Source organism: Akkermansia sp. NBRC 115031, from assembly GCF_030268505.1.
In the GTDB taxonomy this organism is placed as follows: Bacteria; Verrucomicrobiota; Verrucomicrobiia; order Verrucomicrobiales; family Akkermansiaceae; genus Akkermansia; species Akkermansia massiliensis.
This window is the reverse complement of the sequence record NZ_BSQU01000001.1, coordinates 461,371-668,151: the sequence shown is the minus strand read 5'-3', so window position 1 is coordinate 668,151 and position 206,781 is coordinate 461,371. Positions and strand designations below refer to the sequence as shown.

At 58.1% G+C, this 206,781-nt stretch carries 174 protein-coding genes, 3 tRNA genes, 1 other RNA gene and 1 riboswitch; of the genes, 101 read left to right on the top strand and 77 right to left on the bottom strand.

Going from position 1 to position 206,781, the window contains the following annotated elements; all coding sequences use genetic code 11:
• The 3 genes from QSJ36_RS02720 to QSJ36_RS02710 form a co-directional block, all read left to right on the top strand.
• Positions 1 to 275: tetratricopeptide repeat protein (locus tag QSJ36_RS02720; protein WP_285466656.1), on the top strand; the 275-nt coding region annotated here is incomplete at its 5' end.
• A gap of 291 nt (positions 276 to 566) precedes the next feature.
• Positions 567 to 1,793 carry a hypothetical protein gene (locus tag QSJ36_RS02715; RefSeq protein ID WP_285466655.1) on the top strand — a complete coding sequence of 409 codons (1,227 nt, stop codon included), beginning with the start codon at positions 567 to 569 and terminating at the stop codon, positions 1,791 to 1,793.
• Positions 1,794 to 1,827: 34 nt separating this feature from the next.
• A complete protein-coding gene (locus QSJ36_RS02710) occupies positions 1,828 to 2,139 on the top strand; it encodes a helix-turn-helix domain-containing protein (RefSeq protein WP_285466653.1) in 312 nt (103 codons plus the stop codon).
• 349 nt (positions 2,140 to 2,488) lie between these two features.
• On the opposite strand, the gene QSJ36_RS02705 is transcribed toward QSJ36_RS02710, so the two are convergent.
• Positions 2,489 to 2,563 (bottom strand) — tRNA-Val (locus QSJ36_RS02705).
• 216 nt (positions 2,564 to 2,779) lie between these two features.
• Between QSJ36_RS02705 and alr the strand changes: the two genes are divergently transcribed.
• Positions 2,780 to 3,883: an alanine racemase gene (alr, locus tag QSJ36_RS02700; protein WP_102726347.1), complete on the top strand. Its 1,104-nt coding sequence runs from the start codon at positions 2,780 to 2,782 to the stop codon at positions 3,881 to 3,883.
• 408 nt (positions 3,884 to 4,291) lie between these two features.
• Here the strand turns inward: alr and QSJ36_RS02695 are convergent, their stop codons facing one another.
• The 6 genes from QSJ36_RS02695 to QSJ36_RS02670 all read right to left on the bottom strand — a co-directional run bounded on the left by QSJ36_RS02695 (position 4,292) and on the right by QSJ36_RS02670 (position 12,491).
• Positions 4,292 to 5,299, bottom strand: coding sequence for an oligopeptide/dipeptide ABC transporter ATP-binding protein (locus QSJ36_RS02695; RefSeq protein WP_102722012.1), 1,008 nt, complete (start codon positions 5,297 to 5,299; stop codon positions 4,292 to 4,294).
• A 21-nt stretch (positions 5,300 to 5,320) separates the two neighbouring features.
• A complete protein-coding gene (locus QSJ36_RS02690; protein ID WP_022398364.1) occupies positions 5,321 to 6,298 on the bottom strand; it encodes an ABC transporter ATP-binding protein in 978 nt (325 codons plus the stop codon).
• Between the two features lie 3 nt (positions 6,299 to 6,301).
• Positions 6,302 to 8,551, bottom strand: coding sequence for an extracellular solute-binding protein (locus tag QSJ36_RS02685; protein WP_285466648.1), 2,250 nt, complete (start codon positions 8,549 to 8,551; stop codon positions 6,302 to 6,304).
• A 25-nt stretch (positions 8,552 to 8,576) separates the two neighbouring features.
• Positions 8,577 to 10,184: an ABC transporter permease subunit gene (locus QSJ36_RS02680; RefSeq protein WP_102726346.1), complete on the bottom strand. Its 1,608-nt coding sequence runs from the start codon at positions 10,182 to 10,184 to the stop codon at positions 8,577 to 8,579.
• Positions 10,185 to 10,189: 5 nt separating this feature from the next.
• Positions 10,190 to 11,578, bottom strand: coding sequence for an ABC transporter permease (locus QSJ36_RS02675; RefSeq protein ID WP_022398361.1), 1,389 nt, complete (start codon positions 11,576 to 11,578; stop codon positions 10,190 to 10,192).
• 175 nt (positions 11,579 to 11,753) lie between these two features.
• Complete coding sequence (locus QSJ36_RS02670) at positions 11,754 to 12,491, bottom strand: metallophosphoesterase family protein (RefSeq protein WP_102722090.1); 738 nt, start codon at positions 12,489 to 12,491, stop codon at positions 11,754 to 11,756.
• Positions 12,492 to 12,669: 178 nt separating this feature from the next.
• Between QSJ36_RS02670 and dcm the strand changes: the two genes are divergently transcribed.
• From dcm to QSJ36_RS02655, 3 genes are read left to right on the top strand one after another with little or no spacing between them, the layout of a single operon-like run.
• Positions 12,670 to 13,620 carry a DNA (cytosine-5-)-methyltransferase gene (dcm, locus tag QSJ36_RS02665; RefSeq protein WP_285466641.1) on the top strand — a complete coding sequence of 317 codons (951 nt, stop codon included), beginning with the start codon at positions 12,670 to 12,672 and terminating at the stop codon, positions 13,618 to 13,620.
• Between the two features lie 9 nt (positions 13,621 to 13,629).
• On the top strand, positions 13,630 to 14,361 hold the full coding sequence (locus QSJ36_RS02660; RefSeq protein WP_285466639.1) for a hypothetical protein: 732 nt from the start codon (positions 13,630 to 13,632) through the stop codon (positions 14,359 to 14,361).
• A 19-nt stretch (positions 14,362 to 14,380) separates the two neighbouring features.
• Positions 14,381 to 14,788, top strand: a complete 408-nt coding sequence (locus QSJ36_RS02655; protein WP_285466637.1) for a very short patch repair endonuclease — start codon at positions 14,381 to 14,383, stop codon at positions 14,786 to 14,788.
• Between the two features lie 6 nt (positions 14,789 to 14,794).
• Here the strand turns inward: QSJ36_RS02655 and QSJ36_RS02650 are convergent, their stop codons facing one another.
• The 6 genes from QSJ36_RS02650 to QSJ36_RS02625 all read right to left on the bottom strand — a co-directional run bounded on the left by QSJ36_RS02650 (position 14,795) and on the right by QSJ36_RS02625 (position 21,186).
• Positions 14,795 to 15,676 (bottom strand): hypothetical protein, encoded by an 882-nt coding sequence (locus QSJ36_RS02650; RefSeq protein WP_285466635.1) that lies wholly within the window; start codon positions 15,674 to 15,676, stop codon positions 14,795 to 14,797.
• Between the two features lie 19 nt (positions 15,677 to 15,695).
• Positions 15,696 to 16,613, bottom strand: a complete 918-nt coding sequence (locus QSJ36_RS02645) for a 2-dehydropantoate 2-reductase (RefSeq protein WP_285466632.1) — start codon at positions 16,611 to 16,613, stop codon at positions 15,696 to 15,698.
• Positions 16,614 to 16,651: 38 nt separating this feature from the next.
• Positions 16,652 to 18,274: a formate--tetrahydrofolate ligase gene (locus QSJ36_RS02640; RefSeq protein ID WP_102722091.1), complete on the bottom strand. Its 1,623-nt coding sequence runs from the start codon at positions 18,272 to 18,274 to the stop codon at positions 16,652 to 16,654.
• Positions 18,275 to 18,582: 308 nt separating this feature from the next.
• Positions 18,583 to 19,161, bottom strand: a complete 579-nt coding sequence (locus QSJ36_RS02635) for a DUF1287 domain-containing protein (protein ID WP_102722019.1) — start codon at positions 19,159 to 19,161, stop codon at positions 18,583 to 18,585.
• Between the two features lie 30 nt (positions 19,162 to 19,191).
• Entirely contained in the window at positions 19,192 to 20,448 is a 1,257-nt protein-coding gene (gene purD / locus QSJ36_RS02630; protein WP_022398354.1) for a phosphoribosylamine--glycine ligase, read from the bottom strand.
• A gap of 237 nt (positions 20,449 to 20,685) precedes the next feature.
• Complete coding sequence (locus QSJ36_RS02625; RefSeq protein WP_102722020.1) at positions 20,686 to 21,186, bottom strand: single-stranded DNA-binding protein; 501 nt, start codon at positions 21,184 to 21,186, stop codon at positions 20,686 to 20,688.
• 191 nt (positions 21,187 to 21,377) lie between these two features.
• Here QSJ36_RS02625 and QSJ36_RS02620 point away from each other — a divergent pair, with 191 nt between their 5' ends.
• Genes QSJ36_RS02620 through def form a run of 4 tightly spaced genes read left to right on the top strand, consistent with a single transcriptional unit; the run spans position 21,378 to position 24,284 of the window.
• Positions 21,378 to 22,595 carry a hypothetical protein gene (locus QSJ36_RS02620; protein WP_285466625.1) on the top strand — a complete coding sequence of 406 codons (1,218 nt, stop codon included), beginning with the start codon at positions 21,378 to 21,380 and terminating at the stop codon, positions 22,593 to 22,595.
• A 43-nt stretch (positions 22,596 to 22,638) separates the two neighbouring features.
• On the top strand, positions 22,639 to 23,265 hold the full coding sequence (locus QSJ36_RS02615; protein WP_285466623.1) for a MotA/TolQ/ExbB proton channel family protein: 627 nt from the start codon (positions 22,639 to 22,641) through the stop codon (positions 23,263 to 23,265).
• 7 nt (positions 23,266 to 23,272) lie between these two features.
• The gene (locus QSJ36_RS02610; RefSeq protein ID WP_285466622.1) at positions 23,273 to 23,701 is read left to right on the top strand and encodes a biopolymer transporter ExbD; all 429 of its coding nucleotides are present in this window, start codon (positions 23,273 to 23,275) and stop codon (positions 23,699 to 23,701) included.
• A gap of 34 nt (positions 23,702 to 23,735) precedes the next feature.
• On the top strand, positions 23,736 to 24,284 hold the full coding sequence (gene def, locus QSJ36_RS02605) for a peptide deformylase (protein WP_102722023.1): 549 nt from the start codon (positions 23,736 to 23,738) through the stop codon (positions 24,282 to 24,284).
• A gap of 463 nt (positions 24,285 to 24,747) precedes the next feature.
• On the opposite strand, the gene QSJ36_RS02600 is transcribed toward def, so the two are convergent.
• The 4 genes from QSJ36_RS02600 to QSJ36_RS02585 all read right to left on the bottom strand — a co-directional run bounded on the left by QSJ36_RS02600 (position 24,748) and on the right by QSJ36_RS02585 (position 28,694).
• Positions 24,748 to 25,413 carry an SdpI family protein gene (locus QSJ36_RS02600; protein ID WP_285466619.1) on the bottom strand — a complete coding sequence of 222 codons (666 nt, stop codon included), beginning with the start codon at positions 25,411 to 25,413 and terminating at the stop codon, positions 24,748 to 24,750.
• A 92-nt stretch (positions 25,414 to 25,505) separates the two neighbouring features.
• Positions 25,506 to 25,835: an autorepressor SdpR family transcription factor gene (locus QSJ36_RS02595; RefSeq protein WP_102722025.1), complete on the bottom strand. Its 330-nt coding sequence runs from the start codon at positions 25,833 to 25,835 to the stop codon at positions 25,506 to 25,508.
• Positions 25,836 to 26,165: 330 nt separating this feature from the next.
• Positions 26,166 to 27,347 carry a glycoside hydrolase family 57 protein gene (locus QSJ36_RS02590; RefSeq protein WP_022398346.1) on the bottom strand — a complete coding sequence of 394 codons (1,182 nt, stop codon included), beginning with the start codon at positions 27,345 to 27,347 and terminating at the stop codon, positions 26,166 to 26,168.
• A 48-nt stretch (positions 27,348 to 27,395) separates the two neighbouring features.
• Entirely contained in the window at positions 27,396 to 28,694 is a 1,299-nt protein-coding gene (locus QSJ36_RS02585; protein WP_022398345.1) for a glycosyltransferase, read from the bottom strand.
• Between the two features lie 325 nt (positions 28,695 to 29,019).
• Between QSJ36_RS02585 and QSJ36_RS02580 the strand changes: the two genes are divergently transcribed.
• Entirely contained in the window at positions 29,020 to 31,314 is a 2,295-nt protein-coding gene (locus tag QSJ36_RS02580) for a TIM-barrel domain-containing protein (protein ID WP_285466614.1), read from the top strand.
• Positions 31,315 to 31,326: 12 nt separating this feature from the next.
• Here the strand turns inward: QSJ36_RS02580 and QSJ36_RS02575 are convergent, their stop codons facing one another.
• Positions 31,327 to 32,340, bottom strand: a complete 1,014-nt coding sequence (locus tag QSJ36_RS02575) for a chorismate-binding protein (RefSeq protein WP_285466612.1) — start codon at positions 32,338 to 32,340, stop codon at positions 31,327 to 31,329.
• A 298-nt stretch (positions 32,341 to 32,638) separates the two neighbouring features.
• On the opposite strand from QSJ36_RS02575, the gene nrfD reads away from it, so the two are divergent.
• The 7 genes from nrfD (at position 32,639) to QSJ36_RS02540 (ending at position 39,276) form a co-directional block, all read left to right on the top strand.
• A complete protein-coding gene (gene nrfD / locus QSJ36_RS02570) occupies positions 32,639 to 33,979 on the top strand; it encodes an NrfD/PsrC family molybdoenzyme membrane anchor subunit (RefSeq protein ID WP_285466611.1) in 1,341 nt (446 codons plus the stop codon).
• Complete coding sequence (locus QSJ36_RS02565) at positions 33,976 to 34,536, top strand: quinol:electron acceptor oxidoreductase subunit ActD (RefSeq protein WP_102730955.1); 561 nt, start codon at positions 33,976 to 33,978, stop codon at positions 34,534 to 34,536. The genes nrfD and QSJ36_RS02565 overlap by 4 nt, the downstream gene beginning before the upstream one ends.
• An 8-nt stretch (positions 34,537 to 34,544) precedes the next feature.
• A complete protein-coding gene (locus tag QSJ36_RS02560; RefSeq protein WP_285466608.1) occupies positions 34,545 to 35,210 on the top strand; it encodes a cytochrome c in 666 nt (221 codons plus the stop codon).
• The gene (locus QSJ36_RS02555) at positions 35,207 to 36,436 is read left to right on the top strand and encodes a hypothetical protein (protein WP_285466607.1); all 1,230 of its coding nucleotides are present in this window, start codon (positions 35,207 to 35,209) and stop codon (positions 36,434 to 36,436) included. The genes QSJ36_RS02560 and QSJ36_RS02555 overlap by 4 nt, the downstream gene beginning before the upstream one ends.
• Complete coding sequence (locus QSJ36_RS02550) at positions 36,433 to 38,751, top strand: cytochrome c (RefSeq protein WP_285466606.1); 2,319 nt, start codon at positions 36,433 to 36,435, stop codon at positions 38,749 to 38,751. Before QSJ36_RS02555 ends, QSJ36_RS02550 begins: the two co-directional genes overlap by 4 nt.
• Before the next feature lie 147 nt (positions 38,752 to 38,898).
• On the top strand, positions 38,899 to 39,081 hold the full coding sequence (locus QSJ36_RS02545) for a hypothetical protein (RefSeq protein WP_285466602.1): 183 nt from the start codon (positions 38,899 to 38,901) through the stop codon (positions 39,079 to 39,081).
• A 42-nt stretch (positions 39,082 to 39,123) separates the two neighbouring features.
• Complete coding sequence (locus QSJ36_RS02540; RefSeq protein WP_022398336.1) at positions 39,124 to 39,276, top strand: hypothetical protein; 153 nt, start codon at positions 39,124 to 39,126, stop codon at positions 39,274 to 39,276.
• A 105-nt stretch (positions 39,277 to 39,381) separates the two neighbouring features.
• Here the strand turns inward: QSJ36_RS02540 and QSJ36_RS02535 are convergent, their stop codons facing one another.
• The 4 genes from QSJ36_RS02535 to QSJ36_RS02520 all read right to left on the bottom strand — a co-directional run bounded on the left by QSJ36_RS02535 (position 39,382) and on the right by QSJ36_RS02520 (position 42,312).
• Positions 39,382 to 39,813 (bottom strand): VOC family protein, encoded by a 432-nt coding sequence (locus tag QSJ36_RS02535; protein WP_102722034.1) that lies wholly within the window; start codon positions 39,811 to 39,813, stop codon positions 39,382 to 39,384.
• Between the two features lie 132 nt (positions 39,814 to 39,945).
• A complete protein-coding gene (icd, locus tag QSJ36_RS02530) occupies positions 39,946 to 41,193 on the bottom strand; it encodes an NADP-dependent isocitrate dehydrogenase (RefSeq protein ID WP_285466600.1) in 1,248 nt (415 codons plus the stop codon).
• A gap of 112 nt (positions 41,194 to 41,305) precedes the next feature.
• Positions 41,306 to 42,001, bottom strand: coding sequence for a DUF4230 domain-containing protein (locus QSJ36_RS02525; RefSeq protein ID WP_102722036.1), 696 nt, complete (start codon positions 41,999 to 42,001; stop codon positions 41,306 to 41,308).
• 23 nt (positions 42,002 to 42,024) lie between these two features.
• A complete protein-coding gene (locus tag QSJ36_RS02520) occupies positions 42,025 to 42,312 on the bottom strand; it encodes a YkvA family protein (RefSeq protein WP_022398332.1) in 288 nt (95 codons plus the stop codon).
• Between the two features lie 67 nt (positions 42,313 to 42,379).
• On the opposite strand from QSJ36_RS02520, the gene QSJ36_RS02515 reads away from it, so the two are divergent.
• The 4 genes from QSJ36_RS02515 (at position 42,380) to tmk (ending at position 46,332) form a co-directional block, all read left to right on the top strand.
• Positions 42,380 to 43,627: a hypothetical protein gene (locus tag QSJ36_RS02515; protein ID WP_285466596.1), complete on the top strand. Its 1,248-nt coding sequence runs from the start codon at positions 42,380 to 42,382 to the stop codon at positions 43,625 to 43,627.
• 65 nt (positions 43,628 to 43,692) lie between these two features.
• On the top strand, positions 43,693 to 44,133 hold the full coding sequence (locus QSJ36_RS02510; RefSeq protein ID WP_215443351.1) for a GNAT family N-acetyltransferase: 441 nt from the start codon (positions 43,693 to 43,695) through the stop codon (positions 44,131 to 44,133).
• Positions 44,134 to 44,344: 211 nt separating this feature from the next.
• Positions 44,345 to 45,715, top strand: a complete 1,371-nt coding sequence (locus QSJ36_RS02505) for an MBL fold metallo-hydrolase (protein ID WP_285466594.1) — start codon at positions 44,345 to 44,347, stop codon at positions 45,713 to 45,715.
• Positions 45,712 to 46,332 carry a dTMP kinase gene (gene tmk, locus QSJ36_RS02500; protein ID WP_285466593.1) on the top strand — a complete coding sequence of 207 codons (621 nt, stop codon included), beginning with the start codon at positions 45,712 to 45,714 and terminating at the stop codon, positions 46,330 to 46,332. The genes QSJ36_RS02505 and tmk overlap by 4 nt, the downstream gene beginning before the upstream one ends.
• A 42-nt stretch (positions 46,333 to 46,374) precedes the next feature.
• On the opposite strand, the gene queC is transcribed toward tmk, so the two are convergent.
• The 3 genes from queC to QSJ36_RS02485 are packed head-to-tail and all read right to left on the bottom strand — an operon-like array spanning position 46,375 to position 49,970.
• Positions 46,375 to 47,067 carry a 7-cyano-7-deazaguanine synthase QueC gene (queC, locus tag QSJ36_RS02495; protein ID WP_102722039.1) on the bottom strand — a complete coding sequence of 231 codons (693 nt, stop codon included), beginning with the start codon at positions 47,065 to 47,067 and terminating at the stop codon, positions 46,375 to 46,377.
• Positions 47,068 to 47,075: 8 nt separating this feature from the next.
• Positions 47,076 to 47,483, bottom strand: coding sequence for a preQ(1) synthase (gene queF / locus QSJ36_RS02490; protein ID WP_022398325.1), 408 nt, complete (start codon positions 47,481 to 47,483; stop codon positions 47,076 to 47,078).
• A 30-nt stretch (positions 47,484 to 47,513) separates the two neighbouring features.
• Positions 47,514 to 49,970, bottom strand: coding sequence for a mechanosensitive ion channel family protein (locus tag QSJ36_RS02485; RefSeq protein ID WP_285466589.1), 2,457 nt, complete (start codon positions 49,968 to 49,970; stop codon positions 47,514 to 47,516).
• Between the two features lie 211 nt (positions 49,971 to 50,181).
• Here QSJ36_RS02485 and QSJ36_RS02480 point away from each other — a divergent pair, with 211 nt between their 5' ends.
• Entirely contained in the window at positions 50,182 to 51,504 is a 1,323-nt protein-coding gene (locus tag QSJ36_RS02480) for an amidohydrolase family protein (protein WP_285466588.1), read from the top strand.
• 66 nt (positions 51,505 to 51,570) lie between these two features.
• On the opposite strand, the gene gltX is transcribed toward QSJ36_RS02480, so the two are convergent.
• Positions 51,571 to 52,872, bottom strand: a complete 1,302-nt coding sequence (gene gltX, locus QSJ36_RS02475) for a glutamate--tRNA ligase (protein WP_102730457.1) — start codon at positions 52,870 to 52,872, stop codon at positions 51,571 to 51,573.
• Between the two features lie 163 nt (positions 52,873 to 53,035).
• Between gltX and tatC the strand changes: the two genes are divergently transcribed.
• The 7 genes from tatC to QSJ36_RS02440 all read left to right on the top strand — a co-directional run bounded on the left by tatC (position 53,036) and on the right by QSJ36_RS02440 (position 62,677).
• Positions 53,036 to 54,184, top strand: coding sequence for a twin-arginine translocase subunit TatC (gene tatC / locus QSJ36_RS02470; RefSeq protein WP_285466585.1), 1,149 nt, complete (start codon positions 53,036 to 53,038; stop codon positions 54,182 to 54,184).
• Positions 54,185 to 54,208: 24 nt separating this feature from the next.
• The gene (locus QSJ36_RS02465) at positions 54,209 to 55,045 is read left to right on the top strand and encodes an undecaprenyl-diphosphate phosphatase (RefSeq protein WP_022398320.1); all 837 of its coding nucleotides are present in this window, start codon (positions 54,209 to 54,211) and stop codon (positions 55,043 to 55,045) included.
• Positions 55,046 to 55,192: 147 nt separating this feature from the next.
• Complete coding sequence (locus QSJ36_RS02460; protein ID WP_285466583.1) at positions 55,193 to 57,478, top strand: VWA domain-containing protein; 2,286 nt, start codon at positions 55,193 to 55,195, stop codon at positions 57,476 to 57,478.
• A gap of 24 nt (positions 57,479 to 57,502) precedes the next feature.
• Positions 57,503 to 59,434 (top strand): vWA domain-containing protein, encoded by a 1,932-nt coding sequence (locus QSJ36_RS02455; RefSeq protein ID WP_146018194.1) that lies wholly within the window; start codon positions 57,503 to 57,505, stop codon positions 59,432 to 59,434.
• 104 nt (positions 59,435 to 59,538) lie between these two features.
• Positions 59,539 to 60,228 (top strand): response regulator transcription factor, encoded by a 690-nt coding sequence (locus QSJ36_RS02450; RefSeq protein ID WP_022398317.1) that lies wholly within the window; start codon positions 59,539 to 59,541, stop codon positions 60,226 to 60,228.
• Positions 60,225 to 62,294: a HAMP domain-containing sensor histidine kinase gene (locus tag QSJ36_RS02445; protein WP_285466581.1), complete on the top strand. Its 2,070-nt coding sequence runs from the start codon at positions 60,225 to 60,227 to the stop codon at positions 62,292 to 62,294. Before QSJ36_RS02450 ends, QSJ36_RS02445 begins: the two co-directional genes overlap by 4 nt.
• Before the next feature lie 107 nt (positions 62,295 to 62,401).
• Entirely contained in the window at positions 62,402 to 62,677 is a 276-nt protein-coding gene (locus tag QSJ36_RS02440) for a zinc ribbon domain-containing protein (RefSeq protein WP_102722048.1), read from the top strand.
• A 283-nt stretch (positions 62,678 to 62,960) separates the two neighbouring features.
• Here QSJ36_RS02440 and QSJ36_RS02435 read toward each other — a convergent pair whose 3' ends face one another.
• Positions 62,961 to 63,866 carry a hypothetical protein gene (locus QSJ36_RS02435; protein WP_285466579.1) on the bottom strand — a complete coding sequence of 302 codons (906 nt, stop codon included), beginning with the start codon at positions 63,864 to 63,866 and terminating at the stop codon, positions 62,961 to 62,963.
• A gap of 127 nt (positions 63,867 to 63,993) precedes the next feature.
• On the opposite strand from QSJ36_RS02435, the gene QSJ36_RS02430 reads away from it, so the two are divergent.
• On the top strand, positions 63,994 to 64,830 hold the full coding sequence (locus QSJ36_RS02430) for a hypothetical protein (RefSeq protein ID WP_146017785.1): 837 nt from the start codon (positions 63,994 to 63,996) through the stop codon (positions 64,828 to 64,830).
• Between the two features lie 6 nt (positions 64,831 to 64,836).
• Positions 64,837 to 65,175, top strand: a complete 339-nt coding sequence (locus QSJ36_RS02425) for a YkgJ family cysteine cluster protein (protein ID WP_102722050.1) — start codon at positions 64,837 to 64,839, stop codon at positions 65,173 to 65,175.
• Between the two features lie 27 nt (positions 65,176 to 65,202).
• Here the strand turns inward: QSJ36_RS02425 and aroA are convergent, their stop codons facing one another.
• Complete coding sequence (gene aroA, locus QSJ36_RS02420; RefSeq protein WP_285466575.1) at positions 65,203 to 66,510, bottom strand: 3-phosphoshikimate 1-carboxyvinyltransferase; 1,308 nt, start codon at positions 66,508 to 66,510, stop codon at positions 65,203 to 65,205.
• A gap of 332 nt (positions 66,511 to 66,842) precedes the next feature.
• Here aroA and QSJ36_RS02415 point away from each other — a divergent pair, with 332 nt between their 5' ends.
• The 7 genes from QSJ36_RS02415 to QSJ36_RS02385 all read left to right on the top strand — a co-directional run bounded on the left by QSJ36_RS02415 (position 66,843) and on the right by QSJ36_RS02385 (position 73,840).
• Positions 66,843 to 67,295 carry a hypothetical protein gene (locus QSJ36_RS02415; RefSeq protein ID WP_102722052.1) on the top strand — a complete coding sequence of 151 codons (453 nt, stop codon included), beginning with the start codon at positions 66,843 to 66,845 and terminating at the stop codon, positions 67,293 to 67,295.
• Between the two features lie 91 nt (positions 67,296 to 67,386).
• An RNA gene (rnpB, locus tag QSJ36_RS02410) (RNase P RNA component class A) lies at positions 67,387 to 67,805 on the top strand.
• 139 nt (positions 67,806 to 67,944) lie between these two features.
• A complete protein-coding gene (gene murA / locus QSJ36_RS02405; RefSeq protein WP_102722053.1) occupies positions 67,945 to 69,222 on the top strand; it encodes a UDP-N-acetylglucosamine 1-carboxyvinyltransferase in 1,278 nt (425 codons plus the stop codon).
• Between the two features lie 82 nt (positions 69,223 to 69,304).
• Entirely contained in the window at positions 69,305 to 69,574 is a 270-nt protein-coding gene (locus QSJ36_RS02400) for an HU family DNA-binding protein (RefSeq protein ID WP_022398307.1), read from the top strand.
• A gap of 131 nt (positions 69,575 to 69,705) precedes the next feature.
• A complete protein-coding gene (aroC, locus tag QSJ36_RS02395) occupies positions 69,706 to 70,791 on the top strand; it encodes a chorismate synthase (protein WP_102722054.1) in 1,086 nt (361 codons plus the stop codon).
• A 22-nt stretch (positions 70,792 to 70,813) separates the two neighbouring features.
• On the top strand, positions 70,814 to 71,710 hold the full coding sequence (locus QSJ36_RS02390) for a hypothetical protein (protein ID WP_102722055.1): 897 nt from the start codon (positions 70,814 to 70,816) through the stop codon (positions 71,708 to 71,710).
• A 102-nt stretch (positions 71,711 to 71,812) separates the two neighbouring features.
• Entirely contained in the window at positions 71,813 to 73,840 is a 2,028-nt protein-coding gene (locus QSJ36_RS02385; protein WP_102722056.1) for a tetratricopeptide repeat protein, read from the top strand.
• 293 nt (positions 73,841 to 74,133) lie between these two features.
• Here the strand turns inward: QSJ36_RS02385 and QSJ36_RS02380 are convergent, their stop codons facing one another.
• The 3 genes from QSJ36_RS02380 to QSJ36_RS02370 form a co-directional block, all read right to left on the bottom strand.
• The gene (locus QSJ36_RS02380) at positions 74,134 to 74,568 is read right to left on the bottom strand and encodes a flavodoxin domain-containing protein (RefSeq protein ID WP_102722057.1); all 435 of its coding nucleotides are present in this window, start codon (positions 74,566 to 74,568) and stop codon (positions 74,134 to 74,136) included.
• Positions 74,569 to 74,814: 246 nt separating this feature from the next.
• Positions 74,815 to 75,369: a hypothetical protein gene (locus tag QSJ36_RS02375; protein ID WP_146018196.1), complete on the bottom strand. Its 555-nt coding sequence runs from the start codon at positions 75,367 to 75,369 to the stop codon at positions 74,815 to 74,817.
• 32 nt (positions 75,370 to 75,401) lie between these two features.
• The gene (locus QSJ36_RS02370) at positions 75,402 to 76,196 is read right to left on the bottom strand and encodes a metallophosphoesterase (protein WP_180971023.1); all 795 of its coding nucleotides are present in this window, start codon (positions 76,194 to 76,196) and stop codon (positions 75,402 to 75,404) included.
• A gap of 215 nt (positions 76,197 to 76,411) precedes the next feature.
• Between QSJ36_RS02370 and QSJ36_RS02365 the strand changes: the two genes are divergently transcribed.
• Positions 76,412 to 77,104 (top strand): hypothetical protein, encoded by a 693-nt coding sequence (locus QSJ36_RS02365; protein ID WP_022398299.1) that lies wholly within the window; start codon positions 76,412 to 76,414, stop codon positions 77,102 to 77,104.
• A 45-nt stretch (positions 77,105 to 77,149) separates the two neighbouring features.
• On the top strand, positions 77,150 to 78,157 hold the full coding sequence (locus QSJ36_RS02360) for a GGGtGRT protein (RefSeq protein ID WP_022398298.1): 1,008 nt from the start codon (positions 77,150 to 77,152) through the stop codon (positions 78,155 to 78,157).
• Between the two features lie 125 nt (positions 78,158 to 78,282).
• Here the strand turns inward: QSJ36_RS02360 and QSJ36_RS02355 are convergent, their stop codons facing one another.
• On the bottom strand, positions 78,283 to 78,873 hold the full coding sequence (locus QSJ36_RS02355; protein ID WP_285466570.1) for a hypothetical protein: 591 nt from the start codon (positions 78,871 to 78,873) through the stop codon (positions 78,283 to 78,285).
• 721 nt (positions 78,874 to 79,594) lie between these two features.
• On the opposite strand from QSJ36_RS02355, the gene QSJ36_RS02350 reads away from it, so the two are divergent.
• From QSJ36_RS02350 to QSJ36_RS02335, 4 genes are all read left to right on the top strand, one after another.
• Complete coding sequence (locus QSJ36_RS02350) at positions 79,595 to 80,689, top strand: DNA adenine methylase (RefSeq protein WP_345783923.1); 1,095 nt, start codon at positions 79,595 to 79,597, stop codon at positions 80,687 to 80,689.
• A gap of 20 nt (positions 80,690 to 80,709) precedes the next feature.
• Positions 80,710 to 81,597: a tyrosine recombinase gene (locus tag QSJ36_RS02345; protein ID WP_022398294.1), complete on the top strand. Its 888-nt coding sequence runs from the start codon at positions 80,710 to 80,712 to the stop codon at positions 81,595 to 81,597.
• An 840-nt stretch (positions 81,598 to 82,437) separates the two neighbouring features.
• Positions 82,438 to 83,733, top strand: a complete 1,296-nt coding sequence (locus QSJ36_RS02340) for a hypothetical protein (RefSeq protein WP_102722065.1) — start codon at positions 82,438 to 82,440, stop codon at positions 83,731 to 83,733.
• A gap of 101 nt (positions 83,734 to 83,834) precedes the next feature.
• Positions 83,835 to 84,995: an iron-containing alcohol dehydrogenase gene (locus QSJ36_RS02335; RefSeq protein WP_102722066.1), complete on the top strand. Its 1,161-nt coding sequence runs from the start codon at positions 83,835 to 83,837 to the stop codon at positions 84,993 to 84,995.
• Here the strand turns inward: QSJ36_RS02335 and QSJ36_RS02330 are convergent.
• Together QSJ36_RS02330 and crcB are read right to left on the bottom strand one after the other, a co-directional pair.
• On the bottom strand, positions 84,992 to 85,342 hold the full coding sequence (locus QSJ36_RS02330; RefSeq protein WP_285466567.1) for a DUF190 domain-containing protein: 351 nt from the start codon (positions 85,340 to 85,342) through the stop codon (positions 84,992 to 84,994). The two genes, QSJ36_RS02335 and QSJ36_RS02330, sit on opposite strands and share 4 nt — an antisense overlap.
• A gap of 9 nt (positions 85,343 to 85,351) precedes the next feature.
• A complete protein-coding gene (gene crcB / locus QSJ36_RS02325) occupies positions 85,352 to 85,720 on the bottom strand; it encodes a fluoride efflux transporter CrcB (RefSeq protein ID WP_102722093.1) in 369 nt (122 codons plus the stop codon).
• Positions 85,721 to 85,889: 169 nt separating this feature from the next.
• Positions 85,890 to 85,969: riboswitch (Fluoride riboswitch) on the bottom strand.
• Between the two features lie 84 nt (positions 85,970 to 86,053).
• Between crcB and QSJ36_RS02320 the strand changes: the two genes are divergently transcribed.
• Positions 86,054 to 86,998 (top strand): PfkB family carbohydrate kinase, encoded by a 945-nt coding sequence (locus QSJ36_RS02320; RefSeq protein WP_022398289.1) that lies wholly within the window; start codon positions 86,054 to 86,056, stop codon positions 86,996 to 86,998.
• Between the two features lie 270 nt (positions 86,999 to 87,268).
• On the opposite strand, the gene QSJ36_RS02315 is transcribed toward QSJ36_RS02320, so the two are convergent.
• Positions 87,269 to 88,585, bottom strand: coding sequence for a bifunctional UDP-3-O-[3-hydroxymyristoyl] N-acetylglucosamine deacetylase/3-hydroxyacyl-ACP dehydratase (locus QSJ36_RS02315; protein ID WP_022398288.1), 1,317 nt, complete (start codon positions 88,583 to 88,585; stop codon positions 87,269 to 87,271).
• A gap of 156 nt (positions 88,586 to 88,741) precedes the next feature.
• On the opposite strand from QSJ36_RS02315, the gene QSJ36_RS02310 reads away from it, so the two are divergent.
• On the top strand, positions 88,742 to 89,644 hold the full coding sequence (locus tag QSJ36_RS02310; protein WP_285466564.1) for a sugar phosphate nucleotidyltransferase: 903 nt from the start codon (positions 88,742 to 88,744) through the stop codon (positions 89,642 to 89,644).
• Positions 89,645 to 89,655: 11 nt separating this feature from the next.
• The gene (locus QSJ36_RS02305; protein ID WP_285466563.1) at positions 89,656 to 90,399 is read left to right on the top strand and encodes a phosphodiester glycosidase family protein; all 744 of its coding nucleotides are present in this window, start codon (positions 89,656 to 89,658) and stop codon (positions 90,397 to 90,399) included.
• Here QSJ36_RS02305 and lnt read toward each other — a convergent pair.
• On the bottom strand, positions 90,372 to 92,255 hold the full coding sequence (gene lnt, locus QSJ36_RS02300) for an apolipoprotein N-acyltransferase (protein WP_285466561.1): 1,884 nt from the start codon (positions 92,253 to 92,255) through the stop codon (positions 90,372 to 90,374). The two genes, QSJ36_RS02305 and lnt, sit on opposite strands and share 28 nt — an antisense overlap.
• A 136-nt stretch (positions 92,256 to 92,391) precedes the next feature.
• Here lnt and QSJ36_RS02295 point away from each other — a divergent pair, with 136 nt between their 5' ends.
• The 6 genes from QSJ36_RS02295 (at position 92,392) to QSJ36_RS02270 (ending at position 98,366) form a co-directional block, all read left to right on the top strand.
• Positions 92,392 to 92,625: a ferredoxin gene (locus tag QSJ36_RS02295; protein WP_022398284.1), complete on the top strand. Its 234-nt coding sequence runs from the start codon at positions 92,392 to 92,394 to the stop codon at positions 92,623 to 92,625.
• A gap of 73 nt (positions 92,626 to 92,698) precedes the next feature.
• The gene (locus QSJ36_RS02290; protein WP_102722070.1) at positions 92,699 to 93,142 is read left to right on the top strand and encodes a DciA family protein; all 444 of its coding nucleotides are present in this window, start codon (positions 92,699 to 92,701) and stop codon (positions 93,140 to 93,142) included.
• A 124-nt stretch (positions 93,143 to 93,266) separates the two neighbouring features.
• Positions 93,267 to 93,572 (top strand): hypothetical protein, encoded by a 306-nt coding sequence (locus QSJ36_RS02285; protein WP_215451149.1) that lies wholly within the window; start codon positions 93,267 to 93,269, stop codon positions 93,570 to 93,572.
• A gap of 22 nt (positions 93,573 to 93,594) precedes the next feature.
• On the top strand, positions 93,595 to 94,245 hold the full coding sequence (locus QSJ36_RS02280; RefSeq protein WP_102722071.1) for a PEP-CTERM sorting domain-containing protein: 651 nt from the start codon (positions 93,595 to 93,597) through the stop codon (positions 94,243 to 94,245).
• 91 nt (positions 94,246 to 94,336) lie between these two features.
• Complete coding sequence (locus QSJ36_RS02275) at positions 94,337 to 96,307, top strand: family 20 glycosylhydrolase (RefSeq protein WP_285466560.1); 1,971 nt, start codon at positions 94,337 to 94,339, stop codon at positions 96,305 to 96,307.
• Positions 96,308 to 96,317: 10 nt separating this feature from the next.
• The gene (locus QSJ36_RS02270; RefSeq protein ID WP_285466559.1) at positions 96,318 to 98,366 is read left to right on the top strand and encodes a sulfatase-like hydrolase/transferase; all 2,049 of its coding nucleotides are present in this window, start codon (positions 96,318 to 96,320) and stop codon (positions 98,364 to 98,366) included.
• A gap of 35 nt (positions 98,367 to 98,401) precedes the next feature.
• Here the strand turns inward: QSJ36_RS02270 and QSJ36_RS02265 are convergent, their stop codons facing one another.
• The 6 genes from QSJ36_RS02265 to QSJ36_RS02240 form a co-directional block, all read right to left on the bottom strand.
• Positions 98,402 to 99,358, bottom strand: coding sequence for an acyltransferase family protein (locus tag QSJ36_RS02265; protein ID WP_180971025.1), 957 nt, complete (start codon positions 99,356 to 99,358; stop codon positions 98,402 to 98,404).
• A gap of 165 nt (positions 99,359 to 99,523) precedes the next feature.
• Positions 99,524 to 99,967 (bottom strand): GNAT family N-acetyltransferase, encoded by a 444-nt coding sequence (locus QSJ36_RS02260; RefSeq protein ID WP_285466558.1) that lies wholly within the window; start codon positions 99,965 to 99,967, stop codon positions 99,524 to 99,526.
• Positions 99,968 to 100,050: 83 nt separating this feature from the next.
• Positions 100,051 to 100,650, bottom strand: coding sequence for a GNAT family N-acetyltransferase (locus QSJ36_RS02255; RefSeq protein WP_022398276.1), 600 nt, complete (start codon positions 100,648 to 100,650; stop codon positions 100,051 to 100,053).
• A gap of 164 nt (positions 100,651 to 100,814) precedes the next feature.
• Entirely contained in the window at positions 100,815 to 101,135 is a 321-nt protein-coding gene (locus QSJ36_RS02250) for a hypothetical protein (protein ID WP_285466557.1), read from the bottom strand.
• Positions 101,136 to 101,504: 369 nt separating this feature from the next.
• Positions 101,505 to 101,936, bottom strand: a complete 432-nt coding sequence (locus QSJ36_RS02245; RefSeq protein ID WP_022398274.1) for a hypothetical protein — start codon at positions 101,934 to 101,936, stop codon at positions 101,505 to 101,507.
• Positions 101,937 to 102,053: 117 nt separating this feature from the next.
• Positions 102,054 to 102,575, bottom strand: a complete 522-nt coding sequence (locus QSJ36_RS02240; RefSeq protein ID WP_146018197.1) for a phosphoribosyltransferase family protein — start codon at positions 102,573 to 102,575, stop codon at positions 102,054 to 102,056.
• A gap of 120 nt (positions 102,576 to 102,695) precedes the next feature.
• Here QSJ36_RS02240 and QSJ36_RS02235 point away from each other — a divergent pair, with 120 nt between their 5' ends.
• Positions 102,696 to 103,238 carry a hypothetical protein gene (locus QSJ36_RS02235; protein ID WP_285466553.1) on the top strand — a complete coding sequence of 181 codons (543 nt, stop codon included), beginning with the start codon at positions 102,696 to 102,698 and terminating at the stop codon, positions 103,236 to 103,238.
• On the opposite strand, the gene QSJ36_RS02230 is transcribed toward QSJ36_RS02235, so the two are convergent.
• Positions 103,195 to 103,782 carry a hypothetical protein gene (locus tag QSJ36_RS02230; RefSeq protein WP_102722077.1) on the bottom strand — a complete coding sequence of 196 codons (588 nt, stop codon included), beginning with the start codon at positions 103,780 to 103,782 and terminating at the stop codon, positions 103,195 to 103,197. The genes QSJ36_RS02235 and QSJ36_RS02230 overlap by 44 nt on opposite strands.
• A 245-nt stretch (positions 103,783 to 104,027) precedes the next feature.
• Here QSJ36_RS02230 and polA point away from each other — a divergent pair, with 245 nt between their 5' ends.
• The gene (polA, locus tag QSJ36_RS02225; protein WP_285466549.1) at positions 104,028 to 106,862 is read left to right on the top strand and encodes a DNA polymerase I; all 2,835 of its coding nucleotides are present in this window, start codon (positions 104,028 to 104,030) and stop codon (positions 106,860 to 106,862) included.
• 94 nt (positions 106,863 to 106,956) lie between these two features.
• Positions 106,957 to 108,999 carry an alpha-galactosidase gene (locus tag QSJ36_RS02220; RefSeq protein WP_285466547.1) on the top strand — a complete coding sequence of 681 codons (2,043 nt, stop codon included), beginning with the start codon at positions 106,957 to 106,959 and terminating at the stop codon, positions 108,997 to 108,999.
• A 151-nt stretch (positions 109,000 to 109,150) separates the two neighbouring features.
• On the opposite strand, the gene QSJ36_RS02215 is transcribed toward QSJ36_RS02220, so the two are convergent.
• From QSJ36_RS02215 to pepT, 4 genes are all read right to left on the bottom strand, one after another.
• Complete coding sequence (locus QSJ36_RS02215) at positions 109,151 to 110,260, bottom strand: HlyD family efflux transporter periplasmic adaptor subunit (RefSeq protein ID WP_285466546.1); 1,110 nt, start codon at positions 110,258 to 110,260, stop codon at positions 109,151 to 109,153.
• Positions 110,261 to 110,287: 27 nt separating this feature from the next.
• Positions 110,288 to 110,743 carry a YbjN domain-containing protein gene (locus QSJ36_RS02210; protein ID WP_022398267.1) on the bottom strand — a complete coding sequence of 152 codons (456 nt, stop codon included), beginning with the start codon at positions 110,741 to 110,743 and terminating at the stop codon, positions 110,288 to 110,290.
• A 222-nt stretch (positions 110,744 to 110,965) separates the two neighbouring features.
• Positions 110,966 to 112,390, bottom strand: coding sequence for an adenylosuccinate lyase (gene purB, locus QSJ36_RS02205; RefSeq protein WP_102722081.1), 1,425 nt, complete (start codon positions 112,388 to 112,390; stop codon positions 110,966 to 110,968).
• Between the two features lie 345 nt (positions 112,391 to 112,735).
• Entirely contained in the window at positions 112,736 to 113,989 is a 1,254-nt protein-coding gene (gene pepT / locus QSJ36_RS02200; RefSeq protein WP_285466543.1) for a peptidase T, read from the bottom strand.
• 116 nt (positions 113,990 to 114,105) lie between these two features.
• Here pepT and QSJ36_RS02195 point away from each other — a divergent pair, with 116 nt between their 5' ends.
• The 9 genes from QSJ36_RS02195 to QSJ36_RS02155 all read left to right on the top strand — a co-directional run bounded on the left by QSJ36_RS02195 (position 114,106) and on the right by QSJ36_RS02155 (position 129,825).
• Positions 114,106 to 116,862, top strand: coding sequence for a tetratricopeptide repeat protein (locus tag QSJ36_RS02195; RefSeq protein WP_285466541.1), 2,757 nt, complete (start codon positions 114,106 to 114,108; stop codon positions 116,860 to 116,862).
• Positions 116,863 to 116,898: 36 nt separating this feature from the next.
• The gene (locus tag QSJ36_RS02190; RefSeq protein ID WP_102730452.1) at positions 116,899 to 117,732 is read left to right on the top strand and encodes an NAD(P)-dependent oxidoreductase; all 834 of its coding nucleotides are present in this window, start codon (positions 116,899 to 116,901) and stop codon (positions 117,730 to 117,732) included.
• A 10-nt stretch (positions 117,733 to 117,742) separates the two neighbouring features.
• On the top strand, positions 117,743 to 119,299 hold the full coding sequence (locus QSJ36_RS02185) for a hypothetical protein (protein WP_285466538.1): 1,557 nt from the start codon (positions 117,743 to 117,745) through the stop codon (positions 119,297 to 119,299).
• A 517-nt stretch (positions 119,300 to 119,816) separates the two neighbouring features.
• Positions 119,817 to 120,479, top strand: a complete 663-nt coding sequence (locus tag QSJ36_RS02180) for a PEP-CTERM sorting domain-containing protein (RefSeq protein ID WP_180975235.1) — start codon at positions 119,817 to 119,819, stop codon at positions 120,477 to 120,479.
• A gap of 84 nt (positions 120,480 to 120,563) precedes the next feature.
• Positions 120,564 to 123,941 (top strand): autotransporter-associated beta strand repeat-containing protein, encoded by a 3,378-nt coding sequence (locus tag QSJ36_RS02175; RefSeq protein ID WP_285466536.1) that lies wholly within the window; start codon positions 120,564 to 120,566, stop codon positions 123,939 to 123,941.
• Positions 123,942 to 123,964: 23 nt separating this feature from the next.
• Positions 123,965 to 125,407, top strand: a complete 1,443-nt coding sequence (locus QSJ36_RS02170) for a glycosyl hydrolase family 18 protein (RefSeq protein WP_102722277.1) — start codon at positions 123,965 to 123,967, stop codon at positions 125,405 to 125,407.
• A gap of 154 nt (positions 125,408 to 125,561) precedes the next feature.
• The gene (locus QSJ36_RS02165) at positions 125,562 to 126,479 is read left to right on the top strand and encodes a dihydrodipicolinate synthase family protein (RefSeq protein ID WP_022398258.1); all 918 of its coding nucleotides are present in this window, start codon (positions 125,562 to 125,564) and stop codon (positions 126,477 to 126,479) included.
• Between the two features lie 15 nt (positions 126,480 to 126,494).
• Positions 126,495 to 127,676: an AGE family epimerase/isomerase gene (locus QSJ36_RS02160; protein ID WP_022398257.1), complete on the top strand. Its 1,182-nt coding sequence runs from the start codon at positions 126,495 to 126,497 to the stop codon at positions 127,674 to 127,676.
• A gap of 337 nt (positions 127,677 to 128,013) precedes the next feature.
• Positions 128,014 to 129,825, top strand: a complete 1,812-nt coding sequence (locus QSJ36_RS02155) for a DUF262 domain-containing protein (RefSeq protein WP_022398256.1) — start codon at positions 128,014 to 128,016, stop codon at positions 129,823 to 129,825.
• Between the two features lie 36 nt (positions 129,826 to 129,861).
• Here the strand turns inward: QSJ36_RS02155 and QSJ36_RS02150 are convergent, their stop codons facing one another.
• Together QSJ36_RS02150 and QSJ36_RS02145 are read right to left on the bottom strand one after the other, a co-directional pair.
• Positions 129,862 to 130,476, bottom strand: coding sequence for an aminotransferase class IV (locus QSJ36_RS02150; RefSeq protein WP_285466534.1), 615 nt, complete (start codon positions 130,474 to 130,476; stop codon positions 129,862 to 129,864).
• Positions 130,457 to 131,473, bottom strand: coding sequence for an aminodeoxychorismate synthase component I (locus QSJ36_RS02145; protein WP_285466533.1), 1,017 nt, complete (start codon positions 131,471 to 131,473; stop codon positions 130,457 to 130,459). The genes QSJ36_RS02150 and QSJ36_RS02145 overlap by 20 nt, the downstream gene beginning before the upstream one ends.
• Positions 131,474 to 131,503: 30 nt before the next feature.
• Here QSJ36_RS02145 and QSJ36_RS02140 point away from each other — a divergent pair, with 30 nt between their 5' ends.
• Together QSJ36_RS02140 and QSJ36_RS02135 are read left to right on the top strand one after the other, a co-directional pair.
• A complete protein-coding gene (locus tag QSJ36_RS02140; RefSeq protein ID WP_285466532.1) occupies positions 131,504 to 132,154 on the top strand; it encodes an aminodeoxychorismate/anthranilate synthase component II in 651 nt (216 codons plus the stop codon).
• Between the two features lie 84 nt (positions 132,155 to 132,238).
• The gene (locus QSJ36_RS02135; protein ID WP_022398252.1) at positions 132,239 to 133,375 is read left to right on the top strand and encodes an NADH:flavin oxidoreductase; all 1,137 of its coding nucleotides are present in this window, start codon (positions 132,239 to 132,241) and stop codon (positions 133,373 to 133,375) included.
• Between the two features lie 47 nt (positions 133,376 to 133,422).
• On the opposite strand, the gene QSJ36_RS02130 is transcribed toward QSJ36_RS02135, so the two are convergent.
• The 4 genes from QSJ36_RS02130 to QSJ36_RS02115 form a co-directional block, all read right to left on the bottom strand.
• A complete protein-coding gene (locus QSJ36_RS02130) occupies positions 133,423 to 134,115 on the bottom strand; it encodes a TIGR02206 family membrane protein (RefSeq protein ID WP_215832819.1) in 693 nt (230 codons plus the stop codon).
• A 10-nt stretch (positions 134,116 to 134,125) separates the two neighbouring features.
• Positions 134,126 to 134,617, bottom strand: a complete 492-nt coding sequence (locus QSJ36_RS02125) for a pyridoxamine 5'-phosphate oxidase family protein (protein ID WP_285466527.1) — start codon at positions 134,615 to 134,617, stop codon at positions 134,126 to 134,128.
• Complete coding sequence (locus QSJ36_RS02120) at positions 134,614 to 135,330, bottom strand: glutamine amidotransferase (protein ID WP_285466526.1); 717 nt, start codon at positions 135,328 to 135,330, stop codon at positions 134,614 to 134,616. Before QSJ36_RS02120 ends, QSJ36_RS02125 begins: the two co-directional genes overlap by 4 nt.
• Before the next feature lie 96 nt (positions 135,331 to 135,426).
• Positions 135,427 to 135,930 carry an aminoacyl-tRNA deacylase gene (locus QSJ36_RS02115; RefSeq protein WP_102728833.1) on the bottom strand — a complete coding sequence of 168 codons (504 nt, stop codon included), beginning with the start codon at positions 135,928 to 135,930 and terminating at the stop codon, positions 135,427 to 135,429.
• Between the two features lie 244 nt (positions 135,931 to 136,174).
• On the opposite strand from QSJ36_RS02115, the gene QSJ36_RS02110 reads away from it, so the two are divergent.
• The 4 genes from QSJ36_RS02110 to QSJ36_RS02095 all read left to right on the top strand — a co-directional run bounded on the left by QSJ36_RS02110 (position 136,175) and on the right by QSJ36_RS02095 (position 140,458).
• Positions 136,175 to 137,596: a cytidylate kinase family protein gene (locus QSJ36_RS02110; protein WP_022398247.1), complete on the top strand. Its 1,422-nt coding sequence runs from the start codon at positions 136,175 to 136,177 to the stop codon at positions 137,594 to 137,596.
• 450 nt (positions 137,597 to 138,046) lie between these two features.
• Positions 138,047 to 138,739 carry a GDSL-type esterase/lipase family protein gene (locus QSJ36_RS02105; protein WP_102728834.1) on the top strand — a complete coding sequence of 231 codons (693 nt, stop codon included), beginning with the start codon at positions 138,047 to 138,049 and terminating at the stop codon, positions 138,737 to 138,739.
• 355 nt (positions 138,740 to 139,094) lie between these two features.
• Positions 139,095 to 139,532, top strand: coding sequence for a pyrimidine dimer DNA glycosylase/endonuclease V (locus QSJ36_RS02100; RefSeq protein ID WP_022398245.1), 438 nt, complete (start codon positions 139,095 to 139,097; stop codon positions 139,530 to 139,532).
• Positions 139,533 to 139,951: 419 nt separating this feature from the next.
• On the top strand, positions 139,952 to 140,458 hold the full coding sequence (locus tag QSJ36_RS02095; RefSeq protein ID WP_022398244.1) for a hypothetical protein: 507 nt from the start codon (positions 139,952 to 139,954) through the stop codon (positions 140,456 to 140,458).
• A 223-nt stretch (positions 140,459 to 140,681) separates the two neighbouring features.
• Here the strand turns inward: QSJ36_RS02095 and QSJ36_RS02090 are convergent.
• Positions 140,682 to 140,757: transfer RNA gene (locus QSJ36_RS02090), tRNA-Ala, on the bottom strand.
• A gap of 219 nt (positions 140,758 to 140,976) precedes the next feature.
• Here QSJ36_RS02090 and QSJ36_RS02085 point away from each other — a divergent pair.
• The 8 genes from QSJ36_RS02085 to QSJ36_RS02050 all read left to right on the top strand — a co-directional run bounded on the left by QSJ36_RS02085 (position 140,977) and on the right by QSJ36_RS02050 (position 151,952).
• Positions 140,977 to 141,252, top strand: coding sequence for a hypothetical protein (locus QSJ36_RS02085; RefSeq protein ID WP_215837059.1), 276 nt, complete (start codon positions 140,977 to 140,979; stop codon positions 141,250 to 141,252).
• Between the two features lie 72 nt (positions 141,253 to 141,324).
• On the top strand, positions 141,325 to 141,939 hold the full coding sequence (locus tag QSJ36_RS02080) for a PA14 domain-containing protein (protein WP_250714784.1): 615 nt from the start codon (positions 141,325 to 141,327) through the stop codon (positions 141,937 to 141,939).
• 1,537 nt (positions 141,940 to 143,476) lie between these two features.
• Entirely contained in the window at positions 143,477 to 147,238 is a 3,762-nt protein-coding gene (gene metH / locus QSJ36_RS02075; RefSeq protein WP_285466523.1) for a methionine synthase, read from the top strand.
• 31 nt (positions 147,239 to 147,269) lie between these two features.
• Positions 147,270 to 148,046, top strand: a complete 777-nt coding sequence (locus tag QSJ36_RS02070; protein ID WP_022398239.1) for a threonine/serine exporter family protein — start codon at positions 147,270 to 147,272, stop codon at positions 148,044 to 148,046.
• A complete protein-coding gene (locus tag QSJ36_RS02065) occupies positions 148,043 to 148,546 on the top strand; it encodes a threonine/serine exporter family protein (RefSeq protein ID WP_022398238.1) in 504 nt (167 codons plus the stop codon). Before QSJ36_RS02070 ends, QSJ36_RS02065 begins: the two co-directional genes overlap by 4 nt.
• A gap of 95 nt (positions 148,547 to 148,641) precedes the next feature.
• A tRNA-Gln gene (locus QSJ36_RS02060) sits at positions 148,642 to 148,716 on the top strand.
• A gap of 668 nt (positions 148,717 to 149,384) precedes the next feature.
• A complete protein-coding gene (locus tag QSJ36_RS02055) occupies positions 149,385 to 150,713 on the top strand; it encodes a homoserine dehydrogenase (protein WP_022398237.1) in 1,329 nt (442 codons plus the stop codon).
• A 21-nt stretch (positions 150,714 to 150,734) separates the two neighbouring features.
• Positions 150,735 to 151,952: an aspartate kinase gene (locus QSJ36_RS02050; protein ID WP_022398236.1), complete on the top strand. Its 1,218-nt coding sequence runs from the start codon at positions 150,735 to 150,737 to the stop codon at positions 151,950 to 151,952.
• 203 nt (positions 151,953 to 152,155) lie between these two features.
• Here the strand turns inward: QSJ36_RS02050 and QSJ36_RS02045 are convergent, their stop codons facing one another.
• From QSJ36_RS02045 to QSJ36_RS02035, 3 genes are all read right to left on the bottom strand, one after another.
• Positions 152,156 to 152,755 carry a hypothetical protein gene (locus QSJ36_RS02045; protein ID WP_285466519.1) on the bottom strand — a complete coding sequence of 200 codons (600 nt, stop codon included), beginning with the start codon at positions 152,753 to 152,755 and terminating at the stop codon, positions 152,156 to 152,158.
• Between the two features lie 91 nt (positions 152,756 to 152,846).
• Complete coding sequence (locus QSJ36_RS02040; RefSeq protein ID WP_285466517.1) at positions 152,847 to 153,725, bottom strand: T6SS effector amidase Tae4 family protein; 879 nt, start codon at positions 153,723 to 153,725, stop codon at positions 152,847 to 152,849.
• 455 nt (positions 153,726 to 154,180) lie between these two features.
• A complete protein-coding gene (locus QSJ36_RS02035; protein WP_022398232.1) occupies positions 154,181 to 154,690 on the bottom strand; it encodes a thioredoxin domain-containing protein in 510 nt (169 codons plus the stop codon).
• A gap of 103 nt (positions 154,691 to 154,793) precedes the next feature.
• Between QSJ36_RS02035 and QSJ36_RS02030 the strand changes: the two genes are divergently transcribed.
• Positions 154,794 to 155,513 carry a TIGR02206 family membrane protein gene (locus QSJ36_RS02030; protein WP_022398231.1) on the top strand — a complete coding sequence of 240 codons (720 nt, stop codon included), beginning with the start codon at positions 154,794 to 154,796 and terminating at the stop codon, positions 155,511 to 155,513.
• A 103-nt stretch (positions 155,514 to 155,616) separates the two neighbouring features.
• Here QSJ36_RS02030 and QSJ36_RS02025 read toward each other — a convergent pair whose 3' ends face one another.
• Both QSJ36_RS02025 and QSJ36_RS02020 read right to left on the bottom strand, forming a co-directional pair.
• Positions 155,617 to 156,990, bottom strand: a complete 1,374-nt coding sequence (locus QSJ36_RS02025; RefSeq protein WP_146019579.1) for a hypothetical protein — start codon at positions 156,988 to 156,990, stop codon at positions 155,617 to 155,619.
• 86 nt (positions 156,991 to 157,076) lie between these two features.
• A complete protein-coding gene (locus QSJ36_RS02020; protein WP_146017777.1) occupies positions 157,077 to 157,304 on the bottom strand; it encodes a hypothetical protein in 228 nt (75 codons plus the stop codon).
• Positions 157,305 to 157,720: 416 nt separating this feature from the next.
• Here QSJ36_RS02020 and QSJ36_RS02015 point away from each other — a divergent pair, with 416 nt between their 5' ends.
• From QSJ36_RS02015 to QSJ36_RS01990, 6 genes are all read left to right on the top strand, one after another.
• Positions 157,721 to 161,266: an adenosylcobalamin-dependent ribonucleoside-diphosphate reductase gene (locus QSJ36_RS02015; protein ID WP_285466510.1), complete on the top strand. Its 3,546-nt coding sequence runs from the start codon at positions 157,721 to 157,723 to the stop codon at positions 161,264 to 161,266.
• 103 nt (positions 161,267 to 161,369) lie between these two features.
• Complete coding sequence (locus tag QSJ36_RS02010) at positions 161,370 to 162,077, top strand: DUF5131 family protein (RefSeq protein WP_102722295.1); 708 nt, start codon at positions 161,370 to 161,372, stop codon at positions 162,075 to 162,077.
• A gap of 164 nt (positions 162,078 to 162,241) precedes the next feature.
• Complete coding sequence (locus QSJ36_RS02005; protein WP_102728820.1) at positions 162,242 to 163,174, top strand: shikimate dehydrogenase; 933 nt, start codon at positions 162,242 to 162,244, stop codon at positions 163,172 to 163,174.
• A complete protein-coding gene (locus tag QSJ36_RS02000; RefSeq protein WP_102722297.1) occupies positions 163,167 to 164,192 on the top strand; it encodes an A/G-specific adenine glycosylase in 1,026 nt (341 codons plus the stop codon). Before QSJ36_RS02005 ends, QSJ36_RS02000 begins: the two co-directional genes overlap by 8 nt.
• Positions 164,189 to 164,767: a leucyl/phenylalanyl-tRNA--protein transferase gene (gene aat, locus QSJ36_RS01995; RefSeq protein ID WP_022398223.1), complete on the top strand. Its 579-nt coding sequence runs from the start codon at positions 164,189 to 164,191 to the stop codon at positions 164,765 to 164,767. Before QSJ36_RS02000 ends, aat begins: the two co-directional genes overlap by 4 nt.
• A gap of 65 nt (positions 164,768 to 164,832) precedes the next feature.
• Positions 164,833 to 165,405: a four helix bundle suffix domain-containing protein gene (locus tag QSJ36_RS01990; protein WP_212656392.1), complete on the top strand. Its 573-nt coding sequence runs from the start codon at positions 164,833 to 164,835 to the stop codon at positions 165,403 to 165,405.
• A gap of 129 nt (positions 165,406 to 165,534) precedes the next feature.
• Here QSJ36_RS01990 and ppdK read toward each other — a convergent pair whose 3' ends face one another.
• From ppdK to QSJ36_RS01955, 7 genes are all read right to left on the bottom strand, one after another.
• On the bottom strand, positions 165,535 to 168,279 hold the full coding sequence (ppdK, locus tag QSJ36_RS01985; protein WP_102722298.1) for a pyruvate, phosphate dikinase: 2,745 nt from the start codon (positions 168,277 to 168,279) through the stop codon (positions 165,535 to 165,537).
• Positions 168,280 to 168,493: 214 nt separating this feature from the next.
• A complete protein-coding gene (locus QSJ36_RS01980) occupies positions 168,494 to 168,955 on the bottom strand; it encodes a hypothetical protein (RefSeq protein WP_250714772.1) in 462 nt (153 codons plus the stop codon).
• 189 nt (positions 168,956 to 169,144) lie between these two features.
• On the bottom strand, positions 169,145 to 170,683 hold the full coding sequence (locus QSJ36_RS01975) for a glucose-6-phosphate isomerase (protein WP_102722300.1): 1,539 nt from the start codon (positions 170,681 to 170,683) through the stop codon (positions 169,145 to 169,147).
• A gap of 24 nt (positions 170,684 to 170,707) precedes the next feature.
• The gene (locus QSJ36_RS01970) at positions 170,708 to 171,796 is read right to left on the bottom strand and encodes a tetratricopeptide repeat protein (RefSeq protein WP_102722301.1); all 1,089 of its coding nucleotides are present in this window, start codon (positions 171,794 to 171,796) and stop codon (positions 170,708 to 170,710) included.
• Positions 171,797 to 171,891: 95 nt separating this feature from the next.
• A complete protein-coding gene (locus QSJ36_RS01965) occupies positions 171,892 to 172,785 on the bottom strand; it encodes a class I SAM-dependent methyltransferase (RefSeq protein WP_285466500.1) in 894 nt (297 codons plus the stop codon).
• A gap of 326 nt (positions 172,786 to 173,111) precedes the next feature.
• Positions 173,112 to 175,256: a methylmalonyl-CoA mutase gene (gene scpA, locus QSJ36_RS01960; protein ID WP_102722303.1), complete on the bottom strand. Its 2,145-nt coding sequence runs from the start codon at positions 175,254 to 175,256 to the stop codon at positions 173,112 to 173,114.
• 23 nt (positions 175,257 to 175,279) lie between these two features.
• Positions 175,280 to 177,334 (bottom strand): methylmalonyl-CoA mutase family protein, encoded by a 2,055-nt coding sequence (locus tag QSJ36_RS01955; protein ID WP_285466498.1) that lies wholly within the window; start codon positions 177,332 to 177,334, stop codon positions 175,280 to 175,282.
• A 204-nt stretch (positions 177,335 to 177,538) separates the two neighbouring features.
• Between QSJ36_RS01955 and QSJ36_RS01950 the strand changes: the two genes are divergently transcribed.
• The 5 genes from QSJ36_RS01950 to QSJ36_RS01930 are packed head-to-tail and all read left to right on the top strand — an operon-like array spanning position 177,539 to position 184,755.
• Positions 177,539 to 180,157 (top strand): hypothetical protein, encoded by a 2,619-nt coding sequence (locus QSJ36_RS01950; protein WP_285466496.1) that lies wholly within the window; start codon positions 177,539 to 177,541, stop codon positions 180,155 to 180,157.
• Positions 180,154 to 180,825 (top strand): hypothetical protein, encoded by a 672-nt coding sequence (locus tag QSJ36_RS01945; RefSeq protein ID WP_285466494.1) that lies wholly within the window; start codon positions 180,154 to 180,156, stop codon positions 180,823 to 180,825. Before QSJ36_RS01950 ends, QSJ36_RS01945 begins: the two co-directional genes overlap by 4 nt.
• Before the next feature lie 58 nt (positions 180,826 to 180,883).
• Positions 180,884 to 181,885 (top strand): prenyltransferase/squalene oxidase repeat-containing protein, encoded by a 1,002-nt coding sequence (locus tag QSJ36_RS01940; RefSeq protein WP_102726403.1) that lies wholly within the window; start codon positions 180,884 to 180,886, stop codon positions 181,883 to 181,885.
• A complete protein-coding gene (locus QSJ36_RS01935) occupies positions 181,875 to 183,317 on the top strand; it encodes a hypothetical protein (protein WP_102722306.1) in 1,443 nt (480 codons plus the stop codon). Before QSJ36_RS01940 ends, QSJ36_RS01935 begins: the two co-directional genes overlap by 11 nt.
• Positions 183,318 to 183,327: 10 nt before the next feature.
• Complete coding sequence (locus QSJ36_RS01930; protein ID WP_285466485.1) at positions 183,328 to 184,755, top strand: hypothetical protein; 1,428 nt, start codon at positions 183,328 to 183,330, stop codon at positions 184,753 to 184,755.
• A gap of 59 nt (positions 184,756 to 184,814) precedes the next feature.
• Here QSJ36_RS01930 and proC read toward each other — a convergent pair whose 3' ends face one another.
• The 3 genes from proC to QSJ36_RS01915 form a co-directional block, all read right to left on the bottom strand.
• Positions 184,815 to 185,621, bottom strand: coding sequence for a pyrroline-5-carboxylate reductase (proC, locus tag QSJ36_RS01925; protein WP_022396069.1), 807 nt, complete (start codon positions 185,619 to 185,621; stop codon positions 184,815 to 184,817).
• Between the two features lie 157 nt (positions 185,622 to 185,778).
• Positions 185,779 to 186,360 (bottom strand): DNA-3-methyladenine glycosylase I, encoded by a 582-nt coding sequence (locus QSJ36_RS01920; protein ID WP_345783922.1) that lies wholly within the window; start codon positions 186,358 to 186,360, stop codon positions 185,779 to 185,781.
• Positions 186,361 to 186,371: 11 nt separating this feature from the next.
• Positions 186,372 to 187,247, bottom strand: a complete 876-nt coding sequence (locus QSJ36_RS01915) for a hypothetical protein (RefSeq protein WP_146017775.1) — start codon at positions 187,245 to 187,247, stop codon at positions 186,372 to 186,374.
• 150 nt (positions 187,248 to 187,397) lie between these two features.
• Here QSJ36_RS01915 and QSJ36_RS01910 point away from each other — a divergent pair, with 150 nt between their 5' ends.
• From QSJ36_RS01910 to QSJ36_RS01895, 4 genes are all read left to right on the top strand, one after another.
• Positions 187,398 to 188,345, top strand: coding sequence for a hypothetical protein (locus QSJ36_RS01910; protein ID WP_022396066.1), 948 nt, complete (start codon positions 187,398 to 187,400; stop codon positions 188,343 to 188,345).
• Between the two features lie 79 nt (positions 188,346 to 188,424).
• Positions 188,425 to 189,474, top strand: a complete 1,050-nt coding sequence (locus tag QSJ36_RS01905; RefSeq protein ID WP_102726253.1) for a serine/threonine-protein kinase — start codon at positions 188,425 to 188,427, stop codon at positions 189,472 to 189,474.
• Between the two features lie 16 nt (positions 189,475 to 189,490).
• Entirely contained in the window at positions 189,491 to 190,096 is a 606-nt protein-coding gene (locus QSJ36_RS01900) for a uracil-DNA glycosylase family protein (RefSeq protein WP_285466480.1), read from the top strand.
• Positions 190,097 to 190,110: 14 nt separating this feature from the next.
• On the top strand, positions 190,111 to 190,581 hold the full coding sequence (locus tag QSJ36_RS01895; protein WP_253231726.1) for a hypothetical protein: 471 nt from the start codon (positions 190,111 to 190,113) through the stop codon (positions 190,579 to 190,581).
• Between the two features lie 17 nt (positions 190,582 to 190,598).
• Here QSJ36_RS01895 and QSJ36_RS01890 read toward each other — a convergent pair whose 3' ends face one another.
• Complete coding sequence (locus QSJ36_RS01890; RefSeq protein WP_285466478.1) at positions 190,599 to 192,062, bottom strand: tryptophanase; 1,464 nt, start codon at positions 192,060 to 192,062, stop codon at positions 190,599 to 190,601.
• Positions 192,063 to 192,214: 152 nt separating this feature from the next.
• Between QSJ36_RS01890 and QSJ36_RS01885 the strand changes: the two genes are divergently transcribed.
• Entirely contained in the window at positions 192,215 to 192,808 is a 594-nt protein-coding gene (locus QSJ36_RS01885) for a hypothetical protein (protein ID WP_285466476.1), read from the top strand.
• On the opposite strand, the gene QSJ36_RS01880 is transcribed toward QSJ36_RS01885, so the two are convergent.
• The 5 genes from QSJ36_RS01880 to QSJ36_RS01860 all read right to left on the bottom strand — a co-directional run bounded on the left by QSJ36_RS01880 (position 192,798) and on the right by QSJ36_RS01860 (position 199,544).
• Positions 192,798 to 193,820 (bottom strand): DUF4105 domain-containing protein, encoded by a 1,023-nt coding sequence (locus QSJ36_RS01880; RefSeq protein WP_285466474.1) that lies wholly within the window; start codon positions 193,818 to 193,820, stop codon positions 192,798 to 192,800. The two genes, QSJ36_RS01885 and QSJ36_RS01880, sit on opposite strands and share 11 nt — an antisense overlap.
• A 61-nt stretch (positions 193,821 to 193,881) precedes the next feature.
• Positions 193,882 to 196,401, bottom strand: coding sequence for a phenylalanine--tRNA ligase subunit beta (pheT, locus tag QSJ36_RS01875; protein ID WP_285466473.1), 2,520 nt, complete (start codon positions 196,399 to 196,401; stop codon positions 193,882 to 193,884).
• A gap of 18 nt (positions 196,402 to 196,419) precedes the next feature.
• On the bottom strand, positions 196,420 to 197,445 hold the full coding sequence (locus tag QSJ36_RS01870) for a phenylalanine--tRNA ligase subunit alpha (RefSeq protein WP_022396059.1): 1,026 nt from the start codon (positions 197,443 to 197,445) through the stop codon (positions 196,420 to 196,422).
• Positions 197,446 to 197,667: 222 nt separating this feature from the next.
• Positions 197,668 to 198,174, bottom strand: coding sequence for a hypothetical protein (locus tag QSJ36_RS01865; RefSeq protein ID WP_146016934.1), 507 nt, complete (start codon positions 198,172 to 198,174; stop codon positions 197,668 to 197,670).
• A gap of 212 nt (positions 198,175 to 198,386) precedes the next feature.
• Entirely contained in the window at positions 198,387 to 199,544 is a 1,158-nt protein-coding gene (locus QSJ36_RS01860) for an MFS transporter (protein WP_022396058.1), read from the bottom strand.
• A gap of 497 nt (positions 199,545 to 200,041) precedes the next feature.
• Between QSJ36_RS01860 and QSJ36_RS01855 the strand changes: the two genes are divergently transcribed.
• On the top strand, positions 200,042 to 200,662 hold the full coding sequence (locus QSJ36_RS01855; protein ID WP_022396057.1) for a DUF417 family protein: 621 nt from the start codon (positions 200,042 to 200,044) through the stop codon (positions 200,660 to 200,662).
• 245 nt (positions 200,663 to 200,907) lie between these two features.
• Here the strand turns inward: QSJ36_RS01855 and QSJ36_RS01850 are convergent, their stop codons facing one another.
• Positions 200,908 to 201,510, bottom strand: coding sequence for a transglutaminase family protein (locus tag QSJ36_RS01850; protein ID WP_102730673.1), 603 nt, complete (start codon positions 201,508 to 201,510; stop codon positions 200,908 to 200,910).
• Positions 201,511 to 201,916: 406 nt separating this feature from the next.
• Positions 201,917 to 203,788, bottom strand: a complete 1,872-nt coding sequence (locus QSJ36_RS01845) for a M60 family metallopeptidase (RefSeq protein ID WP_285466467.1) — start codon at positions 203,786 to 203,788, stop codon at positions 201,917 to 201,919.
• Positions 203,789 to 203,962: 174 nt separating this feature from the next.
• Here QSJ36_RS01845 and htpG point away from each other — a divergent pair, with 174 nt between their 5' ends.
• On the top strand, positions 203,963 to 205,804 hold the full coding sequence (gene htpG / locus QSJ36_RS01840) for a molecular chaperone HtpG (protein WP_285466466.1): 1,842 nt from the start codon (positions 203,963 to 203,965) through the stop codon (positions 205,802 to 205,804).
• Positions 205,805 to 205,879: 75 nt separating this feature from the next.
• Entirely contained in the window at positions 205,880 to 206,722 is an 843-nt protein-coding gene (locus QSJ36_RS01835) for a potassium channel family protein (protein ID WP_102726244.1), read from the top strand.
• Positions 206,723 to 206,781 lie beyond the last annotated feature (59 nt).

The following is a 206,781-nucleotide window of genomic DNA, read 5'->3' as shown; positions in this document are numbered from 1 at the left end:
CCAGGGCCGCAACCCTGGGAGATCCGGAAGCTCAATTTGAAATAGCGAATACTTTTCAAAGTATCGGCGATCGTAAATCCGCCGTGACCTGGCTCATGAAAGCAGCCGAGCAAGGATTTACCAGAGCACAAGTTAATCTTGGCTACTGTTATGAAACGGGTGATGGAGTTGCCAAGGACCTTGATAAGTCGGCCGAGTGGTACAATAAAGCTGCCAATTTGGGAAACGGGGAAGCAAAATATTTATTGGATAAACTTAAGGAACGACAACGTTAGAAACTATCGTCTAAAAGAAATTTTAGGTGATAATCAGGACATTTTCATGGCTTGAGGAAATTGTATGACACAAATCCATCCTTATGCCCCCTTCCTCAAAATTTCTTTTAGATTAAAGACCGCCAGCATTACCATTTTTTGAAAGTGCCGGGTGAATCCCGGTTTTTAAGATTTCGGTTATTTTTCTCTACAGTAAGGACGATGAAAATTCGCTGGAAATAGCTCATGAGGAATGCTCTGTCGAGGATATTCCTATTTGCCCTTACCGCAGAGAATCATTAGCATAGAGTCATGAAAGAAGTTATTTCCAGATTTCCGAATGCCAAAGAGTTAATTGATGTTTTGGGTAGTGGGAAAAAATTTATGTATGGGATGGTCACTATCCAACTTGTGGAGAAGTATAAAAACGTGATGGCTGAACCTCGGAGCATTGTGGAAGATTCCTGTGCCATTTGCGATGTTGTGATTATCGCCGGTCCCGATACGTCGCGTTGTGAACGGTATGCAGTTGCCTGGGGTGATATTGAGACGGAAGAAAAACTGGCGAATGTGTTTCATAATATCCAGACCAGATCTTATCGATTGGGCGAAGAATCATGCGAAAGATTTAAATACTACAAGGAGCTTTTTTCTTTGCCGCTTCTTCTTATTTGTCCTTACGTCAATTCAAAGTTTGCCGCTCGGCTTGCAGCCCAAAAGGTCAGTGTTGTAGATTGCTGTGGAAATGGATCTATCATTCACGACGGTCTTTTTATCTCCCACACAGGAGAGTTTTCCGCAGACTACAAAGACAGAAGGAGCAACAATCCGTATGTGGGGATTTCTTCCTTGGTGGCCAGAAGTTTCATCGACAATCCCTTATGGAAGTCGCAAAAAACGCTCACCAAGTATATCCGATTCTGCGGGCATGATATTTCCCCGTCTCAGGTGTCCAAGACTATTAGCCGACTTTGCGGTGATTTGATGTTGGCAAATGAGAAACGAAACGTCTTTGCGTTGAACCGTAAAAGCTTGTTAAACAAGCTTCGGGACAATTTTATCCCGCCTAAAGTGGAGAAATACTATCCATTCAGGATTACCCCCGAATTTTCCATGGCTGCAGTCAGCAGTCATCTGAACAAGTTGGAGAATATTCAATGGTATGTGCATCCCAAATGTGCATTAAGAAGCATGGTCGGTCAAGGTGGCGAGCCGGTAACCGTCATTCGTATCAATCGGGAGATTATAGGCCTTCCCGGTCTGTCTCCATGTCTGCCTGGAGAAGATGCCGATGTTGTTGTTGAAGTAGTCTTCGATGATCCTTTGGCCTACTACAATGTCGAACGCTCCCCGAACATTAGAATTCCTTCCATGCTGGCGGCCTACTTGGAATATCGTCCTACAACAACGCTGGAACGGAATGTTTTGGAACTGGCCGAACAAAGGATTTTGAAGCAGGCAGCTCAAAGTTACATGGATTTTTTGAAAGAGGATGAGAGGCAATTTCTGAGAGCTGCATTGGCATCTTCAGAGGGCTAAAATCTTCTCTGAAGTCCCAATCTCCAAATCGAATATGAAAATCATAGAAGGCACTTTTGTCTCTGCCGAGGACATCATTGAAGAACTAAGGGGCATTCGGGAATGCCTGGATGTTCTTCTTACCCGACAGTCTACTGAATCCGGTTCAGTCGTCTGGGCAAGTCAGGCTACTCTTGCCAAGCGTTACGATACCAGTAAATCGACCATTTGCAGGTTACTGGCAGAAGCCGTGAGTTCAGGTCATGTCAGGATGATTCGCCCGCATGGCGGCGTCCAGAAGTATCATGTCGCCGAATTTGACGCTTTCATGGCGTTTATTTCGATTCCTTCACGTAAAAACGTTTAAAAGGGAATCAAGGGAATGAATATTTGAGAGGGATTCCGGGAGTAGAGTCAGCAAGGGGATTGTCCCGGCGAGTCCCTCTTGGAATTCCTTTGTTTATGATTTATAATCAATGATAGCCGGATCGCCACTTCTGCCCCTGAGGTGATTGGATGTAGGACATCTTGTACAAGGGGGATCAGTCAACGGATTTGATCATGAAGTTGAAACTCCAGACGGCTTGCAGAATTACCTTGAACAGCTTCAAACAGGTGTGAATCAGAAAAAACAAGGTGCTAGTATGGGTGCTAGTTGAGCAGTTTTGGGAAAGAAAAACGCCTCGGAATGCTTGATTCCGAGGCGTTTATGAAGATGGTACGCAGTACTGGGTTCGAACCAGTGACCCCATGCGTGTGAAGCATGTGCTCTACCACTGAGCTAACCGCGCATTTGCAGTGCGGGTGGAAATATATCGTTCATGCAGGGGATTGGCAAGGAGTTTTTTGAAGGCAGGTGAAAAAGAGGGAATACTTTCCTTCCGTCAAGATTCCCGGATTCATTCCTCCTGACTGATGTGCGGCTTTGCCCGGATTCCGTTCCGGAAAGTGGGAAGGTGGCTCAATTCCGGCTTGTACAGCATCAACCGTCTTCCTACACTCCGGGCATGAGTTGCACAAGCCCTCCCAGAGCATGGGCCCAGGTTGATACCAATGCGTTGAGGCACAATTTGAACGTCGTCCGCCGCGTGATGCCGGACCACGGCCTGATGGCCATTGTGAAGGCGGAGGCCTACGGGCACGGACTGGAAGGGGTAGTGAAGGCTCTGGATGGTGAAGACTGCGCTTTTTTCGGCGTCGCCACGGTGGCGGAGGCTGGCCGGGTGAGGGATGCAGGGGTGAAGACATGCCCGTTCATTCTCGGTCCCTGTTTTGCCGGAGAACGGGAGGAGATTGTGCAGAACGGCTGGCGCGCCGCCCTTTCCAGCATGGAGGAGGCGGAACATTTCAATTCCCTGGGCGCCCTTTACAACAAGCCCGTCCATGTCCATCTGGGCGTGGATACCGGGATGGGCCGCAGCGGCTTTCTTCCCAGTGAACTGCACGGCCTGACGGAGAAGCTCAAGCAGTTCAGCCATCTGGATATGGAGGGCGTGTTTTCCCACCTGTCCGCGGCTTCCGACGATATTTCCTTCACGCACGGGCAGATCAGCGGCTTTGCTGAGGCCGTGAACGAACTCTCCCAGGGGCACCAGTACAAGTTCCGGCACCTGTGCAGCAGCGCGGCCGTGTTTAATTACAAGGTTCCCTGCGCCAACATGGTGAGGCTGGGCAGAATCCTGTACGGGTATTCTCCGATGCCTTCCCCATACAACAAGGAGCTGCGGCCCACGATGACCCTGTACAGCCGCATTACCCTGATACGCACGCTGCCGGGCAACCATGGCGTTTCCTACAACCACTGCTATATGACGAAGGGGAGCACGAAGGTGGCTACCATCGGCATCGGCTATGCGGACGGCTACCTCCAGTATCTTTCCAACCAGGGAGCGCGCGTGTATATCAACGGCCAGTACTGCCCGGTTCTGGGCCGTGTGACGATGGACCAGATTATGGTGGACGTCACCTACATGGACCAGGTGGAGACCGGGGACCTGGTGGAGATCATGGGCCCTAATGTAAGCTGGGAGGAGCTGACGCGCCGCGCCAGTACCATTCCCAGCAACGTGCTGACCAGCATCAGCGCCCGCGTGCCGCGGATTTACGTGTAAGGGGCCGCGGGCTGTTTCGCGCTCGTTTGTTTTTTTGACGGGATGGCAGGCACCGAAGCCGCAAAGCTGCGGTGAACCGGTGTTTCCGCTATCGCCTTTAAAGGCGGTGACTCTTCCGGGAGTGAGGGAGTTGTTCCCCTCATGGGTGTTTTTCCTAAGCGGAACAGAGGCTTTTGTTGGGGTATGCTGTCCGCAGGCTGGAGAAAATTTCCTTGGCTGCGCTCTGGATGGATTTTTAGTTATGAAGGGCGGGGAGGCCGTCATCCCCAGGCTGCCGGAACCGTAAATTCATGGTTAATCAGCATTTCCGCTATACCTCTTGGCAGCCGGAATTTTCTTGAAATGGGAGGTTTTACTTCTGGGAGCGCCTTTTCCAATAGGTAACGGATGCGACGTTTTTCCGCGCTTTTACCGCTGGCGCACCTTGTTCCAGTCCTCCGGCTCCAGGGAGCAGGGGTCCGGGGCTACCCAGTGGCCCGGTTCTATTTCCACGGGGGTGAGATCCGCACCCACCGTTTCCGGATAGGAGGGGTGCTGGATGCGGTGGCCGAAGGCGGAGCCGAGCGGCGGATTGATAGGGGAGGGAACGTCCCCCGGCAGGGGCTGGTGCTTGTTGGCCCTGGCGGGATCCGGTTCCGGAATGGCGTCCAGCAGCGCCTTGGTATAGGCGTGTTTGGGGGATTGGTAGATGGTTTCCGCATCTGACATTTCCACGATTTTCCCCAGGTACATGACCGCCACGCGGTCGGAGATGTGCTTGACCACCGCCAGGTCATGGGCGATGAAGAGGTAGGAGAGCTTGCGTTCTTCCTGGAGTTCCAGCAGCAGGTTGAGCACCTGGGACTGGACGGATACGTCCAGCGCGGAGACGGGTTCATCCAGAATGATGAGGCTGGGGTTCAGCGTCAGGGCGCGTGCGATGCCGATGCGCTGGCGCTGGCCCCCGGAGAATTCAAAGGGGAAGCGGTCGATGGCGCTGTCCGGCATGCCTACGCGGTCCAGCAGGCCGCGCACCCATTCCCGGCGCGCGGCGGGTGTGCCCATGCGGTGGATGACGAAGGGTTCCGCTACAATCTGGCCGATGGATTGGCGCTGGTTGAGGGATTCCGCCGGGTCCTGGAAGACCATTTGAATATGGGGGCGCAGGGGCCGCATTTTGCGCTGGGAGAGCCTGGCGATGTTTTTGCCGTTGAACTGGATGGAGCCTCCGGTGGGTTTCAGCAGGCGGACGATGCTTTTCCCGATGGTGGATTTTCCGCAGCCGGATTCCCCCACCAGTCCCAGCGTTTCACCGGGGTAGATGCTAAAGGAGACGTCGTCCACCGCCTTGACCCATCCCGCCTGCCGCAGGAAGATTCCTGAGCGGACGGGAAAGTACATTTTCAGGTTGTTGACTTGCAAGAGTGGTTCCGGCATGGCGAGAGAAGGGGAAAAAGGTTAAAGGTTGGCGCAGCGGGGGCAGGCTTCCACGAAGTGGTCCGGGGATATTTCCACGAGAGGCGGCCGTTCCGTGAGTTCTTCCACGGGCACTCCCTGGCGCTGGCAGAAGCGGCAGCCGGGCACAAAGTCCGCAATGGAGGCCACCTGTCCGGGAATGGTGGGCAGCTTGGTCTTGCGCACGGAGCTCAACTGCGGGATGGAGGCCAGCAGTCCCTTGGTGTAGGCGTGGCGGGGATTGGCAAAGAGTTCCCGGACGGGAGCTTTTTCCACCACGCGGCCGGCATACATGACCACCACGGAGTCACAGCTCTGCGCGATGACGCCCAAGTCATGCGTGATGAGGATGGAGGAGGAGCCCATTTCCGCCTGGAGGTCCTTGAGGAGGGACAGAATCTGCGCCTGCACGGTGACATCCAGGGCCGTGGTGGGTTCATCCGCGATGATGAGTTCCGGATGGCAGGCCAGAGCAATGGCGATGACGACGCGCTGGCGCATGCCGCCGGAGAGCTGGTGGGGGAATTCGTCCACGCGCTGTTCCGGCGCGGGAATGCGGACGCGCTGCAGGAGCTGGATGGCGGCATCACGGGCTTCCCTGGCGTTCATTCCCCGGTGGAGCATCAGGGATTCCCCTATCTGCCTGCCGATACTGTGCACGGGGTTGAGCGCCGTCATCGGTTCCTGGAAGATGACGCCGATGTGGCGGCCGCGGATGCCGTGCATGTCCGTCTCCTTCGCCTGGACCAAGTCACGGCCCTTGAACAGGATTTGCCCGTCCAGGATTTTCCCCATGGGCTGGGGAAGCAGGCGGACGATGGACATGGCCGTGACGCTTTTGCCGCAGCCGGATTCCCCCACAATGCCTACGCAGGTTCCCTTGGGAACGGTGAAGCTGACGCCGTCCACCGCTTTCAGCAGGCCGGATTCCGTCTCGAATCCGGTGACCAGGTTCTTGATTTCCAACAGGGGTTCGCTCATTTGTTATTTCTCCGTGGCAGAGGGTTCCAGCGGGCCGCCGTTTTCCGGGATGACGGGAACGGACGGCAGCTTGCCGCCGCCTTCCTTGTTGTCCAGGCTGTCGATGGAGTCCATATAGCGGTACTGGTCGTATACGGTGTCCACTTCCTCGAAGGTTTTTCCTTTCCGCTTGGCTTCCATGGTTTCCTTTTTGACGTCGTTGTCCACCCAGTACAGGTAGCTTTCCATCGGGTCAAACACGACCGGATGGCAGAATTGCGTGGTGGCGCTGTTCGGCCATTTGACCCAGCGCCAGTAGCCCAGCCTGACGAATTCCGTGGTCCAGCAGGGGACCCACAGGGCCTCGTCATGAATTTTCTGCTGCACCTTCCACGTGGCCTTTTGAAGCTCGTCTTCCGTAGCGGCGTTCGTTTCGTCGTCCAGCAGCTTGTCCATCTCCTTGTCCGCATAGGCGCAGATGTTGTTGGTGTAGGTGATGAGGCTGCCGCGTTCGTCATAGGCGTAGCGGGAGTGGAAGCCCTGCTCGTTCATCGGGTGGGGCGGGGTGAAGCCCCAGGCCATGAAGGAGGCCTGGACGCGCTTTTCCATGATCTTGCGGAAGGCCACGGTGGAGTCCAGCGGGTCCAGCTGGATTTCCAGGCCGCACTTGCGGGCGTCTTCCTTCAGCTTGCCCAGCGTGGAGGCCAGGGAGGGGGAGGAATTGGGGAAGGTGATGGCGGCGGTTAGCCGGGTGCCGTCCGGCTTGCGGAGGATTCCGTCCGGGCACGGGATGGTGTATCCGGCCTTGGCGAAGCAGGCGCGGGCCTGTTCCGGAGAGTAGGGGCGCGCCTTGATGTAGGGGTTGGTGAATTTGCCGAAGCCGGAGTTGTAGGAGTTGAGCCGCTGGTAGTCTCCGCGGAAGGTGATGTCAATGATGTTCTGGATGTTCAGCGCATGCTGGAAGCCCAGGCGCACATTGAGGTCGTTGAAGGGGGCCTTGGAAGTGTTCAGGAAGAGGCCGTACGGAGGCCGGGGGTAAATGGTGAAAAACGTGCTGCGGTTGATATAGCCGTTGTGGACTTCCGGGATTTCCATGCGCTCATGCCACAGCTCCGGCTTCGTGATGTTCAGCACGTCCAGCTCCCCGATGCGGAAGAGTTCAATGGCCTTGGACGGTTCCGCGATGAAGTTGTACACGATCTGGTCCACGTTATACATGTACTTCGTGAATTTCTTGTCCCTGGCCCACCAGTCCGGCACGCGCTGGAGCGTTACCTGGCGGCCGCGGATGATGCCGTCCGGCTTCACCACGTAGGCGCCCGTGGTGGGCGGTACGCGCCACTGGTAGCGTTCCACGTAGCTGGGGCCGAATTCGCAGTAGAAGTGCGGCGGGGAAGGGATGAACAGCGTGCAGTAGAACGGGAGCAGCGGCTTGGCGAAGGGGAGGGTGATGGAGAAGCGGTTGTCGTCGTAGATGGTGATGTTGGACGCGTTCTGGTAGAAGAAGTTGTTGTAGAAGACGTCCCGGCTGTATTCCGAGGTGCGGATGTACATGTTCACCAGCAGGTCGATGGCCTTTACCTTAGCTCCGTCCGAGTAGCGGGCGTCCGGGTCCAGTTCAAAGTAAACAGTACGCCTGTCTGCGGATTCCGCCCATTTGTGGGCGATGCCGGGGATGATTTTTCCGGTGACCGGATGAATGGAGACGAGGCCGATGATGATTTCATCATACAGCGGGCCGCGGAAGCCGCTGTTGCTGTTCGGGCCGTTGGGCCGGAACGTGTCCGGGTAGGACCCCGGAGCCCATTGGCGCAGCACGCCGCCTTTTTTGGCGTTCGGGTCGCCTATTTCCGGATTGTCCAGCCCGTCTTCCCATTTCAGGTCCTGGGGGATGTCCGCCGGAGTCTTGAATTTGATGTAGTCCCCTTCCGTCTGCCTGCGGTGGATGACGGACAGGGCCGCTTCATCAGCAATGAGCTTGCTTTGCAGCTTTTCCCTGATTTTGGGGTCTTCCTCCTTGAAGAATTTGTCCCGGAGTTCCCGTATTTCCTTCTGCTTGGCGGCTTCTTCCCGCGCTAGCCGGTCATTAATCTGCTTGTTCCACCGTTCCGGGAAGGAGTCAAATCCCGGAGGGAGCGTGCCGAAAGGCACGTTCGGCTGCCAGCCCACCCCCTGGGATTGGGAGGAATCCTTGCAACCGGAACCAACTGCCAGCAGAAGGGACAGCGTCACGGAGGAAAGGATGGTGCGGAGGATGGTGGACAGCTTGAGCATGGGTATGGCGGAAACAGGAGTCTTTTTATTTATAGGTGGTGAATTTCTTGGGGTCGAAGGCTTCCCGGATGGCCTCCCCGATGAAGGTGACGAGCAGGAGGGTAATCACCAGGGCGGAGAAGGCGGAGGTGACCACCCAGCTGGCGGAGAGGTCCGCCAGGCCGTCATTGAGCAGGCGCCCCCAGCTGGCGTACGTGTCCGGAAGGCCGAAGCCCAGGTAATCCAGGGAGGCCAGGGCCAGGATGAGGGCGGAGACGCTGAACGGAACCAGCGTGACCAGGATGGCGACGAGGTTGGGGAGGATGTGGACGAAGAGGATGCGGCTGGTGGAAGCCCCCAGCACGCGGGCCGCCGCCACGTAGTCGCGCGCCTTTTCCTTCATGGTGGAGGTTCTGAGCTGGTAGGTCATGGCCATCCACCCGAACATGATGAGCAGGCTGATGATCAGGAACATGCCTTTCATGTGAAGCGGCACCATGTCTGAGATGATCATGATGATGAACAGGAAGGGAACCTGGGAGAAGATTTCAATGAGGCGCTGCATGCCGAGGTCGAACATGCCGCCGAAGTAGCCCATCATCATCCCGAAGGTGATGCCGATGAAGTACACGATGGGAAGGTAGAAGATGGCGGCCTTCATGTTCACCTGGAGCCCTCCGTACAGGTACGCCAGGATGTCCGCGCCCTGGGTGTTAGTGCCCAGCAGGTGGCCTCCCTTGAGGGGTGGGGCCGGGTGGTAGAAGATGCGGCTGATTTTGTTCTCGTCCGTCTGTTTCAGGAAGTCCTCCTTGGTGCCGGGGCCGCTGTAGTGTTCCGCTACGATCTGGTTGTTTTCATACGTGGCGCTGTACACTTCCGTCCGGTCTTCCAGCCAGCCGGTGGCGCGGTCCACCTTTTTCCCCTTGCGGAATTTGTAGCTGATGTGGGGAAGGGCTTCTTCATCCTTGTGCAGCCGGGAGGCCAGGCCGGAATACGGCTTGCCGCTGGACTCGCAGACCAGGCCGTCTTCATTCACCGTCAGGGCTTCAGAACCGGGATTGGTGGAATCCCCTGTGGGGTCGTACGGCACCAGGGGCATGATGACGAGGGAGGGTTTTCCCGGCTGCCCTGCCTGTTTTTTCAGTTCGCGGTAGTTGGCTTCCGCATCCGCAAAGTCCCCGGTCTGGCCGAAGGTGGAGCCTTTGTAAACCTTGCGCATGATGGCGGGGAAGTACCAGGAGCCGTCCTGCACGACGAGCAGCGCCCGTTTGCCCACCAGGCACTGGTCCATGCAGGCCAGCAGCGTCAGTACGAGCAGGATGATGAGGGAGACATAGCCGCGGGAGATGCTTTTAAAGCGCTGGATGCGGCGCTTCGTAATCGGCGTGGGATGGAAGCGGCGCGGCCCTTTCAGCATGATCCAGAAGCCGACCCCGGCCATGACCAGCACGCAGGCCCAGCCGAACCACAGGAATTTTCCCTGCGGCGTCAGGATGCCGCCGTTGTTCTGGTCCGTGCAGACGATGTTGAGCATGCTCATTTCACGCGAGACGGTGAAGGGCCAGCTCAACGTGGGCAGGAGCAGGCCGCACAACTCTCCCACGGCAGTGAGGACCGCCAGAATGACCAGAAGGTATGCCAGTTTTCTAACCATGTGTGTTATTCAAATTTAATGCGCGGATCCACGGCGGCTACGATGATGTCTGAAAGCAGGTTGCCCAGCACCATCAGGAAGGAGGTAAGCAGCAGCGTGCCCATGATCAGGGCGTAGTCCTTGTCCATCAGGGCCTGGTAGCTCAGCATCCCGAAGCCCTGGATATCGAAGACCTTTTCCACCAGCATGGAGCCGGCCACAATAAGGCTGATGAGGCTGCCCAGCGTGGAGGCAATCGGGATGAAGGAGTTGCGGAAGGCGTGCTTGATAACGGCCCCCTTGAAGCTCACGCCCTTGGCCATGGCCGTTCTGATATAGTCCGCGGAAAGGTTGTCCATCAGGTTGTTTTTCATCATCATGGTGGTGATGGCGAAGGAGCTGACTACATAACAGATCAGGGGAAGCACCGTATGGTGCAGCAGGTCTCCGGCCTGTTGCCAGAAGCCCATGTCCGCAAAGTCCGGAGACGTAAGCCCGCAGAGCGGGAACCATTCCAGACGCGCGCCCAGATACACCACCAGCACGGCGCCCAGCGCAAAGCCGGGCACGGAGTACCCCAGGAAAATCAGAACAGAGGAGATGTTGTCCACCAGGCTCTTGTGGCGGATGGCCTTTATTACTCCCAGGGGAATGCAGACGGAATAGGTAATAATGGCGCTCAGGATGCCGAAGTACAGGGAGACGGGAATGCGCTCCTTAATCATGTCCCACACTGGTTCATTGTATTTGAAGGAGTTGCCCATGGTGCCCTGGAGCAGCCCGTCAAAGCTGGTCTTATACATCACGGCGCGCCAGGCATAGCCGCGCGCCTTGTCCCTGACGGCTTCCGTATTGTCCGTCTGCCTCATGCGGCGCGCCCAGCGTTCCGCGCGGTCCATGGGGGATTCTATGTCCACGGTCCAGCCTTCCGAGGCGGCTTTCCGGGACGGAGTGCCGGAAAAGAAGGCGTCCTTCACGCTGTCGGAATCCTTGTCCTGGCGCACTACGACGACCTGTTCTCCCGTTTCATTCAGGTTGATCCGGGTGTGCGTATCGGAAATGCCGGAATATTCATCTTCCTTGTCCGCCGCTTCCACGCCGCCGATCTCCCCGAATTCCTCACGGGAAATGAAAATCTTTTTTGGGAGCACTCCCAGCCATTGCAGATAAGCGGTGATGATGGGCTCCTGAAGGCTGTACTGTTCCTCCAGGCGCTCCATATCCGCTTCGCTCAGGTTATTGTCGCCGCGCTGGGACCCCGCCTTCTGGCCGGACAGGGCGCTCATGCTTTGCTGCTGCATCATCTGCTCAATGGGACCTCCCGGAACAAAGCGGGTTATGCAAAAGACGAGGAACGTGACCCCCAGCAGCGTCAGGGGCATGAGAAGGAGTCGTCTGATGATATAGGTCTTCATTCGTCGCGCAGAACTCTACTGGTTTGTGGCAGGCGAGGCAAGTAGCAATGCAAATTTGTGAGCCTTTGCTAACATGCGGTTTCCCCATTTTTTCTTAATGCGGAATGGAAACAATTAAAGATTCCGCAGGATTTCAATGGAGCATCCCGTATTACCGTCAACGGTTCGCAAAACATTAAATGCCTTCTCCCAGGCGGCGCGCCAGCATCTCCGGGAGTCCGGCGGCCAGAATGCGCCTTTGCGCTTCCTCCACGTCGTATTCCACGCGGCGCTGGTAATAAACCATGCTGTCCACATCAAGCACGCCGTAGGCGGCGCGGGGGTCTCCGTCCCTGGGCTGGCCGACGGAACCCACGTTAATAAGGTACTTGTTGGTTTTGAGAAGCTGGATGTCCCCGGATTCATATTCCTGGATGCTCCCTTCATGGCGGATGAAGGTGCGGGGGACGTGCGTATGACCGTTGAAGCACAGGAACTGATTGTCGCGCAACATGTTGATGCTGTGCGTGGCCGTGTCCACATTCGTGACGTAGGACCAGGAATTGGGCTTGTCCTGGGTGGCGTGCACCAGAACGATTTCATTGGGCAGGATACGCTGGAAGGGGGCGCGGCGAAGCCACTTCTTCTGTTCTTCGGAAAGCTGCTGGCGCGTCCACATCAGGGCTTTGTACGCCACGGGGTTCATGCCTGCCGGATTGTCTTCCCCAATGGCTTCCTCATCATGGTTGCCGCGCACGGTGGGAATCTGGCGTCCGCGGACGAACTCAAGGCATTCGGCCGGATTGGCGTTGTAGCCCACAATATCACCCAGGCAGTAAACGGCGTCGCATTGAAGCTGTTCTATATCCTTCATCACCGCTTCCAGAGCGGGCAGATTGGCATGGATGTCACTGATCAGGGCTATTCTACTCATGGTGTTGTGGAGAAAAAGCATAGCACCTTTCCGGGGCGTTGCCAAGTCGTGATTAATAGATTCAATGGATTAAAGTTCAGAATCTGGGTCTATAGGCTTGCTGAGAATGAAAAAATATGGTAAAGAGTGATAGCGTAATAGGTAGATTACATAGGATCAGGCAAAAATGTAAAGAATAATGGGAAAGTTGACGTTTATTGATCTTTTCGCAGGCATTGGAGGAATTAGGTTACCTTTTGATGAACTTGGATACATGAATGTTTTTTCTTCTGAATTTAATGAAGCCGCATGTGATACATATGAGGCTAATTTTGGGCATCGGCCGAGTGGAGATATAACTAAAATCAAATCAAAGGACATACCTTCTCATGATTTATTACTGGCAGGTTTTCCTTGTCAGGCATTTTCAATTATGGGCTTAAAAAAGGGATTTGAAGATACCCGAGGAACTTTGTTTTTTGAAGTGGAACGTATTCTTCAATACCATAAACCCAAAGTAATTTTGTTAGAAAATGTAAAACAACTTGTAACTCATGACAAAGGAAGAACTTTTGATGTGATTATTAATAGGCTTACTAGTCTTGGTTATCATTTAAAATGGAAGGTACTTAACGCACTTGATTTTGGATTACCGCAGAAAAGAGAACGTATTATCATAGTAGGATTTTTAGATGAATTAACATCTTATTATTTTAATTTTGATTTTAATAGAGTTCCATATAATTTGAATTCTGTTCTGGAGCCTGATGAAAAGGTGGATCCTTCTTTGTTCGCTTCTGAAATGATTCAAAAAAAGAGAAAAGAGAAAGTAAAAGGGAAAATAATTTTTTATCCTTCTATTTGGCATGAAAATAAGGCAGGAAATGTCTCTATTTTAGATTATGCGTGCGCTTTGAGGACAGGCGCTTCTTACAATTATCTTTTGGTAAATGGATATAGACGTCCTTCCTCTAGAGAGCTGTTCCGATTGCAAGGGTTTCCAGACAGCTTCAAAATAGTTGTCTCGCATCAAGAGGTTAGAAGGCAAACTGGCAATAGCGTGCCTGTGCCTCTTATTCGGGCTGTGGCCCATAGAATTCATGAGGCTCTTCTATCTTCGGAAAGGGCGCGTTCTACTGAATTAAGCTAAACATCAATTATGGAAATTCCTAGGTTAAGAGATTCCGGACGTCGAAAAAGTAGAGAACCATTTAGGTTAAATGAAATACCTGATGACGTCGTCATAAATATAGGTTCTCATTTAGTCTATTTAATATATACAGGACGGAAAGATATTTCTGGTGACGATTGGGGAGACACTTTAGCATTGGCTATTGGAGGAGAACATCTCGCAAGCCCCCTTGGAATAGCTGATGTTGAATTAGGAAAGCTGGCATGGTCTGCTAAAACAGTTAAATGTAAAAATCCTTTTGAAGCATCATCCGTGCGTCTTATTTCAGGACGTTGTTCTCCTGATTATTCCTATGGAATAGTTAATCCCCATGAAGATGTGCAAAAAACAGGTACTGCGGTATTGAACATTTGGAATGAGCGCGTTAATATTGCTCAAGACAATTATGCCTCCGTTCGCACTTCGGTTTTAATTCGAAGTTATGATTTGTGCTCATATATACTTTTCGAGGAAGAAAATCATCGATACTGCACTACAGATTACGAATGGAAAGTTAATAATAATGGTAATTTAGTTGGATATTTAGTGAATACAGGAAGACAAATGTTTACTTGGCAACCTCACGGTTCGCAGTTTACAATTCATACGCAAATACCTGGGTCGGCTCGACGTTTTAAAATTAAGAAGCCTTTTGCTCTTAATGAAAAAGAAGTTTTGAGGATGCTTAAGTTTGATCCTTCATGGATTTCTTTTTGTTGAATTACCCTTCTTTATTTTTATGGATAAAGTAAGTCCAGAGATTCGTAGCCATACCATGGCTGCAGTAAAAAGCTATAATACAAAACCGGAGGTGGCAGTGAGAAAATTACTACATTCTCTTGGCTATCGTTTTCGTTTACAACGAAAAGATTTGCCTGGACGACCAGATATTGTGCTTCCAAAATATAAAATTGCTATTTTCGTCAACGGTTGTTTTTGGCACAGACATGAAGGATGTAAAAGAGCTACAATGCCTACTTCTCATTTGGAATACTGGGAACCGAAGTTTGCGCGTAATATTATGCGGGATAAGGAAAATTACCGTAAACTTGAAGCATTAGGATGGAGTGTTCGTATTATCTGGGAATGTGAAATCAACTCTATTCTTAAAAATCGTCTAGTTCCAGGTTTGCCTCAACTAAAATAATGTTACTTACTCTTTAGTATTTCTTCTTTTTTCTAATGTCTCTAAAGATTCTCTCAGGCCGTCCACGGGGTATTTCAGGGAATTGGCCAGGTGGCTGCTCATCAGGTCGCGGGCAATCTCGTCCGTCGGGAACAATTCCCGGAAGGGGACGCGGTCTTTTTCAGGCACTTTCAGCCTGTTTTCCAGGACGAAAATATTGCTCACCAGGCTGGGCGTCCGGTTCCTGGGATCCTTGAACAATTCCCTGCCCAGCTCCAGCGCCTCGCGGGATTTGGAGGGAACGCGGACAAGCGCATAAAACTCCTTGCGCGCCGTCAGGGGCGGCGCTCCCAGTTCCCGGGCCTTGCGGTAGGCTTCCGCAGCCTTTTCAAAATCCGGCTGGCGGTAGGTATCGCTGTACATGTTGCCCAGCAGGGATTGCAGATACCAGCTGTCCGGGTTGGCGCTGATGCCTTTTTCCAGGAAGCTGCGGCCCTTCTGGATGTACTTCCGGAAGCCTTCCCTTCGTTCCATGGGAGAAAGCCGCTTATTGTCCAGATAGCTGGAGGAGGCGTTATTGCCCAAATGCCACGAACCGTTGTCCCAGTAAAAGTCGGAATGGGGGGCAAGAGAGGTGATTTGGTTGTAGCGGCGTTCCAGATTGGCCCAGTCGGAAATCAGGAAGCAGTCGAAGGCCTCCATGCTCAGCACGGCCGCTACCAGGGAGCGCAGCCCCCCCAGGGAAACCATGGCGAGCTGCTGTTCCAGATAATCGGAGGAGGAGAGCTCCACCGGGTCATCCAGCAGCCCCGCCGCCTTCTCCTGCTCCAGAATACGGTTCTGCAAAGGCAGGCGGATCATGCCGAAGCCCAGCAGGGCAATGATGAAAATGACGATGGTTTTCAGCATGATTCGTAAATGGCGCGGGTTAATCCATATTCAGGCGCTTGCGGATGTCCTTATCCAGAAGTTCCCATTCCGGCACGGATGTTCCGGCCTGCCGGGCCTTGGAGAGAGGGTCTCCCCAGATGGCCGTGTATTCGACAGGGCGTCCTTCGTTGTAGTCCACGGCGCTGGACGGAATGAAGGAGCTCATGCTTTCCGTGCGGGAAAGGTGGAATTCCACCAGATCGTCAGGCAGGGTGTAGCCGCGGGCCTTCGCCGCCCGGACCACTTCCTCCATGATGCGGCGCGCCCGGGCGACGTTTTCCGGGTTTTGATAGAGTTCCGCAATGCTGATGCCCCCCAGCGCCAGGCACAGCCCGTTGAACGGGATGTTCCAGACGAGCTTGTACCACTGGATTTGCTCCGCGGCGTCAAAGGCGCGCGTCTTGATGCCGGCGTTGGCAAACAATTCGGAGAGTTCCCGGGCCTTTTCAGAGCCTTCCGGGGAGGGAACGAAGGGGGCAAACTGGATGTTGCCGCCTTCCAGATGGTTGACGTGGCCCGGTTCCGCGCGCATGGCGCAGATGAAGCAGAGGCCCACATAGATGCGGTCAGCCGGGATGATGCGGGCGATTTCCTCCGCATTTCCCATGCCATTCTGGAGCGTGACTACAACCGTATCCGGTCCCATCAACGGAGGGAGGGCCTTGGAAAAACCGGCATTTGCCGTGCTTTTCCAAGCGACTATGACGAGGTCCACCGGGCCGACTTCCGCCGCGTCCCGGTACACCTTGAGCCGGGGCAGGGAGATGTCTCCATGCAGGCTTTTCACTTGCAGGCCGTGTTCTTTCAGGTAGCCGTATTCCGAACGTACGATGAAGGAGACGTCCTGGCCGGATTCCTGAAGTCTGGCTCCGTAGTAGCAGCCGAGGGCTCCGGCTCCCAGAATGGCGATTTTCATGGTGTGCGGTGAAGGTGTGTATCTTGTATTGAGATTGCCTAGAGGCCCTGAACGTTGCCCTTGTTGTCCAGATAGATGTGCATGGCGTTCGGTGAGACGGGCAGGGCCGGCATACGCATGATTTCACCGCAGAGGGCCACCAGGAAGCCGGCTCCGTTGGCAATTTCAAAGTCACGCACAGTGACGGTGAAACCGGTGGGGCGGCCACGGAGACGACCGTTGTCGGAAAGGGAGTTCTGGGTTTTTGCCATGCAGATGGGCAGGTCCGTGAGGCGGCTGGCTTCAAACTGGGCCAGCTTCTTTCTGGCCGCGGGCGTCAGTTCCACTCCATCCGCTCCGTAAATACTGCGGGCGATGATGTTGAGCTTTTCTTCCACCGGAAGGGCGGATTCATAGAGGGGCTTGAAAGGAGCGGAGGGCTTGTCCGCAGCTTGCACCACCATTTGGGCCAGGTTTTTGCCGCCTTCCCCTCCCTGGGAGAAGATGTCCGCAATGGCGCAGGGAATGCCGCGTTCCGCACAGTGCGCCACGATGGCGTCCAGTTCCTCCTGGGAGTCGTCAAAGAATTTGTTGACGGCTACCACCACGGGGCGCTTGTAGTGGGCGGCGGCGTCCAGATGGGCGTCCAGGTTGGCAAGACCTTTTTTCAGTGCGGCCACGTCCGTGTTTTTCAGGTCCGCCAGGGCGGTGCCTCCGTGCATTTTCAGGGCGCGCGCCGTGGCTACGATGACGATGGCGGCAGGGTCCAGTCCGGATTGGCGGCACTTGATGTCCAGGAATTTTTCTGCGCCCAGGTCAAACGCGAATCCGGCTTCCGTGACGGCATAGTCCCCAAAGTGGAGGGCCATTTTGGTGGCCAGCACGGAGTTGCAGCCGTGGGCGATGTTGGCGAACGGGCCGCCGTGCAGGAAGCAGGGCACCCCTTCCACGGTCTGGACCAGGTTGGGCATCAGGGCGTCTTTCAGAAGGGCCATGACGGAGCCGGTGATGCCGAGTTCCCTGGCGAATACGGGCTTGTCGTCCGTCGTGAAACCGATCACGATGCGGTTGATGCGGTCTTCCATGTCCTTGTAGGAGGTAGCGAGGCAAAGGCACGCCATGATTTCCGAAGCCGGAGTGATGTCGAAACCCGTTTCACGCGGGAAGCCCTGCTTGTTGAGTCCCACGATGATGGAGCGCAGGGAGCGGTCATTCATGTCCATGACGCGCTTCCACGTGACTTTGCGTTCGTCAATGTTCAGCGTGTGGAAGAACATGGCGTTGTCAATGATGGCGCTGATCAGGTTGTGGGCGGACGTGATGGCATGGAAGTCTCCCGTGAAGTGCATGTTGATTTCATCAGGCGGCGTCAGGGAGCTTTTACCGCCGCCGGTGGCACCGCCCTTGCGGCCGAATACCGGGCCCATGGAGGGCTGCCGAAGCGCCAGGCAGGCTTTTTTACCGATGGCCTGCAACCCCTGCGCCAGACCGATGGAGACGGTGGTTTTCCCTTCTCCGGAAGGGGTGGGCGTGATGGCGGAAACCAGAATGAGTTTGCCGGGTGCGGCCGGCTTGTCCAGTACGTCCAGGGAAATCTTGGCCTTGTTGCGGCCGAAGGGGATCACGTCGTTTTCATCGACGCCCAGCTTGTTGACACAATCGGAGAATGCAGGTGTGACCATGAATGCATGATGACGGAAGCCCCCTCTTTTTGCAAGAAGGTTCATGGGCATTCATGTGGCGGAAACGGGGATGTTTTCAACCATCATGGGAGTAGGCCCAAGGAAATCCTGGGTTCAAGGAGGGTACGGGCAGAGGGTGCGCGGGAGAGGGAAAATTGGGCGGTGCGGGCACCGTTGTTTTTCAAACCGTGGGAGCGTGTCCTTCCACTATGTTTTCTAATGAAAGCGTTCCGGGAATGAGGGCCTCTGGACCTTATAAAAATTTCCCTGAAACCAGGGTATTTCAGGAAAGAAGCCGATTTGAAGGGTTACCGCTTCAGCACAGGGCGGTAATGGCCCGTGATGGTATGGGAGAAGAGGAAGTCTTCCTCCTGCGCACCGCAGCCGACGTTGTGAATAATCAGCGGCGTTCCTTCCTTCGTCTTCCGGTCGGAAACGATGCCGATGTGGGGAACACTGTCGGACAGGTTCCACGTAACCAGGTCGCCGGGCTTGTAGTCCGCCGCGGTTTCCGTAATGGGAACGGACCATCCTTTCCGGGCAAAGAAGGCGCGGAGATTGGGAACCCTGCGGTGGTCAATGCTGCGGTCCGTGGTTTTCAGGCCCCATAGTTTCGGATATTTGGAGAAGTGGGCCTTCATGTCTTCATGCACGGCTTTCTGGAGGTCCAGTCCGAAAGCCCTCATGGCTCGGATGACCACGTCCGTACATACTCCCGTTTCCTTGGGGACATCCCCGTTGGGGTAGGGGATGGTTTGATAGCCTCCGTTGTAGGAGACCGTTACTCCTATCTGTTCGCGCGCCTTGGCGGCCAGTGCGGCGTTGTCCGCCATCAGGCACGCGGAACAGGAAAGGAAGAGGAAGGTGAGAAGGACGGCGGGTTTCATGGGGTAGTTGGGCTGGGAAAAGGGTAAAAATCAGACGAAGCTGGCAAAGCCGATGTCCGGACGGCGCTGCATGCCGTCAAATTTGACCTTTTTGGTTTCGTTGTGGGCACGCTGGCGCGCTTCGGAAAGGGATTCCCCCTGCGCCACGACGGCCAGCACGCGGCCGCCGTTGGTTTCATAACAGTTTTTGTCCGCATTCCATTTGGTGCCGGCGTGGTAAACGGAGGCATTCGCAACGTCGTCCAGCCCCTGGATGGCGTCGCCGGAGCGGGAGGTTTCCGGATATCCCTTGGAGGCCAGCACGCAGCAGACGCTCCAGCCGTTTTGGAAGGAGATTTCTTCCGGAGTGAATTCTCCCTTGGCCCCGTGCAGGCAGAAGGAGGCCAGATCCCCGGAGAGCAGGGGCATGACGGCCTGGCATTCCGGATCCCCGAAGCGGCAGTTGTATTCAATCACCTTGGGGCCGTTCGGGGTCAGCATCAGGCCGAAGTACAGGAAGCCGCGGTAGGGCAGTCCGTCCTTTTTCAGCCCGGCTACCGTCGGGGCCACGATTTCCTTTTCAATGCGTTCCAGCATGTCCGGCTCCACAAGCTGGCGGGAGGCCACCGCGCCCATGCCGCCCGTGTTGGGGCCCGCGTCGCCTTCCTTGAGGCGTTTGTAGTCCCGCGCCGGGCACAGGATGAGGTAGTGGTCGTCCACCAGGGCTCCGAAGATGGAGACTTCCGGCCCGGTCAGGAATTCTTCCACCAGCAGGCGCCCTTCACCGAAGCGCCTGTCCGTAAATACTTCTTTCAGGAAAGCGTCCGCTTCTTCCTTGCTCATGCAGACGGCCACGCCCTTGCCGGCGGCCAGGCCGTCAAATTTGAGCACGGTGGGGTAAACGCCGCCGATGAATTGCCGGGCTTCCTCCAGGGTGGCGGCCACACGGGCCTGCCCGGTGGGGATGTGGTGGCGGAGCAGGAATTCCTTGGCAAATTCCTTGCTGGCTTCCAGCTGGGCGCTTTCCTTCACCGGCCCCCAGCAGGGAATGCCCACGCGGGCACAGGCGTTCGCCAGGCCTTCATCCTTCACCAGATAGCTTTCCTCCCCGGCTACGCAGAGGTCCACTTTATTGGAAACCATCCAGTCGATCAGCGTAGGCAGATCCCTGGCGGGAATGGGGGCTGCCAGACGGTTGATGGCGTCACTCCCCGGGAAACAGTACATTTCCGGTGCGGAGGGAGATTCCTTGAGCGCCTTGACCAGTGCGTGTTCACGCCCACCTTTTCCAATAACGGCTATTTTCATACGCGGCAAGTATGCCGGGACGGACTGATTTTGCCAAGCTGAAATGAACGGGGAAGGCACTCCCGGCATACGGTTTTTTCCGTGCTGCTCCAAGGGGCTTTCATGATTCAGGGGACGGCTGTGGAACGTCTGCGTGCCCCTGGGCGGTGTTTTGCTTCCGCGGGAATCCCGGCCATGAAAAAGACCGCCTGACACGGAGGAAAGGCGGCCTGTGAAAAGAAGTTGTTTGTCCTGGCTTTAGAACGGGATTTCGTCATCCATGTCTCCAAAGTCGCTGGACGGCTGGTTGGAGGGAGGCATGGGGGGCGGATTGTAGTTCTGGGCCGGACGGGACTGCCCGTAGTTGTTGGAGCGGGGAGCTCCCTGGGGCTGCTGGCGCGGAGCGCCGCCCATGTCGCCTTCACCGCCGCGGGGGAAAAGCTGGATGTTTTCACCGATCACGCGCAGCTTGGTGCGCTTCTGTCCGGAGGCCTTGTCTTCCCAGGAGTCCAGTTGCAGGCGTCCTTCCACAAAGACTCCGCGGCCCTTGCTGAGGTAGTTGCCGGCTACTTCCGCCTGGCGGTTCCAGAGGGTGACGTCCACAAAGGTGGTTTCCTCCTGGCGTTCGCTGTTGTCGCCCGCATAGTAGCGGTTGATGGCGAGGCGGATGTCCGTGACGGCGGTGCCTTTGGGGGTGTAGCGCAGCTCGGGATCGGCGGTCAGGTTGCCCATTAAGAAGACTTTGTTGAGATTGGCCATATGGGGTGGGTGTTAACGAGGTGTGTGATAACGTATAAGAAAGGTGCCTTGCCGTTTGGGAGGCGTGTGGCTGGTCGCTAGCAACTATGGCCCTGCACGTGATTTTGTGCAATACTAAATTGCGGAATCGTTCTTCATCATGTCTCCTTTCTACATTGCATTCGTCATGGAACCGTGAAAACTTCACCTCCATGAGTTTCAAGCAACGGCGGCGAAACGGACTGTTCCGGGTTTCCTGGAGCATGTGCCTTTTGCTGTCCGTGCTGGCGCACCTGTTCCTGCTGGCGGGAAGCTACCTGGTTCCGGAGGAATGGCTGGCTTCCCCGCGCCCGGCGGAAGCGGCGCGGCGGCAGGTGGTGGTGAGCGCGCGCATGGTGAAGAAGGTGGAGCCTCACCCGGAGGGCCGGAGGCAGGCGCCGAAGGAGCATCTGCCTACCATCGTGAAGACTAATGAGGAGCAGGAAAGCGCCACCAGGCCGGAGGCCCCCAAATTCCAGAGCAACAGGAACACGCGTGCGGAAGGCGGCCGAAAGGACCCGGACAGCAGCAGGGACATGCCTGCCCAGGACGGCGTGGAGCGCGAGAATGGGGAGATTGTCCTTTTTGACCAGAATAGGCAGGATGGCGACCTGAGCCATGAACGGGACGGCAACAAGAATGCCGCTCCCGGAGCGGCCGCCAACGTTCCCTACCAGCCCCTGGAGCTGTCCATGCCTCCCGCGGGCCATCCGGATTCCGTAGATCATTCTCCCAACAGGGAGGGCGTTCCGGGCAAGGCAAGCGAGGAAGGACTGGCCCGGCAGAACCGCCGCCCCGCGCAGGAAAGGGCCATGCAGCTTCCGCATGCGGTGACATTGCCCCGGCCCGGTGAACCGGAGAAGCCGGACGCCCTCCAGGAACTGGCCAAGAGCATTGCGAAGGGGGCGGACAATCCTCCCCTCAATCTTCCCAACCTGAATCTGCCTCCCAATACGAGGCCGGCGCAGAAGCAGCCTTTATACGACCCCATGTTTAACGCGGAGAGCCAGCCCGGCTTCAAGACGCATGAGCAGAAAACCAAGCAGACGGGCAAATTCAGCTTTGGCCGCCGCCCGACACTGGATGTGGAAGCCACCCCCATGGGGACGTACCAGGCGATCGTTTACCGGGCCATCGGGGAGCAGTGGTACCGGCAGTGTGACTTGAACCGCGACCTGATCGTCACCGGAACCGTGCGCATCCGCATCCTGATTAACAAGAACGGCAAGGTTTCTTCCATGAGGCAGACTTCCCGCGTGGGAGCCAGCGAGGTCCAGAAGTCCTTCACCTTCCTCGCCATTAAACTTGCCCGGCTGCCCGCGATGCCGCCGGAGGTGAGGAACGCGCTCGTCGGGGATTCGCTGGAAATGTACTTCGACTTCAATTTTTAACAACCTACCATCCTACAACAACATCATTCACTGATACTTCACCATGAACTTTATCAAGGACTGCATCACATTCTTCCAGGCAGGCGGCGTTTTCATGTATCCGCTGGCGGCCTGTTCCGTTCTTCTCATTGCGGCCATCATTTACCGCATGTTCAATATGAAGAGGAGCACCATCTGTCCCGCCAGGCTGACCCGGGCCGTGGAGCAGTACACCCGCGGGGCCTTGGAGCGCAGCGAACTGGAGAGGATGGCCGCGGATTCGGGTTCCGTGGAGGGGCGCCTGGTGCTGGACGCCCTGAATTCTCCTCTGGAGGATGAAGCCGCCCTGAAGGAGATGATCCAGGTGAAAGCCCGCGAGGAGTTCGTGACGCTCCAGGCGGGGCTTCCCCTGCTGGACATGATTGTGATGATCGCCCCCATGTTCGGTATTCTGGGGACTGCCAGCGGCCTGGTGCAGATTTTCAGCGTTTTCGGGATGGATGAGAGCCACGGCATGATCGCGCAGGGGATTGCCCAGGCGCTGAACACCACGATTGCCGGGCTGGCCATCGCCACTCCCGCCGTAATCGCCCACGTTTATTATTCCCGCAAGCTGGAGCGCATTTCCGCTTCCATGGAAGTCCTGCTGACGGAGCTGATTTCCTTCCGCTGCCATCATTCCCAACACTGAACAGGCCATGCAGTTTTACCGCAAGAAAGCAAGAACCATGGGGGTTCCCATCGTCCCCATGATTGACATATTGACCATTCTGCTCATCTTTTTCATCGTTCACACCCAGTGGAAAAAGCCGCAGTCCCTGCTGAAAATAGACGTGCCGGGCGCGGAGTTCATGGAAGGGACTCCTTCCACGGAGCAACGGGCCGTCCTGGCCGTGACGGGGAAATCCTCCATTTCCCTGAACGGGAACCTGGTGGAGATGAATGAGCTGGCCGCCGCCCTGGAGTCCCTGAAAAGGGAGAAACCGGACGTCAAATTGCAGCTTGACGTAGATAAAAAGGCGGAGTTTGGCGTCATTGTCGGCATTTGGGACGCGCTGACGTCTGTGGGTATTGACGCGGGGGATGTTCCTGCCAGAATAGAAATCAACAAATCCGGCGCACAGTAAGCGCCTTAACACATATATACTCCCCTCCCTCCCGATGTTATTGGAAATCGCACAGTATGGAAATCCGGTATTGAAGGAAAAATGCCGCCCCGTAGAACATTTTGACGACGGCTTGAAAGCCCTGGCGGAAAACATGCTGGAAACCATGTACGCCGCAGAAGGCATCGGCCTGGCGGCTCCGCAGGTGAGCATTCCCATTCAACTGGTGGTGATTGATATTCCGGAGGAGGAAGAGTCCGTCACCTGGCTGAAGGTGAACGGGGAGGACAAGGAGCTTTCAGACATCATGCCCCTGATGTTTGCCAATCCCGTCCTGGAGCCTTACGGGCCCATGCATCCCTTCCATGAAGGCTGCTTGAGCGTGCTCAAGATACGCGCTTCCGTCGTGAGGCCGGATTTTGTCAAAGCTACGGTGCTCCTGATAGATGGAAGAGAAGTGACGATTGACTGCAACGGATTGCTGGCGCGATGCTTGCAGCATGAATGCGACCATTTGAACGGCATCCTGTTTGTGGAGCGCGTTTCTTCCGCCCAGAAGATCACCCTGCGCAATAAATTGAAGCGCCTGGCTACCGGGTATTGACGGTTTCCCGGATCGGGTTCGGGCCGCCTGTTTGGCGAAAAGTCCCGGCGGCAGGGGAAATCACTCTTGAGCTGCCGCGATAAAGCGCGGGGTTAGCCGGTCTGTTGCATCGTGAGGCATAATGGGCTGTGAAATTTCTGGACTGGGTTTCTTTCTGCACGTGCCTGAATCCCTCTCCATGAACTTTATTTTACTCCGCATCTGCTCAAGGAGTCCATTGGGGCGCGCAGAAAATCTTGATCCCTTTTTCTTCAAATAGAGTGATGATTCCTCGTGGTCCCGCTGTTTGGTTTTCTGCGGTGCAGAGAAGGGAGGAGTGTCTTCCTCCTTCCAGCTTCCCGATCATGCCAGGTCTTTCGTTTGGCCGTTGAGGTACATGGGCAGAGATGGGGGCGCAGAGGATTGCGAACCAGTTGTCCATCCTTTCTTGGCTCTTTCTTCTACTAATGATTAGGGCCGGTCATCAACAAACGTCGCTGTCAGACGAAGATGAAAGTTCAGTCCTGTTCCTGTGGGGCTTCCAAAGAAGTATGGCCAATGCCTGGAGCAGAAGGGAGACCATGTTAAAAATGAAGATTGCAGGAAAGGAGCCGGGAAGGAGAAGCGTCACAAGGATGTTGAACAGGCTTCCGCAGAATAGAAACCTGCCGCCCAGTCGCTGAACACTTACCCATGCTTCATTACTACTGAAGGCGTAAGGGGTGCGTATTCCGAACCATTTGTTGGGAGTTATCTTAGGGCAAACGTTGGCCAGGAGCAGAAGAAATGTGTTCAGGCTTATGAAGATGACTTTGGCTGTGTCTTCCAGGCTGACCGTATTTGCCAGGCTTGTCTTTTGAATGGTCAGGCAAAGATAGGAAAACAGGACGACCAGGAAGAATTCCGCGTACGTGGCCATCTTCGCGCCAATCCGCCTGTTGTTTTCATTCCTGCTGAAGTGAATGGGCAAAAGGATGATCAGACGGAGAATCTTCCCGATGAGGAAGCCGAGGATTCCCAGGCCAATGAATCCCAGAAGAGCGTCCATGCCGTTCTTGTCCTCAAAACGGGTGGGCATGCCGTATTCATTGAAATGTACGGCGACGCGGGCGGGCAGCCGTGACGATACGGCTGCATAGTAAGTCAGCACAGGAAACAGGGCTATGACAAGTTCGTTGAAAATTGGCCCGATCCACCAGGATGGGGAAGATTGAGCAGAGAGCGGGGTTGGCTGCATGGCGTTTAATGATTGGGCTGGGTTCCGATGATTTTGTTCCATTTTCCGGGGGATGTTTCGCGGGCCGCCTTGAAATTGCCTATCCAGACCAGTATTTCTTGAAGAACGCTCAGGTTGATATCGTAAAAGATGAATTTGCCTTCCCTGTGGTCGCGGACGAGATCGGCTTCTTTTAAAACAGACAGGTGGCGGGAGATAGCGGCTCCGGTAATACTGAAATGTTCCGCGATTTCTCCGGCCGGCATGGCGCCGTTTTTAAGTATTTCCAGAATTTCACGGCGTGTGGGGTCAGCCAGGGCTCTGAGCGTAGATTGCAGGGAAGAGGGATTATTCATTTTATATTTAACTTTAATGTTAAATATTTCTAATATGGATTCCCGGCGAGGTCAACAAAAATGAAGAGAAGGACCGAACGGGACACTTGTTTATCACGTTCCTGCGTGTCGTGATAGCCGCTCTGATGGGATCATTCCTGAAACCGGACCGCCGTCCGCTATCCGGATATGGATTCCAAGGATTTAGTCTAAAGCTTTCCCGCACCGCAAGCCTTTGCAGCAAACTGAATCATTTGTGCGGATGGAGAACGTACGGTGGGGAGGAGCGTTCGCTGACGCTTCCAGTTTCAGGTCGAATGCTGCAAATGCTCGCTGCGTTCCAGGGGAGCTTCAGGAGGCTGCCGCAGGGACCGGAGCGTTCTGTGATTCCCTTTTGACGCGGATTTGCAGGTCCGCCAGGGCGTTCATGTAGTAGATGTACGCGTCAAAGGCAGAGGCATACGGGGTGAAGGAGTTTTCCTTCTGCATGTAATGGAAGTGGTCCGCGCTCTGGAGCTTGCGCCAGACGTGGGTGAGGTCCTTGTCATTGGCGGCCTTGACCGGTTTTTCCAGGCGGTAGATTTTGCGGATGGCTTCGTCCTGCATGACGTTGCCGTTCCAATGGGACATGGTTCCGAAGGTGGAGCAGGTCATTTCCTGGGTGCATTCGCAGACGGAGACGGGCTTGATTTCACGCACCACTTCAGACGGGGTCATGAACCGGTTGCCGGCATCCACGCAGGCAAGGATCATGGTGCGCCAGAATTCAAAGACGCCCGTAGCGTCAGACTGGCGTTCGCCAAGCGTCTCATAGTCCATGGACAGGGTGGTGACGCTGCCCTGCTGGTGCGTCAGCCAGTCCGCGAAGGTGGTGGGGGAAAGCGGGTATTCCGGCCATTCCGGATCGGTTCTCATGATCGCTAGGTCATTGGAAAGTTCCCGGTTGCGGAAGATGGTGGTGGTGTTATAGACCCACGGGGCCAGGAATACTTCATTGCTGGTGAATCCCTTGAGCATCGCCGGATTGCCGTCCGCCATGATGCCCTTGAAGCCGAGCGTTTCCGCCTGCGCCGCAATGGCGTTGGAGTACAGCATGCCGGTGTTCATCAGCACGTCTGATTCCTGGCGGAAGAGTTTTTTAAGGAGTTCCCGGTGCTCTTCAATCTGCTCCGCAAATTCCTGCGGTGAGTAGACGGAGGCGAGGGAGTTGTAGTACGGCATCACCAGAAAGTCCACGCAGCCGGTTTCAGCCAGCTCCTTGAAGGCGGCAATCAGGTCCGGCCTGTGGTACAGGGCCTGTTCCAGAATGACGCCGCTGAGGGCCAGCCCGAAGCGGAATTTGCCCCCTGTGAGTTCGATGAGCTGCTTCATCAGCCGGGTGGCCGGGAAGTAGCAGCGTTCCGCCACCGTGCTGAGCACGCGGGCATTCAGATCGTCATCTTCATAGAAGGCGTGTTCTCCAATTTTGAAGAAGTCGTAATGAATCAGCCGGTTGGGCTGGTGTGCCACGAAAGTGAGGGAAATGTTGCTCATGTACGGGGAAAGGGCTGGGAGTTATCGTGTGGGGTGAAAAGGCGGTTCTTAGCGGTTCAGCACATGTTCGTAAACCCGGATGACCTTGTCTGCGGCGGCGTCCCAGGTGGAGGCCTTGATGTCCTCCGTGCTTTGTTCCACCACTTTCCGGTACAGTTCCTCATCCGTGCAGAGATGGACGATGTGTTCCGCCATCTTGTTGACATCCCAGAAGTCCGCTTTCAGGGCTCCCTTCATGACTTCCGCCACGCCGGACTGCTTGGAGATTACGGCGGGGATGTTGAATTGGGCGGCTTCCAGAGCCGACAGGCCGAAGGGCTCCGATACGGAGGGCATGCAGTAGATGTCCGTGATGGAGAGGAGGTCATTCACCTTGTCTTTGTTCAGGAAGCCGGTGAAGTGGAATTTGTCGCCCACGCCCTTGAAGGCTCCGGATTCAATCAACTGGCGGAGTTTTTCCCCGGTACCGGCCATGACGAAGCGCACGTCGTCCGTCTGCTCCAGAACCTTGGCGGCAATTTGCAGGAAGAAGCCCGGACCTTTCTGGGCCGTCAGGCGTCCCAGGAAGAGCACGAGCTTTTCCGGAAATTTTTTCTTTCCCTTGAAAACCTTGACGGGGTCCGCCCCGTTGTGGATGGGGAAGATTTTATGGGGGTCTATGGCGTAGTGCCCGCTGGCGATGGTGCCCGTGTATTTGCTGACCGGAATGACGGCGTCCGCCTGTTCCATGCCGAATTTTTCAATATCGTAAATCCATCCGCGGGCGTCCGCTCCGGCGCGGTCAAACTGGGAGGCGTGCAGGTGCACCACCAGGGGCTTGCCCGTGGCTTTTTTCACCTCCACGCCGGCTAGGTAAGTCATCCAGTCATGGGCGTGGATGATGTCGAAGTCCTGCTGCATGGCGACTTTTACCGCGATTTTGGAGAACTGGATGACTTTCAGGGCCAGGTCCCCGGCATAGAGGTCCTCCTTGTTTTTGAATAGCTGGAGGTCCGCTTCATGCGTCTTGGAGAAGGTGATGCGGCCTTCCTTGGTGAACTGCACCACGCCGGATTCCCCCTCCACGGTGGTGTAGGGGTCCAGTTCAATGGGGGCGTGCTCCACCAGGGCGAAGCTGTCATAGGAATACTTCCGGTCCACTTGCTCCACTTCCCGATAGGAGACGTTGTTGAGACCAGTGAGCTGGAACCCGTCAAAAAGAACGGAAGGATCGGCCTTGGGGACGATCACTCTTAAATCCACTTTTTTTGCCAGCGCCTTGGAAAGGCCCAGGCAGGCAATGCCCAGCCCCCCGTTAACCAGAGGTGGGAATTCCCATCCTAATGTAAGAACTCGGATTGTGCTCATTGGTTGATGTGGGTTGTCGGTGTCGGGAAGGAAGCGGCCTCATGCCGTGTTGTGCACCAACGCAATAAAACCAGATTTTTCATGTTCGGTCTAGAGTAATATGAGTAATTTTGTCCTAATAATGAAAAGAAAAATGGTGGTTTAGTTCAATCTTGCGTTCGTCATGAAATTAATTTAATCTGAATCGAACGCTTTTGATTCTCTCTTCTGTTTGGCTTCAATGTGCACCTCTCCCAACATCCCTGAAAGACGAAAAACGCCCCCTCTCCGGGGGCGTCTCGTCAAATGGGAATACACCAATGCGGTTTCTAAAATAACTCTCAGCGTGTGCCTTGCGGACGATGGAATTGTCCGCGTGACGTATTTCACCGGACCAGTGCCGGAAGATGAGCCCAGCTATGCCGTCAGCCCCGGGTATTCCGCCCCCGGCGCGGAGGTCCGGGAGTATGACGAAGCCGGAGTGCATGTCATTGAAACGTCCCTGCTGCGGATTCGCATCCGTACGGAGGAGCAAAAGGTGGATTTTTACGATATTGTCACGGACGAACCCCTGCTGGCGGATGAAGGCGGCTTTGGCCGGGAGTCCAAGGACTGGACGGGGGACGCCCGCGTGTGGATACGGAAAAGGCTTCAGGACACGGAGCATTTTTTCGGGCTGGGGGACAAGCCCTGCGCCCTGAACCTGAGGGGCAAGTATTTCTCCATGTGGGGGGCGGACCATTATGATTTTCACGAGGAATCGGATCCTCTCTACAAGAGCGTTCCGTTTTTCCTCAGCCTGCGGGAAGGGAAGGCGTACGGCCTGCTGTTTGACAATACGTGCCGCTCGTACTTCGACTTCGGCGCCTCGGATGAAAAGGTGCTGGCTTTCGGGTCGTTCGGCGGCCTGATGAATTATTACTTCATTTACGACCGCAGCCCTCTGGACATCGTAGCCGCCTACACGCGCCTTACCGGCACGCCCGAACTGCCGCCGCTGTGGGCGCTGGGCTACCACCAGTCCAAATGGAGCTATTATCCGGACAAGGCCGTGTATAACCTGGTGGAGCGGTTCCGGGACCTGGGCATCCCGTGCGACGCCGTCCATCTGGACCACCATTACATGGAGCAGAAGGAGGGGTTTACGTGGGACAGGCACAATTTCCCCGATGCGGCGGGGATGGTCCGCTCTCTGGAGGAGGACGGCGTGAAGACGGTCCTGATCGTGAATCCCGGCGTGAAGATCAACCCCGCCAATCCTGTTTGGGCGGAGGGTTTGGAACGGAATTATTTCTGCCGGCGGTCGGAGGACAATCTTTTATCGGAGGAAGTCTGGCCGGGACTCTGCAATTTTCCGGATTTCACGGCCCCGGCCGTCCGCAGCTGGTGGGCGGACCTGTTCAGGCATGATCTGGAAGAGGTGGGCGTGCGCGGCCTCTGGAACGACATGAACGAGCCTGTCGTCTTTCCGGACCGCACGTTCCCGATGGATACGCGGCATGAGTACGACGGCATGCCCTGTTCCCATGAAAAGGCCCATAACATTTACGGGCAGTGCATGGCGGAAGCCTCCTGGCTGGGCATGAAGCGCCACGCTCCGGACAGGCGCCCCTTCCTGCTGTCCCGGTCCGGTTTTGCCGGATTGCAGCGCTTTGCCGCCACCTGGACGGGGGACAACCGGTCCAGCTGGGAGCATTTGAAGCTGGCCAATTTCCAGTGCCAGCGGCTTGCCGCCTCGGGCATCTCCTTCGCGGGGGCGGATGCAGGGGGCTTCATGGGGCATCCCACGCCGGAGCTGTTTTGCCGCTGGATGCAGATGGCCGCGTTCCACGGGCTTTTCCGCAATCATTCCTCCGGGGAATTCGGAGGCCAGGAGCCCTGGGTGTTCGGACAGGAGGCCACCGCATACGTGAAAGCCGCCATTGAGGGCCGCTACCGCCTGCTTCCCTACATTTACACGCAGTTCCGCCGTTACGCGGAGACGGGGATGCCCGTGCTGCGCTCCCTGGCCCTTCAATGCTTCAGGAACAGGGACACCTACTGGCGGGGGGCGGAATATTTCTTCGGCGACCATCTGTACGTCATTCCCATCCATGAGCCGCAGGAAGGCGGCCGCTTCCTCTACATCCCGGAAGGCGTCTGGTATTCCTACCACGCGGACAGCCTGATGGAGGATACCGGAAAGGACGTCTGGGTGAAATGCCCGCTTTCCTTCCTGCCCGTGTACGTGCGCGGCGGGGCGGTCATTCCCCATTGGCCGGTGCAGCAGCACGCAGGCGAACTGCCGCGGCCCCCGCTGACGCTGGACGTCTGGTGGGCGCCGGATGAGGAAGTGGCCTCCCACCTGTATGAGGATGCGGGGGACGGCTATGCGTACCGGAACGGGGAATGCGCCGTTCATGAGTTCCTTTACCGCGGCACCGGTTCCCATTCCCTGGAACTGGCGTGGAAGTGCGAAGGGGACCCCTGCGCGTTCCATGAGTCCGCGGAGGTTGTTCTGCACGGCCTGCCTGCCGGGATTGCCCTCAGCGCGCGCATGGACGGCGTTCCCTGCCGCGGCGTGGCGAGGGATGGCCGGGTATGGAGAATCCCGGTAGAGGGCAAGTTTGAGACGCTTTCCGCCTGCTGGACGGAGGAATAACAGGCGGGAATGTCAGGGAAGCAGGAAACTGCGCCTGACCGTATCCCGCTTTAATTTCAGCTCCCGCCATTCATGCGTCAGGGTGGAGGAGGCCACCACCCCGCCTCCCGTGCAGAGCGCGAGCCGCCGCCCCTGCCAGTACATGGACCGGATGCCCACCAGGCAGAAGAAGTCTCCGTCTTCCAGAAATCCGAACGGAGCGCCGAAATGGGACGGACAGCGGAGTCGCGAACGCCAGTCGTCCAACTGGGCGAGCGTCTTCTCCGTCCGGGGCTGGGATCCCAGGGCCGGAGTGGGGTGGAGCAGCCGTATCCAGTGGTCCGGCGGCAGCAGTTCGTCCGCTTCCAGGGTGAGGTAGGTGGCAAAGTGGATCAGGGTATTCAGGTTCAGCACGCTGCGGGCCGTTCTGGTGACGCTGCCGTAGGGAGACAGGCGGGAAAGGATGCTGCCGGCCACGATTTCATGCTCGCGGATTTCCTTGTCGTCATTGATGAAGACGCCCTCGTCTTCCGGCCGCGCCGTTCCGGCCAGGGCCATGGTCGTCAGGCGTCGTCCCTGCTGGTGGAACAGGGTTTCCGGGGTGGCTCCGCAGAAGCCTTCCTGCTCCGTCCACCAGGCATAGGGGTAATGAAGCGGGGAACCGTTGACGGCCCGCAGGATGAGTTCACGGGGAACGTGGGGAGGCTGCATTTCTCCGAACTGGGGCGTTGCCGGAACGCTTTTCACCAGATGTCCGGAGGCGATTTGTTCAATCATTTCCGCGAATACCTGGGCATACGCGTCCGGGGACGGTTCCGTCCACAGGATTTCCGGAGCGGGCGGCGTGGGGCTTTCCGGTTCCGGAATGGGATGCAGGGCGGACGGTATTTTCCACGGCTGCGGGTCATCCAGGCGGAACGTGTTGACATAGAAGGCGGGGCCGGAATCCGGGGGGGCGGCCGATTCCCGGAAGGGCCCGGTCCCGAGAAGAAGGCCGCGGGAAGGGTGTCTGATCAGGGCTCCGGAAGTCAGCGTGTTTATGTCCATGCGGGGGCCATGTTAAAATGCTGTGGCAGGGAATTCCAGCTATTTGAATGTTTGTGGAGCTTCTCCCGGGAGCGAAGGCCTCCGGCCTTCGTGCGTGAAACCTCTTCCGCAGCATAGCGCAGGGGATTTTTCCTTTTTCCATTTCCTGTCCGGAGTTTGTAAGGGGCCGGAGCCCCTTACTCCCGGGAATATGTCCCCGGAAAAACAGAACCTCGCGTCATGTCACGTGCCTTCCCCTTTTGAATTGACGGGAAAAAGCACTCAAGTAAGCTCTAACGAGCTTCCGCCCAATATGCAGATGATGACCAGACCAGCGCCAGCCCTTTCTTCCTCCGCCGTTCCGGTGAAGACCATGCTGGCGGAGGTGCGGAAGCCGCTCGGCCCCGTATGGTGGAGCGTGTTTCTCGCCAGCGTGCTGCTGGCGGCGTGGGGCGTGGGGTGGAGTTCCTGGCGCATTGCCGCGGAGGGTGTGGGAGTGCTGGGGCTGAACAATAACGTGGTGTGGGGGCTGGACATCGTGCATTTTGTCTTCTGGATAGGCCTGGGACATGCGGGCACCCTGATTTCGGCCGTCCTGCTGCTGACCCGTCAGTCATGGAGAAGTCCGATTGCCCGCGGGGCGGAACAGATGACCCTGTGCGCGGTGGTCTGCGCCGCCGTCTTTCCCGTGGTGCACGTGGGGCGTCTCTGGATGGCGTGGATGGCCTCCCCCCTGCCGGAGGTGAGCGGCATCTGGCCGGACATGGCCTCCCCCCTGATGTGGGACGTCATGGCCGTCAGCACGTATTTCCTGCTTTCCCTGTTGTACTGGTACATCGGGCTGGTGCCGGATTTCGCGCTGCTGCGGGATTGCTGCGCGGGGCATTTGAGGCGGCGGTACGGATGGCTGGCTCTGGGCTGGCAGGGGACGGGGCGCCAGTGGCGCGCCTATGAAAAGGCCAGCCTGCTTTTTGCGGCCATCCTGACTCCCCTGGTGGTATCCGTCCATTCCGTGGTGAGCTTTGACTTTTCCGTGACGCAGGTGCCGGGGTGGCACCAGAGCATTTTTCCGCCCTATTTCGTGGGGGGCGCCATTTTGAGCGGCATGGCGATGGTCCAGTTGATTCTTCTGGGGGTGCGCCGCCTGATGTCCGGCAGCGGCGTCCGGCAGGCCATTACGCCGGCCATTCTGGATTTGAGCTCCCGCTTCGTGCTGGCCCTGGCCCTGGTGATGGGGGCCATGTATCTGTGGGAGCACCTGGCCGTGGTGCTGAATGGAGGCTCTCCGGCGTTGTTCCCGGGCAGGAATCCCGTGAATGCCGTGTTCCTGGGCGCCATGGTCGCCGGGAACGTGCTGCTGCCCCAGTTGTTCTGGTTCCGCTCTCTGCGCACCAACCGGTGGGTGATTGCGGTCGTGGCCTTGGGCGTGCTTGCCGGCATGTGGATGGAACGCTTCTGGATCGTCGTGAATTCCCTGAAAGCCTCCCTGCTGGCCGCCAATATCGGGGATTATTCCCCCAGCCTGACGGACCTGGCCATGATGGCCGGGAGCGTGGGGCTGTTCACGGCGCTGTACATGGCGCTGGTGCGCGTGACTCCGTTTTTTTCCTTGTGCGACGTGCGGGAACAGCAATCCCTGAACAAGGAGGGCGGGGCATGAAGAAGCGCGTCACTTCCGGCTGGGTGCTTTCCTTTTCTTCGGAAGAAGCGCTCCTTCAGGCCGTCCGGACGCTGGTGAAGGAGGAGGGCGTCTTCTGGGAGGTCTGTGCGCCTTATCCCTGCGCCGCCGTCCGGCTTGCCAACCGCCATGCCGGGAGGGCCGTAGGCGCAGGCGTGCGGCTGTGGGCCGCGGCTGGCGGAGTGTGCGGATTCCTGGCCGTGGCCCTGTGGCTTTACTGGACGCAGTTCTGCGCGGACCCTCTCATCACCCAGGGCAGGGTGCAGGGCTGGGACAACTGGCCCGCGTACGTTCCCCCCCTGTTTGAAGGGACCTTGCTCGGGGCCGGACTTCTGACTGCCGCCGGGTTCCTGAAAGGGGCCGTTCTCCCCCGGTGGAACGACTGGGCGTTCGAGTGTGATTTCTTCAGGACGGATGAACACGGGGACGGTTATTTCATTCTGCTGGAAGGCGGCCGTGAAGATCGTGCCGCCGCTCTTGCTGCGGCACTGCATCCGGACGCGAGCGAATACATCCATGAGGAAGGGGGCCGTTCATGAGAGGCGGCATGACGGCGATAGCCGCCCTGGTTCTGCTGGGGGCGCTCTGGTTCCTGGTGAGGGATGACGGGGGCAGGAATGCCGCGCCCCATTTGTTTGACAATATGAACGAGCATCCGCTGGCGGACGCCCAGCAGGTGCGGGAGCCCTTCACTCCCGCAGGCCGGAAGGTCCGCCTGACGCCGCCCCATGCCGTCGCGCAATCCCTGGGAACGGGGGAGGCAGTCCGTGAACGGGGGAATGACCGGGATTCCTTTGCCGCGGAGGGCTCCTACTTTTCCTCCGGCCGCATGCAGGGGGGGGAGGAGGATATCATGCCCCTGGAATTGGGCGGGGTTTCCCGCAGCCGTGACGTGCTGGCGGAGGGGCGCACGCTGTATCTGGCGCATTGCGCCGTCTGCCATGGTGCGGATGGAAACGGACGCGGCAGCATGGCCGCTTATGACACCTACCCCCAGATAGGCTCCTTCCGGGATGAAAAGTATGCGGCCTATTCTCCCGGAAAAATGTTCAGGAGCATTCGGCTGGGGCAGGGGAACATGCCCGCTTTCGGAAACATTCTCACGGCCCGGGAAATCTGGTGCCTGGTGGCGTTCGTCCGCCGGCTTCAGGCGCTCCCGGTGCCCCCGCAGGAAGAGCGACCCGTTACTAGACAAGGGGAACACCGTCCATGAACAGCAATATATCATCAACCGGAAGGGAACGCCGGGACAGGCCGGGATTCGGCTGGGCCGGACGTTCCGCCGCCCTTGCCCTGTGGATCATTTCCGTGCTGCTGTGGTGCGTGCTGATGCGCCAGTCTTTTAACGCCATGCCGTGGGATGAGATGACGGTGGCCGGAACCCGGCTGCATGAATGGAGAAAACCGTTTGCCGCCGCCGGAATGGCGGTGGGCGTCATCGGTACGGGCGTTTGCCTGGGGTGCCTGTTCTGGCTCTGCCTGTCTTCCCTGACGGGAGCCGGGTGGGGCATTACGCTGAGGCGGGTGCTGGCGGCGGCCTGCTGGGGCTTTTTACCCGGCGTTCTGGTGCTGGCGGGAACGGTCGGCTGCCTGACTACCGTCATCTTTCCGGAGGCGGCCCGCTACTGGGGCGTGGCGGATATTTCCTCTCCCGCCGTCCAGGCCTTCGGCGTGCTGGACCTGGCTGATCCCGCGTGGTGGAATCCGGCGTGGCTGTATGTGCGCATGGGAATCATCGTAGTGCTGGCCTGGAGCATGGCCCAGGTATGGGAGACGCTGGCGGCGGAAAAAAACGTCTGGCAGCCTTCCTTCCGCCGGGGGGGCGCCGCTTTCTGCATGATCGTGACGGTGATGATGCTGGACGTGCTGGGGATTGACATGCTGGCAGGGACGGGAAGGGCCGTTCTTTCCATGTTCCCCGTGTACATGGCTGCGTATGCCCTGCTGGCGTCTCTGGCATTAGCGGTGCTGGCCGCGGCGTGCCTGAGGAAGCTGGACGGAGGGAAGGGATTGCCGTGGCCGCGCCTAGGCGGCATGCTGACGGCCATGGTGCTGGTGAAAGCATACATCACGTACTCCCAGTACATGATTACATGGTATGCCTCCCTTCCGGCTGAAATGTCTTTTTATGACGCCGCCTTCTCCTGGTCCGGGCTCCTGTCCGCGGCTCTGGCGCTCCAGCTTCTGGTGCCTTTCCTCGTTTTGCTCTTTCCCGCGTTGAGACGCCGCCCGTCTGCGCTGGGCGCGGTCTGCGTTTGCATCCTGCTTGGCTCCCTGCTGGAAGCGTGCTGGATGTTCTGCCCCGGCCTTGGGCTGGAACCGGCTGCGTGGGGCACGTGGCTCCCCCTCGTCCTGCTCCTGGTGTCGATGGGCCTGGTCTGCTGTTTTTCCTTCCTGGGGGCCTTGAGCGTCCGCAGGGTATTTCCCGAATCACGATGAATGTTCCCGCCGCCGTTTCTTCCCTGTTCCGCCGCCGTCCGGACGAGTGGCTGCCCCTGTTCTGGCTGGCGGCGGCCTGCGTGCTGGCGCTGGTGTGGTCCCTGGTCCATGCCTCCGGACTGGTGGCGGGTGTTCCGCTGCCGTGGCCGGCTGGGCGCCTCATGTTCTCCTTTTACGGTGCGCTGGTGTACGGCTGGGCCCTCCCCGTCCTGTTTTCTTTCATGGCGGAGAACGGATGCAGGCGGCTGAAACCCGCGGAATGGCTCTGGCACCTCTGCGTTGTGCTGGGGATGGCCACGATTATGGCGGGAGACGGAAGCGGCCTGCTCCTGATGCCCTTTGACTGGTGGGTTTGCCCGGTGTTTGCCATCCTTGCCGCCGGCAAGGCGTGCGCTGCGTGGTTCCGGCCGTTCCCGTGGCCCGTGCGGCTGCTGTTCAGTTCCTCCGCGGGATGCACGGCGGCGGCCCTTCTGGCGCTGGGTTATACGCAGGCTTTGTCCATGAACGGCCTGCTGGACGCCTCCTCCCTGGAAGGCAGCCTGTCCTGCGGGCTGATGTTTGCCGCGCTGGGAGCGGCGGCGTTCCGCTTGAACATGGCCAAAGGCCGCGGTTTTGGAATACTGGCCGTCTGGATGGCCGCCGTGCTGGCGGCGGCTCCGGTGGTAGGCGGCCTGGGGGGGCTCCGGGGTTTTCCCGTGCCCTGGGCGCTGGCGGAGGCCGGGGCCGTCTGGTCGTGGTGCGCCGCGGTTCCCGCCGTGCTGATGGCGGTGTATCTTTGGATGAAATCCGGTCCGGAGACCGGGACGTGGCTGAAAGCCGCGGTTTCCCTGCTTGCCTTGCTGGCAGTGTGGGACGTGTTTGCCGGGGCGTGGCCGGAGCTGATGCAGTTTTCCCTGTCCGCGTGGCATGAGGTGGAATTGTGGATCCTGCTGGGAGCCGGAGCGCTGATGATGGCCGGAAGGAAGGGGCCCGTGCGGTTTCCTGCGGCATGGTGGCTGTTGGGCGCCGGCGTTTGCGGCGTGCTTCTGGCTTATGCCGTAGGCGTGGTTGCCGCGGTGGACGTTCAGGCTTTTCCGGAAGCCCGGCGCGCGGAACTGATGAGCGGCTGGGTGGGCATGGCGGCCTGCGTCCATGCCGTTGCCATGGCTCTGTGCCTGGCGGGAAGCCTTTGCCTGTGGCGTCCGGCGGATGCCGGGAACCCGGAAATGGAAACTCCGGTTCCGCAGCGTCTTTTCTTCATTGCCGCCGTTGCGGCTGTTCTGTTGTTGGCTACGGCGGCGGCTGTCCTGCTGCATGCTCCCGCGCCGGACTCACTGGAGGTCAGGCGGCCCGTCCAGGATGCGGCAGGAGCCAGGATTTATGCCGCTGAGGGGTGCGCCCTGTGCCACACCCAGATCATCCGGCGTTCCATGTCCGGGAAGGACTGGCAGACGGCAATCGACCGCGGCACGGACCCGGATTTCCCTTACCGGGTCAGCGAGCCGGAAGACATGGATGCCGAATTCAACGGGGAGGGCGCTCCGCAGGCGGGCGTGGCGGCGGTAGGGCCGGATTTGAGCAATGCGGCGGAATACGCCGCAGGCAGGCTGGAATATGAAGACGCGGTATCCGGCGGCACGCGCCGCGCCGCGCAGGTAAGGGAATGGCTGGCCCTTCATCTTTACAACCCGCGGGAACCGCAGTTTAAAAAGCCCTGGACCGTGTGCCCCTCCATGCCCGGCATGTTTGAAGAACGCCCGGTGGAGGGGAATGCCCCTTCCCTGGATGCCCTGCCTGTCCGGATGGAGCAGGGCCGGGAACTGGTGCCTTCCGGGCGCGGGGAACGGCTGTTGAACTATCTTGCTTCCCTCAGGAGAGTGGAACCCTCCCGGAAACGCGACCGGATTCATTCTTTTCCTGGCCTGTCCCACATTCATCCGGACTATGCCGCCCATCCTCCCACGGTGGACATGGAACGCCTGAAAAGAGCCCGTGCGGCCGCCGTCATGGAAAAAGGCAGGGGCGTGTACCTTTCCAAATGCGCCATTTGCCACGGCAACGACGGCATGGGGGACAAGGTGACCTATCCGCCCCTGGCCGGGTCCGAATGGCTGAAGGAAAAGCCTGATGCGGAAATCGTCAAAATCATCCTCCAGGGGCTGACCGGGCCGATCACGGTGAACGGGAAGGAATGGAATTCCACCATGCTGCCGCCCGGCGTGACGAATTCCCGTGACCTGGCGAACCTGCTCACGTTCCTTCGCCGCCAGTTCGGCGGAGTGGAAAAGGCGGCCTACACGCCGGAACAGATGGACGCCATCCGCCGGGAGCTGTAACGGCACATGTCATTACGGTTGCCGGCCGCTCTCCGCGCGGCATGTTTTTTCTGCACGGTTTCAAGCAATGCAGGAGGGCGGTTGCGGAAAAATTCCACGCTTTACGCTTCTTGAATACGCGGCGGAAACAGAGGCAAATGCCATTCCATGAATTTGGAAAATACGTCCGCCATTGTTTCGGACAAAAACGTTGTTATCGGGACAAATGCCAGCGCCGACAATGGCACTGACAATGTCGTGATAGGTTATCAATCTTCCACCAGGGATGACTGGGGCACCATTGCGGGCTCCATGTCCGTCGGAGCCGCCCTGGGGATCATATCAAGGTAGGGAACTCCTGTGTTTCCGTAGGCTCCTGGTCCAATACGGCCCATGGACATGGTTTCCGTCCTAGTGGAAGAACTTGCCGGAGGCTCCGCGGAACCTTCCCCCGCCGCTTTGCCTTCCCGGAAATCCCGGGAAGCGGCACCTGAACGGACCGTTCCGCCGGAACCCTGCGAACTGACGGAAAAGGGGTGCGTCTGAATGAAAAGAGTTTCCGTGACGGACTGACGCCGTTTCCCAGGAAACATGACGGGGCTGCCGCACCATATCCAAGTGCGGCAGCCCTTTTATTTAAATAGTTCCGGCTTACAGGACGAGCATGTCCCGGTCGTCAAATTCATCGTTCGGTCCCCAGGCAACTTCCCAGTAATAGCCGTCCGGGTCCGCAAAATAGCCATGGAAGCCGCCCCAGAAAACATCCTGGGGTTCCTTGACGATCCTGGCTCCCGCGTTCCGCGCCAGTTCAATGACTTCAACTACCTCCTCCTTCGTTTTTGCATTATAGGCAAGCGTAATTCCTCCGAACCCGGCGCCGATGGGCGGAGGATTCTCTCCGTTGATGTCCTTTGCCAGCAAATCCAGCGGATACAGCTCCAGTTTGGTGCCGGGAGTGCTGAAAAAGACGACGTCCGGATGGTCGCCCGTCTCATCCGTTTTAAAACCGAGTCCGTCACGGTAAAATTGCAGGGCCTTCTTCATGTCCCTGACTCCAAGGCAGACGATGTTCATTCTGTTCATGTTCTTCTTCATGGGATGGTATTTGAAATGTTTGATGGAGATGGCCCGGATATCGGTTCCTCTGCAAAAAAAGGGCTGCCCTCCGCACCGTGTACCGGGAAGGCAGCCGGATGAAAGTGGCCGGGGAAAAGGTCAGCTCAGGGCTTCCACCAGCTTGTCGCCGTAGGCGGAGCAGGAAAGCTCCGTGGAACCGGGAATCATTTCCGCGAGGTCGAACGTGACCGTTTTTGCGGAAATCACTTGGTCAATGGCCTGAATCAGCAGGTCTGCCGCTTCCGTCCAGCCCATGTAGCGCAGCATCATTTCCGCGGACAGGATGACGGAGCTGGGGTTGGCCTTGTCCAGTCCGGCCAGTTTGGGCCCGGTGCCGTGCGTGGCTTCAAAAATGGAATGGCCCGTCAGGTAATTGATGTTGCCGCCGGGCGCGATGCCGATGCCGCCTACCTGCGCCGCCAGGGCGTCGGAAATATAGTCCCCGTTCAGGTTCAGCGTGGCAACCACGTCGAAATTCTCCGGATGAAGCAGGATTTCCTGAAGGAAGGCGTCCGCAATGCAATCCTTGATCACGATTCCGTTGGGAAGCTTCAGCCAGGGGCCGTCTCCGATGGGCTGGGCACCGTATTCCCGGCTCGCGACGTCGTACCCCCAGTCGCGGAAGCCGCCTTCCGTGAACTTCATGATATTGCCCTTGTGAACCAGCGTGACGCTCTTGCGGCCGTTCTCCACGGCGTAATCAATGGCGGCGCGCACCAGGCGCTCCGTGCCTTCACGGGAAACGGGCTTGATGCCGAAGCCGGAACTCTCCGGGAAACGCACCTTCTTCATGCGGTCCGGGAAAATGCGGCTCATGGTGTCGAAAAACAGTTTGGCGTCCTCGGATCCCTCCTTGAATTCGATGCCGGCGTAAATGTCTTCCGTATTCTCGCGGAAAACGACCATGTCCACCTTTTCCGGAGCCTTGACGGGAGTTTCAATGCCGTTGAAATAGCGCACGGGACGCAGGCAGACGAACAGGTCCAGATCCTGACGCAGCGTAACGTTCAGGCTGCGGATGCCGCCGCCCACGGGGGTGGTGAGGGGGCCCTTGATGCCGACCAGGTAGGTCCGGAAGGCTTCCACCGTCTCATTCGGGAGCCAGGTACCCAGGTTGTCAAAGGACTTCTGCCCGGCAAAAACTTCATACCAGGCAATGGAACGCTTGCCCTGGTAAGCTTTCTTCACGGCCGCGTCAATCACCCGGGAAGCCGCCGCCCAAATTTCAGGCCCGGTTCCGTCACCGATGATGAAGGGAATGATGGGCCTGTCCGGAACGCAAAGCCTGCCGTTCTGCATGGTGACGGCTGCGCCGTCCGTGGGAGGGGTGAATGTTAAATTGGCCATGACGTGCGTTCCTTTATAGGAGCCAGCCTGTTTTGGCAAGATAAAAGAACGGAATGGGGAAGTGCGCATCATGGAGCTCTTGATGGCCGCCGGGCCTCTTGTACAGGCAGTATCAGAACCAGCGGTCCTTTCCGGGCGGTTCTTCCGGCTGTCCGGCTTCTTCCCGGAGGCGGCGCAGGAAATTTTCTTCCGCCTGGCGTATCAAGCCGCTCTCCATGATGTGCTTCCGGGCGCTTTCGTTCAACTGGTTGACGGCAATGGCGGCGTCTTCGGAAGTCAGCCTGTTCCAGATGCCGGCGTCATCCCTCACGATTCTGAGGGAGCCCTCCACCATCTCGCAGGAAACCAGCTTTCCGTGAAGCCCCTCCGCGGTAATGGGGCCTTTGTTCCCTGCGGGAATGATAACCCGGAGCGGCTCGGGTCCCTCCAGGTCAATGCCTCCGTGGGCGCGGTAGGCCGCTTTCAGGATCAGCGTCTTTTTACTCCACCACCACGTGGTGGAATACCGGTATTCATACTCGAACGTCCGTTCCACGGTCACCAGGTTGGCTACCTTCTCGTCCTTCTGCACGATCAGGGCCACGCCGCCGTGGTCGGAGGAAAACCCCTTGTTGATCAGGGTGAGGCCTACCTCCCTGCCTGCTTCAATCAACTTTTCCGCCACCTCCATCGGTTTTTCCACCGGGGCGGTGATGCAGGACCGCACGCCCCAGAACAGCATGGCCAGGGCCCCGATCAGGACGGCGCCTTTAACCAGAACGACGACAGCAGGGGAATGCAGGAAGGAGGATGGTGGGGTATCACTCATGAAACGTTGTACGGGACGGGAACTCAGGGTTCCGGGTCTTCATGGGAACCGTCCTTCTTGAGGGGAGGCATGAACAGGGCCAGGAATGTGAAGGCGATGACGGTCAGGTCGTCTATCTGGCCTACTCCGGGAATGAAATCCGGAATCAGGTCAATGGGGGAAAAGGCATAAAGAGCCGTCAGCACCAGGAGAACAAGCTTGCGTTTGGTGAAAAGGCGCGGTTCTCCTTCCCGGCTGCGGAAATAATTGATGGCCCTGGTCAGGAATTGCTGCCTGGACCCGTTGGGTGGAATGGGAAGCTTGTTTTTCATGGGGCTGCAAGGGTGAAGTTGCGGGAAATGGAAAAGGAACGCTCCGTTACGGGGAGAAAAGGCATGAATGCAGGCAGGAGAAGATGATACCGCCTATGATAACGAGCGCCACAATCATGGCCTCCCGGCTATTTGTCTGGGAAGCAACATAGAGCAGGGACCGCCTGTAATCGTCTTTGATGGGTGGCTTTTCTTTCATCAGGGAGCTTTTCTGAAATTATCTCATGCGCTTCCGGCTGCGTCCAGAGCAATTCCCGGATGCCGCTGGGAGTATGTGTCCTGCCGTTTAAAAGAGAGTGGAACGTTTACGGCAAATACGTTATATGGGAGAACCTTCTTTCCAGAATATCCCTTCATGACATTCAAACCGGCAGAGGGGAAAGAGAATCAGGCACCAAATAGATGCCGGAAGGAAGAAACGGTATGGCGTTCCGACAAGAGAACGCGGCAGGGAAAGGAAAGGGCTCCATGGGGAATTGCTTCCGTTTCTCCGAATCTTGTTGCACTCCCTTTTGCGATGTGCTGGAATCGTCTGATGAACAAGTGGTTTTTGTTTTCTCTGTGCATGTTGTTCGGTGCAGTGCTTTCGCCTTTGCTGGCAGGTGAAGCCAAGAGTTCTCCCCCTGATAGCGGCAGGGAGCAGGTTGATTCTTCCGTCTGGATCAATGGTGAATCACCCCATTTGGCTCCCGTTTATTTTACAGGAGTCATGCACAAGCGGAGCAGGTGGGAAATCGATATTATTTCCCTCAACAGTCATGAATTGCCGGAACCGATGACCGTGGCTTTGGAAAAGAAGCCTGCGGGGTTCACGTCTTCTGCAGGAGGCACGCCCTGCTGCGGGATTATTCCCCTCCTGATCCCCTCCGGAGCGGAAGAAGAACCCCGGCGGTGGCGTGATGCGGGAGCTTCTCCCTCTCTGGTGAAGGAAAACACCCCCCAGGCTCTTTCCCTTTTGCAGGAATCAGTTTTACAAAGCTACCAGCATCAAATTATTAAATCCATAAAAATGACCATCGGCATCCTTGAACGGATGACGGATGAAAAACAGGCGCTGGCGTTGGAAAAGAGCTGGGCTTATGAAATTATAGATTATACTTTCTGGATATTGCTGGAGGGAAGCGTTCCCTTCGATGCAAGAATGGCTTATGTCCAACGTAATCCGGACGTCCTGAAGCAATCGCAGAAGGAGTCGGACGCCTATTGTGAAAGGGTTCGCATTCTCCGGAGCAAGCCGTGGAGCGGCAAATTGCGCCTGTTGCAGGATAAAAATGAGAATCTTCCGGCGGGGGTTCCCAGTTGCCTTAATCCTTAATTATTTTGTTCATGAACCATGGAAACATTGAATTCAGGAAAGTAAGCGGCTTTAAGCGGGGAACATTGTTTGAATTACTGTCGGACGCCTATTCCTTTGACGAGAGGTGGGAGGATTGCTGCGCTTCCGACTGGAAGGAGTTTGATCATTTTTTCTTTGATAACCCGCAGATTGCGGACCAATACGGTTTTATAACTGTCTTGAATGGCAAAGCCGTCGGGCTGGCGTCGTGGGATCCGAGGAAGATGCCCGAATACGTGGAGATAGGTCACAACTGCATTATCTCCTCCCGCAAGGGCCATGGGTATGGCAGGATGCAGCTCCGGGAGGCGCTTCAAAGAATCGTGAAAAGGGGAGCGAAAAGAATCATCGTCACCACGAATGCCCGCTCGGTTCCCGCCCGGCGAATGTATGAAGGCGCAGGTTTTAAGATTTGCGGGAAAAGGAGGAATGAAAGCCGTACCGGGTTTTTCGGGGATTACATTGATTATGAAATGATGCTGTAAGGGAAAGAGCGCAGCATGAAAGGAGAGGGGAAATTTTTCCTTGCCGTTTCCCAAGCCCGTGCGGCGGCGTCAGGAAGCTGAGCGCAGGGTTCATGGAGAGTGGAAGAGGCTGCCTTTCCCTCTTGCCTGCGGTCATTTTCTCCCGGCCTGGGCGAACATGAAGGCGGCATTGACACGGCGGGGGGCAGGGGGTACTCTCCTGCGGCATATAATGATCAGTTTTACGAATATCAGCGGGGCCGAGGAGATTGGGGCCAATTGCTATTTGCTTGAAATGAACGGCACCCGGATCGTGCTTGACAGCGGGATGCACCCCAAGAGGGAAGGGATGGCGGCCATGCCGGATTTTGATTCCATGGAGCCCAATTCCGTGGAAGCCGTTTTTTTAAGCCATTCCCACCTGGACCACCTGGGAACGCTGCCCGTGCTTCAGGAGAAGCAGCCCGCGGCGGAGGTATTCATGACGCCCGCCGCAGCCGCCCTGTCTGAAGTGATGCTGCACAATTCCGTGAATGTGATGAGCGCCAAGAGGCTGGACCTGGGCATTGTGGAGTATCCCTTTTTCACCCATAACGACCTGGACAGGCTGAGCGACGCCTGGCATGCCAAGTCCTGCAACGAGGTGTTCCGCGTGGGCTTCCGCCAGAACGTGCTGGCCACGTTTTACGATGCCGGCCACATTCTGGGGTCCGCGGGCGTGATGCTGGAAGGAGAGAGCGGCCATACGGTGTTTTATACGGGGGACGTGCAGTTTGAGGACCAGAGCATGATTCCCGGAGCGGATTTCCCGGAATCCGGCGTGGATACGCTGATTATGGAGTGCACGCGCGGCGGCTTCCAGCGCAGCGCCCATTATTCCCGCCCGGAGGAGATGGTGCGGTTCGGGAAGGCGATTGCGGAGACGCTGGAACGCGGCGGCGCCGTGCTGATTCCGGTATTCGCCATCGGCAAGAGCCAGGAGATGCTGTTCAATATCCACCGTTTCAAGCAGCAGGGGGTGATCCCCGCCAATACGCCCGTGTACTTTGGCGGGTTGAGCGCGAAGGTTTCCCTGCTTTATGACCGTTTTGCCGGACTGACCCGCAGGCACGACCATGAGTTCAAGCTGAAGGAGGAAATAAAGACCGTGCCCCTGCCGCGCAAGGGAAAAGCCCCGCTGGTGTGTTCCCCCGGGAATATTTACGTGGTTTCCAGCGGCATGATGACGGAGAATACGCTCTCCAACGTGATGGCGGAGCAGGTTCTTCCGCATGAGAAAAACGCCATTCTTTTTGTAGGGTATGCGGATCCGGATTCCCCCGCGGGCCGGCTGCGGGCCGCGCAGGAGGGGGATATGGTGAAGATGCGGCCCAACGGGCAGCCCGTGCGCCGCAACTGTACGGTGGATTGTTTTGACTTTTCCGGGCACGCTACCCGTGACGCCCTTGTCAATTATGCCGTGAAGCTGAATCCCAGGCAGGTGGTTCTGGTGCACGGTGATCCGGATGCCGTGGAGTGGATGCACGATACGCTGTCCGCCAGAATGCCGGGTTCCACCATCATCGCTCCCGTTCCGGGCCAGCGTTATACGTTTGAGTCATGAGTTTTACCGGAGAGAGAAAAGGCCGCCTGATCGTCTTTGAAGGCATAGACGGCACGGGCAAGTCCACCCACATCGGCCAGTTGCGGAAGTATCTGGAGGGGAAGGGACTGGAAGTGGTGCAGAGCTTTGAGCCCACGCGCGGGCAGTGGGGCCGGATGTTGCGGGATTCCGCCGTGACGGGGCGCCTTTCCGTAGAGGATGAGGTAGAGTTATTCCTGAAAGACAGGCGGGAGCATGTGGAGACGCTGATCGCCCCTGCGCTGGCGCGCGGCGCGTGGGTGTTGCTGGACCGCTATTACCTTTCCATGATGGCTTACCAGGGTGCGCGTGGGGTGGATACTTCCGTCATCCGCGCCGCCAATGAAGAATTTGCCCCGGTGCCGGACGCCGTGGTCTGGCTGGATATTCCCGTTTCCGTGGCTCTGGAACGCATCGGGGGCCGCGGAGAACGCGATGCCTTTGAGACGGAAGCGGGCCTGACGGCCTGCCGCAACGTGTTCGCCTCCATCCATGAACCCTGGATGCTCCGCGTGGACGCGGACGCCGGGAAGGAAGAAGTGGCGGCAAGAGTGCGGAAGGCCCTTTCCGGGCATTTTCCCGAAGTGATTAGTGAATAGGCGTATTCCACTGGCCGGTGGCCGGGAGTTTTCCCTTAATATTTAATCCCCGGTATTTGGTCGCTGCGCCGCAGGCGCATAAACCGTCGGGTCCGGGATTCCGGCTTCCCTGAAGGCTTCCCGGCGCTCCACGCAGGTGGAGCAGGCGCCGCAGTGGACGGGACCGCCCTTGTAGCAGGAGTAGGTGCGGGAGAAGTCCACGCCCAGTTCATGGCCCATGGCGGCGATGCCGCCCTTGGACGTGCGGATGAAGGGACGCAGGATGCCCAGCCCGGCATAGGTTCCCAGGCGGACGGCCTCCGTCATGGCGGCCATGAATTCCTCCCGGCAGTCCGGGTAAATGCTGTGGTCCCCGGAATGGGCGGCAATGACAAGCTGCTGCGCTCCGCAGCTTTCCGCCACCCCGGCCGCGATGGACAGGAAGATGCCGTTGCGGAAGGGGACGACGGTCTGCTTCATCAGCTCCTCGTCATAGGAGCCGTCCGGGATGTCGTCCGCGCCGGAGAGGAGGGCGGATTTCAAATGGGCGGAGATGGGGGAGATGTCAATCACGCGGTGCTCTATGCCCAGGCTGGCGGCCTGCCAGGCGGCGCATTCCAGCTCCCGTTCCGCGTGGTTGGAGGCGTAGTCAAAGCTGAGGGCCACCCGCACGCGGTGGTTCCGGTGCGCCCAGTGCAGGGCTACGCTGGAGTCCAGCCCCCCGCTGAGCAGTACGGCGGTTTCCGTCTTATCCATGGCGCGCGTCAGAGGGGGCGGTTTTCCGGGTTGTGCTCCGCCATGGCGGTCAGCTGGATGCCGCCGCGGGGGGAGAAACGGCCTTCTACTTTCAGCCACCGCGGGGAGATGGCGGCTGCCAGGTCATCCGTGATGCGGTTGACGATCTGTTCGTTGAAGGCCGGGTAGTTGCGGTAGGAGGCCAGGTAGTATTTGAGGGATTTGGTTTCCACGCACTTTTCATCCGGAACGTAGGTGATCGTCAGATGGCAGGAGTCCGGCTGCCCGGTGACGGGGCAGAGGGAGGAGAATTCATGGGTGTCCAGCGTGATGGTGTAGGGACGCGTGCCGCGGTTGGGGAAGGATTCCAGCTTGGCGTCGTCAGGACTGGTGAAGAAGGAGCTTTGTGAGCCGAGTAGAGTCAGAGGTTCGGACATGGATGGTTGATGTTGTGTTGTAGTGGAAATTCAGTTTTCCTGCGCGGCGGCGTCTTTTTCCTGAACGGGTTCCCTGCCGGGGAATTCTTTCACGTACAGGTCCTGCTGGGGGAAGGGGATGGAGATGCCGTGCTCGTTGAACGCATTATAGATGTGTTCCCGCACGGAGGAAAGGCTGGAGGCCTTCGTCATGACGGGAACCCAGACCCATACGCCCAGATTGACGGAGCTGTCCCCGAAGCTGTCCAGCACCACGCTGGTTTTTTTCACCTTGGAAAGGAAGGGCAGGGAGGACAGCGTTTCCAGAACGATTTGGCGCGCCCGCTCCACGTCCGTTCCGTAGGAGATGCCCACTTCCACCTTGGAGCATTCGAACTTGTGGTTGCGGGTCATGTTGCGGAAGTTCTTGTTGAAGAGCTGGGAGTTCTGGAAGGCGATGATGGAGCCGTCCAGCGTTTCAATCATGGTGGAGCGGTAGCCCAGGGAGGAGACGCGGCCCCGGTAGCCGTCGCATTCGATCATGTCCCCCTGCCGCAGGCGCCCCAGCATCAGGGACAGGCCGCTGATGATGTTTTCAATGGTGTCTTTCAGGGCGAAGCCGATGCCCATGCTCAAGCCGCCCATGACCATCAGCAGCCCGTTGTAGTTGGCGTTCATGATGATGAGGGCTGTGAAGACGAAGAGCCCCCACAGGAACAGGGAGGAAAGCGTCACGAAGGTGGGGATGATGCCCACTTCATAGTCTTCCCCATAGACTTCATGCAGGGTGTTTTTACCGATGAAGATCAGGTAGTTGAGCACAATGGCAATCAGGATGACCGTGATGACGTGGCTCCAGCTGAAGGTGAGCAGGTCCTTGATTTCCGTGGTGGCGAAGATTTTGTTGATGATGAGGTCCCCCATGTCGAAGGTGGCGGCGGGCCAGATGATGCTGAACAGGATGAGGAAGATGGTCAGGCAGGGGAGCATCAGCTTGGAGACGAAGGGGCGGAACCACAGGATCGCCTGCTTGTTCCGTTCTTTCCGGCGGTTTTCATAGTGGTGGAGCAGGTTCCACAGCCCCACCAGGAGCAGGATGCTGGTCATCAGCATGATCCACGTCATCAGCACCAGGAAGGCCATGAAGCTGAACCCGGCCCAGCACAGGCCGCTGCCCAGGATGGTGAGCACCAGGGAGACGGTGGCGAAGAAGCGGTCCAGACGGGGAAGCTTGTGCCGCTGCCGCACCCAGGTCAGCAGGGAGAAGAGGGAAACCAGCGTGAACAGGACGGGCATGGAAATGTCCACGATGATGTTGGGAGCCATGAACATGCGCAGCAGCATGAAGAAGCCGCCCAGGAGCAGGTAGGGCATGTAGATGCGGATGCCGGAGTTAATGGTGCCGTAGGGGAGGCGCGTCACCAGGGAGAACAGGATGGCGCTGACCAGCAGGAGGAATTCCGCGCCCAGGGAGGCCGCGCTTTTCAGCAGGTAGTCCGGCGTGCGCATGGAGGCGATGACGAGGACGAGCGCCACGATGAGGATGGTGGTGACGTTGGTGAAGGCGTGGCGCTTGTTGTAGTGGCCCGTCTTTTCCAGCGTTTTCTTGAAGCCCAGGAAGACGATGAGGCGGGAAAGGCAGTAGGAGCACAGGACGATGCCCAGCAGGATGAGCCCGTAGTGCTTGAGCGTTTCCGGGGCCGACGGGAGCTGGAGCTTGCTGTCTGCGGACGTTTCCCAGGCCCCCATGCAAATTTCATACGTCTTGAGCGGCTTGAGGAAGATGTACCGGGCCGCGTTGGACGGCGTGTAGAATACCCGGTTGAAGAGGGAGGTGAACAGCTTGCCGCTTTCATTGTTCAGGGCGTCTATCTTGCCGCCCAGGCTGTTGAAGAGCTCCTTGAGGTAGCTGATCTGCTCCTTTTCCTTGAGCAGGGATTCTTCCAGGGTGCGGCAGGTGTACAGGGCCTCGTCCCTCTGCACCAGGGAGGGTTCCGACAGGTTGTCCGTGTTGACTTCCTCCAGGGATTCCGCCAGTTTTTTGATGCGCCCTATTTCCTTGTCCAGCCGTTCCTCCTGTCCCTGGAAGTCCGGCCTTTGGGCGTAATACGTCTTGACCAGGCTGGTGGCGGCCTTGCAGTAAAAGGCCAGCGTGAAGATTTTCTGATCGTCCAGGGCGTAAAGCACGGCGGACATTTCATACACCCTGGTGTCAAAGTAATTGTAGGTGGCGTCCGCTTCCTTCACCAGCGCCTCCCGGATGGCCATCCTTTTTTCCTCATTCTTTTTCAGGATGGTGATTTCATGGCACAGGGCCATGATGACGGTGTCCATTTCCGAGTGGTTAGGCTCCGCCTGGGGCTGCTCGGGGGCTGGTTCCTGCACCTGTTCCGGAACGGCGGCAGGCGCGCCCTCCTGCTGTGCCGCAGCATGGCCCGCGGCCAGCACACCTGCCAGGAGGAAGGCGGCGCAGCAGCGGAAAAACGTCCGGTAATCAGGGATGCTCATGAACGGTTCCAGTTCTAGGGGCTGGGGGCATCACGGTCAAGGTTATATTCCCCCGCTGCCTGAGACGGCTTTGCAGTGGGAAGGCGCGCGCTTTCCGGCGCATCATCCGGCCACTTTTTTCAGAAACCGGCATTCCCTGCCCGGCGGGTGGCCCTTATTGATTTCATGATTGATTTTTTAACGGAATATTGGTTAATATGTGAATAATTCCATGAATTGTATGAAGGAGCCGGAAATTTTAACCATAGACGCCCACTGCCATTTGTTCAACCACGAGGTCCTTTCCTGGAGGCTCCTGGTGGATTTCATCCTTTCCCGCATGCGTCCCCGTGGACCGCGGAAGCGTCTGGAAACGGCGGGAGGCATCAGCGAGTTGAAGAGGATCATCCGTTTTTTCAAGACGGGCTTGATGGATACGGAGAATATTTACGGCAAGCTGCTGGCAGAGGGCGGCTGCAATACCGTCGTGCCGCTGATGTTTGACCTGGATTACTGCATGAAGGGCGCCGGTGGGGCTGACGGGCTCCGGCGGCGGAAGGCCTGCAAGAGGAATGTAAAAAGGGAGGCGCGGAAGGAATGGGCCGTTCTCCGGAAGGAGCTTGATGAGCTGGCGGAACAGACCGGGAGGGGGGACAGGAGGGAAATCGGGGAGATGAAGCAGGCGCTCCGCCGCCTGTCCAGGCGGACGGAACGGCTTCCCCTGGGGAAACGGGATACCTTCCGGACGCAGGAAGAAGAACTGCTCAAACTGGCGGCGGCGTATCCCGGCCGCGTGCTTCCGTTTTACGTGGTGGACCCCCGCCGCCCCGGCAACTGGCTGCATGGTCCGGACGGGACGATAGACGTTTCCCCCATGACGGACAGGCTGGTTCCGGAATTGGGAGGGAAGGGCGGTTTTTACGGCTTCAAGCTGTATTGCCCCAATGGCTATTCCCCTACGGACCCGGCGCTGATGGCCCTGTACGAGTATTGCGAGCGGCACGGGGCGCCGTTGACGGCCCATTGCTCCGGCGGCGGCTTTGCCAGTTTTTCCCCTTCCATCACCGTGCACGGCCACGTTTACCGGAATGGAGAGGTTGTTCCGCATGACGGCGTTCTGGAGTTCAGGCACTACCGCCTGACGGACAAGCTCCGGGTGAAGGAGAAGGCGGAACTCCTGAACCATCCCCGGCTGTGGGAAAAGGTGATGGAAGCTTTTCCGCGCCTCCGGCTGAACCTGGCCCACTTCGGCTGCCAGGACGAAGGCATGGAATGGACGGAGCTGATTTACGGCATGATGGAGAAGTTTCCCGGACTTCATACGGATTTGTCCTGCATCACGGAGACGGCGAAGCTCAGGGAGATGCGGGAGTACTTTATCAAGGCCCCGGAACAGGTGCGCCGCAAATTCCTGTTCGGGAGCGATTTTTATCTGAACCTTCTTTTTCTGGACGGGATGAAGGAGTACATGGAGAACTTCCGGAATACGTTTACGGAGCAGGAAAGGCAGGAGCTGATGACGGCCAATCCCTCCGCATTTCTGGGATTGTCCTGACGGAAACGGGAAACGCTCCGGATATTCTCCGGAGCGTTTGAAAGGAAGACTGTGTTCCTGCGGGAATCAGTTCAGGGAGAAGGAACGGATCCTTTTCACGGATTCCTCCCGGCCCAGCAGGGAGAAGACGGAGGAGAGGTCCGGGCCGCCGCTCAGTCCGGTGAGGGCCACGCGGGCGGGGAACATGACGGCTCCCATTTTCACGCCGTTTTCCTTGGCAAAGGCCTTCAGCACGCCGATGAGTTCATGGCCGTCCCATTCCGGCTCCCGCTCCAGCCTGTCCGCCAGTTTGGAAAGCAGTTCCAGGGCTTCCGGCTGGACCTTGGCAACGGCTTCCGGGTCCATGCCCAGGTCAAAGAAGAAACGGATTTTATCCGGCACCTCCGCCAGCGTCTGCACCTTCGTCTGCACGGTGGCGATGGCGGCGTCCAGAATCGGGGAGTCCGGCAGTCCGGCATTCAGGCAGAAGGGGCGCGCCCTGGCCGTGAATTCCTCCGGAGCCAACGCAATGATATGCTGCTGGTTGACCCAGCGGCACTTGGTGATGTCAAATTTGGCGGCGGAATGGTTGACGGCTTCCAGGGAGAAGCGTTCAATGAGCTCCTGCGGGGAGAAGATTTCCGTGTCGTCCTTGGGGGACCAGCCCAGCAGGGCCAGGAAGTTCATCACGCCTTCCGGCAGGAAGCCTTCTTCCGGATACGCGCCCAGGGCCGCGCCTACGTCGCGCTTGGACATCTTGGAGCCGTCCTGGTTCAGGATCAGCGGCATGTGGGCGAAGACCGGGGGAGTGACGCCGAAGGCCTCAAACAGCTGGATGTGCTTGGGCGTGTTCATGATGTGGTCTTCCCCGCGGATGACGTGGGTCATCTTCATTTCAATGTCGTCCACCACGTTGACGAAGTGGAAGATGTAGGAGCCGTCCGCCCGGCGGATGGCCATGTCCGGCGTGTTGGAAGCGTCCCGGTAGTCAATGGTGATGTCTCCGCAGATCAGGTCATGGAAGGTGACGGGCTTGGAGCGGTCAAAGCGGAAGCGCCATGCGCCGTCGTCCTCGTACACGCGTCCGGCATCCTGGAGCTTCTTGAAATAGGCGTCGTAAATATCGTTGCGCTGGCTCTGGAAGTAGGGGCCGCAGCCGCCGCCCTTCATGGGGCCTTCATCCCAGTCCAGGCCCAGCCATTCCATGCCGGTGAAGATTGCGCGGGTGGCTTCCTCCGTGTTGCGGGCGTTGTCCGTATCCTCAATGCGGAGAATGAAGGTGCCCCCCATCTTGCGGGCGAACAGCCAGTTGAACAGGGCGGTGCGGGCGCCGCCGATGTGGAGGTAACCCGTGGGGGAAGGTGCGAATCTTGTTCTGACGTGACTCATGATGGGTAAGAGAGTAAGGGCCAGCCTGCCCGCGTCAAGCAGATACAGGGGGTGCATGCCAAAAAACGGGGCTGCGGCGGCGGGGAGGGGCAACGGGCTTTTTTTAGCGCGTTGTCGGCCTTGCGGCTTGCCTGGAAGGGGCTTTTAGGCTTCATTTAACGCCGTGTTCTTTTTAAAGCACATATTCCGTCTGCGGGAGAAGTGGCAGATTCAGAGGGATGATGAGGAAAAGCCCTTTCTGGAGCATCTGGATGACCTGCGGACCATGCTGCTGAGGATGGCGCTGTGCCTGACCGTCAGCACGATTCTGTGCGCCGGGTTTGCGTCCAATCTGATGGACATCCTGAGGCGTCCCGTCAACCAGGTGTGGGACATGTTTGAGGAATCCCACCTGCCCGCGGGAATAGGCCTGGAGGCATGGGGGAAGGCCAAGGAAATGGCTACGGCCATGACGAGCCTGGACGACTCCCAGAAGAAATTGCTTCTGAGGCAGGTTTCCCCGTCCCAGGGGGATTTGGCGGAGGCCGCCCTGGTGCTCCGCGGCGCGCAGCCCCTGCCGGAGGACAGGAAGAAGATTTTTATCAGGGACGGCAGCCCCACCTCCTCCGTGCGGGAGCTGGCGGAGGCCCTGGATGCCAAGGAAGCCATTCTGACGGACGGCACCGGGCGGGGCGCCCTTAAGATGATGAGCGCGTTCCAGCCGGGGGAGGCGTTCATGCTGACCATCAAGCTTTCCCTGTATGCCGGGGTGGTGATCTCCTTCCCGCTGCTGCTGTACTTCCTGCTGCAATTCATTATTCCCGGACTGCTGGAGCATGAACGCAGGCTGCTGTACAAGTGCATGGCGATCGGCTTCGGGCTGTTCCTGGCGGGCACGCTGTTCTGCTACTTCATCGTGCTTCCCAGGGTGCTGACGTTCTTTTACACGTATTCCCTGGAATTCGGAATTTCCAATGAATGGCGCATCGGCTACTACCTGTCCTTCGCCACGCAGATGATCCTGATGTTCGGCCTGGCGTTTGAACTGCCCGTGGTGGTGATGCCTTTCGTCAAGCTGGGCGTGCTCACCTACGACATGATGAAGGCCACGCGCCGCTACGCCATTGTGGCGATCGCCATCCTGGCTGCGGTCATCACCCCCACGCCGGACGTGGCCACTATGATGCTGATGGCCGTTCCCATGTATGCGCTGTATGAAATATGCATCATCCTGGCCTGGATGCATGAGCGCAAGGATGCCGCACGCGCCCGGGAGGAAGTCGCTCGGTTTGAAGAAGACTTTGACAACAACAATTCTCCCTACAACCAGTAAATACATCCAACCCGCGCCATTATCATGAATCTCCTGGAAATCATCATCCTGGGCATTGTGGAAGGCCTGACCGAGTACCTGCCGGTCAGCTCCACGGGGCACCTGCTCCTGACGGAATCCCTGCTGAACATGTCCCAGAGCAAGGAAGCTCTGGACGCCCTGGCCGTCTGCATCCAGGGCGGGGCCATCCTGGCGGTGCTGAGCCTGTATTTTCCGCGGGTGAAGGCCATGGCGCAGGGCGTGCGCGGCAATAATCCCGCCGGGCTGAAACTGCTGGTCAACCTCATTCTGGCCTTCCTCCCCGCCGCCGTGGTGGGCCTGTGCTGCGCCTCCCTGATCAAGGAATACCTGTTCAACACCTACACGGTGGCTTATTCCTGGATTGTGGGCGGCGGCGTGATTCTGGCGTACTGCGCCTGGCGCGCCAGGGAAGGACGTTCCAATGAAGGGAACTCCGGAGCCTCCATTGAGAGCCTGACCCCGGCCAGGGCGCTGACGGTGGGCGCTCTCCAGTGTGTCGCCATGATTCCCGGCACCAGCCGGAGCCTGATGACCATGCTGGGCGGCATGTTCGTGGGGCTGAGCGTGGAGGCGGCCGTGGAATTCAGCTTCCTGCTGGGGCTGATTACTCTGGGCGCGGCCACCGTCCATGATGCGTACAAGGACGGGGCGCTGATGCTGGAATCCTTCGGGTGGGAAGCCCTGGCCGTGGGAACGGTGGTGAGCTGGCTGTCCGCATGGCTGGCTGTGAAGTGGATGGTTTCCTACCTGCAAAAGCACAGTTTTGCCGTATTCGGCTGGTACCGCATCGCCATAGGCATCGTGACCCTGGTGCTCCTGTCCATGGGGCTGATGCATTAAAAAACGTTCTCCGGCAGTTGAATGCCGGAGGCCGCCTCCCCTCCGGGCAGGCGGCCTTTTTTATTATTTTCCGCGGCAGGGAAAGGTTCTTTGAAAATGTAACCTGATTGTAACACACAGGATTGATTTTTCAGGCATCATGGGGACATGAACATCACGTGGTGCCTGATAGCCGTATGGGCGGGAATAGCCGGACTGGCGCATTCCCAGGAAATCCGCGACGAGCTGGGTGCCCGGAATATCATTCTGCCGCAGAGGCGCGTGATTCTTCCGGCGGACCGGACGGTCCGGCAGCCGGTCACGATGGAAAAGGTGAATGCCCGCATCCTGGTGAACGGACGCTCCGCCGTGACCACCCTGGAGCTGGATGTGCGGAATAACGGTTCTTCCCCCGCGGAGGCTGAGCTGCTGCTGCCCGTTCCGGAGGGCGTGGTGGTGAAAGGTTTTTATTATGGGGACGGAAAAGCGGAGTGGAAGGCCTCCCTGATGCCAGCGGACGAGGCGCGGCGCCTGTATGACCGCATTGTGGCGCGCAGAAAGGATCCGGCCCTGCTGGAATTTGCGGGGTTCGGGGCCATCCGGTCCAGCGTGTTTCCGGTTCCGCCCAGGTCTTCCGTAAAGCTGGGGATTGTTTACGAACAACTGCTGACCCCTGTGGAGGGGCGTCTGGATTACGTGCTCCCCAGAACGGAAGCTCTTTCCGGGGATGCTCCGTGGACGGTGAGGGTGGAGCTCGCTTCCGGAAAGGACGGTCCGGGCAACCTCTTCACTCCCTCCCATCAGATGGAGCGCCATCAGCTGGAGAATGGAACCGTGGTTCTGACCCTGGCGGAGGAAAGGATGAACCCGGGCCCTTTCCGCCTGTCATGGCTGGAGGCGCGCGGGAAGAAAGGGGAAGCTTCTTCCGGGCCGGAAGCCAGCGTTTACGCCTCTCCTGACGCCTCCGGCGGGAAAAACGGCTATTTTCTGGCGATGGTGGGCAAGGATGTCCGCCCCGGTGAACACTCCATTCTCCGGGAAGTCACTCTGGTGCTGGACAGGTCCGGGAGCATGCGCGGGAACAAGCTCGCCAGCGTGAAGGAGGCGGCCAAGCAGATTGTTTCCGGCCTGAATCCCGGAGAACGGTTTAACATCATTACCTATAATGAAGGCGTCAATTTATTTGAAGCGGCCCCGGTGGAAAAAAATGGAGCATCGGAAAAAGCGGCCCATGCATGGCTGGATGCCGTCGTGGCGCGTGGGGGCACCAACATGCACGAGGCGCTGGCCGCCGCCTTGAGCCAGCCTTCCCACGAGGGGATGCTCCCCGTGGTGCTTTTCCTGACGGACGGCCTTCCCACGATCGGCCGCACTTCGGAAAAATCCATTGCGGCTCTGGCGGGGGAAGGAAACAGGGCGGAAAGGCGCATTTTCACCATCGGGGTGGGGGAGGACGTCAACGCCCCCCTGCTGAGGCGCATGGCGGAGATTTCCGGGGGGCTACCGTGCTACATCCTTTCCGGGGAGAATCTGGAGGTCAAGCTCTCGCAGGTATTCCGGCAGTTATACGGCCCCGTCTTCCGGAAGGTGCGCTATACCGTCTGCTCCCCGGACGGCAGGGAACAGCCGGGAAGGGTGCAGGATGCCATACCCTCCGGGGTTCTTCCGGACATTTATTCCGGCAATCCCGCCGTTCTGGCCGGGAGGTACATAGGTACGGAACCTTTCCTGATTAAGGGTACCTGCCTGGACCGGGATAACAGGGAGCAGGCTTTTGCCATTACCGTGGATCCGCAGCGCATCGCCAGCATGAAGGATGATTTTGTAGCCCGGCTGTGGGCCGCGCGCAAGATAGGCAGTCTGGAAACCGCTCTGATGGATATGGGCGGCAGCTCCTCCGGCACGGAAGCGCTGAGGTCCAATTCCAAAACGGCGGAATTGGTGGAGGAAATCATGCGGCTTTCACGGGACTTCGGGATCATGAGCTCGGCAGCCTCCTTTTTTGCCGATGACGGCAGTTCCGGCCCATGGCGGCGGGATCATGCCTCCATGGGGAGTAGGGGGAATCTGGAGGGGAAGGTGATGGAGGAATTGCGCGAAGGGCTGGGCGCCATTGCCCTGCAGGAAAATGCCGTAGCCAAGAAGCGGGAACTGACCCTCAACAAGTACAACATCCAGATGGACCGGGAGGGCCGTGCCGTGGCCTTTGACAATACGGCCCAGATTGCCCAGAACGGATATTTCAACAGGAACGGAGTCTGGATGGAAAGCACGGTTCTTGCCATGCCGGACGCGGGCCGCGCCGTGAAGACGGTCCAGGTGGGCACGCCGGAATATGCCGACGTGGCGAACAGGCTCATCCAGTCCAACCGCCAGGGGCTGTTGGCTCTGGATGGCTCCGTCATGATTCTCCTGGATGGAGAAACCGTACTGATGCAAAACAGTTTTCCATAAACAAACAACTAGTAATCAACAATCATGAACCGTATCATCGCATGTACTGCATTAGGGTTGCTGGGCGCAGGATCATTCTGCGCCCAGGCCGAACCCACTCCCGTTCCAACGGACAGCAAGCCTGTTCCGGAAGGAAAGGCCAGATACTCCGTCACCCCGGGACCGGAGGGGGAAAAACAGGACGCTAAAACCGGAACCGTCCTGGTTACGGTGAAAAGCGTGGACGCGGAAAAATCCGCATCAGCCGTGACCACCACCGGAAACGGGGTTGTCCTGACGAAGGCCGTGAACGCCGGTCCGGAGAAAGCCATGGGAGCGCGGAATGCCGCCTATTCCGTCACTACGGTGAAAGGAACCGCTCCGGGGGAAATGGAAATCCGTGTGACGCCGCGTGCGGAGGGAGCTTCTTCCGGAATTTCAGCCGTTCCGCCGCAGGAAGGGGTGTTCATCACCAGGAAGGCGGCAAGCCTTCCCGGCGGTTCCGGGAAGGAAGGTATTTTCCGTATCAAGCCAAGCGCGGTTGAACCGGTCAGGGAAGCGGCCTATTCCATCAAAACGGAAGGGAGCGGCTCCGAAAAGCTGACCATAAGCGTGGCTCCCGGTCTGGAAAAAACTTCTTCCGGAGGGGCGGCCGTTCCTGCAAAAGGGGATGTGGTCGTTACCCGGGCTGTCGTGACGGGGAATGCCAAAGGGGTGAAAGACGCCGCCTATTCCGTCACTGTTGCGGACGGAACGGCTCCCGGAGAGGCGGAGATCAGCGTAACGCCGGAGCAGGAGGAGGCTTCCTCCGGAACTCCTGCGGCTCCCTTCCAGGGTGCCGCAGAAAAAGATGACCGCGCCGTCGTTCAGATTGCCCTGTTGCTGGATACCTCCAGCAGCATGAACGGCCTCATCGACCAGGCGCGCACTTATTTGTGGAAGATTGTCAATGACATGACGCTGGCGCGCCAGAACGGCAAATTGCCCGATATCCAGCTTGCCCTGTATGAGTATGGAAACGACGGGCTGTCCTCCAGGGACGCCTGGATACGCCAGGTGCTTCCGTTCACGGATGACCTGGACAAGGTCTCCGAGGAATTGTTCAAGCTGAAAACCTACGGCGGCACGGAATGCTGCGGAGCCGTCATTGACCGGGCCGTGAAGGAGTTAAAATGGAATACGGATGATCCCCATGCGCTGAAGCTGGTCTTCATCGCCGGCAATGAACCCTTCAACCAGGGCAGCGTGCCGTATGCGGAAGCGATTGCGCGCGGGCTGGAGAGGGACATTACCGTCAATACCATTCATTGCGGCAATGCCGGAGACTCGGATACGCGCCTGTGGAAGGACGGAGCTAAAAAGGGGGACGGCAGCTTTCTCAACATTGACCACAATGCGGCTCCCCCGGACCCGGAAACGCCCTTTGACGGAGAACTTGCCAAGTTGAGTTCCTCTCTGAATGCGACTTACCTGGCTTACGGTTCACCGGAAGTTCAGGCTGAAAGGCTGAGCAAGCAGGAACGCCAGGATACGCTGGCGCTGAAACTGTCGCCTGCGGCTGCCGTAGGGCGGGCCAGCGCCAAGGCGAACAAGGCGGCGTACTCCAATACTTCATGGGACCTGGTGGATTTTTATGACCGGAACGGAGTCCAGGCGCTGGGAGATTTGGGGACTGCCGGACAGCTCCCCAAGGAACTGGAAGGTAAAACCGCGGAGGAAGTGGAAGCCATCGTGAAAAAGAAGGCGGAGGAGCGCGGAGCCCTGCAGAAGAAGGTAAAGGAGCTGGACGCCCAGCGCAATGAATGGCTGGCCAAATGGAAGCAGCAGAGCGCTTCCAGGGACGCCAAACCGAACACCCTGGAGGACGCCATTATCCAGGCTGTCCGGCAGCAGGCCTCCAAAAAGCAGTTTTCCTTTGTTGAAGAGAACGAAACGGAAGGAAAAGATTCCCCTATGAATGATAGAGTGAAGAAATGAGTGCTCCTGCGGGGCTGTCCGGGAGTGCCGGCGGCCCCGCAGAATTTTTCTTCTGAAAAAACCTGTTTTACCGCAACGTTCCTATTTGATAGATTATTCCGCGCATGCACCGCTACCGCATTCTGGTCGTAGAAGACGATCATGCCATTAGAAACGGCCTGGCGGACGCCCTGGCGGTGTCCGGCTATGACGTTTTGTCCGCCAGGGACGGTTATGAGGCCATGGAGATGATTCATGCAGAGGAGTATGACCTGGCCCTGCTGGATGTAGTCCTGCCCGGAGCGAACGGTTTTGAACTGCTGAAACGCATCAGGGAAGACCGCTCCACCGTTCCGGTGCTGATGCTCACCGCCAAGGGCGCGGAGGCGGACAAGGTGAAGGGGCTGAAGCTGGGGGCGGACGATTATGTGGTGAAGCCCTTCAGCCTGCTGGAAGTGCTGGCCAGGATAGAGGCCGTGCTGAGGCGGTCCCCGGAAAGGCCTAGCGCCGTCAACCGCGTCATGCTGCCGGAGGGGCATCTGGATTTTGCCGCCCGCGCCCTGGTTCTGGGGGAGGAGCGGGTGGTGCTGACCACCAAGGAATTTGACCTGGCGCGCCATCTGGCGGCCAATGCCGGAAGAATCATCACCCGTGAGGAAATCCTGGCGAGGGTCTGGAAGATGGACCCCCGGCTGGTGGAAACGCGGAGCATTGACACCACGATCGCCCGCCTGCGGGAAAAAATGGGGAAAAGGAACTCCGCCGTCATCCGCACCCTGAGAGGGCGGGGATATGTTTGGGAGGACGGAGCATGAGCAGCCGTTTTTCCTTCCATTTGCTGTTGTGGTCCTGCCTGCTGATTCTGCTGGGGGTGATGGGATGGCTCAGCCATTCCATGCTGGATGCGGAGAAGCGCAGGCTGGCGGAAACGCACCAGATCCGCCTGGTGGAGCAGAGCCGCCTGGCCCTGTGGCGCATGGATTCCCTGCTGGCCTCCATGATCGCAGGGGAGAACAACCGTTCTCCCGGAGAATATTTCCAGGGGGACGCGCTGGCGGAAGTCCGCAAGGAGGAAGGTGCGATGCCGGATTTGTCCGGCTTTGCCAAGCTGTATTTCCAGATAGACCCGCGGGGAAACGTTTCCTCTCCCCAGAAGGACAGGGAACGGCTGGAATATGTCCTGCAACTGGGAAGATCCGGCTGGGGCAGCCGTGTGGTGGATGCCATGAAGAATTTGCCGAGGCCTGCCTCCATCTCCGCAGGGAATGCCGTGCAGCCGGAGACCGCCCCCCCTGCGGAAGAAGCGGTACAGGTGACTTCCGTCGCCATCATGGATGGAAGGGAGCAGCAGAAGAACGGCTTGCAGCAGGAGCTGGCAGTGGAAAGCAGGAAGGCTTTCCAGCAGGGAATGGAAGACTACAACATGCGTAAAAACCTTTCCAACAGCCAGCAGGAGTACAATGTCAGCGTCAAGGTGAAAAAGAAAGCCATGGAGCCTCCCCGGCGGGCAAAGAAGGAGATTGCGGATTCGGGACGGCTGGTCGTTTCAGGGGAGGTGAATGGCATGGAAAGTCCGGAAGGGGAGGGGGATTGCCTGGATGTGGCTGGTTCCTTGAAAAAGACCGGGAAAAAATTGGAAAGCGGGCCCGGCGATATTGCGGCTCTCTTGGATATGGGAGCCGCGGCATTGACTCTGGACGGGAAGATGGTCCAGTTTGAGGTTCATGAACAAAAGGCGAATCCGGTTCCGGTAAAGGAAAGCCTGGCGGAAATGTCCGTCACCCGCCGTGACGGGTTCGCCAAAACTCCGGAAAGTTACAGGGAGTTCTCCATTTCCTCCCTCCAGCCCAGATGGCAGCAGGGGAAGGAATGTTTCCTGACGCGCCGCATCTCGGACCACGGCCAGGTATGGGTGCAGGGAATCTGGCTGGACTGGGGCAAGTTATCCGCCTACCTGCTAGAGTCCGTAGCCGATATTTTGCCGGAGGCTACTCTGTCTCCCGCCGACGGGCGGGAGGAAAGCTATCTGACCCTGGCCGGAATTCCCGCCATGCTGAATCCGGGCAATCTTCCCTCCATGCCCGCCAATTCCCTGCGGACGGTCTGGAATTCCATGGCGATGGCGTGGTTTTGCGGGCTTCTGGCCCTGTGCGGGGTCATTGGCTTCATGATCGGCCTCATCCGCCTGAGCGAACGCCGCGCCGTATTCGTTTCCGCCGTGACGCATGAACTAAGGACGCCTCTGACTACGTTCAACATGTACACGGAAATGCTTTCTTCCGGACTGGTTCCCAAGGGCAGGGAAATGGCCTATGTGGATATCCTGAAAAATGAGGCGGGCAGGCTGACGCACCTGGTGGACAACGTATTGAGCTACGCGCGGGTGGAGAAAAATTCGGTCTCCCTCCAGCCGGAAAAAATTCCGGTGACGGACCTCGCCTCCGCCGTCATTGCCCGCATCTCCCCCCGGCTGGCCGCCGCGGGCATGGACTCCCAGCTTTACGTGGCTCCGGAGCTGCAAGCGGAGGCCGTGACTGCGGACATGACCGCCGTGGAGCAGATCGTGTACAATCTGGCGGACAACGCCGCCAAATACGCATGTTTTGACGGCAGCGTCCTGAAGGTGGAACTGGCACGGGAAAAGCGTTTTCTGGTCATCCGTGTGGAGGATGAAGGGAAAGGCATTTCCGATTCCCTGAAAGGGAAGCTGTTCCGTCCCTTTTCCAGATCTGCGGAGGAGGCTGCCGGAAAACAGCCGGGCGTGGGGCTGGGGCTGGCTTTATCCCGGGAACTGGCGAGAAGCATGGGCGGAGACTTGTGCCTGGAAGAAAGTTCCCACGGATGCCGCTTTGCCCTCAGGATTCCCCTTTCCAGGGCATGAGGGCACATGAGGGCCTGTTCCGGAAAAACAAAATTCTTTAAATCAGCCGTCATTCGGGTTTTAATCCTTTCCTCACCCTCTTTATTTTTCAAGAACCATTTCCTTTTATGAATACTCCATTCTGCCAAAGCTGCGGCATGCCTCTGGGAAGCAGGGAAGACTGCGGCACCAACCATGACGGAACCTCCAGTGAGGAATATTGCCGTTATTGCTTTCAGGACGGCGCATTTACGTCAGAATGCACCATGGAGCAGATGATTGAACATTGCGCCCGATTTGTGGAGGAATTCAACAAGGAGAATGGTTCCTCCTATACGAAAGAGGAAGCCATTGCCCAAATGACCCTGTTTTTTCCCACGCTGAAACGCTGGAAAAAACAATAGCACGTCTTTTCGTTCCATCCCTTATTCACAGGGAAGGGCCTGTCCTTTCCTCCCTTGTTCGCTGGCCGCCTTCTCCCTGCGGTACAGGATGTCCTGGAATGTTTAAAACCCCAGGAAGGCGGACGCATATTGTTTAAAGTACCCTTTTTCCTTGTCCGCTTTCGGCTCCCCTGCTGGCCGGAGGCCCGGTTCATAACATGATCCGGGGCTTGTCTTCCTCCGGTTTGCCAGCCTTGCTCAAAACAGCCCCATGGGGAGAACCTTTCAGGGTTTCAGGGGTGGATTATCTCCTCTGCGGTCCATGGGAGCCTCCGGGGCCTGAAGGCCGTGGTGAGGGAGACGGACGGGAGGGCGCAGCCGCAGGAGGCGAAGACGGCCTGCTGGGCGCGCTGGCGGACGGCGGCGGGGAAGAAGGCCTGGAAACGGATGGAGGGCTGCTGGGACGGTTCATGCCCGAATGACCCGGACGGGAGGCGGATGGCCTGGAGGAGGGCGTGGATGGACGGCTGGGACGCCCGAAGTCCGGCCTGGAGGGCCGGTTCCCCTCCGGACGGCTGATGCCCGGACGATGCGTGCTCCCGGAATTGCCGGAGCCGGGGCGGTGGGGATTGTTGACGGACGGGCGGGAGGGCTGTCCCGGCTTTCCGAAGTCCGGCCTGCCGTGGCTGCCGCCGGGCTGGCCTATTCCCGGCCGGTTATGGCTGTCGCCCGGATTACTTACGGGCGGACGGTGGGAATTGCCGGGTTTTCCGAAGTCCGGGCGGTGGTTGGGCCTGCCGGGCTGCGGAACCGGCCTGTTGTTGCCCGGGCGGTGGTCCGGACGGAAATGATCCGGCCTGTACTGGGGCTTCATCGGCGGACGCGCCATGGGGCGGCAGTAATGGGGCCGGATGTAGTGCCCGCGGTAATAGGGGGCCGGTCCCCACGTGGGGATGTAGTAATTCGGGCGGATCAGGCTGATGGAATAAATGGGGCTGCCGAACGTGTCATAGGCATAGATGGGCCTGCCTCCGTAATATCCGTAAATGGGATAGCCGGAGTTGTCATACATGTAGGACATGCCGGAGCCGCCGCTGCTGTAGGAGCCTGATACGCTGAAACTGTCATAATAAGGATCATAGCAACTGGACAGGGCGCATCCGAGGGCGGCTGCCAGCAGCGAGTTTTTTAAAATAACGTATGCTTTCATGATGTTGAAACGGGGTGGGTTGTTTTTTCCCTTTGCTTGAAAAGCGGCGGGATAAAAGTACATTTGTTTAAAATTATTTTGCTTGGAAACGGGCTTCCTATTGTCTTAGACTGCAAAAACGTTCTACGTGATGGGAATTCTCTTTCAAGATAAAAAAATCGGCCTGGCCCTGTTGTGTGATAATGCCCCGTATACGCTGGCCATGACGCTGGCGTCCTATGAGAGGTCCGGGCTGCTGAATTATTTTGACGAGGCCTGCGTCGTTTTTCCGGAAAGCGCTGGCAAAGTATGTGAAACGGCGCTTTCTTACGGACTTTCCGCGGAGTCTTCTCCGGCGGAGGGCGGCTTCATAGGGGCGCTCCATACGGCGGTCAACGCGCTGGATACGGATTACGTGCTGCTGGCTGAGGATGACTGCATGATCTGGGAGCACCTGCGCGGGGAAACTCTGGAAAACCAGTTGAAACGAGCGGTGGAGCTGCTGATTTCCGGCCAGGCGGACATGGTGCGCCTGCGTCATGCCTGGCGCGGCTGCACGCGCTACAAGGCCGCCTATACGTATTCCTACTTTTATCCCGTGGAGCAGCTGGCCACCATGTGGGTGCATGCGGAAGGCCTGTCGGAAGCACCGGACTGGATCAAGAGCATCCGGCGCTTCTTCCATCCTTTCCGCTCCAAGCGTTCCATCGGCCGATGCGTTTATGTGGAACAAAATCCCCATCTGCGCTTTCCCGAATACATTACCAAGATTGATGAAGGCTACATCATTGACAGTGAGGTTTTCCAATGGACCAACCAGCCCACCCTCATCGCCCGCTCCAGAATCAGGCAGATTCTGACCGGGCTGGCGCAGGCTCCCGGCACCATCGGAAAACTGCCGCAGGACTTTGAAACCGCCGTCAACAACCCGCGGTGGAGGGACGCCCACATGAACATAGGCGTCATCAGGGGAATTTTCACTTAAAGGCGCATGGCGGAAAGAGGAAAGGCGGTGCGGTATGAATGCACCAGGTGCGGCGCATGCTGCCGCTGGGCCGGAGACGTGTGCATTGAGGAGGATGAAGTCCGGGAAATCTCCCGTTTCCTCCACATGGACGAACAGGCCTTCATTGACGAATGCTGCCGCCTGAGGGCCAACCGGCGCGGATTGTCAATCCGGGATGCGGAGGACGGCGCCTGCATGATGCTGGCGGAAGGCGGCTGCCGGATCAATCCCGTCAAACCGCGCCAGTGCCGGGACTTCCCCAACAAATGGAACTTCCCCGGCTGGCGGGACTTGTGCCGTGCCAGGGAAGTGGAAAAGGAATAAAAGCCTCCGGCGCTTTTTCAGGATTGTTTACAGGAACTGCGCCAGATCCCGTTCAAAGCCGGGATAGGAGGTATTGATGCATTCCGCATCCGCCAGCACGGTATCTCCCTGTGCGCTGAATCCGGCCACCAGGAAGCTCATGGCGATGCGGTGGTCTCCGTAGCTGGGCAATTCCGCGCCTTTCAGGGGAGCGCCTCCGTGAACGACCATGCCGTCGTCAAATTCCTCCACGTCCACCCCCATGAGCCGGAGATTGGCCGCCGTGGTGGCGATGCGGTCCGTTTCCTTGACGCGCAGTTCGCGGGCGTTGCGGACGATGAAGTCTCCCTGGCCCAGGGCTCCGGCCACGGCCAGGATGGGGATTTCATCAATCAGGTTGGGGATTTCTTCCGGAAGCAGGCTGGTGCCGTGCAGGGAATCCGAACCGTACACGGTAATATCCCCGTACGGTTCGCCCGCATCCTCCGGAGAAGTGGTCACAATGTCCATCCGCACCCCCATCCGTTTCAGTGCGCTGATGACGGCGTTCCGCGTGTTGTTCAGGCCCACCTGGCGCAGCGTCAGGCGGGAGCCGGGACGGCTGGCGGCGGCCACCATCCAGAAGGCGGCGGAAGAGATGTCTGCGGGAACCGTCAGGTCATGGGCGGCGGGGAGCGCCGGACCCTGGGTACTGACGGTGAGGCCGTCTACCGTGCAGGGCACGCTGAAATGGCGGAACAGGCGCTCCGTGTGGTCGCGGGTGACGGCGGGCTGATGCACGGTGGTGGCCCCGTCGGCAAACATGGCGGCCAGCAGGATGGCGCTCTTCACCTGGGCGCTCGCCATGGGAAGCGTGTAGGAAATGGGGCGCACCCGGCCGCCGTGGATAAACAGCGGAGCGCAGCCCGGCTTGGCGCCGCGGGCTTCAATCCGCGCGCCCATCTGTTCCAGAGGCTGCACGATGCGGCCCATGGGGCGGGAACTCAGGGAGGCGTCCCCGAACATTTCCGAATCAAAGGGGCAGGCAGCCAGCATGCCGGCCAGCAGCCTCATGCCCGTGCCGGAATTGCCGCAGTCGATGGTCCGTTCCGGAGCCGCGGGCTTCATGGCGACGCCCGTTATGCGGAAGCGGACGGGGCCATATCCCTCCCGTTCTTCCAGCACTTCCACCTTGGCCCCCAACTGCTCCATGGCGCGCAGGGTATTCAGGCAGTCTTCACTGCACAGGAAATTATCCACTTCCGTCACTCCCTTCGCCAAGCCGCCCAGGATGGCGGCGCGGTGGGAAATGCTTTTGTCTCCGGGTACGGTCAGTACCCCTTGCAGGGAAGAAATGGAATGGGAGCGAAGGTTCATGGACGTCCGGAAGAACTACCCTGTATTGGCCGCTGAATCAAGCCAATTACGAGACGGGCGGGAGGGGAGAGGATAGCGCCGGGACTCCGGGAAGGCGCTGGGCGGCGGTCCAGAATGGGGTTGATTTTCCGGAACGGTGACGTATATTAAGGCGCGTTATCGGCTGCATCCGCCTGAAAGGAAGGAGAGAGCTTTTCAGGATCAATGGATCAAGCTGGTTTTCATAGGTAGTAAGTTGGAGCGGCCACGGGAGTGATCCTGTGGCCGCTTTACTTTGTTTCAAAGGATTATTCGATATTGACATTCAATGCAGTATGGAATAAAAAAGGTTGATGAGTTTTATTGTCCGGACTGTCTTTCTCTGTACCGCGCTGAACGTCGTGGCCGCCTGTTCCCAGCGCCAATCCGTGCAGCCCGTTGCGGAAGCGGCCGTACATGTCAGCATCGGTGCCCTTGTGTACGACGTCACGTTGAAAGATGACGGAGTGGAGGTGGAGAGAAGGCCGTTCGCCTTATATGCGAATGCGCTGGGGAAGCAGTACCCTGTTAAAAAGGTATTTCTGAAAGGCGACGCCTACAAGGTGGAATCCCTGGCCAAAATCCTCTTAAAGGAAGGATGGACTAAAGTCGCCTCTCTTCAGCCGGAAGAGGCGGCCGTTTTTCTGCATGCCCCAGGAGAAAAGAAATTTCATCCGGTACCTGCCGCAAGCGGCAATACCGCCGTCTGCAAGGCACTTAACAAAGCGTGCTATGAGGCGTGCCTGAAGGAGCCCGGGATCTCCTAAGCCCGGATGAGAACAGGCAAGGGAACAAAAATGCCCTCCGTCCTGCTTTGGGCTTTACCGCGCGCCGCTGAAAGCGTATGTAGTCCGTGCCGATCAGGTTCGGGTGGTCGCTGTTCCGGTCTTCGGACCGGGGTAGAGGAAAGTCCGGACATCACAAGGCAGCGTGTCCCGTGAAAGCGGGAGACGGGAACCTCCCAAGGGTTCCCGGACGGAAAGTGCCACAGAAAACAAACCGCCCGGACGGGGTTCATCCCCGTTCAGGCAAGGGTGAAAAGGGGAGGTAAGAGCTCACCGCTCCGAGGGCGACCAAGGAGGCATGGTAAACCCCGCGCGATGCAAGACAAACAGGGGAAGGGTTGCCTGCCCGCCGGATCCCCGGGTATTAGTCGCACCCGTTCCGTAAGACGAACGGGCGCGCGGAATGCTTCACCGCAGTCCGCGTGAGAAAAATGGCCACACAGCCGGCCCTGCGCCGGCGGACAAAATCTGGCTTACAGAACCTGATCGGCATCTGTCTTTTTTGCCCTGTGGCTTTCCGCCGCCTTTTCCGGGAAGGGAAACCTCCGGGAAATTGTCCGGTTCCGGGGGCTCTTTGGGGTTGCATGGACGTCTCAAATGTGTAGAATCCGTCACCTAATTGCCACCCACTATGGAGAAGCTTGTTGTACACGGAGGTTTTACGCTGAGGGGAGCCGTCAATATCAGCGGGTCCAAAAATGCGTCCCTGCCCATTCTGGCCGCATCCCTGCTGACGGATGAGCCTGTGGTGGTGCGCCGTGTGCCGGATGTCTCCGATACCAATTTCATGGTTCAGATCATGGGCCAGCTGGGCGCCTCCGTGGAGAGGTCCAGCGGCAACGTGCGCGTGGAGGCCAGGAACCTGCATTCCGAAGCCGCTTATGAACAGGTGCGCAAGATGCGCGCCTCCATCTGCCTGATGGGCCCCCTGATGGCCCGCATGCAGCGGTGCGTGATTCCGCTGCCGGGCGGCTGCGTCATCGGTGACCGTCCCGTGGACCTGCACATCCGGGCCATTCAGGCTCTGGGCGCCCAGGTGCAGATTGAACGCGGCAACCTGGTTATCGAAGCGCCCCGGGGGTTGAAGGGAGCCACCATAGATTTGAGGGGCGATCACGGCCCCACCGTTCTGGGAACGGACAACCTGATGATGGCCGCCGTGCTGGCGGAAGGAACCACCGTCATTGAATCCGCCGCCTCCGAGCCGGAAGTGGTGGACCTGGCGAACTTCCTGATCAAGATGGGCGCCCATATCCAGGGCGCCGGAACGCGCCGGATCGTCATTGAAGGGGTTGAAAAACTCCGCGGCTGCAACCATACCGTCATTCCGGACCGCATTGAGGCCGGCACCTTCATGGTGGCCGCGGCCATGATGGGGGACGGCGTAACCCTGCGGCGCGTCTGTGAGGAGCACATGACCGTGGTGACGGACCTGCTCCGGAAATGCGGCCACCATGTGGAATTCAACGAACGGGGGGACACGGTCACCATCATTGCCGGGAATACGCCCAAATGCGGGGAAATCAAGACGGCCCCCTATCCCGGCTATCCCACGGATATGCAGGCCCAGATGACGGCCCTCTTTGCCACCACGCCGGGCATCTCCGTGGTGAAGGATACCATTTTTCCGCAGCGCTTCATGCACTGCTCCGAGCTCAAGCGCATGGGCGCGGATATCAAGGTGGACAACGGCACCGCCGTCATCTCCGGCGTGGAAAGCCTGAGCGGCGCGCCCGTCATGGCGTCTGATCTGCGCGCATCCGCCGCGCTGGTGCTGGCCGCCCTGAAGGCGGAAGGCACCACGGAAATCCACCGCCTGTACCACATTGACCGGGGCTATGAAATGATTGACGAAAAGCTCCTGGCGATCGGAGCCGCGGTGGAAAGACAGCCGGATGACGACAATTAACGCCGTTTTTGGGTCCTGATTTGCCGGTGTACCGCATTTTTTCTTTACTGTCAGGGCTCCATATGCTATTCACCGAAGTCCTATGAACAAGGCTCAACTGATCGAATTGATTCAAAACAAGCTGGGTGCCGATACGACCAAGAAGCACGCTGAAGAAGCTCTGGCCGCTGTGCTGGAATCCATCAAGGAAGGCGTGCAGGAATCCGGCAAGGTGCAGATCATCGGCTTTGGTACGTTTGCTACCAAGACCCGTGAAGCCCGTACCGGCCGCAACCCGAAGACCGGCAAGGCGATCAACATTCCCGCCTCCAAGACGGTTGCTTTCAAGGCCTCTTCCGCCCTGAAGGACTAAGACGGCAGCTGCTTCCCAAAAGAGCACTTTTCTTTCAGCACCCCGTCCTCTGCGGACTGGGGTGTTTTTTTATGTCCCGCTGCGGAAGTCCACGGCTTGACCGGATGGACGCCGCCGTCTAGAATGCCGCCATGTCCAGCAGTTTTGGTCAGGTGTTCAGAATCTCCACCTGGGGTGAATCCCATGGAGCCGGGGTAGGCGTGGTGATTGACGGCTGTCCGTCCCTCGTCCCGGTGACGGAAGAAGCCATTCAGCGGGAGCTGGACCGGCGCAGGCCGGGGCAGAGCGACATCGTGACGCCCCGCAAGGAGGAAGACCGCGCGGAAATACTCTCCGGCGTGCTGGACGGCAAAACCCTGGGAACGCCCATCGCCGTCAGCGTGCGGAACAAGGACCACCGTTCCTCCGCCTATGATGAAATGGCCCATACGTACCGCCCCTCCCATGCAGACTACACGTACGACGCCAAATATGGCATCCGCGCCTGGGCGGGCGGGGGCAGGGCCTCCGCGCGGGAAACCATCGGCCGCGTGGCCGCCGGGGCCGTGGCCAGGGCCGTGCTGAAGCAGGCCTTTCCCGGCATGGAGATCATAGCCTGGGTGGACCAGGTGCATCATGTGAAAGCCTCCGTGGACTGGGAGGCCGTCACGGCCTCCGTCATTGAAAGCAACATCGTCCGCACGGCGGATCCCTCCGCGGCGGAAGCCATGATCGCCGCCATCAAGGAGGCGCGGGACGCCGGCAACTCCCTGGGCGGCGTGGTCAAATGCGTGGTGCGCGGCTGCCCTCCCGGACTGGGGGACCCTGTTTTTGACAAGCTGGACGCCACGCTTGCCCACGCCATGATGAGCATTCCCGCCACCAAGGCCTTTGCCGTGGGCTCCGGCTTTGAAGCGGCGGACATGACCGGACTGGAACACAACGACCCTTTTTACATGCGGGACGGCCATGTGCACACCGTCACCAACCACTCCGGCGGCATCCAGGGCGGCATCTCCAACGGAGAAGACATCCTGATGCGCATCGGCTTCAAGCCCACCGCCACCCTGATGATTGACCAGCAGACGGTCAACCAGGCAGGGGAGGACGCCCGGCTCAAGGGCAGGGGACGGCATGACGCCTGCGTGCTGCCGCGCGCCGTGCCCATTGTGGAAGCCATGGCCTGGCTCTGCCTGTGCGACCACTATCTGCGCCAGCGCTGCCAGCGGGCGTTGTAACGCGGCTTCTTTCCCGTCATTCATGGACTCCTCCCTCACATTCTACCTGGTTCTGGGCGCGCTGCTGGTCGGCTTCATCGTGCTCGGCATGCTGAAGGGGATGATCAAGATGCTCCTGTTCGGCGCGGCGGTGCTCTCCGCCGTGGCGGCTTACTTCTGGCTGTCCAAATACGGCTTTACCTACCTCTCCTTCATCACCAGCGACCCGCGGGAATGGATGGTCACCGTGCTGTCCGTCGGGGGGGCGGCGGCGGTCTTCTTCATCTTCATGCACGGCCTCTTCTGGTTCAGTGACGTCTTCTCCTGGGGGAGGCGCATGGGCTTCGGCGGGGCCAAGGGCATCGTCACCACCATCCTGATGGCGGCGGTTGTCTGCTGGGTGGGCGTCATGTGCATCTTCTACTACGGCTCCATGGCGGAAATGACCCGCGCCCGCGAACTGGCCCTGTACCACATGGATCCCAGCCGCACCATCTCCCTGCCCGCCATTTACTCCGTCAAGAAGTCCATCACGGACAATCCCCACCTGAACTGGCTGGTGAAAATCTCCCCGGAACACGACCCGGAACGCCTCTCCCTGGCAAAAATGATTGCCTACCTGGTGACGCTCAGCCCTGAGCTCTCCGACCAGCGCCGCACCCAGCTGGATTGCTACATGCCCCGCTCCCGCATCACCAGCCGCGTGCTGAGCCTGAAAAGCCTGAGCGAAGACCCCGCCATCCGCCTGCTGGTGGAGAAGGGGGACATGCAGGGCCTTTATAACGACGTCAAGCTCACCCGCTTCCTGGAAGACCAGGACGTGCGCACCGTGCTGTCCCAGCTGGATGTGGACCGCGTCCTTGGCTTTGTCACGGAAATCCGCCAGACGGCCCCCTCCGGGAATGAATACATTCCCGAAGCCACGCCGATTGAGGAATAAAGCGGGGATTCTTTTCTTCCCTGAATTGTTTTCATTCCTATTATCCTCTTTCCAAAGGTTTTCCCGCTGGGTAGTATTGGATATATTCAAGATTGATTTGGCATGGACAAAGAAAAATTGAAGGGGGAATTGGAAAAATGGGAACGAGAGATCGCTCTTGATCCTGAAAATTTCACGGCTTATGTGAAGAAAGGGAATGTCCTGGATGACCTGGGACGCAGCGAGGAAGCGCTGGACAGCTACAACAGGGCTCTGGAAATCAACCCTGCTTACGATAAAGCCTATTGCAACAGGGGCATTGTATTGAAAAAATTAGAAAGGAAGGAGGAAGCTTTATCCAGTTACGATAAAGCGTTGGAAATCAACCCAGGAAATGATGCAACCCATTACAACAGAGGACATATTCTGGACGATCTCGGGAGGAAGGAGGAGGCGTTGCAGAGCTATGACAAAGCGCTGGAAATTAATCCTGGGGACCATGCGGCCTACTACAATAAAGGAAATATCCTGAACGATCTCGGCCGGAAGAAGGAAGCGTTGGACAGCTATAACAAGGCTCTGGAAATCAGACCTGATTATGATAAGGCTTATTGCAACAGGGGCATTATCCTGAAAAGTTTAGGACAAAAGGAAGAGGCCCTTGCCAGCTACAACAAGGCGCTGGAGATCAATCCCGGTTACGATGCGGCCCATTATAACAAGGGAAATGTCCTGGATGACCTGGGAAGAAAGGAGGAAGCTCTGGCCAGCTATAGTAAGGCATTGGAAATCAATCCTGGTTATGGGGCGGCCTGTTACAACATGGGAAATGTCATGGATGACCTGGGACGGAAGGAGGAAGCTCTGGCCTGTTATAACAAGGCGCTGGAAATCAACCCTCATCATGATGCAGCCCTGAACAATAAAGGGCTTTTATTATCCAATCTCGGCAAAAAGGAAGAGGCATTGGCTTGTTATATTCAAGCCATTCAAATCAATGCCGGTAATGAAATAGCCAAACGAAACCGGAGGTCGTTAGTGGGAAGCAAGGAATTCTGGGATGGCCTGTCAGAAAATAGTCAGGTGGATTTATGGAGTGGAGACGAAGATTTCAATGTCCTGGCAAGCAGGGAAAAACTGGGTGGATGCTCCGGCAAAGATTTATCCTGTATTCACCGTCTGTGGGTGGAACAATATAGGCTTCTTTATTTGCTTAGCGCTGACCTTGAGCAGGTAGGGCATTACACTTCCTCTATGGTTTTTGAAACCTTGCTCCAAAAGCAGACGGAAACGGACGGTCACGCAAATCCCCTGTCGTTATGCAGCCTGGCTGCGGCTAATGATCCTACGGAAGGCACCGTTTTTCAGGCATTTCTGAAACAGGATTGTCTGCCTTCCCAGAGAATTCAGAGCCATCTTGCCGTATTGCAGGCTTCCTTTTCTTCTGCCATTGATTCCTTGAACCAGTTCCGCCTTTACGGAAAAAACAAGGGAGAGGAAGGAACCGGGCTGTGCTTGGTATTTAACCGATCCTTTTTTGCCAAGCCGGGAGAAACGTCCATGATTGCCGTCCAGAAAGAAGAGGACGACTCCTCCTCCGGAAAAGAGACTGACATGCGCCGCAAGCTCCCTCTTTACTGGGTATTGTATTATGATTGCTCTTCCGGTCGGGTGCATTATACCCCTGCATGTTCTGAATACTCGTTAAACAGGGATTTTAATGTTTGCGAAGACGCATTGAAAGAGTCTGAAAGAAAGAAATTGCAGGAGATAGGCAAATCATTGAAGAATATTCGGATGCTTTTTGAGTGTATCAGCGAAAAGGCTCAAAAAGCTGCCCTGGAGATGCTCATTTACCTGAGGCATCTGGTGAAGGATGCCGCCTTCAAGGATGAAAAGGAATTGAGGATTCTTTCTTTGCATCCTTATAATGACCAGAGTTCCCCTCTCAAGGTACTGGAGGGAAAAAACTGCCTGTCGGTCGGCTATTTACCGGTTATTCATGAGGGGGAGGAATATCTGGAGAAGGTGATTGCCGGGCCCAAATTGAAGGATTTTGCCAACCTGGTGGATGTGGCCAAATTCAGGCTTCATCGGTTGGGCGGAAAGAAGAAAGTGGAGTTTTGCCAGTCGCGGGCGCCTTTGAGTTGATTCGGAAGGGGAGGGATAGGAATTTGTAACTTTTTATCTGAGGCGGTAAGATAATGAGGAAAGAAGGGTATTTTAATTTTGAAAGCCTTCGCCTTGCTTCGGAGGGAGCAAGTTGATAAGGGGGCCGGAGTCCCTTATTCCCAGGAGCGGCAAATGGTTTTACTGGGGACCTGTTTTTCAGGAAAAAAGAGCGCCTCTCCCAGCCCTGATGCCGGAAGAAGCGTTTTTTAAAGGAGTGTCCGATTTGAAGATGAGGCGTTTTACACACCTTAAAAATAAAAAAGGAAGAAACGTCAGGAAAGTTTTTCCGCGAGGGCATCTACCCATTCCGGGAAGGTGTCGTCATAATCCCCACCGGACAGGGCTACCGGCAGCAGCCTTTGCGCCTTCAAACGTTCCAGGAAGGCATCGAAGTCCTTGCCTGCCTGGCAGAAGTTTTCATAAAATTCATCCCCAAGGGCGAAGACGGCATAGTTGACTGTGGAAAGGTCTTCCGAGGAGTCCTTCAATGCCTGGTACAGCGCCTCTGCATTGGAGGGAGGTTCTCCGTCTCCCCACGTGCTGGTGACGACCAGCAGCGTTCCCGCATTTTTCAACTGTTCCACCGTCATATCCTCCATATCAACCACTGTTGCCTGATGGCCGAGCTTTGTCAGTTTTTCCCGGGCCTCCCGGGCCAGGCTTTCTGAATTTCCTGTTTCCGTTCCGTAGATAATGGTGATTTCCATGTGTGCTGGTTGTTGTTACGACACCAGAAGTTAGATCAAACTAACTAATCAGGCAAGCCAAAACAGGATGCGTCTGGTCAAATTTTCCCTCCTTCTGCGGGCTTTCCGGACGTCAGTTTTTTCAGTCCGTTCATGTTCCATGGATTAAATCCTTCCAGAGAAAGGAAAGTAATCATGAGAAAAGATCTGAAGCCGGAGACGAGCAAGCCGCAGGGCAGCAAACGGAGCGGCATGCTTGCAGGGAAATTATTCTACCCCGGATTCCTCCCGGCGGATCGTCAATGTGTGCGGGTGCTGGGGAAGGGTAAAGCACCAGCCGAAGAGGCGCACAAAGCGGTAGTAAAGCCCCTTGCGGCTGGCGTGCTGGCTGGTCATGAGGTCATAGAAGGCCAGGTCAATCTGGTTTCTGGCGATGGGCGCGCCATTCATTTTAGCGTGCAGCATGGCGTCGTGAAACAGGGAAGGGAGCAGCATGTCCGGCGGGGTGGTTCCCCAGGTGACGCCGTCCCAGCCGTAGCCGGGAGAGATGGTGAATGTACCGCCCTCCGCTTTCAGGCGGATGGTGGGGTCATACACGCTGACGGCGGTCCAGTGGCCGAAGTCCGCCTTTTTCCTACCGCTGGTCCAGCTGATGGCGTTTTTAGTGATGTAGAAGGGTTTGTCTTCGTAGAGGGTTCCTTCATACCATCCGGCCACGGCTTCCGGAGCCTTGACGGGGACGGAGCACGATTCCAGCGCCACGGCCATGCACGCCACTGTTAATAACAGGTAAATATCATGTGAATAAAAAGGAGAGGGCATAGGAGGGCAGGGAGTGTTGCGAACGATTGTTTTTATTGGATTTCCAGCACGATGATTTCCGGAGGGCAGCAGAAGCGGAGAGGAAGAACGCTGCATCCCAGCCCGCGGGTGATGAGGAAGGGAGTGCCGTTCAACTGGGACCAGGGATAGGAGAATTTGGCCTTCTCCCGGGAGATGTTCGCCAGAGGCTTGCCGCCGGGCAGGCAGATCTGTCCGCCGTGGGTATGGGCGCTGATGACGGCGTCCGCCGTGCCGGGAGCCAGCAGGGGAAAGATGTCCGGCACGTGGGAGAGCAGGATGTGGGGGATGTCCGGGGAGAAGCGCAGCGGCAGTTCCTCCGGCCTGATTCTCAGGTGGTAGTCGTCCCGAACGGAGGAAAGCTGGAGATCCCTGCCGCCGGGGAGGTGCAGCAGCAGGGAGTCGTTCCACATGGGCAGGATGCCCAGCTCTGAAAACATGTTACGCCACAGGTCCCAGCCGTAGTACTGGTCATGGTTGCCCTGCACGGCGAAGACGCCCAGGGGGGCCTTCAGCATCTTGAAGTATTCCCGGGCCGTTTCCGGACTCATGCTGCTCTCCCGGGTGTGGCCGTTGGCGTAGTCCCCCAGCAGAAAGATCATGTCCGGCTGAGCCTCCATGATTTTTTCCATGTACCGGCGCGCCTGGTCGCCGCCGTTCGGGCGCAGGTGGAAGTCTCCGGCAATCACGATCCGGAGCGGGGAGCCTCCTTTTTCCTTCCATTGCGGCACTTCCAGCGCGGTTGTGACGGTTTCCACGCGCCTGGGTTCCACCTGCCACGCCCACATGAATAAGGAAAAGCCGATCATCAGTATTGAGACAGAGATGATTGCAAGTTTGTTGAGAAGGGGATGACGCGGGCGTGACTTCATGCGGGGCGGGCTCCGGACTGATGATGAAGCATTTCGCCCGGTTTTCAATCATTCGTGTTTGCCAATCGGGATTTTGCTGGTATGATCCGTCCCGCTCAAGGTGGGGCTGTCCGATGACTGCAGGCCCATCTTCATATTAACATCCTAATACCATGCAGTTTACACACGAAATCGAACAAATGTGTTGCGTCAAGAAAGGCTGCAACCATGGTCCGGCCCCCATCCCGCAGGAAGGCAACTGGACGCAATCCAAGGAGATCACGGATATTTCCGGCCTGACCCACGGCGTGGGCTGGTGCGCTCCCCAGCAGGGCACCTGCAAGCTGACGCTGAACGTCAAGAACGGCATCGTTGAAGAAGCCCTTGTGGAAACCAGCGGTTGCTCCGGCATGACCCACTCCGCCGCCATGGCCGCGGAAATCCTGCCCGGCAAGACCGTGCTGGAAGCGATGAACACGGACCTCGTGTGCGACGCCATCAACACCGCCATGCGCGAACTGTTCCTGCAGATCGTTTACGGCCGCACCCAGAGCGCTTTCTCCGAAGGCGGCCTGCCCATCGGCGCCGGTCTTGAAGACCTCGGCAAGGGCCTCCGCTCCCAGATCGGCACCCTGTACGGCACCCGCGCCAAGGGCCCCCGCTATCTGGAAATGGCCGAAGGCTACATCACCAAGCTGGCTCTGGACGAAGACGGCGAAATCATCGGTTATGAGTTTGTGCGCATGGGCCCGATGATGGAAATGATCAAGAAGGGCGTGGACGCCAACGAAGCCGTCGCCAAGTGCACGGGCAACTACGGTCGTTTCGACGAGGCCGCCAAGTACATCGATCCTCGTCACGAATGAGATTGAATTAAAAAGAGTATATCAACTTCAAGCACTATTACCATCATGCCTCTTTTCGAATCTTACGACCGCCGCATCAAGCAGATCAATGAAGCCCTGGCCAAATACGGCATCGGCTCCATTGAAGAAGCGGAACAACTCTGCCTTTCCAAGGGCATCAACGTTCGCGAAATCGTGAACGGCATCCAGCCCATCGCGTTTGAAAACGCCGGCTGGGCCTACGTGGTGGGCGCCGCCATCGCCATCAAGAAGGGCTGCACGAAGGCTGCGGACGCCGCCGAAGCCATTGGTGAAGGCCTCCAGTCCTTCTGCATTCCCGGTTCCGTTGCGGACGACCGCAAGGTGGGCCTGGGCCACGGCAACCTGGCCGCCATGCTCCTGCGCGATGAAACGGAATGCTTCTGCTTCCTGGCCGGCCATGAATCCTTTGCCGCTGCTGAAGGCGCCATCGGCATTGCCAAATCCGCCAACCGCGTCCGTAAGCAGGACCTGCGCGTCTGCCTGAACGGCCTCGGCAAGGATGCCGCGTACATCATCTCCCGCATCAACGGCTTCACGTACGTGCAGACCAAGTTCGACTATGCCACGGGCAAGCTGAACATCGTCCAGGAGAAGGCTTTCTCCAAGGGCCCGAAGGCCGCCGTGCGCGTGTACGGCTGCGACGACGTGCGCGAAGGCGTGGCCGTCATGTGGAATGAAGGCGTGGACGTCTCCATCACCGGGAACTCCACCAACCCCACCCGCTTCCAGCATCCGGTGGCCGGCACCTACAAGAAGGAATGCAACGAGAAGGGCAAGAAGTACTTCTCCGTGGCTTCCGGCGGCGGTACGGGCCGCACCCTGCACCCGGACAACATGGCTGCCGGTCCCGCCTCCTACGGCATGACCGATACCATGGGCCGCATGCACTCGGACGCCCAGTTCGCCGGCTCCTCCTCCGTGCCCGCCCACGTGGAAATGATGGGCCTTATCGGCATGGGCAACAACCCGATGGTCGGCGCTTCCGTAGCGGTGGCCGTGGCTGTTGAAGAAGCCGCCCGGCAGAACGCCTGAGAACGCTGTTAAAATTCACAGAGCCGCTTTCCCGATGAATGGGGAAGCGGCTCTTTTTTATGGTTGAAAGGAAAAGGCGAAAAGCAAAACCGAAACTGTTCCGGAAGCTTCCCTTTTTATTCATATCAGCTCCCGATGCGGAACCTTCCGTCCCGGTCCGTGCGGGGAGGCAGGCCGCGAGAAGGCGCGGATCTTCTGGAAACAACCGTCGGTCTGGCCGCGGCTGGCGTGACAACGCGGATTTCCGGGCGGCCGGAAGCTGCGGGAGCGGCAGATTTCCCGGGTTCTGCACCGTGAACGGGGGCGGGAGCAGGAACGGCACCGACAATCAGTTTTTGCTGTTCATGGGCCTTGTAGGCGCGTTGCAGGGTAAAGTCCCTACGTTCTCCGGGTTTCAGGGAATAATCCGCCTTCTTGCTCTCCCCAGCCTTTTGGGCCAGAGGCTCCACACGCTGCTGCAACTGCGCGGCGGCGTCCAGCTTCCCGGCCACCCATTCCGGATTCCATTCCGGCGTGGAAGCTTTCAGGGACTGAAGTAGCTCCGCGGCTTTTTTGCCGCTTTCCAGGGCTGCCTTGTAATCGCCTTCCTTCTCCAGGCGCGCGGCGCGCGTCAGGGAAAGGTTGGCTTCGTAAAATGTGTCTCCGGGACCGCCCAGGGCCGTTGTTGCCGCCAGGAGCATGCAGAGCAGGGAGCAGGGTAGAAGATGCCTTTTCATGATTGTTGGCACTATAACATGCACGGCTGTTTTGGAAAGGCCTTTCTTCCGGCATGTCCGCATGGAGCAGGGGAGGGACGCTACGTAGAGGTTCCGGAAAGGAAGCGGGCGGCCTTCTTCTTTTTTTACGAAGGAAGTCTATCAAATTTGCGGCTAGGCATTTGAAAAACCTCCTGCGAGGTACGATCAGGCTTCCTGATCCAATCGTATCCATGGCATCAAAGTGTTTTGAGGTGCCGATGTGCATGAATTTTTTCACACAGTAATTCCCAGCGATCAATTTTTTACTATTGATCACGTTTTGAATGATACAGTGCTCTCTAATAGCGTGCCCGCAAATGCATGTACCTTCTTCCTCCTGCAAAAATGTTTCCACGTGTTCCCCCAATTCCCGCAACGCGGACGGAAACCGCTTGGATTCGGACTTAGCTACCAGCTCTGAGCAGAATTGATCCATAGATGAATTATTCATGATTTTATTTTCTATTCATGAGACGTGCGTGAAATGCACCCTCACTATTCAGGGAAATTTTCAAAATGTATTTCCCTTCCATATATTTCCCTCCCGTCTCTTTCAGCAGGTGTGGGTTTCTTCCTTATTCCAAGGGCATATCTTCCATTTCCGTATCCGGCACAACTTGACGGAAAGGCCGGAGTGCCGTATGCTGGTTGAGACCTGTATATGACCCGGAACGAGCCATCATCCCTCCCAGCGCCGCAGATGGAGGAAGATCCCAGATACCTGACGGAACAGATTGTGACGTATCTGGGCAACAAGCGTTCCCTGCTTCACTTCCTGGGTACGGGACTGGAACAGGTGAAAAGCCGCCTGGGGAAGGACAGGCTGAAGGCCGGGGACCTGTTTTCCGGTAGCGGCATTGTAGCCCGTTTCCTGAAAAAGCATTCGGAAGAGTTGATTGTCAATGATCTGGAAGAGTATAGCCGCATCGTTAACACCTGCTACCTGAGCAATCCGGAGGAAGTGGAGAATCTGGAGCTGGAGAGGCATTACAGGCGCCTGCTGCGGTATATGGAGGAGCACGAGTCCCCGGGGTTCATCACGGAGTTGTACGCGCCCAAAAATCCAGACAGCATCACGCCGGAAGACCGCGTTTTTTATACGCGCCGCAATGCCGTGTACCTGGATACGGCCCGGCAGACCATCAACCTGCTTCCGGAAGAGGTAAGGCCCTATTTCATCGCCCCCCTTCTGGCGGAGGCTTCCGTGCATACGAACACATCCGGCGTGTTCAAGGGATTTTACAAGGACAGGCACGGCGTCGGCAAGTTCGGCGGAACGGCCGGCAACGCTCTTTCCCGCATCCTGGGGGATATTTCACTGCCGTTCCCCGTGTTTTCCCGGTTTAACTGCCGGTTTTCCATCCACTGCCGTGACGCCAATGAACTGGCCGCGGAATTGCCGGAGATGGATGTGGTGTACCTGGACCCTCCCTACAATCAGCATCCGTACGGTTCCAACTATTTCATGCTGAACCTGCTGTCCTCCTATGAGAAGCCGGCGGAAACCAGCCGTGTTTCCGGCATTCCCGCGGATTGGAAACGCTCCACGTACAACAGCCGCCAGCATGCCCCGGCGGCCCTGTTCCGGCTGCTGGAGGACTGCCCGGCCAAGTTCATTCTCCTTTCGTACAGTTCGGAGGGCTTCATCAGTTATGAGGAAATGACGAATTTCCTTGGCCGTATGGGACATATCGTCACGCTGGAAACCCCGTACGCCACATTCCGCGGCAGCCGGAATTTGAGGAACCGCCCGCAGAACGTGACGGAGTTCCTGTTCCTGGTGGAACGGTTTTAACGGGCAGGGGAGGTAACACCATGAAAACCCATCTGGAACGCTTCATCCGTTTTCTGGCCGCAGAGAAAGGCTTGAGCGCCGCCTACCAGCTTTCCGTGAGGCAGACGCTGGAGGAATTCGCCCGGTTTCTGGGTACGGAAGACGCTGATCTTTCCCATGTGGACATCGGCACGCTTACGGAGTTCCTCCGGCATTTGCAGGCCCGCGGCATGGCCCGCAGCTCCATGCGGGTGGAAATGGTGCATTTGCGCATCTTTTTCCGCTGGCTGGCCGGGATGGGGATGCTGGAAAAAGACCCCTCCGCCTTTCTGGAAATGCCCCGGCAGGGGCTGTCGCTCCCCCATGTGCTGGATCAGCAAACCGTTTCAACACTGCTTGAAAGTGTTGACGTTCAGGATATTCCTCTCGGCTGTAGAGACAGAGCCCTGCTGGAGATGATTTACGCCTGCGGCATGCGCGTGAGTGAAGTAATCAGTTGCAAATTAGAGAGTTTAGATATGGATGATGCCTTTGTCCGCGTGCTGGGGAAGGGGGAGAAAACGCGGCTGGTGCCTGTGGGTAGGTCCGCCTTGGAGGCGTTGAGGACGTATCTGGAGAAAGGGAGGCCCAGACTGGTCAAGCCGGGGACGAAAAGCCATATTTTCCTGACGGTGCGCGGACGGCCGCTGACCAGGGAACGGGTACGCCAGATTCTCCGGGAACGCGCCAGGGCCGCGGGAATAGAACAGCATGTCTTCCCGCATATCCTCCGGCATTCCTTCGCCACACATCTGCTGGAGAACGGCGCCGACCTCCGCATCATTCAGGAAATGCTGGGGCATGCCGATATTTCCACCACCCAGATTTATACGCATCTGGAACAGCAGCGGCTGAATGCCATTCATCACCGCTTCCATCCCAGGGGATAATAAAGCTATTCTCATCCATGTGCCTTCTGCGGGCATATATCTTTTAAAATCAAAGTCCAGCGCGTTTATTTCACTAGTTCCATATTTTGCATTACATATATTATGCGAAGTATTAAATCAGGGTGAATCTCCGCCCGTTTTTCCTTCTTCTTCGAGTTTTTACATTCCCCCGTCAGCCAGAAGGGGTTTGCGGCAACTGGACAAATATTGGACTGAGCGTTTGCGAAGAGTTATAGAATGAATAAAGAGTACGGCTTTTAGCCGAGTATTGATTCAGAAGCCTGCAACGCTCCAGATTGCTTTTTCACTTTCCTCCCCATTTCCCGATAGCTGCTCTCTTCCGGCAATAAGAGCATTGCTGGGATTTTCATACGTCGCTTCCTGCTGTCCGTCCACGCGGCTGTACGAAGGCCGGGAAACCGCTTTGCAGTTGGACGGAAAGCGGAAGGCTTGAAGCCTGAAGTCTGAAAGAGGCACGAATCAAACCTCCGTTCCCCAGGGGGACTGTTTCCTGTCAAAAACATGGGAACATTCCCTGCACCCTGTATTTTCCAGTGGGCTTCACTTCTGGGAACCAGAGCCTCCCGTCCTGATTAAATTTCTCCATTCAAAGGGGTTTTCAGTATTGCCAACCTTTCTTCCATCCCCATCCGTCGCTGAAAACCCCCATTAGCCTGCCTCTCCATTCCCATAAAAATAAAAAGTCTTTCACTGACTAACCTATTATAACGCGGCAGAAACGGGAAAATTCCTTTTCCCTCCTTAAAAGTTCATCCGGATACCCCTTCCCCTCGCTTCTCTCTTGCCAGACCGTCATTCATCCGTCATAATGAAAAAAGCATGAATACTTTCGTCTCTCTTTGCGTGATCGGAGGCCTCAGCCTGGGCTCCCTCTGTTATGCGCAGCACATGGATAACGATGCCAAGAAGAAGGTGATCAAGGATTTGGATAACCTGCTCGCCCTGAACAGGTCTGCGGAAACCAAGGTGATCAATGCCGCCATCAGCAAGCTGAATTCCGCCGGCAGGGATCCCAGCGCCGCGTACGACCTGCTGATCCAGTCCAAAAAGTTCCTGATGGAAGCGGAAAAGGAGAAGGACAAGAGCCAGGGCAAGAGCGCCAAGATTGCCTCCAATTCCCTGAAGGACTGGATGGACCGCGAGGCCAAGAAATACCAGGACAAGAATGCCCGTAAGGGATTGATGCTTCAATACCAGTGGGGCGTGCTCGTCCTCAAGGCCCGCCTCAAGGAAAACCTGATGAACGCCACGTCAAGCTCCACCGGCGGAACGGAGGAGGAGACTCTGGACGTTACGGAGTTCCAGAAGCCGGCCATGGATTTGCTGAACGCCTACCTGGCCGCCTGCTCCGACCCTGATTTTGTCGATCCCTCTTCCACTTCTTCCAAAAATAACAATGGAGGGGGAGCCGGGAAAGCCGGAGCCCGCATTGCGGAACAATCCGTTTTGAATACGGAGGTCGGGGAGGCCCTGGGCATCGGCAGCATGTCTTCCAAGGCCTTTCCGGATTCCATGAAAAACCGGGACGAGATTTTCGACAAGCTTTTCTTCACGGGATACCGGAAGACGCGCAATCTTCCCGCCCTCCGGCAGGCATGGGGCAAGAGAATTTCCATGGAAGTGGCTCTCGGCAAGGTAAGCCATGCCATTTCCACCGGCAAGAAGTCCGGCATGCAGGGACGCATTGCCAATGCGTCCGAAGACGAGTTTGACGAACAGGATTCCTCCGTCCTGGACCGCCTGCGCTGGCGCTGCGAACTGGATTGCTTTGACCTGGGCGACCAGGCGAACGCCACGCGGAACATGATGACGCTGATCCGGACGACGGTGGATCCCGTGCGCCGGGAACAGGGAATCCGGACGCTCCGGGACAAGCTGGTCCAGAGCATGAAGAGCATGATCGCTTCCTCGGAAGATGAAACCATGGCGGACGGTTCTTCCTCCTCCTCTTCAGCCTCCCCTCGTCCCACGGTGCGGCCTCCCAGAAGGAAGACGCCGCCCACCACGATCACGACCAGCCGTGAAATGGACGATCCCGGAGCCATCGGCACGGATGTGCCGAAGCCGCCCAAGCCGGACCCCACCCGGAGCGACGATTTTTTTGAAGACGCATAACGCTTTTCAGTAAAGGCTGTTGCCTGCACGGCGGCTCCGGAGTTGATGGAATGCACAGAGCATCCTTGACGTCCGGAGCCGCTGTTTTATACAGTAGGGCCATGTATCAGCCATTTCAATTTTTCATGCCCGCGCAAATTTTCTTTGGCGCGGGTTCTTTGGACAATCTTGGTTCCGCTCCCCTGCCCGGCGCCAAGGCCCTGATTGTCATCGGCGGCACGTCCGTCAGGCGGCTCGGGTATCTGGACCGGGTGCAGGCTTTGTTGAAGAACCAGGGAGTGGAGAGCGTCGTTTTCGACAAGGTGCAGCCCAACCCCGTGGTGGAGCACGTGATGGAGGCCGCCGCGCTTGCCAGGGAGACAGGTTGTGATTTCGTCGTCGGCCTGGGCGGAGGCAGCAGCATGGATTCCGCCAAGAGCATCGCCGTGATGGCTGCCAATCCGGGAACCTACTGGGATTACATCCAGGGCGGTTCCGGCAAGGGCCTTCCCATTCCCAACAAGCCCCTTCCCATCGTTTGCATCACCACCACGGCAGGGACTGGAACGGAAGCGGATCCGTGGACCGTCATCACGAAGGAGGATACGCAGGAGAAGATCGGCTTCGGCTTCAAGGGCACCTTCCCCACCATGTCCATCGTGGATCCGGAGCTGATGCTTTCCGTACCGCCCAAATTGACGGCCTACCAGGGCTTTGACGCCCTGTTCCACGCCGTGGAGGGGTACATGGCCACGATTGCCTCTCCCATGGGGGACATGTTCGCGCTACAGGCCATTGAATACATCGCCAAATACCTTCCCCGCGCCGTGAGCAACGGGGACGATCTGGAAGCGCGCGCCTACGTCGCCCTGGCCAATACCTATTCCGGCTTTGTGGAGACCATTTCCTGCTGTACGTCGGAACACTCCATTGAACACGCCCTCAGCGCGTTCCATCCCGCTCTCCCGCACGGCGCGGGCCTGATCATGATTTCCTGGGCCTATCATGAAGCCTATGCCCCCGCCTGCCCGGAACGTTACGCCAGGGTAGCCGCCGCCATGGGGCAGGAAGCTTCCGTGGACGGCTTCCTGAACGGCCTGAACAAGCTGAAGGAGGCCTGCGGCGTGGACAAGCTGAAGATGTCCGAGTTCGGCATTACCCCGGATTTATTTGACGAATACGCCAGAACGGCCTTTTCCACCATGGGCAACCTGTTTGAGCTGGACCGCTGCAAGTTCACTCCGGCGGACGTCGTCAGCATCCTGGAAAAGTCCTATTCCTAGGAGCGGGTACCGCCGACAGGATAAACGCGGACAGGCTGCGTGCACACCAGGCAGCCGTGCGGCAGCCTGTCCAGCCAGCAGGAGATTTTGCCCAGGAACGTTTCAATGCGTTCTGAGGTGTCTACGATTTCAATGATGACGGGCACCTTCTCGACAATTTCCCAGAATGTGGGGCTCATCAGGCGCGTATGCCGCCCGGCCCCCATCAGTCCCTTGTACACGGTGCAGCCCTCCATGCCGTAGCGGCGGGCAGCGTAGGCTACGGCCTCGTGGACGGGTACGTGTCTGACGGTGTCGGTGCTGCTGACGTAGATGCGCAGCATGAGGTTTTCTTCCGGAGTGTTCATGATTGTCTCTTATCTGGCGGCCAGGTATCCCAGGCCAATGGCAATGAGCCCTCCGGCAAAGCTGAGGAGGGTGTAAAGAAAGAAGGCGGGAAAGTTCCCCTCCTTCAACAGGAGGAAGGATTCATTCATCAGCGTGGAAAAGGTGGTGAAGCCGCCGCACAGGCCTACGGTAAGAAAAAGCCGCGTTTCCGTATGCAGCAGCAGACCCCGGCTGAACAGCCCGTAGAGAACGCCAAGGACCAGGCATCCCAGCAAGTTGACCGCCGTCGTTCCCCATGGAAAGGAACTCATGGAGTTGATTTGGACAAAACGGGTCAGCAGGAAGCGCAGCACGCCGCCCGCAAAGCTTCCCAGCCCGACCATCAGCAGCATTTTCATCATAGCGGCTTTTCTCCGGTTGAACGGGAATAAGACTCCGGGCGAGATTCCAGGGATGCCGTTGCCGGATGCTGCCGGGAAAGGCGGCAGAAGGCGGAGGAAATTGGTGTAAAGGCGTTCATGTTCGTATGGGGATGTCCTTCACCGAATACAAAGCTTCTGCATCCGGTGTGATACAGAAGCCATCAGCCTGCCGTGCAGGCGGTTTAGGGTGCGTTCCCAGGGAAGAGCCTCATTTCCTTTAAGCGCGTACAGGTAAAATAACCCGTTTTTTCCATATCTCCAGCCTTTTATTCTTGATCCCGGCGTTTGAATACGTATTTCCTTTTTTCCATGTCCCAGCCCCTCCTTGTCACCGGAACCATTGGAATAGACACCATCCTCACTCCCCGCAACCGGGCGGAGGGAGTTCTGGGCGGCTCGGTGTCCTTTGCGGCGGTGGCCGCCCTGCTTTTTGCGGACCGGGTGGACGCCGTCAGCATCATCGGAGAGGATTTCCCCTCCCATTATGAAGAAGCCCTTGCGGCCAAGGGGCTGTGCATGGACGGCGTGGAACGCAAGAAGGGTCCTTCCTTTTCCTGGACCGGGGAATATTTTGACAACATGAACAAGCGCAGGACCGTCTGCGCCAATGATGCCGTGATGCTGGAATGGAACGTGCACGTTCCGGAGTCCTTGCGTAACCATCCCGTCCTGGTGTGCTGCTGCATGGTTCCGGCCCAGCAGCTCAAGTGCATGGAACAGTGCCCGGACGCGGCACTGGTGCTTTCCGATTCCATGGACAAGTGGCTGCGCCGCCAGCCGGAATTGCTGGACGCCGTGATCAGCCGTTCCCATATCACCATGATGAACGAGGACGAGGCGAAGGAGTACGCCCAGGCGTCCACCGTGCTGGAAGCCGGGGAATTCCTGCTTTCCAAGGGCGCAGCATATGCCGTGGTGAAACAGGGGGAATACGGCGCCACGCTTCTGGGGCGGGATTCCGCAGGCAATCTGCAAATTTTCCGCTGTCCCGCCTATCCCCTGAAAACATTGGTGGACCCCACCGGGGCGGGAGATACGTTCCTGGGGGCGCTGGCCGGCTACCTGGCCACCCTGCCCCCCGGCCTTCCATCCTTTGAGGAAGTGAAGAGGGGGATTGTGTACGGCACGGTGGCGGCCTCCTTCACCTGCGAGTCCTTTTCCGCGGACGCCCTCCTTTCCATGACGGAGGAAACCTTCCGCCGGCGCCTTGAAGAGTATGCGGAGATGTGCCGTCTGCCCGGCGTGTCTTGCTGATGCGGCAGACCTGGGAATGAGGGGCTCCTTCCCCTCATGATTCGTCAAATTGCCGGGGTTTGGTTCCGGTCTCCGTAGTGAAGCCAGTTCTGGCTTTTCTGCTTTCCCTGTTGCACGCGCGTAGCAACCTTTTTCATAAGGGCCGGGAGGCCCTTATTTCCAAGAGAGACCAGGAGAAAAGCGGCCAAGCGGGATGCAGGACATGGAAAACCCCGGCGTGAGGAGCACGGGCCGGGGGTTCCATAAAGACAGGGGCCGGTATCAGCCGGTTCAGATGTCCTGGAGGCCGAATTTGAGTTCGGCTTCCGATACCACCTGGCCGTTCACCAGGCAGCGGCCGAGGGCCTGGCCGATGTTGCCGCGCATCTTGGTCAGCTCCGCCTCAATGATGAGCGTATCGCCGGGAACTACGGGACGGCGGAATTTGATCTTGTCCGCGCTCATGAAGTAGCCGAGCTTGGTGGCGTTGCCGGGCTGGCGCAGCATGACGATGGAGGCGACCTGGGCCATGGCTTCCAGCTGCAGGACGCCCGGCATGACCGGATGGCCCGGGAAGTGGCCCTGGAAGAAGAGTTCGTTCATCGTCAGGTTCTTCAGGCCGCGGCACTTGGTTTCCCCTTCAAAGCCGATGATGCGGTCCACCATCAGGAAGGGATAGCGGTGCGGCAGGAGGCTCATCACTTCATTGATGTCCAGCACGGCGTCTCCGTACGGCACGTTGACGGGATTGGGCGCCATCTGCTGGTTGCGGCGGTGTTCCTTCTTCAGCTTGGCGGTCAGCTCGGTGTTCGGGCCGTGGCCCGGCTTGATGGCGATCACGTGGCCCAGGATGGGCTTGCCGCACAGGCTGAGGTCGCCGATGAGGTCCATGGCCTTGTGGCGGGCGAATTCATTGATGAAGCGCATGGGCTCCTTGCTCATGAGCTCCTCCCCGCGGATGACCACGGCGTTTTCCAGGCTGCCGCCCTTGATGAGGCCCTTTTCCAGCAGGGGCTTGATGTCCTCGTAGAACGTGAAGGTGCGGGCCGGGGCCAGTTCCTTTTCATACGTTTCCGGCGTGATGACCGCGTCAAAGTACTGGGTGATGCGGTTTTCCGGTCCCACGCAGGTGACGGAGACGCGGAATTGCTTGGAGGGGAGAATGGTCAGGATGGAACCGCCCTTGGTTTCAATGGTGACGGCCTCGCGCACTTCCAGATAGCGCCGCGGCACTTCCTGTTCCACAATGCCGGCGCTCTTGATCAGTTCCACGTAGGGAGCGGAGGAACCGTCCCCGATGGGCGGTTCGTTGGCGTCCATTTCAATGACGGCGTTGTCAATGCCCATGCCCGTGAGGGCGGAAAGAATGTGTTCCACGGTGTGTACCTTGACGGAGCCTTCCGCCAGGCTGGTGGCGCGCTCCACGGTCTGCACCTTCTCCACGTCCGCGTTGATGAAGGGCTGGTCCGGAATATCCACCCGGCGGAATTTAATGCCGAAGTCGGCGGGGGCCGGCTTCAGGGTCAGGGTAACGGGCTGTCCCGTATGCAAAGAGGTACCGGCCAGAGAGGCCGGAGAGCCGACAGTTCTTTGGTTTCCACATGCCATGCGGGGAATGCTAGTGAATGAGCTCCCGTTTGGAAAGCACGAAATCACGGATTTTCCTGTAAATTCAGGGAAAGGAGGGCATTCCGGCGTGTCATCCGGAGAGGGAGCGGAGAAAGGGCGCTTGAAAAAACGCCTTTCTCCCGTTAGTCATGTTGCATGCACATCACAGCAGGTCCCGGCATTTCCCGCGCATTCATCCTCGGCGCCGGGCTGGGAACCCGCCTGCGTCCCCTTACCCACGTGCTGCCCAAGCCGCTGATTCCCTTTTTCCATGAGCCTCTCGTGCTGCATTCCATGCGCCGCTGCTACGACTGCGGCATCCGGGAGTTCATCATCAATACCCACCATCTGGCGGAAGCCTGGGACCAGGCGTTCCCGGAACGCTCCTGGAACGGCTGCCCCGTCCATTTCAGCCATGAACCCGTGCTGCTGGATTCCGGAGGCGGGGTGAAGAAGATCGAGCCCCTGGCCTCCGCGGAAGAACCCCTGCTGGTGATCAACGGGGACATGGCAGCCACCTTCGACCTGCGCCGGGTGATGGAGGACCATGTCAGGCACCGCCCCGCCGTGACGCTGGCCCTGCGGACTGCCGGAGACAAGAGGAATGTGGGCTTTGACCCTTCCTCCGGACTGGTGACGGACATGCGGCACGCCCTGGGGCGCGACCCCGGCTCCTGCCAGTTTACCGGGGCGTACTGCATGGAGCCGGAAGTTTTCAGCCGCATTCCTCCCCGGGAGGCCGTTTCCATCATTCCCGTTTTTCTGGACTACATCCGCCGGGGCCGTCTGCGCGGCATGCTGGCGGACGACGGCCTGTGGATGGACATGGGCACTCCGGAATCCTACATCCAGGCCCATCTGGACTTTCCCTCCCCTGCTCCGCGCATCCATCCGGACGCGGAAGTGTCTCCCGGGGCCTCCGTGGACGCTGCCAGCGTGATCGGCCCCCGCGCCGTCGTGGAGGAAGGCTGCCGTCTGCGGGAGTGCATCGTATGGCCCGGCGTCCGCGTTCCCGCCGGCACCCGTGCGGAACGGCGTATTTTTCATCTCTCTCTTTGACAAGCCCACCCATGTCTTTCCTGCGTTTTCTCCTTCTCCTTTCATTCTTCTGCGGCACTGTTCAGGCGGAACACCGCGTGTTCACCAGAAAAGACGGCTTCCTGTCCATGCGGGACAAGCTGAACGTCTATTTTTTCCAGTCCGGCACGCACCGTCTTCTGGTTCGGGATGAAGGGAGCGTCAGGGTTCCCCGGTACGGCTCCCTGGACAAGGCCATGCGGAAGAGCCCCTGCGTGGCCGGAGTCAACGGCGGATTCTTCGGCGCGGACACGGAGGGAACCCCGCTGGGCCTCGTCGTCCAGGACGGCAAGCGCCTTTCTCCGCTGGCCACGGGCTCCTTCGCCGTTTCCGGTGTCGTTTATGAGGACGGTAAAAGCGGTCTGGCCCTTGTCCGCAGTTCCGCGCTGAAACGCATGAAAAAACTGCCCGCCATGCAGGCGGCCATCCAGGGCGGCCCCTTTCTGGTGGAGAACGGTTCAGCCGTCAAGGGACTTAATGCGCAGAAGTCCACCTACCGCACCTTCATCGCCACGGACGGCGGCAAGCGGTGGTGCATCGGCGTTTCCTCCTCACTGACGCTGAAGGAACTGGCCAACTGGCTGGCTACCCCCGGAGCGCTGGGGGATTTCCGGGTGAAAACGGCGCTGAATCTGGACGGAGGCTCTTCCTCCGCCTTCTGGTGCCATGAGTCCGGCATTTCCTACCCCGCGTTCAAGCAGGTCAGGAATTACCTGGGCGTAGCGCCGCGCCGGTAAACGCCGTCCTTCACGGGTCCGGCGTTTCTCTTTCCCTCATTCATCCTGCGCAGGAGAAGAGCCGCAAACAGCAGGAAACAGGCCAGGATGGCCCAGTCCCCGAACAGGGCGTACAGGGTCATTTCCGTACAGCCCACGGGCAGCGTGGCGTTCATTACCCCCCTGGTGAACGGGGAACCGGAGGAATCCCTCAAATCCGCGATAACCGCGCCGTTGGGAGCCAGCGCCACGCTGACGCCGGTGTTGGCGGCCCGGACCATGGAACGGCGCAGCTCAATGCACCGGAACGCCGCGTTGCGCCAATGCTGTTCATTGGCGCAGGAGCGGTTGAACCACCCGTCATTGGTGACGTTCACCATCAACTGGGGTTCCTGCCGCACGAAGCGGCGCACCCAGCTTCCCACTACGTCCTCAAAGCAAACCAGCGGAATGACTCCTACCGTGGCGGAGCTCCCCGGGCGCATGGGCACGGGCACGGGGCTGGAGGAGGCTCCCGGCGTGTAGTTCATCCCCATTGCCGTTCCGGCGGAGGCTTCAAAGGCCTTTTCCAGGAACGGGAAGGTTTCCCGCATGGGGATGTATTCGCCGAAGGGGACCAGCATGGCCTTGGCGTGCGGCCTGGCCGTGGAGTAGTCCCCTTCAAAGACGGTGAGGCAGTTGTAGGCCCGCGCCACGCGGCCTTCATCGGACAGGTAAATGTCATCCGTGCCCGTCAGCAGGATGAAATTGCATATCCCGTTCCGGAGGGCCTGGACGTAGTCCTCCTCCACGCTCAGGAAGTTGACGTTGTCCTGGTTCGGAAAGCGTTCCCCCGTGGAATCGCGGTAAAACGTGGAAATGGGGAAGGAACTCTCCGGCCAGATTACCCAGGCCGGCATGTCCAGGGAGGCTTCCGTCCCGTTTTTGGCGGCCTGTTCCAGGGCGCTGTTCTGGAGGTCCAGCATCCCCTGCTCCGTCGTGTCCAGCAGAGCCCGGTAAATGGCGCCCCGGTTGGCCGCGTCCCATTTCTCCTTCTGGCTCAGGTTAAGCTGCACGGTCATGACGGGAACGGTGAATTTGCCGTTCCCCGTGGCTGCGGCGGATTGCGGGGAGTAGCGCGCCGTCCAGAGCACGCCGGTGACGAACATGATTAAGAGAACCGCCACCAGCGTGAAAAAGTCCCACGGAACGGTGCGCCTGCCTTCATGGACCACCATGGTTCCGGCCCGGCGGCAGACGCGCCAGAGCCAGACGGAAAAGACGGCAGGGAGGAAGGCCAGGGCCGTTACCCCCGCATATTCCGCCCACTGGGCCAGCGGATTTCCGTAAAGGGCCACGCCCAGGTTGTTCCAGCCGAAGCCCGGTATGAGCCAGCCCCTCACCCATTCCAGGCACACCCACAGGGCTGCCCCCCCCAGCGCGGCGGAGGCGCTGGGCAGCATGTCCCCCACCGCCCAGGATTTCCACGCCGCCCTGCGTTCCTTCACCGTCTGCCGCGCCCCGGGCAGCGGCCGGGCGTCCGGACGGAAAAACACGCCCATGACCAGCGCCCAGATGCCGGGAAACAGGCCGCCGTAAAATATCATCAGGGGAATATAGCCCAGCGTGCTGACTTCATTGACCCACCAGAAGGAGATGCCGTAAAACACCACGCCGAACATCCAGCCGTACAGGGCATACGCCAGGATTCCCTTTTTTCCCTCCCGGCGGCGGCCGTACCACAGCGCCGTCAGCAACGGCAGAAAACCTATCCAGACACAGCCTCCCCAGTCCACGGGAATGAAGGCGCAGGCCATCAGAACGCCGGAAAACGCAGCCAGCAGCAGGCCCGCCCAGACGGGCAGGAGACGGGGAGTGGGAGGGGAAACGGGATTCATCGTAAAAAGCCTTTTATTCCAGGAACGGGAATGGCGGCATTGTTCCTCATGCTGACTCATTCCTGCAACAAAAAAGATTGCAAAATTTGCTCAAATGCGGAAATAGTGGGCGCAGTTCATACAACCCATATACATAATGGCAGACATCGACGAAAAAACACCTCTAAACGTCCCCGGCAAGTTTTACGTGGACAGCTCCTGCATTGATTGCGACCTTTGCCGCGAAACGGCTCCGGAAAACTTTGGACGGGATGACGACGAAGGCGTCTCCTACGTCAAGAAGCAGCCGGACAACGAAACCGAACAGGAAGCCTGCGTGGAAGCCATGGAAGGCTGCCCCGTGGAAGCTATCGGCGACGACGGCGAATAATATATTCTCCATATTATTTTTTAACCGCCCGGGGCTGTTGACATCCAACACTCCGGGCTTTTATTTTCCACTCATGGCTTCTCCCTGGTCTCCCTACATGCCGGACAGGGACCGTCCGGACCCCAACGCCTCCCCGCCCCGGTATGAATACCTTTCCCGTGACGAACAGGAGGTGAGGCAGGCGCTGGCGGACTGGTTCCAGGTACCTCCCTCCACCAGTGAAACACGGAATCTCCATACGGCGGAGTCCCTGCTGGGAGACATCCTGTCCAAGCTCCCCCTGGATGGAGAAGGCATGGACCCCGAGCTGCTCCGGGAAGGCTGGCTGAAAGCCGCGGGGCCATTCCTGGGCCAGCAATCCAACCTGCTTTCCATCGTCAAGGGAGTTGCCACCATCCAGGTGCTTCAGCCGGCCATGCGCTACCACCTCCAGCAGTGGCAGGGCGCCCTGCTGGGAAAATTGAAGGACCAGTTCGGCAAGGATGCCGTTCATTCCATCCGCATCCGGATAGGGTAATTCCGCGTGAAGCAAGGCTTTCTCTTGCTGCCAATCACCTGATTTTCATCGCACTAACAGGTATTGGAATACGTTTCAGGGATTTGCAATCCGCTGTCAACCGGTTTTTTCCCTCGCTTGATTCATGGTCAGGACCTTCCCGGGCACCGCCTCTTGTTTTTCCAGCGGGGAAATAGCGGGAAATAAAATGTTAGATATATTTATCATTCATTTATTGTCAGAATATTGCCCGTTTTTTACTGTTGCTGTTTCTTTAGCGGATTGCAAATTCTGTAGTTTCATGGCGAATAAAGCGGAATTCGCGCCAGTGCGGAGCGGCCTTTCCGCTTTCCAACAGAAATTACATACAAATGAAAACGTCCTTTTTCCTGGCATTACCCGCAGCGGCAGTTCTATCGGCACACGGAGCGGAGGCGTGGAGTTCCCTTGACGGAATTATTCCGGAGCTGAAGATGGGGAAAACCTCCATCACCCGCATCGATTATTCCTCCGGAGGCGCCCTGATCACGAACGGAGGGCCTTCCGCAAGCGCCGTTCAATCCGTCCTTGGCTCTCTGGATGCGGGATGGTATTCCGGCAATAAGAATAGAGATACCGGTACGCTTGCCTCCGTGACGGCGGATGGCGCTACCAATCTGATTTCCGCCAACGGCGCAGGAGGCGGATTTACGGCCGTCAAATTTCATGAATTGTCCTCCAACGCCATATCCGGATATGAAGCGCTGAGGATTTCCTTTGATACAGGCGGCCTTTTCGAAACCAACAGGACGGGCCAGCCTCAAAATTTCAGCCTGTGGTACAGTCTGGGAGGAGAGGGAGATTCTCTTCTCCAGGTTGGGTCTACGATTTCCGGTTCGGCGGGAGACGTCAGCAACAAATCCTATAGCTGGACAATTTCCAAAGACGATTACAGCAATTTGTTTGACCAGGGAGCCACTTTTTATCTGGTGATGAATACCGACGTTCTCGACAACAGCTACGCTTACAACGAGCTTGCCGTAAAAAATTTCCGCATGGAGGGCCTCACGGTTCCGGAGCCTTCCTCGGCTGCTGCCGCATTGCTCGGGCTGGGAAGCCTGTGCCTGAGGAGAAAGAGGAGATAATGCGGCAGAAACCGGAACATCCCTAAGTCCGGAATTTTGCTTCATTTTAAGTTTGATGAAAGACAGTTCCTCGTTTAAGTGTAGTAATATTATGCGATTATCCCCTTCCCTCCTTTTGCTGGTATCAGGCTTAATGCTCTGTTCCCCCTCTTCCTATGGAGACTGGACTTCCCCGCATCCACTCCAGCAGGAAGAAGCCGCTCCGGCAGCCCTCATTCCCTTCCCGGCCCATGTTGACTGGAAGACGGGGACATGCCCCAAAAAGGCTCCTGTTTCCGTGAAAAAGAACGCGGCCCTGGCCAAGACACTGGGCAAGGAAGGCTACGAGCTCCAGGTCCGCCCCAACGGCATCCTGATCAAGGCCGCCACGGATGCGGGCGTTTTCTATGCCCGCAGGACGCTGGACCAGCTGGGAGCCCGGGGGGATTATCCGTGCTGCGACATCAAGGACAGCCCGGCGTTCGCCATCCGCTGCTTCATGCACGACGTAGGCCGCAATTTCCGGTCCATTGAGACGCTCAAGGCGGACATTGACGAAATGGCCCGGCTGAAATTGAACGCCTTCCACTGGCACCTGACGGATTACCCGGCATGGCGCATCCAGTGCAGGAAGTACCCCGTACTGAATGACCCTTCCAAGAGGATCAAGGGCCGGGACGTCAACGACACCTACACTTACGACCAGATCAGGGACCTGTTCCGCTACGCCAGGAAGCGCCACATCCAGATCATCCCGGAAATCGACATGCCGGGGCACAGCACCTATTTCAAGAACTGCTTCGGCTTCCCGATGCACGATCCCAGGGGCATCAAGATTCTGGAGGAACTGCTGGAAGAGTTCTGCCGGGAAATTCCGGTGGAGATGTCCCCCTACCTGCACATCGGCGCGGATGAAATCCGCATCCCCAACGGGAAGCAGTTTGCGGACCGGATGGCGGCCAAGGTCAAATCTCTGGGCCGCCAGCCCATCCAGTGGGCGGGCAACAATGACCTGCCCGTTTCCGGAGACAGCTACGCCCAGTTGTGGAATGACGAGAATTCCGTAGGACTGCCGGACCCCGCCAAGCAGAAGAATCCCTATTTTGATTCCACGGCAGGCTACATCAATTCCTTTGACCCCGGCATCCTGGTGCGCCGGAATTTCTTCCGCCAGCCCTGCGGAACGGCCAGGAGCGACAACCATTCCCTGGGCGTCATCCAGTGCCTGTGGCCGGATACCCGGGTGGCGGACAAGAAGAACATCCCCATCCAGAGCCCCCAGTGGCCGGCCATGTTCGCCATGGCTGAACGCAGCTGGAAGGGGCTACCGGAGGACGGCTCCCGCTTTGCCGGCAAACTGCCGGAGAAGGATACGGAAGCCTACAAGGCTTTCTCCCTGTTTGAGAAACGCATGGAAGCCCTGGCCGGGGACAAGCCCTTCCCCTATTGGCGGGATTCCTTCATGGAATGGACCGTCTTCGGCCCCGTTCCAAAGGACAGGGAGGAAGAAGTGAGAAACGGCCTTCTGGCGGGAACCCCCCCCGCAGGGCCGGAGCCCATCCAGGCCCGCGGCGGCAATCTGTACTTCCGCACCCGTGCGGGGGCGGAAGGCCTGTTCTCCAAAGCAAAGCCCGGTAACACCGCCTGGGCGGAGACGACTTTTTACGCGCCCAGGGCGGGCACCATGTACGCCATGGTGGGGTTCGACGCTCCGGCCCGCTCCACGCGGCGTTGCTCCGGGGTTCCGGCTGCCGGTGAATGGTCCCAGTGCGGTACCAGGATATGGGTGAACGGCAAGGAAGTGAAAAACCCCCAGACTTACAAGCTGGCAGGCCAGCGGCGTTATGAAAAGCACACCTGGCATTCTCCCGCCAATGAAATATCCTTTGACAATGAGGAATTCTGGTGGGCGCGGCCTCCGGTTCCCTTCCAGGTCAAGGCCGGGGAAAACAAAATCCTGATTGAACAGCCGTACACGGGGGACTTCCAGTCCTGGGGCGTCAGCTTCATTCCGGTGAAAAAATCCGGAGACCGCTGGATTGCGGACTCAAGCTATTATGCCAAGGGCAGGGAAGAAAAATAAAATTCCAGCAATGAGAGGCAAACATTTATTTCCCCTGCTCTCCCTCCTGCTGGCGGTTCCTTTCGCCATGGCCGCCCAGCGTCCCAACGTCATCCTCATCCTGATGGATGACATGGGCTGGGGGGACCTGCCCTCCTACCAGGACCAGCGCATGAAAGAGGGGCTTCCCGCCATGGACAACCCGGGCCTCCGGACGCTGGCCCGGGAAGGAATGACGCTGACGCGCCACTACTCCTCCGCCCCGCTCTGCGCCCCGGCCCGCGCCTCCCTGTTCACGGGCGTGCACCAGGGCCATGCCAAGGTGATCCGGGACAGGTCCTTTGACCTTCCCATTGAACATGCCCCCACCCTCGGCACCGTCATGCAGTCCGCCGGGTACAGGACGGCCCTCATCGGCAAATGGGGGATAGGCGGAGGAACGGAACACGCGGGTACCCCGCAGGAATCCACGTCCTACCCCACCAGGCGCGGTTTTGACTACTACTTCGGCTACCTGGACCACGTCAGCGGCCACCACCATTATCCCAAGGAAGACCCCAATCCCATTTCCCCCACCAAGAGAAGCGGCATCTGGGACGGGGACAAGTGCGTCACGGCGGATTGCGACAAGGCGTACTCCGTGGACCTGCTGACGGCCCGCGCCAAAAAATGGATTATAGATACGCACCGCCAGAATCCCCGCCAGCCCTTTTTCCTAGCGCTGACCCACATAGCCCCCCACTCCCAGCTCCAGATCCCCACCGGCCCCTATCCGGAAGGCCGCGGCGTAAAGGGCGGCGTGCAATGGATCGGGAAGCCCCACAAGCTGGTGAATACCGCGGAGGGCAAGATCAACTCCTACATCTATCCGCGGTATGCGGACAAGAAATGGCCCATGGCGCAGAAGAAGTACGCCACCATGATCGCGCGGCTGAGCGATTCCTTTGAAGACCTCATCCAGACTCTCAAGGACCTGAACATTGACAGGAACACCGTCATCATCATGACGTCGGACAACGGCCCGCATGACGAAGGCGGCCAGAATCCGCAGTTCTTCTGCAATTACGGACCTTTTGACGGCATCAAGCAGGACGCATGGGAAGGCGGCTTCCGCGTGCCGACCATCGTCCGCTGGCCCGGCCGTGTTCCGGCCGGTTCCGTCAGCGACCATCCATCCCAGTTCCACGACTGGATGGCGACGCTGGCCGCCATCGGCGGCGTCAGGGCTCCCTTCCGGAGTGACGGCGTTTCCCTGCTCCCCACCCTGCTGAACGACGGAACCCAGCCGGACAGCTGTCTGTACATGGAATACAGCGCCAAGATGTCCCGGAACAAGACGACGACGCCCGGCTACCAGGATTTTCTCCCGTCCAGGAGGAACGCCGTCCGGGGCGACCAGCAGATGGTCTACCTCGGCAAATACAAGGGGGTGCGTACCAACATCCAGTCCCATGCGGATCCGTTTGAAATTTACGATACCGCGAAGGACCCGGCGGAACGCCATGACCTAAAGGACACGCCGGAAGGGAAAAAGATGCAACCCATCATGCACGACAAGGTGCTGAGAATGAGGCGCGTTTACGATTATACCCACCCGGTGCGCGGCACCTTTGCCCAGCGGCCCTATGATGCAGAACCTGTTCCGGCCCTCCGGAAAGAGGAAATGCCCGGCACCCTGGTTCCCCTGACGGCGCAGTCCTCCCAGGGCGTCCGCCGGAAGGACGGCAGCATGAAAAGAGAGCTCTATCTGAACGTTCCGGAAACCGGGAAATACGTCTTCTTCATGAAAACCCCGGCGAAAAAGGGAGCTAAAGCGTTCGTCAGGCTGCACGACGCGCATCTGCTGGATGCGGAATACGGCTACAAGCCCGGCGCGGAGGTATCCTCCTCCATGGGGGAAGGAACGACGGAAGGAGATGCAGGAAAAACTGGGCTGAAGCCCATCCCGCTGGAAAAGGGCTGGCATCCCCTGTTGGTTGAAACGGAAGGCTTCCCCGGGCTTCCCGACCTTTTCTGGCAGAGGGAAGGCGGCAGGAAAGAGGCCATTCCGGTCCAGGCCTTCCGCACGGCGGCTCCCTGAACGGATGGGGCGAAACGTCCGCGCCGCCCCTGAGGTCATTTTCCCCCGGTCATCAGGACGAGGGCGCGCGGGAAATACCGTTTGAGGAACAGGTAAACGCCCCGCGCCAGCATGTACACGACAGGCACCAGACACCACCAGACCCAGGGTGCCCACGGGGACGGGAAGCACGTTTCCACCCCTGTCAGGGCAATCAGCACGAAGATGTGGGAACAATACACGAAAAAGCTGCCGGACGACCACCGCGCCAGCCGTTCCGACAGTGCGGGGCTGACGGCCCTGGCCACTATTCCGAAGCTCAGGAAGGCCAGAACAATCAGTCCGGAAAAAGCGACGTCCGGAACCAGGAAGGTATCCGCACAGCTTGCCCAGACAAGGGCCGCAGAGGCCAGAATAATGGATGAGTGCACGGCCAGGGGCATCTTCCCCCAGCGGTCCAAGCAACCCGGTGCGGAAGACGCCAGCATGATGCCGAGCACGAAGTCCCCGAACATATAGGGACTGGGCCACGCCAGGGTGTCATCCCACCGGTGCAGGAACAGACAGAACAGGCCGAGCGCGTAAAGCGCGGGACGCCAGCGGTGCAGCAGGAACGCCGCCAGGGTAAAAATCATCAGGTCCCGCAGGAACCACATCGGGGTCAGCAGGGGACACGTTCCCGCCCCGAACACGGAAGCCAGCGAACCAGGGGAAAGGGACATGCCCGCTACCAGCCAGTAGGCCGCGCACCAGAAGAGGTACGGCCACAGCAGGGACAGCAGGCGGCCTCCCGTCCATTTTCCGGCCCCGCTCCCCTCCAGGCGGGAGGCGGAAAAATATCCAGCCAGCAGGAAAAACGTCGCCAGCGCCGGACCGATCAGCCATTCGTTGGGAAGAAAGGGGCCGGAAGGCACATGCTGCATGACGACGACCAGCGTTGCCAGCAGCCGCGCAGTCTCCACCCAGGGCAAACGGGGGCGAACTGCTGTGCCGGATAAGGGGGAGATGGTCATGACGGGGCCCATTCTGGATGATCGCTCTGAAAAAGCACTATTTTTATTATGTGAATAACCGGCCTGTCGTTCGCAAGGCGGCAAAATGCTTTCACAACAGGCACGCATGAAACAGGCGTTTTCCCATACCTGCTTTCTTATGCCGAAGGGGAAGCTGGCGGCGTGTCAATTCAATCTCATGTACAAGAGCGGGTAAGGGTTTCCCTGCTCGTCATGGGCCGTTCTTTTATGGACTTGAAAGCCCATGTATTCATAAAAACCTCTGGCGAGCGGATTTTGCTCGTTCACGGCCAATTCATTGATGGAATAAGCTTCGATTCCATATTCCACCAACTTCTTACCGAGGCCTTTCCCCTGTTCTTCGCTTGCAATGAACAGCATTTCAAGTTTCTGGCCGCCAATCCCCATCAGGCCGACAGGAAATTCGTTTTCGTTCTCCGCAACGATCAGATGAGGTATCTCTCTTAATGCTTGCGGAATGTATTCCTTAATATTTTCTATTTCGCTGTCCGGCAAAAACAGGTGCGTCTCCCTGACAGATTTTTCCCACAGTTCCATGAGCTGCCGTATCAGCAACGGAGTTTTTTCCTGGATTTCAATGATTCTCATATTCCACTAAAAGCTTTCTTCATTAATACCGGCCATACCTTGGCGTGCTTGCGCATTGGCAGCACTCCTACCTGACCGGACCTTTACAAAATCCCGTACTGCTCCGCAACCAGGCCCCTTATTTCATCAAAGGTTTTCACTGCGGGAGGATTGTCCGGGTGGTTTCCCAGATGTTTTTCCATCCACACCATATGGTACCAGCGGCCGAACTTGTACCCGCACTGATGAAACTTTCCTGCGAATTGATATCCCAAACGTTCGTGGAACTGCACGCTGTCCCGCCCAAGCCAGGGGTCTTCCGCCTCCGGACAGGCAATGCAGGCGTTTAGATTCAGGATATTCTGCAAGGAAAGAATCTTTTCCAGCGCTGCGTACAATTCCCGCCCTATGCCCATTTTTTTCCGGTCTTCCCGGACGTAAACCGTCGTTTCCACGGCCCAGCGGTACGCGGCACGGTTCTTGAAAACGCCGGCATAGGCATAACCGGCAATTTCCCCTTCCCTTTCGCAAATCAGGAAGGGGTATTTTTCCAGCACATGGCCGATTCTTTCCTCAAATTCCTGTACCTCCGGTACTTCATATTCAAACGTGACGGCTGTTTTTTCCACATACGGAGCATAAATTTCAAGCAGCTTTGCCGCGTCCCGCCTTGTCGCAATCCTGATGGTATGATGATTTTTCATCCCGCTCCCCGTCTTTTCCGATTGATCTCCCTGGGCCCAATGCCGCCATTCTAATTATTTCACAGGCAACTGTCAATGTTGGCGCCTCCGGCAGGGAAAACACGGCCCGGCGACAAGAAAGCCGGATAATGTGCCTCGCCAGCTTCCAGCCGCCGGTTCTTCCGTTATTCCTTCCTTTTAACGGCAAAAAAGAGGTCCATGGAAGGATGGCTGCGAATACTTTTTTCCGTATGGAGTTCGTACTCCATGTTCAGGGTCCCGTATGGGCTCTGCGGGAGCCATTTTTGGTAAAAGTACCTTTTGGCGGTCCCAATGGCCGCGCCCCATAAAAATCCCAGCCGGGGCCTGACCGTCATTCCGGCATATTCCCCGGGGGGAAGAAACGCCTGCTCCAGCCCGTCTTTTTCAAGTGCGCCGCCCACAAATAGTTCAAAGGAACCATTCCGGCCATCATAGTTTCTGGACAGAACAAAGAAGGGAAGCACGCTTCCCCGCGGCACGGAAGCCAGGGAATGATAAGCCGCTGAAAGGGCATGGATATCCGCGGAGATCGTTTGATCGCCGGATTGCCTCCCTATTCCCTAGATGGCCTGTTCCCCCAGGTTCACTATTTCCACTGCCGATTTTGACATGCCGTTTTTTCTCCTAATAAAGTTCCGTTTTTCCCTGCCCGCTTGAACCAGTGCGCCCAGTAATGAACATGCTGCCCTGCATCCATTGCGGCAACAGTATAAACCGGGTTTTTCACGGCCCTTCCCCTACGTTTCCCCGGTAGAACGAACGCCCGCAAAAAGGCCGGATTCCCCGCGGAACCCGGCCATTGGAAAGGATACGGCATCGTGCCGGTCCCCGGCTCAGGAATAAAACCCGATGTCCGGCTCACGTTCCTGCCGCCTGCGCTTGAAATACGGGTTGCGGTAGCGGTGGATGCACTTGCTGGGGGCGCCGGGAGTATAGTGGAGCGGGTCCGCCTCCTTGGCGGCTTCCCGGCCCAGTATCTCCACAAAGTCCTTCAGAGATATTTCCAGGTCTGCATCGTGGCATGCCAGGGCGGCGGACAGGCGCACCTTCCCGTTGTCATAGTCCACGTACATGGCAAACAGCGTGGTCTGGTACAGATGCCACGGTTCGCTTTCCAATTCTCCGGACTGGTGCTGGCTGATGGCCTCCAGCAGCCACGTCAGCGCGTGTTCCAGTTCCAGATTGTCCAGAACATCCCGGATGAGGGACGTTTCATGGCCGAAGACGGCCACGCTTTCCTGTTGTCTTGCCCTGTTGATTTTCATGTCTTGGTTCTCCTTTCCGGTTTCCCTTGTTGAGCGGGGACGGCGGATGGCTCTGCCGCTCCAACTAGCTTGGACACTTTTTTTCAACAGGTTGTTCAATATGAATTCGGGAATTTGTCAGCCCATGTCCACTTTCCCGATGTAGGGCAATTCCCGGTAACGCTCATCCAGGTCCATGCCGAAGCCTACAAGAAATTCATCTCCCTGCGTAAAACCTACGTAGTCAGCTTCAAAAGGCACTTTCCGGCAGCAGTGCTTGTCCACGGCCACGGCGGTGAGAACCTGCCGCACCCCCTGCCTTTTCAATTCCCGGCAAACTTCAGCCAGAGTAGCGCCCGTATCCAGCACGTCATCCACCACCAGAACGGGCACGTCAGGCCGGAACGGCCCGCAGTCCCCATCCCATGCCACGGAGCCGGAATGTTCCATTCCGGCGTAGCTGGTGATTTTGACGGTTTTCACCACGGGCCGGGATTTCAAATGCCCTTTCAGCATCGTGGCGAAAGGAAGGGCGCCGTTCAGCAGCAGCAGCAGAATATAGGGCCTGCCTGCCATGGCCGCGTCAATGGAGGCGGCCAGTTCCTTGACGCGCGCGCGGATGGCTTCCTCTCCAATCAGGGGTGTGATGGTGTAAGTCATGGAAACGGAAGCATGATAGCGTTCTCCCACAAGGAAATCAATCCTTGAAGGAGAACGGTTGACGGCGGAAAATGCTTCCGGTATGTTGCGGCTGAGATGATCGGCATCCCGAACTACCGCATGTTTTCAGGATTTTTCCTGGTGATTCTTCCGTTGCTGTGGCTGGGCGCATGCGCTTTTACATGGATTTTCCTTTCCATTCCTCCCCAGCCGGAAGTTATGGGAGAGAGCATGAGAGCCGTTTTCTCCCTTTTCGCCCCGTTTTTAAGCGTGGGAATCCTGGCGGTTCTGCTGGACATCTGGTTCGGCAAGAGGATTTATGAAGCCAGGAACGGCTGGGTGCATGCGGAAAAAAGGCTGTTCGGCCTGCGCCGGGATGCTTTTGACTATGATCCGGAGCTTTTGTCGGAATGCTCCGTGCTTCATGTGGACGAGCATACACCGTTGAGCGGGGAAGAACTGGAACGGCTGAGGCATGCAGGCGCCACTATCTGCCGCAGGGGAAGAAGGGGGCCGCAATATCCGGCTCCCTGCTGGGTCTGCCGCCTCGTTTACGACGGCCAGGTTCTCTTCCTGCTGGCGGCGCCTTCACGGGAACCTGCCGACCGTCTGGCGGAGTTCATGGCAGCCGTGATACGGACACGCCGGGAAAGAGACGCGTGATTTGCTCACAGACCGCTTCCGCCCCGGGAAGCGCGGGCCAGCCTTGCGGCTCCGGTTTTCCGTTTGGCGGGAACCGGTAGCGGAATACCAGATCTTCCGGCCCGGCCCGATGGGCAACAAGGCGGATTTTCCGCAGTTCCGCCCCGTTCCACTGCCGGAACAGGACGCCGTTGCCGTCCGCGGACGGCCCCAGGGACAACAGGCGCATATTCGTCAGGGCGTGCAGGACGGCGTTGGCCCGGCGCGTTTCCAAAACCGCGTTGATCAAAAGCATGCCGAGGAGGGCAATACCAAAAAAACAGCATATTCCCATGACCGCCAGCGCGAACATGACCTCACCCGTCCAGACCGGAGCGGACGCCGCTATGCAACAACCCCAGCCCCATGCCGCGGCAAAGAAAACCGAAAACAGCATTCCCTTCCATTCCTTCGCGGCCCTTCTCCACCATCCGCAGCGGGATTTTCCCTGCCACAGGATTTTTTCTCCCGGCAGCAGGCGTTCGGCCAGTCTGTCACGTTCCTCCCGTGTCAACAATTCCTGCATGTTTATCCTCTCCGTTTCCGCCTCTATACCAGACGGAAAGGCGGCTTGCACTCCTTTTGTTCCGGGAAATGCCGATCAGCAACGGCGTAGTATTGAAATGAGCGTCCGCAAACTTTTTCCTGAAATCCGTTATGTCCCTGCGGACGCGTGCCGTTCAATGGCTTGCGGCGCTTCATCCGGCAGAGGGCGCGGAGGCGCATTTAACGGTAGCCTACCGCTGGGCCGCATGGTAAAGTAGGGCAGAAATGACTGATTCCCCTTCCAAGCGCCTTTTTATTCTGGATGGAATGGCTCTGGCCTATAGAGCCCATTTTGCCTTTTTCTCCAACCCCATCCGCAATTCCAAGGGCGTCAACACGTCCGCCGTGTACGGCTTCGCCAATACGCTGCTGGGCATTCTGGAGCATGAACACCCCACGCACATCGCGGCCTGCTTTGATACTTCCGCCCCCACGGCGCGCCATGAGCTTTACCCCGCCTATAAGGCCAACAGGGAGTCCATGCCGGAAGATTTGAGCTACCAGATGCCCCTGATTTTCAGGCTTCTGGAGGCCATGAACATTCCCATCCTGCGCTATGAGGGGTATGAGGCGGACGATACGATAGGCACGCTGGCCCGCATCGCGGACGGCACGAAGGAGTTCCAGACCTACATGGTTTCCCAAGACAAGGACCTGGGCCAGCTCATTTCCCCCACCTGCTATTTGTGGAAACCCGGCAAGCGGGGCAACGACCACGAGGTGGTTGACCTGGAAAAGCTCAAGGAACAATGGGGCATTGAACGCGCGGACCAGGTGATCGACATCCTGGCCCTCATGGGCGACAGCTCGGACAATATTCCGGGGCTTCCCGGCGTGGGTGAAAAGACGGCCAAACTGCTGATTGGGGAGTTCGGCACCGTGGAGAACCTGCTGGCGAATGCGGACAAGCTGAAGGGAAAGCGCAGGCAGATCGTAGAGGAAAACGGAGCCTTGGCGACCCTTTCCAAACAACTGGCTACCATTGACCGGGACGTTCCCCTGACCGTGACCCTGCCTGAACTGGTCAAAAGAGATCCCAGTCCGGAAGAGCTGCTGGTCCTCCTTCAGGAGCTTGAGTTCCGTTCCATGCAGGCCAAGCTGTTCGGGAAAAAAGCGCCGGAAGCCAGGAAGTCCCCCCTCCCTGCGGACGATTTGTTTGCTCCGGCCCAGGCGGAACAGCTCCCGGCGGAGGCTCCCGCCGCCCCGGCGGCGGACGCGCGGCAGAACGGTTCCGGCCAAATGGATTTGTTTGAGGAACGCCATCTGAAAACGGTGGATGATTTCAAGCACGAGTACATCATTGCGGATACGGAGGAAGCCCGTTCCGCCATGGTTGCCGAGCTGGAAAAGCATGATTCCTGGTGCTTCGACACGGAGACGACGGGCCTGAATCCCCTCACGGACAAGCTGCTGGGCGTCGCCTTCTGCGCGGAACCGCACAAGGCATGGTACATGCCTGTCTCCGGTCCGGCGGACCTGGAAGCGGTCAGGCCGCTTTTGGAAGGCCCTGCGGAGAAGACCGGGCACCATCTGAAGTTTGATCTGGAAGTTTTGCGCGCCAACGGCATACGGGTTAAAGGCCCCTTTTTTGACACGCTGCTGGCGCACGCCCTGATCGCCCCCGGCATGAAGCACGGCATGGACCTTCTGGCGGAGAACCTGCTGCAATATTCCACCATCAAGCTGAAGGACATTGCCGCGCCGGGAGCCAGGAAGCGCGAGCTGGATACCAGCGGCATTCCCGTGGAGGTCATGGGCAAATATTCGGCGGAGGATGCGGATATTACCCTCCAGCTTTCCGCCATCCTGAAAAAGCAGGTGAAGGAGAGCGGCATGGAGGAGCTGTTCCGCACGGTGGAACTGCCTCTTCTCCCCGTGCTGGCGGACATGGAGTTCACCGGCATCCGCGTGCTTCCGGAATCCCTGGAAGAGGCTTCCGTCAAGGTGGGAGCCATTATTGACGGCCTGCGGGAGAAGATTGAAGAGGCCGCCGGCCATCCCCTGAACCTGAATTCCCCCAAGCAGCTCGGCGATTTCCTGTTCGGGGAGCTGGAGCTGGTGAAGAAGCCCAAGAAGACGAAGACGGGCCAGTTCGTGACGGATGAAGATACCCTCTCCGCCCTGGCTCCCCAGCATCCCATTGTGGCGGATATCCTGGCCTACCGGGAGAACATGAAGCTGAAGAGTACGTACCTGGACGCGCTGCCCAGGTACATCTGCCCGCGGGACGGCCGCATCCACACCCAGTTCCACCAGATGCTGACCGCTACCGGGCGGCTGGCTTCCCAGGACCCCAATCTCCAGAATATTCCGGTAAGAACGGAACAGGGGCGCCTGATCCGCACGGCCTTCGTCCCCGCCTCCGGGGAGTACACCATGCTTTCCGCGGATTATTCCCAGATTGAGCTGCGCATCATGGCGGCGCTTTCCGGAGACCCCGCCATGTGCGAGGCCTTCCGGGAAGGCCGGGACATCCATACGGAGACGGCGGCCAGGGTGTACGGTATTCCCCGCGACCAGGTGGACGCCGTCATGCGCCGTGCGGCCAAGACGGTGAACTTCGGCATCATTTACGGCATTTCCGCCTTCGGCCTTTCCCAGCGGCTGGGCTGCCCCCGCAGTGAGGCCGCCACGCTGATTGAAAATTACTTCATCCAGTTCCCCGTGGTCAAGTCCTTCATGGAGGACCTGGTGCACAAGGCGGAACAGGCCGGTTACGCGGAAACGCTGCTGGGCCGCAGGAGAATGATTCCGGAGATCAATTCCGCCAACAAGACCATCAAGTCCGCCGCGGAGCGCACCGCCATCAATACCCCCATCCAGGGCACCGCGGCGGATATGATCAAGATAGCCATGATCCATGTGGACAAGCTGCTGGAAGGCACCAGGTCCCGCCTTATCCTGCAAATTCACGACGAGCTGCTGGTGGACCTCCACAAGGACGAGACGGAGCTCATTCCAAAGATTGAGGAAGCCATGATCGGCGCCCTTCCCCTTCCCAACGGCGTTCCCATTCTGGTAGAAGCCAGAACGGGGAATAACTGGCTGGAAGCCCACTAGGATTTTGCGGCGGACCAGGGGCGCGGACCGCCCCTCCCGTCCCCCCGTATTTTTGAATTGACGGATGCCTCCCGATTGCGGATTCTTCCGGATTATGCACTCATCATCCCTGCCAGCAATTGCCCTGGCTGCCTGTTCCTGCGTTTGCTTTCAGACAGCCGCCGCGTCCGTAACCTATCCGGGAACAACACCGGGAGCCCCCGCCGCCCACCGGGAAGGGGATGTTTATACGTTAAGCAACAATATTCTGAGCGCCTCATGGAAGGTGGACGGTAGCAGGCTGATTCCCCTGGGAATCGTGAACAAGGAGCGGGGCACCACGGACGAAAAGGCCGCCACCGGCGCCCAGGCTCCGGAATTGTTCCGCCTTTCCACGGAGAAGGACGCCTACAATCTCCCCTCCTCCCGGTTTGTGATGGAAGGAGTTCCCGCCATCAGCGCATTGAAAGGGCATTCCGCCGGCCTCCGCCTGGGGGAACGGCTGGAAGGGGCCGTTATTTCCGCCGTTTTCCGGGACAAAAACAGCGGGCTGACGGTTCACTGGAAGGCGGAATTGAGGGAGGGTTCCTCCTACGTCAAGGAAACCTACCGGATTGAAGCGTCCAAGGAGGTGGATTTGAAGAAAGTCCAGTTGATTGATTTGCAGGATCCCACCCTGGCCGTGAAGGGCACCGTACCGGGCAGCCCACTGGTCAGCGAGCGGGAAGGCACGTTTGCCGGCATTGAACTTCCCGTAGCCAGGGCCCAGGCCGCCGGAGGAACGGGAACCGTCGGGTTTGACTGCAACCTTCCCATGGGCAGCGGTAACGCCCAGACGTTCACCACGGTGCTGGGCGTATGGCCGGAGAACCAGCTTCGCCGCGGGTTCCTTTATTATCTGGAACGGGAACGGGCTGCGCCCTACCGTCAGTTTCTGCATTACAACGGCTGGTATGACGACGGCCTGGACCCCACGGAAAAGACGCTCGTCAAGACAGCCGGGGAATACAGGAAGGAACTGGGTTCCCGCCACGTCAGGCTGGACGGCTTCGTGCTGGATGACGGCTGGGACGACGTTAATGAAGACCTCTGGCAGCCCTCCACCAAAAAATTCCCGCACGGGTTTGAACCTGTAGTCAAGGCGGTCGGGAAGATTCCTTCCGGCTTCGGCATCTGGATTTCTCCGCTGGGAGGGTATTTCGGCCCGGAAAAGAGGGTTCAGCATGCCAAGGACAAAGGCATTCTCCCGGCTGACGCCGCGGGATTCGACCTTTCCTGCCCCCAGTATTACAAGTGGTTCAAAAAACGCTGCTCCGACTTGATGAAGAAGGACAAGGTGACCTATTTCAAGTGGGACAAGGCCGGAGACGGCATCAGCCCCCATTTCATGGCCCTTCTTTCCATCGCCAACGACCTTCGCCGGGAGAATCCCCGCCTGTTCATCAACACGACGGTAGGCACCTGGCCCTCCCCCTTCTGGCTCAACCATGTGGATTCCACCTGGCGCAGCGGTACGGCGGACGTAGGCTGGACGGGCAAGGGAGACGACCGCGAACAGTGGATCACGTTCCGCGACGGGGCCTGCTATAACGTCATCGTCAAGCCCGGCCCGCTTTATCCCCTGAACTCCATCATGCACCACGGCATGGTGCTGGGCACCAAGTTCCAGGCCGCGCGCGTCAGCAAGGGAGAGGACGGGAAGCAGGACAACAGGGACCTGAAGAACGACGCCCGCATTTATTTCGGTTCCGGAGCCAATCTCCAGGAACTTTATCTCACGCCGTCCATGATGGACAAAAAGGCGTGGGACGACGTGGCGGCCGGGGCCCGCTGGGCCCGGCGCTTCCAGGACGTCCTGGCCGACGTGCACTGGGTGGGCGGCAACCCGAACCAGCTGGAACCGTACGGCTATGCGGCATGGAGCCCGCGGGGCTGCACGCTGGCCCTCCGCAATCCGGACGACCGGCCGCGGACGATTGATCTGGATGCGTCAACCGTCTTTGAACCCGTCAAGGGAGTGCCCGCCGTTTTCCCCATGAAGGCCTCCTACCCGGACCAGCGCGTCAAAACGCTGAATTTGGAACAGGGCAAGCCGGTGAGCCTGGAACTTCAACCTTTTGAGGTGCTGGTGTTCGACATGAGAACGAACGGACACTGACCCATGGGCCGCCGGCCATTGAGCGCAACGCCATGCCTCCCCCTTCTGGGCGGCATGGTTTTTTTATGGCCTCTCCGGAGCCTGATTTCCGGAGCGCCTTTTGAAAGGGACAAGCCCTCGGAAAAAATAGGGGAAGAAGAAATCCGGAATATCAAAGAGCCAAAGCGTCCCCGTCCCGTAATTCCGAAACGGTTACCAGGGCTTTCCCGTCTTTCAACGCCACCACGCGCACCTTGCGCTCCTGCATCCCTTCCGCGGTTTTTACCTGAATGGAGCTTCCATCCCGGACGGCAGAGGCGGGAATCCACGCGGAGGCGGGAACCTGCACGCTGATGTTCACCTGAAGGGCCATGTTGACGGGGGCCACCTGCCATTCGGAAACATGGGAGGCGTTCGGCTCCAGGGAGGCTATCAGCACGGCGGAATTGCGCTCGGTATCCAGTGCGGCGTCCACCGCCGTAACGCGGCCCAGCCATTGCAGCCGTTTTCCATTGTTCAGCACGCAGGAGGCGGTCAGCGCCGTGCTTACCCTGCCCTGTTCATCCCTGGGCAATGCGGAAAATTCTTCCAGCGGCACGGGAACCCGTATCATCCGCTCCTGGAGGGGAATCACCTTCCCCACCGGCTGCCCGGCAACCACGCGGGCCCCGGCTCCCACGGAGCATTCCACCACCTGGCAGGTATAGGGAGCTTCCAGCACCGTGTCCCGGAGGGCCTGTTCTGCTTCCGCTACATACGCCTCCGCGGCGTTCAGCCGCGCGTTCACGGCCCGTCGCTGCGGCACCCGGAGCACCAGTTCCGACTCTTTTCCACTTTTGGAGACGGAGCTGTACGTCTTCTTGATGGCTTTCAGGGCTTCCGCCTGTTCCGTGGATACATCCAGGCGAGCCTGTTCCAGCCCAGCCTGCGCGTTCGCCAGGCGTGCACGGTATTCAAATTTTTCCAGCTCCAGCAGGGGCGTTCCCTTCAGGACGATTTCTCCCGCGCTGAAGAGGGGGTGCACCTTGTCCACCTTCCCGGAAACGCCGGGGGAAAGCATCGTCAGGTGGGAGGCCTTCACGATGCCGGGCGCGGAAATGGCAAGAGTGTTCGTCTGCAAATGCAGCGGCTCCACCGTTCCTGCGGCCGCCTTGTCCTTTTCTCCGGCAGAGCCCGAGACGGACGGGTCCGTTAAAATGGCCGTTCCTATCAAAAGCGCCGCGATCCCCAGGCCGATGCCTATGGACCAGGATGTTCCCTTTTTTTGAGGGGCCTCGCTCATGAACAGCTCCGGGGGGAACGCGGCCCGTTATTTGGGATATTCCGTCTCCATGATGTGGGAGTAGGCTTCCGCCGTTTCCACAGCCACGGTTTCAATGTTCTTCATCAACTGGGCAAACTGGGCTTCCGTGAGGTCCATGCCTTCCAGAACGAAGGACTGGCGGTAGTAGACGTATCCGCTGTTGGGGTCCAGCTGGAAGGCGCCGGCCGTCTGGTCCGCATTCAGCTCACTAAGGATGATGCTGACTTCCACACGGCGGTTTTCAGGCACCTTGGCGGCAAAAAGCACGTCAATCACCAGCGTCTCCGGACGATCAATCATCGTGTACAGGAGGCTCACGGGCGTGAACGTATCACAGGGGACGAACGCGATGCCCGTTCTGAGGTTGTGGTTGTCCGCGGAAGTAATCCATTCCGTTTCTTCCCCTCTCTTTCTGAGAACGGTGTACACACGGTCCAAAAGGCTGAGCTGCTGGTTTTCCATATTGAAAATTGTTTAACAGGAGGGTTGCTTGCGAAGGCGCATGCAACGTACGCGCCCGTTTACTGGATTCAAGCTTACTGGCATCCTTCTGATTCGTCAAGCTCTCCTGACGTAAAGAAATTGAAAAAGCATGTACGCATCCGGCATAAAAACGGACGCCGCCCGGATGGACGGCGTCTGGGAAGTCTGGGAATAAAGTGCGTACCGGAGGGTACGGCGCCCTTACAGGATGTCTCCGGGCTGGTAGCCCGCGCCGTTCGGGAACCTGTCCGTCAGCTCCTGCACCATGGAGCGGAACGCTTCCACCTGGGCGTCCGCCATGCCCGTGGCGGAGGAGTTGGAGTCAAAGATGGTCTGGAGGTCCGCCCGGTCAATGCCCAGGCGACCGTCTTCCGCCAGGCGGTCCAGCAGGTTGTTTTCCATGATTTTTCCGGCCCTCAGGTCGTTGGAGACGGCCACGGCGTGTTCCTTGATCACCTCATGGGCGGTTTCCCGGCCAATGCCGCGCTTGACGGCTTCCATCAGGATGGTGGTGGTCATCAGGAAAGGCAGGTAGCGGCGCAGTTCCGCGGCCACCACGGCTTCATATACCCCCATTTGGTTCAGGACGGTCAGGAAGGTTTCAAACAGGCCGTCCGCGGCATAGAAGGAATCCGGCATGACTACGCGGCGCACCACGGAGCAGGATACGTCCCCTTCGTTCCACTGGTCCCCGGCCAGTCCGGAGATCATCATCAGGAAGCCCTTCAGGATGACGTGGAAGCCGTTGACACGTTCGCAGGAGCGGGCGTTCATCTTGTGCGGCATGGCACTGGAACCGGTCTGCCCCTTGGCGAAGCCTTCCGTAGCCAGTTCATGGCCGGCCATCAGGCGCAGGGTCTTGGCGAAGGAGGAACAGCCGGAGGTGAGCTCCACCAGGCCGGAAACCACGGAAAAGTCCAGGGAACGGGGATACACCTGCCCCACGTTCATCCACTTGGAGGGAATGCCCAGGTGGGCGCACACGCGGTCTTCCAGCTCCAGCACGCGGCCCGCGTCCTGCCCGAAGAGGGAGAGCTGGTCAAGCTGGGTGCCCACGGCGCCTTTCAGCCCGCGCACGCTGTAGCGGTCCATCAGGGAAATCCAGGAACCCAGGCCGTGCACGATGTCTTCCCCGAACATGGCGACGCGCTTGCCCATGGTGGTGGTCTGCGCGGCTACATTGTGCGTGCGGCCGGCGATGGTCACGTGCTTCCATTGTCCGGCAAGGGCGCTCATGCGGTTCAGCACGGCCACGGCCTTGTCCCGGATGATCTGCATGGACTTCCATATCTGGAGCTGTTCCACGTTTTCCGTCAGGTCGCGGGAGGTCATGCCCTTGTGGATGTGCTCGCAGCCGGCCAGCTCGCAGAACTCTTCAATGCGCGCCTTCACGTCGTGGCGCGTGACGCGTTCGCGGGCGTCAATGGCGGGAAGGTTCACCTGGTCCTTCACCCGTTCGTAAGCTTCAATCACGCCGTCCGGAATATCCAGCCCCAAATCCTTCTGGGCCTTCATCACGGCGATCCAGAATTCGCGTTCCAGGACGATGCGGCCCTCTGCGGACCAGATGGATTTCATGGCGGCGGAGGCGTACCTTTCAGCCAGGACATTGGGAATCACGCTCATATCAAAATGTGTGTATGCGGGGGTTATCAAAAACGGTGAGCCGCCATGATCATGACGGGAGGGAAAAAAGCAAGCACTTTCCCGCAGCTTCACGGATTAGGAATCCCACGGGATTCCACGGTCCGGAAAAGAGGTCCTTTCCAATGTTCAGGGATGGCTGACAGGCCCCTAATAGACGCCCGATTAACATTCCCGCCATTCCCTTTTCACAGCCGCACACCACGCTGGGAGCCAGAGCCTCCCTGCCCTGGCGGCTATTTAAACGAAAGCTTCCGCGCCACGAAAGGCAGGAGCCTGCCGCTCCCAGGAGACGGAGCCGCAAAGCCGCCCTCCATCGCCGTTCCGCTAGTTTCCGGCGGGAGGTTCCAAACCGTACCGGGCGTAGCCGGAAACGATTTCCTGGAGAATGGCGGAAATTTTTTCCAGGGAACGGACAGGAACGTATTCATACCTTCCGTGGAAGTTGTGGCCTCCGGCGCACAGGTTGGGACACGGCAGCCCCATGAAGGAAAGACGGGCTCCATCCGTACCGCCGCGCACCGGGATAATTTCCGGCTCCACGCCCACGGCCGCCATCGCCCTGCGGGCATGTTCCACCAGGTGCATGTGCGGGAGGATTTTTTCCTTCATGTTGTAATAGGAGTCCTTTACCTCCACCTGCACGGTTCCTTCCCCGTACTTCCGGTTCAGCAGGGCGGCGCACTCCTGCATGAATTCCTTCTTGCGCTCAAATTCCGCCGTGTCGTGGTCCCTGATGAGGTACTCCCCGACCGCCCGTTCCACATCCCCCCGGAACGAGTCCAAATGGTAGAAGCCTTCGTATCCTTCCGTAAAGGCGGGATTCTGGAACGCGGGAAGCATTCCCTGGAATTCCATGAGGACCAGGCATGCGTTCAGCATCCTGCCCTTCGCGCTGCCGGGGTGGATGCCGGTGCCGCGCACCGTCGCCACGGCAGAGGCCGCATTGAAATTTTCATATTCGATTTCCCCCAGGGCTCCTCCGTCCACAGTATAGGCGAAGTCCGCGCCGAAGCGCTCCACGTCAAAGGCATCCGCCCCGCGGCCTATTTCCTCGTCCGGCGTGAAGGCGATGCGTATCTCGCCGTGGGGCCGTTCGGGATGCAGCAGGAAGGAGGCGGCCATATCCATGATTTCCGCCACTCCGGCCTTGTCGTCCGCGCCAAGCAGGGTGGTTCCGTCCGTCACGACCAGGTCCTGGCCCGCATAGTCCGCCAATTCGGGGAAAACGGCGGGGGAAAGCACGATGCCCTGTTCCCGGTTCAGGACGATGTCTCCGCCGTCGTAGGAGCGCACGATGCGGGGCTTCACGCCGCTGCCGGAGACGCCCGGGGCCGTGTCCACATGAGCCACCCAGCCGATGACGGGAACCTCCCTCTCCACGTTGGACGGGATGGAGGCGTACACGATGCCGGAGGCTTTATCCAGCTCCGCCTGGGCTCCCAGCGCCTTCAGCTCCCCGGCCAGCAGCCGGGCCAGTTCCGTCTGGCCGGGAGTGGACGGAACGCTGCGGGAATCCGCATCAGACTGGGAACCCACGGAAACATACTTTAAAAAACGGTCTAAAACGGAGATATTCATCAGAAAAATCAAGGATTGAGGAGAGTCTAGCACCGGGCCCCGCGAACACAAGCACAAGACACGGTTTATCCTTGCGATTCAAGATGGTTTACAGTATGTAAACAAAGCTTCTCCCCATGATGACTCCTCTACCTCTTGGCATTGCCGTTGCCTTATCCCTGACCTGCGGCGCCCTGCCCCTTCTGGCCCAGGGCGCCTATGTGCCGGGCCCCATGCCCGTTTCCGCCGGGACAAGGCAGGACCCCACGGACATGTACCTGGAAGCGTTAAAGCTGGTAACCAGGTCTGCCGAACTGGTGGAAAAACGCGACTACATAGGAGCCATCCGCCTGACGCAACAGGCGGAAGAAAAGTTGGGACGCCTGGTGAAGGCCTATCCGCAATGGCGGCCCAACCTTCTTCAAACACGCCGCCAGCTCAACAGGGAGAAGCTGGACCAGTGGCAGAAGCTGGCGCAGCAGCAGGCCGCCGCCGTTTCATCAGGCCCCGGCCTGGAATTGGAACGTCCGGCCGCCGTGCCCAAGCGACCCAGGCCCAAGCCCAACATCGTCCTTCCTCCGGGCTACAAGGGAGTGGAGTTCCCTTCCCGCCCCGGAGAATCCCTCGTCAACACCATCCCGTCCCCGTCCGTTTCCCCCGGAGCGGCCCCGGAAGTAGTGGAAAGCAATTACGAGCGCATCCGCAGGCTGCTGGACAAAACCACCATTGAAAACAAGGCCCTGATCCAGGCGCTCAAGCGCACCCGCAAGGAACAGGAGGACATTCTGGCAAAACTGGCCATAGCGTCCGCCGGAGAATCCGTTTACCGGGACGAACTGCTCAAGGTCAAGAAGCAGATGGAGGATGAGAGAAAGACCAGCAACAAGCTCCTCCAGACCCTCACCAAGCGGGTGGAGGAGCTGGAACAGAAAGTCACCACGCTGGAACAGGAAAAAGTCCAGTATCTGGCGCAGATTGCCGATCTCCAAATTCAGCTCAAGGAGCACCAGGACAAGCTGGCCAAGGTCACGGATGAGAAAAACGCCCTCCAGAAGGACCGCGACCAGTTGGCCGCCCTGGTGGAACTCAACAGCCCGGACAAAACCAAAAACCTGCTGGACCGCAACCTGACTCTGGCGGCCCAGCTCAAGGACGCTCAGGATAAAATCGCCGCCCTGGAAACGGCCAAGTCCGACTCCGAAGAACAGCGGAAGGCCAACCTGAAAGCCCTGGAAGAGGCGCGGGAGGAATCCGCGGACCTGAAGCAGAAACTGATTGCCATCCGGGATGAAAACATCGGCTACCGCAAGCGCATTACGGAGCTGAACACCAAGCTCATCAATGCGGATGTGGAGCTGTCCAAACTGGAAGCCAATCCGGAAAAAAGCCCTCTCCTGCTGGAGGAAAACCAGTTGCTGCGCTCCACAATCGCCAAGCAGCTCCGCATCCTTTCCGTGCAGGACCAGAGCCGTTCCCTGCTCATCAGCACTTACAAGCGCCTGCTCCAGGAAAACGCGGACACTTCGGAAATCGCCTCCCTGATGGACAATGAAGAAGCCATCAAGCTCACCCCGGCGGAAAAGCAGATTGTCAACGTCATCGCCAGAGACAACAAGATAGACATCCCCCTGACGGACCAGCAGAAGGAAAAGATCAACAAGCTGGCCCAGGCCCTTTCCGCGGAACGCGACAAGGCCGCCCAGCTTGCCAGGGAACTGGAACTGGCGCGCAGCCAGACGAAGACAAAAGCGGCCAAATCCGCCAGGAATGACAAGAGCCATGCGGAAGCCCTGGCCCGGACCCAGAAGGCCCTGGAACAGAAAAACCTTCAAGTGGAGGAGCTAACCCGGCAGATGGATGAACTGAAAGCCCGTTCCGCCGAACAGGCGCGCCTGGCCGCCATTTCCGCCGGAGCCATTACGCCGGAGCAGGAAAAAGCTCTGAACAGGAGCATGGAAGCCACGGTGCGCCGGAAGCTGGAAGCGGAAGCCCTGGGACAGGGAGCCGCGGAGGCCTTCGCCAAAAAACGCTACGCCGCTGCGGAACAATTGTACCGCACCCTGCTGGACTTCCAGCCGGCCCACGTTCCGGCCCTGGTCAACCTGGGCACCATCCTGCTCCAGCGCAACAAGGCGGAGGAAGCCATCGAATACCTGAAAAAGGCCACGGAACTGGATGCAGCCTCCTCCCCCGCATGGTTCATGATGGGCGTGGCCCAGTACCGCGCCGGGCAGGACCAGCACGCCATCGCCTCCCTGACGGAAACGGTCCGGCTGGACCCGGCCAACGCTCCAGCCCTGCTTTACCTGGGCAACCTGGAAACCAGCGCAGGCAACTATGAAAAAGCGGTGGGCCACTTTGAAAACGCCTTGAAAATCCAGCCGGAATCACCGGACGCCCACTTCAACCTGGCCTGGACTTATTCCCGGCTGGGCCGTACGGCGCAGGCACGCAAGAGTTATGACGCCGCCATCCGCAGCGGCGGCCTGCCGGATTCCGACCTGGAACTCGCCATCACCGGGACCACCACCCTTCCCCGCAAAAAACAGGCTCCGGACAAAGCTCCCTCGCCTGCCGCGAACGAGGATGAAATGCGCCTGGCCGCAGCAGTAAGCGATCCATCCGCCATTCCCCACGATGCCTATGAGGTGCCCGCCCATGTGGCGGAGGACCCCAATGCCCTGGAAAGGCCCTCTGCCGGGCCCAAGCAGGTCGTGGTCAGCCACCGTCCGGAAGCCGGGCCCGTCTCCCTGGCGGACCAGATGAGGGAAACGGCCTCCGCGGCGCCTGTCGCACAGCCTCCTGCGGAAACCGCCACCGCCGCAGCGGAACCGCCCAAGCCGGAAAAACAGGAAGCACCCCGCAGGAGAAGCCGCTTCCGCATCGGTTCCTGACGGATCCGCCCCTTCCTTTTTCTCCTGAAAAACGCCATGTATCAAGTTTCCATTTTAGGACTGGGCCTCATCGGCTCACGGATTGCACGCCACATGACCGGACTGGGTGACAAGGTCACCGTCTGGAACCGGACGCCCCGGGAAGACTTTCCGGAAGCCGTTCCCACCCCGGCGGACGCGGCCCGCGCCTCCAAAATCATCCAGCTCTATCTGAAAGACAGGAATGCCTGTCTGGAAGTATTTGAACAGATGAGGGGCGCGCTGACCCCGGAACATGTCATCCTGAACCACTCCACGATTGACCTGGCCACCGTCGGCAAGCTCTCCCTGATGTGCTCCGCCATCGGCTGCACGTATGTGGACTGCCCGTTCACCGGATCCCGCCTTCCGGCGGAAAAAGGGGAGCTGGTCTATTATGCGGGAACGGACTCCTCCACTCTGGACCGCGTGCGGCCAGTACTGGAACACAGTTCCCGTGACATCCTGCACCTGGGGGGGATTGGGGCCGGAACCGTCGTCAAACTGGTCACCAACATGGTCTCCGCCACCATGGTGCAGAGCCTGAGCGAAGCCCTGGCCATCACCCAGGCATACGGCATTTCCCCTCAACTGCTGGGGCAGGCCATTTCCCGGAACGTCATCGCCTCCCCCCTGGCGTCCTTCAAGCTGCCCCTGATGGCGGAACGCGACTTTTCCACCCACTTCTCCCTGGACAATATGCGGAAAGACAGCATCTACGCCCAGGAACTGGCCGCTGAAAAGGGAATCCACCCGCCCGCTGCCGCGCTGGTCTCCTCCATCATGGGGAAACTGTGCCGTGAAGGGCACGCGGAAGAAGACTTCGGCTGTCTGGCGGAACAATTCGACTAAGCTTTTCCCATTGATGAAATTCAGAGGAACATGCGCCCTTCTGCTGCTGGCCCTTCTCCTGCCCCCCTGCGTTCGGGCGCAGGAACAGAAGGAGGCAGGGAACGCCCCTTCCGCGGAAGCGCAGGCCGCTTCCCCCGTTCCCGTTCCGGACACCGCCCTGATCGATGACGCTTCTGACCGTCCGGTATTGCAGGGCAGCTCCAACGTGAGCGCCGTACCCCCCGCTCCCCAGCATCCGGCCGCGGCCCCTGCCGGAACGGAAGGGCAGTCCGTCAAACGGCAGCCGTTCACCAGCGTTTCCGCTTCCAAGCAATTTCACGTTACAGGGATGGATTCCCTGCTGGCCGGGGCCATTGCCACGCGGGCGGACTCCATACGCACGGCCCTGGTGAAAATCCTCAAGCAGCCTGACGAATGGAAAAACAACATCATCATCCGTCTGGTAGGGGAGCCGGGAAGCCCGGTTCCGGCCAACCCCATCCGCATGCAGACCGTGATTGTGGGGAATACCCTCTCCTACAACATCTTCATTCACCTGGGACGCGGCATCAACCAGGACAGGCTGCGCCACGCCATCGTCTCCACCCTGCTTTATGAGATGATGCTGCGCACGGTGGACCCGGAAGGACTGCCGGACGAAGTAACGCTGCCCCCCTGGCTGATTGCCGGGCTGGAGCAGGCCGTCCTGTGGCACACCAATGAAGCGGACCGGGCCATGTACTCCACCCTGTTCCAGCAATCCGGCATCATGACCCCGGAAGAAATCCTGAACTGCCCGGAACCGGAAAAGGAACTGGACGCCACCTCCTACGCCGCCTATCAAACCTCCTGCGGCGCGCTGGTGCTCTGCCTGCTGAACCAGGAAAACGGTCCGGAAGGGATGAAACAGCTTCTGGACCAGGCCATTCTGGGCAATGACGATCCCAGGAATCTCATCAAGCGCCATTTTCCGCAGCTCAACCTGACCCCCTCCTCCCTTCATAAATGGTGGACGCTCCAGCTTTCCCGCATGGCGACTCCTCCCCTGACGGAAACCCTCACGATCACGGAAACGGAACGTCACCTGCAGGAAGCCCTCACCCTGGTCAAATACGATCCGGACACCCGGACGACCGTCACCTTCCCCCTGGACAATCTGGACCAGGCCAATTCCCTGACGGACCTGAACAGGCAGCTTTCCAACATATCCGGCAGCCTGCTCAACCTCAGCCGGCGCTCCTTCCCCGCCTACCGGCCCGTCATTGTGGAATACGCCAAGCTTGTGGCCCTGATGCAGACCGGAAAAATCAACGGCCGGGAAGCCGCCCCGAAAATCGGGCAGCTTCGGGAAATCAGGGAGCTATCCATGAAAACCGCCCGGCGCGTCCGGGACTACATGGACTGGTATGAAATCAATACGCGGTCCGGAACCGGCAAGACATTCGCCTCCTACGCGGCAGCCGTCAAACTGCTCCGTGAACAGGAACAGCCTGCCAATACCCCCATTTCCCGGTATCTGGACGATATTGAAAAACTGTACACCCTCCCGGCGAAGGCTCCCGTTCCTTCCCTGCATGGAAAGAATTGAAGGAAACCCGTTCCGCTGCCTGGAACGGCCATTTCTTTCCAGATGAATCTCCGCCCTCCAGGGGCAATAGGCATTCACGCATTTCTATTAAAAGACGGGAGATTTCGCGGTATTTTGATCTATACCTGATTCAACCATGATTGCTTTATTTTTCATAAGTTAATCATGCATAACAGGATAATTCCGCCGCGGATTTACAATCCGGAAGTCAACTTATTTTTTTGAGTTCAAAAAAGTAACGGCAAATATTCCCACATATAAAGTAGGAATAATAAACAACGCCTAATACGGAAACCTTATTTATTTATAAGAAGTTATTGAATTTGAAGCGGTCTTCCGGATTGTAAATCCGATACTGGCTCCATTCAGTAATTTTTTTAATAATTTCATGAAATCCTCTCTGTATCTTACGATGTTCCTGCTTTGCTCAGGGTTGGGAGCCCAGGCCGCCACATTGAAATATTTTTATGATTTCAACAAGCTTGACGGAAACCTGTCATCTTTAAATGATAATAACTTGGCCGGCCCAAATGCGGGCAGCGCCACGTTCAGCGGATCAGGCTGGATGAATTATACCGATGGCTATGAAGGCCGGGGCTATGACAGCCGCACGAACGGCGGACAATTGACGCTGGGCTCCTCCAGTACGGGACTGGGGCTGAATGCTACGGAAGGTTTCAGCCTTTCCATTGCCGTCAAGGACTACTCCCCCGGCAATACATCGTCCTCGGCTATATGGAAAAGCATTCTGACCTTCACATCCGGCAACAGCCAGAACATGTACCTCCAGAAGGATTCCGGCGACGCCTCCACCGCCGGGGCATGGGCGGCCTATTGCGGCGGAAACGTGGGCAACTGGGCCAACCTGACGATTTCCAGGGATTCCTTTTCCAACATCATCATCACCTTCCAGAACGGGGAATTGAACATTTATCTGGACGGGCAGAAGAAAATCACGGCCTCCGGAGTCAATTTCACCGGAGACGTGCAGTCACTCAAGCTGGCGTCCACCGCCAATACGACCATGGATGACCTCCAATTATATGCCGGTGTCCTGAATGACGGGGAAATAGCCGCGCTGGCGGCCAACCCCGCCCTTCCCGTTCCGGAACCCGCCACGGCCACACTGAGCCTGCTGGGGCTGGTTTCCCTATCGTGCATGCGCCGCCGCCGGGGTTAAGTCCCCTGATTTTTTTTAAGGGAAAACAAGTTCGTTCTTGTTTTCCCTTTTTTATTCACTATCACTCTATCTGTTAGAACCTACATGAAAATTACCGCACTGTTCTTCGGCGTGTTCGCCGGCTGTCTCTCCTGCATCCCGGCCCATGCGGCGGACTACCTCTGGAATGGAGGAAACGGCTCCTGGACGGATTCCGGAGCGTGGCGGCTGGATGATTCCTCCGCCGACTGGAGCAATGGAAATACGGCCCAATTCCAGACGGATTCCTCCATCACAGTAGGAAGCGGAATCTCTGCGTCCGGAATGCTTTACAACGGTGCGGCCATCACGCTGAACGGAGGTTCCCTTACCCTGACGGGCGCGGCTGCCGGGAACAACGGAGGTTCCGCCACTCTTTCCAATACCGGGCTGATTCTGGACGCCCCCAATGCGGAAGACTCCTATGAAGTCTGGGATACCAGCCTCACCGGCTCCGCCACGCTCGCCAAGACAGGCGCCGGAACGGTTACCCTGGATGGAGCGCATACGGCCAGCGGCGTCTGGAACATCAACGCGGGCACCCTGGTTTTCACCGGGGAAAGAAACATCACCGCCAGTGACAACAACCGGATTAACGGAAAAATCAACATTGCCTCCGGAGCCGTGCTGGATGCCAGCAATGGCCGCTTGTTTCATAACGGCGTTTATACAGCCAATTTCCAGTCCCCCACCATTACGCTGAACGGAGGAACGCTCAAACTGAACCAGTTCGGGTATGACTCCGCCTCCCTGGGCAAGCTGCACAACAATTTTTACGCCCTTAAATTCGCTTCCGGAACCTCCAGCCGCATCGTCATTTCCCAGGGCTATGAATCCGGAGGCACGGCCAGCCGCGGCATTTACATCGCCGGCTGGGGCACGACGGCCACCATTGAACTGGGAGCCAACCAGACCCTTACATGGACTTCCTCCAATGCGCAGAACCATGATGCCATTGTCTGCGAAACCGGAGCCGGCAGTGCGCTGGCGCTCGCCATCGGAGAAAATTCCGTACTCTACTTCAACCAGGTCTTTGCCAATAAAAACACGTCCGGCGAATACGGAGACCCCACCACCGCCAACTTCTCCGGCCTGAGCCTCATTAAATCCGGCGCCGGAGAGCTGGTCATCCAGAGGGCCAATACGATTTCCTCCGGCCGCACGGTCCGCGTGGATGCGGGCAAGCTGACGCTGGAGGTGGACAACGCCTTCGGCGCCGGCAGCAATCTGGGCAATGTAAGCATCGCTTCCGGAGCCCTGTTCTCCATGAACGGCCACACTCTTGCCAATGTCATTGACGTCCAGGACGGAGCCACTCTGGACATGGGCGGCAGCTCCTATGCCAGCATGGTCAACTGGCATGAAGGCGGCATCCTCCTGAACACGGAAAACAACAAGGGCACGCTCAACATCATGACCCGCGCCGCCCTGGAACTGGGCTCCAAGGCCTGGGCGGGAAGCGTGCTGACGGATACGGATACCGTTTTTACGCTCACGGCGGACCAGAATCTGGGAGCCCTGGGAGCAAACGTCAACTGCTGGACAGGCGGCCGCGGGTATAACAACACCCTCCAGAGCATCACCTTCACGGGCGGCCACGGAATCAACATTGACAACTACGGAGCCAAGTGGGCCGTCATTCTCTCGGAAAACGTCACCTTCCAGGACATCGGCAGCCTGACCTTCTCCAATAATGCCGCCGACATGTCCAATACAGAGGCCCTTTACGGCGCGGGGGCCATTGCCGCCAATGATACGGTCGCCTTCAGCAACACCGGAGCCCTTACGTTCAGCAACAACAGCGTGAGCGCGGATTCCGGCGCTTCCGGCGGAGCCATTTACGCCTCCGGAGGAGCCTCCTTCACCAGCACGGGCGCCATCAGCTTCTCCGGCAACTCCGCCATGACCCACGGGGGCGCCATCCATACGGGAGGCACCACGGGCAGCCTCACCTTCTCCGACATCGCGGAAAACATCTCCTTCACCGGAAATACGGCCGGAGAAAACGGCGGCGCCATCAATAACGATTATGAAACCGTGGAATGGTCCAGCGTGGGCCACGTGGCCTTCTCCGGCAACCTGGCGGAGGCGGGCGCGGGAGGCGCCATCTGGTCCGGCGGGGACGTAACGGCCAATACCGCCGCCTCCTTCAGCATGACGGGCAACGAGGCCCGGGACGGCGGCGGGGGCGCCATCTATTCGGATGGAAACGTCACCTTCTCCGGAGTGGGGGCCCTGACCTTCTCCGACAACCACGCATCCACCTACGGGGGCGCCATCGGAGCCTACGGGGACATCACCATCTCCGATTCCGGCGCCGCCTCCTTCTCCGGCAACACAGCTTATGAAGGGGGAGCCCTGGACGCCTACAACGTTGCCATTTCCGGCAACACCGGGACGGTGCTGTTTGAAAACAACAGTGCGGAAAACGCCGGAGGCGCCATCAACCTGCAGGGAGGAGGCTCCATTTCCCTGACGGCGGACCAGGCGGACATCATCTTCCGCGGAAACACAGTCCAGGACGGAAGCGTTTACAACGCTATCCATTTCAACGACGGCGCCATGGCTTCCTTCAATGCGGCGGACAACCGCCGGATCCTCTTTGAAGACGGCCTCAGCTCCCAGGACGAATCCGTCGTGGACATCAGCGTCAATGACGCCGCCGGGGCCGGAGGCACGGTCGCCATGTCCGGCGCAAACAGCCAGTCCGGCATCCGGGCCAATACGACCGTGTACGGAGGCACCTTTTCCGTCAGCAGCGGGGCAACCTACGGCTACCATTCCGCAGACTGGAGCACGGAAGAAGCGCGAACCTCCTTCACCGTAAGCGGAGGAAGCCTCCACATTGGCGAACAGGCCGCCCTGAATGCGGCGGACGTGAGGCTGGAGGACGGAACGGAGCTGTCCGTCATGGGAACCGGCAGCCTGAATGCAGACACGCTGACGCTGGGAAACAACGTCTCCATCCTCGGAACGGGCGAAGGCAGCTTCTCCATCACTGCCAATGCCATTGATATTTCCAACGGAATCACGATTGACCTCTCCCGCGGCTCCATGATCAGCCTGGAACTGCATGCGGACACCCTGACGCTGGGAGGGACGCTGGCCCTGGGCGACGACCAAGTGGACTACACCTCCTCCATCTGGCAGAGGGACCAGTCCTACCTGGTCATGGATGCATCCGGCGTCACGAACATGGACGGGACTTTCTCTGAAATCCTCTCCTCCCTCTCCGACTCCGCTACCATCACGGTGGGGAATCTGGGGCTGGAAGGCTATGACCCCTCTCTGGAACTGGGGCGCTGGGAACTGCGCTGGGACGAAGGAAACGCCCTCCATCTGGACTGGATTTCCAATGGCCTGGTAGTCCCGGAACCCGCTACCTCCCTTCTGCTTCTCCTGGCGGCAGGCGGCCTGCTCGCCGTCAGGAAGCGCACTATCTAACAACCGCCATCTCTTAATAAAACATGAACAGTACCTTTAAAACCTGCATGTGCGCCCTGGCCCTGGGCCTGTCCGGCGCTGCCCCCCTGTACGCGGCTTCCGCCACAGCAGCCTGTGAACAAACGCACTCCATCCTTTATGCGGGCGCGGACAGCCAGGCCATCATGAAGATCAAGGTGACCGTTACGGAAACCAGCCAGATCCTGAAGGGAATGACCTTCTCCATGGCCGGAACCACCTCCGTCTCCGACATCGCGAAGGCCCGGATTTTCTACTCCGGCGCCACTCCCTACTTCTCCCCGAACGCGGAGCAGGCCAACCGGAGGGCCATCCCCGTCCTCAACACCATCTCCAAGGGGGCCAAAACCTTCCAATTCGAGGGAAGCCACGCGCTCTCCGCAGGAGACAACTACTTCTGGCTGTGCGTGGACCTCAACCCCCGCGCGCGAGGGTTGAACAAGGTGGACGCCTCCTGCACGGGCGTGGCCCTGCTGGAGGACTCCAATGTAGCGGTCGCCAATCCTTCCCCGGAAGGCTGCGCGGAGGTGTATCCCTACCAATTCCGCGTGGTGCCCTACTACCGCAACACCAACCTGATGCAGTGGAACCCCAACCACCTGACCGCCCAGCACTTCAAATCATTCACGGACCTCATTTACTTCAACGTGGGATGTGACACGGAAGGAAACCTGACGGGGCAGAACAACGCCCAGTTCCTGAATGGCCTGGACAAGCTTAAAAACCTTCGCGGAACGGCGGGCAGCAAGATCATTCTGGGCGTGGCCCACTGTGACGGAGGGTTGACGGCTTTCACGGGAAATGCGGAAAAAAGGCGGCAGTTCGCGTACCAGCTCGTTTCCTTCGCCAGGGAAAAGGGATTTGACGGAATAGACATTGACTGGGAATACCCGGACAACGGCACGGAGTGGTACAACTTCTGCCTGCTGCTGGGAGAAGTGCGCTCCGCCATGGGAGCCAGCGGCATGTCCCTGAGCGCGGCGATCAATCCGTACTACCTGGCGCCCACCAGTGAAATGATGGACCTGCTGGACTTCGTCAACGTCATGAGCTATGACCGCGCCGGACAGCACTCCACCTATCCGGACATGCTCATCGACATCCAAACCATCCGCAGGAAAAACATTCCGGACTGCAAAATCGTCGTCGGCCTGCCGTTCTACACCAACGAGACGCGCTCCAACCGCAACTGGGACGCCCAGAAAGGCTATTCCAACGTCGTCCAGCTCTACCCCAACATCGCCCCCGGCACGGACCTCTGCGCCATCGACGGCCAGCAGCACTACTTTAACGGCATCACCACGATTAAGAAAAAATGCCAGTACGTAAAAACCCAGAAGCTGGGCGGCGTGATGATCTGGTGTTATGATGGAGATTTGCTGCTGACGCACGCGAAATCCCTGGCAAAAGCCATGTATTCCATCATCAAGCAACAGGCTGTCCGCTAATGTTTTGAAGCATCTCTTGCTCCGGCGCGCATTCTTTTTTGGAGAACGCGCGTTTTTTTATGTGGTCTTTTTTGATTCAAAAGGATTCAGGGGTTGTCTTTCCCAAGATGATTTGTAATCATTTCCCCGAATTATTTTCATATCACTACACAATATGAACACGTCATTGAAACTCCACGGCCTGGTGGCCGCCGTACACACTCCGTTCAAGGCGGACGGTTCCCTGAATCCTTCCAGCGTTGACGCCCAGGCCAGGCTGCTTGCCTCCCAGGGCATCAAGCTGGCTTTCATTACCGGAAGCACTGGTGAATCCTCCTCCATGCAGCTTGAAGAACGAAAGGAAATCTACTCCGCCTGGAAGGAAGCTTCCGCCAAGTACGGCGTGGACGTCATCGCCCATACCGGTTCCAACAGCGTCTGGGACGCCCGCGAACTGGCCGCCTTTGCCCAGGAATGCGGATTCGTGGCGACCAGCTCCCTTGCCCCCTCCTACTACAAGCCAGGCACTGTCCAGCGCCTGGTGGAATGCTGCGCCTTCGCCGCTTCCGGCGCTCCCGACCTGCCCTATTACTATTACGACATTCCCGTGCTGACGGGCGTGCGTTTCAATCCGGTAGACTTCATCAAGCTGGCCAAGGAACAGATCCCGAACTTTGCGGGCATCAAATTCACCAATCCGGACCTGGCCCTGTACCAGACCACGTTGAACTACGACGAAAACGTGGACATCCCCTGGGGCGTGGACGAATGGTTCACGGGAGCCCTCTCCGTAGGCGCCAAGGGCGCTGTGGGAAGCTCCTTCAACTTTGCCCCGGCCCTGTACCAGAAACTCATGAAATCCTTTGCAGAAGGCGACGTGGAAACGGCGCGCGACTGCCAGTGGAAATCCGTGCAGATGATCAACATCCTGGCCTCCAAGGGCTACATGGGCTGCGCCAAGGCCCTGATGGGCTGGCTGGGCGTTGACCTGGGTCCCGCCCGCCTGCCGCAGGGCAACCCCACCGCGGAACAGCTCAAGGAACTCCGCTCCGAGCTGGAAGCCATCGGCTTCTTCCAGTGGTCCATGAACTAAACCGCTTTCCCTCTTATGGCTGCAACACTTGACCTGACCACCCTGGGCGCATTCTACCGCCGCCAGCTTCTGGAAGACGTTCTGCCGTTCTGGTTCCCGCGCGCTTACGACGAAAAGAACGGGGGCCTCTACCACTGCTTTGACGCGGACGGCACCCTGGTGGACACGGACAAATCCGTGTGGGCCCAGGGCCGCATGGCCTGGATGCTGCTGACCATGTACAACAGCATTGAGAAAAACCCGGACTGGCTCAAATGGGCGGAAAGCGCCCTGAACTTCCTGACGGCGAAATGCGTGGACCCTGCCGACGGCCGCATGTACTTCCATGTGGAGGCGGACGGCACCCCCATCCGCAAGCGCCGCTATGCGTACAGCGAATCCTTTGCCGCCATCGCCTTTGCCGCCCATGCGAAAGCTGCAGGAAATGAAGAATCCGCAAAAGCCGCGCGCCACTGGTTCGACGTCTTTACGGACATCTGCTTCACCCCCGGCAAGATGGTTCCCAAATTCACCGGGAACCGTCCCACGACGGGACTGGGAACACGCATGATTACGCTGGCGACCGCCCAGGAACTGCGCAAGTACCTGGGTGACGAGGACGGCTTCTACACCGGATGGATCGACCGCTGCATCAACGACCTCCGCACCCTGTTCATGAAGCCGGAGCTCAAGGCCGTGATGGAAGTGGTGAGCCCTGACGGCGCCATCATCGACCACTTTGACGAACGCACGCTCAATCCCGGCCATACCATTGAGGGGGGCTGGTTCGTGCTGGAGGAAGCCCGCTTCCGCGGCAATGATCCGGAACTCATCAAGGTGGGCTGCGACATGATCGACTGGGCTTTCGCGCGCGGGTGGGACAAGGAAAACGGCGGCCTGCTCTACTTTACGGACGTGTACGGCAAGCCCGTCCAGGAATACTGGCACAACATGAAATTCTGGTGGCCGCACGACGAGGCGCTCATTGCCATGACGCTCGCCTACAAGCTCACTGGAGAGGAACGCTACGCCATCTGCCACGACATGGTGCACAACTGGGCCTTCTCCCACTTCCAGGACGTGCAGCACGGCGACTGGTTCGGCTACCTGAACAAGGACGGCTCCAGGGCAAACACCCTCAAGGGCAGCCTCTGGAAGTCCTTCTTCCACCATCCCCGCGCCATGTGGTTCTGCGCCCACTACTGCGGCGCCATTTAAGGAAAAACAAAACATATTACTCTTACTAAAAGCCGTTTGCCAAATATGACAAACGGCTTTTACTTTTTATCTATCTTTAAAATGAAGATAATAGGAAATCTCTGCTGAAAAGGCATTCCAAAAAAATCCAGTCTGTTTTTATTTTCAGAGGATCAAAAACAATTGCTCCTTCTTCTGCGGTGTTTTATGATGCCGCTAACATGCTGGGAAAAGATCTGCACATCTTTTTTCATGAAATCATATATTTCAAGCGTGAACCCAACTTCTAATATCCATGAAAAGCACTCCTCATGCTAAATAAGCTCAATAGTGGATGAAGCAATAAAAGAGAAATATCATGACCGGTGAAAAATTCACGTTGATGCAATATTCCGTCAGCGCCGTCTTGGGGCTGATAGAAGCGGAAGATTTCGTTATACCAGAAATTCAGCGCCCCTTTGTCTGGAAACGAAGCCAAGTACGGGATTTAATTGATTCCTTATATAACGGCTACCCTACGGGCTATATCATTACTTGGAAGAATCCTGACGTGAAAACCAAGGATGGAGGAAAAGCCAACGGAAAAAAAGTACTTATCGACGGACAGCAACGTGTAACCGCCCTGATGGCCGCTATCGCCGGCAAAGAAGTCCTGGATGAAGATTTTAATAAAGACCGCGTCAAAATCGCCTTCAATCCTCTTGCTGATGATCCGAGCAAGCGTTTTGCGGTTCAAGACGCTTCTCATTTAAAAGACAAACGATGGATACCGGATATTTCCATCGTATTTGATGCCGATTTCGATGCGTTCGAGTTCTCCGTTGAATATTGTACCATCAATGAAGGAATCAAACCCAACATAATCAATAAATCCATTGCCTCTCTAAAAGGAATCGCCAACAGGCAAATTGGCGTGATTGAGCTGGATGCTACATTGGATATTGATGAAGTAACTGAAATTTTCATTCGTATCAATTCCAAAGGAACGTCTCTCAGCCAATCAGACTTTGTCATGTCCAAGATGGCCGCGGACATGGAACATGAAGGCAGTATGATGCGTAAAACAGTGGACTATTTCTGCCATCTGGCCGTGAAACCTGATTTTTACTCCTTATTGGTACGTGATGAGGAATTCCAGAATTCCAAGTATGCGGATAAAATCAAGTGGCTGGCTCATGATTATGATGACATTTACGATCCCGATTACGGCGATATGCTACGGGTATCATTCATGCACCAGTTCCGCAGAGGAAAACTTGCTGATTTGGTCAGCTTATTGTCCGGGAGGGATTTCGAAACCAAGGAATACCGGGATGATATCGTAGCGGAATCCTACCGGAAACTGGATGCCGGCATTGTACAATTTATCAACCAGCACAATTTTACACAATTTGTAATGGCCCTTAAGGGTGCGGGCTTTGTCTCCAGCAAACAGTTGAATTCACAAATGACGTTGGATTTTGCTTACACTTTGTATCTGATGCTGCGGAGTGATCCAACCATTCCAAACGAACAAATCAAACGGCATGTTCAAAAATGGTTCGTCCTCTCCACCCTAACTTCAAGATACATCGGATCTCCGGAGACGCAGATGGACCGTGATATGCGCAATATCGAAGAAAAAGGCTTCCTGAATTTCAAAACAGAAGTGGAGGCCTCTGCCCTATCGGAAACATTTTGGACGGTTACGCTGCCTCAGAACCTGGAAACGTCTTCTGTAAACAGTCCCGCCTTCAATACCTTCCTTGCTGCTCAAATTAACCTGAACTGCAATTCCCTGCTGATGAAAGGGACTAAAGTCTCCGATCTCATTACCATTTCAGGAGACGTGCACCATATTTTTCCGCGCAATTATCTGAAAAAGAACGGCATTGATAATAAGACAAAATATAATCAGGTAGCCAATTATATCTATCTTGATACGCAGGTAAATAAAGCCATTGGAGACGATCCTCCCTCTGTCTATTTTGCCAAAGTGCAAGAGCAATGCGGGACTAAAGCCATTACACTCGGAAATATTTCCGACGAAGAAATGCTTTACCGCAATCTGGAGGAAAACAGTATCCCTCAAAATATTGTCAGCATGGATATAAGTGATTACGAATCATTCCTTCAAGAACGCCGCAAACTGATGGCGAAGCTGATGCAACGGTATTATCAGGAATTGTAGATCATGCTCCTGTAATATATAAATTTATAAAACCGGTTAAGGATAGACGATATCCTCCGTCCGCACCACCACGTCGCCGGGGTCCAGCATGGCGTTAATCAGGGAACAGAAGCGGAATTTTCCTATATCCTCGGCTTTGATGGAAAGCTCTTCAATGGCTCCGCACGCCAGCAGGAATGCGCGCTTGGTGCCGGGAAGCAGAAAAGTTTCCGGAGTCACCCAGGAGGAGCCGTCCCCGAACACGACGTTGCTGTACCGCGTATCCGTCACCAGCCCGTGCCGGAGGATCAGCACTTCTTCATCCTCACCCAACCCCAGCCCTGCCGCCTGAAGCTCCGTCCGGTCCTCCCACTTGCAGGAGTAATCCAGCCGTGGAATTTCCACGCATGCCAGCCTTTTCACCAGCCGGGGACGGTAAGGTTCAAAGACGGGACGGCGCGCGCTTCCCTGCGTATCATACGTGATATGGCATTTGTAAATGCCGCGGCCTTCCGGCCCCGGACAGGCTGACAGCACGGAGGCCAGATCGGGAACGGCGGAGCCTTCCGCTCCGTGAAGGTTCATGGCGGCTTCCACCCTGCGCTGGTGCCAGGAGAGCAGGCAGGGAGCGCCATCCTCCCATTTGACGGTTTCAAAAATCAAACGGCACATAAACTTTGGCAATAGCTTCCCGGTATTCATCTTCCATGCGGCTCATGACGGTGATGCCGCCTCCGCTTTTGTACACCATTCCCTTTTCATCCTCTTCCATGAAGCGGATGGCGACGGCGGAATCCAAATCCCGCCCGTTGAAGAAACCGAAAATCCCGGTGTAAAACCCCCGCTCCAAGTCCTCCGCCTCCGCAATGGCCCGGCAGGTGGCCTCCTTGGGCGCTCCGGTCACACTCCCGGCGGGCAGCAGCTTCAGCAGGATTTCCCCCAGGCGGGAACGCCAGTCTTCCGGCAGGCGGCCTGAAATCTCGGAACTGCATTGCAGGATGGTTCTTCCGCGCGTTTCCACCGGGCTGATGTAGCGGTAGCGCCTGACCTGCACATCTGCCGCCACCATGGAGAGATCATTGCGCATCAGGTCCACAATGGTGGCGGATTCCCGGTTTTCCTTTTCATCCGTCTCCAGCCAGTCGCGGGCTTCCGGCGTGGCGGCAGGAGCCGTTCCCTTCATCGGAAACGTGGAAATGGACCGCCCGCGTACCGTGACAAACGGTTCCGGAGAGAAGCAGACGCAGCCGCGGCCATGCACGCCGGGAACACGGGCGTCCGGCCCCAGCAGCATCCGGTAGGGAGCCCGTGCGAACCGGAACAGATGGCGAAGCGTCAGGTTGGTTTCCACGGGGGTAGCCACGCATAAATTCAGCAGGTAGGAGTCCCCCCTCATCAGATGGTTCCGGACGGAGGCGAAGGACGCCGCATACCGGGCCATGGAACAGGGGGAAGGGATGAACCGCAGCCGTTCCGGAAGCGGCGGCCAGTTGCCCTGCTCCCCCATGCCTCCCAGCGGCAGGGAAAAAGCCGCCATACGTTCGTGCCCCGTTTCCGGAAGTTCAAACAGGAGGTTGTGCTCCAGATCATGGGAGATCACAAAGAAGAACGGACGTTCCGCACGGCCCAGGGCATTCATGCGGAGGATGGTTTCTTCCCGTGTGTACATTGGCGGGAATTATTCTATCATGTGCGCGCCATGAGTCAACCGAACGTCTGGATCATCGACCACCGGGATTCCTTTACCTGGAATCTCGCGGAACTCGTCAGAGTGACGGGAATGGCCGTTCCGCGCGTGGTCTCCAACCTTTCGCCGGAACTGGAACAGGCGGTTCAGGCGGGAGAAAAACTCATCCTGTCCCCCGGGCCCGGAACGGTGAAGGACGAATGCCACCAGGCAACCTTCCGCCTTCTGGACCGCCTGCCCCCCTGCACTCCGGTGCTGGGCGTATGCCTGGGGCACCAGATCCTGGGCATACGCTTCGGGGCCCGGCTGGAACATCTCTCCCAGCCGCTTCACGGGGTCCGTGAACCCTTACGCCGGACGGAGAGCTGCCCCCTTCTGGAGGGGCTGCCGGAGGAATTCCCCGCAGGCCTGTACCATTCCTGGCGTCTTGCCGCCACCCCCTGGCCGGAGGAACTGGTCGTCACCGCAAGGGATTCCGGGGGAAACATCCAGGCCATTCGCCACAGGTCCCGCCCTCTTTACGGCATCCAGTTTCATCCGGAATCCATCCTGACGCCGGACGGGAAGTCCCTGCTCCGGAATTTCCTGTCTCTTCCGGCAAATGCGGTTGAGGGGAGTCCTGCCTCAAACGAATCAATGATCCACAGCCAGCATCAGGGATGAACGGGAGGAGGCCGGAAAGTGTCTCATACCTGTATCATCCCGGCCCATATCCGGGCCGCTTCAGATATAACGCCTTTTATTCTCATGAACGCACAGGACGAACTCAAGATCAGGGACATGGAAATTCTGTTCCAGCCTTTTCATTCACGCAAGCTCGACACTCCCACCCGCATCGTTCTCCCGGCCATGACCCGGGGATTTTCTCCCAGCGGGGTTCCTACGGACCAGGTGGCCGCCTATTACAAGAGCCGGGCAAAACATGAAGTAGGGCTCATCATCACGGAGGGCACCTTTATTGACGAACCCAGCGCCTCCCCTTCCTCCAATTACCCCAATTTCTTCGGCGGGGCCTCCCTGCGGGGATGGAAAAAGGTGTTGGAAGCCGTTCATACCACGGATTGCAAAATAGCCCCCCAGCTTTGGCACGTGGGCATGGCCCGGCCCTTCAAGGGAGAGAACCTGCCCAATCCGGAACTGCCTCCCATCGGACCATCCGGAATTGACGTGAACACGCTGGAACAAACGGCGGAGCCCATGAGCATCGCCAAGATTGAAGAAGTCATCGACGCTTTCGCGCGCGCCGCGGCGGATGCCAAACGGCTGGGCTTTGACGGTGTGGAACTGCATGGAGCGCACGGCTACCTGATCGACCAGTTTTTCTGGAAGGAGACCAACAGGCGCACGGACGAATACGGCGGAGACCTGGTGGGCCGCACCCGTTTTGCCAGCAGCATTGTCCATGCCGTACGCAAGGCGGTCGGCAGCCAGTTCCCCATCATCTTCCGCTTCTCCCAATGGAAAACCGGCCATTACGATGCCAAGCTGGCGCACACCCCCGTGGAACTGGAAGATTTTCTGACACCCCTGACGGAAGCGGGCGTGGACATTTTTGACTGTTCCACGCGCCGGTTCTGGGAACCGGAGTTTGAAGGTTCCCGCCTCAACCTGGCCGGCTGGACCAAGAAGCTTACTGGAAAGCCCTCCATCTCCGTCGGTTCCGTGGGACTCAAGGGGGATTTTACGAATGCCTTTGACGGCGGCCCGGAAGCGGAGGCCGCCAGTGTGGAACCACTGGTGGAACGGCTGAAAGCCGGGGAGTTCGACCTCATTGCCGTAGGGCGCGCCCTGCTGGCGGATGCGGAATGGGCGGAAAAGATACGCCATGCCCGTGAAAAGGACATCCACCTGTTCACGAAGGAAGACCTGAAAACGCTGAAATAGGAACCGATGGGGCTCCGGATATGGGAAACGCTGTGCCCACGCCCTGCCTACTTTTCCCTGATGCGGACAGTCAGGTACAGCAGCCGCAGAATGGCCAGGGCCGGAAGCTGAAGCGTCAGCAGATACCACGGAGCGGGGCCGAAATATTCCAGCACGGTCCCGGCCGGAGCATACCGGGTAAAACCGTAATTCGTTCCGAGCCACACGTTCACCGGAATAATCAGAAGCAGGTAGGCGTCGCACAGGCCCAGCGTTTTCACGTCATCCCACGGACGCGCGCGCCATCCCAAGACGACGGGAAGATAAAGGGCGGAAATCAATAAAAGCCCGTGCCCCACAAAGAAGGCGAAGAACGCGGCGGAGGGAAAGCCGTCGTGAAGCATGGGGGTAATCAGCCCCTGGACGCTCGCCGTCAGCACGCCGAAATACGCCACGGCGCACGCCCAGGGCTTGCGGAACCACAGGGCGATAAAGCACACCAGCGTCATCAGGCTGCAAAAGTGCAGCGGAAGCCTGTCCTGCCAGGGCTCCCAGTGTTCCCTAACAATGCGCCCGAACGTTTCAATCAGGAAGGTCAGCAGGAAGACGGCGCCCAGCGCCTTCCCGATCAGCACGCGTTTTTCCATCCTGAGCCTCCGGCAGCCCCACAGGAGCCCCCCCGCGGCCAGAGCCACGACGCCCAGGGCCGCCCAGTGCGGCAGGCTCCAGCGGATAAACAGGGGTGCGATTTCTCCAGACATACAAAATCCGTCAACAGGCAGGAGGAGGTTCCGGACACGCATGAAGCTTGCCGCTGATGGATTCCACCCTGAGACGCAGAACATATACGGCGCGGACCATGCCGGGGGTAAAAGCCGCCTCTCGCCCCGTCTGGTGCAGCATGATGCGGCTCAGGGCATGGATTTTTTCCTCATCCTCCCGCAGGAACTCGACGACGCCCCGGCCCATGACGCAGCCGTAGGCATAACTGTACCGGCACGGGGTATCCCCCTCCATCAGCAGATGGTCCCCGTCCATCTCAAAAGAGACCTCCGGGCGGATTTGCAGGATATCCAGCTTCCTCCCTTCCCGGGCGCAGTGGAAAAACAGATTCAGGGAACCATCCCGTTCTTCATAACCGAAATTGAGGGGCACTACGTACACCTCCCTGCCGTCCCACAATCCCAGGCGGCACACCTTGAACCGGGCGACCATATCCAGCAAATCCGCGTGACGGATTACTTCCCTGTCTTTTCTTCTCATAAGCCGGCAGCCTCCATCCATTCATTCATGCAAAGCGCGGCGCGCCCGGCCAGCAGGGTTCCGTTACGTACGGAAGCCGCCCGGAGCCCGCAAATATCCGTCCCGGCGGCCATCAATTCACAGGCATGCCCGGTCAGCCACTCCTCCATCCGGGAAACGTCCGCCTCCACATGAAACTGGAGAGCCAGCGCATGCTTCCCTGCGCAAAAGGCCTGATGCGGGGTAATCTCCGTAGACGCCAGCAGACGCGCTCCGGAAGGCACGTCAAACGTATCCCCATGCCAATGCAGAACGGGTGTTCCCTCCAAATGGCGGAGAGGAGACAGGCGCCCGGCCTCCGTCAGGGATATGCGCCCCCACCCTATTTCCCTGGCCGTACCGGGATAAACCCGGGCGCCGAGGGCATGGGCCATCATTTGAGCGCCAAGGCAGACGCCCAGCAAAGGCAGTTGACGCTCCAGACGCATGCGGACCAAATCCAGCTCCGTCTTCAGATAGGGATGCCGTTCCACATCCCCCACCCCCACGGGACCGCCCAGCACTACGCAACAATCAGCCCCCAGCCACTCCTGAACGGAAGGATACGGAGCGCCTGCCTGGACGTACCGGATTTGAAATCCCCTGCTCCTGAAAAGGGGCTCCAGCGTGCCAAGATCTTCAAAAGCCACATGGCAAAGGGCCAGGCAGGTACGGGAGTGGGAACGGCTACTCATGGCAACGGAGGAATGGACCGCAACAGGAATATAGAAAAAAATCCTCCGGGAAAAGCTTTTTACCGCGTTCCGTCCGCATTTCCGGGACAATGGAAATCACAACGAGGAGGGAATCTCCGCCACATCAGCAAAAGAGCCCTCCGCCGCACGGCATAAATCCACAGGGCTCAATTCAATCTGGCATCCCAGGCGTCCGCCGCTCACCACCATCTCCGGCAGAGCCTCCGCGCTGGAATCAATCACGGCGGGATACTTCCTCTTCATTCCCAGAGCGGTGCAGCCTCCGCGCACGTACCCCGTTACGGTGGTAATATCCTTCACAGGAAGCATGGAAAGAGCCTTGGCTCCCACGGCACGCGCCGCCTTCTTCAAGGAAAGCTCCGCGCCGATGGGAATCACGAACACGTAATACTGCCGCGGCGCGCCCTCCGTCACCAGCGTCTTGTACATCTTCTCCGCCGGCAGCCCCAGAGCCTGCGCCGTATGCCACGCGTCCACAAACTCGCGGCACCCATAGGAATAATGCCTGTAAGGGACATGCAGCATATCCAGCAGGCGCATGGCGTTCGTCTTCGCCTCCTTCTCCTTCTTTTTGGACATAAGCTTGAACCGGAATCCCCCTGCAGCATAGATAAAACGGCTCCCTTTTACAAGACCGGTTCTCTTTCCTTCCTTGCTGGAAAGTACGGCGCAGCCATGAGGCCGTTCATCAGGCTATACCCACCTGCTTATGGCGGGCAACCTCAGGAACGGCAAACAACGGAGGAGGGGGAAAAGGAAAAAACCGCCTCATTCTCCCTGAACCCTTGACTTGACGCTGACAGAAAAGCTAACATCCGGTATCATGGCAGATCATCACGTCCGGAGAAGCATTGGAGAACACATCCTGCGCTGCTTCGTCCTGATCGTGGCGCTCTTCATCATGTCCCTGGGCATCGCCCTGTCCGCCAAGGCCAACCTGGGCGTCTCCCCCATCTCCTGCACGCCGTATGTGCTCAGCCTGGCGCTCCCGCTGACGATGGGAACCGTCACCATCCTGATGCATCTGAGCTTTGTCGCCGTGCAGGCGGCCCTGCTGAAAAGGCAATTCCGTCCGGCGCATCTGCTCCAGATTCCCGTCGTCTTTATCTTCGGCGCCTTGACGGACTTCTCCATGTGGCTGATGGCTCCCCTGGAACCGTCCGGATACCTCTGGTCCGTAATCCTCTGCCTGTTCAGCTGCGCCGTCATTGGATTCGGCGTCTTTCTGCAAGTCAAGGCGGATGCCGTTCTGCTGGCGGCGGAAGGCATGAGCCTGGCCTTCGTCAAACTCTTCAAATGGGAATTCGGAGCCGTTAAAACCAGTGTGGACTGCACGCTCGTCTGCATCGGCCTGGCCTGCTCCTTCATGTTCCTGCCCGGATTGACGGGCATACGGGAAGGAACCGTGGTGGCCGCCGTTCTGGTGGGCATGATCGTCCGTTTTTTCAACAGGCACGTCTTCTGGCCGGACAGGCTGCTGGAACGGCTGGCACGCCCCGGAGCCGCAGGAGAAGTCCTTCCGCTGGCGCAAACAGCCGCTTACGCGCCGGACGCCCCCCTGGTCATCTCCATTGACCGGGAATACGGCTCCGGCGGCCATGCCATCGGCAAAATGATTGCGGAGCGGCTGGGCCTTCAATTCTACGACTCGGAACTGGTCTACCTGACCGCCTCCCAAAGCGGCCTTACTCCGGACTACATCCGCAAGCACGAACAGCAGCTTTCCAGCCGCTTCCTGCATGAACTCTATGCGCAGAACTACGCTTACACGGCGGAGGAACTGCCACCGGAAGACGCCACCTTCCTGGCCCAGAGCAAAGTTATCCGGGACATCACGGCCCGGCAGGCCTGCGTCATTGTGGGGCGCTGCGCCAATTTCATCCTGAAAGGGAGGCCCAACCTGTTCAGCGTATTCCTTCATGCGGACCGGGCCACGCGCATGCAGCGCGTCACTGAAAACTACGGGGTGAAGCCTGGCGGAGCAGCCAAAGCCATGGACCTCATGGATTCCCGCCGCCGTACCCACTGCCTGCACTATACCGGGCAGGAGCTGGGCAACGCCCGCCTCTACGACTTGTGCGTCAACACGTCCGACTACGGCCTGGAACGCACGGTGGAACTGATTCTGGAAGCCATCAACACCAGAACGGAGCAATCCCCCGCCTCGGAAACGGCCCCCGTCCGGGAACCCGCGCTCCCGGAACCGGAGGCCGAGGACATCCAGGGAGAAATCTCCCTGGCCTGACAAGACCTGCAACAGGGATGTGAAGCCTTGGGCATGCCCTCTCCTGCCATATATTTCCCGGGCCTTCCGGCAAGCGTAAGGCAGAAAGACAGTTTCCGCCGCTCCTTTTCCAACAGTTTTCCACTCTCCGGGCGGTCTTCCTCCGGGGAAAACAGGATAACTTGAGCAATTCACGGCCATGGAGCATGATACCGTTTTTTACCGTTAACGGCGCGGAATGGAAAAAGAAGATAGAAAGGCGCAAACCGGGACGCTCTTGTTTACACAAAACAAGTTGAAAGCTCCCTTTCCATGAAAAAACTCCTTCTCTGTTTGTTGTTTCTCCTGATTCCGGCTGTATCGGAAGCAGCGGAGTCCCTGCCGCCCACCCTGAAACCAGAAGCCTAGCACCGGGACCATGCCTACACCTAGGAAACGCGCCATGAAGCCGTTAAGGAACGCCACCGGAACATCAAGCCGGAATACGTCTTCATCGGAGACTCCATCACGGACAACTACCGTAAGGACAACCTTCCCTGCCAGGACTTTCTGCCCATCTGGAAAAAATACTATGCTCCCTACAATGCCTTCAATGCAGGCTTCAACGGCAATACGACGGATGACGTCCTGGCAAGAATCGGGGGCAAGGGAATCCTGGACCATGTCTCCCCCAAAGTGGTCCAGATCATGATCGGCACCAATGACACGGGACGCGGCAATACGGAGGAAGAAACTTTCAACGGCATCTGCCGCGTGGTGAACAAAGTCCATTCCAAACTCCCCCATGCCTCCATTCTCCTGGTCGGCATTCTGCCCAGCGACATTTACAACTGGCACGTAGCCGCGGCAGCCTACCCGGATAAAAAATTCAAAAGGGATATGGCCGTCAATGACAGGCTGGCACGCCTCTATGCCAAAAATCCGTTTGTTACATTTCTGGACATTCGCGACGTCTTTCTGGATGGAAACGGCAAGGTGCGGGAGGAATTATTCTGTGACCCGTCAGTCGTCGTCATCAACGGGAAAAAAGCCGGCCCCCTGCACCCCAACACGGAAGGGCAGCGCCTCATGGCGGAAGCCATTCAGCCAACCCTGGCACGGCTGATGAAAAAGCATTCCAAACAGGAATCACGGAGCATTTTCCCGTTCTCCCTTCCGGAATGAGGCATGAGCCAGTGATGCAGCTTGTTTGCCATAAAGCGTTTGTCTGCCCGTGGAACAAAGAAAATTTATCCTCTGCCGTCCGGAAAAACCTTCATGGACACGGAACCATTGACAGCCCAGGGATGACAAAACGTCTCCCTTGACCATAACAAAGAACAGGCATTTTCAGGAAGTTCAGGGTTCCGCGCATTTCTCAATAGCCATTGCCTGCAACTAAAGAATTCTGGAAAAATCTCTTGAACTGAAACGGCGGCTTTCTCACAGAACAGCCTGAAATCCATACCCTCCTCTGCAGCCTTTCGTGTGCTGCACAGGGAGAATCAACGTTGTGTGACCTTTCACAGTCCAAAAAACCATGAGACTTTGGTCACTCCACCCTTCCTATCTGGATGCCATCGGCCTGATTGCCCTGTGGAGGGAAGGCTTGCTCGCCCGGAAAGTCCTGCTGGGACAAACAAAAGGCTACACCCGCCATCCCCAGCTCATCCGTTTCCGGGAAACGGGAAATCCCCTACAAACCATGGACCTCTACCTGAAAGCCGTCCATGAAGAATCCATTCGCAGAGGCTACAGCTTTGATTTAAGCAAAATTTCTCCTTGTGCGTGCCAGCCCTCTTCCCGCCTCCTTCTCCCGGATAAACAGCTCGAATACGAATTCCATCATCTACTGAACAAACTCCGGAAAAGGTCCCCCCAGCAATATTACCTGCTACAACAAACCACATCCATTCTCCCCCATCCCCTTTTTCAAGTGGTTCCGGGCGATATTTGTACTTGGGAAAAGTACACTTAACCCCAACATCACGATTAAAATATATCTTGATAAAATGGTTGGCCCAACAAGCAAATGATGATGCATCATTGTCCATGTCGCCCCACCCTAGCGGCATTTTTGCAACGTCATCATGTACGAGAGAACTGTTTGTGCCTCTAAGAGTGATGGAATCGTTTATTTCCATGACGTTATTCTTGCGATGCATCCATCTTTTGAAAAGTTCGCCGTTATTTTAAAAAAAGGAGAATGCCGTTCGAAAGGGTAAACTTGGACGAGACCTGAACAAAGATAAAGTCGTGGTGTCGACAGACAACACGGCAGAATCCGAAAAGCCAACTAATAAAAGAGTAGGAACAACATTACCGGAATCTGTAGGCTGAGCGTTCCCATGGCAGAATCAACCGCTTCCCATTCCTGGTAAACACTAACCAATTATCATGAGCAATCTGGATACATTTAAAACATACCTCACCAATAATCAAAATGATGAAGCTATCAACTTTCTGAACAATACCTATTTTCAAGGGGACAAAACCTACCAACTCAAAGTGAAAGATTTTGGAGGAGACCACGCGCATGCCAAAACGGGAGGAACGGAAAGCTCTCCCTGCATCACGTTCAAACCTGCATATTTGCGTCGTATACTGACAAGCCCTACTAACGAGGAGGAAGTTTTTGCCAAGTGCATTTCCACCCTGCGTCATGAAAGGATGCATGTAACACAATTAATCAAAGGGGAATTCAGAACAAAAACCCCGGATGAACTGGAATTCATGGCTTATTCGGAAGAATTGCTTCCAGATTCCGCTCTGCCTGCGTTATCTGATGTTATGTGGGAAGCGGCTTGGAAAAAATCAGACGATCATTATGGCAAGCTAACAATTCCTTCGCAGGCATACCAAGACCGAAAGACACTGATTGACCAGCTCCGCGCCAATAAGTAAAGGACAACAAAACAGAATCAACGTTTCAAACCTGTTTTTTATTTCCTTAATATCATACGTTCATACAAGAAGTGGAACAAGATTGTCTCCTCAAACAACAAATGTTGAAATGATATCTTTTGTTCCACTTCTCTTCCTTCCACCAAACACTGACCCCCAGACTTTCAATACGGTTGATAAAACGGAAAAGGCCTTAAAGCGTTCATGCTTTAAGGCCTTTATTTGGTGGAGCATAGCGGGTTCGAACCGCTGACCTCCTCAATGCCATTGAGGCGCTCTACCAACTGAGCTAATACCCCTTGACTTTCGTCTTGGTGCGTCCCGTTGAGGACGGGGAAAAAGTATCATGACAGCAGCAGACACGCAAGCTTTTTCTGCAAAAAAGATGACCATGGACGATTTTTTCCGGGAAATACCGGACCGGGAAGAAGTTCCAAGCCGCGCATGCCCGGAAACAGGAACAGCCGGAACAAATGTGTTTGAATAAGGTTCACTCCTGTTTTACCTTTTCATAAACGATGAAACGCCTCCTTTTTCAGCATCGCATGCTTTCCGCCGCCGCTCTGGCGGCTTTTTTCCTGGCCGGTTCCCTGCATGCCCAGGAGCCTCCCGCAAACACGGGGCAACCGGCCCAAACGGAAGACAGCGGCATTTCCACTCCCCGGAGGGTCGCCGGACTGAGCGTTCTGGCATTCCTGATCGGCTGGATGATTTGGAGAAGCGGTTCGCGCCGCCAAAAGGACGGCAGCCAGGACCAGGATATTCCCCGTGATGACACTGAACCCCGGGAATGACGCCGTTTTTGAAAGGTTGCCTCTATCCTTTCCGTAGTCGTTGCAGGGAATATCCCCCTGCCCCATTCATTCATGAACGTTATTCTACCCATCCTGAGCCTCCTGTGCGGCGCCATGCTGACGGAAGCGGCTTCCGGCGTCTCTGACGCGGGAGATCCTTCCCCCGGCGTAGTGCAGGAGCTATGGTTCGGCATTCCGGGAGCATCGGTGAAGGATTTGACGCACGGGAAGATTTTTGACACTGCGGCATCGGCGGTTCACACGGTCAGCAGTCTGGATGTGGAGAACCTGGGCGACCAGTACGGAGCCCGTTATTCCGCCCTGCTCCGGGTACCCGTCAGCGGCAAGTACCGTCTTTACCTGTCTTCCGACGATTCCGCGGAGCTGTGGCTTGGCAAGGACGCCACCCAGAAGGACATGGCCTGCATTGCTACGGTGAAGGGGTATTCCGATCCCCATAATTGGAGCAACCAGCCCAACCAGGCTTCCGAACCCGTTCAACTGGAAGCGGGCAGATTTTATTTTCTGGTGGTGATTCACAAGGAGGACGGAGGTCCGGACCATATGTCCGTTGCCTGGTCCGGTCCGGACATTCCCTCTCCGGTCATCATTCCGTCCACGGCACTGTTCGTGCCTCCCGGCGTTTTGCCGGAAGACAAGCCCCAGCCTCCGGCAGCGGCTGATTGAGAAGCCTGTCCATTTCCTCCCCTTCCTGCTCCTCTATATTTTTTCAAGGCACATGACCAATTTATCATTAGGAAAAGGAGTGTTTCCCATGAATTTCCATTGCCGGAAAAGGAAATAACTTCCCCTGGCATGATAAAAAACCGGACCTCCCCACGTCAGGGAAGTCCGGTTTTTCTCGTCGTATATCATGTAGTTAATTGGAGCGGCCTGACACCAAAAATGCCAAAACACCCACTGAAACCAATTTAGCGGATTTCTAATCCGTGGTCACATAAGCCCTGTAAGGTTTTTCGGCAGGGAAGTCTTTCTTCTCCGGGGAGCGCTACCATCCCCCAGGATATAAAGAAGAGGAAAGTCTTGGGAATAAGGGCCTCCCGGCCCTTGAAAAGTACGTTAACAGAAGGAAAATGTTCCTTTCCCTCTCCCTTGGGATTTTACGTTTCATACGAAACCGGTAGGCTTCCGTTCCCAGATGGATGTCTTTGAACCATCGGGAATTTTTTCTCAAATCCTTTCCCTTCAAGGTAGGAACTTGACCACGGATTAGAAATCCGTCTTCATTCCGGTTGCTTAAACGCCTGCTTGCCGTGCGGCAATTTCTTGTGCTGCTCAATAAGATATGTAACGAAAAGGAATAATGGGGCCTTAGTGCTCGGCACGGGTAATTTCTCCGGCATTGAACCGGAAACGGCACCAGGCTTTTCTGCAAGCCTGGTCAAGATTTATCCAATTCATTTATTTTATGATTATTCCATAACTTTTTTACAGATATTCCATTTCATTTATACACCTGTTATTCACATTCTATTTACATTTCTTTTTTCTCTTTTGTCCAGAACTTGAACTTCTTTTCCACGGCGGCAAATCGTGAAATACGGAAAGGCTATCCGGGAAAGGAACAGCAGATTCTCGCTCAAGACCCTCCCTCAACAACAGAATGAGAAAGGCAGGAAAACTGTTTTCCATCATCCCTCATTTCCTCTCATGGCCTAAGAAGGGAGAAATGCCGGGAAGCGTTTGTTTCCGGCGCCAATTCCTCCACTCCTGCCGCCACAGGCTAAAATTACGGAGTAAGCTTCCGGTCAGCAATCCACCATTCAATCGGTTTCCCTTTTCATTCCTTGTAGCCTTTTCCGCAAGGATTTTTCATCTAAAACCGTTTTCTAAAGCATTGCCGGTGCCAGCTACGACCACATGCCCGCCCAAAAGGATATACCGTAACTGCCCCATTATTTACGGGAAGCCAGGCAAAAAATCTTTTCCGGGCACCGGAGATTGGAATTTCCCGTCACCTCCTCTTTAGCGGAAGAAGGAAGCCAGCTACTCCCTGCAGCGTTTGTTTATTTACCACAGGCATGTCATCGGCCATCGGCTTCCTGTTCCCTTGAATACGGTTTTCCATTCATTTCCACGGCACAGAATGAGGGCCAATAAGGGGGATTTTAAATGTACATTCCAGGGAAGGCTTCTTCAGAGGATGTGTGACGCCAATTGTCCTTGTTCCAAACACGGACGAACGTTAGATTTTCCGCGCCGTATGACCAGAGCATCCAGAATAGAACGCCTTGATTATCTGAAAGACCAGTTGCGCAACAGGGTCGTCATCCTGGATGGCGCCATGGGCACCAATATCCAGAAGTTCAGGCTGGAGGAGGAGGATTACCGTGGAGAATGTTTTGCGGATGCTGCCCGCTACCCCAACGACCTGAAGAATAATAACGATCTGCTGGTGCTGACCAGGCCGGAAATCATTCTGGATATTCACCGCCGCTTTCTGGATACGGGTCGCGCGGATATTCTGGAAACCTGCACTTTCGGCGCTACCAGCATCGGCCAGCATGATTACTTCTGGCACCGTCCGGAAGAAGGACGGCGCAAGGACCAGGAGTATTTCCAGGAGGTGGTGGATGCCCCTGAATTGAAGGCCCTGGTCCGGGATTTGAACATGGCAGCTTCCGCACTGGCCCGCCAGGCATGTGACGAAGCGGAAGCGTCAGACGGCAAGCCGCGCCTGGTGGCCGGCTCCATCGGTCCCATGCCCGTTACCTGCTCCCTGTCCCCGGACGTGAACGATCCCGGCTTCCGGGCCGTGAATTTCCGCCAGCTGAGGCAAGCCTACCGCGACCAGGTTCTGGCCCTGCTGGAAGGAGGAGTGGATATGCTGCTGGTGGAGACGATTTTCGACACGCTGAACGCCAAGGCGGCCCTGTTCGCCATTGAAGAGATTTTTGAGGAACAGCCGGAGGCCGCCGTTCCGGTCATGGTGTCCGTAACGCTGACGGACAAGGCCGGACGCACGCTGTCCGGCCAGACGATTGAAGCGTTCTGGAATTCCATTCGTCACGTCCGCCCTTTTTCCGTAGGCATCAATTGCGCCCTGGGGCCGGACCTGATGCGCTCCTTTGCAGAGGAGCTTTCCGGCCTGGCGGATTGCTACGTGTCCATTTACGCGAATGCCGGGCTTCCCAACCCGCTCAGCCCCACCGGCTACGACCTTCTTCCGGAGGACATGGCCCGGTTCATGAAGGAGTATGCCTCCCTGGGCCTGCTGAATATCGTAGGCGGCTGCTGCGGGACCACTCCGGAGCATATCGGCGCCATTGCTGCAGCCATGGAAGGGGAGCCTCCGCGCATTCCGGCTTCCCAGGAGCCCGCGCTGCGCCTGTCCGGATATGAAGCGTACAATCATACGCGGGAGAAGAATACCCTTTTTGTGGGGGAACGCTGTAATGTGGCGGGTTCCCCCAAATTTGCGCGCCTGATTCGTGAAGGGAATTATGAGGAAGCAGTATCCATTGCCCGCCAGCAGGTGGAGAATGGAGCCGTGGTGCTGGATTTCTGTTTTGACGACGGCCTGATCGACGGCCCCGAGGCCATGGTCCGCTTTCTTAATCTCGTTTCCGCGGAGCCGGATATCGCCCGTGTTCCCTTCATGGTGGATTCCTCCAAATGGGAAGTATTGGAGGCCGGCCTGCAATGCATGCAGGGCAAGGGAATCGTGAATTCCATTTCCCTGAAGGAGGGGGAAGAGGAGTTCCTGAAGAAGGCGGCGCTGATTAAAAAGTACGGCGCTGCTGCCGTGGTGATGGCTTTTGACGAACAGGGGCAGGCTTCCAATTACGGCGACCGCGTCCGCATCGCCAAACGGGCCTATGACCTGCTGGTGGAGCGGGTGCAGTTCCCGCCGGAGGATATCATTTTTGACCCGAACGTGCTGACCGTCGGCACCGGCATTGCGGAACACGCCAATTACGCGCTGGATTTCTTCAAGGCAGCAGGCTGGATTTCCCGGAACCTTTCCCACACCCACATTTCCGGCGGCATTTCCAATGTCTCCTTCGCCTTCCGCGGCAATAATCCGGTGCGGGAGGCCATGCATTCCGCCTTCCTGTACCACGCCACGCGGCAGGGGCTGGACATGTGCATCGTGAATGCCGGGATGCTGGAAGTGTACGATAATATTCCCAAGGACAGGCTGGAGCTGATTGAAGACGTTCTGCTGAACCGGAATCCGGACGCTACGGAACGCCTGACGGATTACGCTGAAAAACTGGCCGCGGAGAAGACGGAAGACGGAAAGGAAAAGAAGCCCGTGCTGGCCTGGCGGGAGCAGGACGTCGCCAAACGCCTGGAGTATTCCCTCATCAAGGGCATTACCGAGTTCGTGGATGCGGATACGGCGGAGGCGTTCCGGGAGCTGGGCTCTCCGCTGAACGTGATCGAAGGCCCGTTGATGGACGGCATGAAAGTCGTCGGGCAATTGTTCGGGGACGGCAAGATGTTCTTGCCCCAGGTGGTGAAGAGCGCCCGCGTGATGAAGCAGGCCGTGGCATGGCTCACCCCGTACATTGAAGCGGACAGCAAGGGTTCCTCCAAGACGGGAAAGGCCGTGATCGCCACCGTGAAGGGGGACGTGCATGACATCGGCAAGAATATCGTGGGCGTGGTGCTGGGCTGCAACGGCTTTGAGATGATTGACCTGGGCGTGATGGTTCATTGTGATACCATTCTGGACCGGGCGGAGGCGGAACAGGCGGACCTGGTGATGCTTTCCGGCCTGATCACCCCTTCCCTGGAGGAGATGTCCCACGTGGCCGCGGAGATGGAGCGCCGGGGGATGACCATTCCCCTGATGGTGGGGGGAGCCACCACGTCCGCCCTGCACACGGCCCTGAAAATCGCCCCCCATTACAAGGGCGCCGTGGTTCATACGGTGGACGCCTCACAGGTGGTGCCCGCTGCCGCCTCCCTGGTGAGCGAGAAGAAGGATTCCTACATTGCCTCCGTGAAGGCACGGCAGGAGGAGTTGCGCAACAGGCATGAAAACAAGCCCGTCCGCGACCTCCTGCCCCTGAAGGAAGCCAGGGAATTGCGCTGGAAGGGAGCGGAGGGCGGTTATCTTCCCCCCGTGCCCGCACGCCTGGGACCGGTTTCCATCGGCAGCCTGCATAGTTCCGTCAGCTGCGGCTGCTGCAGTGACGACCCGCGCTATTACGTGACCGTTCAGGAGCTGATTGAGCATATTGACTGGACGCCCTTTTTCCACGCCTGGGAATTGCACGGTTCCTGGAACCGCGCCAGCCAGGAGTTCCGGACGAAGGACCCTTCCAAGGCGGAGGCGGCCGCGGCCCTGTACCAGGACGCACGCGACCTGCTGGACCAGGCCGTGAAGGAGAACCGCTACCAGGCCCGCGGCGTCATCGGCATTTTCCCGGCCAATTCCACGGCCAGCCATGACGACATCACCGTCTGGACGGATGAGTCCAGAAATGTTCCGCAGGCCATCCTGCTGACCCAGCGCCAGCAGTTGAACAAGCAGGGAAAGACCCGGCTGGCGCTGGCGGATTTCATCGCTCCCGAGGGGGTGAAGGATTATGTGGGGGCCATGGCCGTCAGCATCCACGGGTCCAGGCGCTGGGCGAAGGAATGGGAAGCCAGGAATGATTCCTACCGCGCCCTGCTGGTCAGCTCCCTGGCGGACCGCCTGGTGGAGGCTTTCGCTTCCATCGCCCATGGCAAGCTGCGCCTTTTGTGGAATATTCCGGAAGAGTCGGGGGTGCGCCCCGCCTGCGGCTACCCCAGCCAGCCGGACCACCAGGAGAAGGAAACCGTGTTCGGCCTGCTCCATGCCCGGGAGGAAGCGGGCATGAACCTGACGGAGACCTGGATGATGCAGCCCGTTTCCTCCGTCTGCGCCCTCGTGTTCTCCCACCCGGAAAGCACCTATTTTTCCGTGGGCGTCACCGGGGAGGACCAGCAAAAGGATTACGCCGCCAGAAGACAGGCCGCCCATTCCTGACTTTCCCGTTTTTATTCCGCCTTTCCCCTTTATGCAGCATACCGACCAAATACAGGCCCTTTCAGAGTTCCTGCTGGAGTACGCCACCACGCTTATGGGCGCAGGGGTGCACACCAACCGCGCCGTGCGCAATATTTCCCGCATTGCCGCCGCGTACGGGTACAGTGCGGATATGACCATTTTCCAGCGCAATATCACCATGAGCCTGATCTGCAAGGATGACGAGACGCTGCGCCGCACCTCCGTCCGGAAGCTGAAGCCCCTGGCGTTCAACTTGAACCTGATCCAGCAGCTCAGCGAATTGAGCTGGCTCCCGGTGGACAACAACGTCAGCATTGCGGAGATGGAGCAGGCGTTCCGCTCCATCGTGCGCACCAAGAGGTTTTCCCGCTGGACGGACCTGCTTCTGGTCAGCGTGGGCAACGCCGCCTTCTGCCGCCTGTTCAACGGGGACCTGTGGGCCATGCTGACCGTGTTCGCCGCCACCCTGCTGGGCTTCCTGGTAAAACAGCAGCTTTCCCGGTTGAAGTACAATCCGCTGGGCGTCATTATCCTTTCCGCCTTCGCCGCTTCCATGGCGGCCGCGTGCGCCGTCATCTTCCAGCTCGGCTCCACGCCTCAGATCGCCCTGGCCACCAGCGTCCTGTTCCTGGTTCCCGGCGTTCAGATGATCAATTCCATCATGGACCTGATGCACGGCCACATCCTGATGGGCATCTCACGCGGCGTCCATTCCATCATGATGATTTCCTGCATCACCATCGGCCTTTCCGCAACCATGCTCATCGTGGGGGTAAACAGCTTATGAGTCCGGATTTTCTTTCCTCCATCCTCCTGGACGGCCTGATGGCCGCCATTGCCGCCACGGGGTTTGCCGTCATCTCCAATCCGCCCAAGCGCGCCATTGCCGTTTCCGCCCTGCTGGCGGCCATCGGCCACGCCTTCCGGTTTTACATGCTGCATTCCTGGTCCATTGACATTTCCAGCGCTACCTTTATCGCCGCCTTCACCATAGGCATGCTGGGCGTCATGACAGCCAAGCTGGTGAAGTGCCCGGCGGAGATTTTCGCCTTCCCCTCCCTGCTGCCGATGATTCCGGGCGTGTACGCCTACAAGACCATCCTGGCCCTGATGCAGTTCATGCAGGAGAACCAGGACACGGCCACCATGAACCGGCTGATTGTAGAGATTTGCAAGAACGGCATCACGGCGTTCTTCATCATCTTCTCCCTGGTGATCGGAGTAGCCATTCCCATGCTGATGTTCAAACGGTTGAGCTATACCCGCATCATCAAGCCGGAACACTGACCCCCAAACGCCTGAAACGGGTCATTTTTCTCTTGCCAGACTACGCCCCGTATGGTTTACTACGCCCCGCAACGGCAGGAATGCCAGTGCAAGACAGCCCCATAGTGTAATTGGTAACACACCTGATTTTGGTTCAGTATTTCTAGGTTCGAGTCCTGGTGGGGCTGCCAATCCAACCCTCTCTTCAAGGAGGGTTTTTCGCTGCCTTTTTCCGGCGCCGTTTCCCTCCCCGATTTCGCCAGCAGTGAGATTTCCCCGGGCCCCAGTGAATTGCCGGCCTGCGGCACGGCGGTTGTCCTGGCGGAACCTTCGTGAACCTGCAGCGCACCAGGGATGCCACCGGGCGTAAGGAAGCCGTCCTTCCCGCATGTTCATTCACGGCCGTGCGCCGGGAATAAGGGTTCCGGCCCCTTTAGACTCCGGACGGCACAAAGAAAGAGAGAAATTCCCCGCCGCTGTGCTGCGGAAAATGTTTTAAATACGCTAGCCAGGAAACCAGACAAGCCTGGCGGACAGAAAGGATAGCTTGAAGCGCTCAGGAGGAATTAATCAAGCTTCCATTCCCAGGCAACGGCAGAATGAACATGGCGGGATATGATATTCCCCCCACTCCATTTATTTCTGGAGAATACAGAAGGATTTCCCCCTTACAAAATTTGGAACAGAAAACGGAACGGGCACTTCCGGAGATTATCCGGAGGAGCCAGGGGAACGGAGTAACGGCCACCCTTTCCACTTTCCCCTGTTTCCACGCCCTCCGGACGAGGGTCACGTGGCATTTCCAGACGGTAAAAGCTCTTGCGTTACAGGGATTTTTTTGCATAATCCCCCGGCAGGAATGACGGAAAAACCTATACAACTTGGGCTTGCCGGGCTGGGGACGGTTGGTTCCGGCGTTTATGAAACGCTGTGCCGCAACCACTCCCTTCTGGAAGCCCGGAGCAAGATTCCTTTCAGAATCAAGCGCATCGCCGTGCGCAATCTGGAAAAACCCAGGGAAACCGCCGTTCCCCAGGAGCTGCTGACGGACGACTGGCAGGACCTGGTGAATGACCCGGAAATAGACATCGTCATCGAACTGATCGGCGGCACGCGCCAGGCTTACGAGCTGGTGACGCTGGCCCTCCGCGCCGGGAAACCCGTCGTCACGGGAAACAAGGCTCTTCTGGCGGAGTACGGCGCGGAGATTTTCAAGCTTTCCGCGGAAATGGGCACGCCCATTTATTTTGAAGCTTCCGCCGGAGGCGGCATCCCCATCATCCAGAGCCTGCAGAATTCCCTGATCTGCAACCATATCAATTCCATTGTCGGCATCATCAACGGAACGTCCAATTACATCCTCTCCGCCATGGGAGAACACGGGGCCGATTACGCGGACGCCCTGGTCCAGGCCCAGAAGCTGGGCTTTGCGGAAGAAGATCCCTCCCTGGACGTCAACGGCTGGGACGCCGCCCACAAGGCCCTCATCCTGGCGATGCTGGCGTACGGAACCACTATTTCCCCTGACAAGATTTACGTCAGCGGCATTGAGAACATCACCAGCCGGGATTTCGAGTTCGCCAGGAAGCTGGGCTATACCATCAAGCTCCTCGTCGTCATCCGCTACCATGAAGGGCAGGAAGACGCCCTGGAACTGCGCGTCCAGCCCTGCTTTGTCCATGACTGGCATATCCTGGCCTCCGTGAACGGCGTATTCAACGCCATTTCCGTCAACGGAGACATTGTAGGGGAAACGCTGTTTTACGGCCGCGGAGCGGGCAAAAATCCCACAGCCTCCGCCGTCATCAGCGACGTGATCACCGCCATGCGTGAAAGCCGCTATCCTGAATACCATACGGGGTTCAATCCGTATGCCAAGTCCTGCGGAATCATGCACATCAATGATACGGTCACCCCGTATTACGTCCGCTTCCAGGTGGCGGACCAGCCCGGCGTCATTGCGGAGATAGCCCGCATTCTGGCCACCTTCGGCATCGGCATATCCGCCACCTCCTCCGCTCCCAGCCATATCGCTGAAGACGGAGCCCAGTGGAACGACCTCGTTTTCATCCTCCATTCCTGCCCGTGGGGCCAGCTTCAGAAGGCCCTGGAGGAAATTGCCCGCATTTCCTGCGTGGCGGCGGAACCCCGCGTACTCCGCATCGAACACCTTCTTCCTCAATCCTAACCTACATCATCATCCTGTTACATGGCTCTTATCGTTCAAAAATTCGGGGGCAGCTCCGTCGGCACCATTGACCGCATCCGCAATGTGGCGCGCCGCATCCATGACACCGCCAAAGACGGCAACCAGGTGGTCGCCGTCGTTTCCGCCATGAGCGGGGTGACGGACAAGCTGATCGGCCTGGCCAAAGAGTTGTCCGAATCCCCTTGCGAACGCGAACTTGACGTGCTGATGGCCACCGGAGAGCAGCAGTCCATCGCCCTGCTCTGCATGGCCCTGCACGAGCTGGGGGAAAAAGCCATGTCCTTCACGGGGGCGCAGGCGGGCATCACGACCTTCGGCAGCCATACGCGTGGCCGCATCCACAGCATCAACCCCACGCTGATGAACAAGTACCTGCTGGAAGGCAACATCCTCATCTGCGCCGGCTTCCAGGGAGCCACGGAAGAAGGAATGGTCCAGACGCTGGGCCGCGGGGGGTCCGACCTTTCCGCCATCGCCATCGCTGCCGCGCTGAAAGCGGACGTGTGCCAGATTTTTACAGATGTGGACGGCGTGTACACCTGTGATCCCCGCGTGGTGAAAGACGCCAAGAAGATACAAACCCTTTCATATGACGAGATGCTGGAGATGGCCTCCAACGGTTCCAAGGTGATGCAGTCGCGCTCCGTGGAATTCGCCAAAAAATTCGGCGTCGTCTTTGAAGTTCGCAACTCCATGAACACCAACCCCGGTACAATCGTGCAAGAAGAAACTCCCTCCATGGAAGCCGTCGTCATCCGCGGCATTTCCATTGACCGCAACCAGGCCCGCGTTACCATTACCGGCATTCCGGACCAGATTGGCTACACGGCCCAGATACTGGGCGCCCTGGCAGAAGCGGAAATTAACCTGGACATGATTCTGGCCAATACCGCTCATGACGGCTACGTCCGCCAGTCTTTCACCATGCCCTCCAACGAACTGGGCCGCGCCCAGGCTGCCCTCAAGCCGGTCATGGCCGCCCTGGGTTCCACTGTGAAGGTGGAAACGGAAGCGGGTCTTGCCAAGCTTTCCCTGGTAGGCATCGGCATGCGTTCCCACTCCGGCGTGGGAGCTACCGCGTTCAAGGCCCTGGCGGACGCCAACATCAAGACCGGCATGATTTCCACCTCGGAGATCAAGATTGCCGTAATGGTGGACGAGTCAGACATTGAGGAAGCGGCCCGGGTGGTGCACAGGGCGTTCAATCTGGGCGTCTAACCCTTCCCCCTTTTTTCAGGCCCGGTTCACGGAAACGTGAACCGGTTTTTTCATGTATTTCCCCCCCTGTCCGGGACAGGGAGGGGAATGCTGAAATACAAAAAAAGGCCTGCTTCCTGAAAGGAACCGGACGGGGAGATGAAACATGCCCGGGCAACAAGGAAGGGCCTGCCGGAAAAACGGAAAGAAAAAAGAGTAAGACGTTATTTGCCGGAAGAGGGCCGGAAGCGGGCGGCCTCCGATTCTGCGGTGATCCTGGCGGGTTCGATATGAAGGAGTTTCCTTATAGCTTGGCCCCGATCGCTCTCCGTCATCGGGAAGTAAATGACGTCGTCTCCCAGATCATAGGAATCCAGGCCCGGGATACTGTCCGCCGGAGCAAAAGATTCCGGCGTGTCCGGCAGTTTTTTTACCTCCTTGGAGGAGGCAAGGGTATAATACATATAATTACCGGAATACAGTTCCGTTTTAGGGGAGCTGCCCGGTTCCGGTTTGGAGAAGCTGCCCGCAGAGTGTTTATGGGAAGCCCAGCTCCACTGGATCAAAGCCTCCACAGGAATGTCCCCCCGGAGGGATTGGACGACGCGGGCGTAGTACGTTATCTCCTGGTCCGTTTCTACCGTCTTATAAATAATAACCGCCAGGAGAATGTCGCTTCTCCGCAGGTACATGGCCGGGCTGTAAAGAGAAGCATCCGCGGCCACTTCAGCCTGCGTGGGAAAGGGGGGGGAAGATGGCGCCGCGCTGGCCGATACGGGTATCAGTCCGGAAAGCAAACAACAAAAGAGTGGTGTTTTATCCATAGAAATGGGTAGATTACTTTCTTTTCCATTATGTTCAAAAACGGAGCGAATGCTTTAAAAGCATTCGCTCCGTAAAAAAGAAGTTGATGAATTATTCAGCGTCTTTCAATGTCGCCCGGTTGATTAACCAAATGGGGCCAGTCAGGAAACTGCCAATGGAGATGTTGTCTCCCGGACACATTCCTGCGTGACCCTTTCCGGCAAACACAATAATGTCGCCCGGCTGCGGGCTGCAATAGCCTGTATCCTGGCCGTCGGCATAGTCCGGGTCGCCCAGGAGCTTTTGCACATAAGCGGCCATGTCCCTTGCACGGATGATCACGTGGGTTTTACCTTCCAATGCGCCAGCATTCGCCTTGTCTCCAATGAGCTCCGCCCCGGCTTCGTTCTTCAAGTCCTTCCCGAAGGAACTCAGCGCGATACTCATGCGCAGGGCGCAGCTGTTATAATAGCTGCGCAATTGCTCAGGTACATTGTCCTCAATTTCCTTCAGGTGAGCCTGATAGAGCCACCCCCCGATGTAGGACCAAACCTGTCCGGGATTGGGCATGGTGACATAATCCACCATATTGTAGCATTTCAGCAGTTTTTGGGCATCCTCCGTCTTCCAGAGATTGACGGGGACATCAATTTCCCAAAGTTCCAGGTCGGCCCCATCCATTTGAGGAACGAATTCTTCCGCATTGGGATAGGGGGCAATGGCATCCGGAACCTTCAGGTTCTCATGATGGAGCTTGACGTAATGGTAACCTTGCTTGAGTTCCTTCTTGCCCTCCGCCTTCCTGGATGAGTTGCCGTCCTTGAGTTCCACCACTTTCTGGTTGTCTATTTCCAGGTAACCGTTGTCGTCCATCTGAATGGTAAAGGCATATTCCTTATCGAAGGGGATACGGATGTATCCTTCCCAGTCATGAACGCCGGTTTCTTCCGTCTTGTGCCAGACGATTTTGGGAGCGTCTTTTTTCTTCACCTTGTAACGAGGATTATTTTCAGCGTCGAGCGGGTGAAATGGTATAGTTGATATAGCCATAGTGTTTATGTTTTCAATTCATTTATTGTTGAATGAACTGGCCATTCAGTCCATGGTCACCTTGAAAGATTTCCCTCTCCCCATCAACACGTTCAACGCGTATTCGGCAGACAGGAAAAGGGCCGAAACAGCGCAGGAATCAGGTGAAAATAAAGGGCATCAAAAATACAAGCATTGATGGCCAATAATTAAACATTCCAATCTCTCCGTCCCGGGAGGAAATAAATGCGCCTTCCGCCTGCACATTCCGGAATTTTGCCAAACCGTCTCCAATACGAAATATAAGAGGCGCCTCCAGAAGGAATATACCTCTCCGGACTATTGACGAGTGTTCATCTACAGGGAATTGGTCATTTTTCCCTGTAACCATGCAAAGGCCAGCAAAGGAAATTCCTTTACTGCACCCGTATGGTCTGTTCAATCAGTTCGTTCAGGCGGGGGGCGGAAACGCCGCCGACCATTTCCTTCAGCTTCATGCCTTCCAGATACAGGACCGTTAGCGGAACGGCTTCCAGCCCGTACTTGCGGGCCACGTCCGGATAAGCGTCCGCGTCAATCAGCACGGCGAACGCCTTGCCGTCCTGCGCCGCGGCGTAGGACTTGACCGCCTGCACGTAGTCCGTGGCCGGGCGGCTCCAAGGGGCATAAAAGACAATCAGCACCTTGCGGCCGGAGAGTTCCGTGAGCTGCCTCATGTCCTCCCCCTTGTAGTCCATCCACACGGGGGCCTTCTTTTTAGGCTCCGCGGGGGGGAGAACTTTTTTGGGAGGGTCAAACGTTCTTTCCAGGGGGCGCGGAGCGGGCTTCTTCTCCGCGTAGCGGGCGCGCCGTTCGCTGGAATCGTCGCATCCGGTCAGGCCGGCCATCAGCAGGCCGCTGACCAATATGAACAAGCCCTGTTTCATTCCGCAGGCAAGTATGCCCGGGGAAGGCGAATTTGCAAGACTGAAACCCGTCCCGCTTTTCGCGTTGCCCCCGCCCCCCCTTCTCTGTTATGGTAGCCGTCGCATGAACGGCGTCCCTCCACTGGAATTTGCAGGGGTTTCCCACTGGGCGGCTTTGGCCGTTCTTCTGGCGGCGGGAGTTTGCATCATGGAATTGGGGCAGTCCTACAAGAAAACCGTCAGGAACCGCACCACGTTCTGGCTGGGAGTCGCCTGCCTGTTCAGCCTGGTTCCGGACCTGGCCGCCATGCTGGCGGATGAACCGGAAAAGAGCTGGACGTGGATGCTTCCCCTGCATTTCTGCTCCGTCATGCAGGTGCTCTGCGCCCTGAGCCTGTGGATTCCCTCCCGCCTGCTGCGCTCCGTGGTATACTACTGCGTGCTGTGCGCCACCTTGCAGGGGCTGCTCACCCCATCCGTGGCCCACGATTTCCCGTCGTGGACGTACTTCGCCTTTTTCCTGTCCCACGGCGTAACGGTCATCACGGCCCTTTACCTGCCGCTGGCCCTGGAATGGAAGCCGGCGCGGTGGGATTTCCTGTGGGCCCTTCTGCTGGCGAACGTATATCTGGCGGCCGTCCACCCCGTCAACATGCTCCTGGAAACCAATTACGGGTTCACCGTGGCTACGCCTGCGGGCGGCTCCGTGCTGGACCTGTTCGGGCCGTGGCCCTGGTACCTGCTGTGGATGCAGATTCCGGCGCTCGTGCTGATGTACCTGCTCACGCTTCCCTTCCGCCATTATCCCAGAGGACGCACGGGCAGTTCCCTGTTCCATCATTGAGAAAGGCCCCACCATCCGCGCCAGGCTGTTCATGCCGGAACTACTGCGAAAGAGGAAAGGCGCGGACTCCCGATTCCGGACAAGAAGGGCCGGAACGAGCCTTTTATTGGACAATAGGCTTGAGGATGCCGATGTAGGTGTCCGACGTTCCGGTTCCGCGATAGATGGAATCTATCCTGATCTTGATGGTGTGCACAGGCTGCCTGTAGTACGGCGGCACGACGATCTGGGGCGTCCAGTCATCCCGCAGCGTGGCGTCAAAGGTGTAATTCCCGTTCAGCGTTACCTGGATGACTTTGGGGCGGCTGAACATGGAATAGGCTATGTTCGGATGCCGCCGCGCTTCCGTATCCCTTTCCGGATTGGTCACCGGGGAAATGCCGGTTTCCAGCATGATGCCCAGCAGCCGTCCCGGATTCTTGAGCTTGATTTCCAGGGTTTCCCCCTGCCCGTCTCCGGAAACGCCTTCCGCCCAATAGCCGGTGCCGTTCTTCAGGTTATCCGGGGAGCACGGCGCGCCGTAGGGGTCCTTCTCCAGAGTAGAGCTGGCCGTCACATCATACTGGTCCGTCAGGGTTCCCTTTTCACCGCGGATGGTGACCTGGCCGTCCTTGTCCAGCACCCAGCCGGGGCCGGGCGTCAGCACCACGGAGGAAGCATAGGGCCTGCCGTCCGCTCCCAGCAGGGACCAGGTATAAACGCCTTTGGGCGTAGTCACAATGGATTTGGCATCTGCGGACGGGTCCAGCTTGACGGATTGGTTGGTCATCTCCGAGCTGTATACATTCACGACCGCCCTGGGGGTGCCTCCCGTCCAGGTCATCACCGGAGAGGCGAGCAGCGTCAGACGGGGTTCCCCCATGTTGACCTTCGGTTCCGGCGTAATGGCAATATCCTGCGTATAAGGCACGGAAAACTGGAAGGTAAGCACATGAGTACCCGCCTTGTTGGGAACCTGGGCCACCAGCCAGTGGGTGATTCCGGCAACGGGGGACATGGTGGGAGCGTCCGCCTGAAGATGCCGCCCTTCCACCAGGGAGGAATCACATTTCAAATCGTCCACGGACGTCACGACGTCCTGCACCGCCTTCGTAAAAGGCAGGTTGCGTATGGGCTCCGGCTTTGCGGCATTGGCCTGTTCATCCGGCGGATCATACTGGAACGGCACGCCCACGGAGATGATCTTGCCCTTGACGCCTTTGGGGATGTCCAGCGCGCAGGTGTAAATCAGAAAGGCCTGGTGCTGTTTCAGGGACACGGTAACGTCCAGGGCGTTCAGCCGGATTTCGTCCGCCTGCGTCAAATCCATGGGGACCGGCAAGCCGGGCGCCGGAGCAATGCATTGAAGGGAGACGTTCCGCGACCGGGGCTGCGGGGCCTTTTCTGCGGCGCTCCGTTCCTTATGCTGAGGGTCTGCGGCCAGGACCGGCATGCAGCACACGGCGCCGGTCAACCAGATCAGGGTAGCCAATCTCATGGCCGTTAAAATAACGCCTTGCAGCACGTTCATCAAGGCTCATTTGAGGCAGATGGAAAAGCCTTTTCCTCCTCCTGCTTCCCGCCTTAAAAAACAAGGGAGAAGCCATTTTTTAATCCGTAAAATCCGTAGCAGGCAGGCATTCGTTTCAAGCCCAGGAATGTTGTCCCATGTTTTTTAAAAGGGCTTGTTGAGAGTTTTCCGGAACGACTTTTTGCCGGATGGGTGAAGAGCGGCGCCCTTGTGAAGGGGAGCAGAAGGAGGCCGCTCCCAACCGGATAGAAAACCGGCATGGACATCAGATGCTTCATCATGTTACTAATCAACAAAATTCATTTACTGGTAATAATCAACAGGAATTTTCACATAACAGGAAATACACGCTGCAATACCCATCCATCCGGCCCCTTAACGCCTTCTTATTGCCGGGGGTTTCCCATGGAAAAGCCCCCTCCGCGGGAGGCGAATAACGTTCTGCAGGAAGGCGCCCGTCAAGCAAAAAAAATGGAGTGTCAGGCAGACAAAAAAAATTCACGCAAGACAGGAGCAAAATTTCTCGGAAACCGGGATAAAGCACAACATGTGGGATACAGAAAAAAAGACTGTACAATATTTCCTTTTCATCGCGATTATTTTTCAGTAGATAATGCAAACGCTACGCGCCGCCCCAACCCCGCGACGGAGCGCTGCCTCACGGGATTTCTCCCAAACGCTTTCTACTTCGCAAGCCATGACTATAGACAACTCGCAAACCATACTCAAACTGCGTACAGGACAGGAAATCATCCTCCCCCAGAGGAAGGACCTTCTGGGCGGTCTGAAATTCACCAGAAGATTTTCCCACAACGAAGTCCATCCCTATGATGAAGTGGACTGGACCCGCCGCGACGTCCGCATCATGGATTGGAAGACCGGCAAGACCATTTACGAGCGCCTGGGCCTGGAAGCGCCCGCGCACTGGGATGACAACGCCGTCAAGATCACGGCGGACAAGTACCTTTTCGGCAGTGAACCGGGGTCCCTGGAATATGAAGACAGCTTCCGCAATATTTACGACCGCATTTCCAACACCTACACCGTATGGGGCTGGGAGGAAGGCTACTTCGCCACGCTGGAGGACGCGGAGATTTTCAATGAGGAAATCAAGGCCATGCTGGTGCAGCAGATTTGGGCTCCCAACTCTCCCGTATGGTTCAACATCGGCCACTGGGAACAGTGGCGCTGGGGCCGCCCGGACCTGCGGGAAAGCTATACCGGCCACGGCAACAAGGCCTACCACACCAAGGGCACCAAGAACAACCTGAAGACCTTCACGGTCCAGTCCACGTATGAATATCCCCAGTGCTCCGCCTGCTTCCTGACGGAAGTGGGGGACAGCATGGAGGACATCCTGGACCACCTGACCACGGAAGGCCGCATTTTCGCTTCCGGTTCCGGCGTGGGCATCAACCTTTCCACCCTCCGTTCCTCCAGGGAGCCCATCAGCGGCAAGGGCCGCTCCTCCGGCCCCATTTCCTTTGACCGCGGCTGGGACCGCATGGCCGGAGCCATCAAGTCCGGAGGCAAGACGCGCCGCGCGGCCCGCATGGTGCTGATGTTCAGCGACCACCCGGACATTTTCGAGTTCATCAGCACGAAGAACCGCCAGGAAGACATCGCCAAGGTGATCCTGCGCGAGCACAACGTGCACGTGGAGCTGAAGCAAATTGCGGAAACCAAGCTGGTGGCGGGCACCCCGGCGGAAAAAGCCGCCGCGCGCCTCATTCTTTCCCTGCCGCTGGCTACCCGGAACAGCTTTGACCCGCACATGGACGCCCTGCTGTACGGGGAAACGCTTTCCCACCAGAACGCGAACCATTCCGTCTCCCTGAAAGGCGACTTCTGGCAGGCCCTCGCCAACAACGGCAATACCTACACGCGCTGGGTCACGAACCCCGCCCACATTGAACAGACTTTCCGGGCCCAGGAACTGCTGGAAGCCATGGCGAAGTCCATCTGGGACAACGGGGAGCCCGGCGTGCACAACAATGACGTGATCAACCTCTGGAACCCCGTCAAGTCCATCGGCTCCATCACTACCTCCAACCCCTGCTCCGAGTACGTCTTCCTGAACAATACGAGCTGCAACCTTTCCTCCTTCAATGCCTACCGCTTCCTGACGAAGGGCGAGGACGGCAAGCCCGTCTTCGACGCGGACGCCCTGACCCACGCCGCGCGCCTGGCGATGGTCTGCGCGGACCTGAACGTGGAACGCGGCGGCTTCCCGATTGAAGAAATCGCGGAAGGCACCTACAAGTACCGCACCACGGGCATCGGCTTCGCCAACGTGGGCGGCTCCCTGATGGCGCTGGGCGTTCCGTACGATTCCGACGAAGGCCGCTGGATTGCCTCCCAGCTTTGCAGCGCCCTGACGGCGGCCTGCTGGACGGCCTCCGCGGAGATGGGCGCGGAGCTGGGTTCCTACGTGGAATACCCTGCCAGCAAGAAGGACCTGCTGGCCGTGCTGCGCCTGCATAACGCGGCCCAGAAGCTGGCGACCGCCCTGCCCGCCCAGAAGGATTCCAAGACTTTGGACGACCTGATTGAGAACATCATCGCCAACGCCGGCGGAGTGCTGCCGGAAGCGCAGGGGTTGACCGCCTCCTACGCCCTGCACGCCTATCTCAAAAGCTTCAAGGCTCCCACCCTGATGAACAAGGAGCGCATCGCCGCCGCCGCCAAGCTGGCGGAAGCCGCCTCCGGGATGTGGGCCAAAGTCGCCAAGGCTACGGCGCACCGCAACGCCTTCGTCTCCGTGATGGCCCCCACGGGCACCATCTCCGCCCCGCTAGGCTGTTATGATGAAGGCACCACCTCCATTGAACCGGATTACACGCTGGTGAAATGGAAGCAGCTTGCGGGCGGAGGCTCCCTGAAAATGTTCAACCGCCTGGCCCTGGAAGGCCTGCGCTCCCTGGGCTATGCGGAAGACTTCGTCAATGAAGCCGCCCTGGAAGTGGCCGGCCTGGACGGCCTGATTTCCGCGTTCCAGGGGAATATGGACGCCGTCGTGAACCAGCTCATCGTGGACCCCTGCAACGACCAGGCCGGACCCGTGCGCCTCGCGTGGCGCCGCCTGCTCTCCGGCACGGAATCCCGCAGCGAGATTCAGGAAAAGGTGGCCTATATCAGCAACCCGGCCAACATGTCCGTGCTGACGGCGGATGAACTGACCGTCATCAATGGCTCCGCCCACATTGAGTCCATCCCGTGGCTGGACAAGAAGGACCTTCCGGTCTTTGACTGCGCCGCCACCAACGGCAACGGCATCCGCGCCATCTCCCCCGCCGGCCACGTGCTGATGCTGGGCGCCCTCCAGCCCTTCATTTCCGGGGCGTGCTCCAAGACGGTGAACATGCCCGTCTCCGCCACCGTGCAGGAAGTCTACGATTCCCTCATCATGTCCCATGACCTGGGCGTGAAGTGCATCGCCATCTTCCGCGCCGGCTCCAAGGCGAACGCCGTTTACGTGGTGGACACGCCGGAAACCCGCATGTTCAAGGCCAACCATGTATGGGAACAGCTGGTGAACGCCGGAACGGAAGCCATTGACGAAATCATCGCGGAAGCGTCCAAGCCGCGCCAGCGCAAGCTGCCCGGCCGCCGCCTGGGCCAGACCGTGAAGTTCTCCGTGGGCGGCCAGCTCACGGGCTACCTGACGGTGGGCGTGTATGCGGACGGTACCTGCGGGGAAGTCTTCGGCCGCCTGGGCCAAGTGGGCTCCTTCGCCTCCGGCATGTTTGAAGCCTATTGCAAATTGCTCTCCACGGCCCTCCAGTTCGGCGTGCCGCTCAAGGAAGTGGTCAAGGGCTTCCGCAATTACTCCTTTGAGCCCTCCGGCTTCTGCCGCGTGGGGGACGATACGGAGGCGGACACCTGCACGGAAATCCGTTCCTGCGCCTCCGTGGTGGACCTGATCGCCAAGATTCTGGCGTGGCTCTTCCCGGAAAGCAACGGCTACCGCCTGCGGGACGTGTTCTCCATCCCGAGCGTCAGCCTGCCCGGCCAGGCTCCGGACACCACGGTGAGCGTGCTGCCCCCCCGCATCATCACCGCCCCGGTGCACCTTGAAACCCCGGCGCTGCCGGAGGTTCCCGCCGCCGGCAAGGCGCCGGAAGGCACCATGCTTAACGGCGCTTCCCTGTGCCCGCAGTGCCATTCCCTGGCCTACGTGCAGGACGGCAAGTGCAAGTCCTGCCGCTCCTGCGGGTATAAGGATGGCGGCTGCGGGGAATAAGCGGATTATTCCCGTACCTGTTATTTCAAGGCGGAACCCGGCCAGCTTCCGGGTTCCGCCTTGCTGATGCTTTCCCCAGCTCCAATCCATCAGAATCAATCAAATGGCTATGTGGAACCCATGGCGCGGATGCCACCGGTACAGCGCCGGGTGCAAATTCTGTTATATTCATCAAGCCGACAGACGGAGGGGAATGAATACGGACGAGATCGTGAAAACAGACAATTTTCATGCCCCCGTGCTGAAGAATAAAAAGGGAGATTACAGAATGAAACCCGGCCAGACCGTGTATCTGGGCTTCTCCACGGATTTTCTCATCCGGGAGGCGGACCCATGGCGCGGCGAATGCTGGGATATGATCCGGGAACGCCGGGACCTGAACTTTATTTTCCTGACCAAAAGAATTGAACGGTTCATGGAATGCATCCCCGGTGACTGGGCGGACGGCTATGACAACGTCACCATAGGCTGCACGGTGGAAAACCAGGACAGGGCGGACTTCAGGCTCCCCATCTTCAACAAGCTTCCCATCAAGCATAAAAACATCATTTGCCAGCCGCTTCTTGAGCAGGTGGACCTGGCCCCGTATTTGAACCAGATTGAACTGGTCGTCGCAGGCGGAGAATCCAACAGCTGCGCCAGGCCCCTGAATTATGAATGGATCTTATCCATCCGGGAACAATGCATCCGGAGCAAGGTTCATTTTGAATTCAGGCAATGCGGGACAAACTTCATCAAAGACGGGAAAATGTACCGTCTTCACGTCAGGCAGCTATGCAGCCAGGCGAAGAAAGCCGGGATCAACTGCTGACCTCCCGTCCGGCGTGCGGCAGAAAAAAGCGCCTCCCCCACGCGTTCCGGACTATGAGGCAAAAAACCACCCGGAAGAAGGAATGATAGGCGTTTGCCTTGAAATCCGGCGTAATTTCATTCATAGTACAGCGTGAGCGCCTGAGCCCGTTCCTCTATCTTTCCATGAAACCCTACTACACCCTGGCCGATCTTCTGGATGAAGAACATCCGTTTGATGCCGGAGAATCCGTTCCCGCCAGACTGGCCGTGATCGGCTTCCCCATCGCCCATTCCAAATCTCCCGCCATGCAGCAGGCCGCTCTGGATGCCGCGGGCATCCGTGCGCGCTACATCCGCATCCAGGCTTCTCCGGAAGAGTTTGCGGACGTGGTGCGCCTGCTCCGGGAAAAAGGATTCCTGGGAGCCAACGTCACGGTGCCCCACAAGCAGGCCGCCTGCTCCCTGTGCCATGATACGGACGCCCTCTCCCGCGCTACGGGTTCCGTCAATACGCTCGTCTTTCAAAAGGACGGCTCCGTTTCCGGCTTCAATACGGACGGTCCGGGCTTTGGACGCGCCATCCGGGAAGAATTTTCCGTGGACCTGCGCGATTTGAAGGTGGTGCTTCTGGGCGCCTGCGGCGGGGCCGGGCTGGCCCTGGCCTACACCTGCGCCATGCAGCACTGCGAGCGGCTGACGCTGGCAGGCAGGTCAGAAGAAAAGCTCCAGGCCCTTAAGGACAAACTGAGTTCCTTTTTCATTGACGAACACAGGCTGGAAGGACCATCCGACCGTCTGGCGGCCCACCTGAACAACACGCCGCGGTTCAATTCCGCCGTGGCGGAAGCGGACCTGATCGTCAACGCCACGTCCCTAGGCCTGAAACCTACGGACCCGTCCCCCGTGCCGTCCGCCCTGCTTTCCGCCCACCACCTGGTGTATGATTTACAGACGCATGACGACGCTTTCCAGATGGAAGCCCGCTTCCAGGGAGCCAGGGTCTCCAACGGCCTCTCCATGCTGATTCACCAGGGGGCCCTTTCCTTTGAACGCTGGTTCGGCATCAAGCCGGACATTTCCGTCATGCGCCAAGCCCTTGAACAAAAGCATGCCTGACACCAAACCCGATTTTGACATCCGGGCTTTCCGGAACGCGCTGGTGGAGTGGTTCCGGCGGGAGGGGAAGGATTACCCGTGGCGCCGGACCACGGACCCATGGCACATCCTGGTTTCCGAGCTGATGCTGCAGCAGACCACCATTCCCACCGTTCTGGGAAGGTATGAACGGTGGATGCGCCAGTTCCCCACTCCCGGGCACCTGGCCTCCGTGGACGAACAGACGGCCCTGCGCTCCTGGGAGGGGCTGGGGTATTACCGCCGCGTGCGTTCCCTCCAGGCCATCGCCAGGGAGATTGTCCACGAATTCGGCGGAGAGTTCCCGGACAACCCGGAAGGGCTGAAACGCCTGCCGGGCATCGGCCCGTATACGTCTGGGGCCCTGCTTTCCTTCGCCTTCAACAAGGCCGCCCCCATCGTAGACGCCAATGTGGCGCGCGTGCTGGCCCGCATTGACAATTATTCCGTGCCTGTGGATTCCACGGAAGGGTTGAAGTACCTGTGGACCCGCGCGGAAAATCTGGTGGATCCGGAACATGCCCGCGAATTCAATTCAGCCATCATGGAATTGGGGCAGACCTACTGCAGGATCAGCGCGCCGGACTGCCTGCTCTGCCCCGTCCGCTCCTTCTGCTCCGCGGAGCAGCCGGAAATGCTGCCTGTCAAGAATCCCAAGCCGGAAATTACCCGGGTGGAACACCACGACGTTCTCTACCTCCGCGGTAAATCCATCCTGCTGGCAAGATGCCCGGAAGGGAAGCGCCACGCCGGCATGTACCGTTTCCCCCAGCGGGAGGACGACCACACCCTTTCCCTGCCCCATGTGCTGAAACAGACCTACAGCGTCACCCGCTACAAGGTGACCCGCTACATCCACCATGTGGCGGAATCCCCGGCTTTTCTGGAGGGGGAGGAACTGGTTCCTCTGGACAAGGTGCACGAGCTGCCCATGGCCTCCCCGGACCGCAAGGCCCTGAATTCCCCCATTCTAGGCAAACTGCTGGACCAAATCAGATGAATCCCAGACTGACACCGGAACTGGTTCTTTCCGCCTACTGCCAGGGGTGTTTTCCCATGGCGGACCCGGAAACGGGAGAAATTTCCTTTTACGAACCGGATCCCCGCGCCCTGATTCCGCTGGACGAACGCTTCCACATCCCTCACGGTCTCAAGCGCGTCCTGAATAAAAAACCTTTTGAACTCCGGATGGATACCGCTTTTCCGGATGTGGTCCATGCCTGCGCCCGGACGGACGAACCGGAGGAACAATGGATAGACGGGCAGATTGAGGAAGTGTACGGCAGGCTTCACGAGATGGGCTTTGCCCACAGCGTGGAGTGCTGGGATGAGGAAGGATTGCAGGGGGGCCTTTACGGGGTCTCCCTGGGGAAGGCGTTCTTCGGGGAGAGCATGTTTCACCGGAAAACGGATGCCAGCAAGATTGCCCTGGTAGCCCTGGTTCAGTACCTGCGGGCCCACCAGTTCCTTTTTCTGGATACGCAGTGGACTACGCCGCATTTGCTGAAGTTCGGCACGTACGAGGTTCCGGCGGGGGAATACCGGAAGCTGCTGAAGAGGGCGCTGGAGGGGTGAGGAGAAAATTTGGAGTTTATTTATTTTAATGGACAAAATGGGAATAAATGAACAGGATGAACTCCATGGACGGAATGTCTCATGGATTTATTCCCAAGCATGGAGGATACCGGAATCTGGTGGTATACCGGGTTGCGGAGATCATTTATGATTTCACGTTCCGGTTCTGCAATAAATACGTGAAAAATCAAGGCCGGACTTATGACCAGATGGTTCAGGCAGCCCGTTCCGGCATGCAGAATATCGCGGAAGGGAGCGTGGATTCAGGAGTCAGCAAAGCGTCTGAATTGAAACTGACGGGAATTGCCAAGGGAAGCCTTCAGGAACTAAAGGAAGACTACCTTTCCTATCTGCGCCAGCGGGGATTGGAACAGTGGGAAAACAACAGTCTTTACGCGCAAGAGCTGATCAGGGCCAGGTTTTCTTCTGCACAGGAAGTTATCCGGTGGGTGGGCAAGCACAGGAATTTCCGCCCGGACCATTTTGGAGCAAATACAGCCGTTATCCTCATTAACGTAGCCCTTGGCCTGCTTGCTAAATTGATTCAAGCCCAGGAAAAGGATTTCATGCAGAACGGCGGCATCCGTGAACGCATGACCCGCGCACGGCTGGAACAGCGCAAACACAGAGGCAAATAATCTTCTTATTTAATATTTTGGTCCACTCCGTCCATCAAGTCCCTTTAGTCCATCCCTTCCCCGTCTCCACAAAAAAGCCCGTGGTTCCGGAGAACCACGGGCTGTCTATTAACCCTTAACAAAAAAGGCTTACGCCTGTTCCAAAGCTGCCTGGGCGGCGGCCAGACGGGCGGTCGGGACGCGGTAGGGGGAGCAGCTCACGTAGGTCAGGCCCAGCGTGTTGCAGAACTTGACGGAAGCAGGGTCGCCGCCGTGTTCGCCGCAGATGCCCAGCTTGATGTCCGGACGGGTGGAGCGGCCGAGTTCCACGGCAATCTTCATCAGCTTGCCGACGCCTTCCTGGTCGATGGAGGCGAAGACGTTTTTCTTGATGATTTCCAGTTCCTGGTACTGCGGCAGGAAGGAGCCGGAGTCGTCGCGGCTCATGCCCAGGCCCGTCTGGGTCAGGTCATTGGTGCCGAAGGAGAAGAACTGGGCGGTTTCCGCGATTTCGTCAGCCGTGACGGCGGCGCGCGGGATTTCAATCATGGTGCCGACGAGGTAGTCCACCTTGGCACCCTTTTCTTCAAATACCTGCTTGGCCACCTTGTCAATGATGGCTTTCTGGATGTCCAGCTCCTTCTTGAAAGCCACCAGGGGAACCATGATTTCAGGCACCACGGCGAAGCCTTCTTCCTGGGAGACTTCCACAGCGGCTTCAAAGATGGCGCGGGCCTGCATTTCCGTGATTTCCGGATAGGCAATGCCGAGGCGGCAGCCGCGGTGGCCGAGCATCGGGTTGAACTCGTGGAGTTCAGCCACGCGGCGCATGATGACTTCCACGGGCATGCAGATTTTCTGAGCCAGGTCAAGCTGCTGTTCCTTCGTCTGGGGAAGGAATTCGTGCAGGGGCGGGTCCAGCAGGCGAATGGTGCCCGGCAGGCCCTTGAGCGCCTTGAAGATGCCCTTGAAGTCGCCCTTCTGGTAGGGAAGGAGCTTGGAAACGGCGGCCACGCGGTCGCTCTTCTTGGTGGAAAGGATCATTTCACGGACGAAGTCGATCCGATCCCCTTCAAAGAACATGTGCTCCGTGCGGCAGAGGCCGATACCGGTAGCGCCGAAGGCGATGGCGGTTTCCGTCTGCTTGGGGGAGTCCGCATTGGTGCGCACTTTCATCTTCGTGCAGTCGTCGCACCACTGCATGAGCCTGGCGAAGTTCTGGTAGGTGCGGCTGTCTTCCGGCTTCATGGTCTTGGAGATCAGCACCTGGATGATTTCAGAGGGGGAGGTTTCCACCTTGCCGGCGTACACCAGGCCGCTCGTTCCGTCGATGGACATGTAGTCGCCTTCATTGAAGGTCATGCCTCCAACGGTGACGGTGCGGTTGTTGTAGTCCACGATGACTTCATCAGCGCCGCAGACGCAGACCTTGCCCATCTGGCGGGCAACGAGGGCCGCGTGGGAGGAAACGCCGCCGCGGGCGGTCAGGATGCCTTCAGCAGCAATCATGCCGCGCAGGTCTTCCGGAGAGGTTTCCAGACGGACCAGGAGCACTTTTTCACCGTTGTCCGCAGCTTCCACGCAGCGTTCCGCATTCAGGTAGATGCGGCCGGTGGCAGCGCCGGGGCCGGCGGGAAGGCCGCGGGTGAGCATCTTGGCCTGCTTGATGGCTTCACGGTCAAAGATGGGGGTCAGCAGCTGGTCCACCTGGTCCGCGGGGATGCGGCGCACGGCGGTTTTCCAGTCGATCAGGCCCTGCTCCACCATTTCACAGGCGATGCGGAAAGCGGCCACGCCGGTGCGCTTGCCGTTGCGGGTCTGGAGCATGTACACGGTGCGGTCCTGAATGGTGAATTCAAAGTCCTGCATGTCGTGGAAGTGGTTTTCCAGCACTTCGCGGATGCGCATCAGTTCATTGAAGGCGGCGGGCATCACGTCGTGAAGGGCCGCTACGGGAGCAGGCGTACGCACGCCGGCCACCACGTCTTCACCCTGGGCGTTCATCAGGAATTCACCGTAAAATTCGTTTTCCCCGGAGGCGGGGTTGCGGGTGAACGCCACGCCGGAACCGGATTCTTCACCCGTGTTGCCGAACACCATGGCCTGCACGTTGACGGCGGTGCCCCATTCGGACGGGATGCCGTATTTCTGGCGGTAAACGATGGCGCGGTCATTGTTCCAGGAACCGAACACGGCGCCGATGGCGCCCTGAAGCTGTTCCCAGGGGCATTCCGGGAATTCATGGCCGGTGCGTTCCAGCACCAGCGCCTTGAAGCGGGAGACCAGTTCCTTCAGGTCATCCGCGGAGAGCTTGGTGTCTTCCACGTCCGCGTTGCCGTAGCGTTCTTCCTTGATGGCGGCGATGGCGGCTTCAAAGGGTTCGTGGTCTTCATCCGGGTTCTTCTGCACGCCCAGCACCACGTCGCCGTACATCTGGACAAAGCGGCGGTAGCAGTCCCATGCGAAGCGGGGGTTGCCGGTGGCCTTTACCATGGCTTCCACGGATTTTTCATTCAGGCCGAGGTTTAGAATCGTGTCCATCATGCCGGGCATGGATTCGCGGGCGCCGGAACGTACGGCTACCAGCATGGGCATGGCTTCCGTATCGCCGAACTTGCGTCCCAGGATCTGTTCCATCCTGGCAATGCCTTCCTTGATCTGCGCGTCAAGCTGGGCGGGATAGGTGCAGCCGTGATCGTAGTAGTAAGTGCAGACCTCCGTGGTGATGGTGAATCCGGGAGGAACAGGAAGGCCAATGCGGGCCATTTCCGCAAGGTTGGCGCCCTTGCCGCCCAGAAGATTTTTCATGCTGCCATTGCCGTCGGCGGACCCTCCGCCGAAGGAATAGACGAATTTGTCAGTAGATGCGCTGCATGCGCAGGAATTGGTGGACATATCGATTGTTGTAGTCGAATTAATGATTCTGCCCAAACATCAACCACAGGAGCCAACAAAAGACCCGATAGCGAGTTAGGGTCGAGTAAGGATGCCCGCCGCCCCTCGCTTTGTCAACTCGAAATTGTACGGAAAACGGAAATGTTTTTTATGTTTTTTAGGGAAAAATATCTTCCGCTTTTTCTCCCCGTCTCCGTGCTCCCGGCTGCATTTTTCAAAGCGATTCCCGGAAGGAGGAATCCGGCTCGTAATAAAGGATATCTACGGGACATTCCACATAAATGGTGCCGCCCGTCCAACGGAGTAATGGAAGAATGATCCCCGGGATTCTATAGTTCCGGGTGCGGGCTACCGTCATTTTACCCTTGATCCGCACATTGGGAGGTTCCGAAATATAACAGATATCCTGAATTTGCTTCCTTGTCACCCGGTCGATGTCCAGGATTGCGCGGCCCGTAAAATGGTAGGATACATCCGTGGAAAAAACCAGAATATTGGAACTGAAGTTGCTGTACCCGGCCTTGCGGCATGCTTCCTCCCCCGCCCTCTGCAATTCTTGCGAGGCTGTGGAGGACAAAACGTTGGAAAGGCCTTTTATGTTCACAGGGCTTTCCTGGGTAATGGAGCAGGAGGAAAGAACCAGCAGGCAGCTTCCCGCCAGAAGAATAGGTTTCATGATTTTGAGAGAGAATATTAAATTAATCCGAGTTTTTCGGAACGTATAAGTCTCCGCCTGAAGTTGGGGTTCTTCAAGACAGTTTTAAGGATTCACGAGGACGCCGGCAGCGGCGGCAGTCCTTGTAAATAAAAAGCGGACGCTTATCAACCAGATAAGCGTCCGCCGGAAGGAATATGTTTTTTATTTTTACGCCTTGCAGAAGGTGTCTTCATCCGCGCAGGCGGCCTGGACCCACTTGACGGAGGAATCACTGGAGGCGATATGCACCAGGCAGTGGTACACGGCTTCCTGGTCCGCATCCAGCCGGGCAGCTACCTGGGCGGCGGTTTCCGGGGTGGAGCCAAGGGCCGCCCTTACTTTCCCCAGCAGGGCCAGGAAGGTCCCCGCGGCCTTTTTGCCGGCCTCCACGCCGGGTTGGTGGTAGGCGTTGATGTTCACGAGGGAGGCATAGAAGGAGACGGCGCGCTCAAACAGGGCGATCAGCATGCCGAGCGTTTTGGCGTTCACTTCCGGAATGGAGATGGTGATGGAGGAACGGCCGGATTCCGCCAGCGCCTGGCGGGTGCCGCGCAGGAAGCCCTGGAGGAAGTCTCCGCAGGTGGCGCCCGCTTCCACTTCCACCGCGTCCGCGGAACATTCCCGCACTTCGATAAAGGTGGCGAAGAAGTTGTTCACGCCGTCGCGGAGCTGCTGTACATAGGCGTGTTGGTCCGTGGAGCCCTTGTTGCCGTATACGGAGATGCCCTGGCAGACTTCGTTGCCATCCAGGTCCAGCCGTTTGCCGAGGGATTCCATAATGAGCTGCTGAAGGTATTTGGAGAAGAGCACCAGGGCATCCTTGTAGGGGAGAACCACCATGTCCTTTTCCCCCTTGCCGTTGGTGGCCTTGTACCAGGCCAGCGCCAGCTTCATGGCGGCGTTGCATTTCACGCAGTCCTGGCGGGTCTTTTCATCCATCAGGCGCGCGCCTTCCAGCAGTTCATCCACGTCCACGCCCTGAAGCACGGCGGGAACCAGGCCGACCACGGACATGACGGACGTGCGGCCGCCCACCCAGTCTTCCATCGGGAAGCGCTTGAGCCAGCCTTCCGCTTCAGCCGTTTTGTCCAGTTTGGAGCCCACCCCCGTGACGGCAACCGCCTGGGGCGCGAATTCCAGTCCGTTCTTCCTGAAGAAGTCCTGGGCCACCAGCATGCCGTTGCGGGTTTCCGGCGTGCCGCCGGATTTGGAGATGACGACGACGAGCGTTTCTTCCAGCGGCAGGGATTCCAGCACTCTGTACATGCCATCCGGGTCCGTGTTATCCAGGAAGAACATATCCAGCCCAGCGGCCGGGATGGCGTCCGCCACCAGTTCCGGGCCAAGGGCGGAACCGCCGATGCCGATGACGAGGGCGGCGGAGTATTGTTCCGCGCGGGGAGGCGTGATTTTGCCGTCCAGAACATCCTGGCCAAAGGCCTTGACGTCCGCCAGAGGTCCATCAATGGCGGCTTTCAGTTCCGGCGTGGGAGCCAGTGCGGAGTTGCGCAGCCAGTAGTGGCCCACCATGCGTTTTTCATCCGGGTTGGCAATGGCGCCGGATTCCAGCGCCTTCATGTCGGCGAATGCCCTGTCTATCCGCCCCTGCATGGAGGACAGGAAGGCGTCGTCCAGAGGAAGTTTGGAAAAGTCAAGGGAGATGCCCAGTTCAGGGTAGCGAACGAGTTGTTGTGCGTATAGGCTCATGATAGTAATGGATTGGAAAAAGAGTTACTGGAGTTTTTTCAGGATGCTTTTGGCCTGCACGTCATCCTGGTCCGCCGCTTTCTGGAACCATTCCCGGGCCTTGGCCATATCCTTGGGCAGTCCAAAGCCGGTCTGGTACATCACGCCCAGGTTGTATTGCTCAGAGGCATAGCCTTCCGCCGCCGCCCGGTGGCGTATGCGGGATTGTTCCCGGGCTTCCGCGGCGGACAGGCCCAGGGCCCGCGCCGCATCCGGCCACGTGGCTCCGAATTTGGAGGCGGAGGGGGCATAGCCGGCAGCTCCGGCCTTGCGGTGCATTTCGTCCGCTTTTTTCTTGTCCCGCTTCACGCCGTATTTGCCCAGATCATACAGGAACGCCATGCCCCAGTAGCCGCGGGGGCTGCCCAGTTCCGCCGCCTGCTGGAAGCATTCAAAAGCGTCCTCATATTTTTTCGAGCCCATAGCGCGCACGGCATCGGAGATGTGGAGCTCGGCTTCCTTCAAGCCGGGGAATTCAGGGATGGCGGCCCATTCCCTTTTCAGTTCATCCCGGTCCCTTTTGGAGGCGGGGGGCATGCCGGACGGCCCGGAAAAACGGAAGAGGGGGAAATACCCTTCCATGGCTCCCATGTTGCCCAGGCCGGACATCAGGAAGACGCCGGGGGATACCCTCCACATGTGCATGTACTGGATGCGGCCTTCCTGAAGGGATTCCTTGGCCACCCATTCCGGCATGTTCGCCGGTTCCCCGAATTTTTCCGTCAGGCCCACCAGAAGAGCCTTGTAGGCGGATTTCAATTTGGTTTCATACTCGGAACCGCGGCATTTGCTCCGGGAGTAGAAGACAACGGCCCTCAAGCCGCCGGAGGGGTCATAGTCAAAGTTCAGGGAAAAGGTCTGGCCGCCGATGGACTGTTTGGTCTTAAATACGCCGTTGAGGCCGGTGCGTGAAAGGAGGGCGTCCGTGGGCGGCCCTTCAAGCTGCTTGCTCTGCCTCAGGGTTTTCAGCACCTGGTCCTTGTCCATTCCCACCTCCAGGTTTTCATAGAGGGCGGCAAGCAGAGGGGCGCACGTAAGCGCGAAGAGTCCCACAACATAGGCTAGTTTTTTCATAGAAAAAGTAATTGGGCGGTTTCCTACCAGACCGGGAGGGCTTTCAAAAGGATAAAATGCGTCAGCGGAGGTGAGGAAAATTTTTCATAAAATATTCATTTCCAATCTATCCACAATCTTTTCAGATAATCCTCTCCGGTGAAGTCCGGAGGCATGGGATCATGGGTCAGCCGGAAGCCGGGAAGAGCCTCCGCCACCATCCTGCGGAAGTCCTCATGGCTCAGCTTGCGGCAGTTGCTGGTGCACAGCATCCAGCCGCCGGGTTCCAGGCATTCGCGCGCCTGGGCCACCAGTTCCCCGTAGTGGGATTCCACCCGGAACACCCGTCCCCGGTCATCCCGGGAGAACGTGGGCGGGTCCAGAATAATGCCGTGGAAGGAGCGGCCCTGCCTGGCGAACCGTTCCAACCAGCGGCGGACGTCCCCCTTACAAAAGTACTGGGTAGAGGGATCAATGCCGTTCAGGCTGAAGTTTTCCCTGGCCCAGTCCAGGCAGGGCTGCGCCAGGTCCAGCGTGGTCGTCTGAGCCCCTCCCAGGGCGGCATATACGGAAAAGGCCCCGGTATAGGCGAAGGTGTTCAGCACCCTCATGCCGGGTCTGCTCCGTTCCCTCACCTGGCGGCGGTGGTCGCGCTGGTCCAGAAAGATTCCCTGGGAATAACCGGTGGACATGTCTATTTTGAAACGCACGCCCTGCTCCGTCACCGTAAATTGCAGGGGGAGTTCCGGTCCGGCTATTTGCACGGGCGCTTCTTTCTGGTTCTGTTCCAGCTTTTTGTGGAATACGGGCATGCCCAGTTCACGAAGTTCGCGTTCCAAATCCGTGGGGATGGGGCAGTCCCGCGTGGAGACCAGAACACGGTCCCCCATTTGGTCCACAAATACGCCCAGGCGCCCGTCCCCTTTCCCGTCAATCACGCGGAAGATGTCGGTATGGGCGGGAATCAATCCCTTTTTGCAGTCCAGGCAATGGCGGTAGGTGCGGCTCACGGCGGGACGAGACTACGGAATTTGACCGCAAGGGGCAATGCAAAAGCAAGAAAAGGGGGGTTTTGGACCAGAGGGTTCTGTGGAGGCAGTGTTGTTCCATTGCCGCGGAAATGGACTTCATGGACTTCATGGACTTCATGGACTTCATGGACTTCATGGACTTCATGGACAAAGTAAAGATTAAGTCCATTCTGTCCATCAGGTCCATTTACTGCCATTCCGGATGAAAGCTCCCTATGGAGAGAGTCCGGGGAGCTCACAAAAAAGGGAGCCGGATCCCGTGATCCGGCTCCCTGATGATTGAGGCTGTTTTTCCAACGAGGGCCTTAGTCGGCGTATTGTTCGTTGAGGGCTTCCATGATTTCCTTGGAGGCTTCCGGGATGTTGGTGCCCGGGCCGAAGATGGCCACCGCACCGTGTTCCCTCAGGAAGTCATAGTCCTGGGCGGGGATGACGCCGCCGCAGAAGACCAGGATGTCCGGACGGCCCTGCTTGGCGAGTTCCTCCACCAGGGCGGGCAGCAGCACCTTGTGGCCGGCGGCCAGGGAGCTCATGCCGATCATGTGCACGTCGTTTTCAATCGCCATTTTGGCGGTTTCTTCCGGCGTCTGGAAGAGCGGGCCTACGTCCACGTCAAAGCCGAGGTCGGCATAGGCGGAGGAGACCACCTTGGCGCCGCGGTCGTGGCCGTCCTGGCCCATCTTGGCGACGAGGATGCGGGGACGGCGCCCCGTGCGTTCGGCGAAGTCGTCCGTCATTTTGCGGACTTCCTCCACCAGCGGATCTTGACCATAGGTTTGAGCGTACACGCCGGTAATGAGTTTGATTGGTGCTTTGTGGCGCCCGAAGTGTTTTTCCAGGGCGGAGGAGATTTCACCCAGGGAGGCGCGGGCCTTGGCCGCCTTGATGGCAAGGTCAAGGAGGTTGCCTTCCCCCGTGCGGGCGCATTCGGACAGGGCTTCCAGCGCAGCTTCGCACGCGGCGGAGTCACGTTCCGCGCGCAGCTTCTGCAGGCGGGCGATCTGGGCGTCCCGGACGGTGGTGTTGTCCACTTCCAGAATGTCCATCTTGGCTTCCTGTTCCAGACGGTATTTGTTGACGCCGATGATGGGCTCCTTGCCGGAGTCAATGGCGGCCTGGCGGCGCGCCGCGGCTTCTTCAATGCGCATCTTGGGCAGCCCGGTTTCAATGGCCTTGGCCATGCCGCCGAGTTTTTCCACTTCCTGAAGGTGGGCCCAGCCCTTGCGGATGAGCTCATTGGTCAGGTATTCCACGTAGTAGGAGCCGCCCCACGGGTCGATCACCTTGCAGATGGTGGTTTCATCCTGAAGATGGAGCTGGGTGTTGCGGGCGATGCGGGCGGAGAAGTCCGTCGGCAGGGCGATCGCTTCGTCCAGGGAGTTCGTGTGCAGGGACTGCGTGTGGCCGCAGGCGGCGGCCAGGGCTTCAATGCAGGTGCGGGTCACGTTGTTGAACGGGTCCTGCTCCGTGAGGGACCAGCCGGAAGTCTGGGAGTGCGTGCGCAGGGCCAGGGATTTCGGGTTCTTGGGGTTGAACTGCTTGATGAGCTTGGCCCACAGCACGCGGGCGGCGCGCATTTTGGCCACTTCCATGAAGTAGTTCTTGCCCTGGGCCCAGAAGAAGGAGAGGCGCGGGGCAAAGGCGTCAATGTCAATGCCGGCCTTGATCCCGGTGCGCACGTATTCCAGGCCGTCCGCAAGCGTGTACGCCATTTCCAGGTCCGCCGTAGCGCCGGCTTCCTGCATGTGGTAGCCGGAGATGGAAATGGAGTTGAATTTGGGCATGTACTTGGAGGTGAACTCAAAGATGTCCGCAATGATCTTCATGGAGGGATCAGGCGGATAGATGTAGGTGTTGCGCACCATGTATTCCTTGAGAATGTCGTTCTGGATCGTGCCGGAGAGCTGGTCCAGCGTGCAGCCCTGTTCCTGGGCGGCCACGATGTAGAAGGCCAGCACGGGCAGCACGGCGCCGTTCATGGTCATGGAAACGGACATTTTGTCCAGCGGAATGCCCTTGAAGAGGATTTCCATGTCCAGGATGGAGTCCACGGCCACGCCGGCCTTGCCCACGTCACCCACCACGCGGGGGTGGTCGGAGTCATAGCCGCGATGCGTCGCCAGGTCAAAGGCGATGGAGAGGCCCTTCTGGCCCGCCGCCAGGTTGCGGCGGTAGAAGGCGTTGGATTCCTCCGCCGTGGAGAAGCCGGCATACTGGCGCACGGTCCAGGGACGAGCCACGTACATGGTGGCATACGGTCCGCGGAGGTTGGGGGCCACACCGGCCGTGAAGTCCAAGTGCAGGCAGTCGTCGTACACGCTTTCCGAGTAGGTGGGCGGCACGGGAATCTGTTCATTGGTCATCCAGGTTTCCGTTCCGGAAGGCGTGGCCGGGGCGCCGGCCTTGATTTCAGGATAGGAGGCGGATGCAAAATCAGGAATATTGCTCATTGAATGAAATAGGTTGGTGGTTGTTAGAGGCCGATCTTGTTCTGGATAGCTTCAACGGTGTTGTAGCAGTTGGCCTTGACGTGGATGAAGATATCCACGCCGGCTTCCTTGAACGCTTCCACATGGTCGGCCGGATAACCGGCGAGGGCCACCATCATGTCCGGCTTGATTTCCTTGAGCGCCTTGCAGAAGGCGGGAACGATTTCCGGATAGGTGTCGTCCGTGGAGCAGATCACGCACACGGCGCAGCCGCTTTCCGCAGCCGCCCTGGCCGCGTCTTCCGGGGTCTGGAAGCCGGACGGGTAAACCACGTCCAGGCCGCCGGCGCGCAGGAAGTCGCGGGAGAAGTCCGCACGGGCCTTGTGCTGGCGCAGCGGGCCCATGTTCGCGAAGAATACCATCGGGCGGGAGCCTTTTTCCTCCACCCAGGCATCGGCCTTGGCAAGCAGGGATTCAAAGCGTTCCGCCAGGCGGCGCTTCGGCAGGGCTTCCATTTCCAGCGGTTCGCCGCACTTGCAGTCGGCGCCGGCCACGAGAGCCTTGTTGATAAGGCAGGTGGAGAAGCCTTCACTGGCGGCCTTGCAGGCGGAGTCCACGCTCATTTCCACTTCCGGGAGCTGCACGTCCGCATTTTTGCAGCAGCCGTGTCCCTTGGGAGCGGCGCAGGCGGCGCCTTCCGGCGTTTCCAGCTTTTTCTCCGCCAGGTTGACGTACTGGTTGACGCCCACGATGGATTGGCGGCGCTGGTCCGCCAGTTCATAGCGCTTGGCGGCGGTGGCGTTTACCTTCTTCTGGATGGTGCCGGCCTTGAGGGCCTTGATGATGCCGCCTTCCTTTTCAATGCCCTGGAAGACGTCCCAGATTTTCCGGGAGGCTTCGTCCGTCAGGTTTTCCAGGTACCAGGAACCGCCGGCGGGGTCCACTACCTTGTCCAGGTTGCATTCGCCCAGCAGAATCAGCGGGCAGTTGCGGGCGATGCGGCGGGAGAATTCGTCCGGCATGCGCACGGCCGCGTCAAAGGGCAGCACATCAATGCTGTCCACGCCGCCCATGATGGCGGAGAAGGCCTGGGCGGAGCCGCGCAGAAGGTTGACCCACGGGTCCACCTTAGAAAGGGTCCAGAAGGAGGTGCGGGCATGAAGCTTGATTTTGGCAGCTTCCTCACTGCCGCCGCATTCCTTCACGATGATGGCCCAGAGTTCGCGCAGGGCGCGGATTTTGGCGATTTCCAGGAACAGGTTGGCTCCAATGGAGACCGTAAAGCGCATGTGCGCGGCAGCTTCATTCACGGAGATGCCGCGTTCCTCCATGGCGCGCAGGTAGGCCACAGCGGTAGAGAGCATGGAGCCCACTTCTTCAAAGGAGGAAGCGCCGGAGTCCGCATAAGGCAGTCCGCTGACGCCGATGGTCTGGAAGGCGGGAGCGTTGGCGACGGCCCATTTGGTCATCACCGCCATCTGGTCATAGTAGGCGCAGATGCCCTTCCCCCCGCAGAGGGAGCCCTTCATCACGGCCTTGCCCACCGGGTCGTACAGAACGCCGCCCTTGAGGTCCGCCGTGTTGAATCCGGCCGCCTTGTACGTGTTCAGGAACATGGAGAAAGTGCCCAGGCCGCAGGAGCCGGGCGTGATGTACACGGGCAGCTTGTCAAGCTGCACACCCTTGAGAGCGGTATCCCAGTCGGCCTGCTTGCGCAGCTTCAAGCCGCACTTGCAGTTGAGCTGGACGTTCACGGCAGTGAGGCCGCGGTCCAGATCGTGCAGAAGCTTGCCGTTGAAATCTTCCGGAGTGGAGGCGGGAATGCTCTGGGCAATTTCGCAGGGCTTTTCCATATAGCCCAGGGCGCGCGTTCCGCGGCGGTACGGGAATTGCCCGGCAGGCGCCACCGGAGCGTGTTCATCCCATTTGTTATAGATGGGATGCAGAGTGATTCCCTCCACAAGCTTGGTAAAAAGCTTCTTGTCAAAGTCAGCCCCTTTCAAGGCAGCGACGGCTGCCTCACGCCATTCGGCGTATGTGGCTGGTGCGAATTCTCCGAAGTCAACCTCCGGAGCCGTTGTTTTGTTTCCCTGTTGCATGGCGAAGTCAATGGGTAAGGCCTAATATGTTGGTTTTTAGTCATGCGCAAACCAGGCCAGATTTAAAGCGCAGCGTTATTTTAGGAAATCAAACTATAAAGTCCAGCGAGAAAAACACTCCAAGCCCAATGAACGCGAATTTACCACATCACGCGCGGCGAGCTTGCAAAAACGATGTAAATAGCGTAAATACCGGGATTAAGCATGCCCCCTTCAACTACCGTCAAACTTCCTGCCCAGCTGGTCAGGCAGCTTCACTCCTTCCGCCGCCGCCTCAGAACGGTTAAGATGCTGGAAGCCGTATGCCTTGCAGGCATTGCCGTGATCCTTTCCTACGTTCTTCTGTACCTCTCCGACAGATTGTGGGAAACGCCCTCCGCCGTGGGCTGGATTCTTTTTTTCACCGCCATGGCCGGCCTGGCGGTGTTTATCCCGTGGTGGAGCTTCCGGTGGGTGTGGCAGAGGCGCACGGAGGCCCAATTGGCGCGCCTGATTTCCCGGACGGATGCGGCGCTGGGGGACCGGCTCCTGGGCGTCATCGAACTGGATTCCGAAAAGTACGGGCGCCAGTACAGTTCTGAAAAATTGAAAGCGGCCGCCATGGAACAGGTGGCCCGCGAAGTGTCCGCGCGGGATCTGACGGTGAATATCCCCAGGCCCAGCCACAAGAAATTGTTCGTCCTGCTGGCCATCCTGGCCTTATGCACGGCAGGCGTATGCCTGGTGAGCCCGGAAGCGGCGGGGAACGCCCTGGAACGCTGGCTCCAACCGTTCGATCCTCCGGAACGCTATACGTTCACCCAGCTGGACCCTACGCCGGATTCCCTGGTCATTCCCCTGGGGGAAAGCTACCTGTATGAGCTCAAACTGGCGAACGCCACCAAGTCCCGCCCGCAGACGGCAGAGTATTTCTTCCGCAACAGGGTGCGCCAGCAGGCCCCCCTGACGGACGGCGTGTATAAAATCCACATTCCTCCCATGCAGCAGGCGGACAGGCTGGAGTTTTTCGCGGGGGACGTCGTGCGGCGGCTGAAAATCATTCCGAAGGCCCGCCCCTCCCTGCTGGGCGCTACGGCCACCGTGGCCTACCCCGCCTATATGGCGCGCCCCGACGGGCAGGAGGCCATGCGCGCAGGCGTCATTTCCGCCCCGGAAGGCTCCACGCTGACGTTGAAGGTGACTGCCTCCCAGAACCTGGCATCCGCGGCGGACGCGCAGGGTAAGCCGCTCCGCGTGGAAGGGAGCAGCGTTGTCATTCCGGATATCCGCCTGGAAAAAGACCCCAGGGAAATAGAACTCACCTGGACGGACAGCGACGGCCTTGCGACCTCCCAGCCTGTGCGGATACGCCTGGAACCCATTGAGGACAAGCAGCCTTCCATTTACCTGAGAGGAGGGGAGAATGACCGCTACGTGCTGGAAGACACCAGCATTGAATTGGAGGTGGAGGCGGCGGACGATTTCGGCCTCCGGGAAATGGGGGTGGAATGGCAGGGGGAAAAATCTTTTTATGACGATGAGGAAGAGAACACCGCCGCTCCGGACCTGGCCAAGGCAGGCAAGCCCGTTCCCGGCCTGCGCGGGGAAAAGGTTCTGGCGGACGGCCATCCCACCCAGGCCAGCCTGAAAGGGACGTACCTGTTCCAGGCCAGGGCGCTGAAATTGTCCCCCCAGCGCGTCGTCGTGCGCGGGTTCACGCAGGATTACAAGCCCGGGGGAAAACGCGTTTATTCGGAACCCATGATCATCTTCGTCCTTTCCAAATCAGAGCATGCCCAGATGATCCGCAATGAACTGGAACGCATCACCAGCGAGCTGGAGGGGATGATCCGCCGCATGGACGCCATGACGGACGAGGCGAAGCGCCTGAAAGGAATGGAAGGCAGTGAATTGAAAAAGGCGGAGTCCCAGGAACGCCTGCACGCCCTGGCGGATGAAGAACAGACCAACAGACGCGAATTGAGCGACCTGCTCAACCGCTCGGAGGACCTGTTCAAGGAGGCTTCCCGCAACCCCCAGATAGACCCCTCCGGCATGAAGGAGTTCATGAAGGGCATCTCCATGCTCAAGCCCATTCCCAACGGCCCCATGAAGAAGGCGCAGAAGCAGTTCCGGGATTCCGCCTCCGAGAACCGCTCCGAACAGGAGAGCCGGAAGGACCTGGACGACGGGGAGAGCTCCCATTCGGACGCCACCCAGGCGCTTAAAGACGCCATGAACCAGCTTTCCAAGTCCGCGCAGGACATGGAGGCCAGCACCTTCGTGGCGCGGCTCAAGCAGGCCGCCGCCAAGGAGGATTCCATCGCGAACGCGCTTGCCGGCCAGATCAATATCATTGTGGGCATGACCATGGATGAACTTGACCCCTCCACCAAACGGGAGATGGAAACCATCGCCACCCTTCAAAACGCCTCCACGCAGGACATCGGCTGGATTCTGGAAGACCTCAGCTATTACAAGTCCCGCACCGGGGAACGCATTTACAGCGACCTGTACAACCAGATGAACGCCTTCTCCCTCCGCGAAAAGCTGGACCTGGTGCACGGCAACATCCTGAACGCGATTACGGCCCGCTCCATTGACGAATCCCGCCTGTATGCCTCCACCCTGCGCCACTGGGCCAAGCTGATAGACGATTACAAGAAGAGCCGCGGCGGCGGCGGTGGCGGAAGCGGCGGTGGCGACCAGGCCTCCATTTCCGACGCCGAGTTCGAGTTCATGCTGAAAATCATCCGCATGATCCAGCAGGAACAGGACATCCGCATGCGCACCCGCGCCGCCGAGCAGGAACACCGCAAAACCCTTACTGCGCCAGCCCCATGAATACCGTGAACCTTTCCGCCCTGATTCTGGCAGTTTCCCTGCCCTGCGCCGCCGCTCCGGAGCCCGCTCCGGAATATTCCGCCAAGCACAAGGAAACGGCCTCCAAGCTGGCCGGACAACAGGACGAACTCCAGGCGGACACCTCCGACCTGATCCTGGGAGAAACCAATGAGAATGTGGTGGACCTGCTGAAAAAGTGCCGCCATGCCATGAATGACGCCGTGGACCTGCTGGAGGTTTACAATACGGGCGGCCAGACTCTGGCCGCCCAGTCGGACGTGATTGAGCTGATCTACCAGGCCGCCAAGGCCAAGATGACCGGAGCCGGCGGACAACCCAAGCCCGGAGGACAGGCCCTGATGGACATGCTGCGCCAGCTACTGGGCATGGACAACGATTCCCAGTCTGCGGAACAGCAGGACGGGGAGGGAGAAGGCGAAGGAGAAGGAGAAGGACAGAACGGCTCCCAGAAAGGCAAGGGAAACAATCCCGGACACGGAGCGGACGGAAAATCCAACATGGCCTCCACCCAGGAGAAGGGCGTTTCCAATCCGGACATGGCTACGGAAACGCGCTCCGTTCCCAAATCCACCGGCATGTCCGCGGACGACATGCCCTCCGAATTCCGCAAGGCGCTGGACGCCTACAACAAAACCCTTCAGAAGTAAACATGCACGCCCGCCGGGCGGCTCCCGCCCGTGAATGAACAATAACTCCCTTTCCCCCATGAAAAAGGCCCCCATCCTCCTTACCGTTCTTCTCGCCTGCTGCATGGCGGCCGCGCCGCAGAACGCCGCTGCCCAATCCTCCATGAGAACGTCTTCCCCTGTGCCGCCCCAGGTGGAGCTGATGTACGTGAAGGGACTCCGTTACCTCCAGAACGCCCAGAAGACGGACGGCACCTATGATGGCACCTACGGGCAGGAGCCCGGCATCATCGGCTTCTGCCTCATGTCCGTGCTGGCCCACGGGGACGACCCGAACACGGGGCCGTACGCCACCATGGTGCGCCGCTGCGTGAATTACATCCTTTCCAAGCAGAACAGGGGATCCGGCTACATTGGGGATTCCATGTACAACCACGGTTTCGCCACGCTGGCGCTGGCGGAGGCCTACGGCATGGTGAGGGACGACCGCATAGGCCCCGCCCTCCGGAAGGCCGTGGCCCTGACGCTAACCGCCCAGAAGAAGAACAAGACGGGAGGCTGGCGCTATTCCCCGGAGTCCACGGATGCGGACAGCACGGTGACCGGCTGCCAGATCGTCTCCCTGTTCGCGGCGCGCAACGCGGGCATTCCCGTGCCGGACGAGGCCTTTGAACGCGGCCTCAAGTATATGGCTTCCTGCCGTGACAAGAAGGGCGCCTACGGCTATACCGGCCCGGCGGGTCCCCGCGTCACCCTCACCGCCATCGGCTCCCTGACGCTGTCCCTAGCACGCCTCAAGACGGACCCGTCCTTCAAGGATTCCCTGGCCTACCTGAAAAAGAACCTGAATTACCGGGATTCCTCCTACCCGTTTTATTTTGAGTATTACATGTCCCAGGCCCTGTTCCATGCGGACCAGGAGGTATGGAAGGAATGGAATTACAAGAACATGCGCTACCTGGGCGCCTCCCAGGCACCCAACGGTTCCTGGCTCTCAGACCATTCCGCAGCGTATTCCACCTCCGCGGCCCTGCTTTCCCTGGCGCTCAATTACAGATTTTTACCCATCTATGAACAATAGAATCCGCCTTTCCCTCCTGCTGGCTCCGGCCTGCCTGCTGACCGCCTGGGCCAATTCCGTCGTAGACGTGGTCACGGACAGCAATTACCGCCTCCGCGGGGAAATCGTCTCCTACGGCAAACAGGGCATCGTCATCAAGCACCCGGCCATGCGCCAGAACGCGGTCATCCTCCCGTCGGAAATCCGCGCGCTTTATTTCACAGGCACCTCCTCCCCGGACCTGCGAGCCAGGGACAAGATTTTCATGGCCACGGGGCACCGGGATATCATCCCGTGCAACATCATCTCCATCACGCAGGACAAGGTGCAGTACCGGGACATGCTGGGCAACGAGCGTTCCATCCCCCGCGACCAGGTGGCCGGCTTCCGGCTGGATACGCTCCAGGAAAAGGGCTTCTGGCAGGAACCCCTGATTTTCGACAACAGCTGGGTTTATTCCGGCAACCGGGAGGACGATTACCGCACCCAGTCCGGAAGAAAACTGATGAACGCCCTGAAACCGAAAATCCAGGGAGACAAGTACCAGTACCGGCTGGGCAACAGCGACTACCCTACCTGGATTCCCCTGTACAAGAACATCGGCCTGGATCCTTCCTCCTTCACCTTCCGCACCACCATGACGATGGACGGCAACAACGATCGCGCCGGCATTGTCTTCTGCTTCGGAGGGAACGAGAACATTCCCTTCCGGTCCAATTCCGGCAGCAGCCTGAACAGGCTCATGCTCAGCATCGCTCCCGGCAAATGCACCCTTCTCCGGGAACAGAAGTCCGGCATCATCGTGCTGGGGGAAGTGGACATCCCCACCCCTACCCTGACGGAAGGCGTGGATATCAGGCTGACGGCCTCCCGGCAGGGAGAGAACGAGCAGGTTTACGAGCTGCTGGTGGGAGACCTGCCGCCCAAGCTGATGACGGACCCCAGCCCCCCGGAACAACCGTTGCAGGGGGACGCCTTCGGCCTCCAGATGGAAGGGCACGTCTCCCTGACCATCAGCAGGCTGGCCCTTTCCTCCATTACCCTGAGCGCCAAATCCGTGACCAAGAATGGAAATGCCGCAACGGACCTTGTCCTGACGAAGGAGGAGGACGCCATTCCCGGTTCCATCAGCGGCTACAACAGCAGGAATAAGACGCTGACTCTTTCCACGGACAAGGAATATCCGGGCATTCCCCGGGAGCTTTCCATCCCCGCCAAGTATCTGGATACCGTCTTTTTCGCGGAGCAGAACAAGAAGGACGATTCCCGCTCTGCGGCATGCCACAGCATTCTGATGAAGGACGGCTCCCGCCTGCACGGCAACATCCTGAGCATGGATTCCCTGAGAATCATCCTGCGGCATCCGCAGCTCGGGCAGATTTCCCTGCCCCTGAAAAACATCACCCGCGTGGAGTTTCTGAATTCCGCACAGCCATCCCGCTCCACCCCCTGATATATCCGCCATGAAACAAGCAATAACGCTTTTCCTGGGCGCCTGCGCCCTGCTGGCCGCCGTCCTTCCGCCCGGCTCACGGGCGGAAGGGGTCATTACGCTTAAATCCGGGGAAAAACTGCCGGGCAGCCTGGACACGCTGGACAGCCCGTACCTGAAAGTCCGCTCCAGCATTCTTTCCAAACCCGTGGATGTCAACCTAGAGGAGCTGGACGAGCTGGTTTCTTCCCGTCCGCTGGAGATACCGGAGCAGTTTTCCGTCATCAGGCTCGCCAACGGGGACGAGTTTTACGGCACCCTGAAGGCGCTGGATACGGAGAGCCTTCAACTGCAAACCGCGTGGGGCGGCCTGCTTCCCGTCAACAGGAAGTACGTGCGGCACATCGGGTTCGACTCCCAGAAAGCCTACCTGCGCAACGCGACGGAATCCCTCCAGGGCTGGAAGTCCTCCGCCAACAGCATGCTCCCGGAATGCCGCAACGGGTACTGGATCATGCGCGGCTCCAACAATACGGAACTGCAAACCTCCTTCCCCATGCCGTCCCGCCTCCATGTACAGTTTTCCCTTTACCATACCAATACGTTCCGGATCAATCTCTCCCTCTGGCAGGACTCCAACTCCGGAAGCAGCATTGACCTGGGCCTCTCCCTGGAAAAGGCGGAGCTCTCCAAGAATAGTTCTGGCCAGTACCGGACGCTGGGGAGGGTCAAAAGGAACACGGAGCGGAACTGGTATGCCGACAAGAGCGTCAAGCGTTCCGACGTTCATTTTTACGCCGACCCGGAAAAAGGCAATTACTACCTATACGTCAACGGAGAACAGGTTGGCCGGTGGGAAGAGGTCAAGGACATGGACAATATCTTTGAGAATGAAAGCGGGGACGATGAGGAAGAAGACGGGGAAGCCTCCAAAAAGCATGAATTCAAACCGGGCAATACTCTTGCCGTGAGCGGTTACGACGGCTTGAACATGGCCGTGTTCAACCTGAACGTGTTTGACTGGAACGGCGCCCTCCCCCACCTGGCGGAGGAACAGGACATCATTTCCAAGTACGACACGGACGCCTCCAGGGACAAGGCCCTGCTGGTGAACGGAGACGTGCTCCGGGGAGCCATTTCCCTCCAGGAAAACGGCTCCATCCGCATCAAGTCGGACCACTATGACGTGACCATCCCCACCGCCAAGGTGCGCGCCCTGGACCAGAAAAGCCAGGAGGAGAAGAAACTGCCGGAGGACGGCGCGGACACCCGCGTTTTCCTGACGGACCAGAGCATCCTTTCACTGAACCTGGAGACCCTCAGGAACGGCTTCATGGAAGGGCGTTCCGCAGCGCTGGGAAAAGTCAGAATCCCGCTGAAATCCATCCGGAAAGTCCAGTTCAACCTGCAAAGCCCGGAGCTCCGGAAGCAGAGGGAAACGCCGTTCCGGAACAGGTAAAGGCGCGCCGCACGCGTTTTAGCCAATCCGGTTCCCGGGAGCGTTTAAGAGCGCATGCGTCAATGCTCCTCCATTTCCTCCGCCCGCCGCACGGCGCTTTTCACCGCCTGAATCCAGGCATTGCGGAATCCGCATTCGTCCAACGCGTTCAGGGCGGCAATCGTGGTGCCTCCGGGGGAAGTCACCTCATCCCGGAGCGCCATGGGATGCTTCCCGGTCTGTTCCAGCATGAGGGCGGACCCCCGCATGGTTTCCACGGCCATTTCCAGGGCGGTTTTCCTGGACAGTCCCATGGCTACGCCGGCGTCCGAAAGAGCGTCCAGCACCGTAAACATGTAGGCGGGCCCGCTGCCGGAAATGGCGGAAACAGCGTTCATCCTGGCTTCCTCCACCTTGTAGACGGAGCCGCAGCCGGAGAGCAGCCGCCGGGCCGCCTCCTCATCTTCATCCGTCACGGCGGCTCCCGTGCTGTAGGCGATGACCCCGGCCAGCACCATGCACGGGGTATTGGGCATGGCGCGCACGATGCGCGTTCCGTCGCTGGCGCAGGCTTCCATGTCATCCAGGGAGATGGCGGCAGCGATGGAGATCAACAGCGGCAGCTCCTCCCCCCGTTCGGAAAGGGAGGAAATGAGGGAAAGTACGCCGTGCGGCTTAACGGCCAGAATCAGGGCCTCCACAGCGTCCGCCGCATCCGCCTCCGTGGCCGCTTCATGCACGCCGGGGTATTCCTGCTGAAGGGCCTGCACGTTTTCATGGTGGTGGTCGTACACCCAGACTTCCTCCGGGGACACCGCTCCGGCTTTCAGCATGCCGCGCAGGAGGGCGCCGCCCATTTTTCCCAGTCCAATGATACCTGTTTTCATGGTTGATGATTTTCTTGCGGTCAAAAATATAAACGGTTTATAGAAAATAAAGATATTAATTACAACCTGTGAAAGTGAAAGATAAACTTTTGCACCTGTTTCCTCCAGCTTTCAGTGGCAAATTATTCGTAAAAATTGTAAACGGCTAATCTCCAGTCTATTCCGCCTGATTTGCTTTGCAGAAGCAACCTTCCACATGGTCGTTCACAAAGCCGGCCGCCTGGAAAAAAGCGTAGCACATCGTTGAACCGAAGAATTTGAAGCCTCTCTTTTTCATGTCTTTGCTCATGGCGTCAGATTCGGGAGATGTGGCGGGGATTTGGCTTAGGGTCTTGAAATTGTTAACAACAGGCTGACGGCCGGGGAAGAATGAAAGGGCATACCGGTAGAAACTGCCGAATTCTTTCTGAACAGCCATAAACAGTTTCGCGTTATTGACTGTGCTATTGATTTTCAAACGGTTTTTGACGATTCCATCAAATTGCATCAACCGGTCGATGTCTTCCGGCGTCATTTGCGCTACTTTCTCCACATCAAAGCCATGGAAGGCTTCCCGGTATCCTTCGCGTTTCCGGAGGATAGTAATCCAGGCCAAGCCTGCCTGGGCGCTTTCAAGCACCAGAAATTCAAACAGGGTTTTGTCGTCGGTAACGGGTTTGCCCCATTCTTCGTCATGGTATTTTATATATAGTTCGTCTGTTCCGGCCCAACCGCAACGTGCATTGATGATGTCTTCCATACTTTTCCAGGTTAAAATTCCTTTTTCCTGAACAGCCATGCGGCCAGCGTCATGTGAAAGACGAAGTACCCCAGCGTAATCAGGGCCAGACTGCCGAACAGGGAAAGGGGAATGGTCTGCCCGTTCAGGGCGGAATCCGTTACGGAATAAATCTGGAAATTCGGAAAGATGAGGGCAAACAGCCTGCTGCCCGCCATTTCCCACCAGGAGATGCCTCCCGTTCCGGAGCCCACCCACAGGGAGAGCGCCTGCGTCTGGAACAGCCCCGCCAGATAGACCATGAACGTCAGCAGCGCGCTGATGATGGTTCCGTTCGTCATGCAGGACATCAGCAGCGTGAGGGAGGAGAGGACCACGAATTCGCACATCATGACGCCCAGGCCCGTCTGCACGTTCCAGGTAGCGCCCTGGAGGCGGATTCTGTCCAGGTACGGCTGCATTTCCTCCACCGTATAGCGGCCTTTCAGGGAGGCGATCTGCTCCGCCACCACCGTATCCGTCCGCAGCCACAGCACCAGCGTCATCACAGCGTCCATCAGCAGCACGGCGATCAGGGTGAGGGCCAGCACCCCCAGCACCTTCCCCATCAGGTAGTCGATGCGAGGAACCGGCTTGCACAGGATGGTGTACAGGATGCGGTCTTCCGCGTCCTTGGGGATAATCAGGGCCGTGGCCGCCACGCAGAAAAAGAGGCCGAACACCCGCATGGCGCCGTAAGCGGAGTTTTTCAGCAGAACGAGTTCATTGATTCCCCCGGTTTCCGGCCCCAGCACCGCGCTCAGGCGGAAGGAGCTCAGGGCCAGCAGAGCCACGGCAAAGAGGCCCAGAAAGAGAAACACCTTCATCCGCACGAGCTGCGTGAAGGTGGTACCGGCGATTACGGCCATGCGCCTGGGCGAAGGTATATAACCGGAGGTAATCCATGCCATGCGGACCATCTTGCCGTATTCCGGAACAAATAAAAGAGCTTTTTATTTCATGTGCTGAACTCCTTCCGCCTTGAAGAAGCTTCCCTCCCGTGTTCTCATGGGGCGCGTATGAGTCTACGATCCCAGTTGGAAGAATTGCTTCCGGAACTTTTGCCTTCCGACCCGGCCCAGGCCATCAAGGGGACCGAACTCATCCGCCTGGTGCGCCTGAGGCTGGGTGAGGAGTATTCAGACGCCTCCCTGCGCTACCATTTCTCCTTCATGGCCTCCGAGCCGGACTCGGAAATCGCCAAGGTGGAGCGCGGCCAGGGCTATTACAGGCGCGTTCGGGACCGGGACGGCAAACCGGCGGCCAGGGGGCTGCTGCCCCTGTTTCTGGGGGAAAACGAACCGGACGCGCTGAACTGCCGCGCCAAGGCGCTGGCCCTGGCCGTGCGCCAGTATGATACCACGGGCCGCGGGGTTTTCGTGTTCAGCACCAGTGAAACGGGAACCTCATGGGTGAAGCCGGACCTGGCCGTCGTGGAATGGCCGGATGGGGAATGGGAGGGGAACGCGCTGGTCTTCGACCAAAGCGCGCTTCAGCGCCGCCGCATGATCGGAGCGCCCATGATGGGCATCCGCAGCGTCTGCGTGGCCCGCATGCCTGGAGGAGAAGACGGCAGGAGGGAGTTTTTCAGGACCCTGGCCACGTCCCGCTGGGCGCAGTGCGGGGAACTGGTCATCGTGGGGGAACTTCCGGATGATTCCGAATGCGCCGCGCTGCGCGGACTGGCCGCCGAATTCGGCGTAGGCGTCGTGTGCCTGGAAATTGCAGACGAACGCCTGTGCGAACTGCCGGGGGCGGAAGAGATTTTCAAGGCAGGGGACGAGGAATGCGCCGCCCTGCTGGCGGAGCTGACGCCCGTGCGCCTGGCTTCCAGCCGCCTGAAGGCGCTGGAGGCCGATACCGGGGAAACCCTGGGCGGGGAATTCGGCGCCCTGTTCGACTGGCTGGCCGCCTGCCTGGAACGCGGCAGCGTGGAGGAATACGAATTCCGGGTTTCCTGTTATTGAATACGGCAGAGAGATTCTTGACAGAACTTGCGTATTGAATTAAAGATTTTCCCGGCCCCAACCCGCCCTCCCCCCTGACATGGAACAAGAAACCCTGGTTTACCCGCTTGCGAACAATACCGTTCTGCAAGACAAGTATACGATATTGAATGTGCTGAACGCCGGAGGCTTCGGCATTACGTACCTGGCGCTGGACAATCCCCATTCCCGGTACGTCGTCATCAAGGAATGCATGCCGGACGCCTACGCCTTCCGGGACATGGAAACCGGCTTCGTCCACCCGCGGGACGAACAGGCCGCCGTCAACTTCGCCCAGAGCATTTCCAACTCCCGGCAGGAGGCTTCCGTCCTGGCCCAGCTCAACCACCCCGGCATCGTACAGGTGTTCGACATGTTTGACGCCAACGGCACCTGCTATTACGTCATGGAAAACATCCAGGGGCAGACCCTGTTCGACCTGATGACCACCATGCACGCCACCGGACAGAGCATGGAGCCGGCACGGGCCACGGACCTTCTGTTCCGCCTGCTGGACATCCTGCACTACCTTCACGCCATGGGGGTTTACCATTGCGACATCAAGCCGGGAAACATCTTCATCCAGCCGGACGGCACGCCCAAGCTGATCGACTTCGGCGCCGTGCGCACCAAGACCCTCCAGCACCAGGGCCTCGTCCAGATCACTCCCGGCTACACGCCGCCGGAATTCTACCCCGGACGCCGGAGCGAAATCGGCCCCTGGTGCGACATGTACGAGCTGGGCGCCACGTTCTACGAATTGCTTACGGGCCAGGTTCCCCACCCGGCGGACCAGCGTTCCGTGGTGGACCGCAACCCGAAGGTGACCAGTTACGCGGCCCTGCGAAAGACATACCCCATGAACTTCCTTTCCGGGATTGACAAGGCCCTGTCTCCGGATGAACGCAGCCGCTTCCATTCCGCCAAAGCATGGAACGATTACATCAACGCCATGGCGGCCGCAGGAACCCTGCAAGCCGGAGGAGTGGCGCGGAAAGCCCTGCCCAAGGCCAGAAAGAAATCTTCCGCAGGCACCGCCTTCGTCATCATCCTGCTCATCGCGGCGGCGGCCGTCTGGATATGCTGGAAGCAGGGCCTGATCAATTTCTGACCCCCACCTCCCGTTCATGCTGGACCTGGCGGAAGAACTGAAGGCGGCGGCCGCGGAGGGGATGCAGCTCCCTTCCCTGTTCGTGGACCCGGCGTCCATCCTGGCCGTGATGGTCAATGAAGTGGTTCCGGAATGCCCGGAAGACGATTTTTACGGGAACGCCCCCGCGCCGCTGTACCTGTCCACCGCCCTGCCCCTGTTCCTCCGGGGCGGGCTCCCAGCCTCTTCCATCCGTGACGTGACGGAAGCCGGCATTTACATCACCAACGCCGTCAAGAGGCCCAAAAGGGAAAGCGCGGTGCCGCAGGAAATGATTGAAGAGAGCCTCCCCGTGCTGGAACGGGAATTGTCCCTTTTCCCGAATCTCCGCGCCGTGATGCTGATGGGGGATGTAGCCAAAAAGGCGTTCAACATGATTGCCCGCAGCAAGACGGGGAAGAGCGCCATTCCCGCCGGCTCCACCTACAAGCTCCGCAGGACGCCTTTTCATGCCATGGGGCTCCGCATTTTCCCGTCCTACATCATGACGGGACGCAATCTTCTGATCGAAAAGTCAAAGACGGCCATGGCCGCGGAAGACATCCGCGCCATGCTCGAGTTTATCCGCAGCCAGGAGAGCTGAAGGCGCTTGCGGCCATGAAACCGGATGGAGAGGAAGAGAGCCCTCTTTTAAAAACAGATGCGGCCTTTGTCCGCATTCTGATCAGGTTGCCGCGCAGGCATGCGGCTCTCCTGCAAACGCCGGGAGAAATTCCGCCATCAATGAGTAATCTAAGGTATTCTATTGCGCCAGGGAGTGAAGGAGCATTTCAGATTCATTTGCCCTGCGGGCTTGAAATTTCGCTTTCCGTTCTACCGGGCTTGTCCGGATTTCCGGCCTTTTGGCCGAATCCCTTTCCGCAGCGCAGCAAAGGGGATTTTTTTACCCTTTTCATGTTCCGTTCGGAGCCGATAAGGGCGGCAGCCCCTTATTTCCAGCAACGCGACAGTGGGAAAAATAACGGAGGAAGGACATATCCCCGGCATGCCCGCTGCATTTTTCCACGCAGGAAGACTTTCATGACGGCAAGGGCCGAACCAGACGGTTCAGCCCTTGCAAATGGTTGAGAACTGAGAAAAGGCGCTTACAGGCTTTCCCCGAAGTCCTGGCGGTACTTGGCCGCCAGTTTTTCAGGCCAGTCGCTCTTGGCGCGGAGCTTGCCCATGAAGAAGCGCAGCACGGGCGGTTCCTCCACGAATTCCAGGCCGCCGATCAGGTCGCGGTTGTCGTAGAGCCATTTCATGCGGTCCGCCACGTATTTGACCTGGGACAGCGTGAAGACGCGGCGCGGGAAGGCCAGGCGGAGCAGTTCCACATCCGCCAGAATGTCGTCGCCGTTTTCGTCACGGACGCTGGAGAGCGTGCCGCGTTCCATCCCGCGCACGCCGGAGGCGATGAAGAAGGCCGCCGCCAGGGCCCCGGCAGGATAGTCCTCCTGCGGAATATGGGGCAGGAAGCGCCCGGCGTCAATATGGGCGCCCAGGCCGCCCGCGGGGGTCACGCAGGGAATGCCCATGTCCACCATCTGGCCGATGAAGTATTCAATGAAGGAGGGACTCTGGGAAATCACGGTCAGGTCCGTGGTTTCATACAGGCCCACGGCCATGGCTTCAATTTCACGCACGGAGATGCCGCCGTAGGTCAGGAAGCCTTCAAACAGGGGAACCAGGTGCTCCATTTTCTTGGCGATGGAATGGTCGTTCGTGCAGATGCCGCCGCCGCGGGAGGAGGAAACCTTGCGGGCGGAGAAGTATACCAGGTCTGCCAGGCCGCACATGGTTTTCAGGATGTCAGCGCAGGAGGAGTCCTTGAACTCGTCTTCACGCATCTTGATGAAGTAGGCGTTTTCCCCGATCAGGGAGGCGTCCAGCACCAGCATGATGCCGAATTCGTCGCAAATGCCGCGGATTTCACGCATGTTGGCAATGGAGAAAGGCTGGCCGCCGATTAAATTGGTGGAGGCTTCCATGCGCACGAAGGGAATTTTTTCCGCCCCATGGCGGGCGATGCAGCCGCGCAGCTTGGCCGGGTCCAGATTGCCCTTGAAGGGGTTGGTGCTGACCGGGTTGATGGCTTCATCCGCCACCAGTTCCTCAATCTTGCCGCCGTTCAGGTCAATGTGGGCGTGCGTGGTGGTGAAATGGTAGTTCATGGGAACCACGTCACCGGGTTTCACGAAGGTGCGGGCGATGATGTTTTCACAGGCGCGGCCCTGGTGGGCGGGAAGCAGGTATTCCTTGCCGAAGACGTCCTGCACGGCCTTTTTCAGGCGGTCAAAGCTCTGGGAACCGGCATAGGCGTCATCCGCACGGAACATAGCGGCGATCTGGTTGTCGCTCATGGCGTTGACGCCGGAATCCGTCAGCATGTCCAGGTAAACGTCGTTCGTGCTGAGCTGGAAGGTATTGAACCCGGCTTCCCGCGCGGCTTCCAGGCGGCGTTCCACGGGAACGAGGTGCAGCTTCTGCACGACGCGGACTTTGTGCAGTTCCAGGGGAATCTGCTCTCCATTGTAAAATTTGACAACGTTGGATGGTTCTGAATTCATAAAATAAAAGATGGGTAAAAGTATAGCAGAATGAGCCCTTTCCGCAACATAAAAGGAATGCCCGCGTCTTTTTGCGCCCTCCGGAAAGGCAGGTATGCCGCTGGCAGGAAAAATGTGGAACTTCCCGGCGGAAGCCCCTAGCGTGAAACCCTATGAAAGAACACTGGAAACTGATTCAGCAATATCTGGGGCTGGATGCGGACGGCATCCCCGGCCCCCGGACGGCCCAGGCCCTGATGGAAAAACTGGAGATCCCCCAGCCGGAGCATGCCTGGCCCAGCCAGGAGGAAGTGCGCTCCGGAAAATCCGTCTTCGGCCGGGCGGGGGATGAAAGCAACCTGACCAGCGTCAGGCTGCCCTACATCATGAGACTGGCGTGGGACAGGGACACGACCGTTTCCACCATGCGCTGCCACAAGCTGGTGGCGGAACCGCTCACCCGCATTTTCCAGGCCACCCTGGACCATTACGGCATGGAGAAGGTGCGGGAACTGGGGCTGGACCTGTACGGCGGCTGCTTCAACAACCGCTCCATCATCGGCGGGAAGGCCACGTCCATGCATGCCTGGGGCATCGCCGTGGACATGGACCCGGACAGGAACGGCCTGAACATCCCTGCACCGAAAGCGGCGCTGTCCGGACCGGAGTACACGGCCTTCTGGCAGTTCGTGGAGGCGGAGGGGGCCGTATCCCTGGGACGCGCACGCGATTACGACTGGATGCACTTCCAGTTCGCTACTCTTTGACCGGAGCGGACGGGTCCGTGCGCCAGCCCTCCTCCCAGCGGCGGCGGAGGGCTGCCCAGTCCAGCCCTTCCCCGCCATGCCCCAGGAAGGAGCGTTTTTTCAGTTCACGGAAGTTTTCTCCGGGCAGATGGAGCAGCTCCCCCCGGTCATAGGCGTCCTGGTCGCACATGCCGTTAAAAACGGGAGTCCATTGCCAGCGGCGCACGCCCAGGTAGTTCTTGAACGTATCCACCAGTTCCGTCGTGCAGTTGGCAGTGACGGTGTTGTAGTAACGCGGGCGTTCGTGGAGGCTGTTGATTTTCTCCGCAAACCCCAGGAAGGCCTTTTTCAGGTTCTCCCTGCCGATGTTGATGCGGTACAGGTACATGTCCTCCTTCCGGTAGGTGGTGCGCAAGCCGAACAAGTCTTCCTCGTCCGCCAGGATGTGAATCACGTTGAATTGCTTGTAGAGGCCCGGAACGGTCCCCTGCTCCACCCCTTCCGGCAGGCGCGTTTCCACGGAGAGGGCCAGATGCCTTCCGTCCTCAAAGCCGAAGGAAAGCATGGTATGGGCCACAAATTCCATCCCGTCCCAGTGGCTCACGGCAAAGTCCAGCGTGGCCAGCTTGTCCAGGTCAAAGCGGCGCGTCACGTAGCGCGCGTCAAAGTCCTGCTCCGTCCGGTAAACGAAGCTGCGCACGTCCTTCACCAGGATTTCATTCCCGTTGATTTCCACGGCGGGCAGGCGGCTCCATGACGGCTGCCACTCCTTGCCGTTCGTCGCCGGAATGCACAGGTAATACACCAGCAGCAGGGCCAGCACACCCCAGGACGCGCGCCAGAATACGGGCCGCTTTCTGCGGAAGATGAAGGCACAGGCCATGGCGGCTACGTAAAGCCACACCAGCACGGCGCCGCCCCATACATTGTAAAATACCACGCCCGCCGCCCATACGGAGAGGCCGAACCACGCCGCCATCATCAGAACGCGGGCGGCAGCCAGGCCCGCATGGCGCAGGGAAGTCAGGTGCATGGGAAATGAAAAAAGAGGCCGCGCGTTCCGGTTCATGAAACGCGCGGCCCGTTGACGGGGGTTATCTGAAGGAAAGGCCCTTTACCTTGTCCGCCAGGGCTTTCAGCACGCGCTGGTGCGCGGCGTCCACTTCCGCAGCCGTGAGGGTCTTGGCCGGATCCCTGTACAGGAAGGTGTAGGCAATGGATTTGCGGTCTGCCGGGAGCTTTTCACCTGAGGGGTCCGTGAATACGTCAAAGCAGGAGTAGCTGACAAGCAGTTTTTCCCGTGCGGCTTCAATGGCTTTCACGATGTCCGCATTGGGCGTGGAAAGGGGCAGTTCCATGGCCGCATCACGGGAGGAGCCGGGGAACTGGGGCAGTTCCGCGGCCTTCACGGGAGCGGTGAGAATTTCCTGCATCTTGCGGAGGTCCAGTTCCGCCACGTACACGGGCTGGTCCAGGCCCAGCTCCCGGCAACGCGCCAGGGACAGGCGGGCGAAGTAGCCGCAGGCCTTCCCGTCCAGCTGCACGTCCGCCCCCAGGGCGGCCTGTTCGCGCGGTTTGGCGGGGGTCAGCGTAAAGCGGTGGCCCGGAGCCAGCGCTTCCATGACGGCCAGCAGGTCTTCAAAGGAGGCCTGTTCCGGCCTGGGGTCCGCCCAGGAGCGCGCCGTGCGGTCCCCGGAAACCAGGATGCCCAGGGTATCCGTTTCAATGTCCCTGCCCTTGCCGCCGCCCGTATTGCGGAAGACGCGGCCAAGTTCAAAGAAGCGCAGGCCGGAGACGCCCTGGTTGCTGTTGCGCACGGCGGCGGCAATCAGGCCGGGCGTGTGCGCGGGGCGCAGTACGGAGTGGTCCTCGCTGAGCGGCAGGGACACGCGGATGAGGTCGCCGTCCTGCAGGGGGCGCAGGGGTAGCGCGTCCTTCACCTGGGCGATGGCGCCGTCAGCGGCTTCAGAGGCGATGAGCTTGATGGTCTGGGTTTCATAGAACCCCAGGGCCGCCAGCTTGCGGCGCAGGCCCATCTGGAAGTTATAGGCCACGTCTACGGGGGATTCCGTGACGAAGGGGCCGGAGAAGCGGGACGGGATGCCGTCCAGCCCGAAGACGCGGACGATTTCCTCCAGCAAGTCGCAGGGGCGCGTAAGGTCCAGGCGGTGGGAGGGGATCAGCCAGCATTCCGGGGCGTCCGGAACCTGCATCAGGCCCAGCGCCGCCAGGATGCGCGCGCCTTCCTCGTGGGAAATGGAACCGCCGGACATCTGGTCCAGAGCCTTCCAGGGAAGCTTCACGAAGCCCAGTTCATTGGTCACCGTGGCGCCCTTCCCCTGCTTCAGGGAAGCGAACGCGGAAACGGGGCCGTCCGGCTCCCCGCAGGAAGGCATGCAGGCATGGGCCGGATTCGCCACGGGGGCGCCGGCCACATACGTCTTGGAGGCCGTGCCGCCCGCCAGCTGGAGAATCAGTTCCACGGCCCGCACGGAACCGCGCAACACGTTCCAGGCGGAGGTGCCGCGTTCAAAGCGGTAGGAGGAGTCGGAGGACAGGGCCAGCCTGCGGGACGTGGCGCGCACGGAGGAGGGCTTGAACCAGGCGGATTCCAGAATAATGTCCGTAGTGGCTTCCGTCACGCCGCTTTCCTCCCCGCCCATCACGCCGCCGATGGCGAGCGCCTTGCCGGACTGGTCCGCGACGACCAGGTCCGTGCAGTTGAGGGTGTATTCCTGCCCGTCCAGGGCCTTGAAGGTTTCCCCTTCGTAGGCGGTGCGGGTGACGATGCCGCCCTGCACCTTCGCCGCGTCAAACGCGTGGAGGGGCGTGCCCAGTTCATGCAGGACGTAGTTGGTGACGTCCACGATGTTGTTGATGGGGCGCAGGCCGATGGCCACCAGGCGTTCCTTCAGCCATTCCGGGCTTTCCTGCACCTTCACGCCGCTGATTTTCACGGCGGTGTAGTACGGGTTCAGGTCCGGCTGGTCCAGCCGCACGAAGTCCCCGGCGGGTTCCAGCTCCACCCCGGCGTCATCAATGGAAACGGGCCTGTACTCCCGTCCGGAGATGGCGGCCAGTTCATACGCCATGCCGTTGTGGGAAAGCAGGTCCGGACGGTTGGGCGTCACTTCCACTTCCACCATCGTATCCGCCTTGACGACCTGGGAGATCGGCGTGCCGGGTTCCAGCTCCTGCGGAAGAATCCAGAGGCCGTGCTCCTTGTCGGGCAGCCCCAGTTCGGAAGCGGAGCAGAGCATGCCGCGGGATTCCACCCCGCGCAGCTTGCCCACCTTGATTTCAAAGTTGCCGGGCAGCACCGCTCCCGGCAGGGCGCAGGGAACCTTGTCCCCCACCTTGTAGTTCTGCGCGCCGCACACAATCTGGTGCAGCGTGCCGTCGCCCACGTCCACCTGGCAGACTTTCAGGCGGTCCGCCTGGGGATGCTGTTCCGCGGCAGCCACGCGGGCCACCACCACGTACGGGGAGTCCACGCCCTGCTGGCGGATGTCTTCCACTTCAATGCCGGCAAAGGTCAGCATGTCCGACATTTCGTCCACGCTCAGGCCGGCCAGGTCAATATACTGGGAAAGCCAGTTAAGGGAAATTTTCATATCTGAGTAAGGTAAAAATTATTGGAATTGGGCAAGGAAGCGCACGTCGTTCTCAATCAGGGCGCGGATGTCCCGGATGCCCCAGCGGATCATGGCCAGGCGGTCCAGGCCGATGCCGAAGGCAAATCCGGTCAGCCCCGTGTAGCGGGCCTGCACGCCGGGTTCCAGCCCCAGTTCGCGGTCCACGGCTTCAAAGACGTTCGGGTCCACCATGCCGCAGCCGGCGATCTCCACCCAGCGCGGTTCTTGGCCGTCCACCTTCAGCTTCACGTCAATTTCAAAGCTGGGTTCCGTGAACGGGAAGAAATGGGGGCGGAAGCGCACTTCCGTATCGGAGCCGAAGAGGGCGCGCAGGAAGTATTCCAGCGTCCCTTTCAGGTCGCCCACGGAAACGTCCGTGTCCACATACAGGCCTTCCAGCTGGTTGAAGGCGGAAAGGTGCGTGGCGTCAATCTCGTCACGGCGGTAGGCGGAGCCGGGGGAAATCACGCGCACGGGGGGCGTCTGCTTCTCCATGGAGCGTATTTGCACGGTGGAGGTGTGCGTACGCAGCAGCTTGCCGGAATCAAAGTAAAACGTGTCCTTCTCATTGCGGGCCGGATGGTCCTCCGGCGTGTTCAGCGCGTCAAAGCAGTGGAACTCGTCCTCAATCTCCGGGCCGTCCGCCAGGGCAAAGCCCATGTGGCGCAGAATGCGGATGGCTTCATCCCGCACGATCGTGAGGGGATGCAGGCCGCCCTGCGGCAGGGAGCGGGCCGGAAGCGTCAGGTCAACGCCGGCCACGGCGGCCTTGTCCGCCTGGGCCTGCACTTCCTCCAGCTTGGCGTCCAGCGCTTCCGTAATAGCCTTGCGGGCCTCGTTAAGCAACTGGCCGACGGCGGGCTTTTCCTCCCTGGGAACGTCCTTCATGCCCGTCTGGGCCATGGTCAGTTCCCCTTTTTTGCCGAGGATGGCTACGCGCGCGTCTTCCACGCCGCGCCTGTCAGACACCTGGGCGATGCGCGCCAGGGCATCCCGTTGAATGCGTACAATCTCTTCCTTCATAAAATTTGACGGGCAAGAGCTTACCCGTCCCCCCCGCCAGCGTCAAGCCCTTCGGAGGGCAGATCACAAAGTCATTGCACCTGATTTTGAAAAGATCAAACTTTCATTGTTTCCTTCATCATTGGAATCATATAGTTCCTCTTATATTATTTTCCAAATAATATCACAATAAATTTATTTTTATTCAATATCTATCGGTGATATATGGATGGAAAACGATCATTAATTGGAAGATATATATCCTAATACAGTCAAACATAATCCAATGCACCATATTGCAACACACAAAAGAGGCAACCATGTACCAAGAAGAGAAACAACTTTAAAAGAACAATGTTTTCTCTCTTTTAAGCATTTATCTGTTACAGAGAATACATGATATTCATCAAGATTATGTAATATTTTAAGAACGATATCCAATTTTATGTAAATTCTGTAAACAGAAAACCACAATAACGATTGAATTATCACGCCAATAAGTAGTATCCATATGAGATTAGCATTGCTCCTTACTGTTACAGCTGCCATTAGAATTAATGAAAAAATAATGAAAAAATAGTTTAGTCTAGTACAAAATAAATTCTCCATAAACTCTCTTTCTTCATAAAAAGTCCAATCTCCATTTTCCCTTTGTTTTTCATAAAACCGAAGAAAATCGGCTTTGGAAAGAGTGGATGGTTCAAGTAGACAAGAAATACGCGTACTCATTTTTTGATTATCGTCTTTCATACAGTATTTTTCGTATCTCTTATTTAATAGCAAAGAAATATAATTTTTCAAGATAATTTTTTCTATTTCCCATAAAGTCGGAATAGATGAATCTAATTCATCAGGTCATAAATAGAAAGTTTGGAAATCTTTTAATAAAACAAAATATTACAGAAAAAATTATAAATATAATAAAAAACCATTTATAAAGTCACTAATTTTCAATTAACAATTTACACATACCCCGGCTGGGCGGACATGCGGCCGGAAATCATGCCGAGCACGCAGAAAAAGGTATAAACCAGGCAGAACGGCAGGAAGGAACCGCCCTGGTGGAGGAAGGAGGTGAACAGCAGGCTCAGGGCAGCGCCCATGGTGAAGCCGATGCCCTGGGACATGCCGGAAAGCCTGATCGCCTCCGACGGGGTTCTGGCCCGTTCCACCATCAGCGCCATTCCGCGGCTGAAAACGGTTCCCGTCGCCAGGCCGAACAGAATGGCCATCCAGACAGCCCAGTCCAGCGGAAGATACAGGATGCCCCAGCAGGAAAGAGCCGCCAGGGCCATGGCCATCACGATGAGAAGGCCCCGGCCCCCCGTGGCTTTTTCCAGAGCGTGCGCGGAGAGCGTGGCGGGAAGCTGGGCAAACATGGCTACGGAAAGGATGAAACCTGCGTCCACGTAGCTCATGCCGCGCTGCCTCAGGAAGATGGGAATCCAGGTGTAAAAGAAATAGGCTGCCCCCACCCGGCTCAAATAAAAGATGGTGACCTGCCATGCCTTGCTGCTGCGCAGCAGGTTGCGGCCGGAAGAATCCGGATCGCGCTGGAACACTCCTACCGGATGCTTGAGGAAGTACGCGCCCCACACCAGCATTCCCAGCAGGATGGGAATAATCCATATTCCCAGCCCAAAGCGCCAGCCGCCCAGCATGTTGGAGATGGGAACGGACAGGCCGGAGGCCACCGCGCTCCCCACGCCGATCATGGCGCTGTAAATGCCCATCATGGCGGAGGCGTGGTCCGGAAACTGGTGCTTGATCAGTCCGGGAATAGCCGCTCCGGCAATCCCCATGCCCAGCCCCATCAGGACCATGCCGCCGTACAGGCCCGCCACGCCGTCCCAGCTGCGCCAGAAAATACCGGCCACGGCCAGAAGCTGGAACCAGAAAATGATCTTCCACGGCGTCAGCCAGCGCGCCACGCGCGGAGAAATGGGCGCGGCCACGCCCAGCACAAACACGGGCAGCAGGGCAAACAGCCCTGAATTTTCAAGGGAAAGGCCCATATCCTTTTCAATCGTTCCCAACAGCGGGTCCGGAGAGTCAAATCCGGTCCGCAGATTGAAACAAATGATCAAAAAGGCCACAAGCAGCAGCATCTTTCCCTTCATGCTTCCGGAAGTTCCTGCCTTATCCATCCCATGTTATACAGCCGTTCCCCCGCCCCCGTTCAAAAGTAAAAAACTTTTCCGGCTGTATGCGGCAGGGGGCCCGGGAAACGGTTTGCGCGGCTGGACGGAATGCGAAGCATGAACCCCGCAGAATGAGGGAAGCCGAACGTGGAACAAATCACTCTCTTGACCCCGGCACCGCAGCCATCAGGAAAGGCAGAGGAAGACATGTTCCCGCAGCTTGAACGAAACAGGCCGCCTGGGAATGAAGGCCTCCCGGCCTTCGGGAATCCATCCTGGGAGCGCAGCAAGCCAAGCTCTGGAAAGGCAGCCATTTATATCTCTCCTTTTCCAGTTTTTCCACTCACATCTAAAAAAACACCATCATATTAAAAAAGAATGTCTTACGGCTTGTCTGCATTTTATATTCCTATAGGAATATTTGGAATTAAACTAAATTCCCTTGACGATGAATATTTTCAGTATTACAAGCGGATATGCCTACTACATGCCCGTCCCCTGAAAAATGCCTCCGATACGCCGAGACCGTCCAACGGTTCGGCATCAATTTTCTGAGAGTGGCCGTCTTCATCGTCTTTGCCTGGATTGGCGGCCTCAAGGCCTTCCAGTATGAAGCGGACGGCATTGTTCCCTTCGTAGCCAACAGCCCGATGATGAGTTTCTTCTACGACAAGAAGGCTCCCGAATACAAGCAGCACATGAATAAGGAGGGAGCCGTGGTGCCGGCCAATATCGCATGGCACAAGGAAAACAACACCTACGGCTTTGCCTACGGGCTGGGAATCCTGATCGTCTCCATCGGCACGCTCGTACTGCTGGGCCTCTTTTTCCCGAAGGTGGGCCTCATCGGCGACTGCCTGCTCATCATCATGACCGCCGGAACCTTGTCCTTCCTGATAACCACCCCGGAAACGTGGGTGCCCGACCTGGGCGGACCCAACCACGGCTTCCCCTATCTGTCCGGGGCGGGACGCCTCGTCATCAAGGATATCGCCATGATGGCCGGAGGCTTCATCCTGCTGGGCACGGATTTCAAGCGCATCCTGAAGGCGCGCCTCGGTTGCCCAAGGAGCGGGGAATCCTGCTGCAAGAACTGATTCTTTCTGTCACCTCCTCTGCCGAACGGCAGAGGCTTTTTTATGCGTTAATGTTCCATATGCAGCCGTCTGGAGCGGCTTAACCTCTTGCGTCAATTGAAAGAAAATCAAGCGTCAGCGAAGGAATAATAAAAAAGGGCGCAGTCCCTGGCCGCATTCCGTTCAGAAACCGCAGAGGCCTGCGGCGCCCCGGGAACCGTTCCTCCTGCATTCAGAGCGGGAGCACGGAACAGCCGCCTGTTCCGCTAAATTTCTCCCGGCAGGGAATGGAGGTACATGTACAGGGCGTCCGTGCTGTTTTCCAGCACGTCCATGGTGAGCTGCAAGGGTTCCGCGTAAATTTCAGGATAATCCGCTTCCCCTATTTCCGGCCTCACGCGGAACGCGAGCCGTTCCTTCTCCAAATCCATCTCCGCCCGGATGCCCTCTTTATTGCCCCTGGCGTCAAGTCTGATCCACCTGCCCGGATCTTGCAGAAAAACCGCATTCAGGGCATGGATGCAGTACCCGCTTCCCGGCGTATCTTCCAGCGTCAGCCGCTGGTAGCATATCCCCGCCGGGATGCCGCAGGCTCTGAGCAGGGCCGCAAGCAGATTCGCCTTAGCCCAGCAGATGCCCGTTTTCTCCCGCAGCACGTCTGACGCCGAAACCGTCACTCTTTTATCCTGCGCATCCCATGAATGGCTTATTTCATCCCTCACGAAGCGGTAGGCGCCTGCTATCCATTCCAGCTCTCCTTTACCTGCGGCGCGGAGCCGGGCGGCCCTGTCCAGCACCAGCTCATGCTTCCAGTCAATATAAGGACTGGTTTTCAAATATTCACTGAGGTCGTTGACGATGGCGGCCATGCTTGCTTCTTCACCTCTTACCGGAAAACCGGAAGTAAGTACAGGCGGAAAAGGCCACGGAGGTTCCGGGGCAAGATGGAGCTTCACGATGAAGAAATCAGCCACGGTGTCCTGGGCATGCAGCAGGCCTGATAAGAGCGAAAGCATTCCGGTTTTCGTACCTGAACTTATCCCGAGCGCGGCAAAGGGAAATTTCTGTGTTTGCCGTTCATGGTTTTGCAAGGGGCGGGAGTCCTTGTTCCTGGGACGCGGCCATAAAAATACACTGGAGAAGACGTATGGGGCGGTTATTCACCTGGCCGCTTTCCTGTGGCCGGAGGGCCGTCATGGAGCGAGAACACTCCCATGAAAAAGCGCCGCCGTTCCGGAGAACGACGGCGCCCGAACACGCTAACCTCTTAAGCTTTTATTTGGCGGGGCGCTTGCCGTACGCCAGCGTACGCTTGCCATCCCAGGAAACGGCCTCAATCCGGGTGGAGCCCTCCGGATAGGGAACCGTGGTGGAGGAGTTGTCCTTGGAATCCGTCCCCACCATGGTGATGCGGACCATTTCCTTATCCTTGTAGGTTTCAAAGACGGCGGCGTTTTTCCACACGTCATGGGAGATGATGCGCCGGTTGCCCTGTTCCGTGATGCCCTGGTTGCAGGCGCCCCGGACGGGCAGGCGGTTCTTGTACGCCTCCACGCTGTTGACGGAAAGGTAGTAAATGACGGGGCTTTCCGGCTTCTTGTACTTTCTGGCGTACGCAATCAGGTTTTTGCAATCGGACTCCGTAATGGTCATGCGGGCGCAGGTGTAGTCGTCCAGCTCCTGGTCAATGGGCTTGAGCATGCCGGTCTTCTGGAAAAAGTCCGTCAGGTCCTGTTTGGAGACGTCGCAGGCGTTCTTCATGAACGCGAGCTGAAGCTCGCCGTCCTTCTTCCCCTTGGTGTCCATCTTGATGGCCTTGTAGAAGATGTCCGGATAGAAGTCGGGATTGCCCTTCCCGGCCACCTTGAAATACAGCTCCAACTGCCACAGGGGAGCCAGCTTGACAAAGTGGTCGTGCACCATCGGGCGGTTGTCCCCGCCGGAACGCTTGTCCGGGCCAGCCTGGATGAGCCAGTTTTCCCCCTTCAGGATGCCGTTGTTCAGGTAGGCGTTAAAGCGGCCGCCGATCATGTTGCCGTCCCCGCCGTTGATGCGTTCATGCTCCAGGCGCATGCTGGAGGGATTCAGCATGTAATTCACGTAGGCGGAGTAAATGTTGTTGGTCACTTCCCCGGTGGATACCCATTTCATGGCGGGGCGCACCTGGTTGACATGGCCGAATTCATGGGCGATGCCCCAGGCGCTGCCGGGAATCTTGTCCGGATTGCCCACTTCCCCCATCGTGCCGTTGTGGAAGGCGGCGCCCGTGCCGTCCGCGTGCATGAAGCCATTCCAGATCACGCGGCCGAACATCCGGTTTTTAGGCAGCATCTTGTACTTGTACAGGCCCATGATCTGCTGCTCCATGCCGATGATCTTGTCATACAGGGCGATCAGTTCCTCCCCCTTGTCCGGGCAGAATTTCTTGAGTTCCTCCACCGGATACACCAGGTGCACGCGGCTGCCAACGATGTCCACCACCTCCGTGGGGGAATTTTCCAGCATCTTCTTCCAGTCGCTGTTCTTGCTCACGCCTCCCACGAACACGCCGTTCACCTTGCCGGACGGGATGGAGAGCCGTACCTTGGGAGCTTTCTTGTAGTTGGGCGTGAAGTATTCAATGTAGCCCAGCCCCTTGTTTTTCGCCTTGATGATGTTGATTCCCGCCTTGAGAGGGTAGGAGCTGCGGCCTCCGTCACGCCCGAAGTTGTGGATGACCAGGTTCAGTTTTTCCCCTTTGGGGTCTTCCATGACCAGCAGCACGTCCTCCCCTTCCTCAAAAAAGATGCCGGTGGGGTTTTCAAACTTGCTGTACTGGCTGGTGCGCAGGCGGTCCGCCAGGTCCTTGACCGGTTCGTACGGTTCCGCCGTGATGGCGCGCGCCTTGCGGTCATATTTTTTCTCCGCCATCTGGCGGGCGAGCCCGCGCACGAAGGGATCCTTGATTTTGGCGATGCGGTCACGCGTGACACTGGGTTTCAGCGCCAGCATGAAGTCATTGATGAAGACGTTGGAATCCAGCGCCTTCAGGCCCGCTTCCGTAATCGGAACGGACCCGGTCTCCTGGGCGGAAAGCACGCCGCCGCCCAGCATGCCGCAGAGAGCGAGCAAAAGGGCTCCCTTTTTCAAGAATGGTAAGAGGATCATGTTTATAAAATTATACTGATCAGTTTCCTGAATTGTTTCAAGGAAAAATCCTCCAGTGGGAACATGGACGGAAAAAGGCCGTTTTTGTGACATGGGGCGTTCCTGCCACCGCTTAAAAACTGTCCATCCCCTTGACGAGGTCCCTATAATGGCACCCGTAACACATTTTTCCATATGAATACAGAAACGCATCAATTCCAGGCGGAAGTCCGGCAGCTGCTGGACATTGTCATCAACGCCCTTTACAGCGACCGGGAAATCTTTGTGCGGGAGCTCGTTTCCAACGCTTCCGACGCCCTGGAGAAGCTGCGCTTGAAACAACTGACGGATTCCAACATCTACCAGCCGGAAAAGCCTCTGGAAATCAGCATCACCACGGACAAGGAGAACAAGACCATCACCATCGCGGACACCGGCATAGGGATGACGGAAGCGGACCTGGTGGAAAACCTGGGGACCATCGCCCATTCCGGCACCAAGAAATTCATGGAGGCCCTCAAGCAGAAGCAGGAAGGCGGCGCGGACCTGATCGGCCAGTTCGGCGTGGGCTTTTACAGCTCCTTCATGGTGGCGGACCAGGTGGAGGTCTTTACCCATTCCTGGGAGCCGGAGGCGGCCTCCCTGCGCTGGACTTCCAACGGACGGGAGGGCTACAGCATTGAAACCCTTGACGAACCGCTGGACCGCGGCACCCGCATCGTCATCCACCTGAAGGATGAGTATGAGGAGTTTTCCCAGGAATACCGCGTGAAGGAGCTCCTGCGCCGTTATTCCAACTTCGTGGGCTTCCCCATCAACTTCAACGGAGAGCACATCAACACCGTCCAGGCCATCTGGTCCAAGTCCAAATCAGACGTGAAGCCGGAGGAATACGACGAGTTTTACCAGTTTATCTCCCACACGGATGAAAAGCCCCTGTCCTACATGCATTTCAGCGCGGACGCCCCCATCATGCTGAATGCCCTGCTTTTCATCCCCAAGCGTAATCCGGAAATGTTCGGCTTCGGCCGCGTGGACGCCAACGTCTCCCTGTACTGCAAGCGCGTGCTGATTGACGCCAAGCCGGAAGGCCTGCTTCCGGAATGGCTGCGCTTCCTGAACGGCGTGGTGGACAGCGAGGACCTGCCCCTGAACATTTCCCGCGAAATGCTCCAGGACAATTCCCTGGTGCGCAAGATCAGCGACATTATCACCAAGCGCTTCATCAAGCACCTGGACAAACTTGCCAGGGACGAAAAAGAAACCTACAAGGAATTCTACGGACAGTTTTCCCGCTACCTGAAAGAAGGGGTGGTCACCTCCTGGCCGAACAAGGAATCCCTGGGCAAGCTGCTCCGTTTTGAATCCACGGCCACGGAGCCGGGGGAAACGACCTCTTTCGAGGAATACATCACCCGCATGAAGGAAGGGCAGACGGCTATTTACGCGCTCACCGGCCCCTCCCGCTCCCACCTGGAAAACAGCCCGTACCTGGAAGCCTTCAAGGCCCGCGGATACGAAGTCGCCTTCTTCACGGACCACGGGGACGAGTTCGTGCTGGACTCCCTGTCCAGCGTGGACGGCAAGCCCGTCACGATGATCGACCGCGCCGACGTGGAGCTTCCCGAGCTGGAAGAGGAACAGAAGGACGCCCTGCCCCAGGAGGAAGCCACCGCCCTGGAAGAATGGCTGAAAGAACTGTACCCGGACAAATTCTCCAAGGTGACGCTGGGCAAGCGCCTGGTCAGCGGTCCCGCCGTGGCCCTCCAGACCGGAAATGACATGGGGCCGGAAATGCGGGCGTACATGAAAGCCATGGGGCAGGAAATCCCCGAAAGCCATCCCCAGTTGGAACTGAACCCCTCCAACCCGCTGGTGAAGAAGCTCTCCGCCCTGAGGACGGAAAATCCGGAACTGGCCCAGATGGTGGCGGACCAAATCGCGAACACCGCCCTGCTCCGCGCCGGCATGCTGGACGATCCCGCCGTGCTGGCCCAGTCCTCCCAGGCCCTGATGGAGCAGCTCCTGCTTAAATAAAGCCTCCGGCGGAAACGGCCTCTTTCACAAGCCGCTCCCTGCCCCGGGGGCGGCTTTTTCCTTTCATTCCCCGTCATGAACGCGTTCCACCACATGCCCCGGCACTTCCTGTTCCTGAAGCTGGCCTATCAAACGGGCATGTGCCTGCTGGCCCTGGTCGCCGTGACGCTGGCGGCCATTGACCTGACTTCTGAGGCGGCGGAATGGGAAGTGACGGCGGACCGGGTCATTTACTGGATTTTCGTGCTGGATTACGTGGTCCGCTTCTCCATCAGCAGGTCCAAATGGCTCTTCGTCAAGGACCATGTCTGGGACCTGCTGGCCATCATTCCCTTTGACGTGCTGTTCCGTCTGTTCAGGTTCGCCTCCCTCGGCGAGATTCTGCGGCTCGCCAGGTACCTGGACCTGTTCTCCTACGCCATGAGGTTCACCACGCGCATCAGGCGTTTCTTCAACACGAACGGATTCAAGTACATCTGCATTGCCGCCCTGGTCATCATCCTGCTGGGGGCCGTGGGCATCCATCTGGCGGAAGGCATGAGCCTTCCCAACGGCATCTGGTGGTCCTTTGTCACCGCCACTACAGTGGGCTACGGGGACACCTACCCGGTCACCACTCCCGGAAAATTCCTGGCCGTTTTCCTGATGCTCACGGGCATCGGCTTCGTGGGAACGCTGACCAGCACCATCACCTCCTTTTTCCTGCATCCCCATGCGGGAGAACCCATGCCGTACAGGGAGGAGGAAATTGAAGCCATCAAGAAGAAGCTGGACGGCCTCTCCTCCATGACGGACGAGGACATAGACACCATGGCGGCCCTGCTGAAAACCCTGCGGGACGCCCCGCACGCATCTTCCCATCCAGAGCAGGAAACACCTGCCTCCGGCCCCGGCACTTTACCGCAAAAGCCGGAATGACCCGAATGCCGGATGCGTCTCTGCCCCTGCCGTCCTCCCTTCTTTTTGCACCAAGACTG

Bases quoted from the DNA above. Each gene is read 5' to 3' on its own strand.
- QSJ36_RS01950 (WP_285466496.1), top strand. From the start codon at position 177,539: ATGCCCCCTTCAACTACCGTCAAACTTCCTGCCCAGCTGGTCAGGCAG.
- QSJ36_RS02375 (WP_146018196.1), bottom strand. From the start codon at position 75,369: ATGCCCTCTCCTTTTTATTCACATGATATTTACCTGTTATTAACAGTG.
- QSJ36_RS02380 (WP_102722057.1), bottom strand. From the start codon at position 74,568: ATGGAAATCACCATTATCTACGGAACGGAAACAGGAAATTCAGAAAGC.
- QSJ36_RS02150 (WP_285466534.1), bottom strand. From the start codon at position 130,476: ATGTGCCGTTTGATTTTTGAAACCGTCAAATGGGAGGATGGCGCTCCC.
- QSJ36_RS02460 (WP_285466583.1), top strand. From the start codon at position 55,193: ATGAACATCACGTGGTGCCTGATAGCCGTATGGGCGGGAATAGCCGGA.
- QSJ36_RS02565 (WP_102730955.1), top strand. From the start codon at position 33,976: ATGAAGAAGCGCGTCACTTCCGGCTGGGTGCTTTCCTTTTCTTCGGAA.
- QSJ36_RS02445 (WP_285466581.1), top strand. From the start codon at position 60,225: ATGAGCAGCCGTTTTTCCTTCCATTTGCTGTTGTGGTCCTGCCTGCTG.
- QSJ36_RS02270 (WP_285466559.1), top strand. From the start codon at position 96,318: ATGAGAGGCAAACATTTATTTCCCCTGCTCTCCCTCCTGCTGGCGGTT.
- QSJ36_RS02135 (WP_022398252.1), top strand. From the start codon at position 132,239: ATGAACGCACAGGACGAACTCAAGATCAGGGACATGGAAATTCTGTTC.
- QSJ36_RS02110 (WP_022398247.1), top strand. From the start codon at position 136,175: ATGGCAGATCATCACGTCCGGAGAAGCATTGGAGAACACATCCTGCGC.
- queF (WP_022398325.1), bottom strand. From the start codon at position 47,483: ATGTCCGAACCTCTGACTCTACTCGGCTCACAAAGCTCCTTCTTCACC.
- QSJ36_RS02685 (WP_285466648.1), bottom strand. From the start codon at position 8,551: ATGCTCAAGCTGTCCACCATCCTCCGCACCATCCTTTCCTCCGTGACG.
- QSJ36_RS02535 (WP_102722034.1), bottom strand. From the start codon at position 39,813: ATGAACAGAATGAACATCGTCTGCCTTGGAGTCAGGGACATGAAGAAG.
- QSJ36_RS02385 (WP_102722056.1), top strand. From the start codon at position 71,813: ATGGACAAAGAAAAATTGAAGGGGGAATTGGAAAAATGGGAACGAGAG.
- QSJ36_RS02220 (WP_285466547.1), top strand. From the start codon at position 106,957: ATGCACTCATCATCCCTGCCAGCAATTGCCCTGGCTGCCTGTTCCTGC.
- QSJ36_RS02080 (WP_250714784.1), top strand. From the start codon at position 141,325: ATGAACGTTATTCTACCCATCCTGAGCCTCCTGTGCGGCGCCATGCTG.
- QSJ36_RS02480 (WP_285466588.1), top strand. From the start codon at position 50,182: ATGAATTGTATGAAGGAGCCGGAAATTTTAACCATAGACGCCCACTGC.
- QSJ36_RS02575 (WP_285466612.1), bottom strand. From the start codon at position 32,340: ATGGACATAAACACGCTGACTTCCGGAGCCCTGATCAGACACCCTTCC.
- QSJ36_RS01915 (WP_146017775.1), bottom strand. From the start codon at position 187,247: ATGGCCGTAATCGCCGGTACCACCTTCACGCAGCTCGTGCGGATGAAG.
- QSJ36_RS02555 (WP_285466607.1), top strand. From the start codon at position 35,207: ATGAACAGCAATATATCATCAACCGGAAGGGAACGCCGGGACAGGCCG.
- def (WP_102722023.1), top strand. From the start codon at position 23,736: ATGTTATTGGAAATCGCACAGTATGGAAATCCGGTATTGAAGGAAAAA.
- QSJ36_RS02655 (WP_285466637.1), top strand. From the start codon at position 14,381: ATGGATAAAGTAAGTCCAGAGATTCGTAGCCATACCATGGCTGCAGTA.
- QSJ36_RS02260 (WP_285466558.1), bottom strand. From the start codon at position 99,967: ATGAGAATCATTGAAATCCAGGAAAAAACTCCGTTGCTGATACGGCAG.
- QSJ36_RS02045 (WP_285466519.1), bottom strand. From the start codon at position 152,755: ATGGATAAAACACCACTCTTTTGTTGTTTGCTTTCCGGACTGATACCC.
- QSJ36_RS02345 (WP_022398294.1), top strand. From the start codon at position 80,710: ATGAAAACCCATCTGGAACGCTTCATCCGTTTTCTGGCCGCAGAGAAA.
- QSJ36_RS02610 (WP_285466622.1), top strand. From the start codon at position 23,273: ATGCAGTTTTACCGCAAGAAAGCAAGAACCATGGGGGTTCCCATCGTC.
- QSJ36_RS02000 (WP_102722297.1), top strand. From the start codon at position 163,167: ATGCCTGACACCAAACCCGATTTTGACATCCGGGCTTTCCGGAACGCG.
- QSJ36_RS02635 (WP_102722019.1), bottom strand. From the start codon at position 19,161: ATGAAACCCGCCGTCCTTCTCACCTTCCTCTTCCTTTCCTGTTCCGCG.
- QSJ36_RS01900 (WP_285466480.1), top strand. From the start codon at position 189,491: ATGCTGGACCTGGCGGAAGAACTGAAGGCGGCGGCCGCGGAGGGGATG.
- QSJ36_RS02255 (WP_022398276.1), bottom strand. From the start codon at position 100,650: ATGAAAAATCATCATACCATCAGGATTGCGACAAGGCGGGACGCGGCA.
- murA (WP_102722053.1), top strand. From the start codon at position 67,945: ATGGAGAAGCTTGTTGTACACGGAGGTTTTACGCTGAGGGGAGCCGTC.
- QSJ36_RS02335 (WP_102722066.1), top strand. From the start codon at position 83,835: ATGTATCAGCCATTTCAATTTTTCATGCCCGCGCAAATTTTCTTTGGC.
- QSJ36_RS02550 (WP_285466606.1), top strand. From the start codon at position 36,433: ATGAATGTTCCCGCCGCCGTTTCTTCCCTGTTCCGCCGCCGTCCGGAC.
- QSJ36_RS02265 (WP_180971025.1), bottom strand. From the start codon at position 99,358: ATGACCATCTCCCCCTTATCCGGCACAGCAGTTCGCCCCCGTTTGCCC.
- QSJ36_RS02010 (WP_102722295.1), top strand. From the start codon at position 161,370: ATGGCTATGTGGAACCCATGGCGCGGATGCCACCGGTACAGCGCCGGG.
- QSJ36_RS02675 (WP_022398361.1), bottom strand. From the start codon at position 11,578: ATGAAGACCTATATCATCAGACGACTCCTTCTCATGCCCCTGACGCTG.
- QSJ36_RS02245 (WP_022398274.1), bottom strand. From the start codon at position 101,936: ATGAAAATCAACAGGGCAAGACAACAGGAAAGCGTGGCCGTCTTCGGC.
- QSJ36_RS02620 (WP_285466625.1), top strand. From the start codon at position 21,378: ATGAGTTTCAAGCAACGGCGGCGAAACGGACTGTTCCGGGTTTCCTGG.
- QSJ36_RS02645 (WP_285466632.1), bottom strand. From the start codon at position 16,613: ATGAAAATCGCCATTCTGGGAGCCGGAGCCCTCGGCTGCTACTACGGA.
- tmk (WP_285466593.1), top strand. From the start codon at position 45,712: ATGAGTTTTACCGGAGAGAGAAAAGGCCGCCTGATCGTCTTTGAAGGC.
- QSJ36_RS02115 (WP_102728833.1), bottom strand. From the start codon at position 135,930: ATGTCCAAAAAGAAGGAGAAGGAGGCGAAGACGAACGCCATGCGCCTG.
- QSJ36_RS02350 (WP_345783923.1), top strand. From the start codon at position 79,595: ATGGAGGAAGATCCCAGATACCTGACGGAACAGATTGTGACGTATCTG.
- QSJ36_RS02070 (WP_022398239.1), top strand. From the start codon at position 147,270: ATGCAGCATACCGACCAAATACAGGCCCTTTCAGAGTTCCTGCTGGAG.
- QSJ36_RS02690 (WP_022398364.1), bottom strand. From the start codon at position 6,298: ATGAGCGAACCCCTGTTGGAAATCAAGAACCTGGTCACCGGATTCGAG.
- purB (WP_102722081.1), bottom strand. From the start codon at position 112,390: ATGAGCGTGATTCCCAATGTCCTGGCTGAAAGGTACGCCTCCGCCGCC.
- QSJ36_RS02400 (WP_022398307.1), top strand. From the start codon at position 69,305: ATGAACAAGGCTCAACTGATCGAATTGATTCAAAACAAGCTGGGTGCC.
- QSJ36_RS02450 (WP_022398317.1), top strand. From the start codon at position 59,539: ATGCACCGCTACCGCATTCTGGTCGTAGAAGACGATCATGCCATTAGA.
- QSJ36_RS02125 (WP_285466527.1), bottom strand. From the start codon at position 134,617: ATGAGAAGAAAAGACAGGGAAGTAATCCGTCACGCGGATTTGCTGGAT.
- QSJ36_RS02065 (WP_022398238.1), top strand. From the start codon at position 148,043: ATGAGTCCGGATTTTCTTTCCTCCATCCTCCTGGACGGCCTGATGGCC.
- QSJ36_RS02050 (WP_022398236.1), top strand. From the start codon at position 150,735: ATGGCTCTTATCGTTCAAAAATTCGGGGGCAGCTCCGTCGGCACCATT.
- QSJ36_RS02425 (WP_102722050.1), top strand. From the start codon at position 64,837: ATGGCGGAAAGAGGAAAGGCGGTGCGGTATGAATGCACCAGGTGCGGC.
- QSJ36_RS02660 (WP_285466639.1), top strand. From the start codon at position 13,630: ATGGAAATTCCTAGGTTAAGAGATTCCGGACGTCGAAAAAGTAGAGAA.
- crcB (WP_102722093.1), bottom strand. From the start codon at position 85,720: ATGAAAATGCTGCTGATGGTCGGGCTGGGAAGCTTTGCGGGCGGCGTG.
- QSJ36_RS01890 (WP_285466478.1), bottom strand. From the start codon at position 192,062: ATGAATTCAGAACCATCCAACGTTGTCAAATTTTACAATGGAGAGCAG.
- QSJ36_RS02120 (WP_285466526.1), bottom strand. From the start codon at position 135,330: ATGAGTAGCCGTTCCCACTCCCGTACCTGCCTGGCCCTTTGCCATGTG.
- QSJ36_RS02640 (WP_102722091.1), bottom strand. From the start codon at position 18,274: ATGGTCACACCTGCATTCTCCGATTGTGTCAACAAGCTGGGCGTCGAT.
- QSJ36_RS01850 (WP_102730673.1), bottom strand. From the start codon at position 201,510: ATGGCCGCCATCGTCAACGACCTCAGTGAATATTTGAAAACCAGTCCT.
- purD (WP_022398354.1), bottom strand. From the start codon at position 20,448: ATGAAAATAGCCGTTATTGGAAAAGGTGGGCGTGAACACGCACTGGTC.
- QSJ36_RS02370 (WP_180971023.1), bottom strand. From the start codon at position 76,196: ATGATCGGCTTTTCCTTATTCATGTGGGCGTGGCAGGTGGAACCCAGG.
- QSJ36_RS02540 (WP_022398336.1), top strand. From the start codon at position 39,124: ATGGACATGGTTTCCGTCCTAGTGGAAGAACTTGCCGGAGGCTCCGCG.
- aroC (WP_102722054.1), top strand. From the start codon at position 69,706: ATGTCCAGCAGTTTTGGTCAGGTGTTCAGAATCTCCACCTGGGGTGAA.
- QSJ36_RS01860 (WP_022396058.1), bottom strand. From the start codon at position 199,544: ATGAAGGGAAAGATGCTGCTGCTTGTGGCCTTTTTGATCATTTGTTTC.
- QSJ36_RS02035 (WP_022398232.1), bottom strand. From the start codon at position 154,690: ATGAAACAGGGCTTGTTCATATTGGTCAGCGGCCTGCTGATGGCCGGC.
- QSJ36_RS02650 (WP_285466635.1), bottom strand. From the start codon at position 15,676: ATGCTGAAAACCATCGTCATTTTCATCATTGCCCTGCTGGGCTTCGGC.
- QSJ36_RS01980 (WP_250714772.1), bottom strand. From the start codon at position 168,955: ATGAAACCTATTCTTCTGGCGGGAAGCTGCCTGCTGGTTCTTTCCTCC.
- QSJ36_RS02085 (WP_215837059.1), top strand. From the start codon at position 140,977: ATGAAACGCCTCCTTTTTCAGCATCGCATGCTTTCCGCCGCCGCTCTG.
- QSJ36_RS02285 (WP_215451149.1), top strand. From the start codon at position 93,267: ATGGTCAGGACCTTCCCGGGCACCGCCTCTTGTTTTTCCAGCGGGGAA.
- QSJ36_RS02020 (WP_146017777.1), bottom strand. From the start codon at position 157,304: ATGATGAAGCATCTGATGTCCATGCCGGTTTTCTATCCGGTTGGGAGC.
- QSJ36_RS02290 (WP_102722070.1), top strand. From the start codon at position 92,699: ATGGCTTCTCCCTGGTCTCCCTACATGCCGGACAGGGACCGTCCGGAC.
- QSJ36_RS01845 (WP_285466467.1), bottom strand. From the start codon at position 203,788: ATGATCCTCTTACCATTCTTGAAAAAGGGAGCCCTTTTGCTCGCTCTC.
- QSJ36_RS02465 (WP_022398320.1), top strand. From the start codon at position 54,209: ATGAATCTCCTGGAAATCATCATCCTGGGCATTGTGGAAGGCCTGACC.
- QSJ36_RS02275 (WP_285466560.1), top strand. From the start codon at position 94,337: ATGCGATTATCCCCTTCCCTCCTTTTGCTGGTATCAGGCTTAATGCTC.
- QSJ36_RS02310 (WP_285466564.1), top strand. From the start codon at position 88,742: ATGCACATCACAGCAGGTCCCGGCATTTCCCGCGCATTCATCCTCGGC.
- QSJ36_RS02195 (WP_285466541.1), top strand. From the start codon at position 114,106: ATGATGACTCCTCTACCTCTTGGCATTGCCGTTGCCTTATCCCTGACC.
- QSJ36_RS02455 (WP_146018194.1), top strand. From the start codon at position 57,503: ATGAACCGTATCATCGCATGTACTGCATTAGGGTTGCTGGGCGCAGGA.
- QSJ36_RS02160 (WP_022398257.1), top strand. From the start codon at position 126,495: ATGGCTGCAACACTTGACCTGACCACCCTGGGCGCATTCTACCGCCGC.
- QSJ36_RS02715 (WP_285466655.1), top strand. From the start codon at position 567: ATGAAAGAAGTTATTTCCAGATTTCCGAATGCCAAAGAGTTAATTGAT.
- QSJ36_RS02525 (WP_102722036.1), bottom strand. From the start codon at position 42,001: ATGAGTGATACCCCACCATCCTCCTTCCTGCATTCCCCTGCTGTCGTC.
- QSJ36_RS02330 (WP_285466567.1), bottom strand. From the start codon at position 85,342: ATGAACACTCCGGAAGAAAACCTCATGCTGCGCATCTACGTCAGCAGC.
- QSJ36_RS01870 (WP_022396059.1), bottom strand. From the start codon at position 197,445: ATGAAGGAAGAGATTGTACGCATTCAACGGGATGCCCTGGCGCGCATC.
- QSJ36_RS01855 (WP_022396057.1), top strand. From the start codon at position 200,042: ATGCCTACTACATGCCCGTCCCCTGAAAAATGCCTCCGATACGCCGAG.
- QSJ36_RS02305 (WP_285466563.1), top strand. From the start codon at position 89,656: ATGTCTTTCCTGCGTTTTCTCCTTCTCCTTTCATTCTTCTGCGGCACT.
- proC (WP_022396069.1), bottom strand. From the start codon at position 185,621: ATGAAAACAGGTATCATTGGACTGGGAAAAATGGGCGGCGCCCTCCTG.
- pepT (WP_285466543.1), bottom strand. From the start codon at position 113,989: ATGAATATCTCCGTTTTAGACCGTTTTTTAAAGTATGTTTCCGTGGGT.
- QSJ36_RS02235 (WP_285466553.1), top strand. From the start codon at position 102,696: ATGTTTTCAGGATTTTTCCTGGTGATTCTTCCGTTGCTGTGGCTGGGC.
- QSJ36_RS01910 (WP_022396066.1), top strand. From the start codon at position 187,398: ATGAGTCTACGATCCCAGTTGGAAGAATTGCTTCCGGAACTTTTGCCT.
- QSJ36_RS02680 (WP_102726346.1), bottom strand. From the start codon at position 10,184: ATGGTTAGAAAACTGGCATACCTTCTGGTCATTCTGGCGGTCCTCACT.
- metH (WP_285466523.1), top strand. From the start codon at position 143,477: ATGACCAGAGCATCCAGAATAGAACGCCTTGATTATCTGAAAGACCAG.
- QSJ36_RS02360 (WP_022398298.1), top strand. From the start codon at position 77,150: ATGCCTCTTTTCGAATCTTACGACCGCCGCATCAAGCAGATCAATGAA.
- lnt (WP_285466561.1), bottom strand. From the start codon at position 92,255: ATGAATCCCGTTTCCCCTCCCACTCCCCGTCTCCTGCCCGTCTGGGCG.
- scpA (WP_102722303.1), bottom strand. From the start codon at position 175,256: ATGAGCAATATTCCTGATTTTGCATCCGCCTCCTATCCTGAAATCAAG.
- QSJ36_RS02320 (WP_022398289.1), top strand. From the start codon at position 86,054: ATGTCCCAGCCCCTCCTTGTCACCGGAACCATTGGAATAGACACCATC.
- QSJ36_RS02340 (WP_102722065.1), top strand. From the start codon at position 82,438: ATGAATACTTTCGTCTCTCTTTGCGTGATCGGAGGCCTCAGCCTGGGC.
- dcm (WP_285466641.1), top strand. From the start codon at position 12,670: ATGGGAAAGTTGACGTTTATTGATCTTTTCGCAGGCATTGGAGGAATT.
- queC (WP_102722039.1), bottom strand. From the start codon at position 47,067: ATGGATAAGACGGAAACCGCCGTACTGCTCAGCGGGGGGCTGGACTCC.
- QSJ36_RS02520 (WP_022398332.1), bottom strand. From the start codon at position 42,312: ATGAAAAACAAGCTTCCCATTCCACCCAACGGGTCCAGGCAGCAATTC.
- nrfD (WP_285466611.1), top strand. From the start codon at position 32,639: ATGATGACCAGACCAGCGCCAGCCCTTTCTTCCTCCGCCGTTCCGGTG.
- QSJ36_RS02215 (WP_285466546.1), bottom strand. From the start codon at position 110,260: ATGAGCGAGGCCCCTCAAAAAAAGGGAACATCCTGGTCCATAGGCATC.
- QSJ36_RS02710 (WP_285466653.1), top strand. From the start codon at position 1,828: ATGAAAATCATAGAAGGCACTTTTGTCTCTGCCGAGGACATCATTGAA.
- QSJ36_RS01955 (WP_285466498.1), bottom strand. From the start codon at position 177,334: ATGCAACAGGGAAACAAAACAACGGCTCCGGAGGTTGACTTCGGAGAA.
- QSJ36_RS02030 (WP_022398231.1), top strand. From the start codon at position 154,794: ATGAACGGCGTCCCTCCACTGGAATTTGCAGGGGTTTCCCACTGGGCG.
- QSJ36_RS01930 (WP_285466485.1), top strand. From the start codon at position 183,328: ATGAAACAAGCAATAACGCTTTTCCTGGGCGCCTGCGCCCTGCTGGCC.
- QSJ36_RS01975 (WP_102722300.1), bottom strand. From the start codon at position 170,683: ATGAGCCTATACGCACAACAACTCGTTCGCTACCCTGAACTGGGCATC.
- QSJ36_RS01920 (WP_345783922.1), bottom strand. From the start codon at position 186,360: ATGGAAGACATCATCAATGCACGTTGCGGTTGGGCCGGAACAGACGAA.
- polA (WP_285466549.1), top strand. From the start codon at position 104,028: ATGACTGATTCCCCTTCCAAGCGCCTTTTTATTCTGGATGGAATGGCT.
- aroA (WP_285466575.1), bottom strand. From the start codon at position 66,510: ATGAACCTTCGCTCCCATTCCATTTCTTCCCTGCAAGGGGTACTGACC.
- QSJ36_RS02095 (WP_022398244.1), top strand. From the start codon at position 139,952: ATGAGCAATCTGGATACATTTAAAACATACCTCACCAATAATCAAAAT.
- QSJ36_RS02590 (WP_022398346.1), bottom strand. From the start codon at position 27,347: ATGAGCAACATTTCCCTCACTTTCGTGGCACACCAGCCCAACCGGCTG.
- QSJ36_RS01895 (WP_253231726.1), top strand. From the start codon at position 190,111: ATGAAACCGGATGGAGAGGAAGAGAGCCCTCTTTTAAAAACAGATGCG.
- QSJ36_RS02210 (WP_022398267.1), bottom strand. From the start codon at position 110,743: ATGGAAAACCAGCAGCTCAGCCTTTTGGACCGTGTGTACACCGTTCTC.
- QSJ36_RS02415 (WP_102722052.1), top strand. From the start codon at position 66,843: ATGAGTTTTATTGTCCGGACTGTCTTTCTCTGTACCGCGCTGAACGTC.
- QSJ36_RS02145 (WP_285466533.1), bottom strand. From the start codon at position 131,473: ATGTACACACGGGAAGAAACCATCCTCCGCATGAATGCCCTGGGCCGT.
- QSJ36_RS02015 (WP_285466510.1), top strand. From the start codon at position 157,721: ATGACTATAGACAACTCGCAAACCATACTCAAACTGCGTACAGGACAG.
- QSJ36_RS02295 (WP_022398284.1), top strand. From the start codon at position 92,392: ATGGCAGACATCGACGAAAAAACACCTCTAAACGTCCCCGGCAAGTTT.
- QSJ36_RS02435 (WP_285466579.1), bottom strand. From the start codon at position 63,866: ATGAAAGCATACGTTATTTTAAAAAACTCGCTGCTGGCAGCCGCCCTC.
- aat (WP_022398223.1), top strand. From the start codon at position 164,189: ATGAATCCCAGACTGACACCGGAACTGGTTCTTTCCGCCTACTGCCAG.
- QSJ36_RS01835 (WP_102726244.1), top strand. From the start codon at position 205,880: ATGAACGCGTTCCACCACATGCCCCGGCACTTCCTGTTCCTGAAGCTG.
- QSJ36_RS02615 (WP_285466623.1), top strand. From the start codon at position 22,639: ATGAACTTTATCAAGGACTGCATCACATTCTTCCAGGCAGGCGGCGTT.
- QSJ36_RS02505 (WP_285466594.1), top strand. From the start codon at position 44,345: ATGATCAGTTTTACGAATATCAGCGGGGCCGAGGAGATTGGGGCCAAT.
- QSJ36_RS02175 (WP_285466536.1), top strand. From the start codon at position 120,564: ATGAAAATTACCGCACTGTTCTTCGGCGTGTTCGCCGGCTGTCTCTCC.
- QSJ36_RS02365 (WP_022398299.1), top strand. From the start codon at position 76,412: ATGCAGTTTACACACGAAATCGAACAAATGTGTTGCGTCAAGAAAGGC.
- QSJ36_RS02190 (WP_102730452.1), top strand. From the start codon at position 116,899: ATGTATCAAGTTTCCATTTTAGGACTGGGCCTCATCGGCTCACGGATT.
- QSJ36_RS02140 (WP_285466532.1), top strand. From the start codon at position 131,504: ATGAGTCAACCGAACGTCTGGATCATCGACCACCGGGATTCCTTTACC.
- QSJ36_RS02440 (WP_102722048.1), top strand. From the start codon at position 62,402: ATGAATACTCCATTCTGCCAAAGCTGCGGCATGCCTCTGGGAAGCAGG.
- QSJ36_RS02355 (WP_285466570.1), bottom strand. From the start codon at position 78,873: ATGAAAAGGCATCTTCTACCCTGCTCCCTGCTCTGCATGCTCCTGGCG.
- QSJ36_RS02695 (WP_102722012.1), bottom strand. From the start codon at position 5,299: ATGCCGGAACCACTCTTGCAAGTCAACAACCTGAAAATGTACTTTCCC.
- QSJ36_RS02485 (WP_285466589.1), bottom strand. From the start codon at position 49,970: ATGAGCATCCCTGATTACCGGACGTTTTTCCGCTGCTGCGCCGCCTTC.
- QSJ36_RS02165 (WP_022398258.1), top strand. From the start codon at position 125,562: ATGAACACGTCATTGAAACTCCACGGCCTGGTGGCCGCCGTACACACT.
- QSJ36_RS01940 (WP_102726403.1), top strand. From the start codon at position 180,884: ATGAAAAAGGCCCCCATCCTCCTTACCGTTCTTCTCGCCTGCTGCATG.
- QSJ36_RS01990 (WP_212656392.1), top strand. From the start codon at position 164,833: ATGGACGGAATGTCTCATGGATTTATTCCCAAGCATGGAGGATACCGG.
- QSJ36_RS02130 (WP_215832819.1), bottom strand. From the start codon at position 134,115: ATGTCTGGAGAAATCGCACCCCTGTTTATCCGCTGGAGCCTGCCGCAC.
- QSJ36_RS02025 (WP_146019579.1), bottom strand. From the start codon at position 156,990: ATGAGATTGGCTACCCTGATCTGGTTGACCGGCGCCGTGTGCTGCATG.
- QSJ36_RS01885 (WP_285466476.1), top strand. From the start codon at position 192,215: ATGAAAGAACACTGGAAACTGATTCAGCAATATCTGGGGCTGGATGCG.
- QSJ36_RS02100 (WP_022398245.1), top strand. From the start codon at position 139,095: ATGAGACTTTGGTCACTCCACCCTTCCTATCTGGATGCCATCGGCCTG.
- QSJ36_RS02560 (WP_285466608.1), top strand. From the start codon at position 34,545: ATGACGGCGATAGCCGCCCTGGTTCTGCTGGGGGCGCTCTGGTTCCTG.
- QSJ36_RS02055 (WP_022398237.1), top strand. From the start codon at position 149,385: ATGACGGAAAAACCTATACAACTTGGGCTTGCCGGGCTGGGGACGGTT.
- QSJ36_RS02170 (WP_102722277.1), top strand. From the start codon at position 123,965: ATGAACAGTACCTTTAAAACCTGCATGTGCGCCCTGGCCCTGGGCCTG.
- QSJ36_RS02595 (WP_102722025.1), bottom strand. From the start codon at position 25,835: ATGAATAATCCCTCTTCCCTGCAATCTACGCTCAGAGCCCTGGCTGAC.
- QSJ36_RS01880 (WP_285466474.1), bottom strand. From the start codon at position 193,820: ATGCACCTGACTTCCCTGCGCCATGCGGGCCTGGCTGCCGCCCGCGTT.
- alr (WP_102726347.1), top strand. From the start codon at position 2,780: ATGAGTTGCACAAGCCCTCCCAGAGCATGGGCCCAGGTTGATACCAAT.
- QSJ36_RS02315 (WP_022398288.1), bottom strand. From the start codon at position 88,585: ATGGCATGTGGAAACCAAAGAACTGTCGGCTCTCCGGCCTCTCTGGCC.
- QSJ36_RS02230 (WP_102722077.1), bottom strand. From the start codon at position 103,782: ATGCAGGAATTGTTGACACGGGAGGAACGTGACAGACTGGCCGAACGC.
- QSJ36_RS02585 (WP_022398345.1), bottom strand. From the start codon at position 28,694: ATGAGCACAATCCGAGTTCTTACATTAGGATGGGAATTCCCACCTCTG.
- QSJ36_RS01905 (WP_102726253.1), top strand. From the start codon at position 188,425: ATGGAACAAGAAACCCTGGTTTACCCGCTTGCGAACAATACCGTTCTG.
- ppdK (WP_102722298.1), bottom strand. From the start codon at position 168,279: ATGTCCACCAATTCCTGCGCATGCAGCGCATCTACTGACAAATTCGTC.
- QSJ36_RS02625 (WP_102722020.1), bottom strand. From the start codon at position 21,186: ATGGCCAATCTCAACAAAGTCTTCTTAATGGGCAACCTGACCGCCGAT.
- QSJ36_RS02390 (WP_102722055.1), top strand. From the start codon at position 70,814: ATGGACTCCTCCCTCACATTCTACCTGGTTCTGGGCGCGCTGCTGGTC.
- QSJ36_RS01865 (WP_146016934.1), bottom strand. From the start codon at position 198,174: ATGAAAGACGATAATCAAAAAATGAGTACGCGTATTTCTTGTCTACTT.
- QSJ36_RS02005 (WP_102728820.1), top strand. From the start codon at position 162,242: ATGAAACCCTACTACACCCTGGCCGATCTTCTGGATGAAGAACATCCG.
- pheT (WP_285466473.1), bottom strand. From the start codon at position 196,401: ATGAAAATTTCCCTTAACTGGCTTTCCCAGTATATTGACCTGGCCGGC.
- QSJ36_RS02155 (WP_022398256.1), top strand. From the start codon at position 128,014: ATGACCGGTGAAAAATTCACGTTGATGCAATATTCCGTCAGCGCCGTC.
- QSJ36_RS02515 (WP_285466596.1), top strand. From the start codon at position 42,380: ATGCAGGCAGGAGAAGATGATACCGCCTATGATAACGAGCGCCACAAT.
- QSJ36_RS02670 (WP_102722090.1), bottom strand. From the start codon at position 12,491: ATGAGTAGAATAGCCCTGATCAGTGACATCCATGCCAATCTGCCCGCT.
- QSJ36_RS01970 (WP_102722301.1), bottom strand. From the start codon at position 171,796: ATGAAAAAACTAGCCTATGTTGTGGGACTCTTCGCGCTTACGTGCGCC.
- htpG (WP_285466466.1), top strand. From the start codon at position 203,963: ATGAATACAGAAACGCATCAATTCCAGGCGGAAGTCCGGCAGCTGCTG.
- QSJ36_RS01935 (WP_102722306.1), top strand. From the start codon at position 181,875: ATGAACAATAGAATCCGCCTTTCCCTCCTGCTGGCTCCGGCCTGCCTG.
- QSJ36_RS02545 (WP_285466602.1), top strand. From the start codon at position 38,899: ATGAATTTGGAAAATACGTCCGCCATTGTTTCGGACAAAAACGTTGTT.
- QSJ36_RS02280 (WP_102722071.1), top strand. From the start codon at position 93,595: ATGGGGAAAACCTCCATCACCCGCATCGATTATTCCTCCGGAGGCGCC.
- QSJ36_RS02240 (WP_146018197.1), bottom strand. From the start codon at position 102,575: ATGACTTACACCATCACACCCCTGATTGGAGAGGAAGCCATCCGCGCG.
- QSJ36_RS01945 (WP_285466494.1), top strand. From the start codon at position 180,154: ATGAATACCGTGAACCTTTCCGCCCTGATTCTGGCAGTTTCCCTGCCC.
- gltX (WP_102730457.1), bottom strand. From the start codon at position 52,872: ATGAGTCACGTCAGAACAAGATTCGCACCTTCCCCCACGGGTTACCTC.
- icd (WP_285466600.1), bottom strand. From the start codon at position 41,193: ATGGCCAATTTAACATTCACCCCTCCCACGGACGGCGCAGCCGTCACC.